This is a genomic window from Microbacterium sp. P03 (genome assembly GCF_043556235.1).
Taxonomy (GTDB): domain Bacteria; phylum Actinomycetota; class Actinomycetes; order Actinomycetales; family Microbacteriaceae; genus Microbacterium.
Map to the genome: position 1 here is coordinate 395,977 of NZ_JBIGIM010000001.1, position 223,336 is coordinate 619,312.

A 223,336-nucleotide genomic window follows, 5' to 3' on the forward strand; every position below is an offset into this window, starting at 1 on the left:
CCCGCAAGCCGGTCGTCCTGCGGACATGCTCTTCTGGTGGGTCGCTATCTTTGACGGGTGGAAGAGGACTGGATCGAACATCGACGTTCCGATGACGGGGAACGAGTCGGGTGGATGAAGCCCGTCGGCGAGGGATTCGTGGCAGTCGATCTGTTGGGGCGTCAGCGAACAGACGCCGTGGAATGGATGCTCGCAGAGGAGACGCTTGACGAGCTCGGCCTGGGGTATCTTGCCGACCCTTACGAGTTGCGGCTCGACGACGGCTCGTGGCTTCGTGTGCGGATCGCAGAGGTCTCGTCCGCGGCAGTACGGGTGAAGAAGGATGATTGGGGTGACATGACCGCAGACCAGATCTACTACTCAGTGTCGCTCCCCGTTACCGAGGATCTGCTTCGCCCACTGTCTCGCTGACCGGTCGGCAATGGCTCGGTTGCCCGGGACTCGGTTCACCCGGCGCCGCCGGGTGTCCGAGACCACCCCCATTTCCGGAAGATTCTGGGGGTTTCTTCGTTTCGGGGAGTCTGGGCGTCGAGAGCGAAGCGTTCTCGTGGTCGCATCTGCGGTGATCAGGTCAGGCGATGCAGATGACTCCGGTGTTCCCTTCCGGGTCGGCGATCGCTGTGAGCGACGGCGCACCGCTGTCATCGAGGATGGAGCCGCCGGCGGCGATCGCAGCAGCGATTCGTCGTTCGGCTGTCTCGGCTGGCACGTAGATTTCAACATGGAATCGCTGCGTGGATGTCGCCTCGACATCGGCGTCCCCAAACCACAGGTTGGGCACGCGCCCCGTCGCGTCCCTGATCTCGTCGCTCGGCGAACCGTGACCTTGTGCCTCGGCATTCCCCGTGAGCAGCACTGCCCACACCGGCGCCACGGCTGCAGAGTTCGTTGCATCGAGGCCGAGCTCGATCACGCTGACCGCGGCCGGGTCTGCGACCAAACCCTGGTCTGCGGCCTGGTACGAGATGGTCCGCGCGACGTCGACGTCCGCTTGAGTGACCCATTCGACGACATGCTCGATGCCGGCGTCATCCCTGTAGACGGCGTCGGGACTGACGAGCTTCAGGTCGACATACCCGGAGCCCATCGAGACACTCGGGTGGTGCCCGAAAGAGTCGCCGGCCGCGCCGACCGCGGTGATGAACCGCACCCCGGCGCCGAAGTCGTCGACAAGATAGCGGGCATGCAGACCCTGCGCCAGTTTGCGCCAGTCGCTCAGTCCCGCCTGCGCGATCTCCGCGCCCGTCAACATATCCATCGACTACATCCCATCTCTGATCGCGTCGTTCGTATCGATGCGCAGGGCCGAGCCTCGCCCGGAGAGAGGTAAGTATCTCCCGCGCCGCCTGTCAGCGCTAGACCCCTCAGGGGCCAGCGCGACGACCTCGCCTATACCGGCATCCGCAATGAAGACCGGTGGGCACAACACTTTCGTCGTAAACGAACAGGGGACGCACGTCTCCTGCAACGAGGCGTGGTGAACGAACCACCCGTCAGCCAGATCACTGGCGTCCAGGACCGTCTCGCTTCAAGGAAGGGTCGGTCAGCGTGACAGGCCCCGCCGCGCAAGGGATCGAGAGGGGGATGCAGCGGGCCGTGACCACAAAACCGGCCGCAGTCGAGAGAATGGAGCGTGATTGAGCGTCTGGCCCTTCCCACGTCCATCGAAGTCGGAGACGAACGCATGCTCGTCCGTCGTGCGACGCTCGATGACCTGGAAGCGATCATCCGGTTGCTATCCGACGACCCCGTCAGTGCCGGTCGCGGGGACGTTGCGAACGATGAAGGCGAACCCGCGTACGGGGCTGCCCTCGATCGCATCATCCACGATCCCGGCAACGAAGTCGTCGTGGCGGTGAACCGAGAGAAGAGCGTCGTCGGAACCCTGCAACTGACGGTCATTCCTGGGATGGCGCGTCAGGGGAGTACCAGGCTGCACGTGGAGGCCGTTCGTGTCGCGAGCACGAACCGTTCCTCCGGTATCGGGAGCGCGATGATGCGGTGGGTTGTGGAACGAGCGGCGATCGATCTGGAGACGCCGCTCGTGCAGCTCACCTCCGACGCCGCCCGCGACGAAGCCCACCGGTTCTACCGGAGGCTCGGGTTCGTCGACTCGCACGTGGGCTTCAAATTCGACGTGGCGCAGACGGCAGGAGTCGGCCCGTCGGGTGCCGCGTCCCGTCGCAGCCTCGGAGGGACACCGTGAAGCTGCTTCTCACGTCGGCAGGAGTGACCAATCCCTCCATCCGTGGGGCTTTGGAACGACTGCTCGGCAAACCGATAGCGACGTCGACGGCGTTGTGCATACCCACCGCCCAGTATGGGCACCCCTGGCTCGGCCCTGGGATCAAGGCGTGGGAGTTCATCAGCGGGCGATCGGAGAATCCGATGGTCGATCTCGGGTGGAAGTCCGTGGGCGTGCTGGAGTTGACCGCACTGCCGAGCATCGACGAGGAGCGGTGGAAGCCGCTCGTTGCCGAGGCCGACGTACTGCTCGCAGCCGGCGGCGATGCTCTCTACCTGAGTCACTGGATCGTCGAGTCGGGACTGGTGGACATGTTCCCGACACTGGCCGAGACAGTGTGGGTGGGGATGAGCGCGGGGAGCATGGTGATGACGCCGCAGATCGGTCGAGAGTTCGTCGGATGGAAACCGCCGCTCGGGGGCGACAGCGCGCTCGGGCTCGTCGATTTCTCGATCTGCCCGCACCTCGCGCTCGAGGGGGCACCGGGCAACTCGTTCGCTGCGGCCGAGAAGTGGGCGGCAGGCATTGACCACCGGTCGTACGCCATCGACGACCAGACGGCCATCAGCGTCACCGACGGCGTGGTCGACATCATCACAGAGGGCCGCTGGAAGCTCTTCCCGATCAGCGACCACGGAGCCGACTCCGCGTCATGAAGGGTCTGCTATCGAGACGCGTCAGCGGGCTCACGATGACCGCGGTCCTGGCCGACGTTGATAGGAAAATTCGACCATGACAGATTTGCTTGACGCTCAGCTCGACAGCATCTTCGCCGCACGTGACCGCGACAACATGGGTCCCACCATCGAGGCTCTCTTGCCCCTCCACCACGACCACCCTCGGCATCCGCGGGTGCTTTACGAACTCGGTGGCGCTTATGACACGGCAGGGGAAGAAGCGACTGCGCTGTACTTCTACGAACAGGCCATGGAAGAGGGCTTGTCAGGAGATGTTCGCCGCCGCTGTTTCCTGCAGCTCGGAAGCACGCTCCGCAACCTCGGCCGGATCGACGAGTCGAGGGCGGTCTTCTCCCGGGCGCGCGGTGAGTTCCCGGAGTCCGTAGCACTCGGAGTCTTCGAAGCCCTCGCGCTACACGCTTCTGGGCACGCAAACGCCGCGCTCGCAATCCTCCTCAACGTTCTCGCCGACCATGTCGACACGCCTGATCTGAACAGATACAAGCCGGCCATACGCGGTAACGCCGAGTACCTGGCTTCGCTGGACGCAGGGTCGCCAGGAATGTCCCGGTGAAAGATCGGCGTGCTGACTTTCGAGGCGGAACCAGGGACCTCCGCGTGCACGGAATGTGAGACGAGGTCAGTCCGGGGAGCGGAACGTCGTGCTTCCAAGCCACCGGCGCGCCAATTGGCGGTCGACGTCGGTGTGACCGTGACCGGTGTCGATGACGTGGTGTGTGACCATCGCGCCGAGCTGGCGAAGTTGATCTGCGGGGAGGACGCCGTCAGCTGGCGTTCTGCGATCGTCCGCTGCTCCGTCGACGATCATCACCGGACTGCCGGGGATGCGCACGTCCGGGATCGAAGCGAAGGGCGCCGTCGGTCGCAGCAGGATGGCGCCGGCGAGGAGAGTCGGGTGTGTCATCAACAGGGCTGCGGTCATGATCGCTCCGTTGGAGAAGCCCACTGCCAGCGGGGGACTCTGGAGATCGTGGCGAGCAAGGGAATCGGCTATGAGCGCAGCGAGCTCAGATGTCCGAAGGTGAAGATCCTCCTCGTCAATCCGACGGTCCGGGAACCGACGGACGAATGCGTATCCGCTTTCTGAGGCGACTGTTCCGCGGACGGCCAGAACGGGGGCCGCGGGAGCGATCGCCTCGGCAAGGGGCAGCAGGTCGCACGCGCTTCCATCCGAACCGTGTAAAACGATCAGAGGGGCGTGACCTCTGTCTGTACCGGCCCGAAAGATTGACTCTCTCACATCTTGATTCTCGGGCAATCGCCTCGATCAACCACCGTGATTTAGACCCGGGGGGCATGTCAACGGTCGGGCGCGGGCGTCTATTTACCGCGGTACTTTACGAGGAGGATGCCGTCATCCGTAGTCTCCGCACTCTCCAGTGCGAAGTGCCTGAGCGCATCGTCGAGGGGAAACAGCTTGCGCCCTCTTCCGAGTGTCACCGGATGGATCATCAAGAGCATCTCGTCGACCAAACCGTGTGGCAGGAGCGACTGGACGAGTTCGCCGCTTCCCATGATCACGACATTGCCGTCGACCTCCGCGCGAAGTGCGGTGACTGCCGCAGGGACGTCGCCGCTCACCACAGAGGAGTTCGGCCAGGGCAGTTCTGTCGTCGGGTCGGACGTGGCGACGTACTTCGGAACGTTATTGAGGCCATCCTTGAATGGACCTCCGACCTCGTTCCAATGGCCCAGCAGGTCGTTGTAGGTGCGATGTCCGAACAGCCACGCAAACTGACCCCCCATGGCGACACCCATGGCCTCGCCCATCTTCGGATCGTCGGCGGACGCCGCCCAGCCTCCGTGGGTGAACCCCCCGCGGGTGTCCTCATCCGCTCTCCCCGGGGCTTGCATAACGCCGTCGAGACTGACGTGGTTCACAACGATCACGGCCATTCGTGAATGTTAGAAGTGGATCAACCGTCCCTCAACCCGGGGAGGATGCTGCCCGCCGGCCGTTTTCACGCGGACGAGCTGCGAGGGTCGGGCCTGTGTGCGTAGATCACCCATGCGAAACCGTCGTGGACGTCGTCGAGGTCCGGACGCCGATGCAGGCCGAGCCGCTGCGCCACCCGCATCGACGCGACGTTCGCCGGAAGCATGCGGGCGACGATCAGGTCCGTCGTCTCCGCACTTGTCGCCAGTTGGAGGGCCCGCTGCGCCAGGGCGACGGACAATCCTGTCCCTTGAAACGAGGGGAGTAAGCGCCAATAGAGGTTCACGACGGGCATGCCGCGCCACACGTCTCGGCGTCCTCCCTCGATTCCGGCCAATTCGTCTCGCGCGAATGCGAGTTCGTAACCGTATCCGCGTCGACGCCAGTGCTCCACCCAATCCGCAAGTGTCGCCGCACTCGCTGCCTCGTCCGGTGACGCCCCATAGGGGTTGTGGACATTCGTCGCGGGGTCGCCGTGCAGCCGGTGCACCGCGTCCAGGTCGTCGTCACTGAGTCGTTGAAAGCTCAGCACCGTCTCATCAGGTGAATGCGGCCCCGAGATCATCTGCCATGTCTACCGCATCGATCTTCTCGCGCACTCCGCCGTGAGGACCGCAGCCACATCGCGCAGCGGGATCGTTCGCCGCGACAACTGGTGGGCCCACGGGAGCATGGTAGATCGTCTGAGCCGGGTCTCCGAGGCACGTCGCAGATCTCTCGCGGCGTGCGGAGGCGGTGTGAATAGAATCTGCGGGTGGGCAGCATCCTGCTAGTGCGTCATGGTGAAGCGTCGGGAGATGACAGCGCCGATCCGGGACTGTCGAGCACAGGTCGCCTACAAGCGCTCGCCCTCGCTGGTCGACTCGCCGACCAAGAAATCGGTGCTGTTTGGCACGGGCCGAAACGTCGTGCACAAGAGACCGCCGGCCTCCCTGCATCCCACCTGAGAATCGACACCTGGTCCACCGACCTTCTCGATGATCGAACCCCCGTCCCCTCTGCCCGATTCCGCAACGAATACACGCGGCGCCGACTCGACTGGTTCGATGCCGTACCGGAAGACGAGCGCGATGAGGACGGACTCGCTCTGGCAGCCGCGTGGTCGCAACTGCGCTCGCGAGATCGACCTTGCCGCGTCGTGATGGTGACCCACAGCTTCGTCATCTCGCAATTCGTGGCGCTCGCCGTCGAAGCACGTCCTTCGAGCTGGCTACGGCTCACGGTGTCCAACGCCGGATTGACCATCCTCCACGAGGACGCGGCAGGTGACCTGATGCTGCGCCTCTTCAACGACACAACCCACATCCCGCTCCCATCCCACGGGCAGGTCGGCTAGGGCACATCGCCCGCTGAACGATCACTCAGCAGGAGAGTTCGAGCTCGCGTAACGGGTCACCCGTGTCCACGAAGAGTCGTCCAGAAGGTGTGAGGGCTTTAGTGATGCTGGCGACGGCGGGCTGGTAGAGGTGCGGGTGACGGCCGTCGAGCGCCCCCACTCGGCAAGCGAACGCCAGATCGAACAATCCGGTACCTGGCGGCAGGACGAAATCCTCCACCCGCGCCTGCAGGACCGACAACACATCGACGGCGATCTCGCTGACGCAAGCCGCGCTCGTCAGGGCTATACCTCGAGGCGATCGATCGATGACCATGATGTGACCTCGCGGCCCGATGATGTCGGCCACGGCGCGCGCAGCCGCGCCTGGCGCCCCACCGATCTCCAGCACTCGCATGCCAGGTTCGAGTGGCAGCGCATCCACGACCTGACGCAATCGAGGAGACAGTTTGTCAGTCATCGCTCCCTCGCCGCCGGCGCACACTTCGCGCCCACGCCATCGAGTCTGGTCCTGCCGAGGCGTGAATGCCACCCGCATGACGCATGCGCCGTCAGTCCCGCGGAGGACACCCCCCGATGAACCTCCCGTGCGCGCGACGCGATTGGATACGCGCGCGACGCGATTGGATACGATCGGCCCATGGTGCACGCCGTAGTGATGACTGATGCCGTCGGCCGGGTTGTGTATTGGGATAGCGGGGCGGAATTGCTTTTCGGTCACCGTGCGGACGAGGTGTCCGGCGTCGCGGTAGGAGCGATCGCCATTTACACGGATGAGGGCTCGACAGGAATGCGCCCCTTCAGCGACGAGGCCTCGTCGGCTCATCACTCAGCGCCGCGCCGTTGACCCTCCGCACTGCGGGGCAGCGGATTGCCGTTCACGGACGGGCCGCCGAGAGGAGTCACACGCCGGCAGCCATCGCTGTCGCTCTCGAAATCGCGAGGTAGGCATCGCGAGGAGGGTGTTGATCGGACGGGTCGAAGGCACGATGCTGAGCGGGGCTCGACAGGCTCGGCACGCTATGCATGAGGAGGAACCGATGGGAAAAATCGTCGCAGGAGACGCCCGCGCCTACACCGGGCTTCCGCAGATCAATCTCAGGCTCCTCGGAGTGCGCACATGGAAAGACTCCAGCACGGTCGCTCTGTCGTACCGTCCAGAGAATGCACCCGCAGGGGTCGCCCGTGGTGTGGACGTAGCGCGGCGGTGACTGGACCTCTCGCCGCTTCGCAGGGACCTAGCCAAGAGCCTCACCTGGTGCAACTCTTGATTCGTGACTGACTACACGCTAGGACACGAACTTCGGACCTTGATCGGCGAGCGAGTGGAAGCGATCGCGGCTCGCGACGCTCAGTACCTTGCGGACGCGCAGGCCGCCGACGTCCTTGCGTACAACGTTCTGCCACCACTGCGGCTTCGCGGCTCCGAGCAGGTGGCGGAGCAGACACGCGCGTGGTTCGACGGATACGCGAGCGGTCCTGACTACGAGGTGCGCGACCTGCAGATCTATGTCGACGGCAACGTCGGCTCGACAGCGTTTCTCTACCACGTGACCGGCGTCCTCCACTCGGGAGACGAGGTGTCCATGTGGGTCCGCGCCACGCTCGTCTGGAAGCGGGCCGACGGCCGATGGAAGATCGTTCACGATCATGAATCGGTCCCCTGGGACCCCACCACCGGCCAGGGACTCACGACCCTCGAACCCTAGACCGCGCCGCGGGCCTCCGTTCGCCGCCCGCGCAGCGTGACCGCGGCCAGGGCCACGAACATCACCACCGTCCCTGCCACCAGCAGGTCAGGCAACGGGGCTCGGGTGAGAACCGTCGTGAAGTCGGCTGCGGCGTGAATCAGGATCAGCGGCAGCACCCAGCGGAATCGGTATTGGAACGCAGCAAGCGCCGCCCCGTACCCGGCCGAGACGACAACGTTCAGCATCACGTCCTCGACGCTCCGGCTGGTCGTGACGAGCGCCGACAGGTGCTGCAGCCCGAAAAGCGCCGCGGTCACGGTCACGGCCGCGGGGGCGGTGAAGGAGGAGCGCATCCGCTCGAGCACGACGACGCGGCTGATCAACTCCTCGTTGATTCCCACAAGAAGCAATGTCAGTCCCCACAGCCCGAACCCGGGCGGGCGGTCTTCCAACCCGTATGGCACGACCCACAGCAATACCTCGGCCACAAGCGGCAGAAGCAGAAGCGCCGCCACTCGACCCCGCCAAACGACGAACAGGCCACTTGTGCGCCAGAGTCCCCGCATCGAGACGAGGACAATCGCGAATACGACGCATGCGGCATTGGCCGCGAGCCCCAAGTACCAGCCGGAGACGCCGAAAACGGCTGCGGTGGAGAGCGCCGCCATGATCACGCCGAAGCGCGCCGCGTGTACAGTGACGCCGAACGCGATCGCTCGCCACTGATCCCCTTTCAGCATCCTCTCGCTCTCCTCGATTCTGCTGCGAGCGGGGTTCGCCGCGTGGGCTGCCGGTCCGGCAGGTTGGCGCTCGCCGGAGCGTGCCAGCCCGTTGGCGATCCCGCCGCTGTGTGTGCGACGACGATGCTACGCATCTGCCAGTACGAGTTCCGGATGTCCGAAAAGGCCTGGCATCCCGCCGGTGTGCCAGAAGACGACGGGCGCGTCACCCATCTCGCCGCGACCCGCGGCCCTGACGAGCGCGGCCATCGCACGTGCTGTGTAAATCGGATCGAGGATGACGCCCTCGGAACGCGCGGTGAGGAGGAGGGCGTCGCGCACCTCTGGTCCGGGCGTCTCGTAATGGGCACCCACGTGGTCGACGGCGATGCGCAGCCGGTCGCCGCCCGCCGCTCCCATGTCGGCAAGGAGACCAGCGATGATCCCGAACGGATCCTCGACGGCACCCGTATGAGCGCCGATCACGCGTTCTGGGCCCAACGCGGCGACCAGGCCTGCCATCGTGCCGCCCGACCCGACGGCGACGACCACCATTCCGAGATCCGGAACCTGCTCGAGCAGCTCCAGTCCGGCCGCTCGATAGGCTTGCGCGCTCTTCGGCGACGTGCCGCCGAACGGGATCCGGTGCACCGCTCCCCGTCGCATGACCTGAGCGACGGCCCCATCGATGTCGCCTGATCCTGCAAAGACGAGTTCGGCGCCCATCACCTCTTCGAGCAGAAGGTTACCTGTCGGCCTTCCGGGCCGCTCGCCCTCGAGTACGAGGACTGCGCGCAACCCCACCCGAGCGGCCGCGGCGGCGGTCAGCCGCGCGTGGTTGCTCTGCAGTGCGCCCGTCGTGACGACGGTGGTCGCGCCCGCGTCGAGGGCTTCCTCGATAGTGACCTGGAGCTTCCGCGCTTTGTTGCCGCCGCCGCCCAGACCGATGAGGTCGTCGCGTTTGATCAGCAGCTGGTCTGCGCGAAGCCCGATCTCGACGCTCAGACGCGGGGCGCGTTCGACCGGGGTGGGCCCGCTGAGGAAAGACAACATCCCCCGAGTATGTCGACCCGCCCCGCTTGAGGCGCAGTTTGTGCTCCGCGGGTTCGAGCGGGTCGGCTCGAAGCATTGGCGCAGTGCGTGGTCGATGTACGCGAATACCCCGAGAGGGCGGTCGAGCCCGTCGAAGTTCGCAGGCTCATCATGCGCCATGCAGAGAGAGGGAGAACCGTGTCAGAGGGGGCGCTCATGCCGGATGCGCAGGTCACGCGTGAGGTCGACTTCAGACGGCACGGGGGATGCCTCGGCCTCCGCATCGCTCGATCTCCAGGCGCTTCCCCAGGCGCCGTACGCCATCAGGATCGGGACGGTGCGGATACCCGCCTCCGTGAGGCTGTAACGGGCCCGCTGCCCTCGTCCGGCTGCGCCGCGCACCAGGATGCCGGCCTCCAGAAGGCGCGCGAGCCGGTCCGAGAGGATGTTCGTCGCGATGCCCTCGGGCGAGCCGTTCAGAAGCGCGCGAAAATAGCGCCGATCTTCGAACACGATGTCGCGCAGGATGAGCAGTGTCCAGCGGTCGCCGAGTACGTCGACCGCCGCTCCGATGGGATCCATACCGCCTCCTTGACAGTTGCGTGCACAGCCGAGCATAGTGGTTGCAAATCGCAATCACTATGAGGAGCTCCGCATGGGTCGTTTCGTGTACTCGATGAACGTGTCGATCGATCTGCGGATCGAGCAGGTGCCGGGGGACAACGGAGCGGGCGAGTGGCTCCGCATAGATGAGGAGTACCACCGCGCCGCCAACGAGCAGGCGCGCGGGGTGTCGGCGATCGTGCATGGCCGTGTGTTCTATGAGGCGATGGAGGAGTTCTGGCCGCGGGCGGCCGACGACGACTCGCTACCCGACTTCCTGCAGGATTACGGTCGAATCTGGACGGCGAAGCCGAAGGTGCTGGTCTCCCGCACCCGTACGACGGCGTTGCACAACACGACGATCATGGCCCGCGGTGCTCTGGGGCAGCTCGCCGAGTTGCGCGCGGTGACGCAGGGCCGGATCGGCGTCGGCGGTGCGAACATCGCGACCCAGCTGCTGCGTCACGGGCTTCTGGACGAGCTGCTTCTCTGGACACACCCGGCGTACCTCGGCTTCGGGCGCACCTTGTTCGACGATTACGACCGACCGCTCGACCTCGAACTGCTGGGAGACGCCAGGTTCGACTCGGGCGTGACCATGCGGCACTACGCGATCCTGCGGAACGGGGATGCCCGCTGATGCTCACCCGGATCGCGGCGGGCGTGCGGGTGCACACCAGCGAGTGCATCGAGACGAACTCGACCGTCGTCGACGACGGCTCGCGGGCCCTCATCATCGACCCGGGTCTGACCACCTCCGAACTGATCGACCTCGCCTCGGGGGTCAGCGCCCTCGGCCTCGAGGTCGTGGCGGGTTTTTCGACGCACCCGGACTGGGACCACGCACTCTGGCACCCGCTCCTCGGCGACGTGCCCCGCTACGGCACAGCGCGCGCCTACGACGTGCTCGAGCATCTGCGGGCACAACCCGACTGGCGGTCGCAGATAGCCGCAGGTCTTCCACCCGAGATCGCGGACGACGTCCCGCTGCACCTGTTCGGTCTGCTCACACCTCTGTCGGAGGGCACGGTCGAGCTTCCCTGGGATGGCCCCTCCGTCAGGATTCTCGAGCACAGCGGCCACGCGCCGGGGCATGCCGCGCTGCTCATCGAGGAGTGCCGAGTGATCGTCGCGGGCGACATGCTCTCCGATGTGCTCGTGCCGATGCCTGACCTGTACGGCGACGGCCTCGACCCGCTGGGCGACTACCTCGTCGGTCTGGAACTGCTCGAACAGGCCGCGTCAGGGGCCGACCTCTTCGTGCCCGGGCACGGCTCCGTAGGCGATGTCGACGAGCTCCACGCCCGGATCGCCGCGGATCGGGCGTACATACACGACCTCCGTGATGCGCGGACGACCGCCGACGCCCGTGTCACCGCTCCTCGCCCCGGATGGGAGTGGGTGCGGGACATCCACGAGGGAAACGTCGAACGAGCCGCCCTGCTGCGCGAACGAAACGTCGCGTCGGATCAGTCCCGGGGTCGCGATCGATGAACCCTCCATGCGTCGAGCATCTCGACGTGACCGCCTCCGGGATGGTCGTGGTGCCATGAGCGCGAGAAGCGGTTGAGCTCGAACTGTTCCGCCGGTTCGGATGGCGCGGGGCGCGGCTGCCGCCACAGCACCTCGAGCTCGCCCAGCGATATCCCGCCCGCGGCGACCGCCGCGCGGGTCGCCGCGTCGAAGGTGAAGGACTGCCCGATCCGGCCGCGCAACCATTCCCGCAGCGCTTGCGTGCAGCGTTGACCCGGTTCGATCATGGTGTCTGCGCCGAGAACGGCGGGGAGGACGTCTCTGCGCTCCACCCTCTTCACCGGCGTCAGCTGGCGGCCGGAAAGATGGGCGGCGATCCGCTCCGTCACCTCGACCTTCCCTCCGACAGCGGGGATGCCCCTGGCGCGCACGATCTCGACGAGCTCGGACTTCAGCCAATACCACCGGCGCAGCATCCGCTCGTCGACGACGTCACCGATCGGGGGCCGCTCATCGTGATCCGTCATGCCGACACCATGCCACGACCGTCCGACACCCCTGGGGGGCTAGCGGGCCGGCCCACCGCTCCCGCGTCGGTCGGCGGAAGTCATCCTCGCAACCATTCTGCGATCAGATACCGACGGACCGCAGAATCGGCAGTCAGTCCGATGGCGCGCTCCGCCGCCTCACGTGCCGCGCCGTCGTCGCCGCGGCGCCTGTCGATCTGCGCGCGACAGACCCAGTACGGCTGATGCGTCGCGACCTGATCGGACGGGATGCTCCCGAGCGTCCGGACGGCACCGTCCACATCGTCTGCGGCGAGGAAGGCCGCGGCCGCTCCGATCGTCGCACCGGTCGAGGGCGCGACGCGGAGGAGGCCGCGGTACAGGGTGACCAGGGCGCCGTGGTCGGTCGTCCCCCGATCTGCCCGCGCGGAGTGCACGGCGCTGATGGCAGCCTCGATCTGGAATCTGCCCACGCCGCCGAGTCCTGCCGCGCGACGAAGCGCGTCGTCTGCCGATACGCGGAGGGCGGGCGACCACAGCCGCGTGTCCTGCGCGGGCAGGGGCACGAACTCGCCATCGACGAAGCGGCCTGGCCGGCGGCTCTCGGTGTGCCGCAGAAGCGCCAGCAGTCCCCAGGGCTCGGGCTCGTCAGGGAGAACATCGGTGATGACCTCGACGAGCCGGATGGCCTCGGCGCGCAGTGCGACATCTCGATCCTCTTCCGCGTCTGCGATCGGGTCGGCGAGTCCGTACGCGCCGTACACGGCCTGAAGCACCGCCTGGAGTCGTCCGTGAAGCTCCTCCCGATCGGGAACCCGGTAGCGCAGACCGGCGTCACGGATCTTCGCCTTGCTCCGGCTCAGCCGCTGACCCATCGTGGACGCGGGCACCAGGTAGACCGAGGCGATGCGCGCCGCGTCCACCCCCAGCACCGCCTGCAGCATCAGCGGGGCATGCATGCGCGGATCGATCGCCGGGTGAGCGCACACCATCAGAAGAGCGAGCCGCTCGTCGACATCCGACCCGTCGTCCGTCTCCGCTTCCGCGGGCAGACCATCCATCACCTCCGGCGCCACGGTGTTCGTCCGGGACCGCTTCCGAAGGGCGGTGAGCGCGTGATTACGGGCGACCACCCGAAGCCACGCTTCGGGCGCCTCGGGAATGCCACCGGCGCGCCACGCCGAGACCGCCGAGGTGAACGCGCTCGCCACCGCGTCTTCGGAGAGCTGGAGGTCGCCGTTGCTGCGGAACAGCGATCCGACGAGGCGCCCGAACGAGCTGCGGTAGGCCCGTTCGAGCGCTTCGTCGGTGGGGGAGGCCACCCGCATCACTGCATCGGCGGGAGGACCGGCCGCACTTCGACACTGCCCCGCACTGCTGCGGGACACCGCGCGGCCCACTGCATCGCCTCATCCAGGTCGGGTACGTCGACCAGGAAGACGCCGCCGAGGTGTTCCTTCACGTCGGCGAACGGACCGTCCTGCACGTCCGTCGACCCGCCGCGGGTCCGGAGAGTCGTCGCCAGGTTCGGCGGCTGGAGGCCCGCCGCCGCCGTCATGACCCCGCTGGCGTTCAACGCGGCCACGTACGCCGCCCAGGACGCCCAGTATTCGTCGGCCTCGGTGGGATCGGTGCGTGCGGCGTAGTCGGCTTCTGCCTCCATGGCCAAGATCGCGTACTGCATGCTGGTCCTCCTGTTCAGGCCGCGGGAGCGGGAACGAGGGGGTGCCCGGTCTCGAGAAGCGTTTTCAAGCCGGACAGTATCAGGACCCACCCCTTCTCCACATCGCGTGCCGTCTCGGTGTCGGGCAGTCCCTCGTGCGTGAGGGTGAGGGCCGTGAGACCGGGAACGGCCATCGCCGTCTCCCCGAGCTCATAGGTCACCGTGCTGACGGGAAGGCGGGCGACATCGGGTGTCCATCGACCGACGAACGTCATGCGGAGCTTCCTGTTCTCGATGATCTCGTCCACGCGCCCCTCGATGACGGGCTGTCCTTCCACGACGTAGGAGTAGGCCGCGCCCTCGGTGAGGTCGTAGTGGGCCTCGAAGCCGTAGTAATAGGCCGGGCTGACCTCGGCGCTGGTCAGGGCCCGCCAGACCTCCTCGGGTGCGGCCTTGATGGCGAGCTGGATCTTCTGCGTGGTCATGATGTCCTCTCTGTGCGCCACGGTGACGCACCAGGAAGACGTCTGAGCACCACGCATTTCGACATTCCCGAGGAAATTCCTCCCGAACAGTGCGGTACGCGCATGGGTACGGTGGCTTGATGGCCCAGGCGGAAAGCGGATACGGGTCCGACGACGAGCTCGCCGGTCTCGCGGCATGCATCACCAGAGTCAGGAGGGCGCCGTGAGCGCGGTCTTCGTCACCGGCGCGACCGGCACCGTCGGATCAGCCGTCGTCGCGGACCTTCTCGCTCGCGGGCAGGACGTCATCGCCGGCGTGCGGGCGACGCGGGACGAGAGGATCCCGGATGCCGCTGTACAGAGGGAGTTCTCATACGTGGCCGGCGCCGGCGAGATCCACGATGTCCTCGACGGGGTGGATCGGCTCTTCCTCCTGCGGCCGCCCGCGATCGCGGATGTGCAGGCGACGCTCTTCCCGGTGATCGACGCGGCCCTTCGGCGAGGCATCCGCCAGATCGTCTTCCTGAGCCTGCAGGGGGTGCAGGCCAATCGCCGGACGCCGCACCACGCGGTCGAGCAGTACCTCCGTGAGACCCGCAGCCCCTTCACCTTCCTGCGGCCGAACTTCTTCATGCAGAACCTCTCCACCACGTACGCCGAGGCCATTCGCCGGGACGGGGAGATCTTCGTCCCGGCCGGCAGGTCGCGCACCGCCTTCATCGATGCCAGAGACGTCGGGCGGTCGGCGGCGGCGACACTGACGCAGCCCGGGCATATCGGCAAGGCGTACACACTCTCCGGTGAGCAGAGCCTCGGCTACCGGCAGGTCGCCGAGATCATGAGTGCGGTGCTCGACCGCCCGATCCGCTACGCACGGCCACGCGAAGACGCGTATCTGGCCCGGCTCGCATCCGCCGGCGCGCCGCAGGACTACCTCGAGGTGCAGAAGATGATCCACCGGGTCGTGCGGCTCAACATCTCGGCGTTCCCGAACCGTGCGGTGCGGCGGCTCACCGGCCAGCCCGCCACGTCGCTCGAGCAGTTCGTGGACGATTACCGGACGGCATGGATCACCTGACGGGTGAGGTTTCGCGGGCTACGGAGACGGATGCGGGGAACCGCCGAGCTCTTCGGCGCGCGTCTCCAGGCGTTTCGCCGCGAGCCGGAGATATCGCTCGATCGCTGCACGCTCGTCTCGGGTGAAGCCCGCGGCCACATCGTCGAGGGCCTCGAACAGGGGACCGAGCTCGTCGAGGATCCGTCCCACCGCGCTCTGCTGCGGCACGAGCGCCACGCGGCGGCGATCGGCCTCATCGCGTGCGCGCAGGATGTGGCCCGCACGCTCGAGCCGGTCGGCGAGCTCCGTGGCCGATCCGGTGCTGATGCCGAGCCTCTGACCCAGCTCGGCGGGCCCGAGCATCGCTCCTTCGCGATCCATGATGTGACCCATCGCTTCGTAGTCGAGCGCGCGCAGTCCCATCTTCGCGGCGAGAGCGTGGTCGAGCTGGGTCGCGGCACGGTTGACCGACCGGAGCGCCCAGGACAGCTCGTCCGCCGACATCCGGCCACGTTCGATGTCTTCAGCCGACCACGGCGCGGTCCGGCGGGGCTCGCTCGTCGCATCCATGCCGACATCCTACTTGACATTTAGTTCCGTTACCGAGACACTCGGTTTCGGAACTAAATGAAGGGATCGACATGTCCACTGCTTCGCCCGGGGCCACGAAGGCCACTCTGACTCCGTCTCAATTACGCGCCCTGCTCGTCGTGCTGTGCGCAGCACTCGCCCTGGTGGTCGCGGGCAACTCCGCGCTCGCCATCGCGCTGCCCGACATCGCCGACGATCTCGGCGCCGACCAGTCGCAGCTCACGTGGATCATCGATGCCTACGCCCTCACCTTCGCTGCTCTGCTGCTCACCGCCGGGCTGGCGGCAGACCGAGTCGGCCGCCGGACGGTCCTCGTGATCGGCCTCATCATCTTCGGCGGCGCGAGCGTGGCCTCCGCCTTCTCGCCCGACCCCGAGTGGTTCGTCGCACTGCGTGCGCTGTCGGGCGTGGGGGCAGCCGCCGTGTTCCCCGTCACGCTCTCCGCGTTGGTGGACGCCTACCCCGAGGAACGCCGCGGCTTCGCGATCGGCGTGTGGTCGGGGGTGAGTTCAGCCGGCGCCGTCGCCGGCTCGATCATCTCGGGCGCTCTTCTCGAGGCGTTCTGGTGGGGGAGCGTGCAGCTTCTCTTCGGGGGCGTCGCCCTCGTCCTCATACTTCCCGTGCTCTTCCTGGTGGCACAGAACCGCAACCCCGCACTCTCGCTGGACGCGGTCGGTGCGCTCTGGTCGGTCGTCGCCCTCGGAGGTCTCGTCTACGGGGTCGTCGAGGGTCCGCAGCGCGGTTGGACGGATGCGGTGACCCTGGTCGCCCTCGCCGTCGGCGTCGCGGGCTTCATCGCCTTCGTGGTGCACCAGCTGCGGGCGACGGTTCCCTCGCTCGACGTCCGGCTGTTCACGAACAGAGGACTTGCGGCCGGCTCGATCATCGTCACGATCCAGTTCTTCGCCTCGCTCGGGTTCTTCGTCCTCTCACCGCAGTACCTGCAGATCGTGCTCGAGTACACCCCGCTGGGTGCCGCACTCGCTCTCCTCGTCGTGCCGGTGGGGGTCGGTGCGGGTATCGGCGCGTCCGCCGCGCTCTCGAAGCGTCTGGGCGCGCGTGTGCCGGGGTCCTTGGGGCTGCTGCTGATGGGTATCGGGTTCGCGGTCTTCGGCCGCGGACTCCTGGGCGGCCTCGAACCCTCGCTCTGGGTGCTGGCCGGGGGAGTGCTGGTGTTCGGCATCGGCTTCGGGATGGGCATCACCCCGGGCACCCAGCTGATCATCGATGGACTCCCCGCCGAGCGTCGCTCCGTCGCGAGTGCCGTCAATGACATCACACGGGAGGTGGGCGGGGTGCTCGGCATCGCCGTCCTCTCCAGCATCCTCGTCGCGTCCTACCGCGACGACATCGCGCCGGCGCTCGACGGCCTCCCACCCGAGATCCAGGATGCCGCCGACAGCGGTGCGGGCGCGGCCCTCGGCATCGCGGGGGCGATCGGGCCCCAGGGTGAGGCGCTCGCCGTCGCCGCCCGTGAGGCCTTCGCCGTCGGGCTCAGCGCGTCGATGTTCGCGGGCGCGGTCGTCCTGGCGGTCGCCGCGGTGATCGTCGTCGTCATGGCACCCGGTTCGACGGCCGTGGGCGCCTTCGAGGACGCATCACCCGTGTGAACCGTTCGATTCGCGTGCGCGCCGCTGAGGCAGGGGCCGGGGGAGTCGCACGGAAACCACGAACGGTCGTGCGGATCCAGGGGAAGCCCGGATCCGCACGACCGCGTGTGCGGTGCGGCCTAGGCGCGGGGCGGCAGGGTCGGACGCGGCGGCTGAGTGCTGCGGGTCGCGCTCTGGGCCCGCGCCGTCACCTGCTGAGCCTGCTCGGCGACACTCGGCGCCTTCTGCACCTCCTGCTGGATCTTGGGGGCCTCCTCCTCGGCCTTCGTCAGCATGGCTTCCCAGCGCTGCTGCATCGGCTTGATGAGTCCACCGCCGGCGCCGACGATGATGACACCGGCGATGATCGCGAGGACCGCGATGAGGATCGGCGTGGTCACCGTCGTCGCGACCTCGATCTGGTTCAGCGCCGCGGTCACGCCGAGGAACAGGATGAAGACGGCGACGATGTTGCCGAGGATCTTGCCGTAAGAGAGCCCGCCCAGGGTGTTCTGGATGAGTCCCTTCGCTCCGGCGGCGATCGCGGCGGCGATGACGATGATGATGATGGCGACGATGATCTTCGGCAGGAAGCCGATGATGCCGGCGAGCAGATCGCTGACCGGATTCGACCCGAAGACACCGAATGCGAACTGCAGCACGAAGAGAACCAGCGTGTAGTACACGATCTTCCCGACGATGTCGGACGCGTCGAGCTTCGACGATGCGAGCGCCTTCTTGATGCCGCCGCGCTCGACCAGGCGATCGAAGCCGACCTTCTCGAGGAGCTTCTCCAGGCCCTTCGAGATGAGCTTCGCGACGATCAGCCCGACGATCAGGATCAGCAGGAACAGCAGTGCGAGCGGGACGAAGGCGATGACCACGGCCAGCGCGTCCTGCAGGACTTGGGGGATATTCATGGGATCTGTCTTTCTTCACAGGGGTGGATGCCGCACGTCGACGGGTTTGACGCGCAGACTTACACCGTAAGCATAAGACTTACGCTGTAAGCCTCCGCATCCGGGTCGATCGGAGGGGGGAGGATTGACACGGAGGTGCACTTGTGGTGAGAGAGTCCCCGCGATCGACGTCGACGAAGCTCAGTCGCGACCTCATCGTGGACAGCGCGCTCGAGATGATCGACGAGTCGGGGGCGCAAGGCCTCTCGATGAGATCCCTTGCGCAGCGGCTGAACGTCGAGGCGATGTCGCTCTATCGCTATGTGCACGGGAAGGAGGACCTTCTCGAAGGCGTGGTGGCGCTCCTGATGAGCGGCCTGGTCTCCGCTCTGGAGAAGGAGGCCGACAAGCACTGGCAGGCATTCCTGCAGACCGTCGCCCATGAGGTTCGCCGGATAGCGAGCGACCACCCGCTCGCGTTTCCGCTCGTCGCGACAAGGCATCCTGCGGCGCCGTGGCTGCGTCCTCCCCTGCGCAGCGTGGAAGTGGTCGACACGTTCCTGTCGGCCCTCATCGGCCAGGGTTTCACGGACGCGCAGGCGGTGGATGCGTATCGGTCGTTCAGCAGCTTCCTCCTCGGCCAACTCCTTCTGGAGTCCGCGGTTCGCGGGGCGCAGACCGGCCCGGTCGAAGAGCCTCTCGACGAAGGCGACGCGAGCATCCCGCAGCAGGACGGATCGATCTCGCTGGACAGCGCGCCCCAGGTGCGGCGCCTCCGGTCGCTCCTCAGCGAGGACCGGAGCCAAGAAGAGTTCGAAGTATCCCTCGAAGTTCTGCTCGACCGGCTGGACCGCGAACTGTCGCAGTAGCGAGCACGCTTCACACAAGACGACGAAGGTCAAGACGCAAGACATACCCGCGCCTCACCGGGTATCCCTGTCGTAGGGCAACGCGCCGATCGAGAGGGGTGTTCATGAAGTCGCTGACGACGCGCGTGGGAACGTACGCGACCGGGGACCTCCTCGCCGACGCGGTGATGAGCTACTCGCTGGCTCTCGCCCGCCAGCGGAAGATCGATCTGGTGGACATCCCGTTCCGCGAGTCCAACGGCAAGATCAGCAACGTGCAGCTCGCCGTGGGATGGATGGCCAACCTGGATGCCGTGGGCCTGACAGACCTCCACCCCGAAGTGGCGGACGCGGCGGTCACCGCCGACCTGTTGGCTCGCGAAGACGCCCTGCAGGCGCACGGCGACACGGCGATGTCCGCGAACGACTTCGATGACGCTGACGGGCTCCGCGATTACTGACGCTCCTCACCGGCGTGAGGCGTACGCCTGTCACGCGACCGGTCCTCCGTCGGCGGCAGCCCCGCGCGCCGACTTCTCCCGGCCCGCCGTATCTGCGACGATCGCCTGATGCATTCGCAGCCCGGTGGTCCGGCATCCGTCGATCTGTCCGACACCGGAACGCCCGTGCCCGACGCGCGCCGACCGATCGCGCTGACCGTCGGAGTCGCGGCCGCGGTCGGGTTCGTCGTTCTTCGCATCGTCGTCGGGCTGGCGAGCCACAACCCCCTGGTCGTCGACGTCTGGTGGCACGAGAACATGCTGTCGACCCTCACCGAGGCGGGCGTCGTCGTCGCCTGGGTACCCGGTATCGTCGGCGGCACCGCGGGGATGATCGTGATCGGCCTGATCCTCATCGGGCTGTTCCTCTGGCGGAGAAGACCGTGGGATGCCGCGACCCTCGCCGCCGCGATGGTCGTGGTCGTCGCGATCGGCGCACCGTTGGCGGCGGTCATCGCGCGCGTGCGCCCGGCGGATTCGCTGGCGGAGAAGGTCGCGACGTCGTTTCCGTCCGGTCACACGGCGGTGGCGACCACGGTCGCTGTGATCCTGGGCCTGATCCTGCGCCGCTGGTACATCTGGGTCATCGGGGTGTTGTGGGTCGTGTTCATGATGTGGAGCCGTACGTATCTGCAGGCCCACTGGCTCAGCGACGTCACAGCGGGGCTCCTCGAGGGGATCGCCGTCGGCACGCTCGTCTGGTGCGCGATGGAGGCGGTGCGGGACCGCCGAGCCGTACGGGCGCTCGCCGCCGAACCGACCGCGGCTGCCGCGCGCAGCGGAGCGCGCGACGACGACCGGTACTCCGCGCGCTGATCGCCCCTCGACGGCGGGGTACGATCCCCGTGTGTCCTCCCCGAAGAACGCCGCACAGGCGGCTCAGAACTCCACCGCCCTCGAAACGCTCGCGCGTGCCGGCTACGTCGTGCTCGGTATCGTGCACGTGGTCATCGGGCTGATCGCGATCTCGAGCGTGGCGAGCGCGGGAAGCACCGAGGCGGATCAGGGCGGGGCGATGGCACGCATCCAGCAGACGCCGTGGGGCGTCGCTCTGCTCTGGGTGATCGCCGTCGGGCTGTTCGCTCTCACGATCTGGCAGATCGCCGAGGCCCTCCTCGAACGCGATCCCGATGCGAAGAAGAAGTGGGCGCACCGGGTGAAGTTCCTGGGCACCGCCGTCGCCTACATCGCGATCGCCGTGACCGCGATCGTCTACGCCCTCGGCGGCCGATCGGACTCGTCGCAGTCGTCTCAGACGCTCAGCGCGCAGCTTCTAGCCAGCGCCGGTGGCGTGTTCGCGCTCAGCCTCGTGGGGTTGATCGTCGCGGGCATCGGCATCGCGTTCATCGTGCGCGGCTGCACGCGCGCATTCACGAAGCACCTGGCGCTGCCCGGGGGAACAACGAAGAAGGGCATCGTCGCGTTCGGCATCGTCGGCTATGTCGCGAAGGGGGTCGCCGTCGCGGTCACGGGCGTGCTCTTCGTGGTGGCAGCGGTCACGCACGATCCGCAGGCGGCAGGCGGCCTCGATGCAGCGCTGGACTCGCTCGCCGCCCTGCCGTTCGGCGCGGCGATCCTCTGGCTCGTGGGCGCCGGACTCGTCCTCTACGGAATCTTCTGCTTCGCCCGCGCGCGCTACGCCCGGATGTGATCGACAGGCGCGTCGGTGGTCCGGCGCTAGGGTTGTCCAGGCGACGATCGTCGCCTGGACAGCCGACGTGAGGCAGACGGTCATGACGACACCGGCGGGTTGGTACGACGACGGCCACGGCGCCCAGCGCTGGTGGGACGGCGCACAGTGGACCGAGCACGTGCAGACGCCGGCGCCCGACGTCGCGGCATCCGCTCATGCTCCGATCGAACAGGCACAGCCGACCGTGTCGCCGGATCCGGCGGAGGTCCCCTGGGAGCTGCAGCAGCAGGCGCCCGGCGCACCGGGAGCAGCCCCGCTGGATCCGAACGGCTACCCCTACGGCGCGTACCCCGGCTTCGCCGGCGCTCCCGGGGGCGGCGTCTTCACCGGGTCGACCGACCCGAAGAAGTCCAAGCTCTGGATCCTCTGGGTCGTGCTCGGCGTCGTGGTGATCGGCATCATCCTCCTGGGGATCGTGCTCATCCCCCTCCTGCTCCACTTCTTCTCGGGCAGTGCGGGCGGCGCGTCGACGGGGACGGATGCCGAGGGTGCGGCCGTCGCGGTCGTGCAGCAGTACGACCAGGCGTGGGACACCGCCGACTGCGCCAAATACACCGCGGCCACGACGGCGGACTTCCGCGAGTCCGTCGACATCGTCGACTGCGACGCCTTCACGAGCGCCTCGGCAGCCTTCACCGAGCAGACCGACGACTATGAGATCACCGTCGACGGCGTGGACGTCGACGGCAGCGACACGATTCTCGTGTCGACCACCGAGACGTACACCGCTCCCTTCGACGAGAACGGCGAGCCGACGAACGACTCGACGGTGTACACGGAGACCTACATCTACACGCTCGTGCAGAGCGACGGCGGCTGGGTCATCGACGGTGCGGACGACAGCCAATGAGCCGGCCCGGACGAATGGTGGTCAGGTCATGAGCGCGTCGGCAGAAGCATCCGCTCGTCCGCCGCGGACGACGCGATTCGTGCTGGTCTGCATCGGCGTGGGGCTGCTCGCAGGGCTCATGTCGGGGCTCTTCGGAGTGGGGGGTGGCACCGTCATCGTGCCGCTGCTCGTCTTCGTCCTCAGGTTCGACCAGCGACTGGCCGCCGGGACCTCACTCGCGGCCATCGTGCCGACGGCCTCAGTGGGGGTCATCTCCTACGCGGTGCACGGCTCCGTGGCATGGATCCCCGCCCTCATCCTCGCCGCGGGTGCGGTGATCGGCGCGCAGATCGGCACATGGCTGCTGCCCAAGCTCTCGCTCATCGCCTTGCGCTGGAGTTTCGTCGCGTTCCTCGTCGTGGTCATCGTGAGCCTCTTCCTGGTGATCCCATCCCGCGAGTCCGTCCTGGAGCTCACTGCACTGTCGATCATCGGCCTCGTCGTGCTCGGCCTCATCACGGGTGTCCTCGCGGGTCTGCTCGGTGTCGGCGGCGGCATCGTCGTGGTGCCTGCGCTCATCCTCCTGTTCGGCGTCAGCGACCTCATCGCGAAAGGCACGTCGTTGCTCATGATGATCCCCACGGCCGTCTCGGGGACGATCGGCAATCTGCGCCGCGGCAACGTCGACCTGCTCGCGGCGGCTCTCGTCGGGGGAGCGGCGTGCACGACGACCGCGGTGGGGGCCTGGATCGCGACACTCGTCGACCCGTTCGTGGGCAACATGCTGTTCGCCGCGTTCCTCGTCTTCATCTCGGTGCAGATGGCTCTGCGGGCGATCAAGGCGCAGCGCTCGGCCGCACGCGCTTGATGCCCGCCGCTCATCGAGCACCGGTGCGCCCGTAGAATCATGGGGTGCCCGTGAATCCCCAGCTCGTCGGTCGTGTCTTCCCGCCGACGGCTCCCTATCTGGTCGGCCGCGAGAAGGTCCGCGAGTTCGCCCGCGCTGTCTTCGCCGAAGACCCCCAGCACGTCGACCCCGAGGCCGCGCAGGCCCTCGGCTACCCCGACGTCGTCGCGCCGCCGACGTTCGCGATGGTCATCCAGGACCTCACGCTCCAGCAGCTGCTCGCCGAGCCCGATTCCGGCATCGTGCTGGCTCGCGTCCTGCATGCCGAGCAGCGCTTCCGCTACAGCCGGCCCATCGTCGCCGGCGACGAGCTCACCGGCACGCTGACGGTGTCGGGGCTGCGCACCCTCGGGGGCAACGCGATGGTCACGAGCGACGCCGAGATCACAGACGCCGCGGGTGCCCACGTCGTGACCGCCACATCGGTGCTCCTGGTGGGGGAGGGCGACGCATGAGCCTGCTCACGGTCGGCGAGGTGGTCGCCGAGCGCGACGTGCATCTCACTCGCGAATCGCTCGTCCGATACGCCGGGGCCTCGGGCGATTTCAACCCGATCCACTACCGCGACGACGTCGCCGCCGAGGTCGGGCTCGCGGGTGTCCTCGCCCACGGGATGCTCACGATGGGGTTGTCGGTCGAGACGCTCGTGCCATGGCTCGCAGACTCCGGCCGCCTCCTCGAATACGGCGTGCGCTTCACCCGCCCCGTCGTGGTCGACCCCGTCACGGGTGCCGACCTGCACATCGTCGCGAAGGTGGGCCAGGTCGACGACGAGACCGCACGCATCGACCTGACCGTCACGTCCGCCGAGACCACGGTGCTGGGCAAGGCGCAGGTTCGCGTCCGCCTGTCCTAGCGCGGCTCCCCGTGCCCGACGTCACTCCCGTTCCGCTCTCGCAGCTGACCACGCTGCGCACCGGCGGCGTGCCCGCCCGGATGGTCGATGCCGAGACGACCGACGACCTCGTCGACGCGCTCCGCGACCTCTGGGCGGACGGCGAGCCGTGGCTCGTCGTGGGTGGCGGATCGAACCTCTTCGCGGGTGACGATCCGTTCGACGGCACCGTCGTGCGCGTGCTCACGGAGGGCATCGAACGCCTTCCCTCGCCGCGTGCCGGCTTCGCGCGTCTGCGGGTGCAGGCGGGTCACTCGTGGGATGCGCTCGTCGACTACGCCGTCACCGAGGGACTCGCCGGCATCGCCGCCATGTCGGGCATCCCGGGCACGGCGGGCGCTGCCCCCATCCAGAACATCGGCGCCTACGGGCAGGAGATCGCCGAGACCCTGGTGGAGGTCGAGCTGATCGACGAGTCCACCGGGGAGGTCTCCACGGTGCCGGCGGCAGAACTCGCATTGGGCTTCCGCACGTCGGTTCTGAAGCAGCACTACGGGTCGGAGCCCACCCGCTCCGCCGTGATCCTGTCGATCACGCTCGAGCTCGCCGACGTGGGCTCGGCGGAAGGCCCGGTCAGGGGCGAGCAGCTGCGCACCGCGCTGGGCCTCGCGCCCGCGGCATCCGTCTCTCTCGGCTGGATCCGGGACCACGTGCTCGCCACCCGCGCCCGCAAAGGCATGGTGCTCGACGACGGCGACCCCGACACGTGGAGCGCGGGCTCGTTCTTCCAGAACGCGATCGTGTCGGAATCCATCGCGCGGACGCTTCCCGACGCTTGCCCGCGCTGGCCGCTGTGGCCCGCGATCGAACAGGTCACCGTCATTCCGCTGGAGGGATGGAACGGCGTGGTCCCGCCTCCGGTGCACGCGCCGTCGCTGGTCAAGGTCAGCGCCGCCTGGCTCATCGAGAACTCCGGCGTCGGCAAAGGCTTCCATCTGCCCCGCTCCCGCGCGGCGGTGTCGGGCAAGCATGCCCTCGCCCTGACGAACCGGGGTCGCGCCTCCGCCGAGGAGATCGCCGAGCTCGCGAGGTTCATCCAATGGCGGGTGCAGTCCGAGTTCGGTCTGCTGCTCCAGCCCGAACCCGTCCTGGTCGGCGTCGAGCTCTGATCCTGAGCCCGCGCCGGCAGCCGGGCATCTGCCGGAAGCCGGGTCGCTCCGCCCGCCCGTCTCAGCTCTGGAAGAACTCCTGCAGCCGGCGGATCCCCTCCACCAGCTGGTCGTCGCCCAGGGCGTAGGAGAAGCGCAGGTACCCGCTCGGACCGAACGCCTCGCCCGGCACGGCCGCGACTTCGGCCTTCTCGAGGATCAGGTCGGCGAGCTCGAGCGACGTGGTCGGCGTGACGCCCGCCCACTCCCGACCGAGGAGGCCCGAGACGTCCGGGTAGACGTAGAACGCGCCGAGCGGCGTGGGGACGTTCACGCCCTCGATCTTCGAGAGCTCCTCGACGATGAGCTTCCGGCGCCGATCGAATGCGGCGCGGAAGTCCTCGGCCTCGGTCTGCGGACCGGTGAGAGCGGCGAGCGCCGCCCGCTGCGCGATGTTGTTGACGTTGCTCGAGAGGTGGGACTGCAGGTTCGCGGCGACCTTGATCGCGTTCTTCGGCCCGACCATCCAGCCCACCCGCCAGCCCGTCATCGCATACGTCTTGGCGACACCGTTGACGAGGATCGTCTGCGCGGCCAGGTCGGGGACGGCCTCGACGATGGAGACAGCACGCACGCCGTCGTAGACCAGGTTCTGGTAGATCTCGTCTGTGATGACCCAGATGCCGTGCTCGAGCGCCCACTGCCCGATCGCCGCGGTCTGCTCGGGCGAATAGACCGAACCGGTCGGGTTGGACGGCGACACGAACACCAGGACGGTCGTGCGTTCCGTGCGTGCGGCTTCGAGCTGCTCGACGGTGACGAGGTAGTTCTGGTCGGCGCCGGCGAAGACCTCCACCGGCACTCCGTCGGCGAGCGCGATCGCCTCGGGGTAGGTCGTCCAGTACGGAGCGGGGAGCAGCACCTCGTCGCCGGGGTTCACCACCGCCTGGAACGCCTGATAGACGGCCTGCTTGCCGCCGTTCGTCACGATGACCTGCGACGGGTCGACCTCCAGACCGGAGTCGCGGAGGGTCTTCGCGGCGATCGCCTCGCGCAGCACCGGCAGCCCCACCGCGGGGGTGTAGCGGTAGTTGGCGGGGTTGTGAAGCGCCTCGGCCGCAGCATCCACGATGAACTGCGGTGTGGCGAAATCGGGCTCGCCCGCCGCGTAGCTGATGACCGGACGACCGGCGGCCTGCAGCGCCTTGGCCTTCGCGTCGACCTTGAGCGTCGCGGACTCGGCGATGGCGCTGAGCTTGCGCGAAAGAAGGAGGGGTGTGCGGGTGGACGGCGCGTTTTCGGTCACGGTCCGAGCGTACCGGGGCGTCGAAGCGTTCACCCGGTGGAGTCGTCGATCGAGGCGGTCTCGGCGCGTGCGCCGTGCGGCGACCGCAGGAGGGCGCGCGCCGCACCGCCGATGATCGCACTGTAGGTCGGGTAGGCGAAGCGCACGCCCGCGAGGGTCGCGACGTCGATGCCGGCGGCCATCGCCGTGGTGACCGACTGGATGACCTCGACGGCGTTCTCGCCCACCGCGTGGGCGCCGAGGATCAGCTCGCGCCGGTTGTCGGAGATCAGCTTGAGGAAGCCGACCGCACGATCGTCGATCACGGCGCGCTCCAGGTCGGCGTAGCGCACCGTGGCCACGATGCAGCGCGGATCGCGGTCGCGCGCCTGCTCCTCGGTGAGGCCCACACCGGCGTAGTCGGGGTCGGTGAAGCCACCCGCCGGCAGCAGGTGGTGCGGGGTGCGGCGGTTGGCGTCGAGGACGGCGTTCTCGGCCGCCGCCTCGCCCTCGAACTGTGCGGCCTGCACGAGCATGTCGCGGCCGTTGGCATCACCCACCGCGAAGATGTGCGGAACGGACGAACGGAAGTACTGATCGACGGGGATGCTCGAGCGGGTCACCTCGACACCCGCGTTCTCGAGCCCGAGGTCCCCGACGTCGGCGGGCCAGCCCGTTGCCATCACGACCGCATCGAACGGTTCGGTGCGCTCCTGGCCGCCCTGCGTCCAGGTGAGTGCGATCGCCCCGTCGTCCCGTCGGGCCAGCGCGGAGACGCCGTCGATTCCCGTGTCGACCTCGATGCCCTGACGGCGGAACGACGTTGTCACCGCGGCGGCGACGTCTGCGTCGGACGGCATCAGGATGCGCGGAGCGAGATCGAGCAGCACGACCTCCGAGCCGAACGAGTCGAACACCGTCGCGAGCTGCACGCCCGTGTTGCCCGCGCCGATCACCGCGAGGCGGGCGGGTCGCTCGGCGAGATCGAGCACATGCTCGGGCACGGTGGCGAGCTCGGCTCCGGGGATGGGCAGGCGACGCGAGTGGCCGCCGACGCAGACGAGGATGCTCGTCGCAGAGATCAGCCGACCAGAATCGAGCCGCAGGGTGTGCGGGTCGACGAATCGCGCTCGCCCCTCGTGCACGACGACGACGCCGGCCTCCTCGAGTCGCGGACCTTCGTTCTTCACCTCGCGCACGCGGTCGACCCGCTCGCGAACCCGTGCGACGGTCGTGGGCCAGTCCAGAGATGCCGGGCCGGTCGTGATGCCGTACGCCGCGGCCGCCCGCACATCGCGCATGAGCCGTGCGGTCTTGGCGAGCACGCGGGTGGGGACGCATCCCGTGTTGACGCACGTGCCTCCGAGGCGGTCGGAGGCCTCCAGCACGACGACGCGCGCGCCGAGCTCGGCGGCGCGCAGTGCGGCCGCGGTACCGGCAGGCCCTGCACCGATGACCGCGATGTCGAACCGGTCGACGTCGATCGCCGCATCCGGCGCGTCGGAGGGGGCGGCAGCAGCGGGGGAGGTCATGGGCGCACCTTCGTCAATGCCGCCGGGCGGACCCCCACGGCGCCTCCAGTGTCGCACCAGGAGCGCCTTCGGGGGCCGGAAGGATGCAACGGCGGATGCCGCGGGCACGGGCTGCCCGCGGCATCCGCGTCGTCCGATCGACGCGTGCCTCAGTCGATCTCGACGAGGAATCGGCTGTAGGCGCTCGTGGTGAGGAAGGCCGGGAAGTCGTCCCGCAACGCCACCTCAGCGAAGATCTCCGCGGCATCGTCGAACCGATCGCCCGGCGTGCGTGTCACTTCGCCGAGAACCGTCTCGACGAGCGACTGGACATACTCCCGGGTGATGCGGGTGCCGGCCTCGGTGACCTGATCCTGATGGATCCACTGCCACACCTGCGACCGGCTGATCTCCGCGGTCGCGGCATCCTCCATCAGATTGTCGAGGGCGACCGCCCCGAGTCCGCGCAGCCACGCTTCGATGTAGCGGATCGCGACCGACACGTTGCCGTGGACCCCTTCTTCGGTCACGGGGCGGCCGATGTGCACATCGAGCAGCTGGGCTGCGGTGACCGTCACGTCGTCACGCCGACGACCGATCTGGTTCGGGCGGTCGCCGAGCACCGCGTCGAACTCGGCCAGCGCCGTCGGGATCAGATCGGGGTGCGCGACCCAGGTGCCGTCGAAGCCGTCGCCCGCCTCGCGCTTCTTGTCGGCGGCCACCTTCTCGAACGCCTGCCTGGTCACGTCGGGGTCGCGGCGGTTCGGGATGAACGCGCTCATTCCGCCGATCGCGAAGGCCCCGCGCCGGTGGCAGGTCTTGACGAGCAGTTCGGTGTAGGCCCGCATGAACGGCACCGTCATCGTGACCTGGCTGCGGTCGGGCAGCACGAACCTCGCACCGCGGCCGCGGTAGTTCTTGATCATCGAGAAGATGTAGTCCCACCGGCCGGCATTCAGCCCCGAGCAGTGATCGCGCAGCTCGTAGAGGATCTCCTCCATCTCGAACGCCGCGGGCAGGGTCTCGATCAGCACCGTCGCCCGCACCGTGCCGTGCGGGATCCCCGCGTAGTCCTCGCTGAAGGTGAAGACGTCATCCCACAGTTTGGCTTCTTCGCTGGATTCGAGCTTGGCGAGGTAGAAGTACGGTCCCGCACCGTCGTCGATCAGGCGCTGCGCGTTGTGGAAGAAGTAGAGCCCGAAGTCGACCAGCGAGCCCGACGCCGACATCGTCCGACCGGCGTGGTCCGTGAACTGCATGTGCTGCTCGGGGAGGTGCCAGCCGCGCGGTCTCATCACGATGGTGGGTGTGCGCTCGGCGGTGACCTCGTACCGTCTGCCCGGACCCGTCTCGGTCGCGGGCCCGGTGTACGACAGCTCGCCGCGGATCGCGTCCCGCAGCGACAGCTGCCCCTCGATCACGTTCTTCCAGGTGGGGCTCGTGGCGTCCTCCTGGTCGGCGAGCCACACCTTCGCGCCCGAGTTGAGCGCGTTGATGGTCATCTTGGGGTCGGTCGGACCCGTGATCTCGACGCGCCGATCCTCCAGGCCGGGGCCGGCCCCGGCGACGCGCCACTGCGTGTCTTCGCGGATGTGCGCCGTGTCGTCGCGGAAGCGCGGGTCGTGCCCGTTTCCGATCTCGAATCGGCGACGGAGGCGATCGGCAAGGCGGTCGTGGCGGCGGCGGCCGAAGCGCTGGTGCAGTTCCGCGAGGAAGGCGAGCGCCTCGGGGGTGAGGATCTCGTCGTAGCGCTCGCCCAGCCGTCCTCGGATCTCGATCGCGGGGGTCGGGGTCGGGGTCGGGGTGGCGGAGGTGGTGGGCGCGAGGCCCGTAGCGGTGGGGGTCATGGCCTGACTTTCTGTGGGAAGGGGCGGGTCCTGTGTCTCAGTGGAATTGCGCGGACTCTGTGGAGCCCGCGAGGGCGAGCGTCGCGCTCTCGGGGTTGAGGGCGCTCGAGACGGCGTCGAAGTAACCGGTGCCGGCTTCGCGCTGGTGCTTGGTGGCGGTGTAGCCGTCCGCCTCGGCGGCGAACTCCCGTTCCTGCAGGTCGACGTAGGCGCTCATGGCGCGTTCGGCGTACCCCTTGGCGAGATCGAACATGGAGTGGTTCACGGCATGGAATCCCGCGAGCGTGATGAACTGGAACTTGTAACCCAGATCGGCGAGGTCCTGCTGGAACGAGGCGATCTGCGCATCGTCGAGGTGACGCTTCCAGTTGAACGACGGCGAGCAGTTGTAGGCGAGCAGCTTGCCGGGGAACTTCGCGTGGATCGCGGTCGCGAACGCGCGGGCCAGCTCGATGTCGGGCTCGCCCGTCTCGACCCAGAGCAGGTCGGCGTACGGCGCGAAGGCGAGGCCGCGACTGATGACCGATTCCAGGCCCGGGCGCACCCGGTAGAAGCCCTCCGGGGTGCGGTCTCCCGTCAGGAACTCCTGGTCGCGCTCGTCGACGTCGGTGGTGAGCAGGCCGGCGGCCAGTGCGTCGGTGCGGGCGATGATCACGGTCGGCACACCGGCGACATCGGCGGCGAGGCGCGAGGCGTTGAGCGTGCGGATGTGCTGCTGGGTCGGCACCAGCACCTTTCCGCCGAGATGGCCGCACTTCTTCTCCGACGCCAGCTGATCCTCCCAGTGGATGCCCGCGGCGCCCGCCTGGATCAGGGACTGCGCCAGTTCGTAGGCGTTCAGCGGCCCGCCGAAGCCGGCTTCGGCGTCCGCCACGATCGGCGCGATCCAGTCCTGGGTGAGCTCGCCCTCGGCGTACTCGATCTGGTCCTGACGGATCAGCGCATTGTTGATCCGCCGAACGACCGCGGGGACCGAGTTGGCCGGGTACAGGCTCTGGTCCGGGTAGGTCTGGCCGGCGAGGTTGCCGTCCGCGGCCACCTGCCACCCGCTCAGGTAGATCGCCTTCAGTCCTGCGCGCACCTGCTGAACGGCCTGGCCGCCGGTGTAGGCGCCCAGGGCACGGACGTACTCCTCCGTGTGCAGCAGGTTCCAGAGATTCTCGGCGCCGCGTCGGGCCAGCGTCGATTCCTCGCGGACCGATCCGCGCAGGCGCACGACGTCTTCGGCGGAGTACGTCCGCTCGATGCCGTCCCATCGGGGATCGGTGTTCCAGACCTCCCGGATCTCCGTGGCGGTCTGCGTCTGATCGCCCGCGCGGAGGGGCGGCCGGCCGGGGGTGGCGTGGATCGTCATGTCGTCTCCTCAATCGAATGCCGGGGCCGAAACCCGCGGCGGGTGGTCGTGATTCCACTGTGAGTGAAAGAGCGCGGAGAGTACGACGAAATCAAGTGTGAATAATCGAGAGAATTCTGATTCTGTGACAGAATCCGACGATGAGCCCGACACCGCCCGTGGACCTCGCACATCACGCCGTGGACGATGAAGAGGTGGATCCCCTCTTGATCGGCCGCCGCATCCGGCAATTGCGCACGGAGCGCGGCATGACCCTCGAAGATCTCGCGACGGCCGTCGATCGGGTGCCCAGTCAGCTCTCGATGATCGAGAACGGGCGCCGGGAGGCGAAGCTGTCGCTCCTTCGCGCGATCGCCCGCGCACTCGGAACCGGACTGGAAGCGCTGTGGGAATCGGAACCGCTCGATGAGCGCGCGACGCTCGAGATCGGTTTGGAGCGCGCCATGCGCGGGCAGACTTTCCAGGCGCTCGGGATCGCTCCCTTCCGGATCGGCAAGACGGTGCCGACGGACGCGCTCAAGGCGATGCTCGCGCTGCAGTCCGAGATCGACCGCCTGCGCGACGAAAGGGCGGCCACCCCGGAGGAGGCGCGCCGAGCGAACGTCGCCCTGCGGCGCCTCATGCGCACGCAGAACAACTATTTCCCCGACCTCGAGCAGCACGCCCGCGACCTTCTGGCGCGGGTCGATCATCCGGGCGGTCCGCTCACCCAGCGCACGGCATCCGACATCGCGGCGCATCTCGGCTTCTCGCTGCACTACGTGCCCGACCTGCCGCAGACCACGCGCAGCGTCGCCGATCTGAAGAACGGCCGTCTCTATCTGTCCCGCACGCTGACCGCGAAGGGCGACCCGCGCACGGCGGTGCTGCAGGCCCTGTCGAGCCGCGTGCTCGGGCACGTCGAACCCTCCAGCTACGCGGAGTTCCTGCGTCAGCGCGTCGAGACCAACTACCTCACGGGGGCATTGCTCATCCCCGAGGAGCACGCCGTGGCGGCCCTCCAGGAAGCGAAGTCACGCCGGGCGATCTCCATCGAGGACCTCCGCGACGCGTACTCGGTCTCGTACGAGACCGCTGCGCACCGGTTCTGCAACCTCGCGACACGTCACCTGGACATCCCCGTGCATTTCCTCAAGGTGCACGAGTCGGGCACCATCACGAAGTCCTATGAGAACGACGACGTGAACTTCCCCACCGATCGCCTCGGGTCCAGTGAGGGCCAGCTGTGCTGCCGGAGGTGGACCAGCCGCGTCGTGTTCGACGTGCCCGACAAGTTCAACCCCTACTACCAGTACACCGACACCGGCAACGGCACGTACTGGTGCACGGCTCGCGTCGAGGCATCCAGTGAAGGGGCGCACTCGGTGAGCGTGGGGGTGCGTTTCGATGACACGAAGTGGTTCATCGGCCGCGACACGGCTAATCGGGGTGTCTCGAAGCACTCCGTCGAAGTGTGCTGTCGTCGGGCGCCCGCGGAACTCGAGGGTGCATGGCGCGACAACGCCTGGCCGGGGGTGCGCACTCCGCGGACGCTGCTCGCCACGCTGCCGACCGGATCATTCCCCGGCGTCGACACCACCGACGTGTACGAATTCCTCGAGGCCCACGCGCCGAGCTGAGCGGCCGCGCCCCGCGACGGATGTGCCCGCAGGGAACCGATCAGTCCGCGAGCTGAAGCGCCGCCCACACCTCCGCGCGCGCCGGGAACCCCGCGAGGTCGACGTCGAGCAGCCGCGAGACCTGGGCGATCCGCGCGCGCACCGTGTGGCGGTGCACACCGAGGGCGGTGGCCGCCGCATCGAAGCGCGCGTCCTGCTCGAGCCACACCCGCAGTGTCTCCCGCAACGGCGTGGAGTGCGCCGTGTCGTAGGCGTCGAGCGGCTCCAGGACGGCGTCGGCACGCAGGCGCGCGGCATCGGAGCGCAGGCTCGTCAATACTCCGGATGCCGCCACGTCGGCGAAGCCGGTGACGCCGTCGCGCGACGACCGCAGACCGAACGCCAGGGCTTCGCGAGCCTGTGACAGCGCTTTCGAGGTGTCGTCGTACCCGGCGGGCGCCGAGGCGCCGACGCGCATCGAGAACCGCATCGCCACCGCCGACAGCGACGCGGTGTCGGCCTCCGGCACGATCATGACGATTCCCTCGTCGCCGCGCGCGTAGAAGATGCGACCGTCGGCGGCCTGCTGCTCGAGATGCTCGTCGATCGCGTCGGTGTCGGGCCGGGCGAAGCCCAGCACGAACGGTTCCGCGGGGAGAGGCCCCCAGACGGCCCGCGAGAGCCGCCCGGCGAGTGCCGAGTCGCCGGCGACGAGCGCCTCGAGGATGGCCGTGCGCAGGCGGGATCGGCCGTTCTCGAGCCGCTCGCCCTGAGCGAAGGCGAGCTCCACCATCGCGACCACAGCGACCAGGACGCCGCGCGCATCCTGGTCGAGGTCGCCGGCGCCGACGGCGAGCACACCCCGCAGGTGGCCGCCGCGGCCGAGTGTCTGCAGCTGGAACGGGGTGTCGACGACGCGGAGTGACGACCCGGCGCGCGCGCCGCGCCGCAGCACGATGCCCACCTCCTGCGCGAGCTCGTTCCGCACCGCGTCGGGAAGTGTCGTCGGGTGCTCGCGGGTGAGGGTGCCGGCCCCGTCGTAGAGCCCCACCCAGCACCCGAGCTGACGGGCCAGCTCGGCGAGCGTCGCGCCGAGACCGTCACTGCGGAGCGCCGCGAGAGACAGTGCCCGCTGGGCGGCGAGCGACCAGCTGCGGCGCGCGTACGCCTGCGCGGCCGTCGCCTCGGCGTTCGCGCGGGCTACCGCGATGAACGGGGTGCGGTACGGCACCTCGAAGAGGGGGATCCGCTGCGCACGGCACGCGGCGGCGAGCCCGGCCGGGATGCCGTCGCGCGCTACCTCGGTCCCGAACCCGAGCCCGCGCACCCCCCGCGCGCGAAGGCGGGCGACGTACGGACCGTACGCGTCCTCCGAGTCGAACTGGGTGCCGGTCGTCAGCAGCGCGAGGCCCTCCGACAGGAACGGCGTGGGGTCGGTGAGGTCCGAGCTGTGCACCCATCGCACCGGCAGATCGAGCGCGCCCTCGTCGAGCTCTTGCTCCGTCCCCTCGAGACGCAGCTGCAGGTCGGCGCGGTGCAGCAGCGCACGCAGAGTCGGGGTCTCGGTGGTTGCCGCCATGTGCTTGCTCCTGTCCTTCACGTACACGGGGTTCGTCCAGAATGTACACCGCGCACAGTGTGGGGCCCGCGCGCGCCGCCCTACGCTCGCCGCATGACCCTCACCGACGCACCTGCGACCACTCCGCTCGGCGGACCCGGCCTTCCCCAGGAACGGCGTCTGGTCACCAGCATCCCCGGTCCGCGTTCCCAGGAACTCCTGGACCGCAAGGCGGCCGCCGTCGCGGCGGGCGTCGGCCACACGGTGCCGATCCACGCCGTCGCGGCGGGCGGCGGTGTCATCGTCGACGCCGACGGCAACTCGCTCATCGACCTCGGGTCGGGGATCGCCGTGACCTCGCTCGGCAACGCCCACCCCGCGGTCGTGGCGGCCGTGCAGGCGCAGGTCGCGCAGTTCACGCACACGTGCTTCATGATCTCTCCGTACGAGTCGTACGTCGACGTCGCCGAAGCCCTCAACCGCGTCACCCCGGGCGACCACGCCAAGAAGAGCGCGCTGTTCAACTCAGGGGCCGAGGCCGTCGAGAACGCGGTCAAGATCGCCCGCAAGTACACCGGCAAGCAGGCCGTCGTCGCGTTCGACCACGCCTATCACGGCCGCACCAACCTGACGATGGCGCTCACCGCGAAGTCCATGCCCTACAAGAGCGGGTTCGGTCCCTTCGCGAGCGAGGTCTACCGCGCGCCGATGTCGTATCCGTTCCGCGACGGGCTGTCGGGGGCGGATGCCGCGAAGAAGGCGATCTCGCTCATCGAGAAGCAGGTGGGCGCCGACAATCTGGCCGCCGTCATCATCGAGCCCATCCAGGGGGAGGGCGGCTTCATCGTCCCCGCCGAAGGGTTCCTGCCGGCCATCGTCGAGTGGTGCCGCGCCAACGACGTCGTGTTCATCGCCGACGAGGTGCAGTCGGGCTTCGCCCGCACCGGGGCGATGTTCGCGAGTGAGCACTTCGGCATCGTGCCCGACCTCATCACCACCGCGAAGGGCATCGCCGGCGGTCTGCCGCTCGCCGCGGTCACCGGTCGCGCCGAGATGATGGACGCCACCCACGGCGGTGGCCTCGGCGGCACGTACGGCGGAAACCCGATCGCCTGCGCCGCGGCCGTCGCCGCGATCGACGCCTTCGAGAACGATGGTCTGATCGAGCGCGCCGCCGAGCTCGAGACACTGCTCCTCGATCGCCTCCGCGCGCTGCAGTCGTCCGACCCGCGCATCGGCGACATCCGCGGCCGGGGGGCGATGATCGCCGCCGAGTTCGTCGATCCGGAGACGAACGAACCGGATGCCGCGCTCACCGGCGCGATCGCGAAGGCATGCATCGCCGAGGGTGTGATCGTCCTGACGTGCGGCACGTACGGCAACGTGATCCGGTTCCTGCCGCCGCTGTCCATCTCCGATGCGCTGCTGCACGAGGGACTCGATATCGTGGCATCCGTGCTCGCCTCTCGATGACCCTGCGCCCGGCCGCACCGGTCCGCACTCCCTCCTGCACCCGAAAGACAAGGAAGTCAGCATGACCGAGATCACCCGAGACGTCGTCATCATCGGAGCGGGTGCCGCCGGCCTCACCGCGGCGAACGAGTTGAAGAAGGCCGGGCTCTCCGTCGCGGTTCTCGAGGCCCGCGACCGCGTCGGCGGGCGACTCTGGACCGATGAGATCGACGGCGCGATGCTCGAGCTCGGCGGGCAGTGGGTCTCGCCCGACCAGGAGGCACTCATCGAGACGGTCGCCGACCTGGGGCTGGAGACGTACTCCCGCTACCGCGAAGGCGACAGCGTCTACATCAATGCGCAGGGCGAGCTGACGCGCTTCACCGGCGAGATCTTCCCGGTGCCGCCGGCCACGGAGAAGGTCATGGTCGACCTCATCGAGAAGCTCGATGCGATGGTCGCGCAGATGGACCCCGACCGCCCGTGGGAGCACCCCGACGCCGAGGCGCTCGACAAGATCTCGTTCGAGCGATGGCTGTACGACCAGACCGACGACAAGGAGGCCGTCGACAACCTCGCGCTGTTCATCGCCGGCGCCATGCTCACCAAACCCCCGCACGCGTTCTCCACCCTGCAGGCGCTGCTGATGTCGGCGAGCGCCGGCAGCTTCAGCAATCTCGTCGACGCCGACTTCATCCTCGACAAGCGCGTCGTCGGCGGTCTCCAGCAGGTTCCGCTGCTGCTGGCCGAGCGACTCGGAGAGGACGTGTTCCTCGGCCAGCCGGTGCGCACCCTCGAGTACGGCGACGCCGCCGGAGGGGGAGTCACCGCGATCGCCGACGGCATCACGGTGCGCGCCCGCTATGCGATCCTCGCCGTCGCGCCCGTGCTGTACAACCGCATCTCGTTCGTCCCGCCCCTGCCGCGCCGGCAGCATCAGCTGCATCAGCACCTGTCCATGGGCTTCGTGATCAAGGTGCATGCGGTGTACGAGACACCCTTCTGGCGCGACAAGGGCCTGTCCGGCACCGCGTTCAGCCCGTACGAGCTGTCGCACGAGGCCTACGACAACACCAACCACGACGACCCGCACGGCACCCTGGTGGGCTTCGTCTCCGACCAGCACGCCGACGACGTCTTCCTCCTCTCACCCGACGAGCGAAAGCAGCGCATCCTCGAGTCGCTCTCGCACTACTACGGTCCCGAGGCGCTCGACCCGATCGTCTACTACGAGAGCGACTGGGGCACCGAGGAGTGGACTCGTGGGGCCTACGCCGCGAGCTTCGACCTCGGCGGGCTGTCGCGCTATGGAAACGACCTCCGCACGCCGGTCGGACCGATCCAGTTCGCGTGCAGTGATCTGGCGGGTGCCGGCTACCAGCACGTCGACGGTGCGATCCGGATGGGCCGTCTGGCGGCGGCGAACATCCTGGCCGAGGATCGCGCGTGAGTCACCGCATCGTCGTGGGCTACACCGCGACGGACACGGGGGCGGATGCCGTGGCGCTCGGTGCGCGCCTCGCCGCGGCATCCGGTGCCTCGCTCGACATCGTCGTCGTCCTCCCGGGCGACGAGCGCAGCGTGATCACGCCACCCGACGCGAGTTACGACCGCTACCTGCGTGCCCAGGCGGGCACCTGGCTCGAAGAGGCCGCGGCCTCGCTTCCGGAGTCGGTCCGGCACGAGGAGCATGTCCGCTACGCGGACTCGTTCGCCGAGGGCCTGCTCGTGATCGCCGACGAGCACGACGCGACGCACATCGTCATCGGAGCAGCCAACGGTGGGCTGCGCGGACGGCACCGTCTCGGAACGGTCGCGACGGAACTGCTGCACTCTTCCGACGTGCCCGTCGTGCTCGCGCCGGAAGGCACGCGACGGATCGATCCTTCGTCCGGAGTCACCCGCATCACGGCGGCCGTGGGAACCCGCCCCGGGGCCGACGCGCTGCTCAGTGAGGCGATCTCGCTCGCGACCGCGGCATCGGCCGAACTGCGCCTGCTCTCGCTCGTCACGGTCGATCTGCCGGCGACTGTCGACACCGGAGTGATCCGCATCGCCGGTGAGGCCCACGCCGACGCGGTCGTCACCCAGGCACGCGCCGAGCTGCCCCACGGCCTCGACGCCGAGGCGGTCGTCGCCCGCGGCGACAGCATCGAGGATGCCGTCGCCCATCTGAGCTGGGAGCCGGGCGAGATCGCCGTCGTCGGCTCGAGCCGTCTCGCCCAGCCTCGACGCCTGTTCCTCGGCTCGACGGCGGCGAAGATGCTGCACGAACTGCCCGTCCCGATGATCGTCGTCCCCCGCACGCGCACCACCGACGAAGGAGCCGTGCGATGAGCGCACCCGACGCTGACGCCACAGCGACGACCACCACCGCAGAGACCGGGGGCATCAGCAGCAAGGGCCTGTCCGCGGGCACCGTCGGCCTCATCGGCGCGGTCGTCATCGGCATCTCCTGCATCGCCCCGGCGTATACGTTCACCGCCGCGATCGGACCCACCGTGGGGGCCGTGGGCGTACAGGTGCCCGCGATCATCCTCGTCGGCTTCATCCCGATGCTGCTCGTCGCCTTCGGCTATCGGGAGCTCAACAACCGGATGCCGGACTCCGGCACCTCCTTCACATGGGCTGCCCGTGCCTTCGGTCCGTGGATCGGGTGGATGGCCGGGTGGGGCCTGATCGCGGCGACCGTGATCGTGCTGTCCAACCTCGCCGGCATCGCCGTCGACTTCCTCTTCCTCCTGGTCTCGCAGCTCACCGGCAACGCCGGCATCGCCGATCTCGCGTCGGTGATCTGGATCAACATCGCCGTTTGTCTGCTGTTCGTGCTCGGCGCCACCGTGGTCTCGTACCGCGACATGCAGACGACGCAGAAGCTGCAGTACTTCCTGGTCAGCTTCCAGGTGGTCGTGCTCCTGCTGTTCGCCATCGTCGCCATCGTGCAGGTGAACAACGGCAACGCCTTCGACGCGACACCCTTCGACTGGTCGTGGTTCAACCCGTTCGAGGTGTCGTCCTTCAGCGCCTTCGCCGCGGGGCTCTCCCTCTCGATCTTCATCTTCTGGGGATGGGACGTCACCCTCACGATGAACGAGGAGACGAAGGACCCCGAGAAGACGCCCGGCCGCGCCGCGACCATCACCGTCATCACGATCGTCGCGCTCTACCTGCTGCTGGCCGTCTCGATGATCATGTTCGCGGGAATCGGAGACGGCGAGTACGGCCTGGGCAACCCCGACATCCAGGACAACGCGTTCTTCGCTCTCGCCGGTCCGATCCTCGGCCCCCTGGCCGCGCTCGTCTCGCTCGCGGTGCTCACCAGTTCAGCATCGTCGCTGCAGTCGACCTTCGTGGGGCCGGCGCGCACCCTGCTCGCCATGGGGCACTATGGCGCGCTCCCCGAGCGGTTCGCCAAGGTGAGCCCGAAGTACTTCACCCCCGGCTTCGCCACGATCGTCTCCGCCGTCGTCGCGGCGGGCTTCTACGCGATCATGCGCGTCGTGAGCACCAATGTCCTGTCGGACACGATCCTCACGCTCGGCATCATGATCTGCTTCTACTACGGCCTCACCGCCTTCGCCTGCGTGTGGTACTTCCGCCACCAGTGGTTCGATTCCGTGCGCAACGTGTTCTTCACGTTCCTGTTCCCGCTCGTCGGGGGTGTCATCCTGGGCGTGCTGTTCGTCACCACGCTCATCGACAGCATGAACCCCGAGTACGGCAGCGGATCCGAGATCGGCGGCGTGGGACTGGTGTTCATCCTCGGCGTCACGATCATCGTTGTCGGCATCGGCATCATGATCTGGCAGTCGATGAAGCGCCCCGCGTTCTTCCGCGGCCAGACGCTGTCCGTCGATGCTCCCGAGAGCCTGCGCCGTTCGAGCCGCGCACGCCGACGCTGACCACCCCCACCACCGAGACAGCACAAAACGAAAGGTTCGGCACATGTCCGACTACGCGGTCATCAACCCGGCGACGGGCGAGACCCTGGCCACCTATCCCACGGCGACGGCCGAGCAGCTCGAGGAAGCGCTGGCGACGGCGGATGCTGCGGCTCGAGGCTGGGCTCGGTCGTCGAGCGTCACCGAGCGCGCCGCTCTCATCCGACGCGCGGCCGAACTGCATCGCGAACGCCGTGACGAACTGGCCGAGACGATCGTCCGCGAGATGGGGAAGCCGCTGGCCGCCGCGCTCGGCGAAGTCGACTTCGCCGCCGACATCACGGAGTTCTACGCCGACAACGCCGAGAGGATCATGTCGGATCAGCCCATCGACATCCTGGGTGAGGGCACCGCGGTCATCCGTCGCTCGGCCCTGGGGACGCTGCTGGGCATCATGCCGTGGAACTTCCCGTACTACCAGGTCGCCCGCTTCGCGGCACCGAACCTGCTGATCGGCAACCCCATCCTGCTCAAGCACGCCCCGCAGTGCCCCGAGTCCTCCGCTGCGATCGAGAAGATCTACCGGGACGCGGGTTTCCCCGAGGGCGCGTACACGAACCTCTACATCACGAACGATCAGGCCGCCGAGGTCATCGCCGACCCCCGCGTGCACGGCGTGTCCGTGACGGGATCCGAGCGCGCCGGTGCCGCGGTCGCCGAGATCGCCGGTCGCAACCTCAAGAAGGTCGTGCTGGAGCTGGGCGGTTCGGACCCCTTCATCCTCCTCTCCACCGACGACCTCGATGGTGCGGTGGCCGCGGCCGTCGAAGCGCGCCTGGACAACACCGGACAGTCGTGCAACGCCGCGAAGCGCTTCATCGTCGCCGACGCGCTCTACGAGCCCTTCCTCGAGAAGTTCGTCGAGGCCATGTCGGGAGCCAAGGTGGGGGACCCCCTGGCGGAGGACACCGTGCTGGGCCCGCTCTCCTCCCTCGTCGCCGCGGAACGGCTGGCCGACCAGGTGGACAGGGCGGTCGCGCAGGGCGCGACGCTCGCCACCGGCGGAACCCGCGACGGCGCGTACTACCCCGGGACCGTTCTCACCGACGTCACCCCCGAGATGGACGCCTACCGCGAGGAGTTCTTCGGCCCGGTCGGTGTGGTCTACCGCGTGGCGGACGAGGACGAGGCGGTGGCCGTGGCCAACGACACCCCGTTCGGTCTCGGTTCGTATGTGTTCACGACCGACGAGGCGCAGGCCGAGCGCGTCGCCGACAAGATCGACGCCGGGATGGTCTACGTCAATCTGGTGCTGGCCGACTCGCCCGAGCTGCCGTTCGGTGGAGTCAAGCGCAGCGGCACGGGTCGCGAGATGGGTCTGCTGGCCGCCGACGAGTTCGTCAACAAGAAGCTCGTCCGCGTCGGTCCGTGACGAAGCGCTCTCGCCGGCCGGTGGCTGACGCCGGCCGTCGGGGGAACGGAGCGAGGAGAAGGGTGGCCTCCGGGCCGTCACACGAGGGCGGTGCGGTGCCGTGCGACGGTCAGGCCGTGCGGGGCGCCCGCGGTCAGTTCGTCGCGTAGGAGCGCCCCGAGCTCGGCGAGACGATCGGGTGACATCCGCGATGTCGGGCCGGTGATGCTCACGGCGACCGGGCGTCCCGCAGGTCGCACGAGGGCGACAGCGACACAGCTGATGCCCGGCTCGTTCTCCTCCTGCTCCATCGCGTATCCGTTCTCGCGGGCGGCTTCGACGGCGAGCCGGAAGCGTCGACCCACGGCAGGGTCGGCGGCGGCTTCATACACGTTCAGCGAATCGTCCGGCGTCCCCTCCGCGGCGATCATGGCCCGACCGAGGGCCGTCGTCAGAGCAGGAGACTGCCGACCGATGCGGGACCACACACGGATCGTGCGATCGGGTTCGACCTTGTCGAGATAGAGCACGTTCGGCGTTTCGAGTGTGCCGAGGTGGACGAGTTCCTGCACCCGATGCGAGACGCTCAGGAGGATCGGGCGGAACAACGCGGGAAGGTTCTCCTCGCTGAGGAAGCGATCGACCAGCAGGGCCGGTCGGTTGCCGAGGCGGTACCGCTGGGCGACGTCCTGTTCGGCGAACCCGCGGTGCATGAGCGCCTGCAGCAGGCGATGGACGGACGCCTTGTTCAAGCCGGTCGCCGCGACGAGGTCGCGCAGAGCCGCACCGTCCGGCCCGGCGTCCGCCAGCACCTCGATCAAGGTCAGGGCTTTGTCGACGCTGCCCACGGGTGACGCGGCGCCACGTGTCTCGTCCATGAACCCTCCGATCGATTTCAGTGTACGGCGGGGGAGTGCCCCACTCGCCTTTACAGCTTCTCCACCCTCTGCTACCCTGGTCCGTATTACAAGACAGCCGGTTCGTAATACGGAACGCCGGCCACGAAACCTTCGAATCGGAGCGCAACGATGCGACCACTCACCCGGGAGACCACGCCTCCGGCAGCCCTCATCGGTGCGTCGGCTCCCCTCGAAACGGGAATCGTCCACCTCGGTCTCGGCAACTTCCATCGTGCGCACGCGGCGGTCTACACCGCTCAGGCACTGGCCGCCGAGTTCGGAGGCTGGGGGATCGCGGGCTTCGCGAACGCCTCGCGGCGGGTCGTCGACCCGCTCACGGCCCAGGATCACCGGTACTCGATCCTGCAACTGTCGGAGCACGGCGCGCAGGCAGGTGTCGTGGACGTGCATCGGAGCGCTGCAGTGCTGGCCGACGATCGGTCCGCATTCATCGCGGCACTCGTGCGACCCCAGCACCGCATCCTGACGCTGACGATCTCCGAGACCGGTTACTCGCGCTCGTCACGAACCGGACGTCTCGATCTCGACGAGCCCGCGATCACCGCCGACCTCGCCGATCCGCAGCATCCTGTCTCGGCGGTGGGGCTCATGGCACTCGGTCTCGCCCGGCGCGCCGAACACGGGGAGCCCTTCACGGTCCTGTCGTGCGACAACCTCCAGTCGGCCGGGCACGCGACCCGCGCCGTCGTCACCGAATTCCTCGAGGCCAGCGGTGCAGATGCGGACGTCCTCTCCTACGTCGAGAGCCGCGTCGCGTTCCCCAACGCCATGGTCGACCGGATCGTGCCTGCCACCACCCCGGCGACGACGGACGAGGTCGCCGCCCTCCTGGGTGTGATCGATGCGTGTCCCGTCCGCGCCGAGGACTTCTCGATGTGGGTCCTCGAAGACGAATTCGCCGGAGGACGCCCGGCATGGGACCGTGCCGGCGCGATCATGAGCGACGAGGTCGAACGCTACGAGGTCGTGAAGCTCCGGCTCCTCAATGGGTCTCATTCACTGATCGCCTACCTCGGTGGACTGGATGGCCAAACGACGATCCCGGATGCCTGGAGACAGCCGTTCATCCGTGACGCCGTCCTGGCGGGCATCCGCACGGACTATCTGCCCAGCATCGCGCTGCCGCAGGGTCTCGATGTGGACGCCTACGTGGAGTCGCTCACTCACCGCTGGGCGAACTCCGCGCTCGGCGATCGCACCGCGCGCGTCGGCTCGGACGGATCGACGAAACTCCTCCAGCGGATCCCCGCACCGGCGGAACATGCGCTGAGGTCAGGCCGCGTACCCCATCAGCTCGCGCTCACGACCGCCGCGTGGATCTGCGCCATCGCGCCGCCCGCGGGGTTCACGCCCGGGCCCATCGCCGACGAGATGCAGGACGCCGCCCGCCATCGGATGGTCGAGGCGACCCGGGGAGCACGAGGGCCCCGCGCCCACGCCATCGCTGTTCTGAACGCCGGCTTCCTGCCGGACTCTCTGACCGCGCACGCCGCGTTCGTCGATCGCGTCGCCGAACTCGTCGACGTCATCGTCCGTCACGGCGTCCGCGCCGCGGCGTCCGATGCGCTGCGGTCGAGCACATCCGGTTCGACCGTCCGAGAGGAAGTCCGATGAAGACGCTTGCGATACACGCGAAGGAAGACATCCGCTGGGAAGACACAGCGGTACCGGAACCGTCGAGCGGCGAGGTGCGGCTGCGTGTGACGCACGTCGGGATCTGTGGTTCCGACCTGCACTACTACTTCCACGGAGCGAACGGCGAGTACACGATCCGCGAGCCGTTGACGCCGGGGCATGAGCTCTCGGCCGTCGTGGACCTCGATCCGTCGGGGCGGCTGGCCGCCGGCACGCGGGTCACGGTGCATCCGGCCCGCTACGGTGCCGCGGTCGAAGGGCTGGAGGACCGTCCCCATCTTCGCCCCGGGGGCGACTACCTGGGGAGCGCCGCGGCCGACCCGCATCGCCAAGGTGGGGCGGCGGAGTACCTCCTCGTCGAGGACGGCATGGTCCGGCTGCTGCCCGACAGCCTCCCCCTCGAGCGCGCGGCGCTCGCGGAGCCCCTCGCGGTTGCGCTCCACGCTGTCGGATTGACGGATGTCCGCGGCAAGCGCGTCCTCGTCATCGGGGCAGGGCCCATCGGCCTGCTGGTCGTCGCCGCCGCGATGCGAACCGGCGCGGCGACGGTCGCGGCGAGCGACGTGCGTGAGGAGCCGCTCCGACGTGCACAGGGTCTGGGCGCGACGGAGCTCGTCCTCGTCGGGCGCGATGCCGTCGCCGACGAGTCCTATGACGTCATCTTCGAATGCTCGGGGGTGCCGGTGTCGCTGACTCAGGCCGTGCGAGCCGCACGGCGCGCCGGCACCGTCGTCCAGGTCGGCATGCTCCCGAACGCGGATCTGGCCGTGAACCTCGCGCCCGTGCTGGCGAAGGAACTGACCCTCCGCGGCGCCTTCCGCTTCTCCACGGAGATCGACGACGCCATCGCCATGCTCGCCGAATCCGACGCCCTCGACGCGGTCATCTCGCACGTGATCCCTGCGGCCGACGCCGTTCGGGCTTTCACCCTCGCCCGCGATTCCTCCGCCTCCGCGAAGGTCCTCCTCAGCTTCTGACACCCAGAACGTTCTCGCACGACCCTCATCCCTCTACAAAGGAGTATCCGAATGAGCACATCCAACGTCCCCGGCGTGGACGCACCTGCACCCCCGCCCGTTGCCACGCGCACGACGGGAGATCTCGTCCGAGCCGCCGTCTCCGGCTGGCTCGGCACCGCTCTCGAATTCATGGACTTCCAGCTGTACTCCCTGGCTGCCGCCCTCGTGTTCAGCCAGTTGTTCTTCGGCGGCGGGGACCCGGCCATGGCGGTCGTCCTGGCGATGGCGACCTACGGCGTCGGCTACGTGGCGCGCCCGGTGGGCGCGTTCGTCTTCGCACGCATCGGTGACAAGGTGGGGCGGCGCAAGGTCCTCTTCTACACGATCCTGCTGATGGGCGCGGCGACCACCCTCATCGGGTTCTTGCCGACCTACGAGCAGGTCGGCATCCTGGCGCCCATCCTTCTGGTCATTCTTCGTCTGGCGCAGGGCTTCGGTGCGGGTGCGGAGATCTCGGGCGCCGGTGTCATGCTGTCCGAATACGCGCCGACCAACCGTCGTGGCATCATCGCCTCCCTCGTCGCCCTCGGCACGAACTGCGGCACGCTGTTCGCGTCGGCCATCTGGGCGATCCTGCTCGCCGTGATGCTCGAGAGCGACGTCATCGCGTGGGGCTGGCGCATTCCGTTCATCGGCAGCGCCGTGATCATGCTGTTCGCCCTGTGGGTGCGGTTCAACCTCAAGGAGAGCCCGGTCTTCGAGGAGCGCACCGACGTCGTCGACGGCCGAGCACTCTCCCGCGACGAGGTGAAGGACCTCGCCACCAAGACCAACGACATCCGCACGCTCGAGTCGTTGGAGCGCAAGCCGATCAAGGCCGTCATCGTCGCGTTCTTCCTCCGCTTCGGCCAGGCCGGAAACTCCGGCATGGTGCAGACCTATCTCATCTCGTTCATCACCATCACGCTCGCGATGTCGAAGCAGGTCGGACCCGAGGTCGTCATCGTCTCCTCGCTCATCGGCTTCCTGACGATCCCGCTCGTGGGATTCCTCGGTGACAGGTTCGGCCGTCGCCGCATGTACATCGTGATGACGTCCTTGTCGCTTCTGCTGATCATCCCCACGCTCCTCATGATCAACACCGCTGAGGTCGTCTGGGTCTTCGTCGGCTACGCGCTCATCCACAACATCTCCGTTCTGGGCCTGGCGTCGATGGAGAACATCTCGATCCCCGAGATCTTCGGCGCGCGCAACCGCTACACGCTCACCGCCATGGTCAGGGAGATCGCCGCCATCATCGCGACGGGCATCGGCCCAGTCGTCGTCGCCGCATGGGTCGCCGCCACCACCGGGAGCATCGTTCCGGTCATGGTGCTGATGGGGATCTTCACCGTCTCGGCTCTGGTCGCCGCCATCTGGGCACCCGAGTGGACGGGGCGCGATCTCACCGATCCGCGCGCCGCCATGTGAGCCGCACCCGCCGCAGACACCATCGGGGTGCGGTCGCACGGAATGCGGCCGCACCCGAGAACGAGGAGACGACATGACCATCGAACGCGCCGACGTCATCATCACCAGCCCGGGTCGCAACTTCGTGACCCTCAAGATCACGACCTCCGATGGCATCGTCGGCTGGGGCGACGCCACTCTCAACGGCAGGGAGCTGGCTGTCGCCTCGTACCTCGCCGACCACGTCGCATCGACGCTCATCGGTCGCGATGAGGATCGCATCGAGGACACGTGGCAGTACCTGTATCGCGGACCCTACTGGCGGCGCGGGCCGGTGACCATGGCCGCCATCGCCGCGGTCGACATGGCGCTGTGGGACATCAAGGCCAAGAAGGCGGGGATGCCGCTCTACCAGCTGCTGGGAGGTGCCAGTCGCGACGGCGTCCGCGTGTACGGTCACGCGTCCGGCCCCGACTATCCCGCGCTGAAGGACGCGATCGCGTCCTACATCGAGGCGGGGTTCACCGCTGTCCGCGTACAGACGGGCGTGCCGGGGCTCGGGCAGATCTACGGCGTCGCGACGAGCAAGCCCGGAGTCCGCTACGACTATGAGCCCGCTCATCGCGCGGCGGACGGCAGCTCCGCCACGGCGCCCGTGGAGGAGGTCTGGGACACCCGCGCCTATCTGTCGCACATGCCGGGAGTCTTCTCCCAGATCCGCGAGGATTTCGGCACCGACGTGCGCCTGCTGCACGACGGACACCACCGCATGTCACCCATCGAGGCCGCCCGTTTCGCGAAGGACATCGAGCCGTACGACCTCTTCTGGCTCGAGGACTGCACCCCGGGCGAGGATCAGACCGCCCTGCGACTGGTCCGTCAGCACTCCACGACGCCGCTCGCGATCGGTGAGGTGTTCAACTCGGTGTACGACTATCAGACGCTGATCACGGAGCGACTCATCGACTACGTGCGCTCCGCGGTCACGCACACCGGAGGCATCACCGCAATGAAGAAGCTGCTCGACTTCGCCGCCGTGTACGGCATCAAGTCGGGCATCCACGGACCGACCGACATCTCTCCCGTCGGCATGGCCGCAGCTCTCCACCTCGACCTGGCGATCCACAACTTCGGGATCCAGGAGTACATGCCTCACAACACGACCACCCTCGACGTGTTCCAGACCTCCTTCCGCTTCGACCGCGGCTTCCTGCACCCCGGTGAGACTCCGGGCCTGGGGGTCGAGCTCGACGAGGACGCGGCATCGGCGTTCGAATACACGAAGGCGTACCTTCCCGTGAACCGACTGCAGGATGGAACCGTCCATGACTGGTGAGCAGATCGCCGTCGGGCGGCGTCCCCTCTCCGCCCGCACAGCCGAGGCGAGGCTGATCGTGGTGGTCCGTGCGGAGAACGCCGACGCATACGACCGCGTCCTCGAGACGCTCGTCGACGCCGGCATCCGCAGCCTGGAGCTCACCCTCACCACCCCCGGAACCATCGAACGGCTCCCCGCCCTGCGGTCGACGTTCGGTGACGACGCCGATCTCGGGGTCGGGACGGTGACGAGCGCGGCTGAATTGGACGCGGCGATCGACGCCGGTGCCGACTACCTCGTGACGCCCATCACCGATGCCGCCCTCGTCCAGCGCTCCGCCGGGGCCGGCGTGCCGATCGTGCCGGGTGGCCTCACGCCCACGGAGCTTTTCGCCTCCTGGCGCGCCGGCGCCTCCGCCGTGAAGATCTTTCCCGCGGGACAGGTCGGGGCGAGTTACCTCAAAGACCTCCGCGGACCGTTCCCCGGCATCGAGGTGATCCCCTCGGGAGGCGTGGATCTCGAGGGCGCGGCCGATTGGCTCGCCGCCGGCGCCGCCGCGGTGAGCGTCGGCGGACCCCTGCTGGGCGATGCTTTCCGCGGGGGAGACCTTCGCGCGCTGCGCGACCGGGCGGCACGATTCGTCGAGGTCTGTGCGAACGTGGGACGGGCATGAGGCCGATCCTGGGCCCCCCGCGCGTGGTCGCGGTCGGCGAGACGATGGCCCTGATGCGCACACGGGAGATCGGCTCGCTTCGCCACGCCCACGACCTCACTCTCGGCATCGGGGGCGCGGAGAGCAACGTCGCCATCGGGCTGCAACGACTGGGGATCGACGCCTCGTGGCTGGGCCGTGTCGGCGACGACCCGCTCGGCGAGCGCGTCGTGCGCGAACTGCGCGCGGAGGGTCTCGACGTGCGCGTGGTGGTGGACTCCACCGCGCCCACGGGTCTCATGATCAAAGAGCGTCCGACGAGCGCATCGACGGCGGTCTACTACTACCGCGCCGGCTCCGCCGGTTCGCGGCTTGCGCCCGGGGACCTGCCGCCGGGCTGGGTGGAGGAAGCAGACGTGCTGCACGTCTCGGGCATCTCCGCCCTCGTCTCAGAGGATGCGCGGGAATGCATCTCGGAAGCGATCGAGCGCGCGCACTCCGCGGGGGTGCTCGTGAGCTTCGACATCAACTACCGCTCGGCGCTCGCGCCGTGCGAGGTCGCCGGCCCGATCCTCCGCTCTTTCGCCGAGCGTGCGGACCTCGTCTTCGGCGGGCCTGAGGAGCTCAATCTCATCGTCCCCGGCCTCGATCCGGCGGATGCCGCTCAGCGCCTGGTGCGCGGTGGCCGTCGCGAGGTCATCCTCAAGAGGGGGGCTGACGGGGCCGCCGTCTTCACTCCGGATGGCGTGACCGAGGCCGCCGGCTTCATCGTCGACGTCGTGGACACGGTGGGTGCAGGCGATGCCTTCGTGGCCGGATACCTCAGCGGGCACCTGCAGGGGCTGTCCATCGCGGAGCGTCTGCGTCGAGCCAACGCCTGCGGCGCGCTGCTGTGCATGAGTCCTGGAGACTGGGAATCCAGTCCGCGATCGGCGGAGGTCGAGCGGTTCTGCAACCCCGCGCTCGATCCGGTGTCGCGCTGAGGGACGACCCGTGCCGCGGACTGCGGGCGGCCGTGAGGCCCGCCCGCAGTTCGCCACCGCAGAGCCCATGCCGTACACTGGAACGTGCAGTAGAAGTCTGCATTCTTTCGCCGTGCCCGCCTTTCGGGCGGGTCTCGAACACCAAGGTCGAGGCGGAAGTGTGCGGGTGTCCGGGGTCAACCGACCTCTAGGGCGGTAGCTCAATTGGCAGAGCAGCGGTCTCCAACACCGCAGGTTGCAGGTTCGATTCCTGTCCGCCCTGCGCGTCAGCGGAAGCTGACACATGGAAGGTAGTCAGGTGGGTTCGATGGTTCAGGACGAACCGAACGGCGAGGTCGTCTCCAAGAGTGACGCCCCGCGCGAGAAGAAGCTCAACATCTTCGCGCGCATCGCCCTGTTCATCCGTCAGGTCTTCGCGGAGCTCCGCAAAGTCGTCACGCCGACGCGGCAGGAGCTGCTGAAGTTCACGGCCGTGGTGCTCGGGTTCGTCATCGTGATGATGGCGATCGTGTACGGATTGGACGTGCTCTTCGTCTGGCTCACGACCGTCGTATTCGGGACGCCGGCAGGCGCCACCTCCTGACCCCGGCGTGGACGACCGGCTCGGCACGAGCCATCCCGCGCCTTCGAAACGGAAGAGATCAAGTGTCTGAAAGATATACGGACGACGCCGACTGGGCGACCGCCGCAGAGCAGTCCTCGGAGGACGACGAGGCCCAGGAGGGCAACGTCCTCGCCGCCGAGGAGCACTCCGTCGAGCCCGCCGAGCATCTGGCCCTCCACGTCGTGGACGAGGACGGCGACGAAGTGGATGACTCCGACCTGGACGACATCGACATCGACGACCCGGAGGCCGACGCGATCGTGAACGACGCCCTGAACATCGACGAGGCCGCAGAGGTCGAAGCCGCTGCCGAGGTCCTCACCGACTCGCTCGCAGAGGAAGAGGCGGAGTACGTCGCCGCGCACGCCGACGACATCACGCCGTACGACGGCCCGGACGTGAACGGCGACGAAGACGCTCCCGTGCTCGACTCCGAGTTCGTCGCGGAGGTGGATGCCGCGGCATCCGTCGTCGACGACGTCGAGGCGTCCGTCGACCCCGCGGACGCCGCTCCGGCCCCCGTCGACCTCGAGAGCCCCGAGCTCGCCGAGGCGGACGACGCGATCGCGGACGGCACCGCCGACGAGGACGCGGTCGACGAGGACGCCGACCCCTACGAGACTTTCCGCACCGAACTGCGTTCGCTTCCCGGCAAGTGGTACGTCATCCACTCCTACGCCGGCTTCGAGCGCAAGGTGAAGGCCAACATCGAGCAGCGCAAGTCGACGCTCGAGGTCGAGGAAGACATCTACCAGATCGAGGTCCCGATGGAGGACGTCGTCGAGATCAAGAACGGTCAGCGCAAGATGGTCACGCGCGTCCGGATCCCCGGCTACGTGCTCGTGCGCATGGAGCTCAACGAAGACACCTGGTCGGTCGTGCGTCACACCCCCGGTGTCACGGGCTTCGTGGGCAACGCCCACAACCCGACGCCGCTCCGTTTCGAGGAGGCCTTCAACATGTTGAAGTCGCTCGTCGAGATCAAAGAGGCCGCGCCGACCAAGGCAGGCTCCGGCAAGGGCGGCCAGGCTGTGGCGCGCAGCGTCATCACCGAGGTGGACTTCGAGGTCGGCGAGACCATCACGATCAAGGAAGGCTCGTTCGCGGGTCTGCCCGGTACGATCAGCGAGATCAAGCCGGAGAGCGGCAAGCTCACCGTGCTCGTCTCGCTCTTCGAGCGCGAGACCCCGGTCGAGCTCTCGTTCGACCAGGTCAACAAGCAGTAACAGAGACTTCCCGGAGCGATGCTCCAGGAGAACCGCGGCCCGGAGATGCCGGACGCGCGGGAGAGACGGATGCTTCGCTCCTCGGTCATCGAGGCTGTCGAAGTGCCGCTCGATGAAAGGAAAAGGAAATGGCACCGAAGAAAAGGGTGACCGGCCTGATCAAACTACAGATCAAGGCAGGCGCCGCAAACCCGGCACCGCCGATCGGGCCCGCGCTCGGTCAGCACGGCGTGAACATCATGGAGTTCTGCAAGGCGTACAACGCGGCGACCGAGGCCCAGCGCGGCAACGTCATCCCCGTCGAGATCACCGTCTACGAGGACCGCAGCTTCACGTTCATCCTGAAGACGCCGCCGGCCGCTGAGCTCATCAAGAAGGCCGCAGGCGTGGCCAAGGGCTCGCCGACGCCGCACACCACCAAGGTCGCGAAGCTGACCAAGGCTCAGGTGCGCGAGATCGCCGAGACGAAGCAGCCCGACCTGAACGCGAACGACATCGAGGCCGCCTCGAAGATCATCGCCGGCACCGCCCGCTCCATGGGCATCACGGTCGAGGACTGAGGGGATAGGAAAAATGGCTACCAAGTCCAAGGCCTACCAGGCCGCCGCCGCGAAGATCGCGGCTGACAAGTTCTACTCGCCCACCGAGGCCGTCGCGCTCGCACGCGAGACGGGCTCGGCGAAGTTCGACTCGACCGTCGAGGTCGCGCTGAAACTCGCCGTCGACCCCCGCAAGGCAGACCAGATGGTGCGCGGCACCGTCATGCTGCCCCACGGCACCGGCAAGACCGCCCGCGTCATCGTCTTCGCGACGGGTCCGGCCGCTGAGGCCGCGATCGCCGCAGGCGCCGACGAGGTCGGTGGCGCCGAGCTCATCCAGAAGGTCGCCGAGGGCTACACGTCGTTCGACGCCGCCGTCTCGACCCCGGAGCTCATGGGCCAGGTCGGTCGTCTCGGAAAGGTGCTGGGTCCCCGCGGCCTGATGCCGAACCCGAAGACGGGCACCGTCACCCCCAACCCGGCCAAGGCCGTCGAGGAGATCAAGGGCGGAAAGATCGAGTTCCGCGTCGACAAGCACGCCAACGTGCACTTCGTCGTGGGCAAGGCGTCGTTCTCGGCCGAGCAGCTCGACGAGAACTTCGCCGCCGCGCTCGAAGAGATCGTGCGTCTGAAGCCGTCCAGCGCCAAGGGCCGCTACATCCAGAAGGGTGCGGTGTCGACCACGTTCGGCCCCGGCATCCCGCTGGACGTCAACGCGCTCTGAGCCTGAACCACACGAAGGGGCCCCGCCGATCGGCGGGGCCCCTTCTGCGTGCGCAGATGTGTCTCGAAGGACGTGATCCGGGCGTCTACCATTCGGGTCTGCACCTGGCAATACGCCGTCATCGGAAATGGTTCGCACCGCCGCACGTGTTGTACTTGTTCGTCATGCCCGGCCGCACAACCGGGCCCAATCACTGGAGCATCACAGCCAAATGTCACGCCGCACCGTCCTCTCCGCCGTCGTCCTCGCAGCCACGACCGCCCTCGCGCTGTCTGCCTGCAGCGCGGGCCCGTCCCCGGAATCGTCTGCTGCCGGCGACGAGTTCGGCCTCACCACGGCGGGCACTCTCACCGTGGCGACCGAAGGCACGTACCGACCGTTCAGCTTCCACGACGCGAGCGGCGAGCTCGTCGGCTTCGATGTCGAGATCGCCGAAGCCGTGGCCGACAAGCTCGGACTCGAAGTCTCCTTCCAGGAGACCCAGTGGGACGCGATCTTCGCCGGCCTGGAGGCGGGCCGCTTCGACGTGATCGGCAACCAGGTCTCGATCAACGCGGAGCGCGAGGAGAAGTACCTCTTCAGCACGCCGTACACCGTGTCGCCGGGCGTGATCGTGGTCACCGACGACGACGACTCCGTCTCGAGCTTTGCCGACCTCGCAGGCAAGACGACCGCGCAGTCGCTGACCAGCAACTGGTACGAGCTCGCGCAGTCCAGCGGGGCCACCGTCGAGCCCGTCGAAGGCTGGGCTCAGGCGGTTGCGCTGCTGAAGCAGGGTCGGGTGGATGCCACCGTCAACGACAAGCTGACGTTCCTCGATTACGAGAAGACGGACGGGCCGACAGGTCTGAAGATCGCGGCCGAGACCGACGACCCGGCCAACAGCGCCTTCGCGTTCACGAAGGACAAGCAGGCCCTCGTCGACGCGGTGGACGGAGCCCTCGATGAGTTGCGCGCCGACGGCACGCTCGCTGAGATCAGCGACAAGTACTTCGGCGCCGACGTCACCTCGTAGATCACGACGGGCACGATCAGAGACGGGCACGATCAGCACAGTGGCGGACATGAGAGCGGCAGGCGGGAGGGAGTGACGTGAACGAGACCTGGACTCTGATCGTCGACTCCTTCTGGCCGCTGCTGTGGGCCGGGCTCCGTGGAACGATTCCGCTGGCGCTGGCGTCTTTCGCGATCGGGCTGGTGCTCGCGCTCGCCGTGGCACTCATGCGCATCTCCGCCAATCGGCTGGTGTCGGCGGTGGCGCGCTTCTACATCTCCGTCATCCGCGGCACCCCGTTGCTGGTGCAGCTCTTCGTCATCTTCTACGGGCTGCCCTCGCTCGGCATCGTCGTCGACCCCTGGCCGGCGGCGATCTTCGCCTTCTCGCTGAACGTCGGCGGGTACGCGGCGGAGGTCATCCGTGCGGCGATCCTCTCTGTGCCGAAGGGCCAGTGGGAAGCCGCGTACACGGTGGGCCATTCGCATACCCGGGCGCTGACCCGCATCATCCTTCCGCAGGCCGCTCGGGTCTCGGTGCCGCCGCTGTCGAACACGTTCATCTCGCTCGTCAAGGACACGTCGCTCGCTTCTCTCATCCTGGTCACCGAACTCTTCCGCCAGGCGCAGGTCATCGCCGCGTTCACGTACGAGTTCATGATCATCTACCTCGAAGCGGCTCTCATCTACTGGTTGTTCTGCCTCGTGCTCTCCTTCGCCCAGAGCGCCCTCGAGAGAAGGCTGGATCGCTATGTCGCCCATTGACCCCGTCGACGACGATGCGCTCGTCCCACCTACGAAGACCACCTCCGGCCCCCTCCTGAGGGTGCGCGGACTCACCAAGAGCTTCGGCGCCAACCGCGTGCTGAACGGGGTCGACTTCGATGTGCAGTCCGGCCAGGTCGTCTGCCTCATCGGTCCGAGTGGATCAGGCAAGACGACGGTGCTGCGCACGTTGAACGGGCTGGAGACCCCCGACGACGGGGTCATCGAGTTCGCGGATGCCCCGCCGATCATTTTCTCGACGCCGCCGACGAAGGCGCAGAGGTTCGCGTTGCGCGATCGCTCGGCGATGGTGTTCCAGCACAACAACCTCTTCCCCCACCTCACCGTGATCCAGAACGTGATCGAAGGACCTGTCCGGTCGCACGGCATGCCGAAGGCGGTCGCCGTCGCGCGCGCGGAGGATCTGCTCGCACGCGTGGGTCTGAGCGAGAAGCGCGACGCGTACCCGTTCGAGCTCTCCGGCGGTCAGCAGCAGCGCGTGGGCATCGTTCGAGCGCTGGCCCTCGAGCCCGACCTGCTGCTCTTCGACGAGCCGACGAGCGCGCTGGACCCCGAGCTCGTGGGCGAAGTGCTGGTCGTCCTGAAGGAGTTGGCCGATGAGGGGTGGACGATGGTCATCGTCACCCACGAGCTCGCCTTCGCCCGCGAGGTCGCCGACGAGGTGCTCTTCTTCGACGAGGGCGTCATCCTGGAGCGCGGCGCGCCGAAGACGCTGCTGGGCAATCCGACGCACGAGCGCACGCGGCGGTTCCTCGACCGCATCCTGCGGCCGTTCGAGGGCTGAGGCTTCTCAGGCGTCGGCGCGCACGTCGAAACCGCGGTCGCCGGTGGGCGCGGCATCCGTCACCCGTGCGTCGTCCACACGAGAGCCGGGTGGCCCCTGCGCCATCCAGGCGAGCATGTCATCGACCTGGGATGCGCTTCCCTCGATCTCGGCCTCGACCGTGCCGTCACGCAGATTGCGCACCCAACCGGTGACCGGGATACCCTCGGCGATCATGCGTGCGGTGTAACGGTAGCCGACGCCCTGCACATCGCCCCGAACGATCACATGCACGCGTCTCATGGGTCCATCGTGCCCCGCCGACGGCCAGAGGTCGAGCCGGTGCCGGGCCCCACGCTCAGTGGGGGAGCACGAGCGAGATCGCGATCACGAGCATGACGACGGCGATCGCGCCGTCGAGCACGCGCCACGCGGTCGGGGTCGACAGCCAGCGGCCGAGATGGCGGGCGCCGTAGGCGAGACCGAAGAACCAGCAGAAGCTGGCGAGCATCGCCCCCGCGGCGAACAGCCAGCGGGTCTCACCGTGTGTACTGGCGATCGACCCGAGCAGGAAGACCGTGTCGAGGTAGACGTGCGGATTCAGCCAGGTCAGGGCCAGGCACGTCAGGACGACCGGCGCGAGTGCGACGCGGGTGCCGGCAGTGGTCGGGCCAGCGCCTGTCGCGGCCACGCCTTCTTCTGCACCGGAGCCGGCGCGGAGTGCAGCGCCCGAGGGTCGCAGGGCGCGCCGGGCAGCCAGAACCGCGTACGTCGCGAGGAACAGCGCCCCCGCCCACCGCACGACATCGATGAGCCAGGGAACGGACTGCAGGACGAGGCCGATTCCCGAGACTCCCAGCATGATGAGTGCCGCGTCGGACGCCGCGCAGATCACCGCCACGGCGAGGACGTGCTGCCGCCGGATGCCCTGCCGCAGCACGAAGAGGTTCTGAGCGCCGATCGCGACGATGAGCGAGAGGCCGAGGCCGAATCCGGCGATCGCGCTGGTCATCATGACGTCGACGGTAGAACGACCAGCTTCTTCAGTCCAGCTCATCATTCTTCAGGAGCATTAGCATCGCTTACGTGCGCATTGCTCTGGACCTCGCGGAAACCCTTGCCGCCGTCATCGACGAGGGTTCGCTGGATGCCGCGGCCCGGCGATTGCACGTGACGCCGTCCGCGGTCAGCCAGCGGATCAAGACGCTCGAGGAGTCGCTCGGCCGAGTGCTGCTGGTGAGGGCCAAGCCCGCGCGCGCCACCGGCGCCGGCGTCGCCGTCGTCCGCCTCGCCAGGGAGGCGGCCCTTCTGGAGCACGACGCGCTCGCCGCGCTCGGCGACACGGACGACACGACGGTCAGGATGACGGTGCCGCTCGCGGTGAACGCCGACTCGCTGGCCACGTGGTTCCTCCCGCCCCTCGCGCGTCTCTCGCGCGAGATGCCGGTCGTGTTCGATCTTCATCGCGACGATCAGGACTTCACGGCGGCGCTGCTGGAGGGCGGAACCGTGATGGGTGCGGTCACCTCGCGGGCCACCCCGGTCGCCGGGTGCCGGGTGAGCGTGCTCGGTGTCATGGCATACGAACCGGTCGCCACACCGTCGTTCGCGGCCGAATGGTTCGCCGGGGGTGCGACCGTCGACGCGCTCACCAGCGCGCCCGTGGTCACTTACGACCGGCGCGACGACCTGCAGACGCGCTGGCTGCGCGAACGGGGAGTGGATGGAGCGAGGGCGCCGCGGCACTACGTCCCGGCCTCGCACGACTTCGCGACGGCGGTCGGGCTGGGACTTGGGTGGGGGCTCCTGCCTCGCTTGCACGCCGATGAGGGGCTCGCCGCCGGCGCGCTCGTCCGGCTCGACGGGGCGGGTATCGAGGTTCCTCTGCACTGGCAGCAGTGGAATCTGCGCTCGCCCCTCCTTCAGGCGGTGGCCGACACCATCATCGACGAAGGACGGCGCGTCCTCGATCCGCTGTGACTCGACGAGCAGACGCCATCCTGCGTCAGTCGTCGCTGAGGCGCAGCACGATCTTCCCGCGCGCGTGTCCGAGTTCGAGCTCGGCATGTGCGGCAGCGGCGTCGGCGAGGTCGAAGACCTTGTCGACGTACACCTGTACTGACCCGGAATCCAGCAGGCGCCCGATGGTCGCGAGCGCGCTGCCGTCGGGGACCACCTTGTAGCCGGTCGCGCGCACCCCGGCGGCTTCGGCCGCCTCGGCGTAGCCGGGGGAGGCGCCGGTCGGCACCACGATGTGGAGCCCGCCCGGACGCAGGACACGGAGCGAGCGCGTGCTCGTCTGCTCGTGGGCGTTGCCGACGAGATCGATGACGACATCCATCTGCGACACGACGTCCTCGAACCGGGTGGTGGCGTAGTCGATGACCGTGGATGCTCCGAGCTCGCGCATCCACGCGGTGTTGTGCGACGACGTGGTCGCCGTCACGTGCGCGCCGAAGTAGTCGGCGATCTGCACGGCGAAATGGCCGACGCCTCCGCTGCCGGCGTGGATCAGCATCCGCTGCCCTTCGTGCGCGCGTGCCGTCTCGACCACGAGCCCCCACGCGGTGAGGGCGGCCAACGGCACGCCCGCCGCTTCGACGTGCGAGAGCGTCGACGGCTTCCTGGCCACGGACAGCGATGGAACGACGGCGTACTCGGCGTAGCTGCCACCCGAGCGTGGGAACGGAACCATGCCGAACACCTCGCTGCCCGGCTGCAGCGGGTGCGACTCATACGGCGCCTTCACGACGATTCCGCTGAAATCGAACCCGAGCGCGACGGGGAAGTCCTTCAGCGAACCGGACAACCCCGCGCCCGCTCTCGTCTTGGCATCGATCTGATTGATACCTGCCGCCACCACCCTGACGAGAAGCTCGCTCAGCACCGGCGTCGGGACAGGGAGCTCACCCAGGTGGAGGGCGTCCGGACCGCCCGGGGCGTCGATGACCGCTGCGCGCATTCTCTCGGGAGGTTCGGGAACCTCGATCGGATCCGCCGTGATGGCGGATGCTGGTCGCAGCGGCCGGAATCTCATCGGTCGCTCCCTCCACGTCCTGTCGTCGTCGGCAGCGCCGGCGCCTTGGAAGGCTCAGTCAACCCGGTCATTGTCTCGACCGTGTTACGCGGGTGCTAACGGGTCACTAAGCCTGCGGGTCGGCACCGCGGCGCCGGTCGGAGCTTCCCTGCGACATCAGGGGGTGACGCCGGCCGTGAGGGCGTGCAACAGGCGTGCGAGGTTGTGGATGTCGTCGACCGGCCAGTCCGCGAGCGCGGTCAGCAGGGTGTTCTCCTGGGGCTTGCGAGCCGCTTCGAGACGCTCGAGGCCGAGGGGAGTGGGAGAGAGCAGGCTGGAGCGGCCGTCCGCCGGATCCGCAGTCCGGCTGATCAGACCGAGGTGCTCGAGTTCGCGGACGGTCCGTGAGATCTGGCCCTTGTCGGCGGTGAGCAGGTCCGCGAGCGATGACTGCGTCACGCTCTCCTGACGCACGATCGTCGTGAAGACCTTGTACGCGCCGGGGAGCATGCCCGGACTGACGCGATTCGCATTCTCGGTGATGACGCGTCGGAAGCGATTGATGAGCTCGCTGAACTCGGCCTCGAGGGCGCGCACCGCTTCGGTGCGCGCCTCTCGAGTGTCGTTGTCGATCATCGTGGCCGATTCTAACCGCGGCGAGCGGATGCTCCGCCGGGGCCACGTCCGTCGGCGCCGGTCGTCTGCACACTGCCCGTAGCCGTCAGCACCTGCATGCCCTCGGGGACCGACACGGTGGCGAGGTCGGCTTCGCCGGCCGCCATACGCTCGCTGGTCGTCATGGTCGTGAGCGGCTTGTTCGGGAGGAACACGATCGCGATCAGGCTGATGATCGCGAACGGCACCGCGATGAGGAACGAGTGGGAGATGCCCTGGGCGTAGATGTCCTCGAAGATCACTCGGACGGCTTCGGGCATGGTCGACACCTGGGGCACCGTCCCGGCCTGCAGCTGTTGCGCGATGGCCGCACCCTTCTCGCCGAGAGCCGCGATGGCGGCACCCAGCTCGTCCTTGCGCTCGGCGACCAGCGAGGTCACCTGCGACGCGAGGGCGGCTCCCATCACGGAGACGCCGATCGTTCCGCCGAGGCTGCGGAAGAACGTGACTCCCGAGCTCGCGACCCCGATCTGCGTGGGCTCCGTCGTGTTCTGCACGATCAGCACGAGGTTCTGCATCGTCATCCCGACTCCCGCCCCCAGAAGGAACATGTAGAGCGAGACGAGCGCGAAGTTGGTGTCGTAGTGGATGGTCGACAGCAGGAACGATCCGGCGATCAGGAAGACCCCGCCGACGACCAGGAACGGCTTCCACTTCCCGAAGCGCGTGATCATGGCGCCGACGCCGATCGACGCGATCAGCAGCCCGCCGATCATCGGGATCGTCATGAGGCCGGCCTCGGTGGGGGTGGCGCCCCGCGCCAGCTGCATGTACTGGCTGAGGAAGACGGAGGCGCCGAACATCGCGATACCGGTGGCGATGGACGCGATGACCGACAGCGTGAAGGTCGGGTTGCGGAACATGGTGAGGGGGATCAGCGGCTCCTTCGAGCGCAGCTCCACGATCACGAACAGCACGAGGCCGAGGATCGCGCCGCCCACCATCAGGACGGTCTGCATGCTCCACCACTCGAAGCTGTCGCCGGCGAGCGAGACCCAGATGAGGAGGCTCGAGACGGCGGCCGAGAGCAGCACGATGCCGAGATAGTCGATGCTCGTCTTGCTCCGGGTGCGCGGCACGGTGTGCAGCGTCTTCTGCAGGATGATCAGAGCGAGCACGGCGAACGGGAGCGCGACGAAGAAGTTCCATCGCCATCCGAGCGAGTCGGTGATGACGCCGCCCAGCAGAGGCCCGCCGATCGTGGCGACGGCCATGACGGCCCCGAACAGACCCATGTACCGACCGCGTTCCCGCGGGCTGATGATGTCGGCCATGATCACCTGGCTGAGAGCGGCCAGACCGCCGGCGCCGATACCCTGCACGGCGCGGAAGCCGATGAGCATGTCGGGGCTGGTGGAGAAACCGGCGGCGGCGGTCGCGAGCACGAAGATCGCGATCGCTATCTGGATGAGCAGCTTGCGATTGAAGAGGTCGGCGAGCTTGCCCCAGACGGGCGTCGAGATCGCGGTGGTCAGCAGCGTGGCGGTGACCACCCACGTGTAGGCGGTCTGGGTGCCCTCGAGGTCGTGGATGATCACGGGGAGCGAGGTGGACACGACGGTCGATGCGAGCATCGAGACGAACAGGCCCAGCAGGAGGCCGGAGAGCGCTTCGAGCACCTGGCGGTGCGTCATCTTTGGCTTCTCGACGACATCCACGGCGGGAGTGGAGGACATGGTGTGGGCGGCTTTCTGGAAATCTGTATGTGCGGGTGCATGCGGCAGCGACGGCGCAGTAGTTGACTGACATCAACTATATAGATAATCGTTGACCCGTGTCAACTATTCCCTCGCCGGGCGTTCCAGGTGCGGAGGCGGACTGCGTCCGAACGCCGGCGTGACTCACTCCCGGTCGCTCTACGCGCGAAGCGAGTCGGAATGTCGGCGCGACGATCGGAGCTCGTGCGGAAGAGGCTCAGTCGGCGAGAGCGAGCGAGCGGAACATCTCGCGCGAGGGCGCTGCCGTCGGTCTCGCTGAGGGCGTCGTGCGCGGCATCCGCTCGACCCCATCGATGCCATCACCGGTCGGCGTCAGCGCCGAGCGCCGTTCGGTGGTGCGCCGGTAGAGCTCGTCGATGAGAGACGTCGCGAGGCCTACGAGCGTGCTGATCTCGCGTTCGTCGCGGTCGACCCAGGCGCAGCGCGGCTCGTCGCCGACGGGCACGAAGGCGTCGTGCTCCTCCCACACCACGAGTGTGCGTTCGGCGCCCAGCACGTGCTGCTGCCACCAGATCTGGCGCAGGTAGCCGCGCGGGATGCTCCGCCACGCCTTCTTCGTCGTCTTGATCTCGCACAGCATGACGCGGCCCGACGGGTCGACGGCGACGCCGTCGGGGGTGGCGAGGTGGCGCTTCTCTACGACCGCGTGGAACAGGGCGGATGACGGGGAGATGCCGTGGGTCGCGGCCACCCACGCGGCGATCTCGGGCTCGCGACGGCGACCGTGATCGGTGTAGGCGTTGCCCGAGAATCCCGAGCCGAGGAGCTTCGCATCGGCGGCACGGGCGATCGCGCGCTCCGAGGTGAGCGACGCGACGTCGGTGGCCGTGATCCCGCGCGAACGGGCCCTGATCCAGGCGACACGATCGCGGGAATCCGCGACGATGCGTGCGGCGAGTTCAGGGGTCACCGTTCGAGGCTAACCCCGGGTGCCGACGCGTGACGCCCGCGACACCCGGGACGCACGCACCGGCACCCGGCGCGCTGGCTAGAAGGCGGCGGCGCCGGCCTCGGCGACGGAGTGGTCCTGCTCGCCCGAGCCTCCGCTGACGCCCACTGCGCCGACGACGACGCCGTCGCGGGAGAGGGGGATGCCGCCGGCGAAGATGGCGACCTTGCCGCCGTTGGTGTTCTGGATGCCGAAGAACTGCTGGTTCGGCTGCGAGTTGTCGCCGAGGTCCTTCGTCGAGATGTCGAAGGCCTTCGACGTCCACGCCTTGTTGATCGAGATGTTGACGCTGCCGATCCACGCCCCGTCCTGACGGACGTGGGCGACGAGGTTGCCGCCCGAGTCGACGACGGCGATGTTCATCGGCTGGCCGATCTCGACGGCCTTCTTCTCGGCGGCGTCGATGACCCGACGGGCATCGGCGAGAGTGACAGTGGACATGGGTGTTCCTTTCGATCGGGCGGGTGTTCCGGGACGGATGCCTCGGGTCGAGGCATCCGGTCCCGGTGTCTTCATGGAAGATCTGGTCGAGCGTGAGATTCGCGTCAGGCGGCGATGTAGCCGTTCGGATCCAGCACGTACTTCTTGGCGGCTCCCTGGTCGAATTCCGCGTAGCCCTGCGGGGCATCGTCCAGGCCGATGGGGGTCGCGTTCACGGCCTTCGCGATCTGCACCTTGTCGTGCAGGATCGCCATCATCAGCTGCCGGTTGTACGTCATGACCGGGCACTGGCCGGTGGTGAACGAGAGGGACTTCGCCCACCCCGTGCCGAGGCTGATCGAGAGGGCGCCGACCTTCGCCGCATCGTCGATTCCGCCGGGGTCACCCGTGACGTACAGGCCGGGGATGCCGAGCGCGCCCCCCGCGGCCGTGATCGACATGAGCGAATTGAGGACGGCGGCGGGAGCCTCACGACCCGCGTCATCGCCGTGTCCGCGCGCTTCGAAGCCGACGGCATCCACGCCGCAGTCGACCTCGGGCACGCCCAGGATCTGTTCGATCTGCGCAGCCGGGTCTCCCCGCGAGACGTCGACCGTCTCGCACCCGAACGAGCGGGCCTGCGCGAGTCGGTCCTCATTCAGGTCGCCCACGATGACGACGGCGGCGCCGAGCAGCTGCGCGCCGACGGCCGCGGCGAGGCCGACCGGTCCGGCCCCGGCGACGTACACGGTGGAGCCCGGACCGACACCCGCGGTGTAGGCGCCGTGGAACCCCGTGGGGAAGATGTCGGACAGCATCGTCAGGTCGAGGATCTTCTCGAGAGCCTGGTCGCGGTCGGGGAAGACGAGCAGGTTCCAGTCCGCGTAGGGCACGAGCACGTACTCGGCCTGACCGCCGACCCAGCCGCCCATGTCGACGTAGCCGTAGGCGCTGCCGGGGCGGTCGGGGTTGACGTTCAGGCAGATGCCGGTCTTGCCCTCCTTGCAGTTGCGACAGCGTCCGCAGGCGATGTTGAAAGGCACCGACACGATGTCGCCGACCTTGACGAACTCGACGTCGGGCCCCACCTCGATGACCTCACCGGTGATCTCGTGTCCGAGCACGAGCCCGGCGGGAGCGGTGGTGCGGCCACGCACCATGTGCTGATCCGATCCGCAGATGTTCGTGCTGACGGTCCGGAGGATCGCTCCGTGCGGCACTTTGCGACCCACGTTCGCCGGGTTGACTCCCGGGCCGTCCTTGAGCTCGAACTCCGGATAGGGGGTGTCGACGACCTCGACCACGCCGGGTCCCTTGTACGCCACGGCTCTGTTGCCAGACATCAGTGTCCTCTCTGCGTGGGCCGCGGGGGCCCAGCGCGCGCGGGGTGATCCGCTCGCTCCAGCCTCACCGATTCTTTCGAGTGGTGCCATCGTCCCTCCGGGGCGTTCGGCCCACCCGAACGGGTGGGCCGCGGTACATTCATCGCATGGGATCAGTGCGGATCGCTCCGGGCGAACGGATCGCGGATGCCGCGGCATCCATCCCCCTCACGTCAGCGCCGGTCGATCCGATCGCCCTGCTTCGCGGCCTCGTGGACGTGATGGGCGGGCCCGCGACATCGACGGCCCGCAGGTTCTCGAGCCTCGTCGCGCCGCTCGTCGCGCACTCCGCAGTGATCGTGCTGGCCGCTGACACCGGTGGCGGGCAGCGCCAGGGCGCCGGCGACGCGACCTTCGCGCACGGCGTCTCGTTCATCGAGCTCGATCGGCTGCGCCGCGAACTCGCGCCGGGGTCGGTTCGCCGTGCTCCCGTGGAGGTGGGGGAGGGGTCCGTCCCGTCGCTGCAGGTCGTGTCGGCCAACGGCGTGCTGCTCCTGCTGTCCCGCCCGCACGATGACGGACCGGACGACGTCGTGCTCGCGCTGTGGAACGTCGTGGCGCTCCACCTGCAGGAGACGGCGGACGCGGCATCCCCCGACTACCTGCAGCAGGCACGGGCCAGTTCGGGGGTGCGGATGGAGGCGTTGACCGAGCTCGCCGACGAGTACTCCACGACCTTGGAGACCGTTCTGGCGGCGCTCCGTTCGACGAGCCTGGACGACCGCGGGGCCCGCCGGACCGCGACCGGGATCGCGGCGGAGGGACTCGTGCATCTGCGGACGGCGAGCGACCGGGTGCGCACCTTCACGGAGGAGCCCGTGGCCACCGCGTTCGAGAGGCTGCGCGACGACCTCCGCCCGCTCGTGCGCTACCGCGACATCGACGTGCAGTTCGTCGAGCCGCCGGTGAACGGCAGGGCCCTGCCCAGCGAGATCGCCCACGGTGCGCGGGCGGTCGTACGGGGGTCGATCCTCGCGCTGGTCGACCGGCACGATGTGAGTCGGGTGCGGGTGCAGTGGGACTGCGACGGCACCAATCTGCTCATCAACGTGCGCGATGACGGACCGGGCGATCTCACCGGGGAGAGCGTGCAGCTGCTGCTCGTACGCCAGCGGGTCGTCGCGCTCAACGGCCGGCTGTCCTTCGAGGCGACCCCCGGGTGGGGGACGGAGATGTCGGTCGTGATGCCGTTGGATCCGCCGACCGCGCTCGCCGCGGAGTCGCCTGCCTGGGAGCTCGGCCCGCGGGAGGCCGAGGTGCTCGAGCTGCTGATCGCCGGGCAGCGCAACCGCGAGATCGCCACGCAGCTGGGCATCAGCGAGAACACGGTGAAGTTCCACGTGGCGAAGATCTTCCGCAAGCTGGGCGTGCGCTCGCGCGCCGAGGCGACCGCCTTCGTGCTGGCCCACCGACCGGGCATGTCGCGCCGCTGAGCTCGCGCGCCGGCCGCGCTCCGTCCGTGCACCCGACGCCACGTCGCGCTCTCGGCGAAGGCGCCGGAGGCGCCGCGCACGTCGGGGGAGGGAGAGGCGGGTGCCCGTCGATTTGGCTCGGGCACCGGCATCCCGTACTCTGGGAGAAGCCAAAGACCGCCGGTCATCGACGTGCGCGCAAGCGCACGGGATCGAAGCACTGCATCGCAGGGGCCCGCGCAGGTGTACGAACGAACTCCAGGGTTCCAGCTCCGTGCGCTTGCGCCGGAGCTTTTTTGTTGCCCGCTTCGGACCGGATGAGCGGATGCTGCGGCCGACGCCCCGTCATTGCGGAGCGTCTCTTACACACAAGGAGTGGCCATGGCGCAGAAGGATGCATCGGTCGCCGAGCTCACGAAGAACTTCGAGGACTCGACCGCCGTTCTGCTGACCGAGTACCGCGGTCTGACGGTTGCTCAGCTCAAGGAGCTGCGCAACAGCATTCGTCAGGATGCGGAATACGCCGTGGTGAAGAACACGCTGACGAAGATCGCCGCGAACAACGCGGGGATCTCGTCGCTGGACGAGGAGCTCACGGGCCCCTCGGCCATCGCTTTCGTGCACGGTGACCCTGTCGCCGTCGCGAAGGGTCTGCGTACCTTCGCCAAGGCGAATCCTCACCTCGTGATCAAGGGCGGGTACTTCGACGGTGCCCCCCTGACCGCGGATGAGGTCAACAAGCTCGCCGACCTCGAAAGCCGCGAAGTCCTGCTGGCGAAGCTCGCCGGCGCGATGAAGGCCTCGCTGTTCGGCGCCGCATATCTGTTCACCGCACCGCTGTCCAAGACCGTTCGCACGGTCGAGGCGCTGCGTGAGAAGCAGGAGTCCGCAGCCTAGGCCTCGGCCCCGACTGCGGTTGATTCGAAATACCAACAAGGAGAAACATCATGGCAAAGCTCACCACTGACGAGCTTCTCGACGCCTTCAAGGAGCTCACGCTCATCGAGCTCAGCGAGTTCGTGAAGAAGTTCGAGGAGACCTTCGAGGTCACCGCTGCTGCTCCGGTCGCCGTTGCCGGCCCCGCTGCCGCTGGTGGCGCCCCCGCCGAAGAGGTCGAGGAGCAGACGGCGTTCGACGTCGTGCTCGAGGCCGCAGGCGAGAAGAAGATCCAGGTCATCAAGGTCGTCCGCGAGCTCACCTCGCTCGGCCTCGGCGAGGCCAAGGCCGTCGTCGACGGTGCACCCAAGGCCGTCCTGGAGGGTGTCTCCAAGGAGGCGGCCGACAAGGGCAAGGAAGCACTCGAGGCTGCCGGCGCGACCGTCACGGTCAAGTAGTCCACTCGCAAGAGTCAACGAAGGCCCCGGATGATGCATCCGGGGCCTTCGTGCGTTCTCGGCGCCTCCGACCGAGGCTCACTCGCTCCCCGAGGTGGCCACCGTCACGCGGGGTCGGAGGGGGGCGGTGGAGTTGCGGACGATCAGTCGGGGCTCGATCTTGATCTCGACCGGGTCGGCGGTGGGTTCGGCGAGGGTCTGCAGCAGCAGTCGCACAGCGGCCGCACCCTGCTCACGGGGCCGTTGCTGCAGGGTGGTCAGTGCGAACATGTCCGCGTATTCGTGGTCGTCGATGCCGATGACGCTGAGGTCGCTGGGGACCTGGATCGCCAGACGCCGTGCCGCGATGATCGTGCCGATCGCCACCTCGTCGCAGACGGCCACGACAGCTGTGGGGCGCGAGCGCGGGTCGCTCAGAAGGTCGACGGATGCCGCGTACCCACCCTGCAGTGTGATGGGGGAGCGCGCGTGCACCATCGAATCCGCGAGTCCCGCGGCCGTCATCGTCGAGACGTATCCGCCGTAACGACGGCGATCGACATTGGCCCAGTGCCCGTCGGCGTCCCCTCCGACGAAGGCGATGTCTCGATGGCCGAGGGCGATGAGATGATCCGTCGCGCGCGAGACCGCGTTGTCGTCGTCGATCGAGATGGCGCTGGTCGCACCGCCGTCGCCGACCACACTGACGATGGGCCGGCCGATCGTCAGCAGCCGCTCGATCTCGCGATCGCCCGGCTCGAGGCCCACGGCGATCAGCCCGTCGAACCTCTTGCGGGCGAGGAAATCGTCGAAGATCGACGCGCGACCTGAGCTCCCCGGCTTCGCGTCGTACAGGGTGAGATCGAGGCGCGCGTCGAGCAGAGCATCCTGGATGCCCTCGAGCACTTCGGCGAAGAACCATCGGTTCAGGTAGGGCATGATCACGCCGATGTTCTGCGTGCGTCCGGTGACCAGGCTCGCCGCGTTGCTGGAGGCGACGTAGTTGAGCGACTGGGCTGCCGCCTCGACGCGGGATCGCGTCGAGGCGGAGACGTATCCGCGGCCGGTGAGCGCGCGGCTGGCGGTGGCCTTCGAGACGCCCGCCAAGCGTGCGACGTCCGTGATCCCGCTCATGGGCTGCTCCCTCCTTTGGGGCGGCGACGCACTGCCGGCGGTGGGGTGCGCGTGACCAATATCAGAACATAGCGACTCCTGTTCCGTTTCTGGAACCGGTTTCACTTACCGATATGAAGCCGTAATGCCCGTGGGAGCGATCCCATGGGGGTTATCGAGTCGTGATGAAGTTGCCTTGCATTCCCTGGGATACATCGCCTAACGTGTCTGTGGAATCGGTTCCCGGTGGGTCGGGAACGGTTCCGCGCGCAACTCGCGCCGAGGACTCAAGGAGGAGCAATATGAACGGAATGCGATCGAGCAGCCGTCGACGTCTGGTGTGGGGGATCGGTGTCGCCACCGTCGCCACGCTCACGCTGGCAGGCTGCGCCGAGGGCGGCGACAGCGGCGGCTCCGGCTCCGCATCCGGTGGAGCGGGCGAGACCGTCCGCATCTCGGGCGGTATCACGGGCACGGAGGCCGATGCCCTCAACCAGAGCTTCGAGAAGTTCACGGCCGACACGGGCATCAAGGTCGCCTACACCGGTGACAAGAGCTTCGAGGGCAACATCGTCACGAAGGTGACCGGTGGCGACGCCCCCGACATAGCGATCGTCCCGCAGCCGGGTCTGCTCAAGACCCTCGTCGAGACCGGCGAGGTTCAGCCCGGGTCCGACGCCGTCAGCGCCAACGTCGACGAGTACTGGGACTCCGGGTGGAAGTCGTACGGCACGTTCGACGACACGTTCTACGCGGCGCCGATGCTCGCGAACCTCAAGGGCTACGTCTGGTATTCGCCGGCGCAGTTCGCCGAGTGGGGCGTCGAGGTCCCCAAGACGTACGACGAGCTGCTCGCTCTGACCAAGACGATCCAGGAGACGACGGGCACCGCCCCGTGGTGCGCCGGATTCTCGTCCGATGCCGCGTCGGGCTGGCCGGGCACCGACTGGATCGAGGACCTCGTCCTGCGTCAGTCGGGCGCCGACGTCTACGACCAGTGGGTCGCCGGTGACGTGAAGTTCACCGACGCGCCCATCAAGGACGCGTTCGACGCCGTCGGGGAGATCCTCCTCAACCCGAGCTACGTCAACGCGGGCTTCGGTGACGTCAAGAGCATCAACTCGACCGCCTTCGCGGACGTCGCGGCCAAGGTCGCCGACGGCACGTGCGCGCTGACGCACCAGGCCTCGTTCCTCTCGGCCAACTTCCTCACGGTGAAGAACGCCGCGGGCGAGACCCCGACGATCGCCCCCGACGGTGACGTGTACGCGTTCATCCTCCCGGGCATCAAGGAAGGCGAGCTCGCGGTAGAGGGCGGCGGCGAGTTCGTCGCCACGTTCTCCGACTCCGAGGCAGTGCAGAAGGTCGCCGAGTACATGTCGACGCCCGAGTGGGCAGACGCCCGTGTGAAGCTCGGCGGCTCCATCTCGGCCAACAAGGGCGCCGACCCGACGCTTGCTTCGAGCGAGTTCCTGGTCGAGGCCATGAAGGTCGTTCAGGACCCGAACACCACGCTCCGCTTCGACGCGTCCGACCTCATGCCGGCCACGGTCGGTTCGGGATCGTTCTGGAAGGGCATGGTCAACTGGATCGACGGCAAGCCCACCGACCAGGTGCTGAGCGACATCCAGGCCGGGTACGCGAACTGACCTTCGCGGCCGCCTAGCCACCCCTGAGCCTCGGCGGGACCGTTCGCATCGCGAGCGGTCCCGCCGAAGGCTCTCCCTCTTCTCCGGCCGATTCCGGCCGCAACGTCTGCACCGCATCCAAGTCCACCGCCGTACTCGGAAGGGTCCACATGTCCGGCACCAAAGAAGCCCCCACGACGGGGGCGATCCCCGCTCCCGCGGGAGATACGCACTCGGGAGAGTCCCCCTCTCCCCGGAACAGGACCACGCTGCTGGTCGTGGCCGTCGGCCTCATCCTCGTGGTGGCCCTGTTCCTGTTCATGGTCACCCGCGCGCCGGTCGAGACCAGGCCGACGACGCTCGGCTTCTCGCTGAACAGCTTCTTCATCTGGCTGGGCGGCCTGAATCCCATCATCCAGATCCCGCTCATCCTGGTGGTCTTCGGTGCGGTGGTGGGTCTCATCCTGCTGCTGATCGAGTACGCGCCCCGTTCGGGCAAGGGGTATTTCTGGCTCCGGCTGATCGCGTGCTTCGCGATCCCGACGCTCGCGTTCATGCTGCTGCGGCCGTACCAGAACGCCGTCATCTGGGTCATCGGCATCGCACTCCTCCTCGGCGCGATCCTCTTCTACGCCGACTACCGGTCCCGCCAAGGCGCCGGCTACCTGTTCCAGCTGGTGTTGTTCACGGCCCCCGCGGCGATCCTGCTGCTGGTCGGCCTGATCTACCCCGCGATCTCCACCGTCTGGCAGTCGTTCTTCGACAAGACGGGAGAGACGTTCGTCGGACTCGAGAACTACATCTGGACCTTCACGAACCCTGAAGGCTTCTGGTCGGTCATCAACACCATCATCTGGGTGCTGCTGGCCCCCACGATCGCGACGGTCGTCGGCCTCGCGTACGCGGTGTTCATCGACAAGGCGCGCGGCGAGAAGTACCTCAAGGTGCTCATCTTCATGCCGTTCGCGATCTCGTTCGTGGGTGCCGGCATCATCTGGAAGTTCGTCTACGACTTCCGGCAGGGCGACCAGGTCGGCGTCCTGAACGCGATCGTCACGTTCTTCGGCGGCCAGCCGGTGTCGTGGCTCGATGCGCAGCCCCTCATCAACACGTTCCTCCTTCTGGTGGTGTTCATCTGGAGCCAGACCGGCCTCGCGATGGTCATCCTGTCGGCAGCCATCAAGGCGGTGCCCGCGGAGCAGATGGAGGCGGCGCAGCTCGACGGGACGAACGCGTGGGAGCGGTTCATCAACGTCACCGTCCCCGGCATCCGCTCGTCCCTCATCGTGGTCGTCACCACGATCGCCATCGGAGCACTGAAGGTCTACGACGTCGTCGCCGTCATGACCGGCGGTCGCGCGAACACCACGGTGCTCGCCTTCGAGATGGTCAACCAGCAGCAGCGATTCCAGAGCTACGGTCACTCCGCCGCACTGGCCGTGGTGCTGTTCATCTTCGTGTTGCCGCTGATCATCTTCAACGTCAACCAGATCCGCAAGCAGAGGGAGATCCGATGACCATCGGAACCGTGGTGATCGAGCCCAACCTCGACCCGCGATCGGCCCGGCAGGTCGAACGCGAGACACGCAAGCACGAGGCGATGGCACGTCGTCGCCTCACTTCCAAGGGAGCGACGATCGCCGCTGTGGCGATCGCGTTCTTCTGGACGATCCCGACGTTCGGCCTGTTCGTGACGTCCTTCCGCCCGGGTGCCGACACGCAGTCGACCGGCTGGTGGACGGTGTTCACCGACCCGAACTTCACGCTGGAGAACTACTCGCTGGCGCTGACGTCGGGCGGAACCGCGCTGACGCTCGGTGCGTCGTTCCTCAACTCGCTGGCGATCACGATCCCGGTGGTCATGTTCGCGCTGGCGATCGCGTCGCTCATCGCGTACGCCTTCGCGTGGATCGACTTCAAGGGACGCAACTTCTTCTTCGTGTTCGTGTTCGCTCTGCAGATCGTGCCGTTGCAGATGGCCCTCGTGCCGTTGCTCAGTCTGTTCTCGCGTGGCCTGACGATCAACGAGGTGACGATCTTCCCCGGATTCGACCTGCGGGGCATCGAGCACTCGTTCGCCACGGTGTGGATCGCGCACACGATCTTCGCGATGCCGCTGGCGATCTTTCTCCTGCACAACTTCATCGCGGAGATCCCTCACGAGGTCATCGAAGCGGCGCGGGTGGACGGGGCCGGTCACGGCCAGATCTTCTTCCGGCTGATCCTGCCGCTGGCGGCGCCGGCGCTCGCGTCGTTCGCCGTGCTGGAGTTCATCTGGGTGTGGAACGACCTGCTGGTGGCGACGATATTCGCGCCATCAACATCTCTCCCGTTGACACAATCGCTGAACTCCCTCTCGGGCACGTGGGGAGACCAGTGGTTCCTTCAGGCGGCGGGTACCTTCATCTCGATCCTCGTGCCGCTGATCGTGTTCTTCGCGCTGCAGCGCTTCTTCGTGCGGGGTCTGCTCGCCGGGGCCACGAAGGGCTGATCGGGCATCCATCGACGACGGGCGCGTCGCATTTCCTCGAGAAATGCGACGCGCCCGTCGTCGCGTCCGCGGGTCTGGCTATGGTGAACGGATGGATGCCTCGACAGCGCCCGGGTCCACGGCAGGGTCTCCCCCGCAGGCTCCGCCCGTCGACCCCGACACGGGACTGACCGCGGCGGACGTCGCCGAGCGGGTCTCGGCAGGCAGGACGAACGCGTTCGAGGCCGACTCGAGCCGCAGCGTCTGGACGATCGTCCGCGCCAACGTGTTCACGCTCTTCAACGGCATCGTGTTCGCGTGCTTCTTCGTCCTTCTCGTGCTGGGGCGGTGGCAGGACGCCATCTTCGGGCTCGCGGCGTTCGCGAATTCGATCATCGGCTGCGTGCAGGAGTTCCAGGCGAAGCGTGCGCTCGATCGGCTCGCGCTCCTGAACGCCCCTCAGGCGCGCGTCCGCCGTGCCGGGTCGGAGTCCGACATCCTGCCGAGCGAGGTGGTGCAGGACGACATCCTCGTCCTTCGGGCCGGCGATCAGGTGCCGGCCGATGCCCGGATCGTACGGACCCGGGCCCTGCAGATCGACGAGTCCATGCTGACGGGTGAGTCCGACGCCGTCGACAAGCGGGTCGACGACGAAGCGTTGTCGGGGTCGGTGGTCGTCGCGGGCGAGGGTGACGCCCAGGTGGTGCGGGTGGGCGCGGACTCCTACGCCAACAAGTTCGCGAACGAGGCCAAGCGCTTCTCTATGGTCAACTCCGAGCTGCGGACGTCGATCAACCGGGTGCTGAGCTGGGTGGGCTGGGGAATCGGTCCGATCGGCCTCCTCGTGTTCAACGCGCAGATCATGGTGGCCGGCGGCTACGTGACCGCGTGGGAGAGCGGCAGCTGGTCACAGGCAGTGGTGAACACGATCGCGTCGCTGACGGCCATGATCCCGCTCGGCCTCGTGCTCATGACCTCGATCGCCTTCGCCGTCGGAGCGGCGAAGCTCGCGAGTAAACAGGTGCTCGTGAACGAGCTCCCCGCAGTGGAGGGTCTCGCCCGGGTGGACGTGATCTGCCTCGACAAGACCGGTACGCTCACCGCGGGCGACATCGCCTTCGACGCGTCGCATCCGCTCTCCCACCCGGCCGGGGGCTGGGAGCAGGTGCTCGCCTGGTACGGCTCCGCGCCGGACGCCAACGCGACGGCGAAGTGTCTGCGCGAGCCGTTCCCCGTCGCGCGCGCCCTCGCGGTGGCCGAGTACGTGCCGTTCTCCTCGGCGCGGAAGTGGAGCGCGGTCTCCTTCGATGCTTCGCAGGATGCGGCTTCCGCCGCCCCCGCCGGCACGTGGGTGCTCGGGGCGCCCGAGATGGTGTTCGGCGACGATGCGACCGATACGGCGTCACCCCTTGGCTCGGTCGTCACGCGGCTCGCCTCGACCGGTCGACGCACCCTCGTCCTCGGCCGTTCCGCCTCCGCTCTCACGGCCGACGATGTCGACGCCGAGAGACTGCCCGCCGCGGTCGAGCCCGTCGCCGTGCTCACCTTCCGCGAGCAGGTCAGGCCGGACGCGGCGCAGACCCTGAGCTACTTCCGCGAGCAGGGAGTGGGCATCCGCATCATCTCCGGTGACAATCCGCGCACGGTCGCGGCGATCGCCCGGGAGGTGGGACTGGATGTCGAGGAGGGGTACGACGCCCGCAGGCTTCCTGCCGACCAGGCCGCGCTCGGCGAGATCCTCGACACGCAGACCGTCTTCGGCCGCGTCACACCCGACCAGAAGAAGTCCATGGTGCTGGCCCTGCAGGCCCGCGGGCACGTGGTGGCGATGACCGGCGACGGTGTCAACGACGCGCTGGCGATCAAGACCGCCGACATGGGGATCGCGATGAACTCCGGCGCCGCGGCCACCAAGGCGGTGGCGCGACTGGTGCTGCTGGACGGCCAGTTCTCGCACCTTCCCGACGTCGTCGCCGAGGGCCGGCAGGTGATCGCCAACATCGAGCGCGTCTCGATGCTCTTCCTCACCAAGACGGCGTACGCCACGGGACTCGCGATCCTGTTCGGCGTGCTCGTGATGGAGTTCCCGTTCCTGCCCCGTCAGCTCTCCATCACCGATGGTCTGACCATCGGCATCCCCGCCTTCTTCCTGGCGCTTCTGCCGAACACGCAACGGTACGTTCCCGGCTTCCTCCGGCGTTCGCTGAGCTTCGCCATCCCCGCCGGGATCATCATCGCGATCGCCCTCACCCTGTACACGCGCGCAGCGCTGTCGATCGGCGTCGAGGAGCCCCAGCTGCGCACAGGCGCGACGATGATCCTCGCAATCGTCGGCATCTGGGTGCTGACCGTGCTCTCGCGTCCGATCACGCGATTCAAGGGCATGGTCATCGGCGCGATGTTCATCGCGCTCGTCGCGGTCTACACGATCCCGCCGGCAACGACGTTCTTCCAGCTCGTCGATCCGGGGGAGGAGGCCGCGCAGCTGGTCGTCGTCGTCACGGTGCTGACGATCGGGGCGATCGAGGCGGTCCGGTTCGTGCACCGGCGATACGTCCGCAGGATGATGGCGGCGGCCATGACCGCCTCTGGCGGCGGCCGTCGTCAGTCCGCGCGCGGGGGCACGAGCGGGGAGACCGCCGCCACGGCGGTCGACCCGGCGGTGTCGGTGGAAGCGCCGAGGCGGTAGAAGCGCGACCCGGGCGGGGTCCAGATCACCGCGATGATGAACACCTCCGCGAGGAACTGCGCCGCCGCCGACCACGTGAGCGCGGCGTCGTCGACGATCGTGAGCGCGTGCAGGACGAGTTGGATGCCGAAGTAGACGGTGATGGCCGTGCGCGCCAGCCTGCTTCCTCGCGCGAGCCCCGACGCCAGCGCGATCGTGAGCAGCCCGATCAGGGTCAGACCGGCTCCGAGCAACGACACGAAGACGACTTCGCCGTCGTTCGGCTGCTGGTAGCGGCTGAGGATGATCAGCACCCCCAGTGCGATGTTCCCGAACCCGCTGACGTAGGCGAAAACGATGGCGACGGTGACCAGGACCGGACGACGCCCCACCGTCTCACCCGTCGGTTCGTCAGTCACGCGACCACTGTAGCGTCCGCGCTCCGGTGCGCCGCAGGAGGGGCACCCCGGAGGGCGTCAACCCGAGCAGGCGAGGCGCGCCTGGAACGAACGCATCGCGTCGACCTCCGCCGTCTGGGTTTCGGCCATGCTCGTGGCGACGTCGATCACCCGCGGTACCGATCCGAGCTCGCGCACACGGTCGACCATCGCGATCGCGCCCTCGTGATGGCGGATCATCAGCGACAGGAAGGTGCAGTCGGCATCGATCCCCTGCGCGTCGCGAAGAGCGGCCAGCTCGGCATCCGTCGCCATCCCCATCGCAGCCTCGAGCTCCTCGACGCTGCCGGCACCGGTGGTCGCGTGTCCGTCGTGACCCGCCATGCCGCCCGCGTCCGCCATCCACGACATCAGCGGCTCTCCCGACTGCGGGAGTCCCCACTGCACGAGCCAGTCGTACATCTCGCCCTTCTGGGCCGACTGCCCCGTGGCGATGTCGTACGCGAGCGAACGCAGGTCAGCGTCAGTCGTCCGGCCGTATTCGATCATCGCCATCTCGACGGCCTGCGCGTGATGCACCTGCATGTCGCGGGCGAACCCCGAGTCCGCGGCATTCGGAACGGGTGCAGCGGAAGATGCGCCGAACGCGGTGAATCGCCCGATGGCGAAGGCCAACGCTGCGATCAGAACACACGCGACGATGATCGCGAGAAGCCGCTCCGGAGCGCGCGTCGGGCCCTCGGACACGTCGGGCGGCGACGGGACCGTCACCGGATCGCCCGGCGATCGCGGTCGTTGCGGGTCACTGGCGTCCGGGACCGTCCACGCCGCCGGTGCACACCGCGTTGGGCTCCGGGGCGTCCTGACTGCGCCAGTACTCCTCGAAGAACTCGCCGACGCGCGCGTCGGACACCGAATCCAACTGCAGCTGGTGGTTCCAGGCGCTCAGGACGATGGGCGAGGGAAGGCCCTCGTACGGCGAGAGCACCACGTAGCTCGACGGCAACTCGCCGCGCAGCGTCGCGAGGTCGGCGTCGCTCACGGCAGACGCGTCGTAGGTCACCCAGACCGCGCCGTGCTCGAGCGCGTGCACGGCGTTCTCGTTCGGCACCTGCTCCGTGTAGATGCCGCAGTTGAGCCAGACGGCGTTGTGCGGGCCGCCGGCGGGAGGGGACTGCTCGTAGTCGACCGCACCCTCGACGTGCTCGCTGGTGTTCTCGAACGTCTCGACCCCCTCGATGTCGACGCCGGTGCTGTCGAGGGCACCGTAGGTGACGGCGGGCTTCGGTGCGAAGGCGAAGGATGCCACGACCACGGCGATCACGATGATGGCGGCCATGCCGCCCCCGATCCACCAGGCGAGCTTGCTGCGCCTGCGCTTCGCGAGCTGCTTCTGGTACTCCGCGAGCTTCTGCTCGCGTTTCTGCTCACGCTGCTGCTTGACCGTCAGGTTGATGTCGGCCTGTGTTGCGGGATTTCCACTCGTCCGTTTGGACGGCGGCTGTGTCGGGGTCATGTGTGTGATCTCGGCTGGGGGCCTGCGGGCCGGCGGCGCGCGGTGCATGAAGCGCGTTCCTCCAGCCTATGCGCGTGAATGGGGCCGTGCGCTGGGAACCGTCTGGGTGTGCGCCGTGACGGCGAAGATTCGTTCCACCCGCGGCCGACCCCGACGGTATGCGTGAGCACGCGACGATCCCGTCCGCTATCATGGGATTTCGAATCGATTCGATTACCACCTTCCTTCGATTCTCACCATCGTGTGTCGCCTGAGCTGATCGGCCCCGCTCCCGCGCTCACTCCGCAACTCGCGTCGACCGCCGTTCAGGTCGCAGGCGGTCGCGTCCCGCCGTTCCCGTGCCCATACCGAAGTGAAGTCTCCTGTGCTCGATACCGCATCCGTTCCCGTCATCCCGTCGACCTCCGCTGCTCCCGCGAAGGGACGCGAGGCTGCGAACACCGCCACCGCAGGCGTCCGTCTGCCGAACCCGCAGTCGCCCACCGGAGCCATCCGCACGCTGGGCTCGAACCCCGCGACCGCGCCCATCATGCTCCACCCGGGCGACGCGATCTCGAACGGTCGCCGGATCGTCTACATCATCGTGCTCGGAGCGCTGACCGCGCTCGGTCCGTTCACCGTCGACCTCTATCTCCCCGCTTTCCCCGCGCTGGAAGCAGACTTCCAGACGACGGCTGCCGCCATCCAGCTGACGTTGACCGGCACCATGCTCGGTTTTGCGCTGGGCCAGCTGATCGTCGGACCCCTCAGCGACAAGGTCGGGCGGCGCATCCCCCTGCTCGCCGTCACGGCCGTGCACGTCGTGGCCAGCATGCTGGCGGCCATCGCCCCCACACTTCTTCTGCTGGGCGTCTCCCGCGTGCTCATGGGCATGGGGGCGGCCGCCGGGGGTGTCGTCGCGATGGCGATCGTCCGCGACCTGTTCGGCGGCCGCAGGCTGGTGACGATGCTCTCGCGGCTCGCCCTCGTCTCGGGAGTCGCTCCCGTCGCGGCGCCACTCGTCGGTTCGGCCCTGCTGCTGGTGATGCCGTGGAGAGGGATCTTCGTCGTCCTGGCTCTGTACGGCGCCGTCATGCTCGTCTGCGCACTGCTGCTCATCCCCGAGACGTTGCCGCCGGCGCGGCGCAGCGGACCCGGAGGGGTCAGCGTCCTGCAGCGCTACAAGAGCGTGCTCTCGGACCGCGTGTTCATCGGCGTGCTCATCATCGGCGGGATGAGCTTCAGCGGCCTGTTCTCCTACCTTTCGAGCTCTCCTTTCCTGTTCCAGGTCACCTATGCGTTCAACCCGCAGCAGTACGGTCTGCTCTTCGCCGTGAACTCCGTCGGCGTCGTGCTCGGTGTGCAGATCGCGTCGCGGCTCGCGGCGCGGTTCGGGCCGCAATGGGTGATGGCGTTCTCCACGGCGACCCTTGTGCTCGCCTCCGTCGCCATCCTCGTAGCCGACCAGTGGGGGTTGGGCCTCTGGGGCCTGATGATCCCCCTCTTCGTCTTCATGACGGCGTGCGGGTTCACGATGCCGTGCGTGCAGGTGCTGGCCCTCGATCGGCACGGCAAAGCCGCGGGCACCGCGGCTTCGCTCGTCGGCGCCACGAACTTCGGGGTCGCGGCCGTCATCTCGCCGCTCGTCGGGTGGCTCGCGCGTGACGCGGGTATCACCGCCTCGACCATGGCGTCGGTCATGATCGGCTGCGGCCTGGTCGCCGTCGTCGCCCTGTGGGCGATCGTCCGCCCGCGCACGATCGGCCTGCTCACGCCGTAGAGGGGCCCTCCTCGCGCAGGGCGCAACCCGGGTGCGGCCCGCCTCCGGGTCTTCTGCCCTGCGACCGGGCAGAATGATCCGATGGACTCGACCGTCGACCGCGTGGGGCGGGGCTCCCGATACCCGTCGCGCCGCCTGCTGCTGGCGTCGGGGTCGGCGCTGGTGGTTCTGTCCTGCGCGCTGGGGGTGTGGATCCTCGTCCGCGGCAACGACCCCTTCGTGATCGACGCGTGGTGGAACTCACTCCTCGCCGGGCTGCCGAGCGTCGCTCTCGGCAGGGGTTCTCAGGCGATGAACGTGATCGGCGGTGGCTGGTTCGGTGCTCTCTTCGTGCCGATCGCCGGAGCGATCGTGCTCGTGATCGCGCGAAAACGGTGGGCCGCGGCCTACTTCCTCGCGGCCGAAGCCGTCTCAGCCGGCGGGGTGCAGGTGCTCAAGCACCTGTTCGGGCGCGCTCGTCCCGAAGACATCATCGTGGTCAGCGACTACGGATCGTTCCCGTCCGGACACGTCGCCAACGCCGCGACCGTCGCGACGGTGGCGATCATCCTCTTCCCCCTGTTGTGGGTACGCATCGTCGCGGTCGCGTGGGTGCTCCTGATGGCCTTCAGCCGCACCTACCTGCACGCGCACTGGCTGACCGACACCCTGGGCGGCGCCCTGATCGGTGCGGGTGCCGCCCTTCTGCTCGCCGCCGTCTTCGCCCCGATGCTGCAGCGCGAAGCCGAGGGCGTCGGGGGCCCGCCGAGCGCGGAGACAAGCCGGATGCCTCGCCTCTAGGCTGTCGCCATGAGTGAGTCAGAACGACCTGCAGCTCCCGTCACCGATCCCGCCGTGGAGGCCGCGCAGGCGGAACTCACCCGACTCACCGCCGAAGCCGAAGCGGCCGAGGCGCGCGTCCAGCTCGCCCAGGCCAAGGCTGCGCTCGCCGCGGCACAGGCGGCTGCCGCACAGGCAGCATCCGCGGGGTTTCCACCCCCGGTGTCGGAGGCCCCGGTGCCGGAGGCGACGGGATCACAGCCGGTGGCGCCCGAGACGGCCGCGTCCGGAGCGGCTGCTGCCGAGACGGCCGTCCCCGAGACGCCGTCGGCATCCGCGCCCACTCGGGCCGCGGCATCCGTCCCGCTCACCTCCGATCAGGTGCAGGCCGTCATCGCCGGCTACACGTTCGACGCCGCCACGCTCGATCTGGGCGCGCTGATGAACGGCGATCCCGACCCCGCCGCGCAGATCCGCATCCCCCTCGGCATGATGAACCGTCACGGACTCGTGGCGGGTGCGACAGGCACGGGCAAGACCCGCACGCTGCAGGGGCTCGCGGAGCAGCTGGCGGCCAAAGGCGTGCCCGTCTTCGCCGCCGACATCAAGGGCGACCTCTCCGGGGTCGCGACCCCCGGGGACGCCAACGAGAAGCTGCTGGCTCGCACGCGTGCGATCGGGCAGGACTGGAAGCCCGAGGCGTCGGTCACCGAGTACTTCGCGCTCGGCGGCGTCGGCAAGGGCGTCCCGGTGCGAGCCACGGTGAGCGGCTTCGGGCCGTTGCTGCTGAGCAAGGTGCTCGGCCTCAACGAGACTCAGGAGTCGAGCCTCGGGCTCGTGTTCCACTACGCCGACCAGAATGCGCTCGCCCTCGTGGACCTGTCCGATCTGCGCGCGGTGCTGACCTATCTCACGAGCGACGAGGGCAAGCCGGAGCTCAAGAACCTCGGTGGCCTCTCGTCCGCGACCGCCGGCGTGATCCTGCGCGAACTCATCACGTTCGCCGACGGCGGGGCGGACGTCTTCTTCGGCGAGCCGGAGTTCGACGTCCGGGAGTTCCTGCGCTCGACTCCCGACGGCCGCGGCGTCATCAGCCTGCTCGAAGTGCCGGGCGTCGCCGACAAACCGGCGCTGTTCTCGACGTTCCTCATGTATCTGCTCGCCGAGCTGTTCGAGATCCTCCCCGAGGTGGGCGATCTCGACAAGCCGAAGCTGGTGTTCTTCTTCGATGAGGCGCACCTGCTGTTCACCGACGCTTCCAAGAGCTTCACGCAGGCGATCGTGCAGACGGTGCGGCTCATCCGTTCGAAGGGCGTCGGGGTGTTCTTCGTGACGCAGACACCGAAGGATGTGCCCTCCGATGTGCTGGCCCAGCTCGGCTCGCGCGTGCAGCACGCCCTCCGAGCCTTCACCCCCGACGACGCCAAGGCGCTGCGGGCGACCGTCGGAACCTACCCGCGGTCGGGGTACGACCTCGAGCGCGTGCTGCAGGAGCTCGGCACCGGTGAGGCGATCGTCACGGTGATGAGTGAGAAGGGCGCGCCCACCCCGGTCGCGTGGACGCGTCTGCGCGCCCCGCAGGGACTCATGTCGCCCACGCCCGACGCGGCGATCGACGCCGCGGTCGCGGCATCCGCTCTGCTTCCGCTCTACGGCACCGCGATCGACCGGGAGTCCGCGCGCGAGATCCTGACGGCACGCATGAACGCCGCCGACGAGGCGCACGCCGCGGCCGAGGCCGCCGCCGAGCGGGCGAAGGCCGACGCGGCGCTCGCCAAGCAGCGCGCCGCCGAGGACAAGGCGAAGGCCGCGGCCGACAGGAAGGCGCAGGCGGAGTACGAGCGCCTGCTGAAGAAGACGGCCGGTACGACGCGGACGAGCTCGAAGGCGCAGAAGTCGACCCTCGAGCAGGTACTCGGTGCGCGCTCGACGCAGACCATTCTCAGCGGGGTGATCCGCGGCATTTTCGGAACCGGCCGCCGCTGACGGACGCCTGCCTCGGGCGACGGGCGTAGTTTGGGTGCATGGCGACGAAGGCACCGAAGAACGACATCGACGAGACCCTGTTGCGAGCCACCGGCACGCCGAAGAAGGTCGCGGTGGGTGTGCCGGCGGTGGTGCACGCGCTCGAGATGGCGTACGAGCAGGCGGGCGTCACGCGCTCGGCCCGGGCGCTGCTGCGGATGAACCAGAAGGACGGCTTCGACTGCCCCGGCTGCGCCTGGCCGGAAGAGGACAAGCGCCACCTCGCAGAGTTCTGCGAGAACGGCGCGAAGGCGGTCGCCGAAGAGGCCACCCTGCGGCACGTCGGTCCCGATTTCTTCGCCCGGCACTCCGTCGCCGACCTCGACGGTCACGACGACTACTGGCTGGGTCAGCAGGGCAGGCTCACGCATCCGATGGTCCTCGACGACGGGGCGACGCACTACCGCCCGATCTCGTGGGATGACGCGCTGACCATGATCGCCGACGAGTTGACGGGTCTCGACGATCCTGACGAGGCGATCTTCTACACGTCGGGCCGCACCTCCAATGAGGCGGCGTTCCTCTACCAGGTGCTCGTGCGCGGGCTCGGCACGAACAATCTGCCCGACTGCTCCAACATGTGCCACGAGTCCAGTGGCTCCGCGCTCACCGAGACGATCGGCATCGGCAAGGGCACGGTGTCGATCGAGGACATCCACGAAGCCGACCTCCTGATCGTGGCGGGACAGAACCCCGGCACGAACCATCCGCGCATGCTCAGCGCCCTCGAGAAGGCGAAGAACAACGGCGCCACGATCATCGCCGTGAACCCGTTGCCCGAGGCAGGTCTCATGCGGTTCGAGAACCCGCAGACGGTCAAGGGCGTGCTACTGGGCGGCACGAAGCTCGCCGACCAGTTCGTGCAGATCCGCCTCGGGGGCGACCAGGCACTGTTCCAGGCGATCGGCAAGCACCTTCTCGAGGTCGAGGGCCGCGGGTCGGGCGACCGCGGCATCGTGCTCGATCACGACTTCATCGCCGATCACACGAGCGGTTTCGAGGAGTACCGGCAGGCGATGGCGGAGGCCTCGTGGTCGGAGCTCGTCCGTGCGACCGGCATCCCCGAAGACAAGCTGCGGCACGTCGCCGAGACCGTCCGCACCTCCAAGGCAACGATCGTCTGCTGGGCGATGGGTCTGACGCAGCACAAGCACTCGGTGGCGACGTTGCGCGACATCGTGAACGTGCTGCTCCTGCAGGGCAACATCGGACGGGCCGGAGCAGGGGTCTGCCCCGTGCGCGGCCATTCCAACGTGCAGGGCGATCGCACGATGGGCATCTACGAGAAGCCGTCCGAGCAGTTCCTCAGCTCCTTGGACAAGGAGTTCGGATTCACGGCGCCGCGCGAGCACGGCCACGATGTCGTGCGGGCCATCCGGGCGATGCGCGACGGCAAGGCGTCGTTCTTCATGGGGATGGGCGGCAATTTCGTCAGCGCCACGCCCGACACCCCGGTCGTCGAAGCAGCTCTGCGGAGCTGCGCTCTCACGGTCCAGGTCTCCACCAAGCTCAACCGCTCTCACGCCGTCACCGGGCGCCGAGCCCTCATCCTGCCGGTGCTCGGTCGCACCGATCGCGACACGCGGGGCGGCCGAGAGCAGCGCGTCTCCGTCGAAGACTCGATGGGAGCGGTGCACTCGTCACGGGGACGGCTCTCACCGCCCTCGGATGACCTGCTGAGCGAGGTCGCGATCGTCGCCCGCCTCTGCGCGAAGCTGTTCGGCACCGACGCGCCGCTGCCCGCGGCATCCGACTCCGCAGATCGGCGCCCGACCGCCGAGGACGTCGACCGTGGGCACGCCGAGCGCACGTCGCAGGAGGAGTCGCGGGGGCCCGACCCGGCCCACATCGACCACCCGGCGAACGTGCCGCACGCCGACTGGGCAGCCCTTGAGGCCGATTACGCGCTGATCCGCGCCCATGTCGCCAACGTCGTGCCGGGGTTCGAGGACTACGACCGACGCATCGACAAGGGGCGCACGTTCATGCTGCCGAACGGCCCGCGCGACGAGCGCTCGTTCGCCACGGCGACCGGCACCGCGCGGTTCACGGTGAACACGCTCGAATACCCGCGCATCCCGGCGGGCCGGCTCCTGCTGCAGACCCTGCGGTCGCACGACCAGTACAACACCACCATCTACGGCAAGGACGACCGCTATCGCGGGATCCACGGCGGGCGCCGCGTCGTGCTCGTCAACGGGTTCGACATCGTCGAGCTGGGCTTCGAGGACGGTGAATCGGTCGACCTCGTGTCGGAATGGACCGGCCAGGACGGCACCGTCCAGGAGCGGCGGGCGGAGGGGTTCCGTATCGTCGCGTACCGCACGCCGCGGGGGAACGCCGCCGCCTACTACCCCGAGACGAACGTCCTCGTGCCGCTGGACTCGGTGGCCGATGTGAGCGGCACGCCGACGTCGAAGTCCGTCGTGATCAGACTCGACAAGCGCGCCTCGTGAAGGCCGGGATGTGCGTCCGATGGCAGCCGGAACGCCAGCACGCCTTCGTGACCGGGTCAAGCCCCCGAGTCGAGCGGATGCCTCGCATAGGGTTCGAGCATGAGTGATCTTTCCTCGCCCACCGGCCGTGAAGAGGCGCTTCGCGCACAGAGCCGCCCGGACGGCTCTGCACCCCGCGCCCTCGTGTTCGGAGCCACCGGCTACATCGGCGGACGGCTCGTGCCGAGACTGCTCGAAGCGGGCTACCGCGTGCGGGTGCTCGCCCGGTCGGCTTCGCGTGTGGCCGCCCACGAGTGGGGCGACCGCGTCGAGGTGGTCGAGGGCGATGCCGCAGACCCCGCGGCGGTGGACGAAGCCGTCCGCGATGTCGACGTGCTCTACTACCTCGTGCACTCGATGTCGGCCGGCAAAGGATTCGAGCAGGCCGACCAGGATGCCGCGCGCAACGTCGCACGTGCCGCCGCCGAGGGCACCGTCTCCCGCATCGTCTACCTGGGCGGCCTGCATCCCGACGACGCCGAGCTGTCGGCCCACCTGCGTTCCCGCGTCGACGTCGGCGAAGTGTTCCTGCAGTCGGGCGTGCCGTCGATCGTCCTGCAGGCCGGTGTCGTGATCGGCTCGGGATCGGCCTCGTTCGAAATGGTCCGCCACCTCACCGAGGTGCTGCCCTACATGCCCGCGCCGAAGTGGGTGCGCAACCACATCCAGCCGATCGCCGTGCGCGATGTGCTCCACTATCTGCTGGGAGCCGCGCGCGTCGACGCCGACGCCAATCGCGCCCTCGACATCGGCGGACCCGACGTGCTCCGCTACGGGCAGATGATGAACGGCTATGCGGTCGAGGCGGGACTCCGCCAGCGCGCCATCGCCGCCCTGCCGGTCCTGACGCCGCGCTTGGCGTCGCACTGGGTCAACCTCGTCACACCCATCCCGCGCTCGTTGGCGGGCCCGCTGGTGGAGTCGCTCCAGAACGACTGCGTCATGAAGAACCATGACGTCGATGCGATCATCCCGCAGCCCGAAGAGGGGCTCACGCCGTACCGTCGGGCGGTCAGGCTTGCTCTGGGCCGCGCAGAGGAGGACGCGATCGAGACCAGCTGGCAGGACTCGGAGGTTCTCGGCGTGCCGAGCGACGCGCTGCCGAGCGACCCCGAGTGGGCCGGTCGCACCGTCTTCACCGACGAGCGCACGGCGGAGACGACCGCGTCGCCTCAAGCGCTGTGGCACGTCATCCAGGCGATCGGCGGCGAGAACGGCTGGTACTCGTCTCCGCTGCTGTGGGCCATCCGTGGGTGGGCCGACAAGCTCATCGGCGGCGTCGGCCTCTCGCGCGGCCGCCGCAGCCGCGAACGCCTGGTGGTCGGCGACGCGCTCGATTTCTGGCGCGTCGAGGCGATCGAACCGGGCGCACTCCTGCGGCTGCGGGCGGAGATGAAGGTTCCCGGGGGAGCGTGGCTCGAGCTGCGCGCCGCTCCCGACGACGGCGGGGGCTCGCGCTACGAGCAGCGGGCGGTGTTCTTCCCGCTGGGTCTGGCCGGTCGCCTGTACTGGCTTGCGGTGCTGCCCTTCCACGGGTTCATCTTCAGCGGGATGGCGAGCCGTATCACCGCCGCCGCCGAGAAGCTCACCGAAGACGCCGCCGCCGGCGAGGTGGCCCCGGTGCCCGAGCCCAGCCCGCGCCCCGAACTGGTGCCCGACGCAGAACCCGCGGTGACGCCCGAAGCCTAGGCTGAGGGCATGAGCCACCATCACCATCCGTCATCGGACGCAGTCGCGACGTCCGTGACCACGACCACCGGGTTTCCCGCCGTCGTCATCACGGTGTCCGATCGATCGTCGCGGGGCGAGCGTTCGGATGCCTCCGGGCCCATCGCCGTCGATGCGCTGACGGGTGCGGGCTTCGCGTGCGAGCCGGCCACGATCGTCCCCGACGGAGCCGATGCGGTGGAGGCCGCCTTGCGCGCGGCGCTCGAACGGGGTGCCCGCCTGATCGTCACGACGGGAGGCACCGGCATCGCCGCGCGCGATCTCACGCCGGAGGGCACATCGCCCGTGCTGAGCCGCGTGCTCCCCGGCATCGCCGAAGAGCTCCGCCGCATCGGCACGGCCGAGAAGCCCGGGGGGATGCTGTCGCGCGGACTCGCCGGGGTCGTCGACCCCTCGCACGATCGACCGGGAGCGCTCATCGTGAACCTCCCCGGTTCGACCGGCGCCGTGGCATCCGGCATGTCGGTCGTGGTGTCGGTCGCCGCCCACGTGATCTCCCAGCTCGGCGGCGGAGACCACGAGTGACCGCCGACGTGCGCATCGCGCGCATCAGCGAGACGCCGCTGGTGCTCCAGGAGCACCTGGACGCGGTGGAGGACAGCTCGGCGGGAGCGGTGACGACGTTCGTGGGCCGGGTGCGCGATCACGATCCGGATGCCGCGGGCGAGGTCGTCGCGCTCGAGTACACGTCGCATCCCGACGCCGAGCAGATCCTGCGTCGGATCGCATCGGACGCGGCGGAGTCGACCGGCGCGATCGTCGCGGTGAGCCACCGGATCGGGCGGCTCGGCGTCGGTGACGCGGCCGTCGTGATCGTCGTCGGCTCGTCGCACCGCGCGACCGCCTTCGATGTGTGCCGCGACATCATCGAGACGATCAAGACGCAGCTGCCGGTGTGGAAGCGCCAGGTGGAGGCCGACGGTACGACCGAGTGGAAGGGCCTCGGCGGCTGAAGGTCGGGTGCGGGCCCGAGATCACCCGCCCGCGAACGGCGGCAGCACGTCGATGAGATCCTCCGCGTTCAGTGGGGTGTCGTCCTCGACGCGCGCGCCGCCGACGAGAACGGCGCACTTCGGGAGGATGCCGCCGAGCGCGGGATGGGCAGCGGACAGGGCTGCGCGCAGTTCGCCGAGCGTCCGTTCGGAGCGCGGCTCCTCTGCGACACCGGCCGCCTCGCGTGCGGAGGCGAAGTAGCGGACCTGGGCCATCAGCTCTCATCCTTCGCGTCGTCGGACCCGGGGTGCGGGCTGTTCGCCCACTCTGCGGCCAGAGCGGTGACCGCACTGACTGCGCGCGCGATCTCGTCTGCCGATCCGCCGGCACGACCGGCGATGAGCCCCGCTGCGAAGGCGCTGAACGGCGCAGCCGGGCGCGCGACGTCGTTCGCGACATCCCGCGCCAGGTCGAGCACGAGGCCGACAGGCAAGGCGTCGGCGTCGAGGCCGAAGCGCCCGCGGAGCGCCTCTGCCCACGCGTCGAGAGCCTCGGGCGGCAGGGTGCGGGCTGACTTCTCGCTCACGGCGACTCCTTCGGTGCGGGGTGGATGCTGTCCTGCGGGATCGGGGATTCCTCCGCGGTCGCATATCGACGGCGCGCGTTCTCAAGATCCTGCCACGTGTCGATGTCGGCGGTCTCCGTGGCGGGGGCGGTGACCACCGCGATCGCCAGTCCGGCCCGCAGGGCGCGGACGGAAGCGTCGCGCCCGCCGTCGGCGAGGGCGGTGGCGGCGCGCCGAAGCGCGGACGTGCGGTACGCGCCGATGAGCCATTGAGGCCGGGAAGTCGCGTCGGCGAGGCACACGCCGTCGGTGTCGGAGGGGAGGAGCGGGATGTCGCGCATGAGCCGCGTCACGGCGGACTGCACATCGGGGAGGTCGCACGCCAGGACGAGTGTCCATTCGGGGTCGGTCCGCGCTGCGGTGGACAGCGCCGTGACAGCCAGCCCCGCGACGATTCCTGCGGCAGGTCCACGGAAGGGCGGGTCCTCGCGCACCCACCGCACGTGTGAGAGGCGCAGATCGGCAGGCCTCGGGCCCACGACCACGATCGGCTGAGCGCCGGCCGAGGCGGCCGCCGCCACAGCCCTCTCCAGGAGGGTGCGGCCACCGACGTCGAACAGGTGCTTGGCGGCGCCGTCCACGCGGGTCGCCCGCCCGCCGGCGAGGAGGATCGCTCCCAGGGATGCGTGATCGTCCACGATCAGCGCCGTCGGCGGGATTCCACGCGCGAGGAGCTCACGAGCCGTCGGGTCGGAGCCAGGGGCCGGACTTGCCGCCTGTCTTGGCGATCAGCCGCACGTCCTCGATCGATGTCGCCTTGTCGAGCCCCTTCACCATGTCGACGACGGCGAGAGCTGCCACCGTCACGGCCGTGAGGGCCTCCATCTCGACGCCGGTTCGGTCGGCGGTGCGCACCGTGGCCTCGATGACGACGCCGTCGTCTTCGATCGCCAGATCGACCGATGCCCCGTGCACCCCGATCACATGCGCCAGCGGCAGGAGAAGCGGCGTCTGCTTCGCACCGGCGATGCCGGCGATGCGGGCGACCGCGAGAACATCGCCCTTCGGCACCGATCCGTCTCGCAGCGCCGCGATCACGGGGGTCGCGCAACGCACGAACCCGCGCGCGGTGGCGGAGCGGACGGTGGGCTGCTTCTCCGTCACATCGACCATGCGGGCGTGGCCGGCGGCATCCAGGTGGGTGAAGCTCATGTGATCAGCATGACATCGACGAGATCACCGGGAGCGATCTCGTCGACGTCGGCCGCCACGATGGCGAAGATCTCAGCGCGCGCGATCCCGCCGGCGAGATGCGAGCCGGAACCTCCCGCCGACGCCGGGCGCACCGTCCAGCGGGCCGGGTCGGAACGGTCCAGTGCGGCGGGAAGGTACTGGCGCCTTCCGGGGGGCGTGCGCCACCCGGTCGCGGCGGGCAGTCGAAGCATCGCCCGGCTCATCTCACCACGCCCCTGCATCGCGAGCAGCGCCGGGCGCACGAAGACCTCGAACGACACCGCGACACTCACCGGGTTGCCCGGCAGCCCGAACATGAGCGCCCCGTCCGCCAGCCGCCCGAAACCCTGCGGCTTCCCGGGCTGCATCGCCACCTTCGCGAACTCCAGCTCTCCTCCGGGGCCGAGTGTGTCCTTGACGACTTCGTACGCACCGGCGCTCACGCCACCGGAGGTGATCACCACGTCGGCCGAGAGAGCGGATGCCTCGGCCAGCGCCGCGCGCAGCGCTTCGACATCGTCGGCGACCGTGGAACGCAGAACAACCTCGGCATCGGCATCCGTCACCAGCCCCGCCAGCAGGAGCGAGTTCGATTCCGGGATCTGCCCACGTGTGAGCGGCACCCCGGGGAGCGCGAGCTCGGAGCCGGTGGAGATGACGGCCACTCGTGGGGTGCGTGCGACGACGACCTCGGCGACGCCTGCGGCCGCCGCGGCGGAGATCTGGAACCCGGCCAGCCGCCGCCCGGCGGGCACGATGAGGTCGCCCACCCGGGCATCTGATCCGCGCCGGCGCACGTGCACGCCCGCGTCGGACGGCGGAGCCACGACCGTCACCGTCTCGAGCGAATCCGCCAGGCCGCCGGTGGTGCCCTCGAACGGCACGATGCCGTCCGCATCGGCGGGCACCGGCGAACCGGTCATGATCCGCGCGGCCTCGCCGGCGCCGAGGGACGGGTCGAGGTCGGTGCCCGCGGGGAGGTCTGCCACGACGCGCAGGGTGACCGGTGAGTCGGATGATGCGCCCGCGACGTCGGCGTATCGCACCGCGAATCCGTCCATCGCGGAGTTGTCGAACACCGGGATGTCGACGCGTGCGAACACGGGCTCGCGCAGCGTGCGCCCGTAGGCACGGTCAAGCGCGATCGTCTCGGATGCGACCGGGTTCACGGCCGCGAGCACGACGGAAAGCTGTTCCTCGACGCTGCGCATCAGACGCGTATCTCGGCGCCCGCGCGGAGATCGGAGGGACCGTATGCGTCGGTCCACGCGAGCATTCCGCCGCCGAGGACCGCCGAATCGATCCCCGCTGCGTGAAGGGCACGACTCGCGCGTTCCGCGCGCGGACCCATCCTGCACACCAGGACCACCGGGGTGTCGGTCCGGTCAGGTGTGCCGACACCGTCGACAACACCGGCGGGATCCGCAAGGAGTGCGCGCAGCGGCACGTGCCGCGCACCCGCGATCATCCCGTCGGCCACTTCGGCGTCCTCGCGCACGTCGATCACCACGGTGTCGGTCCCGGCCGCGAGTCGTTCCCTGAGCTCCTCCACGGAGATCGTCGGGACGGGTGGAGCCGACGGCGCAGCATCCGACTCGATCTCGGACGACGGGGCGGCGACGGTCCTCGTCGACGACACGGCGCTGCCGCGGAGGGGGACCTCCCACTGGCGGGCGCTGAGAGCGTCGATGACCAGAACGCGCCCAAGGAGCGGCTCGCCGATGCCGGTGAGCAGCGTGATCGCCTGGGTCGCCATCAGCGCGCCGACCTGCAGGCACACCGAGCCGAGTACACCGACGTCCGCGCACGTGGGAACCTCGCCGACGCTCCCGGAGGGATACAGATCGCGGAGCAGCACGGGGGCATGCCCCGCCGGAGGCGCGGACCAGAAGACCGTCACCTGCGCATCGAATTCCTGCACCGTGCCCCAGACGAGCGGAACGCCCCGCGCCTCGGTCGCCGCGGCGACGGCTTCGCGGGTCTCGAACGTGTCGGTTCCGTCGATCACGATGTCGGCCCCGTCGAGCAGTTCGCGGGCGTTGTCCGGATTCAGCCGCGCACGCCTCACGTGCACCACGGTCTCGGGGGAGAGATCGGCGGCCACCCGCACGGCGGAGTCCGCCTTCGACATCCCGACGTCCTCGAGGCGGTGCAGCACCTGACGCTGAAGATTGGATGCCTCGACCACGTCGTCATCGATCACTGTCAGGGTGCCGACACCCGCTGCGGCGAGACCGAAGATCACGGGGGAGCCGAGACCGCCGGCACCGACCACGGCGACGTGCGCCGCGGCCAACCGGCGCTGCCCGATCTCGCCGAGACGGGCGAGGCTGGTGTGGCGCGCCGTGCGTGCCCGTTCCGCCGGAGACAGGGCTTCGACCGGCTCGACGAGGGGAGGCATAGGCATGATCTCAGGGTAGTCGCGGGCCGCGAGGGCGCGGTCAGACCTTGCCGGCTGTGCGGATCGATATCCGCATCAGCGGCGATATGGCCCTCGTCACACCGCGGCTGCGGTAACTTACGAGGATGCAGACCTACCGGATCTCGGACGCCGCTCGGCTGCTCGGTGTGAGTGATGACACCGTCCGACGCTGGGTCGATCAGGGCGCTCTCCCGACGACCGGCGCCTCACCCGCGCAGATTCCCGGCGACGCCCTCGCGAACTGGGCCGTCGAACATGCGCGAGCCGCGCTCGACCCCTTGGACGCCGCCTCGAGCGCACGCAACCGTTTCACCGGGCTCGTCACCCGCCTCCAGGTCGATGGAGTGATGGCGCAGGTCGACATTCAGTCCGGTCCGCACCGGGTGGTCTCCCTCCTCTCGGCGGAGGCGGTGCGCGATCTCGGTCTCGAAGTCGGGTCCCTGGCCGTCGCGGTCGTGAAAGCCACCAATGTCATCGTCGAAGCACCGAAGGGCTGATCTGTGTCCCGCATCCGCCGGGCTCTGACCGCGACCGCGGTCGCCGCATCCGTCGCTCTCGCCGTGGCGGGGTGCACGGCCTCGACCGGCGAGTCGGCGACCGTCGAGACCCCCAGCCCGACTCCCGTTCTGGGCGGCGATCTGACCGTGTTCGCCGCCGCCTCTCTGAGTCCGGCGTTCGACGAGATCTCAGCGGCCTTCGAAGCAGAGAATCCCGCCGTCGACGTGCAGCCCATCGTGTACGACGGCTCGAGCACCCTCGCGACGCAGCTCCTGGGCGGGGCGTCTGCGGATGTCTTCGCGTCGGCGGACGAGAAGAACATGGCCAAGGTGGTGGACCAGTCCCTCGCGAGCGTGACGACCCTCTTCGCGAGCAACACCCTCGTCATCGCCGTGCCGAAGGGAAATCCCGCCCAGGTCGACAGCATCACCGACCTCGCGCGACCCGATGTGCTCACGGTGCTGTGCGCCCCCGAGGTGCCGTGCGGGGCGGCCTCGCAGAGGCTTCTGGGCAACGCCGATCTCCTGGTGCGGCCTGTGAGCGAAGAGCAGAACGTGAGCGCGGTGCTGACCAAGGTTGCCGCGGGCGAGGCGGACGCCGGCCTGGTCTACGCCACCGACGTGATCGGCCGCGACGACGTCGAGTCGATCGTCCCGCGCGGAGCGGCGGACGTCATCAACGAGTACCCGATCACCGTCATGGCCGACGCTCCGAACCCCGATGTGGCCGCGGCGTTCATCGAATTCGTGACCGGCCCCGAAGGGCAGAAGATCCTCGCCGACCTCGGCTTCGGCGCACCGTGAGGGTCGAGCCTCGGAAGGGCCGCCCCGCGCGAGAGGTCGGCGGCTTCCTCCCTCCCGTGCTGGCCCTGCCGGCGGTCATCGGGCTCGCTCTGCTCGTCGTGCCCCTCGGCGCGCTCGTCGCCCGCGTGGAGTGGTCCACGCTGTGGGCCGACGTCACCGCGCCCGCGGCGCTCAGCGCGCTTCGGCTCTCGGTGCAGACCGGGCTGATCGCCACCCTCGCGTGCATCGTCCTCGGCGTTCCGCTCGCCCTGCTGATCGCCCGGAGCGGCCCGCGATGGGCGGGCCTCCTGCGCGCGCTCGTGACCGTACCGCTGGTGCTCCCTCCGATGGTCGGGGGTGTGGCGCTGCTGTTCCTCTTCGGTCGCAACGGCGCCGTGGGCGAGCTCCTGGACGCCTGGTTCGGCCTCCGCATCCCCTTCACGACGACGGCGGTCGTGCTCGCGCAGACGTTCGTCGCCCTCCCGTTCCTCGTGCTCGCCGTCGAGGGATCGCTGCGCACATCGGGCATCGTGTACGAGCGGACCGCCGCCTCCCTCGGCGCAGGTCGCTGGATGACGCTTCGTCGGGTGACGCTGCCCCTCGCGGCGCCCGGCCTGGTCGCCGGGATCGTGCTCTGCTTCGCTCGTGCGATCGGCGAGTTCGGCGCCACGGCGCTGTTCGCCGGCAACGCCCCCGGCATCACCCAGACCATGCCTCTCGCGATCTACACCGCGTTCAACGGGGCGGGAGTCGGCCAGGGCACGGCCGTCGCACTCAGCCTGCTGCTGCTGGCCACCGCGCTGGCCGTGCTCCTGCTGGTGCGGGCGTGGCGACCGGGTGGCGCATCGGGGAACGCCTCGCGTCCCGCCGCCGGCACGGCCGGAGGCATCGGATGACGGGCGCAGGGCTCCTCGCCGACATCACGGTCGTGCGCGCGGGCGGCTACGCGTTGCGCGTCGCACTGCAGCTCGAGCCGGGCGAGATCGTCGCCGTGATGGGGCCGAGCGGAGCCGGCAAATCGACCCTCCTGGGTGCGATCGCCGGCCAGGTCAGGCTGAGCGACGGCGAGATCATCCTCGGCGGAGCGGCCGTGGCATCCGCCCGTCGGCACGTCCCCCCCGCGCGTCGTGGCGTCGTGCTGCTCGGACAGGAGCCGCGGCTGTTCCCGCACCTCACCGCCCGACAGAACGTGGCCTTCGGGCTGCGCGCCCGGGGAATAACGCGTCGCGATGCCGATCGCGAGGCGGACGACTGGCTCTGGCGCGTGGGACTGCTGGGAGCAGGAGGCCACCGTCCCGCGGAGCTGTCCGGAGGCCAGCAGCAGCGAGTGGCGGTCGCCCGCGCGCTGGCCACGACGCCGCGGGTGCTGCTGCTGGACGAACCGCTGACCTCACTCGACCCGGAGACCGCCGGAGACCTCCGGGCCATGCTGCAGGAGCAGCTCACCTCGACACATGCCACGGCGATCGTCGTGACGCACGACGTGGTCGATGCCGCGGCCATCGCCCACCGGCTGATCGTCATCGAGGATGGCGCCATCGCCCAGACGGGCGACGTGCGCGAGGTTCTGGCCGCGCCCGCCACGCGTTTCGTCGCCGCGATCGTGGGGGTGAACCGCGTGCCGGGGCAGGTGCGGGATGGGGTGTGGCACTCGGAGACGGGGGAGCTCGTGCTCCCCGTGCCCGCGCCGGCGGCCCCGCAGACCGGGCCCCGGGGCGGCACGGGGTCGAGCGCCACCGGGTCGACCGTTCCGCTCGGTGATGCCGCCGTGTTCCGGCCGGGCGCGGTCCGTCTCGAACCTGTGCCCGATGCGACCTGGACCGGCGCGGTGCGGCTGAGGGCGCAGCATCCGTCCTCCCCCGGGTCGTGGCTGGCGCGCGTCGTGCGCCTCGAGCAGACTCCGGGCGGGGTGCGGGTGCGCACGACCGCTCCCGACATCGCGGTCGACATCTCGATCGAGGATGCCGCGACCTGGCGGCTCGTGCCGGGGGTGCCCGTGCGGCTCGAGGTCGCCGCGGATGCGGTGCGGTGGCCGACGCGCTCGCCCGCGGCGCCTGCCGCAACGCCGGACGCCACGCCCGAGCGAACGTCGGAACGGGCGTCCTAGACTCGGCGGATGCCCCACCTCCGCGCGTTCCGCCCCGGTGATGAGCCGGCGCTCGCCGAGATCTGTCTGAAGACCGCGGATGCCGGCGGCGACGCGACCGGCGTCCTCGACGATGATGCGATCTGGGCGGAGATCTTCGTGCTCCCGTACGTCGCGCGGCATCCGGAGTTCGCGTTCGTCGTGGAGTCCGACGACGGCCGCGTGGTCGGCTACATCGTGGCGGCGCCCGACACCGAGGCGTTCGAGGCGTGGTTCCATACCGTGTGGTGGCCCGAGCGCGGCGGCCGTCGGCCGCTGTCGGCGGAGGGGAACCCGCGGCAGAGCGACATCCTGCGCTACGCCGCCGGTCGTTCGCAGACGCCCGGGCGGTTCAGCGCGGAGTATCCAGCCCACCTGCACATCGATCTCCTGCCCGAGACGCAGGGGGGCGGATGGGGTCGACGGCTGATCGAGGCGCTGGTCACGGCGCTGCGGGAGGCGGGCGTGCCCGGCGTGCACCTCGCGGCGGCGCCGGAGAACGCCGGTGCGATCGCCTTCTACCCGCGGGTGGGCTTCGATCGCCTGCCGTCCGAGCCGGACGTGGTGGCCTTCGGCCGGCGGCTGTAGGGCATGGCGCTTTCGGCCGGCGATGCGGGTCGCCGGGTCAGCCGACGATGCGTCCGCCCGCGAGGCGCACCGTGCGATCCACCAGTCCCGCCGGCACGGTGACGTGCGAGATCAGCACCACGGCCTGATCCGGACCGACCGCGGTCAGCAGGTCGGTGAGAAGGGCGTCGGATGCCGCGGGGTCGACACCGGCCGTCGGCTCGTCGAGCACCAGCACCGGGAATCCCCGCAGCAGGGCCCGCGCGAGGGCGAGACGCTGGGCCTGGCCGCCCGAGACCAGCGCTCCACGCTCGCCGACCCGCGCATCCAGGCCGCCGCGCGCGCGGACCCACGAACCGAGCCCGACGCGCTCCAGCGCTGACATCAGCTCGCCGTCGGTCGCGGTGTCGCGCGCGAAGAGGAGGTTCTGGCGGATGTCCTCGTCGAACAGCATCGGATGCTGCTCGCACAGCCCTACGGTCAACCGGACGTCGTCTCCGGCCATGGCATGTGCCGACTTCGCGCCGATCGTGTACTCCCCGGTGCCGTCGAGGAAGCGCACGAGCACGTGCGCGAGCGTGGACTTGCCTGCCCCGCTCGATCCCACGACGAGCAGCCGCTCGCCGGGCCGCACGTCGAGATCGACGTCGGTGAGCGCATCCGCGTCAGCCTGCGGCCACCGGGCCGACACGCCTCGCAGTCGGAGGCCGCTGCCGAGCGCGGGCTGCTCGCCCGCCGGAGGTACGGTCTCGCGCACCAGGCCGGCGGGCGGTTCGACGGGCAGAACCGACGCCACGCGCTCGGCGGATGCACGCACGCCCCGCCAGGACGCCGCCGCCATGGGGACGGCGGCGAACACTTCGAACACGGCCATCGGCACGAGCACGGCCACGGCCATCTCCGGTGCGCCGATCAATCCCGCACCGACCGGCCCCGCCATGACCAGGACCGCCGCGGTCGAGGCGATCCCCGCCAGCAGCGACACGACCGCCGCCGTGCCCGCCTGCGCGCCCGCGCGCCGGACGACGGCTCGACGCAGAGCGGCGTCGGCCGCGCGGATCCGCTCGAGGCTCTGCCCCTCGGCGCCGAAGGCCACGAGTACGTCGAGACTGCCGAGATGGTCGAGGAGCGCGTCGGAGACGCGAGAGCGCAGAGGAGCGATCGCCCGTTCGGCGCGGGCTCCCGATGCCCATCCCCAGAACGTGGCGGCGAGCCCTGCGGCCACGAGGCACACCAGCAGGGTGAGCGCGGCCGGCACGGAGACGAAGGCGACGAGCACCACACCGCCGACGGCGACCGTCGCCGAAGCGACGAGCGGCTGGACGACCCGCAACGGGAGGTTCTGCAGGTCGTCGACGTCGTCGACCAGTGCCCCCAGCACCGAGCCGCGCCGGGTGCGCGTCAGCCCGGCGGGGGCCAAGGGGATGAGCCGGCGGATGAGCGTCGCCCGGGTCGAGGCGAGCTGGCGCAGGGCCGCGTCGTGGCTCGCGAGACGGTCGGTGTACCGGAACACCGCCCGCGTCAGGGCGAACAGTCGTACTCCGACGACGGCGACGGAGATGTAGAGCACGATCGGCTGCTCGCTCGCCCGCACGATGAGCCACGCGCTCACCGCGAGCAGGGCCACCGCGGAGGCCTCGGAGGCGAACGCCGACAGCGCGCCCGGCCAGAAACGACGGAACGGAGGCATTGCGCCACGGAGCACCGTCGCGGTCGTCGGGGGAGCGGTCGACATCCCGCCTTCCGCGCGCTCGACCCGAAGCCCGACCCCTCCGGTCACGTCGTTCATGCGGCCGCCTCGCTCGTCTCGAGCCGCACCACGGCGTCGGCGATCCGGCGAGCCGATTCGCGGTGCGACACCAGCAGCACCACGGCGCCGTCATCGGCCAGCGAACGCACCGAGTTCCACAGCATCCGCTCGGTGTCCGCATCGAGCGCGGCGCTCGGCTCGTCGAGAGCGAGCACCGACGCGAACCCGCGCAGGTGTCGGTAGACCGCGCGCGCGACGGCGACGCGCTGCGCCTGCCCGCCCGACAGACCGGCGCCCTGCACGCCGAGATCCTGCTGCGGATCGACGTCGGCCGCACAGCCCAGAGCGAGGGCGCGGCGGATGATCGCAGGATCGGGGGTGGGATCACCGAGCGCCACGTTGTATGCCACGCTCCCGGCGATCAGGCCGGGCTGCTGACCTGCCCAGGCCAGCCATTCCGAGGGAGCCAGGTCGCGCACGTCGCTCCCATGCCAGCGCGCGGTCCCCTCGAACGACGCCGCGCCGCGCAGCGCCGCGAGCAGGCTCGACTTGCCCGATCCGCTGGGACCCTCGATGAGGGTGAGGGATCCCGGCCCGACCTCGAGGCTCACGGACGGCAGCAGTCGTCCTCCCCACCGCACCCGCACGTCCTGCAGAGTCAGCACCGCACCCGCGGAGACCACCGGCACGCCCGCGGCGGACCGCGGAGAGGGGGCGGATGCCGCGGCATCCAGCACCCCGAAGATATCCTCGGTCGCGGCCACACCCTCGGCGGCGGCATGGAACTGCACCCCCACCTGTCGGATCGGGAGGTACGCCTCCGGGGCGAGCAGCAGCACGAACAGCCCCACCAGGAGGGTGAGCGACCCGTCGAGCAGGCGGAAGCCGATCGACACCGCGACGATCGCGACAGAGATGCTCGCCAGGAACTCGAGGGCGAAGCCCGACAGGAACGACACCCGCAGGACGCGCATCGTCTCGCGGCGGTAGCGATCGGTGACGGCCTCGATCGACGCGACCGCCCGATGCTGGCGACCGAAGACCTTCAGGGTCGCCAGCCCCTGCACGGTATCGGTGAACCGCACGGCGAGCGTGTGGAGTGTGCTCCACTGGGCGTTCTGGACACTCCGGGTCGCGAGCCCGATCAGGACCATGAAGAGGGGGATCAGCGGGAGGGTCAGCAGCACGGTCAGACCGCTGATCCAGTCCTGCCACCACATGACCGCGAGGATGACCGGCGTCGCCACGACGGTCTGTACGAGCTGCGGCAGGTAGCGGCCGAAGTACGCGTCCAGCGCGTCCAGACCGTGCCCGGCGGTGATGGCCAGCTGTGCGGAGTTGCGGGTCGAGAGCCACTCGGGGCCGAGCGCACCGACCGCGTCGATGAGTCGCGATCTGAGCTGCAGCTCCACCGCGGCGGCGGCGCGTGCGGCGACCCACTCGCGCGCCCAGATGAGTGCCGACCGGACGACGACGACGCTCACGAGTGCGCCGAGCGTCGCGATGAGCTCGGGCCGCGGCATCCCGTGCACGACTCCGTCGATCGCGCGCGTGAGCAACCAGGCGAAGAGCACGATCACGACCGTCTGCAGCAGGCTGATCGCGGTGATCGCCGCGAAGAAGCCCCGCGACGCCCGCGCATACCGCAGCAGCCTCGGGTCGACCGGGGCACCGGATCGTCGCTGCGGCTCCGCCGACGTCGACTCCACGAACCATCCCGTGGACGACGCCGGAGCGCGCAGATCGTCCTCAGGGGGCATGTTCCGAGCCTGCCCACCTTCGATCCGAGGAGGTCGCCCCGGTCTGGTCTCGCGGTCCATGGATCAGTGCACGGATGCCGCGGCCTTCTCGATGCGCGACCGAGTGACCCGCTTCCTGAAGATCCAATATGTCCACCCCTGGTACAGCAGCACGAGCGGAAGGAAGATGACCGCGGCCCACGTCATGATCGTGAGCGTGTAGGGCGTGCTGGACGCGTTCTCGATCGTGAGGCTGAACGCGGGGTCGGTCGAGCTCACCATCACGTTCGGGAAGAGGGCGAACCACAGTGTGAGCACCGCGAAGACGATGGTGCCCGCGCCGTGGGCGAACGCCCAGCCCTCACGGCCGCGCATGTTCGCGAGCACCGAGGCGATGAGCAGCCCTCCGGCCAGTGCCGCGCTCAGGAGGACGAGGCCGATCAACGGCGCATCCGCCGTCATCGCGTGCGCCACCGTCCAGACCAGGAAGGCCGCGGCGACGACGACCGCGAGGATCCCGGAGCGCACGGCCAGCTTCCGGGCGTCGTCGCGTACCTGCCCGTCGGTCTTGAGCGCGACGAAATACACGCCGTGCGTGAAGAACAGCAGCAGCGTGGTGAGGCCGCCGAGGACTGCGTAGGGGTTCAAGAGGGTGAGGAGCGTCCCCGTGAATTCGAAGTCCGCGTCGATCGGTGTCCCGTGCACGATGTTGGCGAACGCGACTCCCCACAGGAACGACGGGATCGCGGAGCCGACCACGATCATCGTGTCGAACCTCTTCTTCCACGCCAGCTCGGGACGCTGGTGCCGGTATTCGAACGAGACGCCGCGGGCGATGAGTGCGAGGAGGATGAGCAGCAGCGCGAGGTAGAAGCCGCTGAAGAGGGTGGCGTACCACTCCGGGAAGGCCGCGAAGAGGCAGGCGCCGGCGACGATGACCCAAGTCTCGTTGAGGTCCCAGACGGGCCCGATCGTGTTGATGATCTGGCGGCGCGAGATGTCGTTCTTACCGAGGAAGGGGAGCGACATGCCGACCCCGAAGTCGAATCCGTCGAGGACGAAGTAGCCGACGAAGAGCACGCCGACGATGAAGAACCAGAGATATGCGAGATCCATGATGGGTTCCTAATAGACCGTGGTGGGGGTGTCTTCGAGTGCGTGGTCGGTCGGGTCGGGATCGCCGGGCAGCGGCAGGGGATCGGGCCCCTTCTTGGCCGTCGTGATGATGAGACGGATCTCGACGACCGCGAGAGTGGCGTAGATCGCGGTGAAGGCGAGGAGGGAGATGAGCACCGTCCAGCCGGGAACGCTGGGTGAGACGCCGTCCTGCGTCAGCATCAGACCGAACACGATCCAGGGTTGCCGGCCCATCTCGGTGAACACCCACCCGGTGAGGCTCGCGAACAGGGCGACCGGCGCCGACCAGATCGCGATCTTCCAGGCCCACCCGGGCACGGCGCGACGCGCGTTCTTGCGTGTGAACCAGAGGCCGGCGACGGCGACGGCGACGGCTGCTCCGCCGAAGCCCATCATCCAGCGGAACGACCAGTAGGTGATCCACAGAACGGGGTTGAACACCCCGTCGAGCTGTGCGGCGAATTCCGGCCACTGCGCGGCGTACTGCGCATTCAGGTCGTTGACACCCTCCACGCAGCCGTCGAGGGTGTGCGTCGACAGGAATGACAACAGATAGGGCACGCGCAGCGACCAGATCTCGCCGGTGCCGTCGGGCGTTCCGATGGAGAACAGCGAGAACGAGGCATCCGCCCCGCAGGAGGTGTTGAACATCGCCTCTGCGGCCGCCATCTTCATCGGCTGCGTCTCGACCATGATGAGGCCGAGCTGGTCGCCCGAGAGGGCGACGCCGGCGAAGGAGACGATCATGAACCAGAGTCCGTAGCGCAGCGCGGGCCGCATCATCTCGGTGTTCTGCGCGCGGGCCATGTGCCATGCGCTGACGGCGATGATGACTCCGGCCGCGAACATCATCGCGGCGAAGATCGTATGCGGGAACGCACGGACCGCGACGGGGTTGAACAGCACCGCGGCGAAGTCGACCATCTCGGCACGGCCGCCGTCGGACGACATCTGGTAGCCGACGGGGTTCTGCATGAAGGCGTTCGCCGCGAGGATGAAGTAGGCACTCAGCAACGCCCCGATGGACGCGATCCAGATCGTCGCGAGGTGGACGGCCTTGGGGAGTTTGTCCCACCCGAAGATCCACAGTCCGATGAAGGTGGCCTCGAAGAAGAAGGCCATGAGCCCCTCGAAGGCGAGGGGCGCGCCGAACACGTCACCCACGAAGCGTGAGTAGGCCGACCAGTTCATTCCGAACTGGAACTCCTGCACGATGCCGGTGACGACACCCATCGCGAAATTGATCAGGAAGATTTTGCCGAAGAACCGGGTGAGGTGCAGCCACTTGATGTGTCCGGTGCGGTACCAGGCGGTCTGGAAGATCGCCACCGACAGCGACATGCCCAGCGTCAGCGGTACGAACAGGTAGTGGTACAGCGTCGTCAGTCCGAACTGCCATCGGGCGAGCAACAGCGGGTCGAGCAGGTCCATGGGACTCCTCTCACGGGGTGACGGAACCCAAGCTACTCTGTGGTCAGACCACGCGCCACGACGTGTTTCGCCGTCGAACGATCACCGGTGCGGGGGCGCCAACCGCACGGTCAGCACCTCACTGCGGGGTGGTCTGCGAGTAGAGCAGGACGGGGGCATCTCCCGCGCGGAAGTCCACCGAGTACTGGTCGATCTTCGTTCCGCTCTCGGTGCTGACCGTCGCGTAGCCGATCGAGGTCTTCTCGACATCGGACGTGGGCCCGCACGCCAGCCCGGAGAACCCGTCAGACGCCTGCGAGTCGGCGTCGACGATGACGCATGTCGTCTCGCCGTCCTGCATGGTGCCGAGCCAGACGAATCGGGCGTCCACCGATCCGACGAAGTACAGCGAATCCGCATCCCAGTCCCGCCGCGTCTCGGTCACGCGCTCGTAGCTCTCGGCCACACGGGGCGGAACAGCGGCGAGGTCCGTGTGCCACCCCGCCGTCTGCGGGCGCGTGGCCTGCTCCACGACCTGGCCGGCTCCGAACGCCACCAGCACCGCGGCGACGACGGCGACCGCGAGCGACACCCTTCGGCCGCGTCGATGAGAGCCGGAGGGGGCGGATGCCTCGTCCTGGCTCGTCGCGATGTCAGCCGTCTCGGCGAGGATCGGCTCCGCGGAGGGGCTCGCTCCGGGGCGAGACAGGACGGGGACCTGTCCGTCGACGGGGTCCTGGTCGGGACTCAGAGCCCCGATCGGCGGGTCTTCTGCTGCCTGCCTGCGCGCGTCCTCGAGGGCACGGAGACGTGTCTGCGCCGAGGGGTCTGCATCGATGTCGGCCGTCGGACCGTACGCCCGCGCTCGCAGTGCCGCCAGCTCCCGCGCGTCGGCATCCGAAACCATGACCCCAGTGTGCGCCATCGAGCAGCCGGTGCCCGGCCGCTGAAGCCGGTACGCCCCGACGTCCGGGCGCCTGGACGCTCGGACGGCCTGTCGACCGGACGCTCGAATCCGAGGTCGACCCGCGCTCAGGTACACACCGACGTGCTCGGATAGAATTCCGTGTGCCCTCCGATCCCTCAGCCCCCCGCGACTCCGAGGCGACGGCACCCCCCGCTCCGGCTCCCTTCACCCCGGAAGAGCTCGCGACGGCTCTGCGCGTCCTCGACGCGGTGTCAGAGCTCGACGCGGAGGACCCCGACTACATCGCCCTCCGACGTGCCACGGGGAAGATGTACAAAGACGTCAAGAAGCTCGGCCGGCTCGCCAAGCGCGCGCGGATCGCCGACGCGGACCGCGCCGTCGTCGCCGCCACGGCCACGGGTGCGCCCGACCGTATCGACGACGAGACGCGCGGCATCCCGCTCGCCACGCGCACCCGCACGCCCACCGCGGGCGAGCTCCTGAAGCCTCGCGCGTGCTACATCTGCAAGAAGCCGTACACGCTCGTCGACGCGTTCTACCACCAGTTGTGCCCCGAGTGCGCGGCGATGAGTCACGAGAAGCGCGACGCGCGCACCGATCTCACCGGCAAGCGCGCACTGCTCACCGGCGGGCGCGCCAAGATCGGGATGTACATCGCGTTGCGGCTGCTGCGAGACGGTGCCCACACGACGATCACGACGCGATTCCCGCGCGACGCGGTGCGGCGGTTCACCGCCCTGCCGGACTCCGGCGAGTGGATCCATCGGCTCAAGATCGTCGGCATCGATCTCCGAGACCCGGCACAGGTCATCGCGCTCGCCGATGCCGTGGCATCCGACGGCCCCCTCGACATCCTCATCAACAACGCCGCGCAGACGGTGCGACGTTCGGCGGGAGCCTACAAGCCCCTCGTCGATGCGGAGCTCGCCCCCCTGCCCACGGGTCCGCTGCCCGAGCTCTTGACTTTCGGGCACACGAACGACGCGCATCCGATGGCGCTCGCCCAGTCGGTCTCGAGCCACCCGATCCTGGCTGCCGCCGCGCGAACCGCCGACGAGCTCACCGCCGATGCGATGGCGGCGGGTTCGTCGTCGCTCGAGCGGCTCGCCGCAGGAACGGCCATCGACGCGGGTGGTCTGGTTCCCGACGAGCACCACATCAACAGCTGGACGCAGAACGTCGACCAAGTCGAGCCCCTGGAGATGCTCGAGGTGCAGCTGGCGAACATGACGGCGCCGTTCCTGCTCGTCTCCCGCCTCCGCCCGGCGATGGCGGCCTCGACTGCGCGGCGCACGTACGTCGTGAACGTGTCGGCGATGGAGGGCGTCTTCGGCCGCGGCTACAAGGGGCCGGGGCATCCGCACACGAACATGGCGAAAGCCGCCCTGAATATGCTCACCCGCACCAGTGCCCGTGAGATGTTCGAGACCGACCGCATCCTGATGACGGCGGTCGACACCGGGTGGATCACCGACGAGCGGCCCCACTACACGAAAGTCAGGCTCGCCGAAGAGGGCTTCCACGCCCCGCTCGACCTCGTCGACGGCGCTGCGCGGGTGTATGACCCGATCGTCCGCGGCGAGGCGGGCGAAGACGTGTTCGGTGTCTTCCTGAAGGACTACGCGCCCGGCGCATGGTGAGCCGGGCGCGCGCCGCTCAGACCTTCGTGCCGACCCAGCCGAGCGCGGGCGCCACGTACTTCGCGAACGACTCGACGATGCGGAGGTTGAACTCCACGCCGAGCTGACTCGGGATGGTCAGCATGAGCGTGTCGGCCGTGCGGATGGCGGCGTCATCGAGGAGCTGCTCGACGAGCACTTCCGGCGTCGCTGCGTACGTCTTCCCGAAGGTCGAGCGCATGCCGTCGATGATGCCGATCTGATCCCCGTCCTGCCGTCCGCCGAAGTACGCGTGTTCCTCGGCGGTCGTGATCGGGAAGATGCTGCGGCTGACGGAGGTGCGGGGCTCACCCGCATGTCCGGCTTCGCGCCAGGCGGCGCGGAACGCGTCGATCTGCTCCGCCTGAAGGATGTCGAACGGGCGGCCGTCGGCGGAGGTCAGCAGGGTCGACGACATGAGGTTCACGCCCATGCGGCCCGCCCACTCGGCCGATTCGCGGTTGCCGGCGCCCCACCAGATGCGCGAGCGCAGACCGGGGGACTGCGGTTCGATGCGCTGCAGGCCCGACCCGGCACCGAACGGGCTCATCGGGTCGCGCTCGGCGAGTCCTTCGCCCTCGATCGCGCGCAGGAACAGTTCGAAGTGCTCACGCGCGAGGTCCGCGCCGCGAGGGTCTTTCGATCCGGTGTACCCGAACGTCTCGTAGCCGTTGAGGACGGACTCGGGTGACCCGCGGCTCACGCCGAGGGCGAGTCGGCCATCGCTGATGAGATCGACCGCCGCCGCCTCTTCGGCGAGGTACAGCGGGTTCTCGTAGCGCATGTCGATGACGCCGGTGCCGACTTCGATGCGCTGCGTGCGCGCCGCAATGGCCGCGAGCAGCGGCATGGGAGAGGCCTGCTGGCGGGCGAAGTGATGGACGCGGAAGTACGCACCGTCGACACCGAGATCGTCCATTCCCTGAGCCAGGTCGATCGCCTGGTGGAGGGAGTCGCCCGCGGTGAGCTGTCGTCCGCCCCCGAGGGGTCCGTAGTGTCCGAAGGAGAGGGTTCCGAAACGTTGCATGGGGAGTGCAACAGTGCGGATGTGGCATCCATTCCGGTGAATGGAGGAAGCCTTCCGAGCGGAAGGGTCAGTGCCCGCCGCCGACACCTTCGGTCAGGCGCCCGTGGAAGGCCGTCGTCGCATCGTTCATGCCCGTCAGCTCGACGGCGACGCCGTGCTGCCGGTACTTCGTGACGATCGCGTCGAGGGCGGCGACGGTCGAGGCGTCCCACACGTGCGACCGCGAGAGGTCGATGACGACGTGCGGCGGGTCGATGGCGTACTCGAACTGGGTCGTGAGGTCGTTGCTCGAGGCGAAGAACAGCGCACCGACGACGTCGTAGCGGGCGATGTCGCCGTCGAGCGACCGCGTCACCGTCGTGAAGTGGGCGACACGGCGGGCGAAGATCACCATCGCGGCGATCACGCCGACCACGACCCCGATGGCGAGATTGTGGGTCCACACGGTGAACACGACGGTCACGACCATCACGGCCGTCTCTCCGATCGGCATGCGGCGGAGCGTCGACGGGCGGATGCTGTGCCAGTCGAACGTCGCGACCGAGACCAGGATCATCACGGCCACCAGAGCCGCCATCGGGATGACGGCGACCACGTCGCCGAGCGCGACGACGAGGATCAGCAGGAACACCCCGGCCAGGAACGTCGAGATGCGCGTGCGCGCTCCCGAGGCCTTGACGTTGATCATCGTCTGGCCGATCATCGCGCAGCCGCCCATGCCGCCGAACAAGCCGGAGGCGATGTTCGCGACACCCTGCCCCCATGCTTCACGCGTCTTAGCGGAGCGGGTCTCGGTGATGTCGTCGACGAGCTTGGCCGTCATCAGCGACTCGAGCAGGCCGACGACCGCGACGGCGAGTGCGTAAGGGGCGATGAGCTGAATCGTCGCCCAGGTGAACGGGACGCTCGGCAGGAGCAGCGCGGGCAGGCTCTCGGGCAGTGCGCCCTGGTCGCCCACGGTCGGCACCGCGATTCCCAGCACGACGACCGCGCCGGTGAGCAGAACGATCGCGACGAGCGGCGCGGGCACGGCGCGGGTCAGGCGTGGCCAGAAGAGGAGGATGGCGAGCCCGGCCACGACGATGGGGTAGACCGCCCACGGCACACCGACGAGCTGCGGCACCTGCGAGATGAAGATCAGGATGGCCAGCGCGTTGACGAACCCCACCATGACGCTGCGTGGGATGAAGCGCATGAGCCTGGCGACGCCGAGGACGGCCAGGACGATCTGGATCACGCCCGCCAGCAGCACGGTCGCGATGAGATAGTCGACGCCGTGCTCGCGCGCGATGGGCGCGAGCACCAAGGCGACGGCGCCCGTGGCCGCGGTGATCATCGCCGGCCGACCGCCGGTGAACGAGATGACGACGGCCATGACGAACGACGAGAAGAGCCCCACACGGGGGTCGACCCCGGCGATGATCGAGAAGGCGATCGCCTCGGGTATCAGGGCGATCGCGACCACCAGACCGGCCAGCACCTCGCGCGTGAGCAGCCGAGGGCTGCGGAACGCCTGCAGCACCGTCGGCTCGATGCGGGTGCGAGCGGCGCGCTCGACTGCGGGGGATCCGGCGGTCATGGATGTCTCCAGACGGTGCGCGCGCGGCTCGGCGAGACGAGCGGGCGCACGCGGGAAGAGAAGAGGCGGTGGGTCGCACGGGAGATGGCGAACCTCTCGATTCTACCGTCGTGTACAACGACCACCGGGGGTCCGACCGTCCCTGACGACGGCGGGCGGGCTCACTCCCGGTAGCGGTAATGCTCGGCCGACGCGTTGGCCCAGACCACGAACGCTGAGGCTGCGGCCTCGTCGCGCGGCCGCACCGGACTCACCCAGAGTTGCTGCGGGCCTTCGATCGAGACGGCCGGTATCCGTCCGTCGAGCCTGCCGAAAGCTCGGCCCGACAGCGTGCCTCCGGGGCCGAGCAGGCTCTTGCGGATCACCGCGTCGCGGAGCGCCGGGCGCCGGCGGATCGCGTCGACGGGGGAGAGAGCGGCGACGACGTCCTTGACCGGCAGGCTGGCCTCGCCGCAGTGGATCCAGCGCCCGTCGACCACGATGCCCGCGCATTCACGCGCCTCGGGGCTGAACCGCGTCTGAGAGGTCCATTGGCGGCCATCGAAGAATCGCGACCGCCCACGTCCGTCGTCGAACCACCCGGACGTTCCGGTGGTGGGTCCCAGCGGCCGGCTGTCGGTGTGGAGCACGACCTCGGGATCGGTGAAGTCGACGAACTGGTCCGTCCAACGCGTGCCGTCCCACCACCGATGCCTGCCGGTGCCGTCGTCGTACCAGCCCGCCTCTGCCGTGACCATGGGTCGAGAGTAGTCCGCGCGGGAGGCCGGCATCCGGGCGTGGGCGGGGTGCCGCAGCGGCATGGTCGCGTGCCCTGCCGCTACCGTGCGGCGCTTTTCCGCGCAACCCCTCGAGAGTCATGACGGATCACACCTACCGTGGGTCCACAACGGGAAGGGTGAGTCGATGTCGAAGCTCGAAAAAGGCGACCGCGTCAGCTGGAGCACGCCGCAGGGACGGACCCAGGGTGAAGTCGTCAAGACGCACACGAAGGACTTCGAATTCGCGGGGCAGCACTTCACCGCATCGAACGATGACCCCGCGTACATCGTGCGCTCGGAGAAGACCGACGCCGAAGCCGCACACAAGGGCGGTGCTCTCCGCAAGCTGAAGCCGCGGGCGAAGAAGTAGCGTGCCCGCGACGCGGTGAGCCGACGTGTGAGCTCCGGAGTCGTGTCACGCTCGCGGGCACAGCACCGACCGCCGCTGACGCGGGCGTCCGGTGACGCCCGCGTCCGGCGTCAGTCCCCGCGGAGGTCCGCGCGCACCGCGCGCGCGATCCGTTCGCCTGAGACGAGCGCACCCTGGATCGACGCGGTGTCGCGGTGGTCGCCGGCCACGTAGATCCGGTCGTCGATGCGCGCCGCGCTCGTGGTCCGGAGCGGTGCGGTCTGGGCGGGGAGGGCGTCGTGGATGTCGTCGCGGCGGATGAGTCGCCAGGTCGCGGCATCCGTGCCCCAGATCTCGCCGAGCTGTCGACGGACGTCCGCCTCGCGCGGCGCGGCGCGTGCGTCTGTCCGGGCAGCCCAGGGGAGCAGGCACGTCGCCTGCACGAGGTCCCGGCCCGCCGGTGCGTACGACGGGAGCGTGCGCGACATCACCGCGGTGTTCACGATGGGGCCCGCGCGGCGACCGTCGACACTGATGAGAGCGGATGCTGCGGCTCCGGCATCCGCGTCGAACCACCAGGTCTGCAGACCCTTCGTCACCGGCGCGGGGATGTCGACGAGGTCGGCGACGACGCCCGGTCCGACTGCGACGACCGCGGCGCGCGCCCTGACCGTGTCGGCGTGCGCGACGTGCACCTCGGTGTGCGTTGCGCGACGGGTGAGGGCGGTGACCGTCTGGCGGAGGCGGATGTCGGCACCGGCGTCCGTCGCGGCGGCGGCGAGCTGCACGGGCAGGGCGCCGATGCCGCGCGCGGGAAGGCCGGGGCGGCCGAGCGCGAACATGCGCACGAGGAGTTTCACGAAAACGTCGGAGGTCGTGCCGGTGTCGTCCGCGATCACGCCCGCGAGGAACGGTTCGAGCACCTCGGCGCGGAGCGACCCGGTCAGGCCCGCACGGTCCCAGCCCTCGCGCAGCGTCTCGTCCTGCCCGTCGATCACGCGCCGGGGACTGAGCAGCACCGGGACAGCCCATCGGGTCACGGCTGTCAGATCGGCGGGTGAGACGAGACCGCTGCGCAGCGTCGGAAGGATCAGCGACGGGTGACGGAGGGGATGTCCGAGAACGCCCACGCCGTGACCGGAGCCGCGCCCGCCCTGCTCGCGACGAACGCGCACCCCGACGGGGAAGCGCCGCATCCGGAGAGCATCGACATCGACCCAGCGCCGCACCGCGGGGTAGGCCGGGTTCAGCACGTGGAACCCGAGGTCGAGGCGGAAGCCGTCGACGTCGTCCGTGCGCTCGCGTCCACCGACGACGTCGGCCGCTTCGAGCACGACGACGTCGAGCCCCTCCTGCGCGAGACGTGTCGCGCAGCGCAGTCCCGCGAGGCCCGCGCCGATGACGATCACGTCGTGCTGCTCCACCTGATCGAGCCTAGGCGTGCGGCGGACGCATCCGGCAGACTGGGGTCATGCCGACCGTCGATGACATCATCCCCCGCGAATACCGCCATCTACTCGAGGGTCCGCTGTACGGACACCTCGGCACCGTCCGTCCCGACGACACCGTCCAGGTGACACCGATGTGGTTCGAGTTCGACGGCGAGCACGTCCGTTTCACCCATACGACGAAGCGCCAGAAGTACCGGAATCTGCAGCACAACCCGTCGATGGCGCTGTCGATCATCGATCCCGAGAATGTGTTCCGGTACCTCGAGGTGGCGGGCTCGCTCGTCGACATCGAGCCCGACCCCGAGGGCGCGTTCTACGTGCGCCTGCAGAACCGGTACGGCAATCCCAGCGAGACTCCGCCGCCCGACAAGGCCGACCGCGTCATCCTGGTCATGTCGATCGAGCGGTCCACCAAGCAGTAGGTCGGCAGGTCGCCAGCGTGTCCGACGTGCGCGTGATCCGGCCGGGGACACCGGTGTGGGATGCCGCGGCCTCGCTCCGGCCGGCGGCAGGTGAATCGCGCTCGGTCGTGCTGCCGGAGGGCCTCGCCCGAATGCTGGGGCTCGAGCCCGGCACGGTGGTTGTGGCGGCGAGTGCGCGCGCGGCCCCGAGTGCCGACGACGACGTTCCGGTGCTGCTCTTCGACGAAGCAGAACCGATCTTCAGTCGGCGCTCCGACGTGCGCGATGCGCATGACAGATACGCGAACCTCGAGTAGAGTCGCCTGTCGACCGACGAGTCCGCGCCGCCACGACCGGACGTCGTCCGGGCGGAGCGCCGCCCGGTGTGGCGCCCGCCGGACTGAGCGCGCCCGCACGGGCTGCCCCGTGCCGCTGCCCCTTCCCCCCATGACGCCGAGTGCGGCAGGGAAAAGCCCGGACGTCCGCCGAGGCGGACCCGACCGCGTGATCTCGCGGGTAGCCTCGGACCATGGTCGCCGTTCCCCTCACGCTCGCTCCTCGGCGACCGATGCATGGTGCGGACGAGGCTGAGGTCGAGGCATCCGGTCCTTTGATCGATACGCACGGGCGGGTGCATCGTGACCTCCGCATCTCGCTCACCGACCGCTGTTCGCTGCGCTGCACGTATTGCATGCCCGAGCAGGGCAACGAGTGGCTGGCGCGGCAGAGCATCCTGACGCTCGACGAGATCGAGCGGATCGCCCGCGTCGCCGCCGCTGCGGGAGTCACCACGTTCCGACTGACCGGTGGCGAGCCGCTGCTGCGGACCGACATCGTCGACGTCGTCCGTCGCCTCGCGGCGATCGAGAGCCCCGCCGGGCCGGTGCAGCTGGCGATGACCACGAACGGCATCCGGCTGCGCGAGATGCTGCCGGCATTGATCGATGCCGGTTTGCATCGCGTCAACATCTCGATCGACACCATCGACCGCGATCGTTTCCGCGATCTGACGCGCAGGGATCGCCTGGACGACGTGCTCGAGGGGATCGCTGCGGCGGCGGCATCCGGGTTGCGCCCACTCAAGCTGAACGCCGTCGCGATGCGGGGTGTCAACGATGACGAATTGGTGGACCTGGTCGCGTTCGCGATCGGACACGGTGCCGAGCTGCGATTCATCGAGCAGATGCCGCTCGATGCCGGACACACGTGGAGTCGGGCGGAGATGGTGACGCGTGAGGAGATCCTCGAGACCCTCGGCGCACGGTGGACGCTGACTCCCGTGCCCGGGCGGGGTGGTGCTCCTGCGGAGCGCTTCGTGCTCGAGGGTGCCGGTGTGCCGGCCGGTGGGCCACCCGCGACGGTCGGCGTGATCGCTTCGGTCACGGCTCCGTTCTGCGGCAACTGCGACCGCATGCGCCTGACGGCCGATGGTCAGTTGCGCAACTGCCTGTTCTCCACAACGGAGTACGACCTGCTGCCCCTGTTGCGGGCGGGCGCACCGGACGCCGAGATCGATCGGATGCTGCGATCCTGCGTGCGAGGCAAACTGCCGGGTCACGCGATCAACGATCCGTCGTTCCTCCAGCCGGCGCGTGGGATGAACGCGATCGGCGGCTGAGTCGGCGATCGACCGGGAGCTGATCGAGCCTGGCGGTGCAGGCCGGGTTAGCATGGCGCGATGGGGCGCATCACCGTACGCAGACCGGTCGTGAAGATCACCCTCGCGGGCGGTGCGGTCCGTCGTTCCGACACGCTCGCGGTGGAGGAGCCGCTCGAGATCCGGGTGGGGGGAACCCCCTTGGCGATCACGATGCGGACGCCCGGGAACGACGTCGAGCTCGCGGCGGGATTCCTCGTCTCGGAGGGTGTGATCTCTCGTGGTGACCAGTTCCGGTCGGCCATCCACTGCGGCGGGCCCGGCACGGGCGGGCAGGGCGGTCTCGGGAGCGCGGGGTCGGCCGGGCTGCTGAGCATCGGACGGGGCGCGCCCGGTTCGGCGTCGACGGATCCGGGCAACACCTACAACGTGCTGGATATGAGCCTCGCTCCCGATGTGGCGCTGCCGTCGCCCGACCTCACGCGCAACTTCTACACGACGAGTTCGTGCGGCATGTGCGGGAAGGCGTCGATCGATGCGGTCGAGACGGTCTCGTCGTATGACGTGGCGACGGATGCCTCGACCCTGTCGGCGCGCGCGCTGACCCGGTTCCCCGACGAGCTGCGCGCTCGACAGGCGGTCTTCGACAAGACGGGTGGCCTTCATGCGGCGGCGCTGTTCGACGCGGCGACAGGTGAACTGCTCGTCCTCCGGGAGGATGTCGGCCGCCACAACGCCGTCGACAAGGTGATCGGGTGGGCTGTGCTCGCGGATCGCCTGCCGTTGACCGGCACGGTGCTGCAGGTGTCGGGTCGCGCGAGTTTCGAACTGGTGCAGAAAGCGGTGATGGCCGGAATACCGATCCTCGCGGCGGTGTCTGCTCCGTCCTCGTTGGCGGTGGAGTTGGCGGATGCTTCGGGGCTCACGCTCGTCGGCTTCCTCCGCGGTGAGTCGATGAACGTGTACTCCCGTGCCGACCGCATCACGCTCGACGCGCCGCCTGCTGCGGCCGAAGAGGTCGCCGACGTTTCCCAGGTCGCGTCCGTGCGCTGACGCGCTGATGCACTCGTGCGCTCGCCCTAGACCAGCCTCCCCGATCTCAGTCGACCCAGGCCAGTCGCCCGAGGCCGGCCGCCGTTGCGCCGCCGGGAGATGCCGTGCGGCGCGACCCCGGACGATCCATCGGCGGAGGATCCCACGCCCACCGCACAGGTGACCGCGATCGGAGGGGGATCCGAGCCCGACCTCCCGGTGGGGATTCCAGGACGAATGGTCCTTTGCCGAGCCGGTGCACCTCCCGAACTACGATCGAACCACAGCACCCGGCACAGCCCCTTCACACCCCCGCACCGCAGCACCCCGCACCGCCATGCGCCCCGAACAACCCACGGCCCCCGAAAACCAACGCCCCCGCAACCCAGGAAGCCCGCATGCCGACACCCTCGACCGCCCGTGCCCACGCCGAAGACCTCGCCGACTTCGTCGCGGCCTCGCCTTCGAGCTACCATGCTGCGGCCGCCGTCGCAGAGCGCATGATCGACGCCGGGTTCACTGCACTCGACGAGTGCGCCGCCTGGCCCGACGCGACCGGCACGAAGGACGGAAAGCCGGGACGTTTCCTCGTGCTCCGCGACGGGGCGGTGATCGCCTGGGTCGTGCCGGCGACAGCCACCGCCGCGACGAGTACGCGCATCTTCGGGGCGCACAGCGATTCGCCGGGCTTCGTGCTCAAACCTCAGCCGACCACCGGGAGGCTCGGCTGGTTGCAGGCCGGTGTGGAGATCTACGGTGGCCCGCTTCTCAACTCGTGGCTCGACCGGGAGCTGACACTGGCCGGACGTCTGGTGCTCGACGACGGCACCTCGGTCCTGGCGGCGACAGGACCGCTGCTGCGGCTGCCCCAGCTCGCCATCCACCTCGATCGTGAGCAGAACGATCGTCTGACACTCGACAAGCAGGCGCACACCCAGCCGGTGTGGGGCCTGGGGGACGCGGCATCCGCCGACATCCTCGGCGAACTCGCCCGCAGCGCCGACGTCGATGCGGCGCGCATCCGCGGCTTCGACATCATCACGGCGGACTCCTCGCGCGGGCAGGTGTTCGGCAAGGATGACGTGTTCTTCGCGTCCGGCAGGCTCGACGACCTCGCATCGGTGCACGCCGGCGTGGTCGCGCTCGAGCGCGCCGCTGACGGTTTCGACGCCGACCACATCGCGATGCTCGCGGTCTTCGATCACGAGGAGGTCGGCTCCGCGACCCGCAGCGGCGCCGCGGGACCGTTCCTCTTGGACGTCCAGGAGCGCATCTGGCTCACTCTCGGAGCCGACCGCGAGCAGCAGATGCGATCGATGGCAGCCTCCTGGTGTCTCTCCAGCGATGTCGGACACTCGGTGCATCCCAACTACCCCGAGCGTCACGATCCGGTCGTCCGCCCCATCCTCGGCTCGGGGCCCATCCTCAAGATCAACGCCAATCAGCGCTACGCCACCGACGCCGGCGGCGCGGCCGCATGGAACGGTTGGTGCGCCCAGGCCGGCGTCGTCAGCCAGGAGTTCGTGTCGAACAACGCCGTGCCGTGCGGCTCGACGATCGGCCCGATCACCGCGACACGGCTCGGTATCCGCACGGTCGATGTCGGCATCCCGATCCTGTCGATGCACTCGGCGCGCGAGCTCGCCGGCGTCAGCGATCTCTACGACCTGGCGCGGGTGGCGGAGGTCTTCTTCCGCGGCTGAGTCGGACGGGCGCCGGGCGGGGGCGGATGCTGTGCCCGGGGCCGTGCGGAATCGAACCCGCGCGAGCGGCGTAGCCTGAAAGCATGCCCGTTCGTGACGCCTCGCAGAGTGCTCGGGATCAGCTCGAGGCTCTCGCAGCGTCGATGCACGAAGGCACGCGGAGCGACAGCCGCGGACTGGTCTCGATCGCCGACCTGCCGACCAGCGCCGACGCGCGTCCGGCGGCCGTGCTCATGCTGTTCGGGGTGATGGACGAGCGCCCGAGCAAAAGCCCTTCGACGGCCGTCCCGCGCGACCTCGACGTGCTGCTGCTGGCACGCGCGACGACGTTGCGCGCGCACGCCGGGCAGATCGCGTTCCCCGGCGGACGCGTCGATCCCGGCGACGCAGGACCGATCGACGCCGCCCTGCGGGAGGCATGGGAGGAGACGGGCCTCGACCCCACCGGCGTGGACGTGCTCGGAATCCTGCCGGAAGTACCCCTGGCCTACTCGCGACACGTGGTCACCCCCGTGATCGGGTGGTGGCGGCATCCGTCCCCGATCCGCGTGGTCGACACCGCCGAATCCGCCGACGTGTTCCGCGTGCCCGTGGCGGACCTGCTCGATCCCGCCCGCCGCGGCGTCACCATCATGCGCCGCGATGGTCAGGAATGGCGCGGGCCGGGGTTCGTCGTGGCGCACGACGACGGCGAGTACCTCGTATGGGGCTTCACCGGGATGCTGCTCGACGGGCTGTTCGATCGCCTGGGGTGGACCGAGCCGTGGGACGATGCGCGCGAATTGCCGATCGTCGTGCCGTCGGACGACGTGCCCGAGATCCGCTGACGACCGACCACCGGATGCCGCGCCCGTCGCGATCGCTACGCTCGAACCATGGCCATCCACAACCTCCCCGACGGTGCCGTCCTGCGCGAAGCGCGTCCGGGCGATGAGCCGGGTATCCTCGCGGGTATCCAGGCGCTTGCCGACTACGAGCGCGAGCCCGATGCGGTGGAGAACACCGTGGGGGCGCTGACGCAGACACTTTTCGGAGAGGCGCCGCGGGCTTTTGCGCACGTCGTCGCGGGAAGCGACGGCGAGATCCTGGGTATCGCGCTGTGGTTCCTGACGTACTCGACGTGGACGGGCAGGCACGGGATCTGGCTCGAGGATCTCCACATCGCCGAGGAGCATCGGGGGCGGGGATACGGAAAGGCACTCATCGCGTCGCTCGCCGAGGTGTGCATCGAGCGCGGGTATTCGCGTCTCGAGTGGACCGTGCTCGACTGGAACGCGCCGGCCATCGGCTTCTACCGTTCGATCGGAGCGGTGGCGATGACGGAGTGGACCACACAGCGTCTCGTCGGCGACGAGTTGGCGGCGCTCGCCGGCCGAACGGGCACCCGCGACTGACGATCGAGGCGCCGTCCGTGGCCCGCGCTACCCTCGGGACGTGGTGACCAAGCCGACTGCCGTGCAGCTCACGCGAGACCAGGCGCGGCGCATAGCCGTGCGTGCGCAGCTGCTCGATGCCGAGCGCCCGGGCGACGTCGTCGAGGTCGCCGAGCAGATCGGCGCGATCAAGATCGACCCGACGAAGACGATCGCCCCCAGCGAGCACACCATCCTGTGGTCGCGCATCGGCTGGTCGTACGAGGCGGGTCAGCTCGTGAAGGCTGTCGAGATCGACCGGCTGCTGTTCGAGTTCGACGGCGCTTTCCGTCCGATCAGCCTGCTTCCGCTCATGCTGCCGGCGATGCGGCACTGGCCGCGCCGCGACAGCACGCGTCAGTGGCTCGTGGCGAACGACCGGTTTCGGCGGGACGTGCTCGCAAGGCTGCGCGCGGAGGGCCCGATGCTCGCCTCCGGCATCCCCGACACCTCGCAGGTCAGCCGTGCACCCGACGGATGGTCGGGATCGAACCAGGTGCCCCACATGCTGGACTTCCTGCTTCGGCAGGGCCGCGTCGCGATCGTAGGTCGCGAGGGGCGGCAGCGCCGGTGGGACATCGCCGAGCGCGTCTACCCCCGAGATCTTCCTCAGCACGGCGAAGACGACGCGGCCCGCCTCCTGGACGAGCGCCGGCTCGAGGCGGCCGGCATCGCGAAGCAACGATCACCGTGGACGCCCGTGGGCGACGCCGGGGTCCCCGCCACGATTGCGGGCTCGAGTCGCCGCTACCGTGTCGACCCGGCGGCACTCGCGGCCCTCGACGACGATGCGGGCGGACGCATCGCCTTCCTCAACCCGTACGACGGCATGCTCTTCGATCGGCCGCGCCTCGAGGAGCTCTTCGGATTCAGCTATGTGCTCGAGCAGTTCAAGCCTCGGTCCCAGCGCCGCTTCGGGTACTTCGCACATCCCATTTTGATGGGCGATCGCTTCGTCGGCATGCTGGACGCCGAGGTCGACAGAACAGCGGAACGGGGAATGCTGCGCATCAACGCCGTCCACGAGTTCGAGCCGTTCGCCCCTGAAGAGCACGAGATGGTCCGCGCCGAGATCGATGAGCTCGCGCAGTGGCTGGGAGTGGACGTCGCCGACGGCACCTGAGCCGCGACGACGTCCACATCGCGATCAGCGGGCGCCGGGTACCCGGTTCTCGGCGCTGACCATCCACGCGAACTGCTCGAGCTTCTCGAGGATCGCGTGCAGGATGTCTGCGCTCGTGGGGTCCTCGTCGTCGATGTCGTCGTGAACCTCACGGCAGGTCGAGATGGTCGCCTCGAGGCGCTCGGTCACGAGGTCGATGACCTCGCTCGTGTCGATCTCACCCTGCGGGAACTCGGGGAGCGTGGTGGTCTCGGCCACGGTGTCGCTGCGCCCGTCGGGAAGGGCGTGCAGCGCCCGCATCCGCTCGGCGATCGTGTCGCTGAACTCGCGGGCTTCCTCGATGATCTCGTCGAGCTGTCGATGTGTGTCGCGGAAGTTCTTCCCGACCACGTTCCAGTGCGCCTGCTTGCCCTGCGAGGCCAGCTCGATGAGGTCGACGAGCACTTTCTGCATGTTCTCGCTCAGCTCGGCCGACGCGAAGAAGCCGCTTTCGGCGTTCTGCTCATCGGTCAGACCGGCGCCGCGGGCGGGGCGCCGCTTGTTCTTCGCCGCAGCGCTCGGGGTCTTGGACGCGGCCGGTTTGGTTGCAGTTGTCGTTGCCATACCTCGACGGTACGGGGGAGGCCCGGCATCGTCGCCGGGATTGCATGAGGCTGCCGGTGATGCTAGCCGCGTCGGCGGGCACCGGCCCGGTCACCGGCCGGGGTGGGAACCCGTAACGGGAACAGCAGACGCACCAGCCCCCAGCCGATCGCTGCCCCGACGAGCTGAGCGGCGATGAACGGCGCCGCCGAGGCAGGAGCGATGCCCGAGAAGGTGTCGGTGAACATGCGGCCGACGGTGATGGCAGGATTCGCGAAGCTCGTCGAAGACGTGAAGAAGTACGCCGCGCCGATGTAGGCGCCGACGGCGGGTGCCGCGAGGTGGGACCGCCCGGAACGAGCCAGAGCGAACACGACGACGATGAGGCCCGCCGTGGCGATCGTCTCCGACAGCAGCAGGTGCGGGCCCGATCTGTCCGTCGTGCTCCAGTCCACCGCCGGAACGGCGAACATGAGGTTCGCGAGCACAGCCCCGGCGATGCATCCGATGACCTGGGCCGGCAGGTAAACGGCCGCGACGGACCACGGGCGACGGTGCAGCACGATGTCGACGACGGTGACGACAGGATTGAAGTGCGCCCCCGAGACAGGGGAGAAGACCAGGATCAGCACTCCCAGTCCCAGCGCGGTGGCGAGCGCGTTCTCGAGGAGCTGAAGACCCGTGTCGGCGGGGGAGAGTCGCTGCGCGGCGATGCCCGAGCCCACGACGACCGCCGCCAATCCGGCGCTCCCCAGCAGTTCGCCGGTGGCGGATCTGACCGTGCTGATCACGGAGCGACGAGGAGCTGAGACACGCGATCCAGCGCACCCGGTACGAGCGTGAAGTACGCCCACGTGCCGCGCTTGCTGCGACTCAGGAAGCCCGCCGCCGTCAGGATCTTGAGGTGGTGCGAGACCGTCGGCTGGCTGAGCCCGACCGGCTCGATGAGGTCGCAGACGCAGGCTTCCGCGTGTTCGGATGCGGCGACGATGGACAGGAGGCGCAGGCGGGTGGGATCGGCCAGGGCCTTCATCGTGGACGCGAGATCGGCCGCTTCGGCGGCCGTCAACGGCTCGCGCACGAGCGGTGTGCGGCAGGTCGCGGCCGAGACGTCCGTCACCTCGATCATGGTCGTCATACATCGACGATAGTCGATATTGACAAGCGTCGATAGATGCGGGGACAATCGGATATCGACGGTGATCGATATCGCAGGAGGCTGCCGTGACCTTGATCGATCTGACGCCCCGTGTCGTGCAGACGCCCGTGCTGTCGACGCTGCCGGTGGTCATCATCGGGGCCGGACCGATAGGCCTGTCGGCCGCGGCGCATCTGCTCGAGCGGAACATCGAGTTCGTCGTCTTCGAAGCCGGGCCGGATGCCGCGGCCAGCGTGAGCGCCTGGGGTCACACCCGGCTCTTCTCCCCGTGGAAGCACCTGGTCGATCCTGCCTCGCGCCGCCTGCTGGAGACGGTGGGCTGGAGTCTCTCCGAGCCCGAACGCGCGCCGACCGGCGCGGAGCTCGTCGCCGACTATCTCGCGCCGCTCGCGGGGTGCGAGGGGATCGCCTCTCGCATCCGTGCAGGGGTGGAGGTGCTGGCGGTGTCCCGTGACGGAATGGACCGCACGCGGACGAAGTCTCGGGCCACCACGCCATTCGCGGTGCGCATCCGTGCGGCGGACGGCCGGATCGAGGACGTCCTCGCTCGAGCGGTGATCGATGCGTCAGGCACCTACCGATCGCCGAACCCGCTGTCATCGAGCGGACTCGAGCTGATCGGGGCGACGGAGATCGCCGACCTCGTGTCGCCGGCGCTGCCCGACGTGCTCGGACGCGACCGCGCGCGGTTCGCCGGCAGAAGGGTCACCGTTGTCGGTGCCGGTCATTCCGCCGCGAATACACTGCTCGCCCTCGTCACGCTCGCCCGCGAGGAGGCGGGGACGACGGTGACCTGGCTCATTCGCGCCTCGCACGCGGTGCGTGTCTCGTCTTCTTCGGACGACGAGCTGATCGGTCGCGCTCATCTCGGAGACCGGGTCGATCGTGCGGTCGGGCGCGGCGATATCGTCGTCGTCGATGGATTCGAGATCATCCGGGCGCACCGGAGGGCACGGGCCGCTGAGCTCGTGGGGCACCGGCGCGGCGAACTCGTCACCCACGCCACCGATGTGGTGGTGAACGCCACGGGCTTCCGCCCGAATCTCGAGATGCTCCGGGAAGTCCGCCTCGATCTCGACGACATCGTCGAGGCGCCGAAGCGACTCGCCCCGCTCATCGACCCCAACGTGCACTCGTGCGGCACCGTCGAACCGCACGGCTTCCGTGAGCTCTCGCACCCCGAGCCGGGGTTCTTCATCGTCGGAATGAAGTCCTATGGGAGGGCGCCCACGTTCCTGCTCGCGACGGGCTATGAGCAGGTGCGATCCGTGACAGCGTGGCTCGCGGGCGACATGGGGTCGGCTTCAGCGGTCGAACTCGTGCTGCCCGCGACGGGCGTGTGCTCCACGGACGGCGCCGGGGACGGATGCTGCGCGTGACGGAGATCCGCGCGATGTACGCATCCGACTGGCCGGCCGTCGAGAGGATCTACGCGCAGGGCATGCTCGAGGGGGAGGCCACCTTCGAAGTGGTCACCCCGGTATGGGAGTCCTTCGACGCAGGAAAGCTGACCGGTCTGCGTTTCGTGGCGGTCGATGCGGACGGGGCGGTCGTCGGCTGGGTCGCGGCATCCGCCGTCTCCTCCCGCGCGGCGTACCGCGGCGTGATCGAGCACTCGGTGTACGTCGATGCGGAGGCGCGGCGGGCGGGTGTCGCCACGTCGCTGCTGCAGGCATTCATCACGGCGGCTGACGCGGCAGGCTTCTGGACGATCCAGTCGAGCATCTTTCCCGAGAACACCGCCAGTCGAAGGCTGCACGAGAAGAACGGCTTCCGCGTGGTCGGACGGCGGGAGCGGATCGCCCGGGCGGGCGCCGGTCCGCATGCCGGAAGCTGGCGGGACACGCTGCTGATCGAGCGGCGCCGCGCCACGAACCCGGCAGACGTCGAGACCCGCGTTGATTCAGATGACCACCAAGAGATGGCGAGACCCTCATGAGCACGAAACCCACTGTCCTGTTCGTCTGCGTCCACAATGCCGGGCGCTCCCAGATGGCCGCCGGCTACCTGAGGGAGCTCGCCGGAGATGATGTGGAGGTCCTTTCCGCCGGATCTGCGCCGAAGGACTCCATCAATCCGGTAGCCGTCCAGGCCATGGCCGAGGAAGGCATCGATATCGAAGGTCACACGCCGAAGGTGCTGACAGTGGACGCGGTCCGCGAATCCGATGTCGTGATCACGATGGGGTGCGGGGATGCCTGCCCGATCTTCCCCGGCAAGCGCTACGAGGACTGGGAGCTGGACGATCCCGCCGGCCAGGGCATCGAAGCGGTCCGTCCGATCCGCGACGAGATCCGCGGGCGGGTCGAGGCGTTGCTGGCGGAGCTCCGGACGGCATAGCCGCTCCGACCGCCGTTACGACGGCGGACGGATGATCCCCGCGCTCCCTGGGAAGGACGATGGCCCCCTGCGTCGCAGAGGGCCATCGTCGATCTCCGTGGTCCGAAGCGTCCATGACGTTCCGGTGCGAGGGTCAGCGGCGGGCGCTGGCCTCGTCGCGGTCGTAGTGCTCGCGGCTGCCGGACTTGGCCAAGCCGCGGCTGATCATGTATCCGATGGTCAACAGGGTGGCGTAGAGCCAGACCTGCTCGGCGCCGAAGCCCTGACCGTCCTCGTTGCTGTCCACGACGGCGGAGGCGATGAACATGGCGATGAGCACGACGATGTAGACGATGAACTCCGTCGTCTTGAAAGCCGCTTTGGTCTCGGTGGAGACGCGGGAGACGCGGGTGTCCGCGGTGGTGTTGGTCATGATGTGTCCTTGTTGGTTATCACGTTGATGAGACTGCGTGTGCGCAGCCACTGCGTGAGGTAACCAGGACGCACGGATATTGTCCCCACCCTTGCTATTCCGCGCGCTCGTCAGGAAAGTTCGCCGACGGTGCCTCACGCGCGAGGAATCACGCGAGATCGACGTGGCCGACGGCGGAGGCGTATCAATCGGTAGAGGATGCCGACGCCTACGACTGCCGCCCCGCCCACGATGGACTGCCAGGGAAGGGTGACCACGAGGATCAAACACCCCGCGGCCCCGAGGAGGGGAAGCGGGCGTGGGTATCGGCGGTGCGGTCGGTCCTGCGTGAACGCGGCCACATTGGCGACGAAGTAGTACAGCAGAACGCCGAAGGAGGAGAAGCCGATCGCCTGCCGCAGGTCGACGAGGACGACGAGTGCGCACACGGCGACCGCGAGGACCGTCTCGGCGCGACGCGGTACCTGGGATGTGGGGTCGATCGCCGCCAGCGTCCGGGGGAGATCGCCTGTGCGGGCCATTGCCAGGGTTGTCCGGCCGATTCCGGCGATCAGCGCCAGAAGCGCGCCGAGTGCGGCGAGCGCGGCTGCGATCTGCACCGCGGGGGTCATCCACGACGCGCCGGCGTGCACCACCAGTGTGATCAGCGGTGCGTCGGAACTCGCCAGCCGTTGCGGCCCGAGCCCGGTCAGCAGCAGGACCCCCAGCGTCGCGTACAAGGCGAGGACACCCGTCAGCGATATGACGATCGCCCGGGGGATCACCACCGACGGATTCCTCACCTCTTCACCCATCGTCGCGATACGCGCGTATCCCGCGAAGGCGAAGAACAGCAGCCCGGCGGATTGCAGGATGCCGTACCCACCGGTCGGCGCATCACCCGCGGCCGTCCCGCGTGCGCCCGAGACGGCGACGGATCCCACAGCAATCACGATGACGACGACGAGAACGACGAGGACGCAGCTGACGAGGATCTTCGTGAGTGCGGCCGTCCGCGTGACGCCGAGCAGATTGATCCCCACCAACGCGATGACGGCGACGACGGCGACGGCCTTCTGCAGCGGTCCGGGGACCACATAGGCGGCGAACGTCAGAGCCATCGCGGCACAGCTCGCGGACTTGCCGACCACGAAGCTCCAGCCGGCGAAGAAGCCGGGCCACTCGCCCAGCCGCTCCCGCCCGAACACATACGTCCCTCCAGACGTGGGGTACTGAGCGGCGAGTTGCGCGGACGAGGTCGCGTTGCAGAACGCGACCACGGCTGCGAGTCCGAGCCCGATCAGGAGGCCCGCTCCGGCCACCTGCGCGGCCGGAGCGAAGACCGCGAAGACTCCCGCCCCGATCATCGACCCAAGACCGATCATCACGGCGTCGGACAGGCTCAACCTGCGAGCGAGCGCGGGGGGATCTGCCGGACCGGTGACCATGGCGTGACCATAGTGCCCCGTGGTGACATCGACATGTCGTCGACCAAATTCCTCGTCTGGTGGCGGAGCGACGATCGCGCGGTGTCAGCATCCCTCCTGACCGCACTGTGCCGGATCACCCGCCCGACGCGGCGGGCGGGCTCGTCGACCATCACCCCACGGAGATGCCTGAAGACGCAGCCGTCGATCGGCGGACCCATGGGGTGTTAGATGTGAGCGTGGTCGATTCAGGCGGTTCGGGGTCACCCGAGGGCGATCGGGAAAAGGCGCCCGCGGGTGATGACAGTGGAGCCCCCGCGACGAAAGCAGATCGGGTCATCAAGGTCCTGAGCGACGCTGAGAAGCGAGACGATGCCGCCGGCGCTCGCGACGCGGCAGCCGATGAGCGCTCGCGAGCGGCAGATCTGCGCGCGTTCCTGGAAACCGGCGAAGACTACGCCGGTCACGGGGAGCGCCGCGCGGCCGCGCAGGACCGGGCGCACGCGAAGGGCGATCGGAAGGATTCGGCGCAAGACCGGGCTCTCCTCGCCGACGAAGTCGACTTCGATGCAGACGACCCGCCGACGGACACTCGCTGACGGGTCGCCGGGGCGCCAAGACGGGGCTCGGGCGCGTCGAGTGGTCGTTCCCGAACCCGCGCTCGCACTCGGGGGTGGAGAACGGCCGTCTCGAGGTCAGGGTGTCGTCCGCTTTCGCTCGAATCCGTACACCGCTGCCTGGGTTCGACGTTCCATGCCCAGCTTGGCCAGGAGTGCGCTCACGTAGTTCTTCACCGTCTTCTCGGCGAGGCCGAGCCTCTCGCCGATCTCCCGATTCGTGAGCCCGCCCGTGATCAGATCGAGGACCTGGTTCTCCCTCATCGAGAGATCAGGGCAGACGAGTGGACCAGTCGTCTGAGAGACGGGACGGATGATCGTCGCGCCCCGCCGAAGCACTTCGGTGGATTGGATGGTCCTTCCGCCGGCGGCGCGTCGGACGGCGGCGATGAGTGCTCCGCTGCGGATGTTCTTGAGCACGTAGCCGCTCGCACCGGCCAGGACGGCCAGTCGCAGAGCGTCGTCGTCGTCGTACGCGGTGAAAATGAGGCACGCGATCTCCGGATGGGCGGAGCGGATGTCGCGGCAGAGGTTCACTCCGTCGCCGTCGGGAAGGCGCACGTCGAGCACGGCGACATCGGGGAGGGTTGCGTCGACCCGGCGCAGGGCCTCGCGGAAGGTGCCCGCCTCGCCGACGACGGTGAGGTCCGGCTCCGCGTCGATGAGCTGCGCGATGCCGCGACGGACGATTTCATGGTCGTCCACCAGGAAGACGTTGATCATTGTCCTCCTGACTCGTCGCCCCGCGCGACGGGCACAGACCATTCGATGCGGGTACCGGAAAGGCCGTCGGAGGTGATCGTGCACTCTCCGCCGAGCAGGACGGCCCGTTCGGTGATGTTCGCCAGACCGCTCATGCGCACAGCGCCCGTCATGCCGCACCCGTCGTCGGTGACGGTGAGCGTGATGGCGTCGAGAGTGATTTCGGCGGCCACCTCGACGAGATGAGCATCGGCATGCCTGACGATGTTCGTGAGGCATTCCCGCAGCACCGCGACCAGCTCATCGGCGAGCGATGACGGCACCAAAGAATCCAGGGGTCCCGAGAACGTGATGCGGGGGGTCGACGACAGACCTGCGGAGCCTTCCGATACGACGTCGAGCAGCCGGTCGCGAGTGAGCTTCTCCGCGCCTCTCTCGCCCGCACCGAGCGCGAACACGACCGTGCGGATGTCCTTGATCGCCGCGTCGATCGCATCGACCTGCGTGTTGAGGGCGGCGGATGTCTCGCCGTCCGCCGCCGTCGACAACGCCTGAAGCGAGAGGCCTGCGCCGAAGAGCCGCTGAATGACATGGTCGTGGAGGTCTCGCGCGATGCGGCTCCGATCTCGGGACGTTTCGAGGCGGCGGCGGTCCTCTCGGGCGCGGACGATCTCGATGGCGACGCTGGCCTGATCGGCGAATGCAGATGCCATGCCCAACTCCGCTTCCGTGAAGGAGGACGCTCCGGTTCGTCGAGCCATCGTGAGGACGCCGAGCGGCTCCCCGCCGCTGTAGAGGGGGATCGCCACAGTCGGCCCCGACACATGCCAGCCCACAGGCTCTCGATCGGCGTCGCACGGGAGGCTCGCGGCGCCCTGGGTGGCCAGAGCGCGGGCGGCGAGTGTGCCGGCGGCGGGAAAGACGCGTCCGAGGAGAGGCCCGGCGCTGACGCCGTGAACGGTCGTGACTCGGAAGTCCTCGACGCCGTGCGGGACGACGACGACGACGAGGTCGACCTCGAGCAGCGCCCCGACGCGCTCGGTGATGACGCTGAGCACGTCTTCGCCGGAGACCTCCAGCATCGCGGCCATCACGTCCGCGGTCGTGACGCTCCATATCTCTCGGGTTCTCGCGAGGTCGTACAGGCGGGCATTCTCGATCGCGATCCCCGCCGTCGCCGCGAGCGCGAGGACCAGCTCTTCATCCTCCGCGCTGAACGGTCCCCGCTGCCCGGACGTGAGGTAGAGGTTGCCGTAGACGTCGTCCCCCACCCGCAGAGGGACGCCGAGGAAGGCGTCCATGGGCGGATGATGCGCCGGGAAGCCTGCGGAGCGGGGATCCTCAGCCAGATGTCGGACACGGATCGGCGCGGCATCCGTGATGACCGCGCCGAGCAGGCCCTTCCCGGTGGGCAGACGGCCGATCTTGCGGGCCGTCACGTCATCGACGCCGACGTGGATGAACCGTTCCAGGGTGCCATCAGGGGCGAGCACACCCAACGCCCCGAATGGAGCACCGACCAACCGCATCGCCGCCTCGACGATGCGGCGGAGCACGATCTCGAGGTCCAGACGCTCGACGATGGCCGCGTTCGCGCGGAGCAGGTCGCGAAGTCGCGGTTCAGCGAGAGCGGCGTCTTCGACTGCGGCGCGACGTACGTTCGACGGATCCAACATGAGGCCTCCCGTCGTTGGAGTGTATCGAGAGGCCGAGAGGCGGGTGACGCCCGTTCTTACGATTCCGAGCCCGCGTCATGGGTATGGCCGTAGCTATCGACCGGTGGTGCGGAGTGCTTGAATACGGAAACCATGTGTTCCGTGCCGATTTCCACTCACCCCGGGTGTTTGCGAGGTCTGTCATGCCTTGGTATCCGCTTGATCGCCTCCTGATCGCACTGTGGTTGGCAGCCAGCCCTCATTCCTGGCAGCGCACCTTCCTGGCCAATGACACCCCCCACGTCTATGCGACCGGGGAGAATCGCGATCACGTACTGCTCACCGGAGATGGCGCGGCCACCGGGCGCGGGGTGCTCAGCCACGACCTTGGGCTTCCCGGCTACCTCGCCCGCAGTCTGTCAGCGCGCACTGGTCATGCGACGGATGTCGACATCGTCGTCGACCAGCTGATGACCGCAAGAACCTGTCTGCCTGCGATCAAGGACGTCGATCTCTCCCGGTTCGATCTCATCCTCCTGTCCGTAGGACACAACGAAGCACTCGCCTTGGTGAGTGCCGTGCAGTGGGAGGAAGACCTGGAGACACTCTTCTCGGATATCGAAGCGAGGACGTCGCCCGAGACCAAGATCGTCATCCTGTCGATTCCCACGTTCGCCGAGAAGACTCAGCTCCCACGCCTTCTTGCCCGCGTCGTCGACCAGCACGCAGTGGCCCTGAACGCCGTCATCTCGACTCTGATCTCGGCTCGGTCGAACATGACGATGATGCCGCTGTCGGGCGATAACCAGTTCGAAGCGGAGAACGCGCATGTCTACGCCCGGTGGGCAGAGGGAATCGCAACGCGGATCACGGGAATCCCTGATGCACGCCGGCGAACCGCGGACCGGTGGACGTTCCACGAAGCGGCACGTCAGCGCGCCGTGGAGAACCTCGGGGAACTCGTCAGCAGTGTCGACCCAGTCCTCGACCAACTCACGGAGCTCGCGCGACACACGTTTGGAGCGCCGATGGCTGTGATCACGATCGTCCGCAGCGAGACGCAGGTGATGAAGGCTGTGAGCGGAATGGAACCGATTGTCGTCGCGCGCGAACAATCATTCTGTGACACCACCATTCGACGGGCCTCTCAGCTCGTAGTGGAAGACACCCAAGCCGATCCGCGCTTCGCTGACTTCGACGCCGTCGTCGGACCCCCCGGGGTGCGGTTCTATGCCGGTGCTCCGATCGAATCCCCGCAGGGGTACCGTGTCGGCGCGCTATGCATCATGGACACCGAGCCCCGCCGGTTCACCGCCGGCGATCTTGAGATGCTCCGCAACCTCGCCCTGATCGCACAAGAACAGCTCTGGAGACCGGACCTCACGTGAGGGCGTCCTCTGCCACTCTGGCGCGGGGCCCGCTTATGTCGCCGGTGGAGCCCGGCAGCCGACGCTGGTCCATTCGTAGCGACAGCCGATCAGAATCGGCCGATCTTCGACATCAGCGGACCGGTTTTCGAATCACGAAGCGGTCGTGACTTTGCCCGCAACTGTGCCGCGAGCGTTTTCAGGGACGCGATCCCTCGTAAACACGCGGATCGTGAGAGCGGAGGATAGGGGATTCGAACCCCTGAGAGCTTTCACTCAACACGCTTTCCAAGCGTGCGCCATAGGCCACTAGGCGAATCCTCCGTGGCCCCGCGGGGCCGTCGAACAGCTTACCTTGCCCGCAGCGTTCCCCCCGACTCGGCGAAGGCGCTTCCCGGGCGGATCAGCAGTGATCGTGGGGCGATGGCGGCGAGCACCCGGCGCGGGGGGTCGACGGCGCCCAGCATGCCCGCGCGGACAGATGCCGTGGCATCCGCCAGCTCTGCACCGCGGTCGCTCGTGAACGTGCCGTCCTGGGCGTAACTGGCCTTCTCGATCTCGCGCAGCAGGACGTTCAGCTCTGCGGCGGGAGCGCCGTGCTGAGCCACGAGCCGATGCCCGAACATGCGCGCGGACTCGCTCGCAGGTGCGGGGATGCCGATGTCGATGGCGATGTCCTGGATGCTCGTCCACGCGGCGAGCACGTCGCCGCGTCGCGATCGCGAGTGGAGCACGCGACGGCGGAGGGCGGCGAGCAGACCGGGGATCAGCAGGGCGACGAGGATGCCCGACAGCACGAGCATGGTGGGCAGAGGGCTCGCACCCGTGCCGGAGCCGGCGGCTGAGCCGTTCAGGGCTTCTTCGTCCGGCCGCGCCGACGAGCTGGCCGAGGGCGCTGCGGAGGCTCCCGGGGTGGCCTCGGGGGCGACGTCGGCGTCGGCTCCGGGAGAGCCTCCGGTCGCCGTGGACGCGAACGACGTGGGCACGCCGAGACTGTTCGTGGGCTCGAAGCCGATCCAGCCGATCCCCTCGAAGTACGTCTCGGGCCAGGCGTGCAGCTGACCGCTCTGCACCGAGTACACGCGCTGGTCGTCGACTTCATCGCCGGTGGTGGTGCCGGGCAGGTAACCGACGACGATCCGCGTCGGCATGTCGAGGGATCGCGCCATCAGTGCGAACGCGGATGCGTAGTGGACGCAGTACCCCTCGCGCTGCTGCAGGAACTCGGCGACGGCATCCGCCCCCGTGCCGTCGAAGCCGTCCGCGACGGGGGCATCCAGCGAGTAGGAGAACTCCGAGCTGCGGAACCAGTCCTGGAGAGCCTTGAGCTTGTCGTAATCGGTCGCCGCACCCGCGGTGACCTCGTTCGCGCGTTCGGCGATGACGGACGGCATGTCCGCAGGCAGCGCCAGCGTGACGCCGTCGTCGTCGATCCCGCCGGCTCGGGTGGCGCGCACCTGCTCGAGGGAGGGCTGCGGAACCCGCGTCTGGATGTCGTACGTCTCGCCGGCGCTCGTCGCCGAGCGGCTGATGACGGTCCTGTTCTCGGGCAGGGCAGACCATTCCGGTCCCAGGCCCGAGACCTCGACGGCCGGGTACGAGACGGGCAGCCAGCTCGAGCGCAGATTCTGCACCTCGACGGTGGTGTCGACCTCGATGACCTCGATACCCTCGGCCACCTGGTCCGGTACCAGAGCCGCCGCGTCGTCGAGCGATACGGGTCGACCGCGGTCGGGTTCCCACACCTGCCCATCGAACTGGGAGAGGGTCGCGACGCGCAGGTAGGGGGCGGTCGTCCCCGTGCCGCGGACGCGCAGCACCTCGACCTCCTGAGGTTTGCGCAGGTCGTCGCCGAGCTGCAGGGTCGGGTCGATCGCCGTGCCCACGCCCGCTCCGCCGGCGATCGATCCGGTCGGTGCCGGCAGCAGCGGCACGATGACCAGCGCGACGATGACGGCGACGGCGCCGACGCCGAGGGCGCTCGCCGAGACGGCGGAGCGCGGGGCGGCGCCCGTCGCATCCTGCCCACGGGCGACACGCGGGACCCGGGCCTCGCGTGCGCGCATCTCGGCGCGCATCATCAGCAGCAGCGAGGCCGAGAGCAGCACGAACGCCCAGACATCCGCCTCGTCCGGCACGGCGATCGCGGGGATGAGTGAGATCGGTATGAGCCCGACCGCGGCCAGGAGAGGCATCCGCGCTGTCAGCACGACGTGGTCGATCACGATCGCCAACAGACCGACGGCCCCGACGAGCAGGAACGACATCGCGAGGGTGGCGGGCAGGGGCGCAGCACCCTGGGCGACTTCGGCGAAGGCCGTGGGCAGCAGTGCCTGCACGAGACGTACGGTCTCGGGGGTGGGGATGATTCCGAGCAGTGCCGTCTCGCGCAGGAAGATGAGCGTCATCAGCACGAGCCAGACGCCCGCCTCGATGAGGCTCACGGCCACGGCAGGGAGCTGCACCCGCCGGGCGGCGAACCCGGAAGCGAGAACAGCACCCACGACGAGCACGCAGCCCCACACCCAGGCGTCGGGGGAGACCACGCGCATGACGGGCAGCATCGCCGCGAGGACCGCGGCGAACACGCCGAACGTCAGTGCGGGCTCGGACCGCCGGCGGGCAGATGGGCCCGTCGCCGAGGAGTCAACGGACGACATGACCGACCCCACCCGACGTCGTCGACGACCAGGCGTCCGCGAGGTCGACGTCGAGGGCGATGGATGCCGCCTGCCACCCGGTGTCGACGGCGAGCTCGAGCGCCTCCCGCGAGGGCGCGGTGCTCAGGAGGACAGGGAGAGACGAGTGGTGCACGAGTGCTCGCAGAGACGTGGCATCCTGCTCCTCGAGGCGGCCCGTGACCACCACGATCGGCCCGATCGTCGTCCCGGCGAACAGCTCGGGCAGATGAGGGAGGGTGTCGACACCGTGCGTCGTGATCGTCGCGAACTGCGCTGCTGCCTCTTCCAGTGCCCAGAGGTCGCCGCCTTCGAGGCGCTCGACGAGCTCGCTCCCGTCGCTGTCGATGACCGTGACGGCGAATCCGGCGTGCACGAGGTGGGCGGCCACCGAGATGCACGCCGTCACCGCGCGCTCGAAACCCGGATCGGCACCGGGAGTCCGTGCCGCCTCCGCTACCCAGCGGGGTGTGCCGCGATCAAGCACGACGACGGCTTCGGGCGTGGACTCCTGCTCCTCCTGACGCACCATGAGGGAATCGCGGTGCGCGGTCGCCCTCCAGTGGATGCGGTGGCGGGCGTCACCGGGGGCGTAGGGGCGGGCGATCAGGTTGTCGGCTCCCTGACCCATCTGCGTGGTGGAGGAGGGGAGGGTTCCGCCGGCGGCGCCGGCGAAGCTCGCCACGGCCGGCAGTTCGATGATCTCCGGGGCCACGGTCACCGGCGTCCGCCCGCCGAGCACGTTGCGCCGGCGGGCCACGCCGAACGGGTCGGTGGAGGTGATGGAGAGAGGCCCGAGCGAATGGATGCCGCGCTTCATTCCCGTCACGGAATATTCCAGCTCGACGGTGCGAGCCGTGCCCCGGAGGCCGGAGCCCACGGCGGGGAAGGCGCCGGCCGCCGCGCCCGTCAGCCCTTTCGTCAGAGCGTCGGACCAGGCACCCGGAGGGGTCGCGAGCGCTGTGCGAACTCCGACCCGGACGGTGACGTCGATGGCGTGGTCGACCGTGGCGACGTCCGGGTGCAGGGCTCGCGTGACGGTCTCGGTCCGGCGTGTGAGGTAGAGCGCGACGACACTTCCCAGGAGGAGCGCGAGGAGCAGCATCCCGAAGTAGCGGAGTTCCACCAGGCCCAACTCGTTGGCGAGGACGAAGCAGATCAGCGCGAGCACGAGCGCCCCCGTGCCGCGCACGGTCAACGGCCAGAGGCGGCGCACGGTCCACTCCCGACGGGCACGCGAGACCTGATCACGATCGGGCGACGAGCGGCACGCGCACGGAGGCCGCGATGCGCTCAAGGATTGCCCCGACCGTGTCGCCGCTCCCGCGCGATCTGACCGTTCCCGCGGCGCGCGTCGGGATCAGACGGTGGGCGAAGACGGGGATGAGGAGGGCGGTGAGGTCGTCGGGGATGACGAACCGCCGGCCGTCGAGCGCGGCCCACACCTTTGCGGCGCGCACGAGCTGGAGTGTGGCGCGCGGACTCGCGCCCAATCTCAGCTCGGGATGCGTGCGCGTGGCGTGGGCCAGGGCGACGGCGTACTCCTCGAGAGCCGGTGCGACGTGGACGGACCTCGCCCAGTCGATCATGGCCACGACCTCCATCGACGTGGCCACCGCCGCGAGGGACTCGAGGGGGTTCACGGTGTCGCGCTGGCGCAGCATCAGCGCCTCCGACCGGGCGTCGGGATAGCCCATCGAGATACGGATCATGAAACGGTCGCGCTGCGCTTCGGGCAGGGCGTAGGTGCCCTCCATCTCGAGCGGGTTCTGGGTGGCGACGACGAGGAACGGGTCGGGAAGCGCGTGGGTCTCGCCGTCGACGGTGACCTGGCGCTCCTCCATCGCCTCGAGGAGCGCTGACTGCGTCTTCGGCGACGACCTGTTGATCTCGTCGGCGATGACGATGTTCGCGAAGATCGCACCGTGCTTGAACTCGAACTCCCGGGCGACCGGGTTGAAGATGCTCACTCCGGTGACGTCACCGGGAAGCAGATCCGGGGTGAACTGGATGCGGCGCACGGTGGCGTCGACGGACGCCGCGAGCGCGCGGGCCAGCACCGTCTTGCCCACTCCGGGGACGTCCTCGATCAGCAGGTGGCCCTCCGCGAGGAGGGTGATGAGCGCACTGCGGACGGCGTCGGGCTTGCCGTCGATGACCCCCCCGATCGAGCCGAGGATGCGGCCGGTGAGAACCTCGAAGGAGTCCTGGTCGAGAGGCTCGACCACGGGAGCCGCAGCCGCCGAGCGGCGGGTGGGAGCGGACGGGAAGTCTGCGGTCGCGCTGTGTTCCATGTGTCCCCCGGGGAGTCGCGGCTACGGGCTGCGGATCACGGCTTTCGGGAGCGGCCGCGTCGTGCGTACGGGTACCGGCGATCGGGCGCCGCTGCTCGTTACTCGATCGTAACCCGGCGAGGTCTGGGGTGGTCCGGAGAATTCCCTGAGTTCACCCTGTGGATCGCGACCCGTTAGAATGGGGTCAGCTCTCCGCGAGGCGGTATCCAGGCCAACTCCCCCAGGACGGAAACGTAGCAAGGGTAACCAGGCTCTGCCGGGTTCGCGGAGAGTCTTACTCTTCTCCCTCGGTACCCGCAGGGAGCCGGCTCCCTCGATGCCGAGGGGTGTCGGCGAAAGGTCCTTCCAGGGCCGCCCACTGCAGAAGCATGATCGCCTTCGCATCCTGGATCTCGCCGGTGCGGATCATGCCGAGCGCCTCTGCGATGTCGAGTTCGACGACCTCGATCTCCTCGCCCTCCTCCTCCAGACCTCCGCCCGCACCGGTCCGCGTCGACGCGTCGTACGGCGCGGCGAAGAAGTGGATCCGCTCCGTGACGGACCCGGGACTCATGTACACGTCGAAGACGTGTTCCAGCTCGCCGATCCGCACGCCGGTCTCTTCGGCTGCCTCGCGGCGGATCGCGGTGACGGGATCGTCGTCGTCGAGGAGCCCCGCCGCGGTCTCGAGCAGCATCCCGTCCGGGTGCTCGTTCACGTACACGGGGAAGCGGAATTGCCGCGTGAGCAGCACCGTCCGCCGTGCCTCGTCGTAGAGCAGGACGGTCGCTCCGTTGCCGCGGTCGTAGGTCTCACGCTGCTGACGCGTCCACTCACCTGCGTCGTCCCGGTATTCCAACGTCGTCCGGCGCAGGACGTGCCAGCCCGCCGCGAGCAGCTCGACGTCCACGACGCGCACGCGCGGGTTGCGCACGAGGTCCATCCCGGTACGGTGCAGGCCGGTCCTGCCGCGGTGGTCGGGAACGTCGGCGCCGGGTTGAGACGAGAGTTCGGGCATGACCGGATCATAGGGGCCCCCAGACGAGCGGATGATCGGCGAATCAGAGACGGATGCTTCGGCTTCGAGCTTTTCCCCCGTCTCCGACACGCCTCGCACCTAGGCTGGGGACCGTGGCGCAGAGCATCTACCTGACCTCGGCCGAAGGCCATTCCGGCAAGTCGTCCGTCGCGCTCGGGGTGCTCGAGGCCCTCAGTCTCGCGACGCCCCGCGTCGGTGTCTTTCGGCCCATCGCACGGTCGTCCTCCGGCGATTACGTCCTGGAGATGCTGCTCGACCACGACGGGGTCGACCTCGACTACGACGAGTGCGTCGGCGTCACCTATGACGACGTGCGCGCCGACCCCGAAGGCGCGCTGGCGACCATCGTGGCCCGATACAAAGCGGTCGAGGCGCAGTGCGACGCGGTCGTGGTGATCGGCAGCGACTACACCGACGTCGGCAGCCCCGCCGAGCTCGCCTACAACGCGCGGATCGCCGCGAATCTCGGCGCCCCCGTCCTGCTCGTCCTCGGCGGCCGCGCGGGGCAGGGGCAGGCCGAGCAGCTCGGCACCACACCGCCGCGCACCCCCGCCGAGATGGGACAGATCGCCGACCTGGCACTCGCCGAGCTCGCACACGGGCGCTCCGAGCTGTTCGCCGTGGTGGCCAACCGCGCAGATCCCGATCACCTCGACGAGATCATCGCCCGCGTGGGGGAGTCGGTGAAGACCGCCACCGGTCACACGGTGCCGATCTGGGCTGTGCCCGAAGACCTCTTCCTCGTGGCGCCGTCGATTCGCGGCATCCTGCGTTCCGTCGACGGAACGTTCCTGAAAGGCGATCCCGAGCTCCTCACCCGCGAGGCCCTCGGCGTCGTCGTCGCCGGCATGTCCATGGTGAACGTGCTCCCGCGACTCACCGAGGGTGCCGTCCTGGTGATCCCCGCCGACCGCACCGAAGTGCTGCTCGCGGCGATCCTCGCGAACGCCTCCGGCACCTTCCCCTCCCTGTCGGGCATCGTGCTCAACGGCCCGTTCCCGCTGCCGGACGACATCGACAGACTGATCGACGGCCTGGACTCCAGCATCCCCATCATCACCACTGATCTCGGCACGTACGAGACGGCCGTCCGCATCATGAACACGCGCGGCCGTCTCGCCGCCGACTCGCAGCGCCGCTACGACACCGCTCTGACCCTCTTCGAGCGGCACGTCGACACCGACGAGCTGCGACGCGCGCTGGGGCTGGCTCGCGCCACGGTCGTGACGCCGCTCATGTTCGAGTACGGCCTGATCGAGCGGGCCAGATCGGTGCCCAAGCGCATCGTGCTTCCCGAGGGCGAGGACGACCGCATCCTGCGCGCGGCGGCCACCGTGCTGACGCGGGGCATCGCCGACCTGACGATCCTGGGCGAGGAGATCGAGGTGCGCTCGCGGGCGATCGAGCTCGGCATCGACATCTCCGCGGCCCAGGTGCTGTCGCCTTTCGATCCCGTGCACGTCGACAAGTTCGCCACCGCCTACGCGGAGCTGCGGGCACACAAGGGCGTCACGTACGCGCAGGCGGCCGACACCGTGACCGACGTGTCGTACTTCGGAACGATGATGGTCCACCTCGGCCTCGCCGACGGCATGGTGTCGGGGGCGGCCCACACGACCGCCCACACGATCCGCCCGGCCTTCGAGATCATCAAGACCGCGCCGGGCGTCTCGGTGGTCTCATCGGTGTTCCTGATGGCGCTCGCCGATCGCGTGCTCGTCTACGGCGACTGTGCGGTCATCCCCGATCCTTCGAGCGAGCAGCTGGCAGACATCGCCGTGTCTTCCGCCGCGACCGCCGCGCAGTTCGGGATCGAGCCCCGCATCGCGATGCTCTCGTACTCGACCGGCGAATCCGGCAGTGGCGCGGACGTCGAGAAGGTGCGGGCCGCCACCGCGTTCGTGCGGGAGCGTGCACCGCAGCTCCTCGTCGAAGGGCCCATCCAGTACGACGCGGCAGCGGATGCCGCCGTCGCCGCGGCGAAGATGCCGGATTCGGAGGTCGCGGGCAGGGCGACGGTCTTCATCTTCCCCGACCTGAACACGGGCAACAACACCTACAAGGCCGTGCAGCGGTCGGCCGGGGCGGTCGCGATCGGACCCGTGCTCCAGGGCCTCAACAAGCCCATCAACGACCTCTCGCGCGGCGCGCTGGTGGACGACATCGTCAACACGATCGCGATCACGGCGATCCAGGCTCAGGGGGAGTGACCTCGTGAGTGTCGTCCTGGTCGTCAACAGCGGATCCTCCTCGTTCAAGTACCAGCTGCTCGACATGGACCACGAGCGGGTGCTGGCGTCGGGGCTCGTGGAGCGCATCGGCGAGCCGGTCGGTTACGCACGTCACACCGTGACCGCTTTCGGGATGGGTGTGGATCCGGATGCCGCGGCCCCCGCCGTGCTTGATGTCACGACGGACCGCGAACTGCCGATCCCCGATCACACCGCGGGCTTCGCGGTCATGCTCGAGGCGTTCGCCGCCCACGGGCCATCGCTCGAGGATCGGCCGCCGAGCGCCGTCGGCCACCGCGTCGTGCACGGCGGAGCTCGGTTCTTCGAGCCCACCGTCGTCACGCCCCTCGTCGAGATCAACATCGACGAGCTGTCGGTGCTGGCGCCGCTCCACAACCCGGGGGCGCTGCAGGGCATCCGCGCCGCCAAAGCGGCCTTCCCCGACCTCCCGCACGTCGCGGTGTTCGACACCGCTTTTCACCAGACGCTCCCGCCGGCCGCCTACACGTACGCGATCGACGCCGAACTCGCCGCCGCCCACCGAATCCGTCGCTACGGCTTCCACGGCACCAGCCACAAGTTCGTCAGCGAGGCCGCGGCCGCGTTCGTCGGGCGTCCCCTCGCCGAGCTGCGCCAGATCGTGTTCCACCTCGGCAACGGCGCGTCGGTCACCGCGGTCGACGGCGGTCGCTCGGTCGAGACGTCGATGGGTCTCACGCCTCTCGAGGGTCTCGTGATGGGCACCCGCTCGGGCGACCTCGATCCGGCAGTCCTGTTCCATCTCGCGCGACGCGCCCGCATGACGATCGACGACCTCGACACCCTCCTGAACAAGCGGAGCGGAATCCTCGGGATGGCCGGCGTCTCCGACATGCGCGACCTGCAGGAGCGCGCCCAGGCGGGGGATGCGGCGGCCACGCTCGCATTCGAGGTCTACCTCCACAGGCTCCGGTCGTACGCCGGCTCCTACCTCGCGCAGCTCGGCGGTGTCGATGTGATCTCGTTCACGGCAGGCGTCGGCGAGAACTCGCCCGACGTGCGCGCGGGAGCGCTGGCGACCCTGGGTTTCGCGGGCATCGAGGTCGACCCGGAGCGGAACGCGGCACGGGGTCGCGGCATCCGTGTCATCTCTTCGGATTCGTCGCGCGTGACCGTGCTCGTGGTGCCGACCGACGAAGAGCTGGAGATCGCGCGGCAGACGCTCGAGGTCACCGGGACCTGATCGGCTGCGGCGGCGAGGGGGTGCGTCATCGGGCGGACATGCCCGGCCGCTACGCTGGCAGCACGGCACGATGGCGGCCGCACCCTCTGTTCCCCCCTGGAGGTCCCTGTGACTGTCGATGCCCTGCCCGATCTGGCGTCCTACGACGCCGTGCTGTTCGATCTGGACGGGGTGCTGACTCCCACGGCCGAGGTGCACATGCACGCGTGGAAGACCATGTTCGACGAACTTTTCGCGGCGTGGGACGTCTCCCCGGCGTACACCGATCGCGACTACTTCGAGTACCTCGACGGCAAGAAGCGCTACGACGGGGTCGCGAGCCTGCTGCGCAGCCGCGACATCGAGGTGCCCTGGGGCGATCCGTCCGATGAGCCGGAGGCCGACACCGTGTGCGGGATCGGCAACCGCAAGAACGTCGTCTTCGCCCGTGTGCTCCGCGAAGAGGGCATCGCCCCGTACCCGGGCTCCCTCGACCTGGTCGACCGACTGATCGCCGCGGGCACACCCATCGCGGTGGTCTCGAGCTCCAAGAACGCTGAGGAGGTGCTGACCTCCGCCGGTATCCGCGACCGCTTCTCGGTCGTGATGGACGGCGTCATCGCCGAACGCGACGACCTCTCCTCCAAGCCCGCTCCGGACGTGTTCCTGGAAGCCGCACGGATGCTGGGGGTCGACCCTGCCCGCAGTGCCGCCGTGGAAGACGCCATCAGCGGCGTGCAGTCCGCGGCCGCCGGACACTTCGCGCTCGTGGTCGGCGTGGACCGCGGCGTCGGACCCGACGCCCTCCGTGACGCCGGAGCAGACATCGTCGTGCAGGATCTCGGGGAGTTCACGGCATGATCGACCGCGACCGCTTCCCCGTCGACCCCTGGCGGCTCGTGGAGAAGAAGTTCTCGCTCGACGACGCGGGCGTCACCGAAACCCTGTTCGCCGTCGGCAACGGCTACCTCGGCTTGCGCGGCAATCAGCCCGAAGGGCGGCACGCGCACGAGCAGGGCACCTTCATCAACGGTTTCCACGAGGTCTTCCCGATCCGTCACGCCGAGAAGGCGTACGGTTTCGCCGAGGTCGGGCAGACGATCATCAACGCGCCGGACGCGAAGGTGATGCGCGTCTACGTCGACGACGAGCCCCTGTCGCTCGACGTCACCGACGTGCGGGAGTACGAGCGCGTGCTCGACATGCGCGACGGTGTGCTGCGACGCCACATCATGTGGTCGACCCCCTCCGGCAAGCTCGTCAAACTCGAGTTCCAGCGCATGGTGTCGTTCGAGGAGAAGCATTTGGCCGTCATGACGGTGGAGGTCACCGTCCTCAACGCCGACGCGCCGGTCACGATCAGCTGCCAGGTCATCAACCGGCAGGACGGGGAAGACGTCTACGGCGGCACCCCGAGCGCGCCGAAGAAGGCCGGGTTCGATCCGCGCAAGGCCGACCGCATCGAGGAGCGCGTGCTGCAGCCGCAGGAGTACTGGCAGGACGGGCTGCGCTCGGCGCTGAGCTACAAGGTGACGACCTCGGGCATGACGATCGCGGTCGTCGCCGACCACATCGTCGAGACCGAGAACGAATGCGATTCGCGTCAGCTGATCGAGCCCGACATCGCCAAGAACGTCTTCCGCTTCCAGGCCAAGCAGGGCGTTCCCATCCTCGTCACCAAGCTGGTCAGCTACCACACGTCCCGCGGTGTCCCCGCGCGCGAGCTGGTGGACCGCTGTCGCCGCACCCTCGACCGGGTACGCGGTGAGGGGGTCGCCCACCAGTTCCAGCGTCAGCGCGCCTGGCTCGACGACTTCTGGGCGCGATCCGACGTGCGCATCGGCGGCCACGGCGACCTGCAGCAGGCCACCCGGTGGTGCCTCTTCCAGCTGGCTCAGGCGGCGGCACGCGCCGACGGGCTCGGTGTGCCGGCCAAGGGCGTGTCGGGCTCGGGGTACAGCGGACACTACTTCTGGGACACCGAGATCTACGTCCTGCCGTTCCTCGCGTACACGACCCCGCTCTGGGCGCGCAACGCGCTGCGCATGCGCTATCTCATGCTGCCGGCGTCCCGGAAGCGTGCTCGTCAGCTGAACGAAGGCGGCGTGCTGTTCCCCTGGCGGACGATCAACGGGGAAGAGGCATCCGCGTATTACGCCGCCGGCACCGCGCAGTACCACATCAACGCCGACGTGAGTTTCGCGCTCGCGAAGTACGTCCGCACGACCGGCGACATCGAGTTCCTCCACCGCGAAGGCGTCGACATCGCCGTCGAGACGGCACGGATGTGGTCGACGCTCGGTTTCTGGCGCGAGAACGACGACGACGAGCCGCCCACCTTCCACATCCACGGGGTGACCGGACCGGACGAGTACACGACGGTCGTCAACGACAACCTGTTCACGAATGTGATGGCGCGGTTCAACCTGCGCTTCGCCACGCGCACGGTACGCGAGATGGCCGAGGACGACCCCGAGGCGTACCGCCTCATGGTCGACCGGCTGGGCCTCGGCCCCATGGAGGCCGAAGGGTGGGAACTGGCCGCGGAGGCACTGCACATCCCGTTCAGCCCGGCCCTCGGCATCCACCCTCAGGACAATGTGTTCCTCGAGAAGGAGGTCTGGGACCTCGAGCACACGCCGGCCGATCAGCGCCCGCTGCTGCTGCATTTCCACCCGCTGGTGATCTACCGGTATCAGGTGCTCAAGCAGGCGGACGTGGTGCTGGCGCTCTTCCTGCAGGGCAACCACTTCACCGATGCCGAGAAGCTCGCCGATTTCGAGTACTACGACCCGCTGACCACGGGCGACTCGACGCTCTCGGCGGTGGTGCAGTCGATCCTCGCGGCGGAGGTCGGCTATCAGGACCTCGCCCGCGAGTACTTCGAGGAGTCGATCTTCGTCGACCTCGCCGACCTCCACCACAACGCCTCCGACGGCGTGCACGTGGCGTCGGCGGGAGGGGTGTGGACGGCGCTCGTGTCGGGCTTCGGCGGCATGCGCGATCATTTCGGCGACCTGTCGTTCGACCCGCGTCTGCCCGCGGACTGGGACGACCTGTCCTTCGTGCTGCACTGGCACGGTACGCGCCTGACCGTCACGATCACCCGCGATGCGATCAGCGTGCGCGCCGGCGAGGGCGAGCCCGTCGACTTCAGTGTGCGCGGGGCCATCTACGTCGTCGAGGGCGGCGAAGAGGTCGTCGTGCCCCTGGACGACCAGGGTCCGGTGATCAAGGGCCGCCCGTCGCTGCGTCAGTTCGCCGACGTGCGGCTCGAGGACGGAACGCTTCTGTCGGCGTCCGTTCCGACGGTCACGACGTCGATCCCCGTGGTCGGCCCGGAGGACTTCGAGGACGAGGGTGAAGGGGCCCGCGTCGACGTGTGAGCGGGGGTCACCGGCGGTCCGACGCGGACCCGCCGATGTCGGCGGCACCGCTTAGGCTAGGCGGGTGACCACCGCCCTCTATCGCCGCTATCGTCCGGAGACGTTCGGCGAGATGATCGGGCAGGCGCAGGTGACCGATCCGCTCATGACGGCGCTCCGCGGCGACCGCGTCGGCCATGCCTACCTCTTCTCCGGGCCCCGCGGGTGCGGCAAGACGACGTCCGCGCGCATCCTCGCGCGATGCCTCAACTGCGCTCAGGGGCCGACCGACGTGCCGTGCGGTGAGTGCGACAGCTGCGTCGAGCTCGGTCGCGGCGGCGGTGGGTCGCTCGACGTGGTCGAGATCGACGCGGCATCCCACAACGGCGTCGACGACGCGCGCGACCTGCGCGAGCGCGCGATCTTCGCGCCGGCTCGCGACCGTTTCAAGATCTTCATCCTCGACGAGGCGCACATGGTGACGCCGCAGGGGTTCAACGCACTGCTCAAGCTCGTCGAAGAGCCGCCCGACCACGTCAAGTTCATCTTCGCCACGACCGAGCCCGAGAAGGTCATCGGCACCATCCGCTCGCGCACGCACCACTACCCCTTCCGCCTGGTGCCCCCCGCTGCGATGCTCGAATACGTCCAGGCCATGTGCGAGCTCGAAGGCGTGCAGGTCGAGCCGGGGGTCCTTCCGCTGGTCGTGCGGGCCGGCGGTGGTTCCCCGAGAGACACCCTTTCCCTTCTGGACCAGCTGATCGCCGGGTCGGATGCCTCGGCCGAGACCGGCACCGTGGTCGTGCGGTACGAGCGCGCCGTGTCACTGCTCGGCTATACGCATGCCGAGCTGCTCGACGAGGTCGTCGACGCCTTCGGGGAGGGCGACCCCGCGGCAGCCTTCGCCGCGGTGGACCGCGTCGTGCAGACCGGACAGGACCCACGACGCTTCGTCGACGACCTCCTCGAGCGACTGCGCGATCTCATCATCATCGCCGCGACGGGCCAGGGTGCAGCGGCCGTGCTCCGTGGCGTGCCCGCCGACGAGCTCGGGCGGATGTCGCGGCAGGCGTCGATCTTCGGCTCCGACCGCCTCTCGCGCACCGCCGACCTCGTGATCGGCACACTCGACGAGATGACCGGGGCCACCTCGCCGCGCCTGCAGCTCGAGCTGATGGTCGCGCGGGTGCTCGCCCACACCGGTGCATCCGCGGCGCCCGCCGCGCCCGCGCCATCTGCCGCACCCGCCTCGGTCCCGCCGCCGTCGACCGGCTCCGGGTCGTCACGGACGACGTCGAGCGCGCCGGAGTCATCGCGACCGTCGACCCCGGCGGCGACCGTCCCCGGTCCCACACCACCGGCACCCGCCGTCTCCGCACACGACATGCGGTCCACCGTCGCCGCCACCGCCGCGGTCCCTGGGCCGACGACGACTACACCTTCCGGTCCGGTCACGCTGCCGATGGTGCGGGACTCGTGGACCGAAGTCCTCCGGAATCTCGAAGACATCAGCCGCACGTCCTGGCTCGTGGCGAGCAACGCGCGCGTTCTGGCATTCGAGGGGGATGTCCTCACCCTCGCCTTCCAGAGCCAGGGCGACGTCGCCAAGTTCAAGCAGCTCAATCGCGGCGCCGGTCCCAGCGAAGACCTGCGCCAGGCGATCCAGGCCGTGCTCGGCATCCGGGTGAAGTACATCGCCCGTCACGATCCGGCAGCGGACTCGCCGACCGGCTCGCCGACTGATCCGGGGCTCCGCGACATCGGTGAGGTCCCCGATGACCCGCAGCCCCCGAACGACCCGTACGACCCGTACGACGATGATCCCACCCCACCCGACCCGGGTCCGCGCCCGAGTACCGGTCAGGCCGCGCGCACTCCCGCAGCCCCGGTGACGGACTGGGTCGTGGCATCCATCCCTCGTGAGGCCCCGGCGGAGTCGCTTCCCGCCGGTCGGCGATCCGCGTCCGACGCGCGGACGGGTGCGCCCCCCGCGTCCGCAGGTCTCGCGGTGGATGACGAGCCCGAAGACGCCGCAGCCGACCTCGATCACGCCCGCACCACCACTCTCGCGCCTCCGCGCGAGGGCGAGGTGCTGCCTGCCGACGTGGTCGCCCCGGTCAGGGACGACGACGCGGAAGAGACGGACGTCGCAGAGACGCCCGAGCCCGATGCGCCCGTCCCGCCCGTCGTCGCACCGCGACTCCCGATATCGACCGGGGGAGTGCAGCGCTATGGCGAGGCCGTCGTCCGGCAGGTTCTCGGCGCGACCTTCGTGCGTGAAGAGCCTTACAACCCGCCCACGAGGTTCAGCTGATCATGTACGACGGCATCGTTCAAGAACTGATCGACGAGTTCGGTCGGCTGCCCGGCATCGGTCCCAAATCGGCCCAGCGCATCACGTTCCACATCCTGCAGACACCCTCGTTCGATGTGTCCCGACTCAGCGAGCTGCTCAGCGACGTGCGCGAGAAGGTGCGCTTCTGCGAGGTGTGCGGCAACGTCTCCGAGCAGACCAAGTGCTCGATCTGCCGGGATCCCCGCCGCAACGCGAGCTTCATCTGCGTCGTCGAGGACGCGAAGGACGTCTCCGCCATCGAACGCACTCGTGAGTTCCGTGGGCTCTATCACGTCCTCGGCGGCGCCATCAGTCCGATCGCGGGCGTCGGCCCCGACGACCTGCGCATCCGCGAGCTGATGCAGCGGCTCGCCGACGGCAGCGTTCAGGAAGTCATCCTCGCGACCAACCCGAATCTCGAGGGCGAGGCGACGGCGACGTACCTCAGCCGTCTGCTGCACACGCTCGAGATCTCGGTGACCCGTCTCGCATCGGGCCTGCCCGTCGGCGGCGATCTCGAGTACGCCGATGAGGTCACCCTCGGGCGGGCGTTCGAGGGCCGTCGCGCGATCTGAACGACGCGGCCGGCGGTCGACTCGATCTCTGGATCGGGATGCTGTGCGAGCCCGTGTTCTCAGCGTGCTCAGACCGGGGTGAGAGTGGCAGCGCCGAAGGAGACCGCGAAGCGCGCGCACCAGATGGACACGCTCTGGATCGAGGTCAGATCGACATCGCCGGGAATCGCGTAGACCTGGTCGCCGACGTTACCCTTCAGCGGGCCGAGTTCCACCCATGTCCCGTCGTCGAAGACACCCCAGCCGGCCGTCCCTTCGATGACCGGCTGATCCGTCAGCCACACCCGCAGGTCGGGTCCGTCGCTCGTCCGCAGACCCGTGATCGCCAGGACGCGCGTGCCATCCGGCTGTGCGACGACCCTGACCGCCCCGGTCGTGTCGTGCTCGTGCGCGATGAAGGTGCCCACGGCGAGGTCGGTGTACGTGGGCTCCGTCGTCGCTGCCTGCTCCGATGCGGTCGGAGACGGCGACGCGGATCCGATCGGCCGCGGGACGACCGACTCCGACGGCGATGCGGATGACAGCGGAGGCAGTGCCTCGTCGACGACGGTGGTCGTGAAGAGGCGCCAGGGCTGGAAGAAGGCGGCACCGACGGCCACCAGGATGACGGCCGACACTCCTGCGATGACGAGGACCGGTCTGCGGTTCACGTGACCCCCTGGTCGCACCGGGGCGAGAGTCGGCGCTGATCGCACCAGGGTACTGCGACCGCGATCCGGCGCGCGGAATGCTCCGCGCTCTCACAGGCTGCGCGCGCCACGGTCCGCGAGATCAGCGGAGTACTTCGACCAGCACGATCCACGAGATCAGCAGTGCGGCGATGATCGCGATGAGCGATCCGGCGGCGAACCAGGCGAGGCCCGCGGGTGCGTCCGTGAGCAGCAGCAGTCCGCCCACGACGTAGGAGAGGGGAGCGGCGAACCCGAGTGCGGCCTTGAGGGCACGCAACCTGTTTTCGGGATGACGGTTCTCTGCGATGCGTCGCGTAGCGGCCCCGGCGAACACGGCCGCCACGAGAGCGCCGGCGATCATGATGATGCCGTATGCGCTGAGCCCCAGCCCGGGCACGAGTCCCACCGCGGATCCGACGATCGCCAGCACGAGCGAGGAGATGCCCGATGCCAGCCGCGAGGTCAGGGAAGAAGCCTTCACGATGTCGGCGATGTTGACGCTCGCGGCGACGATGACCAGCCCCGCGAGAGCAGCCGTCGCTCCGACCATCGCGACGTTGAACTCCGACCAGGCCTCCTGCGGCAGATCCATGCGAGCACTGTAGCGCGCCGGGTTCGGCCGGCGAGCAGTCCGCGGCAGGCGTCCATGGCAGTGCGGGCATGCGTCTTCCGTAAGATGGACCCTCGGGTGCGGCATCCGCTCGCCCGTCGTCGCCGGTCCACGTTCCGACGCGACGACTCCTTCCCGGGGAGTTCCACAGTGGCGCTGATCGTGCAGAAATACGGCGGTTCGTCCGTCGCCGACGCCGAGAGCATCAAGCGGGTCGCCAAGCGCATCGTCGACAATCGTCGGGCGGGCCACGAGGTCGTGGTCGCCGTCAGCGCCATGGGCGACACCACCGACGAACTGCTCGATCTCGCCGGTCAGGTGGCGCCGATTCCGGCGCCGCGAGAGCTCGACATGCTCCTGTCCAGCGGCGAGCGCATCTCGATGGCACTGCTGGCCATGGCGATCCACTCGATGGGCTTCGAGGCGCGGTCCTTCACCGGCAGCCAAGCGGGAATGATCACCGATGCGACGCACGGCGCGGCCCGCATCGTCGACGTCACCCCGGTGCGCCTGCGCGAGGCCCTCGACGAGGGGGCCATCGTCATCGTCGCCGGGTTCCAGGGGTTCAACCGTGACACGCGTGACATCACGACGCTCGGTCGCGGGGGATCCGACACGACCGCCGTCGCACTGGCGGCAGCGCTCAACGCCGACGTCTGCGAGATCTACAGCGATGTCGACGGCATCTTCACCGCTGATCCGCGCATCGTGCCGAAAGCCCGCAAACTCGATCGCGTCTCGAGCGAAGAGATGCTCGAGCTCGCGGCGAACGGTGCCAAGGTGCTTTACATCCGCGCTGTGGAGTATGCACGTCGCCACGGTGTGTTGATCCACGCCCGCTCCAGCTTCAGTTCCACCGAGGGCACTCTCGTGCTCAACGAACAGCAGCGTGCCCGCTACGCGGACCAGGAGGGTCCCATGGAAGAGCCCGTCGTCGCCGGTGTCGCGACCGATCTCGGTCAGGCCAAGATCACCGTCATCGGTGTGCCCGATGTGCCCGGCAAGGCCGCCGAGATCTTCAAGATCGTCGCCAAGTCCGGCGCGAACGTCGACATGATCGTGCAGAACGTGTCGGCCGCCGCCACGAGCCGCACCGACATCTCGTTCACCGTGCCCAAATCCGACGCGCCCACGGCGCTGCGAGCCCTCGCCGGCGAGCAGGCCGACGTGGGCTTCGAGAGCCTCGTGCACGACGACCAGATCGGCAAGCTGTCGGTCGTGGGTGCGGGAATGCGCACGCACTCGGGTGTGTCGGCCACGCTCTTCGAGGCGCTGTCCATCGCGGGCGTCAACATCGAGATGATCTCGACCTCTGAAATCCGCATCTCGGTCGTCGTGCGCGGCGACGATCTGGCCGAGGCGGCGCGCGTCGTGCACACGGCATACGGGCTCGACGGCGACAGCGACGCCGTGATCCACGCCGGTACGGGTCGCTGACCGCACCCACCCGCCTGCTCGGCTGCGTTCAACTCCTCACGGACGTCACGCCGTCTCGGCGGATACGCCGGTCTCGGTAGAATCAGCACAACCGGCCTCGCGATGTCCGCGTGAGCCCCCGACACTCGAGGATGACCATCATGACCCGCATCTCCGACTCAGGACTCTCCGTCGCCGTCATCGGCGCCACCGGCCAGGTCGGCACCGTGATGCGTGAGATCCTCGCCGAGCGCGCCTTCCCGATCCGCGAACTGCGATTGTTCGCGACGGCTCGTTCGGCGGGCACGGCTCTCGAATTCGCGGGGCAGACGGTGATCATCGAGGATGTCGAGACCGCCGATCCCGCAGGCATCGACATCGCCCTGTTCTCGGCCGGCGCCACCGGCAGCCGCGCACACGCCCCGCGCTTCGCCGAGGCGGGCGCCGTGGTCATCGACAACTCCAGCGCCTGGCGCATGGACCCCGACGTGCCGCTCGTCGTGAGCGAGGTCAATCCTCATGCCATCCGCGAGGCGCGGAAGGGGATCATCGCCAACCCGAACTGCACCACGATGGCGGCCATGCCCGTGCTCAAGGTGCTCGACACCGAGGCCGGGCTCGAGCGGCTGATCGTGAGCACCTACCAGGCCGTAAGCGGCTCCGGTATCGCCGGCGCCGAGGAGCTGCTCGGCCAGGTGGAGGCCGTCCTCGCCCAGGGGGACACCCTGCGCCTGGTCCACGACGGCTCAGCGATCGACTTCCCGCAGCCCGAGAAGTACATCGCTCCGATCGCCTTCGACGTCATCCCCTTCGCGGGCAGCCTGGTCGACGACGGCGACAACGAGACCGACGAGGAGAAGAAGCTGCGCAACGAGAGCCGGAAGATCCTCGAGCTGCCCGACCTCCGCGTCGCGGGCACGTGCGTGCGCGTACCCGTCTTCACCGGTCACTCGCTGAGCATCCACGCGGAGTTCGCTCGCGACATCACCCCCGACCGAGCGCGCGAAGTGCTGAGCACGGCGCCCGGCGTCGTGCTCGAGGAGGTGCCCACACCTCTCCAGGCAGCGGGCAAGGATCCGAGTTTCGTCGGTCGCATCCGTGCCGATCAGTCCGCCCGCGAGGGCCGAGGCCTTGTGCTGTTCATCAGCAACGACAATCTGCGCAAGGGAGCGGCCTTGAACGCGGTGCAGATCGCCGAGGTCGTCGCGGCGTCCCTGGGCGTCACCGCCTGAAGAGCGTCGACCGATTCTTTTGACCTCGAGGAAAGAATCGCGGACTTTCGTGCTCAGCGTCGCCTCGCGGGGAGGTACCGCGAGCGGTCGCAACTAGAATCGACGTGTGAACGAATCCGTCGACGTCGTGCTGATCGGCGGTGGCATCATGAGCGCCACCCTGGGCACCTTCCTCTCCCGACTCCAGCCCGATTGGAAGATCGCGGTGTACGAGCGTCTCGATGACGTGGGGCTGGAGAGCTCGAACGCCTGGAACAACGCCGGTACCGGCCACGCAGCGCTGTGCGAATTGAACTACACGCCCGAGAGCGCCGACGGGACCATTGATCCTGCCAAGGCCATCACGATCAACGAGCAGTTCCAGCAGAGCCGTCAGTTCTGGTCCTCCCTGGTCGAGGCGGGCGTACTGGAGGAGCCTTCGACGTTCATCAACTCCACCCCGCACATGACGTTCGTTCGGGGCGAAAAAGACGTCGCCTTCCTCAAGGCGCGGTACGAGGTGCTGAAGAAGCAGCCCCTGTTCGCGGGAATCGAGTACAGCGAGGACTCGCGCGTCATCAACCAGTGGGCCCCGCTGCTCATGAAGAAGCGGCCTGCCGGCGAGCCCTTCGCCGCCACGCGCGTGCCCGCCGGCACCGACGTCGACTTCGGCGCTCTCACACATCAGCTCTTCGACAAGCTCAAGGAGGACGGCGCCGAAGTCGTCACCAACCGCGAGGTGCGAAACCTGACACGCGCGAAAGACGGCGGCTGGGTCGTGAAGTGGCGCAACACGATCGGCCGCACGCCCGGCACCACGAAGGCGAAGTTCGTGTTCGTGGGCGCGGGCGGCTGGGCCATCAAGCTGCTGCAGCGCTCGGGCATCCCCGAGATCAAGGGCTACGGCGTCTTCCCGATCGGCGGGCAATGGCTGAAGACCTCCAACCCCGAGCTCGTGGCGCAGCACAAGGCGAAGGTGTACTCGCAGGCCTCCGTCGGTGCCCCGCCGATGTCGGTGCCGCACCTCGACACGCGAGTCGTCGACGGCGAGACGTCGCTGCTGTTCGGTCCCTTCGCGACATTCAGCCCGAAGTTCCTGAAGAACGGCTCGATGCTCGACATCGTGTCGCAGGTGCGGCCGCACAACATCGGCCCGATGCTGAAGGTCGCGGTCGACAACCCGTCGCTCATCACCTACCTCGTGGGGGAGCTGCTCAAGAACCACGCGAAGAAGGTCGACAGCCTCCGCATCTTCATGCCCACCGCGAAGGCCGAGGACTGGGAGCTTCTGCAGGCCGGCCAGCGTGCGCAGGTCATGAAGAAGGACCCGAAGAAAGGCGGGGTGCTGCAGTTCGGCACGGAGGTCGTCACGTCGGAGGACGGCTCGATCGCCGGTCTCCTCGGTGCTTCGCCCGGAGCGTCGACGGCCGTCTCGATCATGCTCGGACTGCTGAAGACCTGCTTCCCGGACCAGATCTCGTCGTGGGAGCCCCGGCTGCGCGAGCTGATCCCGAGCTACGGACAGACGCTCAATCCGCGACCCGAGGTCGCCAGCGAAGTGCTCGCCGAGACCGCGGACGCGCTCGCCCTCACCGCGTGACCGGCCGTCGCACCCCGCGACCCGCGTTTCCGTAGAATCGGCGGGTGGCCAAACTGTACTTCCGCTTCGGGGCGATGAACTCGGGCAAGTCGACGGCCCTCCTCCAAGCGGCGTACAACTACGAAGAGCGCGGGCAGCACGTCCTCCTGGCCAAGCCGCGGATCGATACGAAGGGCGCCGGGCAGATCTCCAGTCGCCTCGGGATGACGCGTGCCGTCGATTTCCTCATCGGAGGCTCCGACGATGCGCGCGGTCTGTTCGCCGAGAACCAGGCGCGCGTGCGACACACTCACGATGAGCTGTCAGGGCTGAGCACCGGCCCTGCCGATGTCGCCTGTCTGCTCGTCGACGAGGCGCAGTTCCTCACTGCCTCGCAGGTCGACGACCTCTTCCGCATCGCGGTGCTCGACGACACTCCTGTGCTGGCCTACGGCATCCGCACCGATTTCCGGACGGCCGCGTTTCCGGGTTCGCGCCGACTCCTCGAGGTGGCGCACGCCCTCGAAGAGCTCAAGACGATCTGTCGTTGTGGACGCAAGGCGTTGTTCAACGGGCGTCTCGTGGACGGGGTCTTCGTGTTCGACGGTGACCAGGTCGCCATCGACGGACAAGAAGTGACGTACGAGTCGCTGTGCGGCGAGTGCTACCTCCGGGAGTCCGCGGGCCTGCTCGGCGCGTGAGGTCTCGCTGCGGCATCCGGCTCGTCCTGTCCCGTTGTCGATGACTTCGGGGGCCAGGGGATCAACATCGACGTGGAACGTCGATAGTCGGCGTACGCGGGGTATTTGCCCGCCGAGATGCTTTCGGTGAAGATCGTCGACCCGATGAACAACAGGGTCAGGAGGATCGCGCCCGCGATCGTCGGGTTGATCGCTCCGCCCCAGATCCCCGCACCGGATGCCACGGCCGCCGTCGCCCCCAGCGCGTAGAACGCCCACCACTGCGCCTGCTCGAAGAAGAAGTTCGGGTGCCGGCTCACGCGGAACAAGCCGTACGTGATGAAACCGGGGGCGAGCTGCCCTCCTGCGCGCTTCTTCGCCTGGTGGAACCTCCACTGCTGCTGGTCGGCGATGGTCTCGCCGAGGAGGAACGCGAGGAAGAGTGCGGCGAAGAGGATGTCTCCGACACCCAGCGGTGCGGGATTCTCCCAGGCGACGAGCGCCGGAAGGCTGATCAGCACGAGCAGCGCATTCTGGTAGAGCACGATGAAGAGGAGGTTGAACAGCTGGAACTGCCAGGGCTTCATACGGCCCCGCAGGATCGCCCAGCGGTAGTCCTCCATGCCGGTGTAGCCGCCCTTCCGGGCGAAGTTGTACGTCAGTCGGGCGCCCCACAACGTCACCACCGCGGCCATGAGCACCAGCCGAGTCGCCTCGCGTCCCTCGGCGACGGCGAAGCCGGCGAAGATCCAGACATAGGCGACCGGCACGATCGACCAGATGCGGTCGACCCAGGACGTGTCCTTCGTGATCAGTGACGCGATCCAGCAGAAGACGCAGACGGCAGCGAAGAGGATGAGGACGGCCTGCAGCGGTTCCATGGCGACAGAGTACGACCTCCAAGGGCTGCGCGCTCGCTTTGCGTGGTCCGACCACACGCGCTAGTGTGGCCAGACCACAGAGTCCGGAGCAATGGTGATCCCTTCCACAACGTCGTCCCGCGAGGCCGCCTCGCCGCGCGCGTGGGAGCGCGTGCTGCGCCACGTCGAATCCTCGCTCCTGGACGGCACGCTGACGCCGGGAGATCACCTGCCGCCGGAGCGCGAGCTCGCCGCCTCCTTGGGGGTCGGCCGCTCCAGCGTGCGCGAGGCGCTGCGCGTGCTCGAGGTGTTGGGGCTCATCCGGACCGGCACGGGCTCGGGTCCGACATCGGGCGCCATCATCGTCGCGGCACCTCAGGGGGGAATGGCGGCGCTGCTCCGTCTTCAGGTCGCGGCGAACGGCTTTCCGCTCGAAGACGTGATGCGAACGCGACTCGTGCTCGAGGAAGCGGTGGTGACGCAGCTCGCCGGCCACGACGATCGGTCGACGGCCGCGGCCTCGACCATCGCGACGGCGATGGAAGAGCCGACGCTCACTGCGGCGGAGTTCCTTGCGCTCGACGCCCAACTGCACCAGTCGCTGGCGGAGGCCTCGGGCAACGTCGTCATCGCCGCGATGATGGCGGGGCTCCGCACATCGATCGAATCGTACGTGCAGGCAGGAGCTGCCCGCATCCCCGAATGGGAGCCGGTGGCCGCGCGCCTCCGCGGCGAGCATCGCGCTCTTCTCGATGCCATCGACGACGGTCACGTCACGTTGGCGCGCACGCTCATCCACGACCACATCACGGGGTACTACGCCGAGGCCACCCCGGCTCGCCTCCCCGCCTGACGAAAGGAAGACCATGGTCCAGCGTCAGCTGCCCAACCCCATCGAGCTCCTCGAGCTGATGAAGTTCAAGAAGCCGGAATTCGACGGACGCAAGCGCCGCCTCGACGCGGCCCTCACGATCGCCGATCTCAGGACGATCGCGAAGCGCCGGACGCCGAAGGCGGCTTTCGACTACACGGATGGCGCCGCCGAGGGTGAGCTGTCACTGGCGCGGGCGCGGCACGCGTTCGAGGACATCGAGTTCCACCCCGGAATCCTCCGGCCGGCTCCTGACGTCGACACGTCGGTGCAGATCCTCGGGGGCCCGAGCGCGCTGCCGTTCGGTATCGCGCCCACGGGCTTCACGCGCCTCATGCAGACCGAGGGGGAGACAGCCGGTGCCTCCGCTGCGGGTGCTGCAGGCATCCCGTTCACTCTGTCGACGCTCGGCACGACGTCGATCGAGAACGTCGTGGCAGCCAATCCGCAGGGTCGCAACTGGTTCCAGCTGTATGTCATGAAGGACCGCGAGATCTCCTACGGGCTCGCTCGACGGGCGGCGGCCGCGGGCTTCGACACGCTGATGTTCACGGTCGACACCCCCGTCGCGGGCGCCCGACTGCGGGACAAGCGCAATGGCTTCTCAATTCCGCCGCAGCTGACCCTCGGCACGATCGTCAACGCGATCCCGCGACCGTGGTGGTGGTACGACTTCCTGACCACGCCGAAGCTCGAGTTCGCGTCGCTCTCGACCACTGGCGGCACTGTCGGCGAGCTGCTGGACTACGCCATGGACCCCACGATCAGCTACGAGGACCTCGAGGTCATCCGCGGCCTGTGGCCCGGAAAGATCCTCATCAAGGGGGTGCAGAACATCGAGGACAGCAAGCGGCTCATCGACCTCGGTGTGGACGGCATCATCCTGTCCAACCATGGCGGCCGCCAGCTCGACCGTGCGCCGATCCCGTTCCACCTGCTCCCACAGGTCGTGCGCGAAGTGGGCAAGGACGCCACGGTGATGGTCGACACCGGCATCATGAACGGTGCCGACATCGTGGCATCCATCGCCCTCGGGGCGAAGTTCACGCTCGTAGGGCGCGCCTACCTCTACGGTCTGATGGCGGGCGGTCGAGAGGGCGTCGACCGCATGATCGAGATCCTGCGCACCGAGATCGAGCGCACGATGCGGTTGCTCGGCGTCGCGTCGCTGGAGGAACTGGAGCCCAAGCACGTGACTCAGCTGACGCGCCTCGTGCCGGTCGCCGGCGCTACCGGCGTGCCGGTCGCCTGATCCGGCTCAGGCCCGCGCGGGCAGCGTGGGAAGCAGGTCGTCGAGGAAGTCGGCGGTCTGCTCCCACCCTTCCACCGCATGGCAGCGCACGCCCATTGCGAGCACGGGGTAGTCGTTGCCCTCAGGATCCAGGCGGTCGCCGATGAAGAGCATCTCGTCGAGGGGGATGCCGGTGACTTCGCTGAGGCGATTCATGCCGTAGGCCTTGTCGATGCCGCGGTGAGTGATGTCGACCGAGGTGGAGCCGCCCGACCGCACCTCGAGATCCGGCACACGAGCCGCGACCGCGGCCCGCAGGGTGTTCTTCTTCTCCCCGGTGGGATCCCAGGCGACCTTCGCGTCCAGCGGCGCACGCTGTCCGAGAGCCGAGAACGTGATCTGGGAGTCGCGGTCCTCGAGGATGTCGCCCCAGGTCTCCGAAGACCAGAGGCCGAGGCGCCGTGCCTCTTCCTCCACGGCGGCGAGCGCCCGGGACTTCTCATCGGCGGTGAGCACGTTCGCGTAGACGACGTCGAAGTGCTGGCCGCCGAAGCGGAAGTACTGCGTGCCGCAGGTGGGCATGAGGTGGATACGGGAAAGCACCTCGGGCGAGGCATCCGGAAGCCTGTCGATGACCTGCGTGCGGAACTGCACGATCTGTCCACCCGAGATGATCGCCACCTGCACGCGCTCCGCCAACGCGATCAGCAGGGCGCCGATGCGCGGGTCGATCGGCGCCTTGGAGGGGGCGAGCGTGTCGTCGAGGTCGAAGGCGACCAGACGCGGGGTGGCGGATTCGGTCATGGTTCCCTCTCGCGACGAGCTGCGTGGCCTAAGCGAAGGGCTCCACCGCGGTGCGATGGAGCCCTTCCGTTGTCGGGGTGACAGGATTTGAACCTGCGGCCTCGTCGTCCCGAACGACGCGCGCTACCAAGCTGCGCCACACCCCGTGGCAACCCCCCGAGTCTACCCGTTTCCCGGCGCAGTGCCGAATCGTGGCCGACCACGTGATCGCCGCCCGATCGGAGCGCGAGGCGGTCACGGCAGCGCGGATCTCCGTCGTCGCTGCGCGACGTGGGCGAGCACGGCGCAGCCGAGGATCACCGCTGCCACACCGATACCGCCTGCGCGCGCCGTGCTGTCATCGAGCCCGGTCGCCGCGAGCGCCGGTGGGGCAGCAGCGGCTGCCGGCGGTGCTTCCGCGGCCGGCGGTGCGGATGGGACGCCCGGCGTCTGCGTGGGCTGCGGCGGGGGAGCGAGGATCGAGATCTGCTGCGTCGCGACCCCGAACTTCTCCACCCACGCGTAGCCCGGCTCGAGGTGGGCGGCGACTCCCGCGTCCTGAGCCTTCGCGCTGATCTGCCATACGGCGGTGTACACGCCCGGCCCCGGAAGATCCCACCCGGACTCCACGCGGTACACGCCGGCGCCCCGGCCGGGATCGCTCGTCAGGCTGAGATCCCCGACCGGCGTCGCATCGGCGGGGACCCCCAGGCTCTCGGCAGGAGGGGCATCGGTGCGGTAGACGCGCGCGGTGGCCCGCAGGGCGACGAAGCTGCCGTCGCCGGCGCGCGGCCAGACGCCGTCTTCGACCGACAGGCGCACGTCGTCGACGAACGGGCCGCCGTCGACCTCGGCGTCGATCACCTGGGTCGACAGGACGGGCGAGAAGAGGACCGGTCGTGGCGTGGCATCCGTCGTCTCGGCAGAGAAGCGCAACGGACCCCCGGGACCCGCCGTGTCCTGCCCGCCCTCCGTGGTGATGTGCCGGACGGCCGCCGCGTACCCTGCGGACCCCTCGACGCGTGCGTCGACGGAGTAGGGCGCACCGTCGCCGATGGGTGAGGCGGAGACGATCGCGTAGTCGGCACCCGGTCGCGCGTCGGCGAGAGTCGCGGCGCCATCGTCGGCGAAGACGGCGTTCTGCAGGGTGATGGTGCCGGGGCCACCGGCCTCGAACCGCACCACTCCTCGGCGCGCATCCGCGGGATCGGTGGTCAGCGAGATCTGTGCAGCACTCGAGGCGACGGCCGCACTCATGCCCTCGGCGTAGTACCTCTCGGCGAGTCGAGCCACCTCCTCGGCGTGCGCCGGGGACACATGATTCATGGTCCACTGCACGGCCTCGGCCAGGGACTCGCCCCGGTATCCCCAGGAATGCAGGGTTTCCGAGCGGTCGGCGATGGCCTTGACGGCCCAGCCCACCCCGGCCGCCTGCACGGGATCGGATGTCTGACCGTAGGTCGTCACGAGCAGATTGATGCCGGTCAACTGCTGCGGTGACAGGCCGGCGGCCGCCGCGGTGACGCCGTGGTCGGTCGACTCCCCGGTGGGTAGGGGCAGCCCCGGGCGGATGCAGTAGGTGTGCACGCCGCCCACCACCATCGACCCGTGCCACCCGGAGGCGGACAGGGGAGCCCATGTGCCGAACCCCGTGCCCTGGTCGGCGGCGTGGGCCGGCGGCGCGAAGAGGACGGCACCGGCGGCGATGAGGATCGCGCACGCGATCGCCGCGACGGCGGTGCGCACGAGAAGGAGGGGGGCTGGCGCGGACGATGACATCGCGGCTTCCTTTCGACGGGGTCACGTCGATCGTGCGCCGGAGGGTCGCGCCGGCGAGCCGCGGAAGGCTTCGATGTGGAGAGTCGGGGCGACGATGCCGCGGGGGAGGAGAGCGCTCAGCCGCGAGGCAGGAGCGTGAGGAGCGACGCCTCCGGACGGCAGGCGAAACGCACGGGCGCGTAGATCGAGTGGCCCAGTCCCGCGCTGACGTTCAGCGGGATGCTGCGCCCGGCGTGCGTCCACGTGCTCAGTCCGCGCGCTTGACGCAGGGGGATGTCGCAGTTCGCGACGAGGGCGCCGAACCCGGGGATCCGAACCTGGCCGCCGTGCGTGTGTCCGCCGAACAGCAGGTCGGCGCCGAGGTCGGTGAACTCGTCGAGCACCCGGCGGTACGGGGCGTGGGTGACGCCGATGCGCAGGTCGGCGCTCGGCTGCTGGGCGACCAGCGGAGGCAGTGCGGCGAGGTCGTCCCAGTCGCGGTGCGCGTCGTTGACGCCGAAGGCGTTGACACGCAGGCCGGCCGTCTCGAGGACAGCGGTGGTGTTGTCGAGCCGCTGCCAGCCGAGGTCGTCTGTGAGGTAGGCGTCGAGGGCGTTCGTGTCGAGGGGCTGCTCGACCGCCTGGATCTTGGACGGCCCGGTGAAGTACTTCAGCGGGTTGCGCGGGCCGGGGGCGGACATGTCGTTCGAGCCGTGCACGAAGAATCCGGGGATGCCGCGGAAGGGATTGAAGGCCCTCCGCAGACCACGGAGACCTTCGACGTGGCCCAGGTTGTCACCCGTGTTGACGATCAGGTCGGGCTGGAATGCCGCGAGCCCGGCGATCCACCGCTGCTTGCGGTGCTGCCACGGGGCCATGTGCGCGTCCGAGACATGCAGCACCTTGAGCGGTGAGGACCCCGGGGGGAGTACGCGGAGGGTGTGTCGCCGGGTCGCGAACAGGTAGCGCTCGATACCCACGCCCCAGATCGCGGCCCCGGCGCCGAGCGCCCCCACCGTCGCAAGGGCGGTGAGGGCGGCTCGGCCGTTCGGACCTGCTGTCACGGACATGTCTTCGAGGTGTAGTTGATGCTCACCGCGGCACCGCTGTTGGTCATCGTGCCGGCGGCCGGATTCGTCCCGTTGGCGGTCTTCCGGTTCGCGTCGAGGCTGCCGTCGGCGGTGCACGTCCCGACGGTGACGTTGCCGAACACGGACTTGAGCGAACTCGTCGCTGCCTCGAGCGACTGCCCGTTCACGTCGGGTATGGACACTCCCTGACCCGTGCTCGGGCTGATCGTGACGGTGGTGCCGCCGACGGCCTGACCGCCGGCCGGGTCCTGCTGGGCGATGAGGCCCGCACCCGTGGTGGAGTCGACCGGCGTACCCACGCTCACCGTGAACCCGGCGTCGTCCAGCCGCGACGTCGCCTCGTCCACCGACAGGCCCACGACGTTCGGCAGGTTCTTGAGCACGCGACGCGTCAGGCTGTTGTCGGGCTCCGGGAAGTCGTCTCCGCCGTAGACCTCGTCCACCGTGCGCTGCACGCTCTTGCCCACGAGATAGCGGAGGTTCGAGAGGGCGTTGCCGTTGTAGTACTTCTTGAAGACATCGGCCTCGCCTTCGGAGTTGCCCACCCAGGTGACATTCGTCACCTTCGTGCTCGACTCGACCAGCCATGTCTGCAGCTGCTCGTGCGTTCCTGTCTTCCCGAGCAAGGGGGTTCCGTCGTACGGGTTCCCGTTGGCGCCGGTGCCGCCGCGGTTCATGACGCCCTGCAGGGCGTACGCCGCGGTGGCGGCGACCTTCGGGTCGATGACCTGCGTGCATGTCGTCGCCGGGATCGCGAGCTCGGCATCGTTGCGGTCCAGAACACGGTCGATGACCTTCGGCTGGCAGTAGGTGCCGTTGTTGGCGACCGTCGCGTAGGCGCCGGCCATGGCGATCGGGGCGATGTTGCTGTCGCCGATCACCGAGAACTGCGTATGCATGGCGACCTCGCCGCCGGTGCCCTTCATCACGCCCATCTTGGTGGCGACCTTCTGGATGTCGCACAGGTCGAGCTCTTCGGCCATCGCGAAGTAGCCCGAGTTGAGGGAGGACGCGGTGAAGTCCATCGGCGTGCCGTAGTTGCCGCCACCGCCGCCGAAGTTGCCGATCTTCTCGTCGTTGCCGTTGTACCAGTAGCCCGCGCCGTCGGGCGCGCAACTGTCCTTCATCTTGTCGATGACGCGGACACGGCCGTCGAGGCGCTCGTTGACCGAATGGCCCTTCTCGAGCCAGTCGATGAGCGTGAAGATCTTGAACGTCGAACCCGCCGAGAATCCGGACGACCCACCGTGCGTCACGTCGCCCGCGTACACGAGCGAAGAGAGATTGGGGTCGGCTGCAGCATCCGCGGTCTCGCTGAATCTGGTGTTCTGGGCGATCGAGAGGATGCGACCGGTGGATGCCTCGATGTTCACGTTGGTCGACCCGAACTTCATGTTCGCCACCGACGTCGGAACGTACTCGTTCATCGCGCCCTCGGCGGCGGCCTGCAGCCGCACGTCCAGGGTGGTGTAGATCTTCAGGCCGCCGCGCTGCAGCGTCTTGTCGCGCTCATCCTGCGTCGCGCCGAACGCGGCGTCGGTCTTGATGATGCTCTTGACGTACTGGCAGAAGTACGCGGCGCCGCCGGCGGCGACGCACCCGGTCTGCGAGGGATTGATGTTCGGCGTGATGGGGGCGATGACCGCCTCGGTGTACTGCTCCTGGGTGATCTTCCCGTCGTCCAGGAGCCGGCTGAGCACGTAGAGCTGACGACCCTTGGTCGCGCTGTATCCGTCGGCGGCGGCCAGGTACTGCTCCTGCGTGATCGTCCCGTTGTCGAGCAGCGTCTTGAGGCCCGCGATCGTGTTGGGGTTGACGTCGTCGATCGAACCGTCGGGCGCCTTGTTGTACGTGACTCCGGCGGCGTCGGTGATCGAGCCGCCCGTCTTGTCGATGCGGTACGTGTTCGGGTTCTGGACGATGCCGGCGAGTGTCGCCGCCTGCGCGAGGTTGAGGTCGGCAGCGGTGACGCCGAAGTAATAGCGGGCGGCGGCGTCGATGCCGTAGGTGGTCCCGCCGAAGTTGGCGATGTTGAGGTAGCCGAGCAGGATCTCGTTCTTGGAGTACTTCTGCTCGAGCGCGATCGAGTAGCGCATCTCCTGAAGCTTGCGCTGGATGCCCTCCGTGCCGCTGGAGTTGGTGGCGTCGGTGAAGCACTTCTGCAGCTCTTCGTCGGACGTCGCGTCGGACTCGCAGCGCTGGATGAGGATGTTCTTCACGTACTGCTGGCTGATCGATGATCCGCCCTGGGTCTCGCCGCCGCCTCGGAGGTTCTGCAGGAGCGCACGCGAGGTGCCGATCAGGTCGATGCCGCCGTGCTGGTAGTAGCGCGGGTCTTCGCTGGAGAGGATCGCGTCGTACATCACGGGGGCGATCTGCTCGAACGTCACCGGGGAGCGGTTCTGGTCGTAGAAGGTGGCCAGCTCGACCGGGCTGCCCGTGGCGGGATCGGTGTAGTACATCGTGCTCGGCAGCATGAGGTCCTCGATGTCGAGGATGCTGGGCAGGTTGTCGAACATCGTGATCGCGCTCGATGCGGCGGCGCCTGACACGGCGATGGCGGGGGTGACGGTGGCGGTGATCAGCACACCGGCGACGACGCTCAGGCCGAGCATTCCGGCGATGCCGCCGAGCACGCCACTGGCCGTCCGTTTGGTATCAGGCATAGGCTTGATCGTAAGGGAGTTACCTGAGGGAAGCCTTGACAGGCTCTGCGTTTCCCGCGTCTTCCCGGCTTTCGCCCCGCTTGTACACCGACCCCCGAGGAGTCTCGATGACGACGTGGGAGTATCTCACCACGCCCCTGCTGATCCACAACACGGCCGCGATCCTCAACAACTGGGGCAAGCAGGGCTGGGAGCTCGTGCAGGTCGTCACCGGGCCCGAGGGGGGTCTGGTCGCGTACCTGAAGCGTCCTTCCGGTGGGGGCACCGACAATGCGGGGCTGGATGCTGCGGCTCAGGCCGCGCGACAGTTCGAGGGGCAGTGAGATGACGGTGTCGGACACGCTGGCCGGGCTCGGGATCACGCTTCCCGACGTCGTCCCGCCGGTGGCGGCCTATATTCCCGCGAAGGCACACGGAGACCTCGTGTTCACGTCGGGCCAGTTGCCCATGGTGCAGGGATCCCTACCGGCGACCGGCAAGGTCGGCGAGGCGGACGGCCTCGTGTCCGCCGCGGACGCGAAGATGTACGCGCGGCAGAGCGCACTCAACGCGCTCGCTGCGGCGGCCGCCGTCGTCGGCGGCGTCGATCGCCTCACCGGGGTGCTGAAGATCACGGGGTTCGTGGCATCCGTCCCCGAGTTCACCGGGCAGCCCGGAGTGATCAACGGAGCGAGCGAGGTTCTGAGCGAGATCTTCGGCGACGAGGGTCGCCACGCGCGGTCAGCGGTCGGCGTTCCGGTCCTGCCGTTGGACTCGCCCGTCGAGGTCGAGGTCGTCTTCACCTTCGTGTGACCTGTGGCGGGCGAATACGCCGCCGACGAGCAGCGGATGCCCCGGACAACGTGGTCCGGGGCATCCGTCCTTCCTCGCGACTACCGCACCTGCGCCGAGATTACGCTCATGACGGCGGTGTCGGCGAGCGTGGTGGTGTCGCCGACTTCCCGGCCCTCCGCCACATCGCGCAGCAGACGTCGCATGATCTTCCCGGAGCGCGTCTTGGGCAGCTCCTCTACGATGTAGACGTCGCGCGGCCGTGCGATGGGCCCGATCTGCTCGGCGACCCAGGCCCGGAGCGCCGCGGCGAGGCCGTCGGGGGAGTGGGCGGCGAGGTAGCTCTGCTTGATGATCACGAACGCGGCCACGGCCTGGCCTGTCGTCTCGTCGGAGGCCCCCACCACGGCCGCTTCGGCCGTTGATTCGTGTGCCACGAGAGCCGACTCGATCTCCGCGGTCGAGAGACGATGTCCGGAGATGTTCATCACGTCGTCGACGCGTCCCAGCAGCCAGATGTCGCCGTCTTCGTCGAGCCGCGCGCCGTCGCCGGCGAAATAGTAGCCCTGCTCGGCGAACTTCTCCCAGTACGTCTCGACGAAGCGCTCGGGGTCGCCCCAGATGCCGCGCAGCATGCTCGGCCACGGCTCGGTCACGACCAGGAGTCCTCCGTTGCCGTCGCCCACCGCCGCGCCGTCGTCGCCCACCACATCGATCGAGATGCCGGGGATGGCGACCTGGGCGCTGCCCGGCTTGGTCTCGGTCACCCCCGGGAGCGCGGAGATCATGATCGCCCCCGTCTCGGTCTGCCACCAGGTGTCGACGATGGGGGTCTTGTCGGCGCCGATGACCGTGCGGTACCACATCCACGCTTCGGGGTTGATGGGCTCGCCCACCGACCCGAGCAGCCGCAGGGAGGAGAGGTCGAACTTCTCGGGGACCGCGCGGCCGATCTTCATGAAGGAACGGATCGCGGTGGGCGCGGTGTAGAAGATCGACACCTTGTACTTCTCGATGATTTCCCACCACCGACCGGGGTGGGGGGTGTCGGGGGTTCCCTCGTACAGCACCTGGGTCGCTCCGTTGGCGAGCGGCCCGTACGTGACATAGGAGTGGCCGGTGATCCAGCCGATGTCCGCCGTGCACCAGAAGACGTCGGTCTCGGGCTTGAGGTCGAACACGTTCCGGTGCGTATATGCGGCCTGCGTGAGGTAGCCACCCGACGTGTGGAGGATGCCCTTCGGCTTTCCGGTCGTGCCGGACGTGTAGAGGATGAACAGCGGGTTCTCGGCGGGGAACGGCTTCGCCTCGTGGACGTCGGATGCTGCGGGTACGACGTCGTGCCACCAGACGTCGCGTCCGTCCTGCCATGCCACGTCGTTGCCCCCGCGACGCACGACCAGCACGTGCTCGACGGTCTCCTGCACCCCCGAGCCGTTGCGGTCCGCCAGCGCCTGATCGACGGCGGGCTTGAGCGCGGACACCTTGCCTTTGCGATACCCGCCGTCCGCGGTGATGACCAGGCGCGCGCCCGCATCGTCGATGCGTGACCGCAGGCTGTCCGCCGAGAAGCCGCCGAACACGACGGAGTGGATCGCGCCGACGCGGGCGACGGCGAGCATCGCCGCCAAGGCCTCGGGGATCATGGGGAGGTAGATCGCGACGCGGTCGCCCTGCCCGATCCCCAGGTCGGTGAGCACATTCGCGACGCGCTTCACCTCGGTGGTGAGTTCGCGGTAGGACACGGCGCGCGCGTCGCCGTTCTCGCCCTCCCAGAGCAACGCCGTCCGCTCGCCGGTGCCTGCCTCGACGTGGCGGTCGAGGCAGTTGTACGCGACGTTCAGCTCGCCGTCGGCGAACCATTCGGCGAACGGAGGATTGGACCAGTCCAGCACCCGGGTGAAGGGCGTGTGCCAGGTGAGCAATGCGCGTGACTGGTCGGCCCAGAATCCCTCGCGGTCCTCCGCCGCACGTTCGTACAGCTCGGCCGTGCCCACGGCATCGGCCGTGAACGCCTCGGTCGGCGGGAACCGGCGGGTTTCGGAGAAGAGGTGGTCGATCTGACTGCTCATACGGCGCTCCTTTGCGGCGGAGAAGATGGTGTCGTCGTGCTCGTCGATCGCCGAGCGGCCCCGAGCACGGTCAATCTACCCGTCGCGATCCGACGGTCACTACCGCCGATAGTTGGGATGCCTCGTGCCCTCCGGGGGGCGGCGGACGGGCGCCGGATTCGCGGCGTGAGCGATATATCGGCGACCCGGGGCGCGTGCGTTGGAATCAGCGCAGGAAAATGCGTAGTATCTCCTCCGGCCGAACATTCGATTCTGGCAAAGCAGCACACGATCACCCCCCTGCGTCGGTGCTGCTCGTGGCGGCATCCCATTCCCCCCATGGGATGCCGCCCTTCTTTTCGCCGTCGTGCCCGCGGCGGCCGCGCCGGGCGCCCCCACCGGCTCGGGCGAACGCCGCCGCCGACGCACACTCGCGAAGGCTCCTCCTCCCCAGCGTTCGAGTGAACCGCGTTGTCCACGAACAGGCGCTCGGCCACCATCAGGGACGCGGCGCGCTCCTAGCGTCGAGGAATGACCGAACCGTTCGTCGTCCAGCCGCGCGACTCCGCGCCGCCCGCGCCGACGACGGAACCTGTGCTTTCGCGCGGCGGGCGGGCCCCGGCGGTCGTCGGCAGCCAGGAGCCGGATCACGACCGCGAGAAGTCCGAGACAGCCGATCGGCAGGAGGCGCGGCATCGGAGGACGCGGACGACGGCGATTCCGAAGCATCCGATGCTCGCGCCCATCGCGGAGTTCCTCGATGATGATGACGTCACCGACCTCTTCATCAACGGCAGTGCCGGATTGTTCGTCGATCGCGGGGAGGGCCCGGCGCCCGTGACCGCCTGGCGGGCGACCGCTCCCGAAGTGCGCGATCTCGCCGTCGCCCTGATCGGACTGGGCGGCCGGCACATCGATGACGCCTCCCCGTGCGTCGATGTCCGCCTGGAGGGCGGGCTGCGGGTGCACGCGGTGCTTCCCCCCGTCGCGTCAGAGGGCACCGCCATCTCGATCCGCATCTCGAGGCCCGGTCGGGCCGATCTCGACGAACTGGAGTCGCTCGGGATGTTCGACGCGGCGACGCGCCTGTGGCTCGAGGCGGTGGTCGCGCGTCGGGAGAACATCCTCATCACGGGTGCGGCCGGGGCGGGCAAGACCACACTGCTCGCCGCGCTCCTGGCGAAGGTGCCGGCCAATGAGCGGATCGTCACGATCGAGGACGTCGCCGAGCTGGCGATCGATCACCCGCATCACGTGCGATTGGAGTCCCGCCAGCCGAACCTGGAGGGCGCGGGGGCCATCGGCCTCGCGCGTCTCGTGCGCGAGGCGCTGCGGATGCGGCCCGACCGCATCGTCGTGGGCGAATGCCGCGGCGATGAAGTCCGCGAACTCCTTTCCGCGCTCAACACCGGGCACGACGGGGGAGCGGGCACCGTGCACGCGAACGGGCTCGACGATGTCGCCGCGCGACTGGAATCACTCGGCGCGCTCGCCTCGCTCGACGATCGTGCACTGGCGCGGCAGGTGGTCAGCGCGATCCACTGGGTGCTGCACATCGGCCGCGGCGCCGATGGGCGGCGTCTGCTGCAGGGCATCGGGCGTCCCGGCGTCGACGAGCGGGGGCGGTTGCGCGTCGTCCGCGAGGCCGTCATCGACGCTCCGGGACGACGTGCGCGGCATCGCACGTCAGGGACGGTGTCGCGCGGATGATCGGTCGCGCAGGACGCGTACGAGAGCAGAGAGGTCCGGATGCCGCGGCTACCGCCGAGACCGTGCTGCGCCTGGCTGTGCTCCTCCAGGCCGGGGTCTCGCCCGCACGCGCGTGGATGCACCTCGCTGCCTCCGGCGATCCGGCGGCCGTTCGTGTCCACGCCGCCGTGGACTCTGGAGCCACGGTCGCCGCCGCCGTGTCGGGATTGGGCGGAGCGTGGACCGAGGTGGCCGCCGCGTGGGACGTGGCCACGACCGTGGGCGCCCCGCTGGCAGCCTCGCTCCGCGGCGTCGCCGTGGCCCTCCGTGACGCGCAGGAGACGACCGACGACGTCCGGGTCGCGCTGGCCGAACCCGCCGGTACCGCGCGGCTGATGGGCCTGTTGCCGCTCGTCGCCGTCGGGCTGGGCATCGCGCTCGGCTTCGACACGCTCGGGATGCTCGTGGGAAGTCCCGCAGGCATGGCGTGCCTGGTCGCGGGCATCGCCCTCATCGTGGCCGCCCGGCGCTGGTCGTCACGATTGGTCCGCCGAGCGCGTCCGACACCCGGAATCCCGGGGCTGCACGCCGAGCTCCTGGCCATCGGACTGAGCGGTGGCGTCTCGATCGATCGAGCACGGTCGATCGTGTCACGCGCACATCCGACGGCCGCCGACGAGTCGACCGACGACACTCTCGCGCTCTCCCGCGACGCCGGTGTGCCCGCGGTCGAGCTGCTGCGGGCCTCGGCGTCGCTGGCCCGCCACCGCGCGCGCACCGACGGCCGCATGAAGGCTGCGGCACTGTCCTCCCAGTTGCTGCTCCCCCTGGGAGTCTGCACGCTGCCGGCATTCCTCCTGCTCGGCGTCGCTCCGATGCTCTTGAGCGTCCTCTCATCCACCTCGATCCGGATCTGACCTCCGCCGCGCCCGTTCGCGGCCCCGAACCGTGCCCGCCCCACACATCGCTCGACCCCGAAGGAGAATCACATGTCCGATCCCCGCCGTCCTTTCCGCCGTGCCCACCCCGTCGACCCCGGTGGAGCGTTTCCTCGTCTGAGCCGTCGACGCGCCGCGACCCTCTTCACCGATGAGACCGGTGCCGCCACCGCGGAGTACGCGATCGCCACGATGGCAGCCGTCGCATTCGCCGGGCTGCTCGTCGTCATCATGCGCAGCGACGAGGTGCGCGGCATCCTCACCGACCTGGTGCGACGTGCTCTGACCGTCGCATGATGCGCCGGGGGCGAGCACGGCGGTCCTCAGACGAGAGAGGCGCTGTGGTCGCCGAGTTCGCCGTGGCGCTCCCCGCCGTCGTCGCCGTGCTCCTCCTGAGCGCGGCGGCCCTCAACGCCTGTGCGCTGCAGGTGCGTCTGCAGGATGCCGCGGCCGACGCCGCCCGCCTGGCCGCACGCGGCGAGTCCGACGGCCGCGTGTCCGGGGCGGTGGCGGCGGTGGGCGGCTCGATGGCGATCGACCGCCGTGACGACCTCGTCTGCGTCACCGCCAGCGGAGACATCCCGCCGCTCGGCGCGCTGCACGCGACCAGCTGCGCCCTCGCCGGGGGGCGCTGATGGCAGGCGCCCTGCTCGCGGTCGGCGTCCTGGCGTGTGCGGCAACTCTTGCGGGCGGGCTCGTGATCTCGGGCGCCGGCGCCGTCTACGGCCAGAAGCTCGCCGGGGCCGCGGATGCCGCGGCCCTGGCCGCGGCGGACGCCTCATCCGGCGCGGTCGCGGGTGCGCCCTGCGACCGCGCGGCGGAGGTCGCCGCCGCTTCCGGTGCGGCTCTCGAGCGCTGCGAGGTGGACGGTCTCATCGCCACGGTGAGCGTGGCGGGCTCGTTCGCCCGGCTGCCGGCCGCGGCATCCGCTCGCGCCGGACCACCGCCGGTCACCGCACCGACGGGGGCGCCCGCGGAAGCGCGCTGACGGGGTTGTCTCGACGCCGTGACATCGTGCCCCCGGCGCCGCAGCTCACAGCGCCTCTCACAGCCTGCGGTGTGTATGGTGTGCAACGACGAAAGGACCATCAGTGCCACAAGGAGCGCCGCACGGCAAGAAGCTCGTCATCGTAGAGTCCCCGACGAAGATGAAGTCGATTCAGGGATACCTCGGCGATGACTATGAGGTGCTGAGTTCGGTCGGACATATCCGCGATCTCGCCAGCAAGAAGGACATCCCCGCGGATAAGAAGGAGTCCTACGGCAAGTACTCGATCGACGTCGACAACGACTTCGACCCCTATTACGTCGTCAACGATCGCAAGACCAAGACCGTCGCCGAACTGAAGCGCGCGGTCAAGACGGCCGAAGAGGTCCTGCTCGCCACTGATGAGGACCGCGAGGGTGAGGCGATCGCCTGGCACCTGCTCGAGGTGCTCAAGCCCAAGGTGCCGGTGAAGCGCATGGTCTTCCACGAGATCACGAAGGACGCGATCCGCGCCGCCGCAGAGAACACCCGTGACCTCGACCTCGCGCTCGTCGACGCGCAGGAGACTCGACGTGTTCTCGATCGTCTGTACGGCTGGGACGTCTCCCCGGTGCTGTGGCGCAAGGTCGGCAGCGGCCGCGAGGGCGCGGCGCTCAGCGCCGGCCGGGTGCAGTCCGCCGCCACCCGCATGGTCGTCGAGCGCGAGCGCGAACGCATGGCCTTCGTCTCGGCGTCCTACTGGGATGTCGAGGCGCGTGCAGCCAAGGGGGCAGAATCCTTCCTCGCCCGTCTGGCGCGGGTCGATGGTTCCCCGCTGGCCCGCGGTTCCGACTTCGACGACCGTGGTCAGCTGAAGAAGGCCGTCCTGGTGCTCACGGAGGCGCAGGCCGCCGAGCTCGCGACGGCGATCGAGGCGGCGGGCGAGGCATCCGTCACCAGCATCGAAGCCAAGCCCGGCACGCGCAGCCCCCGGGCGCCGTTCACCACGTCGACCCTCCAGCAGGAAGCCGGACGCAAGCTCTCGATGAGCGCGAAGCACGCGATGAGCGTTGCCCAGCGACTCTACGAGAAGGGCTTCATCACCTATATGCGCACCGACTCGACCGCGCTGAGCACGCAGGCCGTGACGGCCGCGCGTGAGCAGGCCGTCGCCCTCTACGGGTCGAAGGCGGTGCCCCTGAATCCCCGCGTGTACCGGAACAACAGCAAGAACGCGCAGGAGGCGCACGAGGCCATCCGCCCGTCGGGCGAGACCTTCCGTACCCCGGCCTCGGTGTCGTCCCAGCTCGATCGCGACGAACAGCGGATGTACGACCTGATCTGGAAGCGCACGGTCGCCAGCCAGATGTCCGACGCGAAGTACGAGACCACGACGGTGACGCTCGCGGTCGCCGCGGGTGGCCAGACGGCCGAGTTCACCGCCTCCGGCACGGTCTACACCTTCAAGGGCTTCCTCGAAGCCTACGAAGAGGGCCAGGACGAGAAGCGCGCCGACGCCGACAAGGCGGACGACCAGTCCCTGCCGGTGCTCGCTGTGGGCGACAGCCTCGATGTCCGCGACATCGCAGCGAAGGGGCACGCGACCAACCCGAAGCCGCGCTATACCGAAGCGAGCCTCGTGAAGGCGCTCGAGGAGAAGGGCATCGGGCGTCCGTCGACCTTCGCCAGCATCATCGATGTGATCCTCGATCGCGGCTACGTCACCAAGCGCGGCCAGGCTCTCGTGCCGAGCTGGCTCGCCTTCAGCGTGGTGCGCCTGCTCGAAGAGCACTTCGCCGATCTCGTCGACTACGACTTCACAGCCGATGTCGAGAAGGACCTCGACGCGATCGCCCGTGGGGAGCAGCAGCGCGGTGACTGGTTGCGCTCCTTCTACTACGGGTCCGACGAACAGGTCGGGCTCCGCAACATCGTCGACAATCTGGGCGAGATCGACGCGCGGGAACTGAACGCCACACGCATCAGCGACACCACGACGCTTCGGTTCGGCAAGTACGGCCCGTACCTCGACGTGATCGACCCCGAGGCGCCCGAAGCGGAGCCGCGTCGCGTCAACATCCCCGAGGACCTCGCACCCGACGAGCTCACATCCGAGAAGGCCCAGGAGCTGATCGACGCTCCCGTCGCCGGCAACCGGGTGCTCGGCGAGCACCCCGAGACCGGACGCATCATCGTCGTCAAGGACGGACGCTTCGGCCCGTACATCGAGGAGCAGCTGCCGGAAGAGCCCGGCGGCGTCGACGAGACGACCGGCGAGGTGATCGAGCCGCCCAAGAAGCGCGGAGCCAAGAAAGAGGTCGCGCCCAAGCCCCGCACGGCGTCGCTGTTCTCGTCCATGTCGGTCGACACGATCGACCTCGAGACGGCGCTGCGGCTTCTCGAGCTGCCGAGGGTGGTCGGCGAGGATCCCGAGTCGCACGAGCCGATCACCGCCCAGAACGGCCGGTATGGGCCCTACCTGAAGAGGGGAACCGATTCGCGCTCGCTCGACACGGAGGCGCAGATCTTCGACATCACGCTCGAGCAGGCGCTGGCGATCTACGCGCTCCCCAAGTACGGCGCACGCAAGGCCTCGAGCGCTCTCGCCGAGTTCGACAACGACCCGGTCAGCGAGAAGCCCATCCGCGTGAAAGACGGGCGCTTCGGCGCGTACGTCACCGACGGTGTGACGAACGTCACCATCCCCCGCGGGCAGACGGTGGCCGACATCACGTACGAGATCGCCGTTCAGATGCTCGCGGACAAGCGCGCGAAGGGTCCGGCACCGAAGAAGGCTCCCGCGAAGCGCACGACGACCCGCAAGGCCCCGGCGAAGAAGACCTCGTGAGCGGACTGTTCGTCACGTTCGAGGGTGGCGACGGGGTCGGCAAGACGACGCAGGCATCGCTTCTGGAGGAGTGGCTGACGGATGCCGGGCGCACGGTGCTGCGAACACGCGAACCGGGCGGAACCGAGGTGGGGCTCCTTCTCCGCGAGATCGTCCTCCACCACCGCGGGGAGGTCGCGCCGCGCGCCGAGGCGCTGTTGTACGCGGCCGACCGAGCTCAGCACATCGACACTCTCGTCAGACCCGCTCTCGAGCGCGGCGAGGTCGTCATCCAGGACCGCTACCTGGACTCGTCGGTCGCGTACCAGGGTGCCGGCCGGGTGCTGGGCCGTGACGAGGTGCGCGACCTGTCGCTCTGGGCGACGGGCGGTCTGCTGCCGGCCGTCACGGTCCTGCTCGACCTCGATCCTGCTCGCGCCCGGCAGCGGCTCGACGCCGACGACAAGCCTTTCGACCGCCTCGAATCCGAGCAGAGCGCCTTCCACGAGCGGGTGCGTGCGGAGTTCCTCGCCTTGGCGGACGCCGAGCCCGCACGCTTCCTCGTCCTCGATGCCGCACTCCCGGTCGACGTGCTCGCGACCTCCGTCCGCGCGAGGGTGTCGAGCCTGCTCTGACCGCCACCGCGGGCACAGGGACATGGCCGGTCGCGTCGGTGGCCGCGGTTAGGCTGGACGGCATGGACGCGGTCGCGACGGTGGGGGCGGTGGATGCGTCTTCCCGCGCCGGTGAGCCGTTCCCGTGGGCCGACGTCTGGGGGCAGGACGATGCCGTCGCCGCACTTCGGGGCGCAGCATCCGACGCCGCGGGCATGACGCACGCATGGCTCATCACCGGCCCGCCCGGCTCCGGCCGATCCACCCTGGCGTATGCCTTCGCCGCAGCGCTGATCGCCGACCCCGGCGACGAGCCGGCCATGCGGCAGGTTCTCGCAGGCACTCATCCCGACCTCACATCGCTGCGCACCGAGGGTGTCATCATCACCATCAAGGACGCGCGTGCTCTGGTCGAGCGGTCTTATTTCTCGCCGGCGATCGGGCGCTATCGCGTGATCGTGGTCGAAGACGCGGATCGCATGACCGAACGCACGTCCAACGTGCTCCTGAAGGCTCTCGAAGAGCCGCCCGAGCGCACCGTCTGGGTGCTCTGCGCTCCCAGCGACGCCGATCTGCTCCCGACGATCCGCTCGCGCGTGCGCGCCCTCCGGCTGCGCGAGCCCAGCGTCTCCGACGTGGCGGGTCTCATCATGCAGCGCACCGGCGTCGATGCCGCCGTCGCCGAGCAGTCGGCGCGGCACGCGCAACGGCACATTGGTATGGCTCAGAGGCTGGCGACGGATGCCGCGGCCCGCGCGCGCCGCGACGACACACTCCGCGGAGTCCTGAGCGTCCGCAGCGTCGGCGACGCGGTCGACGTCGCAGGGCGGGTCGTGCAGGCGGCCACCGAGGATGCGAAGGCACTGACCGCCGAGCGTGACGAAGCGGAGCGCTCGAGCCTTTTGCGCACGGTCGGCGTCGCGGAGGGCGCCGCCGTGCCTCCGGCCGTCCGCTCCCAGGTCTCGGCCCTCGAGGACGATCAGAAGCGACGCGCCACGCGCAGCCTGCGCGACGGCATCGATCGCGTGCTCACCGACCTGCAGTCGCTGTTCCGCGACGTCGTCCTGCTGCAGTTCGGCCGTGACGACGGGCTGATCAACCACGAGCTCGAGCCGGAGCTGCGGTCCCTGGCGGCTGCCTGGGCGCCCGCGCGCACCATGACGGTGCTCGATCAGATCTCCGAGACGCGCCGCAATCTCGAACAGAACGTCGCGCCCACCCTCGCACTCGAAAGCATGCTCGTGACCGTCGCGAGCGGAAGGACACCGTGACCAACGAATCGTCGCACCGCCCCCACCGTCTCGGCCGCACACGTCGCGGGGTGGCGGTCATCGCAGGCCTCGTCGCCGCGACGCTGGCCCTGTCGGGATGCCTCTATTCCCTCATCCCCGAGAGTGCGCCGACGTCGGCGTCCACCGCGAGCGCAGCCCCCGACACCGACGGCATTGACGCCGACCTGCTGCCGTTCTACGAGCAGACACTCGAGTGGACGTCGTGCGGGTCGGGCTTCGAGTGCACCGACGTGCGGGCTCCCCTCGATTGGTCCGATCCGGCCACGGGAGACGTCGCACTGTCGGTCATCCGGCACCGCGCGACCGGCACGGCGGAGGGCTCGCTGCTCACGAACCCCGGCGGCCCCGGAGCCAGCGGCGTCGCGCTCATCCGAGATTCCCTCTCCTTCGCCGTGGGCGATGCGCTGCAGCAGAACTACGACGTCATCGGGTTCGATCCTCGAGGGGTCGGCGAGTCCACGGCGGTGCGCTGCTTCGACGCGACCGAAATGGACGCCTACCTGTTCGACATCCCCGCGGATCCCCGGGGATCAGAGGCGTGGACCGCAGAGCTCGACAGCCGCAACCAGGCGTTCGCCGACGCGTGCGAGGCGAACAGTGACGGCATCCTGCCGTACATCACGACCGACAACGCCGCCCGCGACATGGATCTGCTCCGCGGCGTCCTCGGCGACAAGAAGCTGAACTACCTCGGCTACTCCTACGGCACATTCCTCGGCGCGACATACGCGAAGATCTTCCCGGAGCGCGTCGGCCGGCTCGTCCTCGACGGCGCGATCGACCCGTCGGTGTCGGGTCTCGACGTGAGCACCACGCAGGCGGTCGGGTTCGAGTCGGCCCTCCGCGCCTACATGTCCGACTGCTTGTCGGGGAGCGACTGTCCGTTCAGCGGCACGGTCGACGAGGCGATGGCCGACCTCGGCACGCTGCTCGCGAGCGTCGACAGGACGCCGATCAGCGCGTCCGATGGTCGCGAGCTCGGGGCCGACTCGCTCATGACGGCGATCATCGCTGCCCTCTACTCCCAGGACAGCTGGACCTACCTGACCACGGCGCTCTCGGACGTCCTGCAGGGCAACTCGGACGTGGCGTTCCAACTGGCGGACTTCTACTACGGGCGCAGCAACGGGCAGTACGACGACAACTCCACCGAGGCGTTCCGGGCCTACAACTGCATGGACTACCCCGACGACGCGACGCAGGAGCAGAAGGACGCCTCCGACGCGAAGATCGCGGCGGAGGCGCCGACGGTCGCTCCCTACTGGTCGGGCCCCGACGCCTGTGCGCAGTGGCCCTACCCTCCGACCGGAGTGCGCGAACCGATCGCCGCGGACGGCGCGGCACCGATCGTGGTCGTCGGCACCACCAACGACCCCGCCACGCCCTACGAGTGGTCGGTCTCGCTGGCCGATCAGCTGTCTTCGGGCGTCCTCGTCACGCGCGTCGGCGAGGGGCACACCGGCTACAACAAGGGCAATGCGTGCGTGGACGATGCGGTCGAGACGTACTTCCTCGACGGCACGGTCCCCGAGGACGGCCTGCGCTGCGAGTGAGGCGGGGGACGCTTCGCCCTCCGTTCCACCGGTTCGCGGGGTGTCCCGCGAACCTGTAGGATTGGTCATCGTGCAACGCGTGAGCGGGGCGCGCCGCCTTAGCTCAGTCGGCAGAGCATCTCACTCGTAATGAGAAGGTCGTCAGTTCGATTCTGACAGGCGGCTCGGTTTCAGAAGGGGTCGCGGACCGCGGCCCCTTCGCCGTATCCGGAGACGGGAGGCGCGATGTCGAACACGCTCGACGCGATCCTCGAGATCTTCGCGTGGGTGGGGCTCGGCGTCGGCATCGTGCTGGCGGTCCTCGCGCTCATCCTGCACCTCGCCGACGGTACCTGGATCTCGGTGAAAGCGGTGGTCGAAGACCTCGATGAAGAGGACGTGCCGACCCCCGACATCGCTCCGAACATCCAGGAGCACCGGCTGGTGGTGCGCTGGTTCGATCAGGACGGTGGGGTGAACCAGGCGCCCCTCACGCACGAGCAGCATGCGTTGCTCGGCAGCCGGGGGATGGTCGACATCTACACGAGGCGCGGGTGGACGAACCGCATGCGGGTGACGCCGGGCTCGCCGGCGGTGCGGGCGACGGTCCTGCTGGCGTCCGGGCTCTTCGCCGTGGGGATGGTCTCACTCGTCGTCTCCTGGATCGTTCTCTTCGCCCGCGGGTGACGTCGGGTCGAGGAGGCCTGCGCAGCTCACCTCACGGGCGGTGATCGAGAAAGTCGGATGGCGCGATGACTACTTGCTAGATAAGCTAGCTAAATGGATCATCCTCGTCACGGCCGCACGACCCCCGCGCGATGGCTGCGCATCGGCATCCCGGTGGTCCTTGTGCTGATCTGGCTCATCGGCGGATCGATCGGCGGTCCGTACTTCGGCAAGGTGGATGAGGTCGCATCGAACGACCAGTCCTCCTTCCTCCCGAGCAGCGCCGACGCGACACAGGTGAGTGAACGCCTCACGGACTTCCTCGGGGATGACAGCATCCCCGCCGTCGTCGTGGTGACGGGCACGGAGGCTCTCACCGACGCGCAGATCGCCGACATCCAGACACTGGCCGATGACGTGGCCGACGTGGAGGGTGTCCTGGAGGGCGTTTCGCCGCCGATCGTCTCCGAAGACGGGGAAGCGGTGCAGATCTTCGTGCCCCTCGATGCGAGCGGTGAGGTGCAGGAGAACGTCGATGCCGTGCGCGCGGTCGTGCAGGCCGAGGTGCCCGCGGGCCTGCAGGCGTGGGTGACGGGGCCCGCGGGGTTCACGGCAGACCTGGTCAAGGGCTTCACGGGGATCGACGGCATCCTGCTTTTGACGGCATTGGGCGCCGTGTTCATCATCCTGATCATCGTCTACCGGTCGCCGCTTCTGCCCGTCCTCGTGCTCCTGACATCTGTGTTCGCCCTCTGTGTGGCGCTGTTGACGGTGTGGTGGCTGGCGAAAGCCGAGGTCTTCGTCCTGAACGGGCAGGTGCAGGGGATCCTCTTCATCCTCGTGATCGGCGCCGCGACCGACTACGCACTGCTGTACGTCGCGCGATTCCGCGAAGCGATCGGGGACGGCGAGCGGCGGTGGGATGCCACCCTGCGTGCGTGGAAGGGCGCCTTCGAGCCGATCCTCGCCTCCGGCGGCACCGTCATCGCCGGCCTGCTCTGCCTCCTCCTCTCCGACCTCGCGACCAACAAGGCCCTCGGGCCGATCGCCTCGATCGGCATCGTCTTCGCGGTGCTGTCGGCGCTCACCTTCCTTCCCGCCCTTCTGGCACTGTTCGGCCGCGCGGCCTTCTGGCCCTTCGCTCCGAAGCACCCCATCGCGACGATCCCCGACGATCTCTCGAAGCCGGTCAAGGGTCTGTGGCCACGTCAGGCGCGGTTCGTCTCGCGGCATGCGCGGCCGATCTGGATCCTCTGCACGATCGTCCTCCTCGGCGCGTCCGTCGGTCTGACGCAGCTGAAGGCGGACGGCGTGCCCTCGAGCGATCTGGTGCTCGGCGCCTCCGAGGCGCGGGACGGGCAGCAGGTGCTGGCGGAGCACTTCCCCGGCGGTTCGGGCAGCCCCGTGTACGTCGTCGTGGCCGAAGGTGAGCTCGCCGGCGTCGTCGACGTGCTCGACAGCAGCTCCGGCGTCGATTCCGTGGCCGTGGCCTCCGAGGATTCGCCCACCGGACAGGCGACCGTCACCGTTCAAGACGGCACGCCGGTGTTCACTGCCGCAGGTCCTCCGGGAACTCCGGAACCCGCGCCGACCGTCTCGGACGGAGACGTTCTCGTGGTGGGTACTCTCACCGACACCGCGGACTCGGCGGCCGCCGAGCAGACGGTCCGCGACCTGAGGGTCACTCTGGCCGATCAGCTCGGCGACGGCACCGCATTGGTGGGCGGCGTGACGGCGACCGACGTCGACTCGAACGACACCGCGATCCGCGATCGCTCCGTCATCATCCCCGTGGTGCTCGTGGTCATCCTCCTGATCCTGATGCTGCTGCTCCGTGCGGTCCTCGCCCCCGTGCTGCTGATCGTCAGTGTGATCCTGTCCTTCGGCGCAGCACTCGGAGTGAGCGCCCTCGTGTTCGACCACGTGCTCGACTTCCCCGGGGCCGATCCCTCGGTTCCCCTCTACGGGTTCGTGTTCCTCGTCGCGCTGGGGGTGGACTACAACATCTTCCTGATGTCCCGGGTGCGCGAGGAGTCGCTCGCCCATGGCACGCGTCGCGGCATCCTGCGCGGGCTGGTCGCCACGGGGGGCGTGATCACGTCGGCCGGCCTGGTCCTCGCGGCCACGTTCGCCGCACTGGGTGTGATCCCCATCCTCTTCCTGGCGCAGCTGGCGTTCATCGTGGCGTTCGGCGTGCTGCTTGACACCTTCATCGTGCGCTCGCTGCTTGTCCCGGCGGCGGCCTACGACGTCGGTCGCGCGATCTGGTGGCCCTCGAAGCTCTCCCGGAACGAGGGGACGGATGCCGCGGCACCCGCTGTCCGTGTTCCGGTCGCGGCGGATCCCGTTGTGGAGGGAGCGACGGGGGATGACGTGCCCATGACGCGCGCCGACTATCGACGTACGCTCGATTCATGAGCCGCGCACTGTTCATCGTCGACGTCCAGAACGATTTCACCGAGCACGGGGCGCTCGGCGTCGACGGCGGGGACGCCGTCGCAGAACGCATCTCGCGTCACCTCGCGCAGCATGCCGGGGAGTACGCGGCGATCGCCGCGTCCCGTGACTGGCATCACGGAGAGGACGACAACGGCGGGCACTTCTCCGCGACCCCCGACTTCGTCGACACCTGGCCGGTGCACTGCGTCGCCGGCACGGCCGGTGCGGACTACGACGCGGTGTTCGACACGAGCGCGGTCACCCACCACCTCAAGAAGGGTCAGGGAAAGCCCGCATATTCGCTGTTCGAGGGCGTCGCCGACGACGGAACGACCGCCGCGCAGCTGCTGCGGGAGCACGGCATCCTCGACATCGACGTCGTGGGTCTCGCCACCGACTATTGCGTGCGCGCCTCGGCGCTGGATGCGGTGTCGCTCGGTCATCGGGTCCGCGTCTTCACCGACCTCATCGCCGGCGTGCACCCCGATTCGAGCGAGGCCGCGCTGGCAGAACTGGCCCATGCCGGGGTCGAGCTCGCCCGTTCCGGAGTCTGACCCGGGGGCCACCACCCCTCAGCAGTGCGCGTAGACGTGGGCCTTCTCGGAAGGCGGCACGAGATCGCGATCACGCAGTGTCGTCAGGCGCGGCGTCGACGCACGGGCGCACACGGATGCGAAGTCGCCCCGCAGGTCGTCGGCGTACTCGACATTCAGGACGTAGGCCCCGTACACGGAGGTGTAGTCCTCGCACTCCGCGAAGACGTCGCACTCCTCGGAGATCACGAAGTCGAAGCCGATGCGGTTCTTTCCGATGGCGGAGAGCTCGGCGGCGTTCTTCTGGCCCGCAGCGAGTCCGGCCTCGTGGGCGGCGCCCACCAGCATCGTCGCGAACTCGATCGCATCGTCCTCGGTCAGCAGCCCTCCGGAGCGGGTCCACGAGTCGAGATTGTCGAACTCGACGGCGGCGAAGCCCTTTTCTGCGCACGAATCGATCGTCGTCTGCAGACGGGCTGCGGCCGCGGATCGCCGTTCCGGGCTGGAGATGTCGATGAGGTCCTCATCCGGCCAGTTCGGGTCCACGATCGGCGCTCCATCGGCATCCCGCAGGATGAGGGAACTGTCCGCCGTCTCGCCGGGCTGCGTCTGGAAGCCGTTCACGTAGCAGATCGAGTAGATGCCCTCCATCGGCATCTCCGTGCTGTCCCGGACGACGATGGTGATGTCGTCCACGGGATCGTAGGCCCCGCCGAGTTGGTAGTCGAACGCCCCGGTGGTGGGAGGCGCGACGACGACGACGGGGGGAGGAGGGGAGGCGCTGCTCGTGGGGGGCGGCGGATCCGACGAGTCGGCTGGCGTCGCCCCGCACCCGGACAGCGCCAGGATGAGGACCACGGCGCACACGCCGGCGCGCAGGGGGCGAAGTTCGTTGATCATCATGGCGGTGGTGGGCCCGGAGGGGCTCGAACCCTCGACCCGCGGATTAAAAGTCCGATGCTCTGCCAACTGAGCTACAGGCCCGTATATCGAATCTACGGCATTTCCGGTCGCCGCTCGCACGAAAGACGGCACCGCCGACGACTCCTCGAGGAGTCGCCGGCGGTGCCGTCGGTTACCCCGGCGATGCCGGGGTCACGATCAGGAAGCCGGGGGCGTCAGGACCGTGTCGATGAGGTAGACGACCGCGTTCGCGGTCTGGACGCCACCGCAGATCACGGCAGAGGTGCCGTTGACCGTGAGGTTGTCGCCGCTGCCCTCGACCGTGAGGTCGCCGCCCTGGACGGTGGCGTGCGTGCCGACGATCTCGTCAGGCTGGATCATGCCGGGGACGACGTGGTACGTGAGGATGGACGTCAGCGTTGCCGAGTCGGTCTTCAGTGCCTCGATCGTCGCGGGGTCGATCTTCGCGAAGGCGTCGTCCACGGGTGCGAACACCGTGAAGTCGCCACCGTTCAGCGTGTCGACCAGGTTGACGTCGGGGTTGAGCCCACCCGAGACCGCAGCGGTCAGCGTGGTGAGGATCGGGTTGTTCGAGGCGGCGGTCGCCACCGGGTCGACGGCCATGCCGGCAACCGAGCCGCTGCCGTCCGGAACGGCCTCGGCGTACGCTGCGCAGCCGGAGCCGACCAGGTTGGCCGTGGGGTCCATCATCTCGGACGAGGCCGAGGCGGATGCCGAAGGCATCGGTGCTGCGGACGACTCTTCGGTCGTGGTTCCGCCGCTCGTGGCGCCCGAACATGCGCTGAGCGACAGCGCAGCGACGAATGCGAGCGAGATTCCTGCGGTGAGGCGAGTCTTGCGTGACATGGTGTTCCTCCTGTGTAGGTGGTCCGACTGGACCGCGAGTACCCCAGGTGCGGGGGCACCCGCTTGTTCCGGCGGGTACATCAGGTCTTCGGAGCCCCTCACGCATCGGATGGGATCGGATCGGAAGAAATGGGGATTGATGTTTCCTCGCGCGCGCGAGCGTCTTTCTGTACGAGACCGGATCGTGGCCACCCGTCAACCCCCGGCGTCGGATACACGCGCCCACAGGGGACTAGGGCATGCTGGGGACGTGGTTATCGACGGAGTGGACGTACGCGAAGACGGCGAGGCTGCCGTCGACCACGTCGCGGAGCTGCTCCAGCGGGTGGCCGGCGGAGACCAGGCCGCTTTCGCGAGGCTCTACGACATGCTCTCCTCCCGCGTGTTCGGGTTGATTCTGCGTGTGCTCGTCGACCGGTCGCAGAGCGAAGAAGTGCTGCAAGAGGTGTTTCTCGAGGTGTGGCAATCCGCCGCGAAGTTCGCTCCGAATAGAGGCCAAGGAAGGTCGTGGATACTCACGATGGCCCATCGTCGGGCAGTCGATCGCGTGCGATCGGCCCAAGCGAGCAGCGATCGTGATGTGCGAGTGGGCTTTCGCGATCTCGACGTCGCCCATGACAGCGTCGCCGAGCAGGTGGAACTGAAGATCGAGGGGGGACGCGTGGCCAAGGTGCTCTCGGCTCTCCCCGAGGCGCAGCGCGAAGCGCTGACGCTGGCTTACTACGGCGGTTACTCTCAGAGCGAGATCGCCGCGCTCGTGGGTGCTCCACTGGGGACCATCAAAACGAGAATGCGAGACGGGTTGTCTCGGATGCGTACGGAAATGGGGGTGCAGATGTGAACGAGCAGGATTTCGCCGAATTGGCGGCGGGCCACGCCGTGAACGCTCTGTCTCCGGACGACGAGCAGGTGTTCCTCGCCGCGCTCGACGCACACCCCGAATGGGAGACGATCGTGCGAATGGATGCGGCGACCATTGTCGCCCTTGCCGACATGACGCACGACGTCGCACCGCCCCTCGCCTTGCGTGGCCGTCTGCTGTCGTTGATCGCCGCCACGCCTCAGCTCTCGACGGCGGACGCCTCGGCCGGCGATTCGACGCACGCTGCGAGGCGCGACGCTCCGGTCGCGGCGGCGACGCCCGTGGATGATGTCCGTCCGTCGCAGGACGATCCGGCGGACACCTCGCCGGGTCTCATGATCTCCACGGAGCCACCGACCGACACGCAGTCGATTCAGGCCGTCTCTCGAGCGCGCTGGACCCGAGGGCTCTTCGCGCTCGCCGCCTCGCTCGTGCTCCTGATCGCCCTCGGCTTCGGCGCCGCCTTCATCGGGCAGCAGCTCAACACACCGGCATCTGTGGTCGCGCTCAACCAGATCGAAGATGCGCCCGACGCCCAGACGGCTTCCATCGCTCTCGACGACGGCGCTCAGGGCACGGTGCACTGGTCGGAGTCCGTCGGCAAGACGGTCCTCGTCTCCGACGGATTGCCTGCGCTCACCTCGGATCAGCAGTTCGAACTCTGGTTCGTCCGCGACGGTGCGGCTGTTCCGGCCGGCGTGTTCGATGCTGCCGCCGGTGGCAGCGCGACCGCCCTCCTCGACGGCGAACTGCGCGACGGGGATGCGATCGCGGTCACCGTGGAGCCGCAGGGGGGTTCGCCGACAGGCCAGCCCAGCGGCGATCCGATCCTGGTGATCCCGACGGCCTAGTCCGGCGTGCCGCGCGGTCGCGCTAACGTGAGGCCGTGGCATCCGACCTTCCGGCAGTGGGGCAGTCGCCCGCGACGCTCGCCCATCTGCGGCGGGCACGCGACCTGATCGATCGGGAGTATGCGCAACCGCTCGACGTGCCGACCATGGCGCGGAGGGCTCTGATGTCGCCTGCGCATTTCTCCCGCGAGTTCCGTCTGGCGTACGGCGAGACGCCGTACGCCTATCTCATGACCCGGCGCATCGAGCGGGCGATGGCTCTCCTGCGGGCCGGGTCGACCGTCACGGATGCCTGTACCGCCGTCGGCGCGACATCTCTGGGATCCTTCAGCTCGACGTTCACGCAGCTCGCCGGAGAGACGCCGAGTGCGTATCGCGCGCGCTCCCACGATGCGGCGGAGGCGATGCCGTCGTGCATCTCGCGCGTGCTCGGACGGCCCACCCGGTTCGGCTGACGGGGCGGCGCGACGGGCGAAGGCATCGAGCAGGATCGGAGAAGCATCCGAACGTCGTCGGCCCTACCGTGGGAGCATGACCACCATCGCTCTGCGTTACTGCCCGATCACGGTCGACGACGTCGACGCCGCCATCGTCTTCTACCGGGACGCTCTCGGACTGGAGGAGCGCACCGACGTCGGTGCGGGAGATTTCCGCTGGGTGACGCTCGGCTTCCCCGGCCTGCCCGCACCTGAGGTGGTGCTGTCCGCACCCGGGGCCGGTCGCTCGCCGGAGGACGGCGAGGCCGTTCATCGACTGCTGGCGAAAGGCGTGCTCGGTCTGATCGTCTTCAGCACCGACGACGTCGACGCGCTGTTCGAACGCGTCCGGGCCACCGGAGCCGAAGTTCTCCAGGAGCCCATCGACCAGGACTGGGGTCCGCGCGATTGCGCTTTCCGTGATCCTGCCGGCAACACGATCCGCGTCAACCAGACGGTCTGATCGGCCGCGCGGCGGACCCCCCGCGCGCCGCCCGACTAGCCTGGAAGGCATGAGTGATGACTCCCGGGAGTTCCACAAGCCGGTACGGCGCCCGGCAGAGCTCTTCGACCGTCTCTTCGCCGCAGAGGACCCGGCCGAAGTCTCTCGGGTGGCGCACAGCACCGCTCAGGCGCTGCTCGCGCGCGTGCGCGAGCAGCCGGAGAGCGGGGTGGTCGAGCGACTCGTCACCTTCACCGACCAGCACGGGATCGATGACATCGCCGAGCTGTGGTCACGATCGCCCGCCAGAAGTCTGCCGGGTGCGCTCTGGCGGCTGTATCTGCTGCAACTCATGATCCACGACGATCCTCAGACGGCAGCGCTGCTGTACGAGCGCGGGCAGCACGAGCTGGACTCGGTCGACCCCGTCGTGGCGGGGGCACCGACCCCGGCCGGGCCCGACGAACTCGTTGCTCTGATCGACATGATCCTTCGCGGACTCTTCCAGGGCGACTTCGCGGTCGCCCTCGATCGCGCTGCGGCGTTCAGCCGGGTGCAGGCGTCCGGTGCGACGCATCTCGCCGACGACTACGACGCCACCGAGTCCGAGCGTGCGTCGGCACTCACGACGCGCGCCCTGCGGCTCGCGACCTACGCCGCAGACCTGACGGCATCCGCCAACCTCTGGCGGCGCGACGCGCTCACCTGAAGATCCACGTCCCTCCGCGACGAAGCGTCACTGTGGAGGGCCTGCACGAGAAGTGCCGGGCCGCAGAACGCCTCACGGCGCAGAGCCGCTCATAGCGGCAGAAGATGGAGCCCGGGGTTACTGCGGCCCGGCTGATCAAGTGTAACCGAGCCCCGCCGTGAGGCATTCCCCGGCCGCGGAATCCGCGCCGTAAGCTCGGCCTCATGGCTTTGCGTTTCGCCGTCCTGCTCGACCCCGCGGCATCCGATGATCCTCGTACGGATTTCCGCGACACCTTCACCCGAGTGGATCCGGGGGAACCCGCACTCGGGCTCTCGGAGCTGAGCGCCCAGCGCGGCGACGGCGTCTTCGAATCGATCGGAGTCGCCGACGGCCACCCGCAGGAGGTCGAGGCGCACCTGGAGCGTCTCGCTCACTCCGCTCTCCTGAGCGATCTTGCAGAGCCGCATCTCGGCCAGTGGCGTGCCGCAATCAGCGAGGTCGTCGCGCACGCCGGAGGGGGAGAGGCGGTCGTCAAACTGATCCTCAGCCGCGGACGGGACGACGGCCACGGGCCGACCGCGTGGGCGACCGTCTCTTCCGCCGCGGATTTCGCGCGCGTACGTGCCGAAGGCATCCGGGTCGTCACCCTCGATCGCGGAATCGACAGCGGAGCCGCGGGGCGCGCGCCCTGGCTGCTGCTCGGCGCGAAGACCCTGTCGTACGCGGTCAACATGGCGGCCCTCCGCGAGGCCCACCGGCGCGGAGCCGACGACGCGATCTTCGTATCGTCCGACGGGATCGTCCTGGAGGCCCCCACCGCCTCTGTCATCTTGCGCGTCGGCGAGACCTATGTCACCCCGGCCCCGCGCGGATCGATCCTGCACGGCACGACCCAACTCAGCGTCTTCGCCTGGCTCGAGGAGCAGGGGAGTGCGACGGCCTACCGGGAGGTGCCCGCCTCGGCGCTCCCTCGAGCCGATGCCGCGTGGTTGGTCTCGAGCGTCCGGCTGGCGGCGCCGATCACGGCGATCGACGGGACTCCGCTCGCCGTGGACCACGGCTTCACGGACAGACTCAACGCGTATCTGCTGTCGCCGCGTGAGTGAACCGGATGCCCGTTCTCGGGTGCGGGTGGCCGCCCTCGCTGTCCTGGTCGTGGGTGCGGGCCTCGCCGTGCACCTCTGGCTGCCGGACTCGGCGGTCAGCGACATCGCCGGCGACGCGCTCTACGCCATAGTGGCGTTCCTGGCCGTCGTCTTCATCGCTCCACGTGTGCGTCCGTGGATCGCGGGGGCGATCGCGCTCGGGTGGTGCATGGCCGTGGAACTGTTCCAGCTGACGGGCGTGCCGCTGCAGGTGGGCGGGCTGATCCCTCCGGCCGTGCTCGTCCTCGGCACGGTCTTCGACGCGCGCGACCTGCTCGTCTACGTCGTGACGGTCGCCCTCATGACAGGAGCGGATGCCGCGGCTCGCGGCATCCGCTCCTGAAGGAGTTCTGCGGGATCAGCCGAAGCGGCCCGAGACATAATCCTCCGTCGCCTGGACGGCGGGGGTGGTGAAGATCGAGGTGGTGTCGTTGTACTCGATGAGCTTCCCCGGCTTGCCGGTGCCCGCGATGTTGAAGAAGGCCGTCTTGTCGCTCACACGCGATGCCTGCTGCATGTTGTGCGTCACGATGACGATCGTGTAGTCCTGCTTGAGCTCCTCGATCAGCTCCTCGATCGCGTAGGTCGAGATCGGGTCGAGCGCCGAGCAGGGCTCGTCCATCAGGAGCACCTGCGGCGAGACCGCGATCGCGCGGGCGATGCACAGACGCTGCTGCTGCCCGCCCGAGAGGCCTGAACCCGGCTTGTCGAGACGGTCCTTGACCTCGTTCCAGAGGTTCGCACCCTGCAGTGAGCGCTCGACGAGGGCGTCCGCATCCGACTTCGAGATGCGCTTGTTGTTGAGTTTCACCCCGGCCAGGACGTTCTCCTTGATCGACATCGTCGGGAACGGGTTGGGGCGCTGGAACACCATGCCCACCTGGCGGCGGACGGCCACCGGGTCGACCCCGTGGCCGTAGAGGTCGTCGCCGTCGAGCAGGACCTCCCCCTCGACGCGGGCGCCGGGGATGACCTCGTGCATGCGGTTGAGGGTGCGGAGGAAGGTGGACTTGCCGCAACCCGACGGGCCGATGAAGGCCGTCACGCTGCGCGGCTCGATGGAGAGCGAGACACCCTCCACCGCGAGGAACTCGCTGTAGTAGACGTTGAGATCGTTGACTTCGATGCTTTTCGACATGAATTGATTCCTTCGGGATCGCGTCAGCGACCGGTCTTGGGCGAGAACACCTTGGCGATGAGCCGCGCGACGAGGTTGAGGACCATCACGATGACGATCAGCGTCAACGCGGCCGCCCACGCGCGGTCGGTGTAGAGCTCGGGGGGAATGCCCTGGTTGGCGTACTGCGTGTAGGTGTAGACGGGCAGCGTCTGCATGCGGCCGTCGAAGAGGTTGTAGTTCATGGAGTCGGTGAACCCGGCCGTGATCAGCAGCGGCGCGGTCTCGCCGATGACGCGGGAGATCGACAGCATGACACCGGTCGTGATGCCCGCAAGGGCCGTCGGCAGGACGACCTTCAGGATCGTGAGCCACTTCGGCACACCCAGGGCGAACGCGGCCTCCCGCAGCTCGTTGGGCACGAGGCGAAGCATCTCTTCGCTCGAGCGCACCACCACGGGGATCATGAGCACCGCCAGCGCGATGGCTCCCATGATGCCCAGGCGCACCCCCGGGCCGAGGAAGATCGCGAAGAGGGCGTACGCGAACAGGCCGGCGACGATCGAGGGGATACCCGTCATGACGTCCACGAAGAAGGTGATCGCGCGCGCCAGGCGCTTGCCCGCGCCGTACTCGACGAGGTACACAGACGTCATCAGCCCGATCGGGATGGAGATGATCGCGGCCGCACCGGTGATCAGGACCGTGCCGATGATCGCGTGCAGTGCACCGCCGCCGTCGCCGACGACGTTGCGCATCGACGAAGTGAAGAAGAGCGGATCGAACCGGGCGACACCGTTGGAGATCACGGTGTAGGCGACCGAGACGAGCGGCACCATCGCGATGAGGAACGCACCGGTGACGATGCCCGTGATCAGTCGGTCGGTCGCTTTGCGCGACCCCTCGACGATCGAGGACGTGATGTAGATGGTGACGAGGTAGAGCAGCGCGCCGGTGATGATCCAGCCGGGGATGTTCAGTTCGCCGCCGCCGGCACCCGCGATGACGAGGAACACGCCGAGCATGGCGACCAGGGCCGCGCCGAGGAGCGTCCACGGCACCCAACGGGCCAGCTGTCCGCTGCGCAGGTTCTCGACCGGGCGATCGACGCGCACGTCGGGGGGAGCAGTGATGGTCATGTCAGTTCGCTCCCGAGAATTCCTTGCGACGGTTCACGATGAACCGCGCGATCGCGTTGACCGCGAAAGTGACGACGAACAGGATGAGCCCCGTGGCGATCAGCACGTTGATGTTGACGCCGTATGCCTCGGGGAAGGTGAGCGCGATGTTCGCCGCGATCGTCGACGGGTTGGTCGAGGTGAAGAGCTGGAAGGTCACCGTGCCGGTCGCCGAGAGGACCATGGCGACGGCCATCGTCTCACCGAGCGCGCGGCCGAGGCCCAGCATGGATGCCGACACGATTCCCGAGCGACCGAACGGGAGGACCGCGATGCGGATCATCTCCCAGCGGGTGGCGCCGAGGGCGAGCGCCGCTTCTTCGTGGAGCTTGGGGGTCTGCAGGAAGATCTCGCGGCAGATCGCGGTGATGATGGGCACGACCATCACGGCGAGCACGATGGACGCGGTGAAGATGGTGCGCCCCGTTGCGGAGATGTCTCCCGAGAACAGCGGGAACCAGCCCGCGTTCTGGTTGAGCCAGTTGTAGACGGGCTGCACGGCGGGCGCCAGCACGAGGATGCCCCAGAGGCCGAAGACGACCGACGGGACGGCTGCCAGCAGATCGACGATGTAGCCGAGGCCCTGCGCGATGCGCCGCGGGGCGTAGTGCGTGATGAACAGGGCCACGCCGAGGGACAGGGGCACAGCCATGATCAGGGCGAGCAGTGCCGCCCAGATGGTGCCGAACAGAAGCGGACCGACGTAGCCCCAGAAGTTGTCGGACAGCAGTGACGCCTGGGCGCTGTCGGCGCCGAGTGCGGGGATGGACTGGATGACCAGGAAGAACGCGACCGCAGCCAGGGTCGCGAGGATCATCGAGCCGGCGAAGAGAGCGGTGCCCGAGAACCAGAGGTCTCCGGGGCGCTGCTTCGGCTTGGGCTTGACCTCGGGAACCCGCGGCTCGGGTGGCGCGGTGGTCGATGTCATATTCGGGTGTCCCTCGGTTCCGTAGCGGGGTGCGGGGACAAGGGGGGGGGGGGGGGGGGCCCCTCGGCCGCTGCGGGGGTGGTGTCGTTTTCTTTTGGGTAACCAGGGGTGAGGGGGGCCTTCTCCCCTCGGGGCCGGCGGGGTGGTTACTTGATCGCGTCCACTGCGGTGACGGCCTTCTCGCGGAGCGTGTCCGAGATCGGGGCGCTGCCGGCGTTCGTCGCCGATGCTTCCTGGCCGGCCTCGCTGATCGCCGTGGTCATGAAGCCCTTGACGAGCTCGGCTGCAGCGGCGTCGCCGTAGGTGGCGCAGCCGATGAGGTAGCTGACCAGGACCACCGGGTAGGCACCGGCCTCGGTCGTGGTGCGGTCGATCTTGATCGCCAGGTCGGTGGCTGCACGGCCCTCTTCGAACGGCGACGCGTCCACCGCGATGGCTGCGCCCTCGGCGGAGTGGCCGACGAAGTCCTCGCCCACCTTGACGTTCACCGACGAGAAGCCCTCGGCCTGCGAGGAGTCGATGTAGCCGATCGTGCCCTGGCCGCCCTTGACCGCGTTCGCGACCCCGGACGTGCCCTGAGCGGCTTCGCCACCCTGGATGGGCCATTCCTCGACAGCTCCGGCCGTCCACACGTCGGCGGCGTTGGCGGAGAGGTAATCGGTGAAGTTCTGCGTCGTGCCCGACTTGTCGGAGCGGTGCACGGGCGTGATCGCCGAGGACGGCAGGGTGACGCCCGAGTTGGTCGCCGCGATGGCCGGGTCGTTCCACGTCGTGATCGTGCCGGCGAAGATGCCGGCGATCGTGGCCGCGTCGAGGTCGAGGGTCTCGACGCCGTCGATGTTGAAGACGATCGCGATCGGGGAGACGTAGGCGGGGATCTCGACGAGGTCGGAATCGGCGGCACAAGCCTCGAACGGACCGGCGGTGATCTCGTCGGTCTTGAATGCGCGGTCGGAACCGGCGAACTGGACGGCGCCGGACTGGAACGACTCGCGGCCGGTGCCCGAGCCCTGCGGGTCGTAGTTGACCGTCACGTCGGGGTTCGACGTCTGGAAGGCGGAGGTCCACGACTGGACCGCGACCTGCTGCGAGGTGGCGCCCGAGCCGTTCAACGTCCCGGAGAGTCCGGTAACGGCGGAGCTGTCGGAGGAGGGAGCGGCGGCGCCGCCGCCCTCGTTGGATGCGCAACCTGCAAGAGCGAGGGCCGCAACGGCCGCGACTGCGCCCAGCTGGGCGAAGCGAGAGATCTTCACTGTGAATCCTTCACATGTCGGGAAAAGCCCGGTGCAGGGCTCGTCCTGAAACGTACGGAAAGACTCTTAAGCGATCGGGCTGGGAAGGTGAACGGCAGGTGAACGCTGCACGGTCAGACGGGGCGGCCGGCAGACGGACTCTCGCGTCAGACCTGGGGTTCGTGCGTCTCGATCGCGACGATGCCCGACCCCGGGTTCGACGCGGAGAGGTGCACCACCGAGAAGGCGCCGAGCTCCAGCGCGGATGCGCTGCCCAGGTAGGACCCGCGCAGGGTGCCCGTCGCCAGCGCGAGCTCGGCGAGCAGGTCGGGCAGGACGGGGCCGTGCGTGCAGATGACGGCGGCCTTCCCCGAACGCACGCGTTTGCCGATGACGGTGCGCGCATCCGCCCGCCCCTCCTCCCACAGGTCCTGGCTGACCAGAGGCGAGCGGTGGACCTTCCTGCCCAGGTGGGCGGCGAGCGGCGTGACGGTCGCGATGCAGCGGACCGCGTCGCTCGAGATGATCTTGCGTACGCCGAAGGCGGCCAGCGGGCCGACGATCGCCTTGGCCTGCTTCGCACCTCGATCCGTCAGCGGGCGCGCGGCATCCGTGCCCTTCCAGTCCTCCCGCGCGCGCGCTTTCGTGTGGCGCAGCACGATGATCGGGAAGGTGGCGAGCACGCGGTCGTCCACGAAGCGCAGGAAGTTCTCGAGGATCTCGACGTCGACGGGGTAGCTCAGGTAGGCGAGTGCCTTCTTCGGGCTGACCCATTCCAGGGCGGCGATCTCGCGATTGGGCTTGAACACCGACGCGCGGATGGCGTCCTCGGTGACTTCGGCCGCCCAGTAGTGCACGATCTTCTGCCGCTTGCTGGGCATGCGGTAGCGCGAGACGCCGACGGGGATGCCCAGACGGACACGGATGCCCGTCTCTTCGAAGATCTCGCGGACGGCGGTCTCTGCGAGCGTCTCTCCCGGATCGACCTTGCCTTTGGGGAGCGTGACGTCCACGTAGGCGGTGCGGTGGATCACCAGGATCATCAGCTTGCCCTCGACGACCCGCCACAGGACGCCGCCCGCCGCGTACACGGCGGTGTCGGTCATCGCGCCGCCCGCGTGCGACGACGCCGTTGCACGCTCGCCATGGTGCGGTCCTGGATGTCGACGAGCGGCTTGCCGTCGTCCCCCACGCTGTGGCGCGTCCATTCACCGTCGGTGCCCAGCCACCAGGAGCTGGTCGTGTCGGCCATCGCCAGCTCGAACAGGTCGGTCAGCTCCTTGATGTGCGCGGGCGCGATCACCCGCACGAGCGCCTCCACGCGCCGGTCGAGGTTGCGGTGCATCATGTCGGCGCTGCCGATGAAGATCTGCGGATCGCCGTCGTTGTCGAAGGCGAAGATGCGCGAGTGCTCCAGATAGCGACCCAGGATGCTGCGGACGGTGATGTTCTCGCTCATCCCCTCGACGCCGGGCTTCAGCGAGCAGATGCCGCGCACCCAGACGTCCACCCGGACGCCTGCCTGGCTCGCCCGGTACAGGGCGTCGATGATCTCCTCGTCGACCATCGAGTTGACCTTGATGCGGATGTGGGCGGGCTTGCCCTCGAGCGCATGCTTGCGCTCCTTGTCGATCTGCCGGAGCAGACCTTTGCGCAGATGCAGCGGCGCGACCAGGAGGCGCTTGAACTTCTTCTCGATGGCGTAGCCACTGAGCTCGTTGAACAGTCGGGTCAGGTCCTTGCCCACCTGGCCGTCGGTGGTGAACAGCCCGAAGTCCTCGTAGATGCGGCTCGTCTTCGGGTTGTAGTTGCCCGTTCCGATGTGGCTGTAGTGGCGCAGCACGCCGTTCTCCTCGCGGATGACGAGCGCGAGCTTGCAGTGCGTCTTCAATCCGACGAGCCCGTAGACCACGTGCACGCCGGCCTTCTCGAGCTTGCGCGCCCAGACGATGTTCGCAGCCTCGTCGAAGCGGGCCTTGACCTCGACCAGCGCCAGCACCTGCTTGCCGGCCTCGGCGGCGTCGATCAGCGCCTGGACGATGGGGCTGTCTCCCGACGTCCGGTAGAGCGTCTGCTTGATGGCGAGGACGTGCGGGTCTTTCGCGGCCTGCTCGAGGAAGGCCTGGACGCTCGTCGCGAAGGACTCGTACGGGTGGTGCACGAGAACGTCGCCGGCACGGATGGCCTTGAAGATGTCGGCGCGGCCGTTCTGCTCGGCGGGCTGGAACGCCACCGCCGTGGTCGGGACGTGCGGCGGGTACTTCAGGTCGGGACGGTCGATGCGTCCGAGCTCGAACAGCCCGCGGAGATCGAGCGGGCCGGGGAGCCGGTACACCTCCTGCTCGGTGATCGTCAGCTCGTTGATGAGCAGACTGAGCGTGACGTCGTCCATGTCCTCGGTCACCTCGAGGCGGATGGGGGGTCCGAAGCGGCGCCGCAGCAGCTCCGCCTCGAGGGCCTGGATGAGGTTCTCGGTCTCGTCCTCCTCGATCACGACGTCTTCGTTGCGGGTCAGTCGGAAGGCGTGGTGATCGAGGATCTCCATCCCCGGGAACAGGTCGCCCAGGTGATTCGAGATGAGGTCCTCCAGCGGGAGGAAGCGCACGGTCTTGCCGTCGCGCGGAACCTCGACGAGGCGGGGGAGCATCGGCGGAACCTTGAGACGCGCGAACTCCTGCCGGCCCGTCTTGGCGTTGCGGATGCGGATCGCGAGATTCAGCGAGAGTCCGGAGATGTACGGGAACGGATGCGCGGGGTCGACCGCGAGCGGCATCAGCACGGGGAACACCTGAGCCTGGAAGTAGTCGGTCAACCGCGTCTGCTCGTCCTCGGACAGAGCATCCCACGACATCACTTCGATACCGGAGCCCGCAAGATCGGGCCGTACCATCCGGGTCCAGACATCGGCATGCCGTTCCTGCAGGCGATGAGCCTCGCCCGAGATGTCGGTGAGCACGTCCTGGGGCGCGCGCCCGACGTTCGTGGGCACGGCGAGGCCGGTGACGATGCGACGTTTCAGGCCCGCGACGCGCACCATGAAGAACTCGTCGAGGTTGCTGGCGAAGATCGCCAGGAAGTTCGCGCGTTCCAGCACGGGAAGCCGGGGATCTTCGGCCAGTTCCAAGACGCGCTGGTTGAACGAGAGCCACGCGACTTCGCGATCGAGGTAGCGGTTCTCGGGGAGTTGCGAGTCGAAGACCTCGACGGCGGCATCGAAGTCGTCGTCGTCCGCATCGCCGAATCCGGCGTCGAGCACGTCCTGTTCGATCATCCCCTCATCATTGCAGGGTGACGTGTCCGTGCGTGTACGCGATCGTCAGGAGCGCGAACCCGCAGTGGGCAGCTGGTCGTCCTCGTACACGTTGAACCGGTAGCCCACGTTGCGAACGGTGCCGATGAGCTGCTCGAGGTCGCCGAGTTTGGCCCGCAGGCGACGCACATGCACGTCCACGGTCCGCGTCCCGCCGAAGTAGTCGTAGCCCCAGACCTCGCTCAGCAGCTGCTCCCGGGTGAACACGCGGGAGGGATGCGTGGCGAAGAAATGCAGCAGCTGGAACTCCTTGTAGGTGAGATCGAGGGGCTTGCCGTGCACCTTCGCCGAGTAGGAGGACTCATCGATCGTGATGCCCGAGGTCTGGATACGGGTCGAGACCTGCTCCTTCGTCATCCGTCCGATCGCCAGACGCACGCGGGCGTCCACTTCGGCGGGCCCGGCGGTCACGAGGATGACGTCGTCCACTCCCCAGTCGGTCGACACCGCCGTCAGGCCGCCCTCGGTCACCACGAGGACGAGCGGGGCGTCGAGCCCCGTCGTGTTCAGGATCTTGCAGAGCGACTTCGCTCCGACCAGGTCGATGCGCGCGTCGACGAAGATCACGTCGGCGCTGGGGGCGTTCACGAGCTGCGCCGGTTCGGCGGGGATCTGGCGCACGCGGTGGCTGAGCAGCTCGAGCGAGGGCAGGACGGGGCCGCCTCCGTGCGTGGAGCTCAGAACCAGAAGCTGTGCCAAGACATCATCCTTCGAGCGCAATCGGGCGCGCCGTCGACCCAGTTTAGGGTGTGACCGAGTTTAGAGGGTGACCGCTCCCCTCCGCGGGTGTCGTCCTCCGTGCCGGACCGGGGGTGGCTAATCGCCCGTGATGAAGGAGAATAGCTCCGTGGCCACGCCCGAACTGACCCCCCGTACCGCTTTCGGCGGCGTCGTCGCGGTCTGGATCGCCGCGGTCGTCACCGCCCTCGCCGTCGGAGTCTTCGTGCCGCCCGACTGGCGCGCTGCGTGGCTCATCCTCGGCCTGGGGGGATGCGTGATCCTCGGCTTCGTCATCCAGCTCGCCGGTGGGCGCTCTCACGGGTTCACGGAACGGGTGGCCGCGAGTGCGCTCGGCGCCCTCCTGGTGATGGGTGTCATCAGCGCGGGGTTCGGCCTCGCCGCGATCGTTCCCGGCTGAGCGCGATAAGGTTGTGGCATGGATCTCGTCGCGCTGGAACTCTTCTACGTCGGACTTCTCGTCCTCGCATCTCTCGCGATCTTCTTCATCGCCGGCGTCGTCCTGAAGAACCTCTACCGCGGCCAGCGCTGACGGTCCGCGGCATGTTCGATTTGCCGACCGATCTCCCCGCGGAACTGGTTCCCCTCTCCTGGCTCATCGGGGTCTGGGAGGGCACCGGCGTCATCGATTACGACGTGGCCGACACGCACTATGCGGGTGAGTTCGCCCACCGTGTCAGCTTCAGCCACGATGGCGGCTCCTTCCTGAACTACGCCGCCAGCGCCTGGCTTCTGCACGGCGACGGCGAGGACCGCACGCGCACGCCGCTCGTGTCGGAGATGGGCTACTGGCGGCTCTCCATCCCCGCCGGCGAGGGAGATGCGGGGCCGGCATTGTTGCCCGCCCTCGCGGACGAGCCCGTCCGAACCGTGGACGACATCGAAGCGCTGCGCAACGCCGAGGGCGGTTTCGACATCGAGGCCCTGCTCGTGCACTCCGACGGGGTGAGCGAGCTCTACCTTGGTCAGGTGCGCGGTCCGCGCATCGACATCGCGACCGATTACGTGATGCGCACCGCGGGCTCGAAGCCCTACGCCGCCGCGTCCCGGTTGTATGGACTCGTCGACAACCATCTCCTCTGGGCCTGGGACATCGCGGCCCTCGGCCAGGAACTCGGGTCACACGCCTCCGCCCGCCTGGCGAAGGCCGAGTGATGGACGACTTCCTCACCCGCCTTCCCGGGGCTGTCGTCGATGACGCCGGACTCCAGCACCTGGGGAATCCGCTCGGCGAGCAGCGCGCGCTCTCCCTCGGCCGGTCGGTCGCCGTCCTCGGAGACCGGCGAGTTCTCGCGGTGACGGGCGAGGACCGCCTGTCGTGGCTCGATTCCCTGACATCGCAGGCGCTTACCCGTCTCGCGCCGGGAGTCAGCACCGAGCTGCTGGTGCTCGACCCCCAGGGTCGCGTGGAGCACACGGCATCCGTCCTCGACGACGGCGAGACCACGTGGCTCATCGTGGACGCCGGCGACGCCGCCGGGCTCTTGACGTGGCTCACGCGCATGCGGTTCCGTCTCCGGGTGGTTCCTCGCGATGCCGGCGACGAGTACACGGTGGTGGGCGGCACGTCCGCGGCGATCGAGGCCTTCGTCGGGAACAGCGGGGACCACACCGCGCGGGTGGTCTGGCACGACCCCTGGCCGCAGATCTCGACCGGCGGGTACGGCTACGCAGCCGTGGAGCCGCACCCGGGCTCCGACCGGGACTGGTCCGAACTGCTGGTGCCGCGGGCGACCCTCGAGCAGATGGTGGATGCCGCGACCCGGGACGGGCTCGGGATGGCCGGCCTGATCGCCGTCGATGCGCTGCGCGTCGCCGCATGGCGCCCGCGCTGGAGCACCGAAGTGGACGAACGCGCCCTCCCGCACGAATACGACTGGCTCCGCACGGCGGTGCACCTGAGCAAGGGCTGTTACCGCGGTCAGGAGACCGTGGCGAAGGTGCACAACCTCGGCCACCCCCCGAGGCGCATCGTGGCGCTGCAGCTCGACGGCAGCGGCAGTCGCCTTCCCATCCGCGGGGCGGCCGTCCGCGTGGGCGCAGACGACGTGGGCGTCATCACCTCGGCCGCGCTGCACTACGAGGACGGGCCGATCGCCCTGGCCGTGGTGAAGCGCAGCACCCCCACCGACGCCGACCTCGTGGTCGACGGCGAGGACGGGCCGATCGCCGCCGCGCAGGAGGTCATCGTCCCGCCGGAGGCCGGCGCGACGGCGTCGGTCCCGCGCATCCCGCGCCTGGGTCGTCGCACTCCGGCACGATGAGCGACGGGGCGCCGTCCCCGCACACCGCGGTCGTGCCGACCGGCTGGCGCACGCGGTTCGACGTGCGGCCGGGCCTGCGTCGCATGCACGGCTCGGCGAACGCGATCATCCAGATCGTCGTCGCCGCGACGGCGGCGTTCGCCTTCGCCCACTACGTCCTGGGCCACGCGACTCCGCTGATCGCGGCGACGGTGACCATCTCGAGCCTCGGCCTGGTCCGAGATGCCCGGCCCCGTCGAGTGCTGGAGACCGTCATCGGCATGCTCGTGGGCATCCTCGTCGCCGAGCTCCTGCTGTTCACCATCGGCAGCGGGTGGTGGCAGCTCGCCCTCGCTCTCGCACTCACCCTCATGATCGCGCGCTTCCTGTCCCCGCAGCCCGCTTTCGCGATCGCGGCCGCGATCCAGTCGCTGATCGTGCTGATCCTGCCTGCACAGGTCGGCGCGCCTTTCACCCGCCTGGCGGACGGTCTGGTGGGTGGCGTCGCGGCTCTCCTCGTGACCGCGCTCGTGCCGCGCAATCCCCGCGCGCCCGAGCTCCGAGACGCCCGCGTGGTCTTCGACGCCGTGCACGCGGCCGTCGAGACCATGATCCAGGCGCTTCGCCGGGGTGACCGGATCCGGGCCGAGCGCGGACTCGAGAAGGCGCGCGGTATCCAGCCCCTGTTCGAGGAGTGGCGCGTGTCCCTCGAGTCCGGTCTCGCGATCGCGCGCATCTCGCCCTTCCTGCGCCGCCAGCGCACCGAGCTGGAACGGCACGAGAGGGTCCGCTCGTCGATGGATTACGCGATCCGCAACCTGCGGGTCGTGGGGCGCCGCGCCGTGTACCAGAGCGACGACCGGATGCCGCGTCCGGTGGCCGCCGACCTGCTGAGCGACATGCTCCGTGGCCTGGATCTGCTGGAGGCGTCGCTCGAGGACATCTCCCTGGAACCGGCGGCCCGCGAGGCGCTCCTCGTCGTCGCGGGGATGCTCGACCCGCGCACCCTCATGCCCGACGGTTCGCTCGGCGACCACAATCTGATCGCCGCGATGCGCCCCCTGGTCGTCGACCTCCTGGCCGCATCGGGCATGCCGGCGGACCAGGCGCGCGCGGCGGTGCCTCGGATCTAGTCCGGGGCCACCGCGCGCCAGTCGACCGTGATCTCGCCGAGACGCCAGCGGCCGGGCTCGAGAACCGGCCAGCCGTCGTCACGCAGAGCTCGCACGGCCCCCTGCCAGCGCTGCGACGCGCCGAAGGTGGACAGGGGCGCCGCGGCATCCCACGCCCGGTCGAGGGCGACGAAGAAGCCGTGCACCCGCCGGCCGGGGACGTTGTGGTGGATGAGCGCTTTGGGCAGCCGCTCGGCCGCGATGGACGGATGCTGCAGTTCGGCGAGTCGGAGAGAGACCGTGAGCGTCCGCGGCGAGGCGTCGGCCCCGATCGCCAGCCACGTGCACACGCGACCGATCTCGTCGCAGGTGCCTTCGACCAGAAGGCCGCCGGGGCTGAGCCGCGCGGCCATCCGCGCCCAGGCATCGGCGACCTCCGCGGGATCGTACTGACGGAGCACGTTCATCGCCCGGATCAGGACCGGCCGACGCCCCGCGGTCATCGGCACCTCGAAGCCGCCGAATCCGAACGAGACCCGCGCGTCCGGTGAGAACGGTCGTCCGCCCGCTCGAACCGCGTCCAGCTGCTCGTCGGCCCGCACGACCCGCGCACGCTCGATCTCCAGGCCGCGGACCTCCACGTCGGGGCGCACGCGCGCGAGCCGGGCGTGCAGCTCGAGCGTCGTGACGGCGCTCGCCCCGAATCCGAGATCCACCACCAGTGGATCGATCGCGCGCACGAGTTCCGGGCGGCGGGCGATCCACCGATCGACACGTCGCAGGCGGTTCGTGCCGGTCGTCCCGCGGGTCACGTGACCGGCGGCGGAGGGGCGGGCGACCATGACGCCATGATGTCAGCCGCGCCCCGACATCCGCTGGGCATCTGCTCGGCAGGCGAGCCGACGGCGGTCACCCGCCCTCGGTATCATGGCGGCATGACCGCGCCCCACACGTTGATCCTGCTCCGCCACGGCCAGAGCGAATGGAACGAACTGAACCTCTTCACCGGCTGGGTGGACGTCCGTCTGACCGAGCAGGGCAAGGCCGAGGCCCGCCGAGGCGGCGAGCTTCTGGCCGAAGCGGGGCTGCACCCCGACGTGCTCTACACCTCCGTGCTGAGCCGCGCGATCCAGACCGCGAACATCGCGCTGGACGCCGCTGACCGGCTCTGGATCCCCGTCAAGCGCACGTGGCGGCTCAACGAGCGCCACTACGGCGCTCTGCAGGGCAAGGACAAGGCGCAGACGCTCGCCGAGTTCGGGCAGGACCAGTTCATGCTGTGGCGTCGGTCGTTCGACGTACCGCCGCCGCCTCTCGACGACGACAGCGAATTCAGCCAGGTCGGCGACCCGCGCTACGCCGGGATCGACGGCGAGGTCCCGCGCACCGAGTCGCTCAAGCTCGTCATCGACCGCCTGCTGCCCTACTGGGAGAGCGACATCACCGAAGACCTCAAGGCCGGCAAGACCGTGCTGGTCACGGCGCACGGCAACTCGCTCCGCGCGGTCGTCAAGCACCTGGAAGGCATCAGCGACGCCGACATCGCCGAGGTGAACATCCCCACGGGCATCCCGCTCGTCTATCAGCTCGACGACAACCTCGTGCCGCTCGGCCCGGGGGAGTACCTCGACCCCGAGGCCGCTGCCGCGGGCGCCGCGGCGGTCGCGTCGCAGGGAAAGAAGTAGGTCGGTCCGTACAACGCGGAAGAGCGGATGCCTCGTCGCGAGGCATCCGCTCTTCTCGTGGTGTGCGAAGCTGATCAGGTGCGGACCTGATCAGGCGCGGAGCCCGTCAGATCGACGGGCTCGAGACCGTCTCGGCTCGGTTCTCGTCTGCGGTCCAGTCGCCCGTGGCCAGGTAGACCACCTTCTTCGCGACGGAGACCGCGTGGTCGGCGAAGCGCTCGTGGTAGCGGCTCGCGAGCGTGGCGTCGACGGTCGCGCCCGTCTCGCCCTGCCAGCTGTCGCTGAGCACCTTCTCGAACACGCTGACATGCAGATCGTCGATCGCGTCGTCGTCGTTGCGGATCTCTTCGGCCAGCTCGAGGTCCTGGGTCTTCAAGAGCTCGGTGAGCTTGTGGGCCACGGCGACGTCGAGCTCGCCCATCTTCGTGAAGGTGCCCTTGAGCCCCTTCGGGATGGCGCGCTCAGGGAAGCGCATGCGCGTCAGCTGGGCGATGTGCTCGGCGATGTCGCCCATGCGCTCGAGCGAGGCGCTCACCCGGAGGGCAGTGACCACGACGCGCAGGTCGCGGGCCACCGGCTGCTGACGGGCGAGGATCTCGATGGCGAGCTCGTCGAGCGCGACGGCCTTCTCGTCGATGATGCTGTCATCGGCGATGACCTCTTCAGCCAGGGCCACGTCGCTCGTGCCGAAGGCGCGGGTGGCCTTGTCGATCGCGATCGTGACCAGCTCGGAGATCTCGACCAGTCGAGCCTGAACGTCTTCGAGTGTCTGATGGAATAGTTCGCGCATGGTGCGGCACCTCTCCTGTTGCGCGGGCACGCGTGAGTCACGCGATCGGCGGATATCGCCAGCGCGATTGTCGTCAGGGAAGGTTAACGAACGGTGCCGCGAGAGTGAATAGTAACCGGTCCGGCGGGCTGACAGACGGTGACGAGCGGGCGCCCGGATTCGCGCCGTCTACGCTGAAGACATGGAAACGACGCAGCTTGCGCTGCTCGCCCTGGTCGTCGGGGCGATCATCGGCAGCTCGGCGTCGATCATCGTCGTCGCTGCCCTGCGCGCTCGTGACCGTCTCCGCGCGGAGACGTCGCTGAGCATTCCCGAGGGCGTCCGTGATGTGCTGCATGTGATGGACGACGCCGCCGTCGTGGTCGACACCTCCTCGACGGTGCTCGCCGCCTCGCCGCCCTCCGCCCCCTTCGGGATGCTCGAGGGGGAGGTCCTGCACAGCGCGGAGCTGCGGGCGCTGGCTCGGCAGGCGCGGGGCACCGCGACCGCCGCCACCGCGACGATGCGACTGCGTCGCGGCGCCCCGCCCGCCGAGCCGCGCCTCGTCGCCGCCCGGGCGATGATGATCACCCCCCGACTCGCGCTCGTCGTCTTCCGCGACATCACCGAGCGCGAACGGGTGGAGGAGATGCGCCGGGACTTCGTGGCGAACACGAGCCACGAACTGAAGACCCCCGTGGGGGCGGTGATGCTGCTCGCCGAGGCGATCGAGTCGGCCGCCGACGATCCCGATCAGGTGCGCAAGTTCGTCGCACGGCTGTCGGCGGAGGCTTCACGACTGAGCGGGCTCACCTCGCGCATCATGAGCCTCTCCCGCCTGCAGGCGGCGGACGAACTGGACACCGACAGGGAGGTGTCGGTCGACGAAGTCGTCACCTCTGCACTCGAGGCGCACGCAATTCAGGCGACGTCGTCGGGCGTGGATGTGGTCCGCGGAGGCGAGCGCGGGCTGTATGTGCGCGGCGACGCCCAGGTGCTCAGTGAGGCGCTCGGCAACCTCATCGCGAACGCGATCGCCTACTCGCCCGCCGGATCGACCGTCGGGATCGGGGTGAAGGCCGCCGACGGTATCCTCGAGATCGCCGTCACGGACCGGGGCATCGGCATCGCCGAGGCCGAGCAGGATCGCGTGTTCGAACGCTTCTACCGTGCCGACCAGGCCCGGTCGCGGCGGACCGGAGGCACGGGACTTGGCCTGTCGATCGTGAAGTACGCCGTTCAACGACACGGCGGCGAGGTGAGACTGTGGTCACGCCCCGGTCGCGGGTCGACCTTCACCATCCGTCTTCCGCTGGTCGCCCGGCCGGACGATCAGCCGGACCGCAAGAAGAGGCGACCGGCCAAGAAGAAGAAGCAGAGCTACCCGCCGTCGGCGGCCGACACCGCATCCATGAAGGGCGGCACGGAGCAGTTCGTGTCGCCGAACGGAGAAACACCATGACCCGCGTTCTGATCGTCGAAGACGAACCCGATCTCGCCGACCCTCTGGCGTACCTGCTCAAGCGGGAGGGTTACGAGGTGGAGATCGCGGAGGACGGCCCGTCGGCCATCTCCACGTTCCACGAGCGCGGGGCCGACATCATTCTGCTCGACCTGATGCTGCCTGGCATGCCGGGCACCGAGGTCTGCAGGCAGATCCGGACCACGTCCAATGTGCCGATCATCATGCTGACGGCGAAGGACTCCGAGGTCGACATAGTCGTGGGTCTCGAGCTGGGAGCCGATGACTACGTCACCAAGCCGTACTCGTCGCGCGAGCTCCTGGCGCGCATGCGGGCCGTGCTCCGTCGCATCGCGACGTTGGATGCCGATCTCGATGAGCGCATCCTGCAGGCCGGCCGTGTGACCGTCGACATCGATCGCCACACCGTGTCGGTGGACGGTCGTGAGATAGCCATGCCGCTGAAGGAATTCGAGCTGCTCGAGGTGTTGATGCGCAACACCGGGCGGGTCCTCACGCGCGGCCAGCTGATCGACCGGGTCTGGGGCACCGACTACTTCGGAGACACCAAGACGCTGGATGTGCACATCAAGCGCATCCGGTCGCGCATCGAGCAGAAGCCGAGCGACCCGACCATGCTGGTGACGGTGCGCGGGCTGGGCTATCGGTTCGAGAGCTGACCGGGACGAGTCGCGTCAGGGGGCGAGCGGCCGGAGGTACGACAGCTGACCGTCGAGCACCGGCACGTACGTCGTGACGGTGTCGGCATCGCCCGACTGGAACGACATCTGCACATCGGTACCCGGAACGGCGTCGATGTCCTCCAGCGTGAGCGGCTCGTGGTCGTCCGATCCGAGGCTGACCACGCTGTTCGCGGGCACGCGAACGGACTTCGACACCACGCCCGGACCGAGGTCGATGTTGAGCACCTGCGCGTCCGAGGTCTGGTTGACGATCGCGGCCACGAGGTTTCCGACCGTGCCGTCCTCGTTCGCGACGATCAGCGCGTTGCGCACCTGGAGGGGACCGGAGTCGGGGATGTTCACACCCTCGGCGGCGGAGTACTCGATCGTCGTCGCCTGCGGCGAGATCAGAGCGCATCCGCTCGTTCCGACGAGGACGGCGACGCCCAGAGCGAGGGACGCGATCAGGCGCGATTTCACGGATCCTCCAAGAGAGCTTGCTGCTGTCCCTGCATTCTATGGGGTGCGGATGGCCGCCCGCTGGTCGCCCGGGCGCCGGCCGCGGCACCTTAGTGTATGCGCCCTGTGGTATCCTGGAGTTTGCCGAAAGGACACACCTGCATGCTTTTTGAGGTTGGCGAAACGGTCGTTTACCCCCATCACGGGGCGGCCACCATTGCGGAAGTCAAGACCCGCATCATCAGAGGCGAAGAGAAGATCTATCTCAAGCTTCGCGTCACTCAGGGTGACCTGACTATCGAGGTTCCGGCGGACAACGTCGACCTCGTGGGCGTTCGAGACGTGATCGGCAAAGAAGGACTCGAGCGGGTGTTCGAAGTGCTTCGCGCTCCCTTCACCGAGGAGCCGACCAACTGGTCGCGTCGGTACAAGGCGAACCTCGAGAAGCTCGCCTCCGGCGACGTCATCAAGGTCAGTGAGGTCGTTCGAGACCTGTGGCGTCGCGATCAGGACCGCGGTCTTTCTGCGGGAGAGAAGCGCATGCTCGCCAAGGCACGTCAGATCCTGATCTCCGAGCTCGCCCTGGCCGAGAAGACCGACGAAGAGCAGGCCGGCGTCGTCCTCGACGAGGTCCTCGCCAGCTGACCGGGCAGGCTAGATTCGAGGCGTGAGCATCACGCCCGTGCCTCGGACAGCCGTCATCGTCGTCGCCGCCGGCTCAGGCAGCCGGCTGGGTGCGGGTGCGCCGAAAGCGTTCGTCGGCATCGACGAGCACACCATTCTGCGCCACGCACTCGACGGCGTCCTGGCGGCGCCCACGGCGCAGGTCGTCGTCGTCGTGCCGGAGGACCGCGTCGGAGAGGCCCTCACCGACGCCGATTCGGCGGCGGGGGACCGTCGTGATCTCATGACGATCGTGGCGGGTGGCGAGACCCGGCAGAAGTCGGTGATGGCCGGCCTCGCGGCCGTGTGGCCCGACGTGGATGTCGTCCTCGTCCACGACGCCGCGCGCGCCCTCACCCCACCCGACGTGTTCGCCCGCGTGATCGACGCTGTGCGCGGTGGGGCGTCGGGCGTCGTCCCGGTGCTCCCGGTGATCGACACGATCAAGCGGGTCGACGCGGACGAGATCGTGGCCGCTGTGGATCGGTCGGAGCTGGCGGCGGCGCAGACGCCGCAGGGATTTCCGCGCAGGATCCTCGACGACAGCTATCGCGGCGTTGCGCAGGAGTACACCGACGACGCGGCGCTCGTCGCGGCCGCTGGTCACCGCATCGTGACCGTGCCGGGAGACGCCTCGGCCTTCAAGATCACCACGCCCGCCGATCTCGAAAGAGCGCGAGGGCTCATCACTCCTCGTCACACCGACCCCGATCGGGTGGCGGCCGGGCTGCCGCGGGTCGGTATCGGTACGGATGTGCACGCGTTCGGCGGCGACGGCGACCTGTGGCTGGGGGGCCTGCGGTGGGCGGACGAGCAGGCTCTCTCGGGGCACTCCGACGGCGATGCGATCGCGCACGCGATCGTGGATGCGCTGCTGGCGGCGGCCGGCCTCGGCGACATCGGCACGCACTTCGGCACGGATCGGCCCGAATATGCGGGTGCGCACGCCGAGGCCTTCCTCCGCCGCACTCGCTCCCTCCTCAGGGAGGCCGGCTGGGAAGTCGGCAATGTGTCCGTTCAGGTGCAGGCCAATCGACCGCGGTTCTCCGCCCGCCGACTCGAAGCCGAGGCGGTGATGTCGGCCGCGCTGGGCGGAGCATCCGTCTCCCTCAGCGCCACGACGACGGACGGCCTCGGCTTCACCGGCCGGGGTGACGGCGTCTCGGCGTTCGCCGTCGCGCTCGTCTTCCCGATCTGAGGGTCCGCCGCGGCACGCACGGTGACGGATCGATTCACAGGGTGCGCGTCATGAACACCGAGAACGGGTCGTCGACGTACGGCGGGAACGGTGGGCACCGCTGGAAGCCCTCGCTCTCGTAAAGACGTTGCGCGGGGAGGAAGTCCGGGGTCGAACCCGTCTCGAGCCACAGGCTGCGAACTCCCCGTCCCTCGGCTTCGGCGACGATGTGGCGCAGGATCCTCCGCCCGACGCCGGTTCCACGGAAGCGGTCGTGCACCCGCATCGACTTGAGCTCACCGCGGTCGTGATCGAGCATCGACAGCGCGCCGATCCCTGCCACGTGGTCGCCGATCCACGCGGACCAGAACGTGATGCGCGGCCCGCGCAGTGCGTCGACGTCGAGAGCGTGGACGCTCTCGGGTGGCGAGGTGTCGCGCATACCGTCGAGGTGAGCCGCGACCAGGGCACGGGTGTCCTCACCGCTGAGGTCGTCGAGACGGATGACGAGGTCGGTCACCTCATGCCTCCACGGCGAACGGGATCGGATCACGGGGACGCCTCGAGCCCCACGCGAGCAGAGTCAGGCCGCAGGCGAGCACGATCAACCCCGCCACCGCGAGAGCGCTGAGGCGCTCGTCGAGGACGGTGATCCCCAGCACGGCCGCGGTGAGTGGCTCGCCGAGCGTCAGCGTCGCGGCGGTGGCAGCGGTCAGGCCGCTCAGCCCCCATGTGAACAGGACGTACGCGATCGAGATCGTTCCCACTCCGAGCCAGAGCGCCATGACGAGTCCGGGCGTCGTCGCCAGCCACCGCAGGTCGACGAACGGCAGCGCACACGCACTGATGAGCGCGGAGCTCGCCCCCATCGCCCCGACCACCGTGAACGGATCCCAGCCCCCGTCGAGCAGCCGCCGCTGTGCGTTCGCGATGACCGCGAAGGTGGCGCCCGCCCCCACGCTGCCGGTGATCCCCACAAGGTCGGCCCCCGATGACGCTCCCGCCTCGCCGCCGAAGCCGAGCATGACGACGCCCACCGTGGCCAGCGCCGTCGCAGACATCCATGTGGCACGGGGCAGCCGGCGCGTCAGAGCCCATTCCAGGAGTCCGGCCAGGATGGGAGCGGAGCCGAGCGCGATCACGGTTCCCACCGCGACCCCGTTGCGGGCCGTGCCCAGGAAGAACAGCGGCTGGTACAGGGCGAGGCAGAGGCCGGTCGACGTCATCAGGAGGAGCGGACGGATGCCGAGGGCCGGGCGCGGCGCGGCCTCCGCCCGGCGTCGTGCGTGGCGCCGGGCGAGAGCGAAGGCGAGGACGGCGAGACCGCTCCCGCCGATGACCAGGCGCACCGCGCCGATCGACAGCGGTGTGGTGTCGTCGGGACCGAGCGCCTGCGAAGTGCCGGTCGTGCCGAACAGCACGGCGGCGGCGAGGACGGCGAGGACGGGGAACACCCCTCTGTTCTAGCCGATCGTCACACCCGGGTCGCGCACATACCCCGCCGGTAGGCTGGGTGGGTGACTGTTCGGCTGTACGACACCAAGGCGCAGGCCCTGCGCGACTTCGCGCCTGCGCGCGCCGACGACGTCACGATCTATGTCTGTGGACCGACGGTGCAGTCGGGGCCCCATATCGGGCATCTGCGCGGCGCGCTCGCGTTCGACATCCTGCGTCGATGGCTGGCCCACCGGTTCGGGAGGGTCACCTTCGTCCGCAACGTCACCGACATCGACGACAAAGTGCTCGCGAACGCCACCGCAGAAGAGCCCTGGTGGGCACTCGCGTACCGCATGGAGCTCGAGTTCACCCGGGCGTATGCCGCGATCGGCATCCTTCCGCCGACGTACGAGCCGCGCGCGACCGCATCGATCCCGCAGATGCAGGAGCTCATCGCACGGCTGATGGACGAGGGGCATGCCTATGCGGCGGCCGGCGACGTGTACTTCGACGTGCGATCGTGGAGCGAATACGGCTCGCTCACGCGCCAATCGCTCGACGCGATGGAACCGGCCGAGGACGCCGACCCGCGCGGCAAGCGCGACCCTCACGACTTCGCACTCTGGAAGGGCGCGAAGGGCGGCGAGCCGTCCAGTGCGGTCTGGGAATCACCGTGGGGAGCGGGTCGGCCCGGGTGGCACATCGAGTGCTCCGCGATGTCACGGCGTTACCTCGGTCCGCAGTTCGACATCCACGGCGGTGGCCTCGACCTGCGCTTCCCGCACCACGAGAACGAGCTGGCGCAGTCCACGGCAGCAGGAGACCCCTTCGCCCGCTACTGGGTGCACAACGGGCTCGTCACCGTGAACGGGCAGAAGATGTCGAAGTCGCTCTTCAACTTCGTGCTCGCACACGACGCCCTGCGAGACCGTGACCCGCTCGTCGTGCGGTACGCGCTCGGCGCGGCCCACTATCGATCCAACCTGGACGTCTCGGACAAGACCTTCGATGAGGCCGAGGCGGCACTGGAGCGCATCCGGACGTTCCTGCAGCGCGTCCGCCGCGACCCGGACGCGGATCCCGCCGCCCTGTCGCCGGGCGCCCTGCCCGAGACCTTCACGGCCGCACTCGACGACGACCTGGGCGTGCCCCAAGCGCTCGCCGTCATCCACGAGACCGTGAGGCGAGGCAACTCTGCCGTCGACGCGCACGATATCGACGGCGCCGTCGACGCGGCGCGCTCTGTCGTGGCGATGCTCGACATCCTCGGGCTGAACGGCCTGGGCGGCTTCGCGACCGCGGACGGCTCGGCCGAGGCATCCGCCCTCGACGCCCTGGTGCAGACGATGCTGCGCCAGCGCGCCGATGCCCGATCTGCGAAGGACTGGGCGGCCGCCGACCGCATCCGCGATGCCATCGCGGCGGCGGGCATCATGCTGGAAGACTCGACCGAGGGCACCTCGTGGTCCCTCGCCGCCGCCGCCGCCGGTTCACGTTCCGACGGCCCCATAGACACTGACTCACACACCAAGGAGAACTGATGGCCGGCAAGCCAGGGCGCCCGGGCGCCGCCAAGGGCAAGAAGGGCCCGCTCAAGGGCACGGGCGGCAAGAACAAGCGCTCACTCGAAGGCCGTGGGCCGACGCCGAGGGCGGAGGACCGCGCCTGGCACCCCGCCGGAAAGCGGAAGGCTGCCGAGGAGCGCTACGCCGCTGCGGGCGGGCGGGGCAAGCCCGGCCAGGCGCCGAGCGGCGGGCAGCGCCAGTCGCGGGCCAAGAAGGACGATGACACCGAGGTCGTCACCGGCCGCAACTCCGTGCTCGAGGCGCTCCGCGCGAAGATCCCCGCGACGGCTTTCTACATCGCGCAACGGGTGGAGATGGACGACCGCGTCAAGGAGATGCTGTCGATCGCCACCCACCGTGGCATCCCGGTGATGGAGGTCATGCGTCCCGAGCTCGACCGGATGGCCGGATTCGACGGCGTCCACCAGGGCGTGGCGCTGAAAGTGCCGCCGTACGAATACGCTCACCCGCAGGACCTCCTCGAGGAGATCATCGACAAGGGGCAGCTTCCGCTGTTCGTCGCTCTGGACGGCATCACCGACCCCCGCAACCTGGGCGCCATCATCCGTTCCACCGCCGCGTTCGGCGGACACGCGGTGATCCTGCCCCAGCGCCGGTCCGCGAGCGTCAACTCGGCGGCGTGGAAGACGAGCGCCGGTGCGGCCGCGCGCATCCCGGTCGCGATCGCCTCCAACCTCACGAGCATGCTCAAGGAATTCAAGAAGCAGGGGGTGTTCGTACTGGGGCTCGATGGCGGCGGCGACATCGCGCTTCCCTCGCTCCAGCTCGCCGACCGCCCGGTCGTGATCGTCGTGGGTTCTGAGGGCAAGGGGCTCTCTCGTCTCGTCACCGAGACGTGCGACCAGATCGTGTCCATCCCGATCGCGAGCACGACCGAGTCGCTCAACGCCGGGATCGCGGCATCCGTGGCGCTGTACCAGGTGGCCACCACCCGCGCCTCCTCGGAGTGACACCCGACTGATCCGTTCCATCGAACACATCCGCAGCATCCGCTCGTCGAAAGGGAGACCATGCCACGCATCGCCGTCATCGGAGGAACCGGCTACGCCGGACGCCACATCGTCGCGGAGGCCGTGGATCGCGGACACACCGTCGTGTCGGTCGCCCGGAAGGTGCCGTCGGAACGTGTCGAGGGCGCCACGTACATCGAGGGCACCCTGCTCGACGTACCGTCGCTGGTGAGCGAACTCGAGGGTGTGGACGTCGTGGTGTCGGCGGTGGCCGCGCGAGACGATATGCAGGGCTTCTTCCGCCCGGCGATCGCGGAGTTCGTGGGCTCTCTGCCGACGACGGTGCGCATCGGTGTGATCGGAGGCGCCGGGGGCAGCCTCGTCGCGCCCGGTGGTCCCCGACTCGTCGACACCGAGGGTTTCCCCGAGGAGTTCAAACCCGAGGCTCACGAGGCCTACGGTGTGCTCGAAGATCTGCAGGCCTCCGACTACGGCCACGACTGGTTCTACATCCACCCGGCCGGCGGCTTCGGCGCCTGGGCCGCGGGGGAGCGCACCGGCTCGTATCGCGACGGCGGAGATGTGCTGGTCACCGATGAGGCGGGCGAGTCGTTCATCTCGGGCGCCGATCTCGCGGTCGCTGTGCTCGACGAGATCGACGAGCCGCGGCACTCACGGGAGCGGTTCACCGTCGGCTACTGACGCCCAGGGCGCGCCGGCGCGGCGACTCAGACCAGATCGCGCCAGTCGACGCCCTCGTCGTCGTCGTCGAGAACCGGCTCTTCGTCATCGGAACCCGTCGTGATCATCGGGATCGACATCGTCTCGGTGGGTGGGCCCATGACGGTCGCCTCGTCGCGACGGTGTCGCAGCACATCGTCGATGTACGACGTGAGCACTTCGGCCAGGGGTACGGCGCGTCCTCGAGCCTGCGACATGTACCACCGGTGCTCGAGCACCTGGTGGTACACCTCGGCGGGCTCGAGCTTCGCACGCAGGTCGAAGGGGATCGCCTTGACCACGGGTTCGAATGCGCGGGTGAGCCATTCGTGGGCCACCATCTCCTCGTCGGAGCCGAGCCGTGAGATGCGCGCGCGGAACTCGTCGAGGTCGTTCAGCAGCCGTCTGGCCTGGTTCTCCTCGACGTCGAGCCCGGTCAGTCGGATGAGTCGACGCTGGTGGTGCCCGGCGTCGACCACCTTGGGCTGGATCGACACGCGCGTTCCGTCGGCGGTCGACTGGATCGACATCTCGTCGATGTCGAAGCCGAGTCCGTTCAGCCGCTGGATGCGCTCGGTGATGCGCCAGGCCTCGTCCGACGCGAACGTCTCCTGATCCGTCAGCGCCGCCCAGAGCGATGCGTAGGACGACATGATCCCGTCGGCGATGGCGACTGCGTCGACTCCGCCCTCGAGTCGTCCGCCCGCCTCGAGGTCCATGATCTCCCCGGCGATGTTGGTGCGGGCGATGTCGAGGTCGTGAGCACGCTGCCCGGGCGTGAGGCCGCCTTCGTGCAGCTCCCCAGTCTCGGCGTCGACGAGGTAGGCCGCGAACGCGCCTGCGTCTCGGCGGAACAGGGTGTTGGAGAGCGACACGTCGCCCCAGAAGAAGCCCACGTTGTGAAGTCGTACGAGAAGAGCGGCGAGGGCGTCGACCAGACGGGTCGCCGTGTCGGGCCGGAGCACCTGGGTGAACAGCGCGCGATACGGGAGGGAGAATTTCAGGTGCGCCGTCACCAGCGCTGCGGGCAGCACCGTCCCCGCGGCATCCGTCCGTCCTGCGATCACGGCGATGCGTTCGACGCACGGAACATCCAGTCGAGCGAGGTTGCCGAGCATGTCGTACTCGCGACGTGCCATCTCCTCGGTCGTTTCCTTCACCGCGATGACCCGTCCGGCGAGGCTCGAGAAGCGCACGAGGTGGCGGGAGAGTCCCTTCGGCAGGAAGACGATCTCGCTCGACGGCCATTCGCCGAGGGGGGTGGGCCAGGGGAGCGTCAGCAGGTCCGGATCGAAGGAACTCGCGGTGATGCTCAGTGCGTCAGGTGACATGCTTCTTCCCGTTAACCGGCAACGGCGCGAGTGGGTCTGTGACCCACCCGCGCCGTTGCCGTCGATCGAATATCAGGCCGCGGCGATCGCCCGGTCGGTCAGACGCTCGCCCGACTCGGCGTCGAACACGTGGACGTGTCCGGGCACGGCGGCCAGGATGACCGTGTCACCGGCGTTCGGGTGACGACGACCGTCGACGCGCGCGACGATGTCGGTGCGCTTGCCGTTCAGCTCTGCGTGACCATACAGGTAGCCGTCGGCGCCGAGCTCCTCGACGAGGTCGACGACCACGCTGAGACCCTTGCCGTCAGCCGGGCCGACGACGATGTCCTCGGGGCGCACACCGATCGTGACCTCGGAGCCGTTGGCCTTGCCGAGCACGTCCGCCTCGATGGGCACGTTGCCGTTGCCGAAGACGACGCCACCCTCGGTGAGGGCTGCGGGGAACAGGTTCATCGCCGGCGAGCCGATGAAGCCGGCGACGAAGACGTTGCGCGGCTTCTCGTACAGGTCGCGGGGCGTTCCGACCTGCTGGAGGAGACCGTCCTTGAGCACGGCGATGCGGTCACCCATGGTGAGCGCCTCGGTCTGGTCGTGCGTGACGTAGACGGTCGTGACACCGAGGCGGCGCTGCAGCGATGCGATCTGCGTGCGGGTCTGCACGCGGAGCTTGGCATCGAGGTTCGACAGGGGCTCGTCCATGAGGAACACCTGCGGCTGGCGGACGATGGCGCGACCCATGGCGACACGCTGACGCTGGCCACCCGAGAGGGCCTTCGGCTTGCGGGTCAGGTACTCCTCGAGGTCGAGCAGCTTGGCGGCTTCGAGCACGCGGGAGGCACGCTCTTCCTTGCCCACGCCGGCGATCTTCAAGGCGAAGCCCATGTTCTCTGCCACTGTCATGTGCGGGTACAGCGCGTAGTTCTGGAAGACCATCGCGATGTCGCGATCCTTCGGGGGGATGTCGGTGACATCGCGGTCGCCGATGAGGATGCGACCGGAGTTGACCTCCTCGAGACCTGCGAGCATGCGCAGCGAGGTGGACTTTCCGCAGCCGGACGGGCCGACGAGCACCAGGAACTCGCCATCGGCGACTTCGAGGCTGAGCTTGTCCACCGCGGCACGCGTGCCTCCGGGGTACAGGCGGGTTGCGTTGTCGAATGTGACGGACGCCATGATTGTTCTCCTTCACCGGCAGGTACGTGCCGGACGATCCGTAGTGAGGATGAGCGGACCGCAGCCCGCACGCCCATCATTGGACGCTCGATCATTATGGCACGGCAGCCTGACAAGCCGCCGGGCGGATCCGCGGCTTTTCCCGCGGGAGCGTCTGGGCATTTCCCAGATTGCCTGGTTAGCATCGGAGAGACCGCCTCACCCATGCGGCCCGCCGGAATACCGGCCCATTTCTCCAAGAGGTTCCATGTCGAGCGACGATCCCACAGATGTGCCCGTCCCCAGCGACCGCCGTGACGCGGTGCGCGAGAAGGCGCAGCAGCTGCAGGCCAAGCAGTCCCGAGCGCGTCTGCTCGGCCGGGCCTCGCTGATCATCGGGGTGGTCGCCGTCGTCGCGGTGGCGGCGGTCGTCGTCTCGTGGGCGTTCTCATCCGCGAGCTCGCAGCCCGTGCTGCAGCCCGTCAGCGGCTCCGGCGACGGTTTCGCCGTGACATCCGTGGCCGGCGTCACGACGAGCGTGGGGGGTGGCGCACCCGCCGCCGGTGAGACGCCGACGCCGACGCCCACTCCGGCCGCTGCGGAGGCCACCGCCGAGGCCACCCCTGCACCGACGGCCACCCGCGGCATGGTCGACATCCGCGTGTACGTCGACTACCTGTCCGTCGGATCGAAGGAGTTCCAGGCGGCCAACGTGCAGCAGCTGGCCAAATGGGTGGGGCAGGATGCCGCCACCCTGACGTACTACCCGGTCGCGATGCTCTCGGCGAAGTCGAACGGCACGAAGTACTCCCTGCGTGCCGCCAGTGCGGCTGCCTGCGTCGCCACCCACGCGCCCGACACGTTCTTCGCCTACAACAACGCTCTGCTCGCAGGACAGCCGGACGTCGACTCCGACGGGCCGACCGACCAGGATCTGGCGACGCTCGCCATCGCGAGCGGAATCAGTTCCGACAAGGCGAAGGACGTGCAGAAGTGCATCGAGGACGAGGCCTACGCCGTGTGGGCCCGGAACGCCACCGATCGCGCGCTCGACGGACTGCCCGACACCGATGACATCTCTTTGACGGGTACCCCTACCGTCCTCGTGAACGGTACGCCCTACGTGGGAGCGCTCAACGATCCGAAGGAGTTCGCGCAGTTCGTCCTCACGATCGCGAGCGACTCGTACTACAGCACCCCGACGCCGACCCCGTCGGTCTCGCCGACAGCAACGCCCACCCCGTCGAGCTGAGCCCCTTTCGGGGCGGAGCGTCGCGGACCGTTAGACTCGGTCCTCTGCCGACTTGGCGCAATTGGTAGCGCACCATACTTGTAATATGGGGGTTACGGGTTCAAGTCCCGTAGTCGGCTCCACATCGATGCGGTGTATCGCTCCTGCTCTGCGGGACGCTTGTCAATACCCGTGAGATAAATCCGACGATTGCCTACCGTGAGCGCACCGGTCGCCTTCCCCCGAGGCGCCGGCAGAGTCAGCAGACGATCCCTCGTCGGTTGATCGGCCACGTCGGGTCGCCGCTCAGCCTGCGGACTCCGGTCCGTCTTGCATGTCGTCTGGGTGAGCCGACGCGCAGGACGGACCGTCCTCCCGATGCGACGACGCGATGCCGCCTCATCTTCGGCTCAGCGTTTCCCCAGGGTGTGACAACGACCGGTCTTGTTCGCTATATTTCCATTCAGCTGACTGGAACTGGGGATGTCAGCCGATATGGGGGTATCTCGTGCGCGCGAAAGCTGACACGAACATCAAACTGGGGTCGTGGCGACGCGGAGCCGAACGGCCGCTCTGGACGTCGCCCGAGCCGGGGATGCACACCGGAACGCTGTCCGGAAAGGTCATCGGGCATGTGGTGGCGGCCGAGGGCGGATACATCGCCTTCAGCCGGGAACCGGCGACGCTCGGGTGGTTCGCCACGTTGGGCGCCGCACAGGACGCCGCCGTCGCCAGCGCATAGGCGGCCGCACGGCAGGATGGGGTGGTGCCCACCGCCGTCCGCCATCCCGCCTGGCTCGCCGTTGCGGGTGCGGTGCTCATCGGAGTGCTCACGGCCGCGCAGGCGCGGGTGAACGGTCAGCTGGGGCTCCGCCTCGGCGATGGCTTCGTGGCGGCGGCCATCTCGTTCGGGTCGGGGCTGGTCATCGTGGCCGTCCTGTCGGCCCTTCTTCCGGAGGGCAGGGCGGGCCTGCAGCGTCTCGTCGCGGGTGTCCGCGCCCGCAGCATCCCCTCGTGGATGCTGGCCGGAGGCGCGGCCGGCGCCTTCACGGTCGCGACGCAGGGCCTCACCGTCGGCGTCATCGGGGTATCGCTGTTCACCGTCGGCTACGTCGCGGGTCAGGTCGTCTGCAGCCTGACCCTGGACCGTCTCGGCTACGGACCCGGAGGAGCGGTGGCCGTCACCCTCCCACGCGTCGTCGGGGGAGGGCTCGCCCTGGTCGCGGTGGCCATCTCGCTCGCCGGCGGAGCGGGTGACGCGGTGCCCGTCTGGATGCTGGTGCTGCCGTTCCTCGTCGGGGCAGGTGTCGCCTGGCAGCAGGCCACGAACGGGCGACTTCGCGCCCGTGTGGGTACCGCGATCACGGCCACGTTCGTGAACTTCCTCGGCGGAACAGTGATCCTCGTCGTCGTGGCGGTGATCCACGTGGCCGTGGTCGGCCCGCCGCGCGCGCTCCCCGCGGAACCGTGGATCTACACCGGGGGTGCCCTGGGCGTCGTCTACATCTTCCTGTCAGCCGCCCTGGTCGCATACACCGGAGTTCTGCTGCTCGCCCTCGGAATCGTCGTCGGCCAGCTGTTCACCGCGGTGGTGCTCGACGCCGTCTGGCCGGCCGTGGCGAGCCCTGGACTCGTCACCGAGATCGCCATGGTCTCCGTTGCCCTGGTGGGCGTGGTCGTCGCCGCCGTCCCCTGGCGCCGAGCGCGGCGGCGGTGACGGAGACGTCAGTCGTGCGGCATCCGCGACAGGAACTGATGCGGGTCGACGGTCTTGCGGCGACCCTCCCGCTTCATCGGCGGCTTGCCGCCGACGTACAGCCAGCCGAGGAGCTTCTCGTGCTTCTTCAAGCCGTGGGCCTTCGCGACGGCCTTGGAGCGGGTGTGATGGCCGGAGCGCCAGAACACGCCCCATCCCGCCTCGTCCAGCAGGAGGCTCAGCATGTGCGCGACGCCCGAAGGCACCGTCTCCTGCTCCCACTCGGGCACCTTGTCGGTGCGGCGGTAGCTGCCGACCACTGCGATCAGCAGCGGTGCCCGAAGGGGCTTGGTGGATGCACCCTTGCGGCCCTCCGCCTTGTTCATCGCGCGTCCGAGGCGGTCGCGGTCGGCCCCGCGCAGCTCGATGAGGCGCCACGGCTTCATCGACGAATGATCGGCGACACGACCGGCCGCGGCGACGAAGGTCGCGAGCTCATCGCTCGTGGGCGCAGCATCCGTCACCTTCGACCAGGAGCGACGGTTCCGCATCGCCTCCAGAGCACTGCTCACGCGGACTCTTCCGGCGCGAAGTCGAGCGACAGCGAGTTCATGCAGTAGCGGTCGCCGGTGGGCGTGCCGACGCCGTCGGGGAAGACATGGCCGAGATGCGAACCGCAGTTCGCGCAGCGCACCTCGGTGCGCAGCATCCCGTGCGAGTGGTCCTCGATCAGTTCGACCGCCTCGGGCCGGACCGATTCGTAGAAGCTCGGCCACCCGCAGTGCGAGTCGAACTTCGTGCCGCTCTGGAAGAGTTCGGCATGGCAGGCCGCGCAGGTGTACAGGCCCGCCCGCCCCTCGTCGAGCAGCTCGCCCGTCCAGGCGCGCTCCGTTCCCGCTTGGCGCAGCACGGCATACTGCTCCGGGCTGAGCTCCGCCCGCCACTGGTCATCGCTCTTGTTCACCGAATAAGCCATCACGTCTCCTTCTGACACTCCATTCAACCCGACGCGCGGCAGGTCTCGGGCGCGCTCGCTCGGCATCGCCGGTGAGAATGGACAGATGAAGACGGATGCCGCGGCCGACGTCGCCGCCCGTTACGAGCGATTCGCTCAGGCGGAGGCACCCGGCCGGTCCGAGCTGTATGCGCAGTGGGCGGACGGCGTCGCCCGGGATGTCGACGTACAGCGGATCATCGCCCGGATCGCGCCGACACACCGGCAGCCGCCGCTCGTGTTCGCGGTGTCGCGCCTGCTCGGTGCACCGGAACAGGAATACGCGGCCTGGGCGGAGTGGCTGCGCCGGCACGCAGACGCCCTGATCGCGGAATGCGGTCGCCGCAGCCTCCAGACGAACGAGCCGCTCCGGTGCGCGGCGCTCCTCCCCGCCCTCGCCGCGATCGACGGTCCGCTGGCGCTCCTCGAGATCGGGGCCAGCGCGGGACTCTGCCTCTACCCCGACCGCTATTCGTACCGCTACACCGCTTCCGAGCGGGGATCGGCCGTCACCTGCCTCGACCCGCCCGACGGAGCGTCGAGCGTGACGCTGGAGTGCGACCTGCGCGGGGATCGGCTGCCGACGCTGCGCATGCCCGAGGTGGTCTGGCGGGCCGGCATCGACCTCCATCCCCTCGACGCCGCGGATGCCGCGGACCGCCGCTTCCTCACGACCCTGGCGTGGCCCGGCGAACAGGGGAGAGCAGCCCGCATCGACGCCGCGCTCGAGGTCGCGGCATCCGACCCGCCCCTGCTGGTGCGGGGTGATGCCACCGACCGTGCGGTGCTGGAGGCGGTCGCCGAGCAGGCTCCTCGACAGGCGACGCTGGTGATCACCACCCCGGGGGTGCTCCCGCACATCCCCCGCGAGGGACGGGGAAGACTGATCGACGCCGTTCGCTCCCTGCCCGCGCGGTGGGTGACGATCGACCCGCCGACCCTCCACTCCGAGTGGCATCCGGCGATCGATGCGTCGCGCTGTCACGGGTTCGTCCTGGGCCTCGACGGTGTGCCGCTCGCCGCGGTCGACCCACTCGGCGGGTTCGTGGAGTGGCGCGCGTGATCGGAGGGCGCTCCGGTCTACCGTGAAGACGTGCCCCTCACCGACCGCGATCGCGCCATGCTCGACTTCGAGGCCGCCTGGACGCGGCACGCGGGCGCCAAGGAAGAGGCGATCCGGGCGGAGCTGCAGCTCTCGCCGGCTCGGTACTACCAGCTGCTCGGCCGCCTGCTCGACACCGCCGACGCCCTCGAGTACGACCCGATGCTGGTCAAGCGCCTGCGGCGCATCCGGCAGAACCGGCACGACGCGGGCGTCGCGCGAACCGCGCTCGGTGGCGCCCCCGCCTCGCGGCACGGCTGATCGGGCGCGCAGGCACGGCCCGGTAGCATCGGGGGGTGTCGAAATCGCCCTACCCCAAGGACCGCTTCGATGACCTTCCCTCGGACTCGGGGCGCGTCGGTGCGCATCGGGCCGAGAACCCGCACATGCGCGGATGGGTGGTCTTCCTCTGGGCCGCCGTCGCCACGGTCGTGCTCATCGCGCTGGGCATCTTCGGAACACTGCTCGCGTCGGGCAGGGTCACGCTGTTCCCGACCCCCGCGCCGACGGTCGCTCCGCTGCCCTCGGTCACCCCGGTGATCGATACGACGTACTCCGTCATCGTGCTCAATGCCACCGGCGAAGACGGACTGGCCACGACCATGAAGGACACGATCGTCGCCGCCGGGTGGCCGGGCGACGCGGTGCAGGCCAGCTCGGCATCCACGACGGACTTCCCCACCACGACCATCTACTACGCCTTCCCGTCGGACGAGGCCGCCGCGGCGGGTCTCGCACAGGTCATCGGCGGCGCGGTGCTCGAGCAGAGTGCCGCCTACCAGCCGCTGGATGATGCGGGCACCGGCGACGTCGACGAGAGCCAGGCCAAGCAGCTCGCGGTGGTCATCGGCCTCGACCGCTCTTCGAACCCGCCGAGCGTCACGCCCACGCCCTGATCCACCGGCCGGATGCGGTCGGTGTTTCGCGGCGGTAAACAGTTCGATGCACGCGTGTCAACAGTGCCCGGACCGGCCGTTTCGGCGCGGAATCCCGCCATACGATGACCCTGTCGCACAGCAACAGGAGATTCGCATGACCCAGGGCACCGTCAAGTGGTTCAACGCCGAGAAGGGCTTCGGCTTCATCACCGTGGCCGATGGCCAGGACGTCTTCGTGCACTACTCGAACATCGACATGTCGGGGTTCCGAGTGCTCGAGGAAGGACAGGCCGTCGAGTTCACCGTCGGCGCCGGCCAGAAGGGCCCGCAGGCCGAGTCCGTCCGCGTCGTCTGATCGGCCGCACCCCGTCTTCGAGGGATGGATGCTGCGCCCTGCGTCGTCCGACACGCCGGGAGGCGGCATCCTCTCCCGTGGCTTGCACTCGCACTGGTCGAGTGCCAGAATGGAATTAGCACTCGGGTCATCTGAGTGCTAAAGACCATTCGCTACGTCCGGACCTCAGAGGTCCGGGAGGGACGACATACACATGGCAAAGATCATCGCTTTCGACGAAGAGGCCCGTCGCGGTCTCGAGCGTGGCCTGAACATCCTGGCTGACGCCGTCAAGGTGACGCTCGGCCCCCGCGGTCGCAACGTCGTGCTCGAGAAGAAGTGGGGCGCCCCCACGATCACGAACGACGGCGTCTCGATCGCCAAGGAGATCGAGCTCGACGACCCGTTCGAGAAGATCGGCGCGGAGCTCGTGAAAGAGGTCGCCAAGAAGACGGACGACGTCGCCGGTGACGGAACCACGACCGCTACCGTGCTCGCCCAGGCGCTCGTCAAGGAAGGCCTGCGCAACGTCGCGGCCGGCGCCGATCCCATCTCGCTGAAGAAGGGCATCGAGAAGGCCGTCAAGGCCATCTCGGACGAACTGCTCGCCAGCGCCAAAGAGGTCGAGACCAAGGAAGAGATCGCCGCGACCGCGTCGATCTCGGCCGCTGACCCCACGATCGGCGAGCTCATCGCCGAGGCCATCGACAAGGTCGGCAAGGAAGGCGTCGTCACCGTCGAGGAGTCGAACACCTTCGGCACCGAGCTGGAGCTCACCGAGGGCATGCGCTTCGACAAGGGGTACATCAACCCCTACTTCGTCACCGACCCGGAGCGTCAGGAAGCGGTCTTCGAAGACCCCTACATCCTGATCGCCAACCAGAAGATCTCGAACATCAAGGACCTTCTGCCGATCGTCGACAAGGTGATCCAGGAGGGCAAGGAACTCCTCATCATCGCCGAGGACGTCGAGGGCGAAGCTCTTGCGACGCTGGTGCTCAACAAGATCCGCGGCATCTTCAAGTCGGCTGCCGTCAAGGCGCCCGGCTTCGGCGACCGCCGCAAGGCGCAGCTGCAGGACATCGCGATCCTCACCGGAGGCCAGGTCATCACCGAAGAGGTGGGCCTCAAGCTCGAGAACGCCACGGTCGACCTGCTCGGCCGTGCTCGCAAGGTCATCATCACCAAGGATGAGACGACCATCATCGAGGGTGCCGGCGAGGCGTCGCTGATCGAAGGTCGCGTGACCCAGATCCGTCGCGAGATCGAGAACACCGACAGCGACTATGACCGCGAAAAGCTCCAGGAGCGTCTGGCCAAGCTCGCCGGTGGGGTCGCCGTCATCAAGGCCGGCGCAGCGACCGAGGTCGAGCTCAAGGAGCGCAAGCACCGCATCGAGGACGCCGTCCGCAACGCGAAGGCTGCCGTCGAAGAGGGCATCGTCGCCGGTGGTGGCGTCGCGCTCATCCAGGCAGGCAAGGTCGTCTTCGCCAAGCTGGAGCTCACGGGTGACGAGGCGACCGGCGCGAACATCGTCAAGGTCGCCATCGAGGCGCCCCTGAAGCAGATCGCTCTGAACGCGGGCCTCGAGCCCGGTGTCGTCGCGAACACCGTCGCAGGTCTGCCCATCGGTCACGGCCTCAACGCCGCGACCGGCGAGTACGGCGACATGTTCGCACAGGGCATCATCGACCCCGCCAAGGTGACGCGTTCGGCGCTGCAGAACGCCGCATCGATCGCCGGACTCTTCCTCACCACCGAGGCCGTCGTCGCCGACAAGCCCGAGCGCGTTGCCGCTCCGGCCGGCGACCCGACCGGTGGCATGGACTTCTGAGTTCACGCACGCAGTTCTGAGTCGACAGCAGGGCCTCTCCTTCGGGAGGGGCCCTGCTGCCGTTTGCCCGGGTGGTGGCGGGGCCCGGGGTCAGCGGAACAGGCTCGCGTTGAGCTGTTCGGCATCGGCATACTGCTGGCCTGCGGAGGCCAGCGCCGTGCTGATTCCCGTCAGCGACTCCTCGACGCGGCGCTGCGTCCCACGCCAGTCGTCGATCACGGTCTGGAACGCGACGGCCGCCTGACCGGTCCATGAAGACTGCAGCTGGGTGAGCTGCGCGAGCAGGGTGGAGGACTCCGCCTGCAGTCGATCGGCGGTGCTGCGGGCGGCGGCGGTGGCGGAGAGGACGGCGTCGCTGTCGACGGAGAAGACGGCCATGGTGTGCTCCTTCGGATCGGGGACCTGCGACCGACGATAGGCCGCATCGGCGCAGCAGCCGGCGCCCCGACCATCACCTGGGGAGCGATCGGTCTTCCGGCTCGGCGGGGAGGAGCGCCGCCCGGGGTGGCGGGCGTCCCCGCGCGTTCGCCGCCCGCCGCCGGGGGCGGGCGGCGGGGGAGAGGGTCAGAAGTCGGCGGTCAGCCGCGTCAGGGGCTGCGTGTCGATCATCAGCTGGTGCGAGGCGTCGGCGGGGTCGGCCAGCGGGAAGGCGACGCGGAACGTGGCCCCGCCGCCGGGCGTCTCACCCACCTCCACCGAGCCGTGCAGTGCTTCGACGATCGACGCCACGATGGACAAGCCCAGACCGGTGCCGCCCGTCTCGCGCGTGCGCGAGGTGTCGGCGCGCCAGAAGCGTTGGAAGATCTTGTCGCGGATCTGCTCGGGGATGCCCTCGCCGTGATCGATGACCTCCACCCACCCCATGCGCGCGGCCGCGTCGACGCCCACCTTCAGCTCGATGGGCGACTCCTCGGCGGTGAAGCGACGCGCGTTTCCGAGCAGATTCGTCACCACCTGGCGGATACGGTTCTCGTCGCCGAGCACGATGGGCGGCAGCCCCGCGGCGGCGATCGGCGCGGGGGACATGTCGATGGGAGCGACGGGGGGCATCTCGCCCGCGGTCGAGGCCTGGGTGGCGGAGACAGGGCGGGGTTTCCGACGGAGCATCGACAGGCCGGCGCCGGCTCGCGCGATCGCCGATGTCGACGGTCCGCCGCGGCGTTTGCTCCCACCGGCCGGCTCGTCGTCCTCGACGGGACCGATCGAGACCGACTCGTCCGCGACCTCCAGGGTGGTGTCGATGACCGTGACGGGCCGCTGAGGGGATGCCGCGCGGACGTCCATCGCCGCATCCCGCGCCACCGGCCGAAGGTCGACCGGACCGATCACGACGTCTCGACGCTCGTCGAGGCGCGCCAGGGCCAGGAGGTCCTCGACGAGCACACCCATGCGCATCGCCTCCTTCTCGATGCGCTCCATCGCCTGGGTGACGTCGTCGTCGGTGGTGATCGCACCCATCCGGTACAGCTCGGCGTAGCCGCGCACCGTGACCAGCGGCGTGCGCAGCTCGTGGCTGGCGTCGCCGATGAATCGGCGCATCTGACGCACCGTGGCATCGCGCTCCGACAGCGCACCGTCGATCCGGCCCAGCATCGTGTTTATCGCGATCTTGAGGCGACCGACCTCCGTGCCCGGCTCGATGTCGGTCATGCGCTGACTGAAGTCGCCGGCCGCGATCGACATCGCCGTCGTCTCCACCTGTCCGAGGTTGCGGAACGCGAGGGTCACCAGCGCGCGCGTCGCGAGGGCCCCCGCGATGATGATGATGATCGAGATGACCCCGTAGATGCCGAGGAACGACGTGACGACGCGATCGACCGGTGCCAGCGGCAACGCGATCATCTGCGTGTAGTTCGAGGCGACTCCCGGGATCTCCAGCACGTCCACGCTGGCCCGGTAGATCGCGCCCGTGTCGGGGTTGACCAGGTCGAAGGGAACCCGGCCCTGGATGAGTGCCTTGTCGAGCCCGTACTCCAGGGGGAACTCGGGCGGGTCCCCGGCGCCTCCTGCCGTGGCGATCCGTTCCCCCGTCGGGGCGTAGACGGCCAGGTAGAAGTCGGTCTTCACGGCGTCGTCCCGTTGCGCGAACGTCGCCGCGCCGTCCTGTGTGCCCACGGTGAGCAGACCGCTCGTGACATCCGTCGAGACGGTCTGCTGGAGGGTGGTCTCGAGGTTCTGGATGAGCGCCGTGCGCAGGAACGCCATGGTTCCCATGCCCGCGACGAACAGGCCGATGGCCAGGAGCGCGACGGTGACACCCGTGACCTTTGCGCGCAGGCTGATGCCACGCCACCAGCGGGTGACCGAGTCGGTCTTCTTCGCCAGCTCAGCCCCCTGGATCGATCACGTCGTGCACGCGTGGCACGAGCCGCCGGTCAGGCGGACTTGGACGCCTTCAGCATGTAGCCGAACCCGCGCTTGGTCTGGATGAGCGCCTCGGACGAGAGGGGGTCGATCTTCCGCCGCAGATAGGAGATGTAGCTCTCGACGATGCCGGCGTCTCCGTTGAAGTCGTACTCCCACACGTGGTCGAGGATCTGGGCCTTCGACAGCACGCGGTTCGGGTTGAGCATGAGATAGCGCAGCAGCTTGAACTCGGTGGGGCTCAGGTCGATCGACGCGTCTCCGACGAGCACGTCGTGCGTGTCCTGATCCATCGTGAGCTCGCCCGCGCGGATGACCGACTCCTCGTCGGCCTGCATCGTGCGTCGCAGGATGGCCTGGATGCGCGCCACGATCTCGTCGAGGCTGAACGGCTTGGTGACGTAGTCGTCACCACCGGCATTGAGCCCGGCGATCTTGTCCTCGGTCTCGTCCTTCGCGGTGAGGAAGAGGATCGGCGCGGTGTAGCCCGCTCCGCGCAGCCGCTTGGTGACGCTGAATCCGTTCATGTCGGGCAGCATCACGTCGAGGATGATCAGGTCGGGCTCCTCCTCGAGCACGGCGGAGATCGTCTGAGCGCCGTTGGAGACGGCTCTCACCTGGAACCCCGCGAAGCGCAGGCTCGTGATGAGCAGGTCGCGGATGTTCGGTTCGTCGTCCACGACGAGGATGCGAGGTGCAGTCATAGGCCCATTATGGCGACCGGAGTCCTGCGCTGCCTGGATATCGTCCGGATCGCCGGGGAACGCGCGGTCCACGCGGCTTTGTGGATGACGTCGACCGGGACGGAGTCAGCCGCCCACGCGCGCCGCGCGACGCAGCATCCCGCCGACCACTCGCACGATCTGGGAGGGAGGTTCGACGCTGGCGCTGCGGATGTCGATCCCGAGGAGCGCACGCTGCCGGACGATCTGAACCACCGACAGGCCGACGACAGTCATCGGCCCGCCGACGACGAGAAGAAGCGTCACCCACCAAGGGAACAAGGGGTCGGAAGAGCCGTCGATGTAGTGGACGAGGCCGTCCACCAGGGTCCATGCACTCAGGACGATGACCAGCACGGGCGCCAGCATCGGATGCGCATCGGGCGCGCGGAACAGGTCGCTCACCCCGAGGACGAGGAACGCGGCGATGATCCGGCCTGCTACCTCGCAGGATAGGGGATCGCGGCCGGCCGCGGGGGTTCAGGCCGCGATGGCGTCCGCGTCGAGGATCGTGTAGCTGTAGCCCTGCTCGGCCAGGAACCGCTGGCGGTTCTGCGCGAAGTCCTGATCGACCGTGTCACGGGCGATCAGCGTGTAGAAGCTCGCGGTGTGCCCCGATTCCTTCGGCCGCAGCAGGCGCCCGAGGCGCTGCGCCTCCTCCTGGCGGGAGCCGAACGACCCCGAGACCTGAATGGCGACGGATGCCTCGGGCAGATCGATCGAGAAGTTCGCGACCTTCGAGACCACGAGGAGCGTGATCTCTCCGACCCGGAAGGCCTGGTAGAGCCGCTCGCGCTCGTCGACGGGCGTCGCCCCGGTGATCTGCGGGGCATCGAGTGCCTCGGCGAGCATGTCGATCTGGTCGAGGTACTGGCCGATCACGAGGATCCGCTCGCCCTCGTGCCGTTCGACCAGTTCTTTGACGACTCCGATCTTCGCGTCGGCGGTGGCTGCGAGACGGTACCGCTCGTCATCCGCGGCGGCCGCGTACTCGAGCCGCTCGCTGGCCGGAAGGTCGACGCGCACTTCGTAGCAGGCCGCGGGGGAGATGAACCCCTGCGCCTCGATCTCCTTCCAGGGCGCATCGAACCGCTTGGGTCCGATGAGACTGAAGACATCGCCCTCGCGTCCGTCTTCGCGCACGAGCGTCGCGGTCAGCCCCAGGCGTCGTCGCGCCTGCAGGTCCGCCGTCAGCTTGAAGACGGGGGCGGGAAGAAGGTGCACCTCGTCGTAGACGATGAGGCCCCAGTCCAGAGCGTCCAGCAGGGCGAGGTGCGCGTACTGCCCCCCGCGCTTCGCGGTCAGGATCTGGTACGTCGCGATCGTCACGGGACGCACTTCTTTGACCTGACCGGAGTACTCGCCGATCTCCTCGGCCGTGAGCGACGTGCGCTTGATCAGCTCGTCACGCCACTGCCGGGCGCTGACGGTGTTGGTCACGAGGATCAGCGTCGTCGTCTTCGTGTCGGCCATCGCCGCGGCGCCCACGAGCGTCTTGCCGGCGCCGCACGGCAGCACCACGACGCCTGACCCGCCCTCCGTGAAGATGTCGACGGCTTGGCGCTGATATGGGCGCAGCGTCCATCCGTCTTCGGCCAGTTCGATCGGATGCGGCGTCCCGGGTGTGTAGCCGGCGCGGTCCTCGGCGGGCCAGCCGATCTTGAGCAGCTCCTGCTTGATCTGACCGCGGGCCCATGCGTCCACCACGTACGTGTCGGGCGCGGGGTGCCCCACGAGCAGCGGCTGGATGCGCTTGTTCCGTGCCATCTCGGTCAGGACCGCGGCATCCGTGGACCGCAGGACGAGCGTCCCCTCCTGGCCGTCCACGGTGTCGCGCTCGATCACGAGGCGGCCGTAGCGTCCGACCGTCTCGCGGATGTCGAGCGAGACCGACGGCGGCACGGGGAAGCGCGTCCACCGGTCGAGCGTGGCCAGCATGTCCTCGGCGTCGTGTCCTGCCGCGCGCGCGTTCCACAGGCCCAGCCGGGTGATCCGGTAGGTGTGGATGTGCTCGGGCGCACGTTCCAGTTCCGCGAAGATCGCCAGTTCGTGGCGCGCGCTCTCCGCATCGGGGTGCGCGACCTCGAGGAGCACCGTGCGGTCGCTCTGGACGATCAGGGGGCCATCAGCCATAACGAGAAAGTCTACGCGGCGTGCTGCGAGGGCGGGCGCTCAGGCCACCGGCTGCACGCTGACGATGCTCGACACCGGGAGCGTGCGCTCGACATCCGCTCCACGGTCTCGCCCGCGCAGCCGTCCGCCGCCGAGACCGGATGCCTCGATCGTGAAGGTGCGCGCCGAGCCGTCCGGCAGCTTCACCGCGACGGCGATGACGGCTCGCGCGCGGACGGCCTGCTCCAGCTCGCGGACGAGCCAGGCCGCATCCGCGTCGTCGTCCTGGCCGGCGCCCGACCGGAGCGTCGCGAGGAGACGGTCGTATGGGTTCGCCGACGCCGACCCGTCACCCGCCGACGACCGTCGACGACGCAGCGGGAGCGGTGCCCCGTCGTCGTCGACGGCGATGACGGGGTAGCGCGCGTCGACCAGCGCCCAGTAGACGGCATCGCGGTGGGCGCGCGTGGTCAGGCGGTCATGATCGGGCACGAGGCCGAGGGGTCGGAGCGCTTGATCGATCGCCAGCGTGTCGCGCAGCTGTGGGTCGTCGGTGTCGACCCGGGTGCGGCCGGTCGCGGCATCCGTCCCCACCGTCACCCGGCCGTGTCGGTTCGCGGTGCTCTCGATCAGGTAGTCCAGTGGCTGCGGGATGCCGGTCAGCGACAGTTCCGACAGGAACGAACGGATCGATTCGGCGCTCTCGCCGTCGATGATGCCGGAGCGCAGCGAATCGGCGCTGAAGCGGTAGGTCGACGCCTGCGCGCGCGATTCGCGGTGCGCGATGCCGCGGAGCCGCAGATCGAGCGGCGGCGAGAGCGGACCGGGGGCGATCGCGGTCAGGTCCGCCTGGAGGTAGACCCGGTCGATCTCGGCGGGCAGATAAGCGGCGAGGGTCGAGGTGTCGGCTTCGCCCCCTTCTCGGATGCTGCGGGCCCAGGGCGGCTCGGTCCCGTCGGGAAGGACGAGCGTCCACTGCTCTGCGATGCGGTGCGCTTGCGCGGTGCGCGTCGGCCAGTCGGGATCGAGGGGGAACGCGTCTGCCCACGCGGGGAGGGGAACGTACCCGCCGTCCGGAGTGCGCAGATCGGGAGGCAGACCCTCCCGCAGTCCTTCCGCCACCAGTCGCCAGCGCGACGTGGTGGATTCGCGCAGCCAGGTCTCGGCCTCGGCGTCCGCGACCCACTCCCGTTCTGCGGAATGCGCCAGACCGGCGGCCACCGCGGCGGCGATCAGATCATCGAGGTCGTCGCCGGCGTCCAGCACACCCGCCTCGACGAGGCGGCGGCGGTCGGCCGCGCTGACCGTCCCCGCGCCGGTGCGCCCGAGCGGGGCGTGCAGGCTGGCCAGGAGCAGATCGGCGAGAGTGGCGACGATCGCGAACACATGTTCGGCGGATGCTGCGCACTGCGCCTCATCGGAGGGCTCGGGCGTCGCCGCCGTCGGCGCGGGGATGAACGCCTCGGGGTGTGCGGCAGCGGCCTCTTTCACGCGGGCGGAGACCGCCTGGTAGGGGAGGCCGTCGACATCTGCCAAGAGCAGCCGACTCAGCGTCGCCCCGGGTTCGGCGGGGATCGGCACCCCCGCGTGGAGCGCCGTCAGGACGGAACGCGGAAGCCGGTGCAGGGACCGATCGATGGACGCGGCATCCAGCAGCCCGTCCGCGGCATCGAAGTAGTCGTGCCAGTTGACCGACGGTGCGATGCCCCGGACCGCCAGAGCGTCGGCGAGATCGGCGTCACTCAGCCCGGCGAGTCGAGTGGCGAGCGCGCGAGCGTCTGAGGTGTCAGGCACTCACTGACCCCGGTTGGCCCGAGCCCTCCGCACGAAGCTCATGATGAGCACGGCGAGTAGGAGGAGGAACGCGATGATCGGGGCGAAGTAGACCAGCACCCCGACCACAGGCCACACACCCGTGCGCATGTCCGCACCGGTTGATGAGCCGATCATGATGGCGAAGAACGAGAGCACCGACAACGCGAGCAACCCGAGCGACATGAACGCCAGGATGCGGTCGATCCGACGTACCGGAACGTCCTGACGGGGGCTGGGTGTGCTCATCCGCCTCAGCCTACTCCCGCGCGGCGGTGCCGTAGGCTGGAGGTGAGGGGTCTTCAGATCTCAGTTCCGTCATGCCCGCGCGTCCGCGCGGCCCGTTCCCAGCGAGGTTTTCATGCCCACCGGCAAGGTCAGGTTCTACGACGAGGAGAAGGGCTTCGGCTTCGTCACCACCGATGACGGCCAGGATGTCTTCCTGCACGCCACGTCTCTGCCTGCAGGTACGGCAGCACCCAAGGCCGGCACGCGGCTCGAGTTCGGCGTCGCCGACGGCAAGCGCGGACTGCAGGCACTGTCGGTGCGCGTGCTCGAGGCTCCGGTGAGCCTCGCCAAGCGCGCACGCAAGCCCGCGGACGACATGGCGATCATCATCGAAGACCTCGTGAAGCTTCTCGACGGCATCGGCGGCGACCTGCGTCGCGGCCGCTACCCCAGCGGCGCGCACTCGACGAAGGTCGCAGCGGTGCTGCGCAAGGTCGCCGATGAACTCGACGCCTGAGGCCGGTTCGTCCGACATCGACGCACGACTGCTCGAATCGCACGACCTCGCGCGCGCGGCGCTCGCCGAGATCACACCTGAGGCGACCATCGGGGCTCCCGTCGGCTACACACCGGAAGGCGACGGGGTCGTCTCACTGCGCTTCGAGACCCTCCTCCCCGGGTACCCCGGGTGGTTCTGGACGGTCAGCGTCGCGCGCGTCGAGGACGCCGAGCCGACCGTGCTCGAGGTCGAGCTCCTGCCGGGTGACGCCGCACTTCTCGCTCCGGACTGGGTGCCGTGGGCAGTTCGTCTGGCCGATTATCAAGCCGCCCAGCAGGCGCTCGCCGACGCCGGTGTCGTCCTCGAGGACGACGTCATCATCGTGGACGACGAGGATGCCGAGCTGGACGAAGACCTCGACGACGTCGAGGATCTGGATGCCGCGGACTTCGACAACGACGGATCGCCGATCCTGCACGCAGGTGACCTCGACGGTGTCGACATCGACGAACTCGACCCGGCCGCTCCGCTCGACGAGGAGTCGGTGGAGGACGAGTCCGAGGACGACGACGAGTCGGACGAAGAAGACGAGTCGGACGAGGACGACGATGAGTCGGACGAAGAAGACGAGTCGGACGAGGACGACGATGAGTCGGACGAAGACGAAGACGACGACGAGTTGGAAGACGACGACCGCCGCTGAGGCCGCCGGGTTCCTCGCCTAGAGGTTCTCGATCACGAAGTCGATCGAGCGGATCAGCTGGCGGACGTCCTCGGGCTCGATCGACACGAACGTCGCGATGCGCAGCTGGTTGCGACCGAGCTTGCGGTACGGCTCGGTGTCGACGACTCCGTTGGCGCGGAGGACCTTGGCGATCTCCGCGGCGTCGACCTCGTCGGCGAAGTCGATCGTGACGACGACGGGCGAGCGGTCCGCCGGGTCGGTGACGAAGGGCGTCGCGACGGCGGATGCCTCGGCCCAGTCGTACAGGGCCGACGACGACTCCGCCGTGCGGCCGCCGGCCCACGCCAGCCCGCCGTTGCCGTTGATCCACGCGATCTGGTCGTCGAGGAGCAGCAGGGTCGTCAGCGCGGGAGTGTTCAGCGTCTGCTGCAGCCGTGAATTGTCGACCGCGTTCTTCAGGCTGAGGAATTCGGGGATGTACCGGTCGGACGCGGCGATGCGCTCGACGCGCTCCAGCGCCGCAGGGGAGAACAGGGCGAACCACAGTCCGCCGTCCGACCCCAGGTTCTTCTGGGGCGCGAAGTAGTAGACGTCGGTCTCGGAGACGTCGACGTCGATGCCGCCCGCGGCGCTGGTCGCGTCGATGACCGTGAGGGCGCCCTCGTCCCCGTGCACACGGGTGATCGCCGTGGACACCCCGGTCGAAGTCTCGTTGTGCGGCCAGGCGTAGAGATCGACGCCCTCGACCGTCTCCGGGCGGATGCTCGTGCCCGGGTCGCTCCTGCGGACGTCGGGCGCCTGCAGCCAGGGCGTCTTCGCCGCCGCGGCGAACTTGCCGCCGAATTCTCCGAAGACGAGGTTCTGGCTGCGGTGCTCGATGAGTCCGAAAGCCGCGGCGTCCCAGAAGGCGGTCGATCCGCCGTTGCCGAGGATGACCTCGTAGCCGTCCGGAATGCGGAAGAGGTCGGCGAGGCCCTCCCGCACCGATTGCACGAGGCCTTTCACAGGTGCCTGGCGGTGAGACGTCCCCAGCACGGATGATCCACTCGCCGCGAGGGCGGCCAGCTGTTCCGGCCGCACCTTCGACGGGCCGCAGCCGAAACGACCGTCGGCGGGGAGGAGATCACGGGGGATGTCGAGGCGGGGCATGCCCTCGATTCTAGAGTCGCGCGCACCGCCGTCCTCATCCTGTGACGTCCCGTGAACCGCCGGCGTCGACGAGCGTCGATGCGGACTCGATTAGGCTGTCCTTACATAGTTTCACCGCGTCTGCGAGGCATGATGACCGACCTGATCGACACCACCGAGATGTACCTGCGCACGATCCTCGAACTCGAGGAGGAGAACATCGTCCCCCTGCGGGCACGGATCTCGGAGCGTCTCGGTCACTCCGGGCCGACCGTCTCCCAGACCGTGGGCCGCATGGAGCGCGACGGCCTCGTCATCGTGTCCGACGACCGCTCGCTCGAGCTCACCGACGCCGGGCGCCAGAAGGCCGTCGACGTGATGCGCAAGCACCGTCTCGCCGAGCGGCTGCTCAGCGACGTCATCGGTTTGGACTGGGCATACGTCCACGAAGAGGCCTGCCGCTGGGAGCACGTCATGAGCGAGCAGGTCGAGCGTCGCCTGGTCGAATTGCTGGGTCACCCGACCGAGTCGCCGTACGGCAACCCCATCCCCGGCCTCGACCAGCTCGGCGATGTGCCGGCGATCACCTTCGACGAGGGCGTCGTCGGTCTCGTCCGTCGCCTCAACGCCGCGAGCGGGCCCGTGACCGGCACGGTCCGTCGTCTCGCGGAGCCCGTGCAGGTCGATCCCGAGCTTCTGCAGCAGCTCAAGTCCGCCGGCGTGATGCCCGGTGCGCACGGCGATTACCGCTTCAGCGAGGGCTATGTGCTGGTGCAGATGGACGGCAACGACGAGGGTCTCGAACTCCCGGTCGAGGTTGCTTCGCACATCTTCCTGGTCGACGACCGCCACTGAGCGACGCGCGGGTCGGACCATCCGTCCGCTCCTCCCCAGATCGGCCTCGAGCGCGGAATCCGCGTGATTCCGCGGGGGTTAGTTGCTCAACGTGACATATTCGTTACCTTCAGGTAGCCTCGGAACGTCCACAGGCAAGATTCCCGCCGTCGGACCCCGAGTGGATTGCCTCACTGGCTCGTCGTCCGCACGGTGACCCGCACAACGTGCCCGAACGCATGGTGCTGACGAGCTGGCGCACCAATCGGCGCTGAGGCGCCGGAGGATAGTTTGGCTGAACAGAACGAGTCGCCCGCGGCTGACGCGGACGCCACGTCGCTGACACCGCGCACCCGAGACCGATCCCGCGTGTCCCAGCGCGCCCGCGAGCGTCGCATCGTCGCGACCACCGCCGCGTCCGTCACGCGCCCGCCGCGTGCCGCACGTCGGGCCCGAGGTCGCGCGAAGCCCGTCCGCAGCCTCGTGATCATCACGATGGTCGCCGGCCTGATCGCCACGGTCGCCCTTCCCGCGTACGGCGCCTGGCGTCCCACCGCCGAGACGCAGACGCTGCAGCAGCTCTCCGCCGGCGATGCGCAGTCGCTCGTCGTCGCCTCCGACGCCACCGCGAGCACCTTCACCCGTGACAGCTATGCGGCGACCACGGCGGAGGAGATCGAGCAGAAGAAGGCCGC

222 protein-coding genes, 6 tRNA genes and 1 other RNA gene (1 of these 229 cut by a window edge) are annotated in these 223,336 nt (G+C 68.8%); 134 read left to right on the top strand and 95 right to left on the bottom strand.

Annotation, left to right across the window (positions count from 1 at the left end):
- The first annotated feature begins 114 nt into the window (after positions 1 to 114).
- Positions 115 to 411 (top strand): hypothetical protein, encoded by a 297-nt coding sequence (locus ACFXOO_RS01850; protein ID WP_378837264.1) that lies wholly within the window; start codon positions 115 to 117, stop codon positions 409 to 411.
- Between the two features lie 160 nt (positions 412 to 571).
- On the opposite strand, the gene ACFXOO_RS01855 is transcribed toward ACFXOO_RS01850, so the two are convergent.
- The gene (locus ACFXOO_RS01855; protein ID WP_394562635.1) at positions 572 to 1,258 is read right to left on the bottom strand and encodes a 4a-hydroxytetrahydrobiopterin dehydratase; all 687 of its coding nucleotides are present in this window, start codon (positions 1,256 to 1,258) and stop codon (positions 572 to 574) included.
- A gap of 375 nt (positions 1,259 to 1,633) precedes the next feature.
- Between ACFXOO_RS01855 and ACFXOO_RS01860 the strand changes: the two genes are divergently transcribed.
- The 3 genes from ACFXOO_RS01860 (at position 1,634) to ACFXOO_RS01870 (ending at position 3,496) form a co-directional block, all read left to right on the top strand.
- Complete coding sequence (locus ACFXOO_RS01860) at positions 1,634 to 2,206, top strand: GNAT family N-acetyltransferase (RefSeq protein ID WP_378837268.1); 573 nt, start codon at positions 1,634 to 1,636, stop codon at positions 2,204 to 2,206.
- Positions 2,203 to 2,901: a Type 1 glutamine amidotransferase-like domain-containing protein gene (locus ACFXOO_RS01865; protein WP_378851974.1), complete on the top strand. Its 699-nt coding sequence runs from the start codon at positions 2,203 to 2,205 to the stop codon at positions 2,899 to 2,901. Before ACFXOO_RS01860 ends, ACFXOO_RS01865 begins: the two co-directional genes overlap by 4 nt.
- Before the next feature lie 76 nt (positions 2,902 to 2,977).
- Complete coding sequence (locus ACFXOO_RS01870; RefSeq protein WP_394562636.1) at positions 2,978 to 3,496, top strand: tetratricopeptide repeat protein; 519 nt, start codon at positions 2,978 to 2,980, stop codon at positions 3,494 to 3,496.
- Positions 3,497 to 3,562: 66 nt separating this feature from the next.
- Here ACFXOO_RS01870 and ACFXOO_RS01875 read toward each other — a convergent pair whose 3' ends face one another.
- From ACFXOO_RS01875 to ACFXOO_RS01885, 3 genes are all read right to left on the bottom strand, one after another.
- Positions 3,563 to 3,865, bottom strand: a complete 303-nt coding sequence (locus ACFXOO_RS01875; protein ID WP_394562637.1) for a hypothetical protein — start codon at positions 3,863 to 3,865, stop codon at positions 3,563 to 3,565.
- Between the two features lie 398 nt (positions 3,866 to 4,263).
- Positions 4,264 to 4,839: a dihydrofolate reductase family protein gene (locus tag ACFXOO_RS01880; protein ID WP_394562638.1), complete on the bottom strand. Its 576-nt coding sequence runs from the start codon at positions 4,837 to 4,839 to the stop codon at positions 4,264 to 4,266.
- A gap of 65 nt (positions 4,840 to 4,904) precedes the next feature.
- Complete coding sequence (locus ACFXOO_RS01885) at positions 4,905 to 5,444, bottom strand: GNAT family N-acetyltransferase (RefSeq protein WP_394562639.1); 540 nt, start codon at positions 5,442 to 5,444, stop codon at positions 4,905 to 4,907.
- A gap of 189 nt (positions 5,445 to 5,633) precedes the next feature.
- On the opposite strand from ACFXOO_RS01885, the gene ACFXOO_RS01890 reads away from it, so the two are divergent.
- On the top strand, positions 5,634 to 6,215 hold the full coding sequence (locus tag ACFXOO_RS01890) for a histidine phosphatase family protein (RefSeq protein WP_394562640.1): 582 nt from the start codon (positions 5,634 to 5,636) through the stop codon (positions 6,213 to 6,215).
- A gap of 25 nt (positions 6,216 to 6,240) precedes the next feature.
- Here ACFXOO_RS01890 and ACFXOO_RS01895 read toward each other — a convergent pair whose 3' ends face one another.
- The gene (locus ACFXOO_RS01895; RefSeq protein ID WP_394562641.1) at positions 6,241 to 7,041 is read right to left on the bottom strand and encodes a hypothetical protein; all 801 of its coding nucleotides are present in this window, start codon (positions 7,039 to 7,041) and stop codon (positions 6,241 to 6,243) included.
- A gap of 448 nt (positions 7,042 to 7,489) precedes the next feature.
- On the opposite strand from ACFXOO_RS01895, the gene ACFXOO_RS01900 reads away from it, so the two are divergent.
- The gene (locus tag ACFXOO_RS01900) at positions 7,490 to 7,924 is read left to right on the top strand and encodes a YybH family protein (RefSeq protein ID WP_378837286.1); all 435 of its coding nucleotides are present in this window, start codon (positions 7,490 to 7,492) and stop codon (positions 7,922 to 7,924) included.
- Here the strand turns inward: ACFXOO_RS01900 and ACFXOO_RS01905 are convergent.
- The 3 genes from ACFXOO_RS01905 to ACFXOO_RS01915 form a co-directional block, all read right to left on the bottom strand.
- Positions 7,921 to 8,646 carry a CPBP family intramembrane glutamic endopeptidase gene (locus ACFXOO_RS01905; protein WP_378837288.1) on the bottom strand — a complete coding sequence of 242 codons (726 nt, stop codon included), beginning with the start codon at positions 8,644 to 8,646 and terminating at the stop codon, positions 7,921 to 7,923. The two genes, ACFXOO_RS01900 and ACFXOO_RS01905, sit on opposite strands and share 4 nt — an antisense overlap.
- Before the next feature lie 126 nt (positions 8,647 to 8,772).
- A complete protein-coding gene (locus ACFXOO_RS01910; RefSeq protein WP_378837291.1) occupies positions 8,773 to 9,678 on the bottom strand; it encodes a pyridoxal-phosphate dependent enzyme in 906 nt (301 codons plus the stop codon).
- Positions 9,679 to 9,858: 180 nt separating this feature from the next.
- Complete coding sequence (locus ACFXOO_RS01915; protein WP_378837294.1) at positions 9,859 to 10,239, bottom strand: winged helix-turn-helix transcriptional regulator; 381 nt, start codon at positions 10,237 to 10,239, stop codon at positions 9,859 to 9,861.
- A gap of 73 nt (positions 10,240 to 10,312) precedes the next feature.
- Between ACFXOO_RS01915 and ACFXOO_RS01920 the strand changes: the two genes are divergently transcribed.
- Both ACFXOO_RS01920 and ACFXOO_RS01925 read left to right on the top strand, forming a co-directional pair.
- The gene (locus tag ACFXOO_RS01920) at positions 10,313 to 10,900 is read left to right on the top strand and encodes a dihydrofolate reductase family protein (protein ID WP_394562642.1); all 588 of its coding nucleotides are present in this window, start codon (positions 10,313 to 10,315) and stop codon (positions 10,898 to 10,900) included.
- Positions 10,900 to 11,754, top strand: a complete 855-nt coding sequence (locus tag ACFXOO_RS01925) for an MBL fold metallo-hydrolase (protein WP_394562643.1) — start codon at positions 10,900 to 10,902, stop codon at positions 11,752 to 11,754. The genes ACFXOO_RS01920 and ACFXOO_RS01925 overlap by 1 nt, the downstream gene beginning before the upstream one ends.
- Here the strand turns inward: ACFXOO_RS01925 and ACFXOO_RS01930 are convergent.
- The 4 genes from ACFXOO_RS01930 to ACFXOO_RS01945 form a co-directional block, all read right to left on the bottom strand.
- The gene (locus tag ACFXOO_RS01930; protein WP_394562644.1) at positions 11,730 to 12,260 is read right to left on the bottom strand and encodes a hypothetical protein; all 531 of its coding nucleotides are present in this window, start codon (positions 12,258 to 12,260) and stop codon (positions 11,730 to 11,732) included. The two genes, ACFXOO_RS01925 and ACFXOO_RS01930, sit on opposite strands and share 25 nt — an antisense overlap.
- Positions 12,261 to 12,340: 80 nt before the next feature.
- Complete coding sequence (locus ACFXOO_RS01935) at positions 12,341 to 13,561, bottom strand: RNA polymerase sigma factor (RefSeq protein WP_394562645.1); 1,221 nt, start codon at positions 13,559 to 13,561, stop codon at positions 12,341 to 12,343.
- Positions 13,562 to 13,566: 5 nt separating this feature from the next.
- Positions 13,567 to 13,923, bottom strand: a complete 357-nt coding sequence (locus tag ACFXOO_RS01940) for a YciI family protein (protein ID WP_378837305.1) — start codon at positions 13,921 to 13,923, stop codon at positions 13,567 to 13,569.
- 14 nt (positions 13,924 to 13,937) lie between these two features.
- Entirely contained in the window at positions 13,938 to 14,387 is a 450-nt protein-coding gene (locus ACFXOO_RS01945) for an SRPBCC domain-containing protein (protein WP_378837307.1), read from the bottom strand.
- Between the two features lie 202 nt (positions 14,388 to 14,589).
- Here ACFXOO_RS01945 and ACFXOO_RS01950 point away from each other — a divergent pair, with 202 nt between their 5' ends.
- Entirely contained in the window at positions 14,590 to 15,444 is an 855-nt protein-coding gene (locus ACFXOO_RS01950; RefSeq protein ID WP_394562646.1) for an NmrA family NAD(P)-binding protein, read from the top strand.
- An 18-nt stretch (positions 15,445 to 15,462) separates the two neighbouring features.
- Here the strand turns inward: ACFXOO_RS01950 and ACFXOO_RS01955 are convergent, their stop codons facing one another.
- On the bottom strand, positions 15,463 to 15,993 hold the full coding sequence (locus tag ACFXOO_RS01955; protein ID WP_378851953.1) for a MarR family transcriptional regulator: 531 nt from the start codon (positions 15,991 to 15,993) through the stop codon (positions 15,463 to 15,465).
- Between the two features lie 65 nt (positions 15,994 to 16,058).
- Between ACFXOO_RS01955 and ACFXOO_RS01960 the strand changes: the two genes are divergently transcribed.
- Positions 16,059 to 17,624 carry an MFS transporter gene (locus tag ACFXOO_RS01960; RefSeq protein WP_394563177.1) on the top strand — a complete coding sequence of 522 codons (1,566 nt, stop codon included), beginning with the start codon at positions 16,059 to 16,061 and terminating at the stop codon, positions 17,622 to 17,624.
- Between the two features lie 119 nt (positions 17,625 to 17,743).
- Here the strand turns inward: ACFXOO_RS01960 and ACFXOO_RS01965 are convergent, their stop codons facing one another.
- Positions 17,744 to 18,523, bottom strand: coding sequence for a hypothetical protein (locus tag ACFXOO_RS01965; protein ID WP_378851951.1), 780 nt, complete (start codon positions 18,521 to 18,523; stop codon positions 17,744 to 17,746).
- A gap of 146 nt (positions 18,524 to 18,669) precedes the next feature.
- Between ACFXOO_RS01965 and ACFXOO_RS01970 the strand changes: the two genes are divergently transcribed.
- The 9 genes from ACFXOO_RS01970 to ACFXOO_RS02010 all read left to right on the top strand — a co-directional run bounded on the left by ACFXOO_RS01970 (position 18,670) and on the right by ACFXOO_RS02010 (position 25,283).
- Positions 18,670 to 19,371 carry a TetR/AcrR family transcriptional regulator C-terminal domain-containing protein gene (locus tag ACFXOO_RS01970; RefSeq protein WP_394562647.1) on the top strand — a complete coding sequence of 234 codons (702 nt, stop codon included), beginning with the start codon at positions 18,670 to 18,672 and terminating at the stop codon, positions 19,369 to 19,371.
- 104 nt (positions 19,372 to 19,475) lie between these two features.
- Positions 19,476 to 19,811, top strand: coding sequence for a hypothetical protein (locus ACFXOO_RS01975; protein WP_394562648.1), 336 nt, complete (start codon positions 19,476 to 19,478; stop codon positions 19,809 to 19,811).
- A 108-nt stretch (positions 19,812 to 19,919) separates the two neighbouring features.
- On the top strand, positions 19,920 to 20,666 hold the full coding sequence (locus ACFXOO_RS01980) for a phosphatase PAP2 family protein (protein ID WP_394562649.1): 747 nt from the start codon (positions 19,920 to 19,922) through the stop codon (positions 20,664 to 20,666).
- Positions 20,667 to 20,697: 31 nt separating this feature from the next.
- The gene (locus ACFXOO_RS01985) at positions 20,698 to 21,501 is read left to right on the top strand and encodes a DUF1206 domain-containing protein (protein ID WP_394562650.1); all 804 of its coding nucleotides are present in this window, start codon (positions 20,698 to 20,700) and stop codon (positions 21,499 to 21,501) included.
- 82 nt (positions 21,502 to 21,583) lie between these two features.
- Complete coding sequence (locus ACFXOO_RS01990; RefSeq protein ID WP_394562651.1) at positions 21,584 to 22,393, top strand: DUF2510 domain-containing protein; 810 nt, start codon at positions 21,584 to 21,586, stop codon at positions 22,391 to 22,393.
- A 28-nt stretch (positions 22,394 to 22,421) separates the two neighbouring features.
- Complete coding sequence (locus ACFXOO_RS01995) at positions 22,422 to 23,240, top strand: sulfite exporter TauE/SafE family protein (protein WP_378837328.1); 819 nt, start codon at positions 22,422 to 22,424, stop codon at positions 23,238 to 23,240.
- Between the two features lie 44 nt (positions 23,241 to 23,284).
- On the top strand, positions 23,285 to 23,734 hold the full coding sequence (locus ACFXOO_RS02000; protein ID WP_394562652.1) for a MaoC family dehydratase N-terminal domain-containing protein: 450 nt from the start codon (positions 23,285 to 23,287) through the stop codon (positions 23,732 to 23,734).
- Entirely contained in the window at positions 23,731 to 24,135 is a 405-nt protein-coding gene (locus tag ACFXOO_RS02005) for a MaoC/PaaZ C-terminal domain-containing protein (protein WP_378837334.1), read from the top strand. Before ACFXOO_RS02000 ends, ACFXOO_RS02005 begins: the two co-directional genes overlap by 4 nt.
- Before the next feature lie 11 nt (positions 24,136 to 24,146).
- Entirely contained in the window at positions 24,147 to 25,283 is a 1,137-nt protein-coding gene (locus tag ACFXOO_RS02010; RefSeq protein WP_394562653.1) for a UDP-N-acetylmuramate dehydrogenase, read from the top strand.
- Positions 25,284 to 25,344: 61 nt separating this feature from the next.
- Here the strand turns inward: ACFXOO_RS02010 and ACFXOO_RS02015 are convergent, their stop codons facing one another.
- The 4 genes from ACFXOO_RS02015 to aceA form a co-directional block, all read right to left on the bottom strand.
- A complete protein-coding gene (locus ACFXOO_RS02015) occupies positions 25,345 to 26,568 on the bottom strand; it encodes a pyridoxal phosphate-dependent aminotransferase (protein WP_378851941.1) in 1,224 nt (407 codons plus the stop codon).
- 29 nt (positions 26,569 to 26,597) lie between these two features.
- On the bottom strand, positions 26,598 to 28,079 hold the full coding sequence (locus tag ACFXOO_RS02020) for a dihydrolipoyl dehydrogenase family protein (RefSeq protein WP_378837341.1): 1,482 nt from the start codon (positions 28,077 to 28,079) through the stop codon (positions 26,598 to 26,600).
- A gap of 149 nt (positions 28,080 to 28,228) precedes the next feature.
- Positions 28,229 to 29,905: a malate synthase A gene (gene aceB, locus ACFXOO_RS02025; protein WP_394562654.1), complete on the bottom strand. Its 1,677-nt coding sequence runs from the start codon at positions 29,903 to 29,905 to the stop codon at positions 28,229 to 28,231.
- 37 nt (positions 29,906 to 29,942) lie between these two features.
- Positions 29,943 to 31,259, bottom strand: a complete 1,317-nt coding sequence (aceA, locus tag ACFXOO_RS02030) for an isocitrate lyase (RefSeq protein ID WP_378837345.1) — start codon at positions 31,257 to 31,259, stop codon at positions 29,943 to 29,945.
- A gap of 140 nt (positions 31,260 to 31,399) precedes the next feature.
- Here aceA and ACFXOO_RS02035 point away from each other — a divergent pair, with 140 nt between their 5' ends.
- A complete protein-coding gene (locus ACFXOO_RS02035; protein WP_378851933.1) occupies positions 31,400 to 32,878 on the top strand; it encodes a helix-turn-helix domain-containing protein in 1,479 nt (492 codons plus the stop codon).
- A gap of 40 nt (positions 32,879 to 32,918) precedes the next feature.
- Here the strand turns inward: ACFXOO_RS02035 and ACFXOO_RS02040 are convergent, their stop codons facing one another.
- Positions 32,919 to 34,436 (bottom strand): PucR family transcriptional regulator, encoded by a 1,518-nt coding sequence (locus tag ACFXOO_RS02040; RefSeq protein WP_394562655.1) that lies wholly within the window; start codon positions 34,434 to 34,436, stop codon positions 32,919 to 32,921.
- A gap of 93 nt (positions 34,437 to 34,529) precedes the next feature.
- On the opposite strand from ACFXOO_RS02040, the gene gabT reads away from it, so the two are divergent.
- The 5 genes from gabT to ACFXOO_RS02065 all read left to right on the top strand — a co-directional run bounded on the left by gabT (position 34,530) and on the right by ACFXOO_RS02065 (position 41,180).
- Complete coding sequence (gene gabT, locus ACFXOO_RS02045; RefSeq protein ID WP_394562656.1) at positions 34,530 to 35,888, top strand: 4-aminobutyrate--2-oxoglutarate transaminase; 1,359 nt, start codon at positions 34,530 to 34,532, stop codon at positions 35,886 to 35,888.
- A gap of 61 nt (positions 35,889 to 35,949) precedes the next feature.
- Positions 35,950 to 37,317, top strand: a complete 1,368-nt coding sequence (locus ACFXOO_RS02050) for a flavin monoamine oxidase family protein (RefSeq protein WP_378837354.1) — start codon at positions 35,950 to 35,952, stop codon at positions 37,315 to 37,317.
- Positions 37,314 to 38,204 carry a universal stress protein gene (locus ACFXOO_RS02055; RefSeq protein WP_378837357.1) on the top strand — a complete coding sequence of 297 codons (891 nt, stop codon included), beginning with the start codon at positions 37,314 to 37,316 and terminating at the stop codon, positions 38,202 to 38,204. Before ACFXOO_RS02050 ends, ACFXOO_RS02055 begins: the two co-directional genes overlap by 4 nt.
- Positions 38,201 to 39,769, top strand: a complete 1,569-nt coding sequence (locus ACFXOO_RS02060; RefSeq protein WP_394562657.1) for an APC family permease — start codon at positions 38,201 to 38,203, stop codon at positions 39,767 to 39,769. The genes ACFXOO_RS02055 and ACFXOO_RS02060 overlap by 4 nt, the downstream gene beginning before the upstream one ends.
- Positions 39,770 to 39,812: 43 nt before the next feature.
- The gene (locus tag ACFXOO_RS02065) at positions 39,813 to 41,180 is read left to right on the top strand and encodes an NAD-dependent succinate-semialdehyde dehydrogenase (protein ID WP_394562658.1); all 1,368 of its coding nucleotides are present in this window, start codon (positions 39,813 to 39,815) and stop codon (positions 41,178 to 41,180) included.
- Between the two features lie 77 nt (positions 41,181 to 41,257).
- Here ACFXOO_RS02065 and ACFXOO_RS02070 read toward each other — a convergent pair whose 3' ends face one another.
- Positions 41,258 to 42,037 (bottom strand): IclR family transcriptional regulator, encoded by a 780-nt coding sequence (locus ACFXOO_RS02070; protein ID WP_378837364.1) that lies wholly within the window; start codon positions 42,035 to 42,037, stop codon positions 41,258 to 41,260.
- Between the two features lie 150 nt (positions 42,038 to 42,187).
- On the opposite strand from ACFXOO_RS02070, the gene ACFXOO_RS02075 reads away from it, so the two are divergent.
- The 14 genes from ACFXOO_RS02075 (at position 42,188) to ACFXOO_RS02140 (ending at position 54,731) form a co-directional block, all read left to right on the top strand.
- Complete coding sequence (locus ACFXOO_RS02075; protein WP_394562659.1) at positions 42,188 to 43,693, top strand: mannitol dehydrogenase family protein; 1,506 nt, start codon at positions 42,188 to 42,190, stop codon at positions 43,691 to 43,693.
- Positions 43,690 to 44,691 carry an L-idonate 5-dehydrogenase gene (locus tag ACFXOO_RS02080; protein WP_394562660.1) on the top strand — a complete coding sequence of 334 codons (1,002 nt, stop codon included), beginning with the start codon at positions 43,690 to 43,692 and terminating at the stop codon, positions 44,689 to 44,691. The genes ACFXOO_RS02075 and ACFXOO_RS02080 overlap by 4 nt, the downstream gene beginning before the upstream one ends.
- A gap of 51 nt (positions 44,692 to 44,742) precedes the next feature.
- Positions 44,743 to 46,143: an MFS transporter gene (locus tag ACFXOO_RS02085; protein WP_394562661.1), complete on the top strand. Its 1,401-nt coding sequence runs from the start codon at positions 44,743 to 44,745 to the stop codon at positions 46,141 to 46,143.
- A gap of 73 nt (positions 46,144 to 46,216) precedes the next feature.
- Positions 46,217 to 47,458 carry a D-mannonate dehydratase ManD gene (gene manD / locus ACFXOO_RS02090; protein WP_378837374.1) on the top strand — a complete coding sequence of 414 codons (1,242 nt, stop codon included), beginning with the start codon at positions 46,217 to 46,219 and terminating at the stop codon, positions 47,456 to 47,458.
- Complete coding sequence (locus ACFXOO_RS02095; protein ID WP_394562662.1) at positions 47,448 to 48,113, top strand: bifunctional 4-hydroxy-2-oxoglutarate aldolase/2-dehydro-3-deoxy-phosphogluconate aldolase; 666 nt, start codon at positions 47,448 to 47,450, stop codon at positions 48,111 to 48,113. The genes manD and ACFXOO_RS02095 overlap by 11 nt, the downstream gene beginning before the upstream one ends.
- Positions 48,110 to 49,075 (top strand): sugar kinase, encoded by a 966-nt coding sequence (locus ACFXOO_RS02100; protein ID WP_394562663.1) that lies wholly within the window; start codon positions 48,110 to 48,112, stop codon positions 49,073 to 49,075. Before ACFXOO_RS02095 ends, ACFXOO_RS02100 begins: the two co-directional genes overlap by 4 nt.
- Positions 49,076 to 49,264: 189 nt before the next feature.
- Positions 49,265 to 49,337 (top strand) — tRNA-Trp (locus tag ACFXOO_RS02105).
- A gap of 45 nt (positions 49,338 to 49,382) precedes the next feature.
- Positions 49,383 to 49,658 (top strand): preprotein translocase subunit SecE, encoded by a 276-nt coding sequence (secE, locus tag ACFXOO_RS02110; protein WP_378837382.1) that lies wholly within the window; start codon positions 49,383 to 49,385, stop codon positions 49,656 to 49,658.
- A gap of 62 nt (positions 49,659 to 49,720) precedes the next feature.
- A complete protein-coding gene (gene nusG / locus ACFXOO_RS02115) occupies positions 49,721 to 50,905 on the top strand; it encodes a transcription termination/antitermination protein NusG (RefSeq protein WP_378837385.1) in 1,185 nt (394 codons plus the stop codon).
- A 128-nt stretch (positions 50,906 to 51,033) separates the two neighbouring features.
- On the top strand, positions 51,034 to 51,465 hold the full coding sequence (rplK, locus tag ACFXOO_RS02120) for a 50S ribosomal protein L11 (protein ID WP_378837388.1): 432 nt from the start codon (positions 51,034 to 51,036) through the stop codon (positions 51,463 to 51,465).
- Positions 51,466 to 51,478: 13 nt separating this feature from the next.
- Positions 51,479 to 52,168, top strand: a complete 690-nt coding sequence (gene rplA, locus ACFXOO_RS02125; protein WP_378837391.1) for a 50S ribosomal protein L1 — start codon at positions 51,479 to 51,481, stop codon at positions 52,166 to 52,168.
- A 211-nt stretch (positions 52,169 to 52,379) separates the two neighbouring features.
- Complete coding sequence (locus ACFXOO_RS02130) at positions 52,380 to 53,183, top strand: amino acid ABC transporter substrate-binding protein (RefSeq protein ID WP_394562664.1); 804 nt, start codon at positions 52,380 to 52,382, stop codon at positions 53,181 to 53,183.
- Between the two features lie 77 nt (positions 53,184 to 53,260).
- Positions 53,261 to 53,926, top strand: coding sequence for an amino acid ABC transporter permease (locus ACFXOO_RS02135; protein ID WP_378837399.1), 666 nt, complete (start codon positions 53,261 to 53,263; stop codon positions 53,924 to 53,926).
- On the top strand, positions 53,913 to 54,731 hold the full coding sequence (locus tag ACFXOO_RS02140; protein ID WP_394562665.1) for an amino acid ABC transporter ATP-binding protein: 819 nt from the start codon (positions 53,913 to 53,915) through the stop codon (positions 54,729 to 54,731). Before ACFXOO_RS02135 ends, ACFXOO_RS02140 begins: the two co-directional genes overlap by 14 nt.
- Positions 54,732 to 54,737: 6 nt before the next feature.
- On the opposite strand, the gene ACFXOO_RS02145 is transcribed toward ACFXOO_RS02140, so the two are convergent.
- Positions 54,738 to 55,013 carry an acylphosphatase gene (locus ACFXOO_RS02145; protein WP_378837404.1) on the bottom strand — a complete coding sequence of 92 codons (276 nt, stop codon included), beginning with the start codon at positions 55,011 to 55,013 and terminating at the stop codon, positions 54,738 to 54,740.
- 55 nt (positions 55,014 to 55,068) lie between these two features.
- Positions 55,069 to 55,725 (bottom strand): LysE/ArgO family amino acid transporter, encoded by a 657-nt coding sequence (locus tag ACFXOO_RS02150; protein WP_394562666.1) that lies wholly within the window; start codon positions 55,723 to 55,725, stop codon positions 55,069 to 55,071.
- Positions 55,726 to 55,796: 71 nt separating this feature from the next.
- Between ACFXOO_RS02150 and ACFXOO_RS02155 the strand changes: the two genes are divergently transcribed.
- Positions 55,797 to 56,690 (top strand): LysR family transcriptional regulator ArgP, encoded by an 894-nt coding sequence (locus ACFXOO_RS02155; RefSeq protein WP_394562667.1) that lies wholly within the window; start codon positions 55,797 to 55,799, stop codon positions 56,688 to 56,690.
- A 25-nt stretch (positions 56,691 to 56,715) separates the two neighbouring features.
- Here the strand turns inward: ACFXOO_RS02155 and ACFXOO_RS02160 are convergent, their stop codons facing one another.
- The 6 genes from ACFXOO_RS02160 to fdhA form a co-directional block, all read right to left on the bottom strand.
- Positions 56,716 to 57,747, bottom strand: coding sequence for an NADP-dependent oxidoreductase (locus ACFXOO_RS02160; protein WP_394562668.1), 1,032 nt, complete (start codon positions 57,745 to 57,747; stop codon positions 56,716 to 56,718).
- Positions 57,748 to 57,903: 156 nt separating this feature from the next.
- On the bottom strand, positions 57,904 to 58,362 hold the full coding sequence (locus ACFXOO_RS02165; protein WP_378837414.1) for a MarR family winged helix-turn-helix transcriptional regulator: 459 nt from the start codon (positions 58,360 to 58,362) through the stop codon (positions 57,904 to 57,906).
- 11 nt (positions 58,363 to 58,373) lie between these two features.
- The gene (locus ACFXOO_RS02170) at positions 58,374 to 60,035 is read right to left on the bottom strand and encodes an MDR family MFS transporter (RefSeq protein WP_394562669.1); all 1,662 of its coding nucleotides are present in this window, start codon (positions 60,033 to 60,035) and stop codon (positions 58,374 to 58,376) included.
- A 280-nt stretch (positions 60,036 to 60,315) separates the two neighbouring features.
- The gene (locus ACFXOO_RS02175; RefSeq protein ID WP_378837419.1) at positions 60,316 to 61,029 is read right to left on the bottom strand and encodes a YqaJ viral recombinase family protein; all 714 of its coding nucleotides are present in this window, start codon (positions 61,027 to 61,029) and stop codon (positions 60,316 to 60,318) included.
- Between the two features lie 78 nt (positions 61,030 to 61,107).
- Positions 61,108 to 61,509, bottom strand: a complete 402-nt coding sequence (locus tag ACFXOO_RS02180) for a heme-binding protein (RefSeq protein WP_378837421.1) — start codon at positions 61,507 to 61,509, stop codon at positions 61,108 to 61,110.
- 104 nt (positions 61,510 to 61,613) lie between these two features.
- A complete protein-coding gene (fdhA, locus tag ACFXOO_RS02185) occupies positions 61,614 to 62,831 on the bottom strand; it encodes a formaldehyde dehydrogenase, glutathione-independent (protein ID WP_394562670.1) in 1,218 nt (405 codons plus the stop codon).
- A gap of 146 nt (positions 62,832 to 62,977) precedes the next feature.
- On the opposite strand from fdhA, the gene ACFXOO_RS02190 reads away from it, so the two are divergent.
- From ACFXOO_RS02190 to rplL, 3 genes are all read left to right on the top strand, one after another.
- Positions 62,978 to 64,303, top strand: coding sequence for a LuxR C-terminal-related transcriptional regulator (locus ACFXOO_RS02190; RefSeq protein ID WP_378837426.1), 1,326 nt, complete (start codon positions 62,978 to 62,980; stop codon positions 64,301 to 64,303).
- Between the two features lie 360 nt (positions 64,304 to 64,663).
- On the top strand, positions 64,664 to 65,179 hold the full coding sequence (gene rplJ / locus ACFXOO_RS02195; protein WP_378837428.1) for a 50S ribosomal protein L10: 516 nt from the start codon (positions 64,664 to 64,666) through the stop codon (positions 65,177 to 65,179).
- A 50-nt stretch (positions 65,180 to 65,229) separates the two neighbouring features.
- Positions 65,230 to 65,616: a 50S ribosomal protein L7/L12 gene (gene rplL / locus ACFXOO_RS02200; protein ID WP_378837431.1), complete on the top strand. Its 387-nt coding sequence runs from the start codon at positions 65,230 to 65,232 to the stop codon at positions 65,614 to 65,616.
- A 78-nt stretch (positions 65,617 to 65,694) separates the two neighbouring features.
- Here the strand turns inward: rplL and ACFXOO_RS02205 are convergent, their stop codons facing one another.
- Positions 65,695 to 66,729, bottom strand: coding sequence for a LacI family DNA-binding transcriptional regulator (locus tag ACFXOO_RS02205; protein WP_378851884.1), 1,035 nt, complete (start codon positions 66,727 to 66,729; stop codon positions 65,695 to 65,697).
- A 290-nt stretch (positions 66,730 to 67,019) separates the two neighbouring features.
- Here ACFXOO_RS02205 and ACFXOO_RS02210 point away from each other — a divergent pair, with 290 nt between their 5' ends.
- The 4 genes from ACFXOO_RS02210 (at position 67,020) to ACFXOO_RS02225 (ending at position 73,495) form a co-directional block, all read left to right on the top strand.
- A complete protein-coding gene (locus ACFXOO_RS02210) occupies positions 67,020 to 68,357 on the top strand; it encodes an ABC transporter substrate-binding protein (protein WP_378838607.1) in 1,338 nt (445 codons plus the stop codon).
- A gap of 149 nt (positions 68,358 to 68,506) precedes the next feature.
- Complete coding sequence (locus ACFXOO_RS02215) at positions 68,507 to 69,853, top strand: carbohydrate ABC transporter permease (RefSeq protein ID WP_378837435.1); 1,347 nt, start codon at positions 68,507 to 68,509, stop codon at positions 69,851 to 69,853.
- Complete coding sequence (locus tag ACFXOO_RS02220; protein ID WP_378837438.1) at positions 69,850 to 70,827, top strand: carbohydrate ABC transporter permease; 978 nt, start codon at positions 69,850 to 69,852, stop codon at positions 70,825 to 70,827. Before ACFXOO_RS02215 ends, ACFXOO_RS02220 begins: the two co-directional genes overlap by 4 nt.
- A gap of 91 nt (positions 70,828 to 70,918) precedes the next feature.
- Positions 70,919 to 73,495 carry an HAD-IC family P-type ATPase gene (locus ACFXOO_RS02225; RefSeq protein ID WP_394562671.1) on the top strand — a complete coding sequence of 859 codons (2,577 nt, stop codon included), beginning with the start codon at positions 70,919 to 70,921 and terminating at the stop codon, positions 73,493 to 73,495.
- Here the strand turns inward: ACFXOO_RS02225 and ACFXOO_RS02230 are convergent.
- From ACFXOO_RS02230 to ACFXOO_RS02240, 3 genes are read right to left on the bottom strand one after another with little or no spacing between them, the layout of a single operon-like run.
- Positions 73,411 to 73,893 carry a hypothetical protein gene (locus ACFXOO_RS02230; protein WP_378837444.1) on the bottom strand — a complete coding sequence of 161 codons (483 nt, stop codon included), beginning with the start codon at positions 73,891 to 73,893 and terminating at the stop codon, positions 73,411 to 73,413. The genes ACFXOO_RS02225 and ACFXOO_RS02230 overlap by 85 nt on opposite strands.
- Before the next feature lie 57 nt (positions 73,894 to 73,950).
- Positions 73,951 to 74,619, bottom strand: a complete 669-nt coding sequence (locus ACFXOO_RS02235; RefSeq protein WP_394562672.1) for a DUF305 domain-containing protein — start codon at positions 74,617 to 74,619, stop codon at positions 73,951 to 73,953.
- Positions 74,620 to 74,674: 55 nt separating this feature from the next.
- Positions 74,675 to 75,388: a DUF3105 domain-containing protein gene (locus ACFXOO_RS02240; RefSeq protein WP_394562673.1), complete on the bottom strand. Its 714-nt coding sequence runs from the start codon at positions 75,386 to 75,388 to the stop codon at positions 74,675 to 74,677.
- 529 nt (positions 75,389 to 75,917) lie between these two features.
- On the opposite strand from ACFXOO_RS02240, the gene ACFXOO_RS02245 reads away from it, so the two are divergent.
- From ACFXOO_RS02245 to ACFXOO_RS02275, 7 genes are all read left to right on the top strand, one after another.
- A complete protein-coding gene (locus ACFXOO_RS02245) occupies positions 75,918 to 77,147 on the top strand; it encodes a multidrug effflux MFS transporter (RefSeq protein WP_394563180.1) in 1,230 nt (409 codons plus the stop codon).
- Between the two features lie 81 nt (positions 77,148 to 77,228).
- Positions 77,229 to 77,927 carry a phosphatase PAP2 family protein gene (locus ACFXOO_RS02250; RefSeq protein ID WP_378837450.1) on the top strand — a complete coding sequence of 233 codons (699 nt, stop codon included), beginning with the start codon at positions 77,229 to 77,231 and terminating at the stop codon, positions 77,925 to 77,927.
- A gap of 9 nt (positions 77,928 to 77,936) precedes the next feature.
- Positions 77,937 to 79,892 (top strand): helicase HerA-like domain-containing protein, encoded by a 1,956-nt coding sequence (locus ACFXOO_RS02255; RefSeq protein WP_394562674.1) that lies wholly within the window; start codon positions 77,937 to 77,939, stop codon positions 79,890 to 79,892.
- A 38-nt stretch (positions 79,893 to 79,930) separates the two neighbouring features.
- Positions 79,931 to 82,387: an FdhF/YdeP family oxidoreductase gene (locus tag ACFXOO_RS02260; protein ID WP_378837456.1), complete on the top strand. Its 2,457-nt coding sequence runs from the start codon at positions 79,931 to 79,933 to the stop codon at positions 82,385 to 82,387.
- A gap of 99 nt (positions 82,388 to 82,486) precedes the next feature.
- Positions 82,487 to 84,115, top strand: coding sequence for an SDR family oxidoreductase (locus ACFXOO_RS02265; protein ID WP_378851870.1), 1,629 nt, complete (start codon positions 82,487 to 82,489; stop codon positions 84,113 to 84,115).
- A 9-nt stretch (positions 84,116 to 84,124) separates the two neighbouring features.
- Positions 84,125 to 84,679, top strand: a complete 555-nt coding sequence (locus ACFXOO_RS02270) for a molybdenum cofactor biosynthesis protein B (protein WP_378837462.1) — start codon at positions 84,125 to 84,127, stop codon at positions 84,677 to 84,679.
- Positions 84,676 to 85,107, top strand: a complete 432-nt coding sequence (locus ACFXOO_RS02275) for a molybdenum cofactor biosynthesis protein MoaE (RefSeq protein ID WP_378837464.1) — start codon at positions 84,676 to 84,678, stop codon at positions 85,105 to 85,107. The genes ACFXOO_RS02270 and ACFXOO_RS02275 overlap by 4 nt, the downstream gene beginning before the upstream one ends.
- Positions 85,108 to 85,128: 21 nt before the next feature.
- Here ACFXOO_RS02275 and ACFXOO_RS02280 read toward each other — a convergent pair whose 3' ends face one another.
- From ACFXOO_RS02280 to ACFXOO_RS02305, 6 genes are read right to left on the bottom strand one after another with little or no spacing between them, the layout of a single operon-like run.
- Complete coding sequence (locus ACFXOO_RS02280) at positions 85,129 to 85,362, bottom strand: MoaD/ThiS family protein (RefSeq protein WP_378837467.1); 234 nt, start codon at positions 85,360 to 85,362, stop codon at positions 85,129 to 85,131.
- Entirely contained in the window at positions 85,362 to 85,673 is a 312-nt protein-coding gene (locus ACFXOO_RS02285; protein WP_378837469.1) for a DUF6457 domain-containing protein, read from the bottom strand. Before ACFXOO_RS02285 ends, ACFXOO_RS02280 begins: the two co-directional genes overlap by 1 nt.
- Entirely contained in the window at positions 85,670 to 86,350 is a 681-nt protein-coding gene (locus ACFXOO_RS02290) for a molybdenum cofactor guanylyltransferase (RefSeq protein WP_394562675.1), read from the bottom strand. Before ACFXOO_RS02290 ends, ACFXOO_RS02285 begins: the two co-directional genes overlap by 4 nt.
- Before the next feature lie 37 nt (positions 86,351 to 86,387).
- The gene (moaC, locus tag ACFXOO_RS02295) at positions 86,388 to 86,864 is read right to left on the bottom strand and encodes a cyclic pyranopterin monophosphate synthase MoaC (protein ID WP_378837475.1); all 477 of its coding nucleotides are present in this window, start codon (positions 86,862 to 86,864) and stop codon (positions 86,388 to 86,390) included.
- A complete protein-coding gene (gene glp / locus ACFXOO_RS02300) occupies positions 86,861 to 88,096 on the bottom strand; it encodes a gephyrin-like molybdotransferase Glp (RefSeq protein WP_378837477.1) in 1,236 nt (411 codons plus the stop codon). Before glp ends, moaC begins: the two co-directional genes overlap by 4 nt.
- Positions 88,096 to 89,292 carry a ThiF family adenylyltransferase gene (locus ACFXOO_RS02305; protein WP_394562676.1) on the bottom strand — a complete coding sequence of 399 codons (1,197 nt, stop codon included), beginning with the start codon at positions 89,290 to 89,292 and terminating at the stop codon, positions 88,096 to 88,098. Before ACFXOO_RS02305 ends, glp begins: the two co-directional genes overlap by 1 nt.
- A 119-nt stretch (positions 89,293 to 89,411) precedes the next feature.
- On the opposite strand from ACFXOO_RS02305, the gene ACFXOO_RS02310 reads away from it, so the two are divergent.
- From ACFXOO_RS02310 to ACFXOO_RS02330, 5 genes are read left to right on the top strand one after another with little or no spacing between them, the layout of a single operon-like run.
- Positions 89,412 to 89,804 (top strand): molybdopterin-binding protein, encoded by a 393-nt coding sequence (locus ACFXOO_RS02310; RefSeq protein ID WP_378837483.1) that lies wholly within the window; start codon positions 89,412 to 89,414, stop codon positions 89,802 to 89,804.
- A gap of 3 nt (positions 89,805 to 89,807) precedes the next feature.
- The gene (gene modA / locus ACFXOO_RS02315; protein WP_378837485.1) at positions 89,808 to 90,608 is read left to right on the top strand and encodes a molybdate ABC transporter substrate-binding protein; all 801 of its coding nucleotides are present in this window, start codon (positions 89,808 to 89,810) and stop codon (positions 90,606 to 90,608) included.
- The gene (locus ACFXOO_RS02320) at positions 90,605 to 91,483 is read left to right on the top strand and encodes an ABC transporter permease (RefSeq protein ID WP_378837488.1); all 879 of its coding nucleotides are present in this window, start codon (positions 90,605 to 90,607) and stop codon (positions 91,481 to 91,483) included. The genes modA and ACFXOO_RS02320 overlap by 4 nt, the downstream gene beginning before the upstream one ends.
- Entirely contained in the window at positions 91,480 to 92,694 is a 1,215-nt protein-coding gene (locus ACFXOO_RS02325) for an ABC transporter ATP-binding protein (RefSeq protein ID WP_394562677.1), read from the top strand. Before ACFXOO_RS02320 ends, ACFXOO_RS02325 begins: the two co-directional genes overlap by 4 nt.
- A gap of 9 nt (positions 92,695 to 92,703) precedes the next feature.
- Complete coding sequence (locus tag ACFXOO_RS02330) at positions 92,704 to 93,300, top strand: GNAT family N-acetyltransferase (RefSeq protein ID WP_394562678.1); 597 nt, start codon at positions 92,704 to 92,706, stop codon at positions 93,298 to 93,300.
- 37 nt (positions 93,301 to 93,337) lie between these two features.
- Here ACFXOO_RS02330 and cydC read toward each other — a convergent pair whose 3' ends face one another.
- From cydC to ACFXOO_RS02355, 5 genes are all read right to left on the bottom strand, one after another.
- A complete protein-coding gene (gene cydC, locus ACFXOO_RS02335) occupies positions 93,338 to 95,014 on the bottom strand; it encodes a thiol reductant ABC exporter subunit CydC (protein WP_394563181.1) in 1,677 nt (558 codons plus the stop codon).
- 50 nt (positions 95,015 to 95,064) lie between these two features.
- Complete coding sequence (cydD, locus tag ACFXOO_RS02340; RefSeq protein ID WP_378837495.1) at positions 95,065 to 96,789, bottom strand: thiol reductant ABC exporter subunit CydD; 1,725 nt, start codon at positions 96,787 to 96,789, stop codon at positions 95,065 to 95,067.
- Between the two features lie 63 nt (positions 96,790 to 96,852).
- Positions 96,853 to 97,884, bottom strand: a complete 1,032-nt coding sequence (gene cydB / locus ACFXOO_RS02345; RefSeq protein WP_378837497.1) for a cytochrome d ubiquinol oxidase subunit II — start codon at positions 97,882 to 97,884, stop codon at positions 96,853 to 96,855.
- A 9-nt stretch (positions 97,885 to 97,893) separates the two neighbouring features.
- The gene (locus ACFXOO_RS02350; RefSeq protein ID WP_394562679.1) at positions 97,894 to 99,336 is read right to left on the bottom strand and encodes a cytochrome ubiquinol oxidase subunit I; all 1,443 of its coding nucleotides are present in this window, start codon (positions 99,334 to 99,336) and stop codon (positions 97,894 to 97,896) included.
- Between the two features lie 118 nt (positions 99,337 to 99,454).
- Positions 99,455 to 100,222, bottom strand: coding sequence for a hypothetical protein (locus ACFXOO_RS02355; protein WP_394562680.1), 768 nt, complete (start codon positions 100,220 to 100,222; stop codon positions 99,455 to 99,457).
- A gap of 251 nt (positions 100,223 to 100,473) precedes the next feature.
- Between ACFXOO_RS02355 and ACFXOO_RS02360 the strand changes: the two genes are divergently transcribed.
- Positions 100,474 to 101,883 carry an SDR family NAD(P)-dependent oxidoreductase gene (locus ACFXOO_RS02360; RefSeq protein ID WP_394563183.1) on the top strand — a complete coding sequence of 470 codons (1,410 nt, stop codon included), beginning with the start codon at positions 100,474 to 100,476 and terminating at the stop codon, positions 101,881 to 101,883.
- A 16-nt stretch (positions 101,884 to 101,899) separates the two neighbouring features.
- On the opposite strand, the gene ACFXOO_RS02365 is transcribed toward ACFXOO_RS02360, so the two are convergent.
- From ACFXOO_RS02365 to ACFXOO_RS02375, 3 genes are all read right to left on the bottom strand, one after another.
- Positions 101,900 to 102,928, bottom strand: a complete 1,029-nt coding sequence (locus ACFXOO_RS02365; RefSeq protein ID WP_394562681.1) for an LLM class flavin-dependent oxidoreductase — start codon at positions 102,926 to 102,928, stop codon at positions 101,900 to 101,902.
- A gap of 67 nt (positions 102,929 to 102,995) precedes the next feature.
- Positions 102,996 to 104,507 carry a SulP family inorganic anion transporter gene (locus tag ACFXOO_RS02370; RefSeq protein ID WP_394562682.1) on the bottom strand — a complete coding sequence of 504 codons (1,512 nt, stop codon included), beginning with the start codon at positions 104,505 to 104,507 and terminating at the stop codon, positions 102,996 to 102,998.
- Positions 104,508 to 104,668: 161 nt separating this feature from the next.
- A complete protein-coding gene (locus ACFXOO_RS02375; RefSeq protein WP_394562683.1) occupies positions 104,669 to 105,244 on the bottom strand; it encodes a DUF2510 domain-containing protein in 576 nt (191 codons plus the stop codon).
- Between the two features lie 166 nt (positions 105,245 to 105,410).
- Between ACFXOO_RS02375 and ACFXOO_RS02380 the strand changes: the two genes are divergently transcribed.
- Positions 105,411 to 105,635 carry a DUF2945 domain-containing protein gene (locus ACFXOO_RS02380; RefSeq protein ID WP_378837511.1) on the top strand — a complete coding sequence of 75 codons (225 nt, stop codon included), beginning with the start codon at positions 105,411 to 105,413 and terminating at the stop codon, positions 105,633 to 105,635.
- 110 nt (positions 105,636 to 105,745) lie between these two features.
- On the opposite strand, the gene ACFXOO_RS02385 is transcribed toward ACFXOO_RS02380, so the two are convergent.
- Positions 105,746 to 107,038 carry an FAD-dependent oxidoreductase gene (locus ACFXOO_RS02385; RefSeq protein ID WP_394562684.1) on the bottom strand — a complete coding sequence of 431 codons (1,293 nt, stop codon included), beginning with the start codon at positions 107,036 to 107,038 and terminating at the stop codon, positions 105,746 to 105,748.
- 47 nt (positions 107,039 to 107,085) lie between these two features.
- Here ACFXOO_RS02385 and ACFXOO_RS02390 point away from each other — a divergent pair, with 47 nt between their 5' ends.
- The 8 genes from ACFXOO_RS02390 to ACFXOO_RS02425 all read left to right on the top strand — a co-directional run bounded on the left by ACFXOO_RS02390 (position 107,086) and on the right by ACFXOO_RS02425 (position 114,333).
- On the top strand, positions 107,086 to 107,487 hold the full coding sequence (locus ACFXOO_RS02390) for a PPOX class F420-dependent oxidoreductase (protein WP_378837515.1): 402 nt from the start codon (positions 107,086 to 107,088) through the stop codon (positions 107,485 to 107,487).
- Positions 107,488 to 107,504: 17 nt separating this feature from the next.
- On the top strand, positions 107,505 to 107,783 hold the full coding sequence (locus ACFXOO_RS02395) for a hypothetical protein (RefSeq protein WP_394562685.1): 279 nt from the start codon (positions 107,505 to 107,507) through the stop codon (positions 107,781 to 107,783).
- A gap of 212 nt (positions 107,784 to 107,995) precedes the next feature.
- Positions 107,996 to 109,084, top strand: a complete 1,089-nt coding sequence (gene moaA, locus ACFXOO_RS02400) for a GTP 3',8-cyclase MoaA (RefSeq protein ID WP_378837519.1) — start codon at positions 107,996 to 107,998, stop codon at positions 109,082 to 109,084.
- 60 nt (positions 109,085 to 109,144) lie between these two features.
- A complete protein-coding gene (gene fdhD / locus ACFXOO_RS02405; RefSeq protein WP_394562686.1) occupies positions 109,145 to 110,116 on the top strand; it encodes a formate dehydrogenase accessory sulfurtransferase FdhD in 972 nt (323 codons plus the stop codon).
- A gap of 377 nt (positions 110,117 to 110,493) precedes the next feature.
- Positions 110,494 to 111,798: a M18 family aminopeptidase gene (locus ACFXOO_RS02410; RefSeq protein ID WP_394562687.1), complete on the top strand. Its 1,305-nt coding sequence runs from the start codon at positions 110,494 to 110,496 to the stop codon at positions 111,796 to 111,798.
- Between the two features lie 83 nt (positions 111,799 to 111,881).
- On the top strand, positions 111,882 to 112,625 hold the full coding sequence (locus ACFXOO_RS02415; protein ID WP_394562688.1) for an NUDIX hydrolase: 744 nt from the start codon (positions 111,882 to 111,884) through the stop codon (positions 112,623 to 112,625).
- Positions 112,626 to 112,673: 48 nt separating this feature from the next.
- Entirely contained in the window at positions 112,674 to 113,192 is a 519-nt protein-coding gene (locus tag ACFXOO_RS02420) for a GNAT family N-acetyltransferase (RefSeq protein WP_394562689.1), read from the top strand.
- A 40-nt stretch (positions 113,193 to 113,232) separates the two neighbouring features.
- Positions 113,233 to 114,333 (top strand): DNA glycosylase AlkZ-like family protein, encoded by a 1,101-nt coding sequence (locus tag ACFXOO_RS02425; RefSeq protein WP_394562690.1) that lies wholly within the window; start codon positions 113,233 to 113,235, stop codon positions 114,331 to 114,333.
- A gap of 24 nt (positions 114,334 to 114,357) precedes the next feature.
- On the opposite strand, the gene ACFXOO_RS02430 is transcribed toward ACFXOO_RS02425, so the two are convergent.
- The 3 genes from ACFXOO_RS02430 to ACFXOO_RS02440 all read right to left on the bottom strand — a co-directional run bounded on the left by ACFXOO_RS02430 (position 114,358) and on the right by ACFXOO_RS02440 (position 116,053).
- Positions 114,358 to 114,936, bottom strand: coding sequence for a Dps family protein (locus ACFXOO_RS02430; protein ID WP_378837532.1), 579 nt, complete (start codon positions 114,934 to 114,936; stop codon positions 114,358 to 114,360).
- Between the two features lie 62 nt (positions 114,937 to 114,998).
- Positions 114,999 to 115,706, bottom strand: coding sequence for an aquaporin (locus tag ACFXOO_RS02435; RefSeq protein WP_394562691.1), 708 nt, complete (start codon positions 115,704 to 115,706; stop codon positions 114,999 to 115,001).
- On the bottom strand, positions 115,703 to 116,053 hold the full coding sequence (locus ACFXOO_RS02440; protein WP_378837537.1) for an ArsR/SmtB family transcription factor: 351 nt from the start codon (positions 116,051 to 116,053) through the stop codon (positions 115,703 to 115,705). Before ACFXOO_RS02440 ends, ACFXOO_RS02435 begins: the two co-directional genes overlap by 4 nt.
- An 86-nt stretch (positions 116,054 to 116,139) precedes the next feature.
- Here ACFXOO_RS02440 and ACFXOO_RS02445 point away from each other — a divergent pair, with 86 nt between their 5' ends.
- Genes ACFXOO_RS02445 through ACFXOO_RS02455 form a run of 3 tightly spaced genes read left to right on the top strand, consistent with a single transcriptional unit; the run spans position 116,140 to position 118,414 of the window.
- A complete protein-coding gene (locus ACFXOO_RS02445) occupies positions 116,140 to 117,453 on the top strand; it encodes an FAD-dependent oxidoreductase (RefSeq protein ID WP_394562692.1) in 1,314 nt (437 codons plus the stop codon).
- The gene (locus ACFXOO_RS02450; protein ID WP_378837542.1) at positions 117,441 to 118,013 is read left to right on the top strand and encodes a GNAT family N-acetyltransferase; all 573 of its coding nucleotides are present in this window, start codon (positions 117,441 to 117,443) and stop codon (positions 118,011 to 118,013) included. The genes ACFXOO_RS02445 and ACFXOO_RS02450 overlap by 13 nt, the downstream gene beginning before the upstream one ends.
- Positions 118,010 to 118,414, top strand: coding sequence for an arsenate reductase ArsC (locus ACFXOO_RS02455; RefSeq protein WP_378837544.1), 405 nt, complete (start codon positions 118,010 to 118,012; stop codon positions 118,412 to 118,414). The genes ACFXOO_RS02450 and ACFXOO_RS02455 overlap by 4 nt, the downstream gene beginning before the upstream one ends.
- A gap of 133 nt (positions 118,415 to 118,547) precedes the next feature.
- Here ACFXOO_RS02455 and ACFXOO_RS02460 read toward each other — a convergent pair whose 3' ends face one another.
- Positions 118,548 to 118,826, bottom strand: coding sequence for a hypothetical protein (locus ACFXOO_RS02460; protein ID WP_378837547.1), 279 nt, complete (start codon positions 118,824 to 118,826; stop codon positions 118,548 to 118,550).
- Positions 118,827 to 118,960: 134 nt separating this feature from the next.
- Complete coding sequence (locus ACFXOO_RS02465; RefSeq protein WP_378837549.1) at positions 118,961 to 120,253, bottom strand: APC family permease; 1,293 nt, start codon at positions 120,251 to 120,253, stop codon at positions 118,961 to 118,963.
- Positions 120,254 to 120,471: 218 nt separating this feature from the next.
- On the opposite strand from ACFXOO_RS02465, the gene ACFXOO_RS02470 reads away from it, so the two are divergent.
- Complete coding sequence (locus ACFXOO_RS02470; protein ID WP_378837551.1) at positions 120,472 to 120,831, top strand: hypothetical protein; 360 nt, start codon at positions 120,472 to 120,474, stop codon at positions 120,829 to 120,831.
- 96 nt (positions 120,832 to 120,927) lie between these two features.
- On the opposite strand, the gene ACFXOO_RS02475 is transcribed toward ACFXOO_RS02470, so the two are convergent.
- Together ACFXOO_RS02475 and ACFXOO_RS02480 are read right to left on the bottom strand one after the other, a co-directional pair.
- The gene (locus ACFXOO_RS02475; protein WP_378837554.1) at positions 120,928 to 121,572 is read right to left on the bottom strand and encodes a response regulator; all 645 of its coding nucleotides are present in this window, start codon (positions 121,570 to 121,572) and stop codon (positions 120,928 to 120,930) included.
- Positions 121,569 to 123,227, bottom strand: coding sequence for a GAF domain-containing protein (locus tag ACFXOO_RS02480; protein ID WP_394562693.1), 1,659 nt, complete (start codon positions 123,225 to 123,227; stop codon positions 121,569 to 121,571). Before ACFXOO_RS02480 ends, ACFXOO_RS02475 begins: the two co-directional genes overlap by 4 nt.
- Positions 123,228 to 123,304: 77 nt before the next feature.
- Between ACFXOO_RS02480 and ACFXOO_RS02485 the strand changes: the two genes are divergently transcribed.
- The gene (locus ACFXOO_RS02485) at positions 123,305 to 124,594 is read left to right on the top strand and encodes a GAF domain-containing protein (RefSeq protein ID WP_378837558.1); all 1,290 of its coding nucleotides are present in this window, start codon (positions 123,305 to 123,307) and stop codon (positions 124,592 to 124,594) included.
- Positions 124,595 to 124,812: 218 nt separating this feature from the next.
- Here the strand turns inward: ACFXOO_RS02485 and ACFXOO_RS02490 are convergent.
- From ACFXOO_RS02490 to ACFXOO_RS02505, 4 genes are all read right to left on the bottom strand, one after another.
- A tRNA-Ser gene (locus ACFXOO_RS02490) sits at positions 124,813 to 124,897 on the bottom strand.
- Between the two features lie 26 nt (positions 124,898 to 124,923).
- Positions 124,924 to 127,233 (bottom strand): transglutaminaseTgpA domain-containing protein, encoded by a 2,310-nt coding sequence (locus ACFXOO_RS02495; RefSeq protein WP_394562694.1) that lies wholly within the window; start codon positions 127,231 to 127,233, stop codon positions 124,924 to 124,926.
- Entirely contained in the window at positions 127,220 to 128,467 is a 1,248-nt protein-coding gene (locus ACFXOO_RS02500; RefSeq protein ID WP_394562695.1) for a DUF58 domain-containing protein, read from the bottom strand. The genes ACFXOO_RS02495 and ACFXOO_RS02500 overlap by 14 nt, the downstream gene beginning before the upstream one ends.
- A gap of 31 nt (positions 128,468 to 128,498) precedes the next feature.
- Positions 128,499 to 129,545, bottom strand: coding sequence for an AAA family ATPase (locus ACFXOO_RS02505; RefSeq protein WP_378837618.1), 1,047 nt, complete (start codon positions 129,543 to 129,545; stop codon positions 128,499 to 128,501).
- A gap of 183 nt (positions 129,546 to 129,728) precedes the next feature.
- On the opposite strand from ACFXOO_RS02505, the gene ffs reads away from it, so the two are divergent.
- Positions 129,729 to 129,825: signal recognition particle sRNA small type (gene ffs, locus ACFXOO_RS02510), an RNA gene on the top strand.
- Here the strand turns inward: ffs and ACFXOO_RS02515 are convergent.
- Positions 129,820 to 130,542, bottom strand: coding sequence for an NUDIX domain-containing protein (locus ACFXOO_RS02515; protein WP_394562696.1), 723 nt, complete (start codon positions 130,540 to 130,542; stop codon positions 129,820 to 129,822). The two genes, ffs and ACFXOO_RS02515, sit on opposite strands and share 6 nt — an antisense overlap.
- Positions 130,543 to 130,655: 113 nt before the next feature.
- Here ACFXOO_RS02515 and pta point away from each other — a divergent pair, with 113 nt between their 5' ends.
- The 6 genes from pta to recR all read left to right on the top strand — a co-directional run bounded on the left by pta (position 130,656) and on the right by recR (position 140,270).
- Entirely contained in the window at positions 130,656 to 132,773 is a 2,118-nt protein-coding gene (gene pta, locus ACFXOO_RS02520) for a phosphate acetyltransferase (protein WP_394562697.1), read from the top strand.
- A gap of 4 nt (positions 132,774 to 132,777) precedes the next feature.
- Positions 132,778 to 134,016 (top strand): acetate/propionate family kinase, encoded by a 1,239-nt coding sequence (locus ACFXOO_RS02525; protein ID WP_378837626.1) that lies wholly within the window; start codon positions 132,778 to 132,780, stop codon positions 134,014 to 134,016.
- Positions 134,017 to 134,124: 108 nt separating this feature from the next.
- Positions 134,125 to 134,856, top strand: coding sequence for an HAD family hydrolase (locus ACFXOO_RS02530; RefSeq protein ID WP_378837628.1), 732 nt, complete (start codon positions 134,125 to 134,127; stop codon positions 134,854 to 134,856).
- On the top strand, positions 134,853 to 137,381 hold the full coding sequence (locus ACFXOO_RS02535) for a glycoside hydrolase family 65 protein (protein ID WP_394562698.1): 2,529 nt from the start codon (positions 134,853 to 134,855) through the stop codon (positions 137,379 to 137,381). Before ACFXOO_RS02530 ends, ACFXOO_RS02535 begins: the two co-directional genes overlap by 4 nt.
- 64 nt (positions 137,382 to 137,445) lie before the next feature.
- Positions 137,446 to 139,674, top strand: a complete 2,229-nt coding sequence (locus tag ACFXOO_RS02540; protein ID WP_394562699.1) for a DNA polymerase III subunit gamma and tau — start codon at positions 137,446 to 137,448, stop codon at positions 139,672 to 139,674.
- A 2-nt stretch (positions 139,675 to 139,676) separates the two neighbouring features.
- Positions 139,677 to 140,270, top strand: a complete 594-nt coding sequence (recR, locus tag ACFXOO_RS02545) for a recombination mediator RecR (RefSeq protein ID WP_378837636.1) — start codon at positions 139,677 to 139,679, stop codon at positions 140,268 to 140,270.
- A 68-nt stretch (positions 140,271 to 140,338) separates the two neighbouring features.
- Here recR and ACFXOO_RS02550 read toward each other — a convergent pair whose 3' ends face one another.
- Together ACFXOO_RS02550 and ACFXOO_RS02555 are read right to left on the bottom strand one after the other, a co-directional pair.
- Complete coding sequence (locus ACFXOO_RS02550) at positions 140,339 to 140,920, bottom strand: DM13 domain-containing protein (protein ID WP_394562700.1); 582 nt, start codon at positions 140,918 to 140,920, stop codon at positions 140,339 to 140,341.
- Positions 140,921 to 141,041: 121 nt separating this feature from the next.
- Positions 141,042 to 141,533 (bottom strand): hypothetical protein, encoded by a 492-nt coding sequence (locus ACFXOO_RS02555; protein ID WP_378837641.1) that lies wholly within the window; start codon positions 141,531 to 141,533, stop codon positions 141,042 to 141,044.
- A gap of 168 nt (positions 141,534 to 141,701) precedes the next feature.
- On the opposite strand from ACFXOO_RS02555, the gene ACFXOO_RS02560 reads away from it, so the two are divergent.
- The 4 genes from ACFXOO_RS02560 to ACFXOO_RS02575 all read left to right on the top strand — a co-directional run bounded on the left by ACFXOO_RS02560 (position 141,702) and on the right by ACFXOO_RS02575 (position 146,458).
- Entirely contained in the window at positions 141,702 to 142,988 is a 1,287-nt protein-coding gene (locus ACFXOO_RS02560; RefSeq protein WP_378838620.1) for an aspartate kinase, read from the top strand.
- 140 nt (positions 142,989 to 143,128) lie between these two features.
- On the top strand, positions 143,129 to 144,199 hold the full coding sequence (locus ACFXOO_RS02565) for an aspartate-semialdehyde dehydrogenase (protein ID WP_378851816.1): 1,071 nt from the start codon (positions 143,129 to 143,131) through the stop codon (positions 144,197 to 144,199).
- 106 nt (positions 144,200 to 144,305) lie between these two features.
- Positions 144,306 to 145,778 (top strand): malate:quinone oxidoreductase, encoded by a 1,473-nt coding sequence (locus ACFXOO_RS02570; protein WP_378837645.1) that lies wholly within the window; start codon positions 144,306 to 144,308, stop codon positions 145,776 to 145,778.
- Between the two features lie 44 nt (positions 145,779 to 145,822).
- Positions 145,823 to 146,458, top strand: coding sequence for a thymidine kinase (locus ACFXOO_RS02575; protein ID WP_378837647.1), 636 nt, complete (start codon positions 145,823 to 145,825; stop codon positions 146,456 to 146,458).
- On the opposite strand, the gene ACFXOO_RS02580 is transcribed toward ACFXOO_RS02575, so the two are convergent.
- Positions 146,422 to 147,318 (bottom strand): DUF1295 domain-containing protein, encoded by an 897-nt coding sequence (locus ACFXOO_RS02580; RefSeq protein WP_378837650.1) that lies wholly within the window; start codon positions 147,316 to 147,318, stop codon positions 146,422 to 146,424. The two genes, ACFXOO_RS02575 and ACFXOO_RS02580, sit on opposite strands and share 37 nt — an antisense overlap.
- A 91-nt stretch (positions 147,319 to 147,409) precedes the next feature.
- Here ACFXOO_RS02580 and ACFXOO_RS02585 point away from each other — a divergent pair, with 91 nt between their 5' ends.
- Positions 147,410 to 148,150, top strand: a complete 741-nt coding sequence (locus ACFXOO_RS02585; RefSeq protein ID WP_378837652.1) for a FadR/GntR family transcriptional regulator — start codon at positions 147,410 to 147,412, stop codon at positions 148,148 to 148,150.
- Positions 148,151 to 148,163: 13 nt separating this feature from the next.
- Positions 148,164 to 149,420: an alpha-hydroxy-acid oxidizing protein gene (locus ACFXOO_RS02590; protein WP_378851805.1), complete on the top strand. Its 1,257-nt coding sequence runs from the start codon at positions 148,164 to 148,166 to the stop codon at positions 149,418 to 149,420.
- Positions 149,421 to 149,426: 6 nt separating this feature from the next.
- On the opposite strand, the gene ACFXOO_RS02595 is transcribed toward ACFXOO_RS02590, so the two are convergent.
- The 5 genes from ACFXOO_RS02595 to ACFXOO_RS02615 form a co-directional block, all read right to left on the bottom strand.
- Positions 149,427 to 150,203 carry an HAD-IIB family hydrolase gene (locus ACFXOO_RS02595; RefSeq protein WP_378837656.1) on the bottom strand — a complete coding sequence of 259 codons (777 nt, stop codon included), beginning with the start codon at positions 150,201 to 150,203 and terminating at the stop codon, positions 149,427 to 149,429.
- 72 nt (positions 150,204 to 150,275) lie between these two features.
- A tRNA-Pro gene (locus ACFXOO_RS02600) sits at positions 150,276 to 150,349 on the bottom strand.
- 88 nt (positions 150,350 to 150,437) lie between these two features.
- The gene (locus ACFXOO_RS02605; RefSeq protein WP_394562701.1) at positions 150,438 to 151,961 is read right to left on the bottom strand and encodes a hypothetical protein; all 1,524 of its coding nucleotides are present in this window, start codon (positions 151,959 to 151,961) and stop codon (positions 150,438 to 150,440) included.
- Positions 151,962 to 152,077: 116 nt separating this feature from the next.
- Entirely contained in the window at positions 152,078 to 153,010 is a 933-nt protein-coding gene (locus ACFXOO_RS02610) for a metallophosphoesterase (RefSeq protein WP_394562702.1), read from the bottom strand.
- Positions 153,001 to 155,697, bottom strand: coding sequence for a transglycosylase domain-containing protein (locus ACFXOO_RS02615; protein WP_394562703.1), 2,697 nt, complete (start codon positions 155,695 to 155,697; stop codon positions 153,001 to 153,003). Before ACFXOO_RS02615 ends, ACFXOO_RS02610 begins: the two co-directional genes overlap by 10 nt.
- A gap of 107 nt (positions 155,698 to 155,804) precedes the next feature.
- Between ACFXOO_RS02615 and ACFXOO_RS02620 the strand changes: the two genes are divergently transcribed.
- Together ACFXOO_RS02620 and ACFXOO_RS02625 are read left to right on the top strand one after the other, a co-directional pair.
- Complete coding sequence (locus ACFXOO_RS02620; RefSeq protein WP_378837667.1) at positions 155,805 to 156,020, top strand: hypothetical protein; 216 nt, start codon at positions 155,805 to 155,807, stop codon at positions 156,018 to 156,020.
- 1 nt (position 156,021) lies between these two features.
- Entirely contained in the window at positions 156,022 to 156,489 is a 468-nt protein-coding gene (locus ACFXOO_RS02625) for a RidA family protein (protein ID WP_394562704.1), read from the top strand.
- Between the two features lie 80 nt (positions 156,490 to 156,569).
- On the opposite strand, the gene acs is transcribed toward ACFXOO_RS02625, so the two are convergent.
- Positions 156,570 to 158,540, bottom strand: a complete 1,971-nt coding sequence (gene acs, locus ACFXOO_RS02630) for an acetate--CoA ligase (RefSeq protein WP_394562705.1) — start codon at positions 158,538 to 158,540, stop codon at positions 156,570 to 156,572.
- Positions 158,541 to 159,050: 510 nt separating this feature from the next.
- Here acs and ACFXOO_RS02635 point away from each other — a divergent pair.
- From ACFXOO_RS02635 to ACFXOO_RS02695, 13 genes are all read left to right on the top strand, one after another.
- Positions 159,051 to 160,229 (top strand): TadA family conjugal transfer-associated ATPase, encoded by a 1,179-nt coding sequence (locus tag ACFXOO_RS02635; RefSeq protein WP_394562706.1) that lies wholly within the window; start codon positions 159,051 to 159,053, stop codon positions 160,227 to 160,229.
- Positions 160,226 to 161,125: a type II secretion system F family protein gene (locus ACFXOO_RS02640; protein ID WP_394562707.1), complete on the top strand. Its 900-nt coding sequence runs from the start codon at positions 160,226 to 160,228 to the stop codon at positions 161,123 to 161,125. Before ACFXOO_RS02635 ends, ACFXOO_RS02640 begins: the two co-directional genes overlap by 4 nt.
- Positions 161,126 to 161,197: 72 nt before the next feature.
- The gene (locus tag ACFXOO_RS02645; protein ID WP_394562708.1) at positions 161,198 to 161,443 is read left to right on the top strand and encodes a DUF4244 domain-containing protein; all 246 of its coding nucleotides are present in this window, start codon (positions 161,198 to 161,200) and stop codon (positions 161,441 to 161,443) included.
- A gap of 44 nt (positions 161,444 to 161,487) precedes the next feature.
- Positions 161,488 to 161,781, top strand: a complete 294-nt coding sequence (locus ACFXOO_RS02650; protein ID WP_394562709.1) for a TadE family type IV pilus minor pilin — start codon at positions 161,488 to 161,490, stop codon at positions 161,779 to 161,781.
- Positions 161,781 to 162,134, top strand: coding sequence for a helicase (locus tag ACFXOO_RS02655; protein ID WP_394562710.1), 354 nt, complete (start codon positions 161,781 to 161,783; stop codon positions 162,132 to 162,134). Before ACFXOO_RS02650 ends, ACFXOO_RS02655 begins: the two co-directional genes overlap by 1 nt.
- Positions 162,135 to 162,237: 103 nt before the next feature.
- On the top strand, positions 162,238 to 164,961 hold the full coding sequence (gene topA / locus ACFXOO_RS02660) for a type I DNA topoisomerase (RefSeq protein ID WP_378837685.1): 2,724 nt from the start codon (positions 162,238 to 162,240) through the stop codon (positions 164,959 to 164,961).
- On the top strand, positions 164,958 to 165,575 hold the full coding sequence (tmk, locus tag ACFXOO_RS02665; RefSeq protein ID WP_378837688.1) for a dTMP kinase: 618 nt from the start codon (positions 164,958 to 164,960) through the stop codon (positions 165,573 to 165,575). Before topA ends, tmk begins: the two co-directional genes overlap by 4 nt.
- Before the next feature lie 62 nt (positions 165,576 to 165,637).
- Entirely contained in the window at positions 165,638 to 166,825 is a 1,188-nt protein-coding gene (locus ACFXOO_RS02670) for a DNA polymerase III subunit delta' (RefSeq protein WP_378851788.1), read from the top strand.
- Positions 166,822 to 168,399 carry an alpha/beta hydrolase gene (locus ACFXOO_RS02675; RefSeq protein WP_378837693.1) on the top strand — a complete coding sequence of 526 codons (1,578 nt, stop codon included), beginning with the start codon at positions 166,822 to 166,824 and terminating at the stop codon, positions 168,397 to 168,399. Before ACFXOO_RS02670 ends, ACFXOO_RS02675 begins: the two co-directional genes overlap by 4 nt.
- Before the next feature lie 92 nt (positions 168,400 to 168,491).
- A tRNA-Thr gene (locus ACFXOO_RS02680) sits at positions 168,492 to 168,564 on the top strand.
- A gap of 60 nt (positions 168,565 to 168,624) precedes the next feature.
- A complete protein-coding gene (locus tag ACFXOO_RS02685) occupies positions 168,625 to 169,065 on the top strand; it encodes a hypothetical protein (RefSeq protein ID WP_394562711.1) in 441 nt (146 codons plus the stop codon).
- Between the two features lie 93 nt (positions 169,066 to 169,158).
- Positions 169,159 to 171,462, top strand: a complete 2,304-nt coding sequence (locus ACFXOO_RS02690) for an MMPL family transporter (RefSeq protein WP_378837697.1) — start codon at positions 169,159 to 169,161, stop codon at positions 171,460 to 171,462.
- Complete coding sequence (locus ACFXOO_RS02695; protein ID WP_378837699.1) at positions 171,459 to 172,037, top strand: isochorismatase family protein; 579 nt, start codon at positions 171,459 to 171,461, stop codon at positions 172,035 to 172,037. The genes ACFXOO_RS02690 and ACFXOO_RS02695 overlap by 4 nt, the downstream gene beginning before the upstream one ends.
- Positions 172,038 to 172,055: 18 nt before the next feature.
- Here ACFXOO_RS02695 and ACFXOO_RS02700 read toward each other — a convergent pair whose 3' ends face one another.
- From ACFXOO_RS02700 to ACFXOO_RS02710, 3 genes are all read right to left on the bottom strand, one after another.
- Positions 172,056 to 172,919 carry an endo alpha-1,4 polygalactosaminidase gene (locus ACFXOO_RS02700; RefSeq protein WP_378837701.1) on the bottom strand — a complete coding sequence of 288 codons (864 nt, stop codon included), beginning with the start codon at positions 172,917 to 172,919 and terminating at the stop codon, positions 172,056 to 172,058.
- A gap of 5 nt (positions 172,920 to 172,924) precedes the next feature.
- A tRNA-Lys gene (locus ACFXOO_RS02705) sits at positions 172,925 to 173,000 on the bottom strand.
- 117 nt (positions 173,001 to 173,117) lie between these two features.
- Entirely contained in the window at positions 173,118 to 173,786 is a 669-nt protein-coding gene (locus ACFXOO_RS02710) for a fasciclin domain-containing protein (protein ID WP_378837703.1), read from the bottom strand.
- 250 nt (positions 173,787 to 174,036) lie between these two features.
- Here ACFXOO_RS02710 and sigK point away from each other — a divergent pair, with 250 nt between their 5' ends.
- From sigK to ACFXOO_RS02745, 7 genes are all read left to right on the top strand, one after another.
- Positions 174,037 to 174,627 carry an ECF RNA polymerase sigma factor SigK gene (sigK, locus tag ACFXOO_RS02715; RefSeq protein ID WP_378837710.1) on the top strand — a complete coding sequence of 197 codons (591 nt, stop codon included), beginning with the start codon at positions 174,037 to 174,039 and terminating at the stop codon, positions 174,625 to 174,627.
- The gene (locus ACFXOO_RS02720) at positions 174,624 to 175,499 is read left to right on the top strand and encodes an anti-sigma factor domain-containing protein (protein WP_378851782.1); all 876 of its coding nucleotides are present in this window, start codon (positions 174,624 to 174,626) and stop codon (positions 175,497 to 175,499) included. The genes sigK and ACFXOO_RS02720 overlap by 4 nt, the downstream gene beginning before the upstream one ends.
- A gap of 35 nt (positions 175,500 to 175,534) precedes the next feature.
- On the top strand, positions 175,535 to 175,954 hold the full coding sequence (locus ACFXOO_RS02725; protein WP_394562712.1) for a helix-turn-helix transcriptional regulator: 420 nt from the start codon (positions 175,535 to 175,537) through the stop codon (positions 175,952 to 175,954).
- 76 nt (positions 175,955 to 176,030) lie between these two features.
- Complete coding sequence (locus tag ACFXOO_RS02730; protein ID WP_378837718.1) at positions 176,031 to 176,438, top strand: VOC family protein; 408 nt, start codon at positions 176,031 to 176,033, stop codon at positions 176,436 to 176,438.
- A gap of 49 nt (positions 176,439 to 176,487) precedes the next feature.
- Positions 176,488 to 177,126: a DNA-directed RNA polymerase subunit beta gene (locus ACFXOO_RS02735; RefSeq protein ID WP_378837720.1), complete on the top strand. Its 639-nt coding sequence runs from the start codon at positions 176,488 to 176,490 to the stop codon at positions 177,124 to 177,126.
- A 203-nt stretch (positions 177,127 to 177,329) separates the two neighbouring features.
- Entirely contained in the window at positions 177,330 to 178,214 is an 885-nt protein-coding gene (locus ACFXOO_RS02740) for an aminodeoxychorismate lyase (protein ID WP_378851778.1), read from the top strand.
- Positions 178,207 to 178,596: a DUF2809 domain-containing protein gene (locus ACFXOO_RS02745; RefSeq protein WP_394562713.1), complete on the top strand. Its 390-nt coding sequence runs from the start codon at positions 178,207 to 178,209 to the stop codon at positions 178,594 to 178,596. The genes ACFXOO_RS02740 and ACFXOO_RS02745 overlap by 8 nt, the downstream gene beginning before the upstream one ends.
- Before the next feature lie 15 nt (positions 178,597 to 178,611).
- On the opposite strand, the gene pstB is transcribed toward ACFXOO_RS02745, so the two are convergent.
- The 7 genes from pstB to ACFXOO_RS02780 form a co-directional block, all read right to left on the bottom strand.
- Positions 178,612 to 179,391, bottom strand: a complete 780-nt coding sequence (pstB, locus tag ACFXOO_RS02750) for a phosphate ABC transporter ATP-binding protein PstB (protein WP_378837728.1) — start codon at positions 179,389 to 179,391, stop codon at positions 178,612 to 178,614.
- Between the two features lie 23 nt (positions 179,392 to 179,414).
- Positions 179,415 to 180,509: a phosphate ABC transporter permease PstA gene (gene pstA / locus ACFXOO_RS02755; RefSeq protein ID WP_378837730.1), complete on the bottom strand. Its 1,095-nt coding sequence runs from the start codon at positions 180,507 to 180,509 to the stop codon at positions 179,415 to 179,417.
- A 1-nt stretch (position 180,510) separates the two neighbouring features.
- Positions 180,511 to 181,476 (bottom strand): phosphate ABC transporter permease subunit PstC, encoded by a 966-nt coding sequence (gene pstC / locus ACFXOO_RS02760; RefSeq protein ID WP_378837733.1) that lies wholly within the window; start codon positions 181,474 to 181,476, stop codon positions 180,511 to 180,513.
- A gap of 146 nt (positions 181,477 to 181,622) precedes the next feature.
- Complete coding sequence (gene pstS / locus ACFXOO_RS02765; RefSeq protein WP_378851772.1) at positions 181,623 to 182,729, bottom strand: phosphate ABC transporter substrate-binding protein PstS; 1,107 nt, start codon at positions 182,727 to 182,729, stop codon at positions 181,623 to 181,625.
- 146 nt (positions 182,730 to 182,875) lie between these two features.
- Positions 182,876 to 183,814: an NUDIX domain-containing protein gene (locus tag ACFXOO_RS02770; protein ID WP_378837738.1), complete on the bottom strand. Its 939-nt coding sequence runs from the start codon at positions 183,812 to 183,814 to the stop codon at positions 182,876 to 182,878.
- Positions 183,811 to 185,979, bottom strand: coding sequence for an RNA degradosome polyphosphate kinase (locus ACFXOO_RS02775; RefSeq protein WP_394562714.1), 2,169 nt, complete (start codon positions 185,977 to 185,979; stop codon positions 183,811 to 183,813). Before ACFXOO_RS02775 ends, ACFXOO_RS02770 begins: the two co-directional genes overlap by 4 nt.
- Before the next feature lie 45 nt (positions 185,980 to 186,024).
- Positions 186,025 to 186,717, bottom strand: coding sequence for a winged helix-turn-helix domain-containing protein (locus tag ACFXOO_RS02780; RefSeq protein ID WP_378837743.1), 693 nt, complete (start codon positions 186,715 to 186,717; stop codon positions 186,025 to 186,027).
- A gap of 148 nt (positions 186,718 to 186,865) precedes the next feature.
- Between ACFXOO_RS02780 and ACFXOO_RS02785 the strand changes: the two genes are divergently transcribed.
- From ACFXOO_RS02785 to ACFXOO_RS02800, 4 genes are all read left to right on the top strand, one after another.
- Positions 186,866 to 187,156: a hypothetical protein gene (locus tag ACFXOO_RS02785; protein WP_378837746.1), complete on the top strand. Its 291-nt coding sequence runs from the start codon at positions 186,866 to 186,868 to the stop codon at positions 187,154 to 187,156.
- A 143-nt stretch (positions 187,157 to 187,299) separates the two neighbouring features.
- Positions 187,300 to 187,911 carry an FABP family protein gene (locus ACFXOO_RS02790; RefSeq protein WP_378837749.1) on the top strand — a complete coding sequence of 204 codons (612 nt, stop codon included), beginning with the start codon at positions 187,300 to 187,302 and terminating at the stop codon, positions 187,909 to 187,911.
- Positions 187,911 to 189,020, top strand: a complete 1,110-nt coding sequence (locus ACFXOO_RS02795; RefSeq protein ID WP_378851766.1) for a YgfZ/GcvT domain-containing protein — start codon at positions 187,911 to 187,913, stop codon at positions 189,018 to 189,020. The genes ACFXOO_RS02790 and ACFXOO_RS02795 overlap by 1 nt, the downstream gene beginning before the upstream one ends.
- On the top strand, positions 189,017 to 190,132 hold the full coding sequence (locus tag ACFXOO_RS02800; RefSeq protein ID WP_378851763.1) for an aromatic acid exporter family protein: 1,116 nt from the start codon (positions 189,017 to 189,019) through the stop codon (positions 190,130 to 190,132). Before ACFXOO_RS02795 ends, ACFXOO_RS02800 begins: the two co-directional genes overlap by 4 nt.
- Here the strand turns inward: ACFXOO_RS02800 and ACFXOO_RS02805 are convergent.
- A complete protein-coding gene (locus ACFXOO_RS02805) occupies positions 190,129 to 190,953 on the bottom strand; it encodes a class I SAM-dependent methyltransferase (RefSeq protein ID WP_378851760.1) in 825 nt (274 codons plus the stop codon). The genes ACFXOO_RS02800 and ACFXOO_RS02805 overlap by 4 nt on opposite strands.
- 93 nt (positions 190,954 to 191,046) lie before the next feature.
- Between ACFXOO_RS02805 and ACFXOO_RS02810 the strand changes: the two genes are divergently transcribed.
- Entirely contained in the window at positions 191,047 to 191,796 is a 750-nt protein-coding gene (locus ACFXOO_RS02810; RefSeq protein ID WP_378837758.1) for a phosphoglyceromutase, read from the top strand.
- A gap of 106 nt (positions 191,797 to 191,902) precedes the next feature.
- On the opposite strand, the gene phoU is transcribed toward ACFXOO_RS02810, so the two are convergent.
- Complete coding sequence (gene phoU, locus ACFXOO_RS02815; RefSeq protein ID WP_378837761.1) at positions 191,903 to 192,586, bottom strand: phosphate signaling complex protein PhoU; 684 nt, start codon at positions 192,584 to 192,586, stop codon at positions 191,903 to 191,905.
- 181 nt (positions 192,587 to 192,767) lie between these two features.
- Here phoU and ACFXOO_RS02820 point away from each other — a divergent pair, with 181 nt between their 5' ends.
- Both ACFXOO_RS02820 and ACFXOO_RS02825 read left to right on the top strand, forming a co-directional pair.
- The gene (locus ACFXOO_RS02820) at positions 192,768 to 194,027 is read left to right on the top strand and encodes a sensor histidine kinase (protein WP_378837763.1); all 1,260 of its coding nucleotides are present in this window, start codon (positions 192,768 to 192,770) and stop codon (positions 194,025 to 194,027) included.
- A complete protein-coding gene (locus ACFXOO_RS02825) occupies positions 194,024 to 194,707 on the top strand; it encodes a response regulator (RefSeq protein ID WP_378851755.1) in 684 nt (227 codons plus the stop codon). The genes ACFXOO_RS02820 and ACFXOO_RS02825 overlap by 4 nt, the downstream gene beginning before the upstream one ends.
- Positions 194,708 to 194,722: 15 nt before the next feature.
- Here the strand turns inward: ACFXOO_RS02825 and ACFXOO_RS02830 are convergent, their stop codons facing one another.
- The gene (locus ACFXOO_RS02830) at positions 194,723 to 195,190 is read right to left on the bottom strand and encodes a DNA modification methylase (protein ID WP_378837768.1); all 468 of its coding nucleotides are present in this window, start codon (positions 195,188 to 195,190) and stop codon (positions 194,723 to 194,725) included.
- A 141-nt stretch (positions 195,191 to 195,331) separates the two neighbouring features.
- Here ACFXOO_RS02830 and ACFXOO_RS02835 point away from each other — a divergent pair, with 141 nt between their 5' ends.
- Together ACFXOO_RS02835 and ispD are read left to right on the top strand one after the other, a co-directional pair.
- Positions 195,332 to 195,814 (top strand): CarD family transcriptional regulator, encoded by a 483-nt coding sequence (locus tag ACFXOO_RS02835; protein WP_378837770.1) that lies wholly within the window; start codon positions 195,332 to 195,334, stop codon positions 195,812 to 195,814.
- A gap of 22 nt (positions 195,815 to 195,836) precedes the next feature.
- Positions 195,837 to 197,030 carry a 2-C-methyl-D-erythritol 4-phosphate cytidylyltransferase gene (gene ispD / locus ACFXOO_RS02840; RefSeq protein WP_394562715.1) on the top strand — a complete coding sequence of 398 codons (1,194 nt, stop codon included), beginning with the start codon at positions 195,837 to 195,839 and terminating at the stop codon, positions 197,028 to 197,030.
- Positions 197,031 to 197,064: 34 nt separating this feature from the next.
- Here ispD and ACFXOO_RS02845 read toward each other — a convergent pair whose 3' ends face one another.
- Both ACFXOO_RS02845 and ACFXOO_RS02850 read right to left on the bottom strand, forming a co-directional pair.
- Positions 197,065 to 197,529 (bottom strand): GNAT family N-acetyltransferase, encoded by a 465-nt coding sequence (locus ACFXOO_RS02845; RefSeq protein WP_378837776.1) that lies wholly within the window; start codon positions 197,527 to 197,529, stop codon positions 197,065 to 197,067.
- 1 nt (position 197,530) lies between these two features.
- Complete coding sequence (locus ACFXOO_RS02850) at positions 197,531 to 198,463, bottom strand: DMT family transporter (RefSeq protein ID WP_394562716.1); 933 nt, start codon at positions 198,461 to 198,463, stop codon at positions 197,531 to 197,533.
- A gap of 63 nt (positions 198,464 to 198,526) precedes the next feature.
- Here ACFXOO_RS02850 and cysS point away from each other — a divergent pair, with 63 nt between their 5' ends.
- Genes cysS through ACFXOO_RS02865 form a run of 3 tightly spaced genes read left to right on the top strand, consistent with a single transcriptional unit; the run spans position 198,527 to position 201,684 of the window.
- Entirely contained in the window at positions 198,527 to 199,987 is a 1,461-nt protein-coding gene (gene cysS / locus ACFXOO_RS02855; protein ID WP_394562717.1) for a cysteine--tRNA ligase, read from the top strand.
- The gene (gene rlmB, locus ACFXOO_RS02860) at positions 199,987 to 200,982 is read left to right on the top strand and encodes a 23S rRNA (guanosine(2251)-2'-O)-methyltransferase RlmB (protein ID WP_378837783.1); all 996 of its coding nucleotides are present in this window, start codon (positions 199,987 to 199,989) and stop codon (positions 200,980 to 200,982) included. The genes cysS and rlmB overlap by 1 nt, the downstream gene beginning before the upstream one ends.
- A gap of 60 nt (positions 200,983 to 201,042) precedes the next feature.
- Complete coding sequence (locus ACFXOO_RS02865; RefSeq protein ID WP_378837785.1) at positions 201,043 to 201,684, top strand: NAD(P)-dependent oxidoreductase; 642 nt, start codon at positions 201,043 to 201,045, stop codon at positions 201,682 to 201,684.
- Positions 201,685 to 201,710: 26 nt separating this feature from the next.
- Here the strand turns inward: ACFXOO_RS02865 and ACFXOO_RS02870 are convergent, their stop codons facing one another.
- Both ACFXOO_RS02870 and ACFXOO_RS02875 read right to left on the bottom strand, forming a co-directional pair.
- On the bottom strand, positions 201,711 to 203,033 hold the full coding sequence (locus ACFXOO_RS02870; protein WP_378837788.1) for a DUF4032 domain-containing protein: 1,323 nt from the start codon (positions 203,031 to 203,033) through the stop codon (positions 201,711 to 201,713).
- Between the two features lie 72 nt (positions 203,034 to 203,105).
- Positions 203,106 to 204,209 (bottom strand): ABC transporter ATP-binding protein, encoded by a 1,104-nt coding sequence (locus ACFXOO_RS02875; RefSeq protein WP_378837790.1) that lies wholly within the window; start codon positions 204,207 to 204,209, stop codon positions 203,106 to 203,108.
- 247 nt (positions 204,210 to 204,456) lie between these two features.
- Here ACFXOO_RS02875 and ACFXOO_RS02880 point away from each other — a divergent pair, with 247 nt between their 5' ends.
- The 4 genes from ACFXOO_RS02880 (at position 204,457) to ACFXOO_RS02895 (ending at position 207,136) form a co-directional block, all read left to right on the top strand.
- Positions 204,457 to 205,440, top strand: a complete 984-nt coding sequence (locus ACFXOO_RS02880) for a DsbA family protein (RefSeq protein WP_378851740.1) — start codon at positions 204,457 to 204,459, stop codon at positions 205,438 to 205,440.
- Between the two features lie 46 nt (positions 205,441 to 205,486).
- Positions 205,487 to 205,562: transfer RNA gene (locus ACFXOO_RS02885), tRNA-Thr, on the top strand.
- Between the two features lie 365 nt (positions 205,563 to 205,927).
- Positions 205,928 to 206,161 carry a hypothetical protein gene (locus tag ACFXOO_RS02890; RefSeq protein WP_378837796.1) on the top strand — a complete coding sequence of 78 codons (234 nt, stop codon included), beginning with the start codon at positions 205,928 to 205,930 and terminating at the stop codon, positions 206,159 to 206,161.
- Positions 206,162 to 206,185: 24 nt separating this feature from the next.
- Complete coding sequence (locus ACFXOO_RS02895) at positions 206,186 to 207,136, top strand: DMT family transporter (protein ID WP_378851737.1); 951 nt, start codon at positions 206,186 to 206,188, stop codon at positions 207,134 to 207,136.
- Positions 207,137 to 207,144: 8 nt separating this feature from the next.
- On the opposite strand, the gene ACFXOO_RS02900 is transcribed toward ACFXOO_RS02895, so the two are convergent.
- Positions 207,145 to 207,666 (bottom strand): nitroreductase family protein, encoded by a 522-nt coding sequence (locus ACFXOO_RS02900; RefSeq protein WP_378838622.1) that lies wholly within the window; start codon positions 207,664 to 207,666, stop codon positions 207,145 to 207,147.
- Positions 207,667 to 207,683: 17 nt separating this feature from the next.
- Positions 207,684 to 208,091, bottom strand: a complete 408-nt coding sequence (msrB, locus tag ACFXOO_RS02905; RefSeq protein WP_378837802.1) for a peptide-methionine (R)-S-oxide reductase MsrB — start codon at positions 208,089 to 208,091, stop codon at positions 207,684 to 207,686.
- Positions 208,092 to 208,176: 85 nt separating this feature from the next.
- Here msrB and ACFXOO_RS02910 point away from each other — a divergent pair, with 85 nt between their 5' ends.
- From ACFXOO_RS02910 to groL, 5 genes are all read left to right on the top strand, one after another.
- A complete protein-coding gene (locus ACFXOO_RS02910; protein ID WP_394562718.1) occupies positions 208,177 to 209,172 on the top strand; it encodes a DUF2332 family protein in 996 nt (331 codons plus the stop codon).
- A 30-nt stretch (positions 209,173 to 209,202) separates the two neighbouring features.
- Complete coding sequence (locus ACFXOO_RS02915) at positions 209,203 to 209,472, top strand: DUF3263 domain-containing protein (protein ID WP_378837807.1); 270 nt, start codon at positions 209,203 to 209,205, stop codon at positions 209,470 to 209,472.
- Positions 209,473 to 209,507: 35 nt separating this feature from the next.
- A complete protein-coding gene (locus ACFXOO_RS02920) occupies positions 209,508 to 210,107 on the top strand; it encodes a LytR C-terminal domain-containing protein (protein WP_378837809.1) in 600 nt (199 codons plus the stop codon).
- 136 nt (positions 210,108 to 210,243) lie between these two features.
- On the top strand, positions 210,244 to 210,444 hold the full coding sequence (locus ACFXOO_RS02925) for a cold-shock protein (protein WP_378837812.1): 201 nt from the start codon (positions 210,244 to 210,246) through the stop codon (positions 210,442 to 210,444).
- A gap of 193 nt (positions 210,445 to 210,637) precedes the next feature.
- Positions 210,638 to 212,257 (top strand): chaperonin GroEL, encoded by a 1,620-nt coding sequence (gene groL, locus ACFXOO_RS02930; protein ID WP_378837814.1) that lies wholly within the window; start codon positions 210,638 to 210,640, stop codon positions 212,255 to 212,257.
- 90 nt (positions 212,258 to 212,347) lie between these two features.
- Here the strand turns inward: groL and ACFXOO_RS02935 are convergent, their stop codons facing one another.
- The 7 genes from ACFXOO_RS02935 to ACFXOO_RS02965 form a co-directional block, all read right to left on the bottom strand.
- Positions 212,348 to 212,635, bottom strand: a complete 288-nt coding sequence (locus ACFXOO_RS02935; protein ID WP_378837817.1) for a WXG100 family type VII secretion target — start codon at positions 212,633 to 212,635, stop codon at positions 212,348 to 212,350.
- A gap of 186 nt (positions 212,636 to 212,821) precedes the next feature.
- Entirely contained in the window at positions 212,822 to 214,462 is a 1,641-nt protein-coding gene (locus ACFXOO_RS02940; RefSeq protein WP_394562719.1) for a sensor histidine kinase, read from the bottom strand.
- A 170-nt stretch (positions 214,463 to 214,632) separates the two neighbouring features.
- Positions 214,633 to 215,325 carry a response regulator transcription factor gene (locus ACFXOO_RS02945; RefSeq protein ID WP_378837822.1) on the bottom strand — a complete coding sequence of 231 codons (693 nt, stop codon included), beginning with the start codon at positions 215,323 to 215,325 and terminating at the stop codon, positions 214,633 to 214,635.
- 105 nt (positions 215,326 to 215,430) lie between these two features.
- Complete coding sequence (locus ACFXOO_RS02950; RefSeq protein WP_394562720.1) at positions 215,431 to 215,748, bottom strand: hypothetical protein; 318 nt, start codon at positions 215,746 to 215,748, stop codon at positions 215,431 to 215,433.
- A 75-nt stretch (positions 215,749 to 215,823) separates the two neighbouring features.
- Positions 215,824 to 217,476 carry a DNA repair helicase XPB gene (locus tag ACFXOO_RS02955; protein ID WP_378837827.1) on the bottom strand — a complete coding sequence of 551 codons (1,653 nt, stop codon included), beginning with the start codon at positions 217,474 to 217,476 and terminating at the stop codon, positions 215,824 to 215,826.
- Positions 217,477 to 217,515: 39 nt separating this feature from the next.
- Complete coding sequence (locus tag ACFXOO_RS02960; protein WP_394562721.1) at positions 217,516 to 219,249, bottom strand: helicase-associated domain-containing protein; 1,734 nt, start codon at positions 219,247 to 219,249, stop codon at positions 217,516 to 217,518.
- Positions 219,250 to 219,516: a multidrug ABC transporter ATPase gene (locus ACFXOO_RS02965; protein WP_394562722.1), complete on the bottom strand. Its 267-nt coding sequence runs from the start codon at positions 219,514 to 219,516 to the stop codon at positions 219,250 to 219,252.
- A gap of 112 nt (positions 219,517 to 219,628) precedes the next feature.
- On the opposite strand from ACFXOO_RS02965, the gene ACFXOO_RS02970 reads away from it, so the two are divergent.
- Both ACFXOO_RS02970 and ACFXOO_RS02975 read left to right on the top strand, forming a co-directional pair.
- Entirely contained in the window at positions 219,629 to 220,012 is a 384-nt protein-coding gene (locus ACFXOO_RS02970) for a cold-shock protein (protein WP_378837835.1), read from the top strand.
- Entirely contained in the window at positions 219,996 to 220,697 is a 702-nt protein-coding gene (locus tag ACFXOO_RS02975; protein ID WP_394562723.1) for a DUF3027 domain-containing protein, read from the top strand. The genes ACFXOO_RS02970 and ACFXOO_RS02975 overlap by 17 nt, the downstream gene beginning before the upstream one ends.
- 18 nt (positions 220,698 to 220,715) lie before the next feature.
- On the opposite strand, the gene serC is transcribed toward ACFXOO_RS02975, so the two are convergent.
- Entirely contained in the window at positions 220,716 to 221,828 is a 1,113-nt protein-coding gene (serC, locus tag ACFXOO_RS02980; protein WP_378837841.1) for a phosphoserine transaminase, read from the bottom strand.
- A gap of 132 nt (positions 221,829 to 221,960) precedes the next feature.
- On the opposite strand from serC, the gene ACFXOO_RS02985 reads away from it, so the two are divergent.
- Both ACFXOO_RS02985 and ACFXOO_RS02990 read left to right on the top strand, forming a co-directional pair.
- Positions 221,961 to 222,662 carry a metal-dependent transcriptional regulator gene (locus tag ACFXOO_RS02985; protein ID WP_378838624.1) on the top strand — a complete coding sequence of 234 codons (702 nt, stop codon included), beginning with the start codon at positions 221,961 to 221,963 and terminating at the stop codon, positions 222,660 to 222,662.
- 270 nt (positions 222,663 to 222,932) lie between these two features.
- On the top strand, positions 222,933 to 223,336 hold the 5' portion of the coding sequence (locus tag ACFXOO_RS02990) for a M23 family metallopeptidase (RefSeq protein ID WP_394562724.1). Its footprint extends 535 nt past the window's final position; 404 of the gene's 939 nt are visible here — the first part of the coding sequence; the start codon lies at positions 222,933 to 222,935; its stop codon lies beyond the right edge, outside the window.

Bases quoted from the DNA above. Each gene is read 5' to 3' on its own strand.
- ACFXOO_RS01880 (WP_394562638.1), bottom strand. From the start codon at position 4,839: ATGGCCGTGATCGTTGTGAACCACGTCAGTCTCGACGGCGTTATGCAA.
- acs (WP_394562705.1), bottom strand. From the start codon at position 158,540: ATGAGCAGTCAGATCGACCACCTCTTCTCCGAAACCCGCCGGTTCCCG.
- ACFXOO_RS02220 (WP_378837438.1), top strand. From the start codon at position 69,850: ATGACCATCGGAACCGTGGTGATCGAGCCCAACCTCGACCCGCGATCG.
- ACFXOO_RS02610 (WP_394562702.1), bottom strand. From the start codon at position 153,010: ATGTCCGTGACAGCAGGTCCGAACGGCCGAGCCGCCCTCACCGCCCTT.
- ACFXOO_RS02730 (WP_378837718.1), top strand. From the start codon at position 176,031: ATGACCACCATCGCTCTGCGTTACTGCCCGATCACGGTCGACGACGTC.
- ACFXOO_RS02165 (WP_378837414.1), bottom strand. From the start codon at position 58,362: ATGATCGACAACGACACTCGAGAGGCGCGCACCGAAGCGGTGCGCGCC.
- ACFXOO_RS02710 (WP_378837703.1), bottom strand. From the start codon at position 173,786: ATGTCACGCAAGACTCGCCTCACCGCAGGAATCTCGCTCGCATTCGTC.
- ACFXOO_RS02925 (WP_378837812.1), top strand. From the start codon at position 210,244: ATGACCCAGGGCACCGTCAAGTGGTTCAACGCCGAGAAGGGCTTCGGC.
- ACFXOO_RS02180 (WP_378837421.1), bottom strand. From the start codon at position 61,509: ATGTCCACTGTCACTCTCGCCGATGCCCGTCGGGTCATCGACGCCGCC.
- ACFXOO_RS02440 (WP_378837537.1), bottom strand. From the start codon at position 116,053: ATGACGACCATGATCGAGGTGACGGACGTCTCGGCCGCGACCTGCCGC.
- ACFXOO_RS02800 (WP_378851763.1), top strand. From the start codon at position 189,017: ATGAGCGACGGGGCGCCGTCCCCGCACACCGCGGTCGTGCCGACCGGC.
- ACFXOO_RS02605 (WP_394562701.1), bottom strand. From the start codon at position 151,961: ATGTCATCGTCCGCGCCAGCCCCCCTCCTTCTCGTGCGCACCGCCGTC.
- groL (WP_378837814.1), top strand. From the start codon at position 210,638: ATGGCAAAGATCATCGCTTTCGACGAAGAGGCCCGTCGCGGTCTCGAG.
- ACFXOO_RS02695 (WP_378837699.1), top strand. From the start codon at position 171,459: ATGAGCCGCGCACTGTTCATCGTCGACGTCCAGAACGATTTCACCGAG.
- ACFXOO_RS02970 (WP_378837835.1), top strand. From the start codon at position 219,629: ATGCCCACCGGCAAGGTCAGGTTCTACGACGAGGAGAAGGGCTTCGGC.
- cydC (WP_394563181.1), bottom strand. From the start codon at position 95,014: ATGTCGACCGCTCCCCCGACGACCGCGACGGTGCTCCGTGGCGCAATG.
- ACFXOO_RS02485 (WP_378837558.1), top strand. From the start codon at position 123,305: ATGGGTATGGCCGTAGCTATCGACCGGTGGTGCGGAGTGCTTGAATAC.
- ACFXOO_RS02740 (WP_378851778.1), top strand. From the start codon at position 177,330: ATGGCTTTGCGTTTCGCCGTCCTGCTCGACCCCGCGGCATCCGATGAT.
- ACFXOO_RS02270 (WP_378837462.1), top strand. From the start codon at position 84,125: ATGAGCCACCATCACCATCCGTCATCGGACGCAGTCGCGACGTCCGTG.
- ACFXOO_RS02965 (WP_394562722.1), bottom strand. From the start codon at position 219,516: ATGAGCACACCCAGCCCCCGTCAGGACGTTCCGGTACGTCGGATCGAC.
- recR (WP_378837636.1), top strand. From the start codon at position 139,677: ATGTACGACGGCATCGTTCAAGAACTGATCGACGAGTTCGGTCGGCTG.
- ACFXOO_RS02515 (WP_394562696.1), bottom strand. From the start codon at position 130,542: ATGCCCGAACTCTCGTCTCAACCCGGCGCCGACGTTCCCGACCACCGC.
- ACFXOO_RS02770 (WP_378837738.1), bottom strand. From the start codon at position 183,814: ATGACCGACACCGCCGTGTACGCGGCGGGCGGCGTCCTGTGGCGGGTC.
- ACFXOO_RS02795 (WP_378851766.1), top strand. From the start codon at position 187,911: ATGGACGACTTCCTCACCCGCCTTCCCGGGGCTGTCGTCGATGACGCC.
- glp (WP_378837477.1), bottom strand. From the start codon at position 88,096: ATGCGCAGCGTCGAGGAACAGCTTTCCGTCGTGCTCGCGGCCGTGAAC.
- ACFXOO_RS01850 (WP_378837264.1), top strand. From the start codon at position 115: ATGAAGCCCGTCGGCGAGGGATTCGTGGCAGTCGATCTGTTGGGGCGT.
- ACFXOO_RS01965 (WP_378851951.1), bottom strand. From the start codon at position 18,523: ATGAATATCCCCCAAGTCCTGCAGGACGCGCTGGCCGTGGTCATCGCC.
- ACFXOO_RS02310 (WP_378837483.1), top strand. From the start codon at position 89,412: ATGCAGACCTACCGGATCTCGGACGCCGCTCGGCTGCTCGGTGTGAGT.
- ACFXOO_RS02255 (WP_394562674.1), top strand. From the start codon at position 77,937: ATGAGTGAGTCAGAACGACCTGCAGCTCCCGTCACCGATCCCGCCGTG.
- aceA (WP_378837345.1), bottom strand. From the start codon at position 31,259: ATGACGATCCACGCCACCCCCGGCCGGCCGCCCCTCCGCGCGGGCGAT.
- ACFXOO_RS02505 (WP_378837618.1), bottom strand. From the start codon at position 129,545: ATGGAACACAGCGCGACCGCAGACTTCCCGTCCGCTCCCACCCGCCGC.
- ACFXOO_RS02940 (WP_394562719.1), bottom strand. From the start codon at position 214,462: ATGGCGTTCCTGCGCACGGCGCTCATCCAGAACCTCGAGACCACCCTC.
- ACFXOO_RS02100 (WP_394562663.1), top strand. From the start codon at position 48,110: ATGAGGCCGATCCTGGGCCCCCCGCGCGTGGTCGCGGTCGGCGAGACG.
- ACFXOO_RS02625 (WP_394562704.1), top strand. From the start codon at position 156,022: ATGACGGTGTCGGACACGCTGGCCGGGCTCGGGATCACGCTTCCCGAC.
- ACFXOO_RS02375 (WP_394562683.1), bottom strand. From the start codon at position 105,244: ATGGTCACGGCAGAGGCGGGCTGGTACGACGACGGCACCGGCAGGCAT.
- ACFXOO_RS02480 (WP_394562693.1), bottom strand. From the start codon at position 123,227: ATGTTGGATCCGTCGAACGTACGTCGCGCCGCAGTCGAAGACGCCGCT.
- ACFXOO_RS02775 (WP_394562714.1), bottom strand. From the start codon at position 185,979: ATGATCGAACAGGACGTGCTCGACGCCGGATTCGGCGATGCGGACGAC.
- ACFXOO_RS02380 (WP_378837511.1), top strand. From the start codon at position 105,411: ATGTCGAAGCTCGAAAAAGGCGACCGCGTCAGCTGGAGCACGCCGCAG.
- ACFXOO_RS02280 (WP_378837467.1), bottom strand. From the start codon at position 85,362: ATGGCCCAGGTCCGCTACTTCGCCTCCGCACGCGAGGCGGCCGGTGTC.
- ACFXOO_RS02225 (WP_394562671.1), top strand. From the start codon at position 70,919: ATGGATGCCTCGACAGCGCCCGGGTCCACGGCAGGGTCTCCCCCGCAG.
- ACFXOO_RS02450 (WP_378837542.1), top strand. From the start codon at position 117,441: ATGCTGCGCGTGACGGAGATCCGCGCGATGTACGCATCCGACTGGCCG.
- ACFXOO_RS01980 (WP_394562649.1), top strand. From the start codon at position 19,920: ATGCATTCGCAGCCCGGTGGTCCGGCATCCGTCGATCTGTCCGACACC.
- ACFXOO_RS02985 (WP_378838624.1), top strand. From the start codon at position 221,961: ATGACCGACCTGATCGACACCACCGAGATGTACCTGCGCACGATCCTC.
- ACFXOO_RS02060 (WP_394562657.1), top strand. From the start codon at position 38,201: ATGAGCGCACCCGACGCTGACGCCACAGCGACGACCACCACCGCAGAG.
- ACFXOO_RS02580 (WP_378837650.1), bottom strand. From the start codon at position 147,318: ATGGAACCGCTGCAGGCCGTCCTCATCCTCTTCGCTGCCGTCTGCGTC.
- cydD (WP_378837495.1), bottom strand. From the start codon at position 96,789: ATGCCCCCTGAGGACGATCTGCGCGCTCCGGCGTCGTCCACGGGATGG.
- ACFXOO_RS02590 (WP_378851805.1), top strand. From the start codon at position 148,164: ATGGTCCAGCGTCAGCTGCCCAACCCCATCGAGCTCCTCGAGCTGATG.
- ACFXOO_RS02260 (WP_378837456.1), top strand. From the start codon at position 79,931: ATGGCGACGAAGGCACCGAAGAACGACATCGACGAGACCCTGTTGCGA.
- ACFXOO_RS02535 (WP_394562698.1), top strand. From the start codon at position 134,853: ATGATCGACCGCGACCGCTTCCCCGTCGACCCCTGGCGGCTCGTGGAG.
- phoU (WP_378837761.1), bottom strand. From the start codon at position 192,586: ATGCGCGAACTATTCCATCAGACACTCGAAGACGTTCAGGCTCGACTG.
- ACFXOO_RS02700 (WP_378837701.1), bottom strand. From the start codon at position 172,919: ATGATGATCAACGAACTTCGCCCCCTGCGCGCCGGCGTGTGCGCCGTG.
- ACFXOO_RS02330 (WP_394562678.1), top strand. From the start codon at position 92,704: ATGCCCCACCTCCGCGCGTTCCGCCCCGGTGATGAGCCGGCGCTCGCC.
- ACFXOO_RS02455 (WP_378837544.1), top strand. From the start codon at position 118,010: ATGAGCACGAAACCCACTGTCCTGTTCGTCTGCGTCCACAATGCCGGG.
- secE (WP_378837382.1), top strand. From the start codon at position 49,383: ATGGTTCAGGACGAACCGAACGGCGAGGTCGTCTCCAAGAGTGACGCC.
- ACFXOO_RS02145 (WP_378837404.1), bottom strand. From the start codon at position 55,013: ATGAGACGCGTGCATGTGATCGTTCGGGGCGATGTGCAGGGCGTCGGC.
- serC (WP_378837841.1), bottom strand. From the start codon at position 221,828: ATGCCCCGCCTCGACATCCCCCGTGATCTCCTCCCCGCCGACGGTCGT.
- ACFXOO_RS02880 (WP_378851740.1), top strand. From the start codon at position 204,457: ATGTCGAGCGACGATCCCACAGATGTGCCCGTCCCCAGCGACCGCCGT.
- ACFXOO_RS02035 (WP_378851933.1), top strand. From the start codon at position 31,400: ATGAGCCCGACACCGCCCGTGGACCTCGCACATCACGCCGTGGACGAT.
- ACFXOO_RS02245 (WP_394563180.1), top strand. From the start codon at position 75,918: ATGCTCCACCCGGGCGACGCGATCTCGAACGGTCGCCGGATCGTCTAC.
- ACFXOO_RS01920 (WP_394562642.1), top strand. From the start codon at position 10,313: ATGGGTCGTTTCGTGTACTCGATGAACGTGTCGATCGATCTGCGGATC.
- ACFXOO_RS02070 (WP_378837364.1), bottom strand. From the start codon at position 42,037: ATGGACGAGACACGTGGCGCCGCGTCACCCGTGGGCAGCGTCGACAAA.
- ACFXOO_RS02095 (WP_394562662.1), top strand. From the start codon at position 47,448: ATGACTGGTGAGCAGATCGCCGTCGGGCGGCGTCCCCTCTCCGCCCGC.
- ACFXOO_RS02020 (WP_378837341.1), bottom strand. From the start codon at position 28,079: ATGACCTCCCCCGCTGCTGCCGCCCCCTCCGACGCGCCGGATGCGGCG.
- ACFXOO_RS01875 (WP_394562637.1), bottom strand. From the start codon at position 3,865: ATGACCGCAGCCCTGTTGATGACACACCCGACTCTCCTCGCCGGCGCC.
- ACFXOO_RS02410 (WP_394562687.1), top strand. From the start codon at position 110,494: ATGCCGACACCCTCGACCGCCCGTGCCCACGCCGAAGACCTCGCCGAC.
- ACFXOO_RS02555 (WP_378837641.1), bottom strand. From the start codon at position 141,533: ATGGATCTGCCGCAGGAGGCCTGGTCGGAGTTCAACGTCGCGATGGTC.
- aceB (WP_394562654.1), bottom strand. From the start codon at position 29,905: ATGACCCCCACCGCTACGGGCCTCGCGCCCACCACCTCCGCCACCCCG.
- fdhD (WP_394562686.1), top strand. From the start codon at position 109,145: ATGGGGCGCATCACCGTACGCAGACCGGTCGTGAAGATCACCCTCGCG.
- ACFXOO_RS01870 (WP_394562636.1), top strand. From the start codon at position 2,978: ATGACAGATTTGCTTGACGCTCAGCTCGACAGCATCTTCGCCGCACGT.
- rplL (WP_378837431.1), top strand. From the start codon at position 65,230: ATGGCAAAGCTCACCACTGACGAGCTTCTCGACGCCTTCAAGGAGCTC.
- ACFXOO_RS02825 (WP_378851755.1), top strand. From the start codon at position 194,024: ATGACCCGCGTTCTGATCGTCGAAGACGAACCCGATCTCGCCGACCCT.
- ACFXOO_RS02085 (WP_394562661.1), top strand. From the start codon at position 44,743: ATGAGCACATCCAACGTCCCCGGCGTGGACGCACCTGCACCCCCGCCC.
- pstC (WP_378837733.1), bottom strand. From the start codon at position 181,476: ATGACATCGACCACCGCGCCACCCGAGCCGCGGGTTCCCGAGGTCAAG.
- rlmB (WP_378837783.1), top strand. From the start codon at position 199,987: ATGGCCGGCAAGCCAGGGCGCCCGGGCGCCGCCAAGGGCAAGAAGGGC.
- ACFXOO_RS02900 (WP_378838622.1), bottom strand. From the start codon at position 207,666: ATGCGGAACCGTCGCTCCTGGTCGAAGGTGACGGATGCTGCGCCCACG.
- ACFXOO_RS02595 (WP_378837656.1), bottom strand. From the start codon at position 150,203: ATGACCGAATCCGCCACCCCGCGTCTGGTCGCCTTCGACCTCGACGAC.
- ACFXOO_RS01975 (WP_394562648.1), top strand. From the start codon at position 19,476: ATGAAGTCGCTGACGACGCGCGTGGGAACGTACGCGACCGGGGACCTC.
- ACFXOO_RS02670 (WP_378851788.1), top strand. From the start codon at position 165,638: ATGGACGCGGTCGCGACGGTGGGGGCGGTGGATGCGTCTTCCCGCGCC.
- ACFXOO_RS01945 (WP_378837307.1), bottom strand. From the start codon at position 14,387: ATGACCACGCAGAAGATCCAGCTCGCCATCAAGGCCGCACCCGAGGAG.
- ACFXOO_RS01955 (WP_378851953.1), bottom strand. From the start codon at position 15,993: ATGGATGCGACGAGCGAGCCCCGCCGGACCGCGCCGTGGTCGGCTGAA.
- ACFXOO_RS02910 (WP_394562718.1), top strand. From the start codon at position 208,177: ATGAAGACGGATGCCGCGGCCGACGTCGCCGCCCGTTACGAGCGATTC.
- pstA (WP_378837730.1), bottom strand. From the start codon at position 180,509: ATGACCATCACTGCTCCCCCCGACGTGCGCGTCGATCGCCCGGTCGAG.
- ACFXOO_RS02475 (WP_378837554.1), bottom strand. From the start codon at position 121,572: ATGATCAACGTCTTCCTGGTGGACGACCATGAAATCGTCCGTCGCGGC.
- ACFXOO_RS02640 (WP_394562707.1), top strand. From the start codon at position 160,226: ATGATCGGTCGCGCAGGACGCGTACGAGAGCAGAGAGGTCCGGATGCC.
- ACFXOO_RS02075 (WP_394562659.1), top strand. From the start codon at position 42,188: ATGCGACCACTCACCCGGGAGACCACGCCTCCGGCAGCCCTCATCGGT.
- ACFXOO_RS01895 (WP_394562641.1), bottom strand. From the start codon at position 7,041: ATGAGCCGACGAGGCCTCGTCGCTGAAGGGGCGCATTCCTGTCGAGCC.
- ACFXOO_RS02790 (WP_378837749.1), top strand. From the start codon at position 187,300: ATGTTCGATTTGCCGACCGATCTCCCCGCGGAACTGGTTCCCCTCTCC.
- ACFXOO_RS02460 (WP_378837547.1), bottom strand. From the start codon at position 118,826: ATGACCAACACCACCGCGGACACCCGCGTCTCCCGCGTCTCCACCGAG.
- moaC (WP_378837475.1), bottom strand. From the start codon at position 86,864: ATGAGCTTCACCCACCTGGATGCCGCCGGCCACGCCCGCATGGTCGAT.
- ACFXOO_RS02140 (WP_394562665.1), top strand. From the start codon at position 53,913: ATGTCGCCCATTGACCCCGTCGACGACGATGCGCTCGTCCCACCTACG.
- ACFXOO_RS01915 (WP_378837294.1), bottom strand. From the start codon at position 10,239: ATGGATCCCATCGGAGCGGCGGTCGACGTACTCGGCGACCGCTGGACA.
- ACFXOO_RS02160 (WP_394562668.1), bottom strand. From the start codon at position 57,747: ATGAGATTCCGGCCGCTGCGACCAGCATCCGCCATCACGGCGGATCCG.
- ACFXOO_RS02585 (WP_378837652.1), top strand. From the start codon at position 147,410: ATGGTGATCCCTTCCACAACGTCGTCCCGCGAGGCCGCCTCGCCGCGC.
- ACFXOO_RS02415 (WP_394562688.1), top strand. From the start codon at position 111,882: ATGCCCGTTCGTGACGCCTCGCAGAGTGCTCGGGATCAGCTCGAGGCT.
- ACFXOO_RS02350 (WP_394562679.1), bottom strand. From the start codon at position 99,336: ATGGACCTGCTCGACCCGCTGTTGCTCGCCCGATGGCAGTTCGGACTG.
- gabT (WP_394562656.1), top strand. From the start codon at position 34,530: ATGACCCTCACCGACGCACCTGCGACCACTCCGCTCGGCGGACCCGGC.
- ACFXOO_RS01925 (WP_394562643.1), top strand. From the start codon at position 10,900: ATGCTCACCCGGATCGCGGCGGGCGTGCGGGTGCACACCAGCGAGTGC.
- rplK (WP_378837388.1), top strand. From the start codon at position 51,034: ATGGCACCGAAGAAAAGGGTGACCGGCCTGATCAAACTACAGATCAAG.
- ACFXOO_RS01995 (WP_378837328.1), top strand. From the start codon at position 22,422: ATGAGCGCGTCGGCAGAAGCATCCGCTCGTCCGCCGCGGACGACGCGA.
- ACFXOO_RS01855 (WP_394562635.1), bottom strand. From the start codon at position 1,258: ATGGATATGTTGACGGGCGCGGAGATCGCGCAGGCGGGACTGAGCGAC.
- ACFXOO_RS01990 (WP_394562651.1), top strand. From the start codon at position 21,584: ATGACGACACCGGCGGGTTGGTACGACGACGGCCACGGCGCCCAGCGC.
- ACFXOO_RS02130 (WP_394562664.1), top strand. From the start codon at position 52,380: ATGTCACGCCGCACCGTCCTCTCCGCCGTCGTCCTCGCAGCCACGACC.
- ACFXOO_RS02240 (WP_394562673.1), bottom strand. From the start codon at position 75,388: ATGACCCCGACACAGCCGCCGTCCAAACGGACGAGTGGAAATCCCGCA.
- ACFXOO_RS01940 (WP_378837305.1), bottom strand. From the start codon at position 13,923: ATGCAGTACGCGATCTTGGCCATGGAGGCAGAAGCCGACTACGCCGCA.
- ACFXOO_RS02210 (WP_378838607.1), top strand. From the start codon at position 67,020: ATGCGATCGAGCAGCCGTCGACGTCTGGTGTGGGGGATCGGTGTCGCC.
- ACFXOO_RS02190 (WP_378837426.1), top strand. From the start codon at position 62,978: ATGGGATCAGTGCGGATCGCTCCGGGCGAACGGATCGCGGATGCCGCG.
- ACFXOO_RS02205 (WP_378851884.1), bottom strand. From the start codon at position 66,729: ATGAGCGGGATCACGGACGTCGCACGCTTGGCGGGCGTCTCGAAGGCC.
- ACFXOO_RS02875 (WP_378837790.1), bottom strand. From the start codon at position 204,209: ATGGCGTCCGTCACATTCGACAACGCAACCCGCCTGTACCCCGGAGGC.
- rplJ (WP_378837428.1), top strand. From the start codon at position 64,664: ATGGCGCAGAAGGATGCATCGGTCGCCGAGCTCACGAAGAACTTCGAG.
- ACFXOO_RS02080 (WP_394562660.1), top strand. From the start codon at position 43,690: ATGAAGACGCTTGCGATACACGCGAAGGAAGACATCCGCTGGGAAGAC.
- ACFXOO_RS02170 (WP_394562669.1), bottom strand. From the start codon at position 60,035: ATGACGCACCGCCAGGTGCTCGAAGCGCTCTCCGGCCTCCTGCTGGGC.
- ACFXOO_RS02865 (WP_378837785.1), top strand. From the start codon at position 201,043: ATGCCACGCATCGCCGTCATCGGAGGAACCGGCTACGCCGGACGCCAC.
- ACFXOO_RS02430 (WP_378837532.1), bottom strand. From the start codon at position 114,936: ATGGCAACGACAACTGCAACCAAACCGGCCGCGTCCAAGACCCCGAGC.
- ACFXOO_RS02690 (WP_378837697.1), top strand. From the start codon at position 169,159: ATGGATCATCCTCGTCACGGCCGCACGACCCCCGCGCGATGGCTGCGC.
- ACFXOO_RS02150 (WP_394562666.1), bottom strand. From the start codon at position 55,725: ATGATGACCAGCGCGATCGCCGGATTCGGCCTCGGCCTCTCGCTCATC.
- ACFXOO_RS02370 (WP_394562682.1), bottom strand. From the start codon at position 104,507: ATGACCGCCGGATCCCCCGCAGTCGAGCGCGCCGCTCGCACCCGCATC.
- ACFXOO_RS02365 (WP_394562681.1), bottom strand. From the start codon at position 102,928: ATGCAACGTTTCGGAACCCTCTCCTTCGGACACTACGGACCCCTCGGG.
- ACFXOO_RS01930 (WP_394562644.1), bottom strand. From the start codon at position 12,260: ATGACGGATCACGATGAGCGGCCCCCGATCGGTGACGTCGTCGACGAG.
- ACFXOO_RS02040 (WP_394562655.1), bottom strand. From the start codon at position 34,436: ATGGCGGCAACCACCGAGACCCCGACTCTGCGTGCGCTGCTGCACCGC.
- ACFXOO_RS02975 (WP_394562723.1), top strand. From the start codon at position 219,996: ATGAACTCGACGCCTGAGGCCGGTTCGTCCGACATCGACGCACGACTG.
- ACFXOO_RS02635 (WP_394562706.1), top strand. From the start codon at position 159,051: ATGACCGAACCGTTCGTCGTCCAGCCGCGCGACTCCGCGCCGCCCGCG.
- ACFXOO_RS02835 (WP_378837770.1), top strand. From the start codon at position 195,332: ATGCTTTTTGAGGTTGGCGAAACGGTCGTTTACCCCCATCACGGGGCG.
- ACFXOO_RS02325 (WP_394562677.1), top strand. From the start codon at position 91,480: ATGACGGGCGCAGGGCTCCTCGCCGACATCACGGTCGTGCGCGCGGGC.
- ACFXOO_RS02810 (WP_378837758.1), top strand. From the start codon at position 191,047: ATGACCGCGCCCCACACGTTGATCCTGCTCCGCCACGGCCAGAGCGAA.
- ACFXOO_RS02620 (WP_378837667.1), top strand. From the start codon at position 155,805: ATGACGACGTGGGAGTATCTCACCACGCCCCTGCTGATCCACAACACG.
- moaA (WP_378837519.1), top strand. From the start codon at position 107,996: ATGGTCGCCGTTCCCCTCACGCTCGCTCCTCGGCGACCGATGCATGGT.
- rplA (WP_378837391.1), top strand. From the start codon at position 51,479: ATGGCTACCAAGTCCAAGGCCTACCAGGCCGCCGCCGCGAAGATCGCG.
- cydB (WP_378837497.1), bottom strand. From the start codon at position 97,884: ATGGATCTCGCATATCTCTGGTTCTTCATCGTCGGCGTGCTCTTCGTC.
- ACFXOO_RS02495 (WP_394562694.1), bottom strand. From the start codon at position 127,233: ATGTCGTCCGTTGACTCCTCGGCGACGGGCCCATCTGCCCGCCGGCGG.
- ACFXOO_RS02685 (WP_394562711.1), top strand. From the start codon at position 168,625: ATGTCGAACACGCTCGACGCGATCCTCGAGATCTTCGCGTGGGTGGGG.
- ACFXOO_RS02215 (WP_378837435.1), top strand. From the start codon at position 68,507: ATGTCCGGCACCAAAGAAGCCCCCACGACGGGGGCGATCCCCGCTCCC.
- manD (WP_378837374.1), top strand. From the start codon at position 46,217: ATGACCATCGAACGCGCCGACGTCATCATCACCAGCCCGGGTCGCAAC.
- ACFXOO_RS02805 (WP_378851760.1), bottom strand. From the start codon at position 190,953: ATGGTCGCCCGCCCCTCCGCCGCCGGTCACGTGACCCGCGGGACGACC.
- ACFXOO_RS02050 (WP_378837354.1), top strand. From the start codon at position 35,950: ATGACCGAGATCACCCGAGACGTCGTCATCATCGGAGCGGGTGCCGCC.
- ACFXOO_RS02655 (WP_394562710.1), top strand. From the start codon at position 161,781: ATGGCAGGCGCCCTGCTCGCGGTCGGCGTCCTGGCGTGTGCGGCAACT.
- ACFXOO_RS02390 (WP_378837515.1), top strand. From the start codon at position 107,086: ATGCCGACCGTCGATGACATCATCCCCCGCGAATACCGCCATCTACTC.
- ACFXOO_RS02935 (WP_378837817.1), bottom strand. From the start codon at position 212,635: ATGGCCGTCTTCTCCGTCGACAGCGACGCCGTCCTCTCCGCCACCGCC.
- ACFXOO_RS02820 (WP_378837763.1), top strand. From the start codon at position 192,768: ATGGAAACGACGCAGCTTGCGCTGCTCGCCCTGGTCGTCGGGGCGATC.
- ACFXOO_RS01910 (WP_378837291.1), bottom strand. From the start codon at position 9,678: ATGTTGTCTTTCCTCAGCGGGCCCACCCCGGTCGAACGCGCCCCGCGT.
- ACFXOO_RS02465 (WP_378837549.1), bottom strand. From the start codon at position 120,253: ATGGTCACCGGTCCGGCAGATCCCCCCGCGCTCGCTCGCAGGTTGAGC.
- ACFXOO_RS02955 (WP_378837827.1), bottom strand. From the start codon at position 217,476: ATGGCTGATGGCCCCCTGATCGTCCAGAGCGACCGCACGGTGCTCCTC.
- ACFXOO_RS02065 (WP_394562658.1), top strand. From the start codon at position 39,813: ATGTCCGACTACGCGGTCATCAACCCGGCGACGGGCGAGACCCTGGCC.
- ACFXOO_RS02645 (WP_394562708.1), top strand. From the start codon at position 161,198: ATGTCCGATCCCCGCCGTCCTTTCCGCCGTGCCCACCCCGTCGACCCC.
- ACFXOO_RS02945 (WP_378837822.1), bottom strand. From the start codon at position 215,325: ATGACTGCACCTCGCATCCTCGTCGTGGACGACGAACCGAACATCCGC.
- ACFXOO_RS02565 (WP_378851816.1), top strand. From the start codon at position 143,129: ATGACCCGCATCTCCGACTCAGGACTCTCCGTCGCCGTCATCGGCGCC.
- ACFXOO_RS02420 (WP_394562689.1), top strand. From the start codon at position 112,674: ATGGCCATCCACAACCTCCCCGACGGTGCCGTCCTGCGCGAAGCGCGT.
- ACFXOO_RS01885 (WP_394562639.1), bottom strand. From the start codon at position 5,444: ATGATCTCGGGGCCGCATTCACCTGATGAGACGGTGCTGAGCTTTCAA.
- fdhA (WP_394562670.1), bottom strand. From the start codon at position 62,831: ATGTCTGGCAACAGAGCCGTGGCGTACAAGGGACCCGGCGTGGTCGAG.
- ACFXOO_RS02615 (WP_394562703.1), bottom strand. From the start codon at position 155,697: ATGCCTGATACCAAACGGACGGCCAGTGGCGTGCTCGGCGGCATCGCC.
- ACFXOO_RS02265 (WP_378851870.1), top strand. From the start codon at position 82,487: ATGAGTGATCTTTCCTCGCCCACCGGCCGTGAAGAGGCGCTTCGCGCA.
- ACFXOO_RS02305 (WP_394562676.1), bottom strand. From the start codon at position 89,292: ATGCCTATGCCTCCCCTCGTCGAGCCGGTCGAAGCCCTGTCTCCGGCG.
- ACFXOO_RS01905 (WP_378837288.1), bottom strand. From the start codon at position 8,646: ATGCTGAAAGGGGATCAGTGGCGAGCGATCGCGTTCGGCGTCACTGTA.
- ACFXOO_RS02005 (WP_378837334.1), top strand. From the start codon at position 23,731: ATGAGCCTGCTCACGGTCGGCGAGGTGGTCGCCGAGCGCGACGTGCAT.
- pstB (WP_378837728.1), bottom strand. From the start codon at position 179,391: ATGTCGAAAAGCATCGAAGTCAACGATCTCAACGTCTACTACAGCGAG.
- msrB (WP_378837802.1), bottom strand. From the start codon at position 208,091: ATGGCTTATTCGGTGAACAAGAGCGATGACCAGTGGCGGGCGGAGCTC.
- ACFXOO_RS02355 (WP_394562680.1), bottom strand. From the start codon at position 100,222: ATGGTTTCGGATGCCGACGCGCGGGAGCTGGCGGCACTGCGAGCGCGG.
- ACFXOO_RS02735 (WP_378837720.1), top strand. From the start codon at position 176,488: ATGAGTGATGACTCCCGGGAGTTCCACAAGCCGGTACGGCGCCCGGCA.
- ACFXOO_RS02250 (WP_378837450.1), top strand. From the start codon at position 77,229: ATGGACTCGACCGTCGACCGCGTGGGGCGGGGCTCCCGATACCCGTCG.
- ACFXOO_RS02870 (WP_378837788.1), bottom strand. From the start codon at position 203,033: ATGTCACCTGACGCACTGAGCATCACCGCGAGTTCCTTCGATCCGGAC.